Below are 227,070 nucleotides of genomic sequence, written 5' to 3' on the forward strand. Positions count from 1 at the left end.
CGTCGAGGAAGCGTCTCATGCAACCAGATCACAGGCCCGACTGGGCGGACGGCTGCACGATCGCGCGCCGCGAACTCACGCGACGTCAGCCGAGCGACTGCTGCTTGGCCTGCACGACGCGCCGCGCGGCCGCGTCGACCTGCTGCCGGAAGGACGCGTCGGTCCGGGCCTTCGCGACGACCGCGTCGACCATGGGGTCGACCACGCTCGGATCGGCGGAGGCGAGCACGATGTCCGACCCCGCCTGGATCGCCAGGACCGCCCGCTGCGCCGGGGTCCACTGCTGCACCTGGGCGGCGGTCGAGAGGTCGTCGGTGACCACGACGCCGTCGAACCCGAGCTGGCCGCGCAGCAGGCCCTGGACCACCGTCGGCGAGAACGCGGCCGGCATCGACGGGTCGATCCGCGAGTAGTACGCGGTCGACGTCATGACGAACCGGGCGCCGTCATGGACCTCGGCGCGGAACACCTGCACGGACGGGCTGTCGGCGGTCGTCACGCTGTCGGTGACACCACTCGTGTAGTCGGTGTTGCCCGTCACGTTCCCGAGGCCCGGGAAGTGCTTCACGACGCTCTGTACGCCGGCCGCCTGCAGGCCCCCGCGGAACGCGTCGGCCGCGCCCGTGATCGTGCCCGGGTCGAAGCCGAGTTCGCGGCGGTACCGCCCGATCGGCGGGTTCGCCGCCGCGGTCGCCGGCGAGGGCAGGAGGTCCACCACCGGCCCGAGGTCGAGGTCCACCCCCGCAGCCGCGAGCTGCCGCCCCCACGTCACCGCGTCGTCGTGCAGCGCGGCCGGCGGCATCGCGCCCTGGGCGAGACCGTCCGGGATGTCCGAGAACCCCGGCCCACGGAGCACCTGTACCTGCCCGCCCTCCTGGTCCGTGGCGACCAACATCGGCAGTCCCGCGGTGGTGTCGTCAGACACCAGACCGGTGACCTGCCGGACGACGGCGGCGGTCGCGGCCGTGCCGGACGTCGAGCGGCCGGAGAGGAACACGTTGCCGACGTGGTGCGTCCGCACCGCCTCGAGCGCCTGGGCACCCGCCGCGGTCGCCGGGGTGCCCACCATGAACAGTTGCCCGACGCGTTGCTCGAGCGTCAGGCCGGCGAGCGGGTCGGGGGTCGGCGTCGGAGTCGGGGTCCCGGTGGGGCGCGACGGGGAGGCGGAGGCGGGCCGGGAGGATCGCGGCGACGGGCCTCCCGGCGTGGACGGACCGACGCACGCGCTGAGGACCGACGCGACGACGAGCGCGGTCGCGGCGGCGAGGAACGGGCGTGCCCGGCGGCGGACGACGGAGCAGGCGGGCACGGACATGACGTGGGCGATGGTAGGCGGCGCGGCGCGGGAGCGGCTGAGCGCACGGCAGCCGGCCGAACTCCGCCGACAGATCGACCACGACCTCGAACCCCTCGGCGTCGGCGGCTCGGAGGCGCAGCCCTCGCGCCTCCGAGCCCCGGTCACCGCTCCGTCGGCTCGTCCGGATCGTCGATGTCCCGCCAGTTCCCGATGACCGGGAACTCGGTGACCCGCAGCCGAGCCGATCCGTACGGCACGAGACGGAGGTCGTCGTCCGGTCCGTGGTCGAGCACCGGGCTGAACGGCGGCGTGTCTGCCTGTGCCCCGGCCATCCGCCACTCGGTCGCGCGCGCACCCGGGGCGTGCAGCACGACGGGCGCACGCCGCCGGTCCTCCAACGACCAGGGGGCAGCCGGGACTGCACCGCGGGTCACCCGCCATCCCGCAGCGTCGCGGACCTCGGCGAGCGCCCAGTTCCACGACCCGCGCGCGTGCACCTCCCACTCGCCGATGCCGGGCGCCCCGTCGTGCTCCACCCACCGCTCTCCCGGCGAGTACACCATCGTCAGCGGCCCGAGCCGCACCGCGGCGGCCTGACGCTCGCGCCGGACGACCCGGGCCCGCATCGGCAGGACGAGGACGACGTCCCCCGTCGCCGACCAGTCGCGTTCCAGGGTCACGTACCCGTCCACGATCGGGAGGCCCGCATCGGCCCCCGGCGATCCGATCGCCACACGGACACCGCCGACCGTCAACTCGGCGCCCTGCGCCCACGACGGGACGCGCAGCCGCAGGGCGAACGGCGTCGTGCGCGAGGTCGCGACCCGGATCCTCACGGTCTCGTCGAACGGGTACTCGGTGTCCACGACGATCGACACCGCATCGTCGTCCACCTCGGTCGCGATCGCGGACGGCGCGTAGGCGACGACCCGCAGCCCGTCCGCGTCGCGCAGCCACAGGTGCGACACGAACTTCGGCCACCCCTGGTGGAGGTTGGCCGTGCAGCACCCGAAGTGGGGTTCGAGTCCGAAGATCCCGGCGTCGTCGGACGAGAAACTCCACTCCCGCCGGCCGACCGACACCTCGACCTGGTTCGCCTGCTGGTGGTACTGGTGCCCACGCATCTCGGGGTCGCTCGACGCCGGGAGCAGGTTGTACGCGAGCGACTCGAGCCGGTCGCCGTCGATGCCGCGTCCGTACACCTGCGCGTGCACCTCCGCGGTGAACATCATCTCGACGACCTGACAGGTCTCGATGCCGGCCGTGGCCTCGCGTCCGCCGAGCCACTCGTCGCCGGAGAACCATCCGCTCGCCTGCCCGTGCCAGCGGTCGAGCGCGGCGAACGACGCCTCCGTCCGAGCGGTGTGGCCACGGACGTCCCGGTCGCGGAGCGCCGAGACGGCTCCCGTCTTCAGACCCATGGCGACGTTCGGTCCGTGCGTCCGGTGGGAGAACGTCCGGGCCGGGCCGGTGATGAGGTCGCTCGCCAGGTAGTCGTCCCACCGGATGGTCTGCGCTGCCAGCAGGTCGACGAGGTCGAGCAGCCACGGGTCGCCGGTCCGCTCGTACAGCCACCACACGGACAGCGCGTTGTCGGCGCCCCGAGCACGTCCCCACGAGGTCAGCGGCCGGCCCGGGAGCGCGGAGAGCTGGTGCCGGAAGTACCGCTCGAGGAACGGCGGCACCCGCTCGTCGCCCGTGGCGTCCGCGTGCTGCGTGAGCACCTTGAGGGCGACCATCCGCGGCCACCAGTCGTCGTTGCCCACCGGCCCGAAGAACCCGTCGTCGCGCTGCGATGCGAGGATCCACTCGATCCACGGCGTCGCCAGGGCGAGGAGCCGGTCGTCCTGCAGCACGTGCGCGAGCGGGACCAGCCCGTCGAGGTAGTACGGCCCGCGCTCCCAGTTCTCCCCCGCTCCCCCACGCCAGCCGCTGTCCGGCCCGACGTCGGGCCAGATCGCCTCGAGCTGCCCGGTGATGTTGTCGGCCTGCAACCGGAGCTGGTCGAGCAGCCAGCCGCGTGGCGTGATGCTCCCGAGCGGCAGCGGCCGGTGTGACCGCCCCTCGGTGGTCGTGGTGGTGGTCGTGGTGCTGGCGATTGTCATTTGATCGATCCTCCGATGAGGCCTCTGGTGTAGTAGCGCTGCAGGGCGAGGAACAGCACGACCACCGGAACGGTCGCGACGCACGCGACCGCGGTGAGGAGTCCGGGGTCGATCACCGGGACCCCGGGGATCTTGAAGGACGTGCTGATGCTCGACAGCGCGAGCGGGAGTGTGTACTTGCTGTCCGTCGACAGGAACGTCACCGAACTCAGGAGGTCGTTCCAGCCGGCCATGAACCCGAACAGCGCGACCGTGACGAGCCCTGGCCACGCCAGCGGGAGCATCACCGAGCGGAGGATCCGCCCGGTGCCGGCGCCGTCGATCGCTGCCGCGTCCTCGAGTTCCGACGGGATGCCGTCGAAGGTGTTGCGCATGACGAACACCGAGAACGGGAGCTGGAGTGTCACGAGGACGAGCACCACCCCGGCCAGCGAATCGAGCAGCCCGAGCTTGCCGAGCACGATCGACAACGGCGTCAGCAGTCCCTGGAACGGCACGACGAGTGGCGCGAGCAGGAGGATGAACACGACCGACGAGCCGCGGAACCGGATCTTCGACAAGGCGTAGGCGGCGAGCGTCGACACGAGCGCCACGAGGACCGCGACCGCGATGGCGACCACGAACGAGTTGACGATGTTCTGCCGCAGGTCCACCGACGGGTCGAACACCTTCCCGTAGTTCCGGAGCGTGAGCGTCGCGAGCGACTCCGGCCCGATCCCGCGGGCGTCGGCGTCGGCCGGCAGGAACGACCGGAACAGGATGTAGACGACCGGCGCGATGAACAGGAGCGCGAGCACCGTGCCGATGGCGACGTAGGCGACACCACTCGCGTCGGGCCCACGCCGCCGCCGCGCGGGCGCATGCGGCAGTCCTGTCCGGTTCGCGGCGTCCGGTCTGGAGGCTCGGCTCGCGTCACGCCGAGGCGCCGCTGCCGTTCGCTTCGTCACGTCCGTCGTGCTCATCGCTCGTCCTCCGCACTGGTCGACCGCAGCGCCCGCAGCTGGACGATCGCGATGACGAGGATGATCACCGTGAGGATCATCGACAGGGCGGCGCCGTAGCCGAGGTCGTACCGGACGAACGACTGCTGGTACGTGTACATCACGGTCGTCGTGGTCGCGCCGCTCGGGCCGCCCTTGGTCAGCACGTAGAACTGGTCGAAGACGAGGATCGAGCCGGACACCGCGAGCAGCAGGCAGAGCGCGAACTGTCGCCGGACGAGCGGGAACACGACGGACCCCTCGCGACGCCACCATCCGGCGCCGTCGATCTTCGCCGCCTCGATCACCTCGCCCGGCACGGCCTGCATGCCCGCCATGAGCAGGATCATCGCGACGCCCATCGACTTCCACACCGTCAGGACGACGACCGCCCAGAACGCCGTGTCCGGTGCCGTGAACCACGCGGTGTCCCCGTTGGTCACTCCGACCGACCGGAGGAGCACGTTGATCGCCCCGGTGCCCGGCACGAGCAGCACGTTCGCCATGTAGGCGGCGGCGGTGAACCCGATGACGACCGGCATGAAGAACGCCGTCCGGACGAAGGAGACGAACCGCCCCTCACCTCGGACCATCGTCGCGGCGGCGTAGCTCACGGCCATCCCGACCGGCACCGACACGACGGTGAACAGGAGCGAGAACACGAGCGAGTGCCAGAACGCCGCGTCCTGGAACGCCTGTACGTAGTTCCCGACGCCGGCGGGGCTGACCCGGCCGAGGAGGGGCCAGTTCGAGAACGACATCACGACGAGCAGCACCATCGGCACGACGAAGAACACGACCGCGAGGACGAGCGCGGGGGCGACGAGCACCCATGCCAGTGTCTGGCGCCGACGGCCCCCGGAGCGCGGCCGGGCACCGATGCGCCCGTCCGCGACCCCGGCGAGCGCCGAGGAGGTGACGGCCGTCACTTCCCGACCTGGCTGTAGGCCTGCCCGATGAGCGCGTTCGCTTGCTTCTCGGCGCTCGCGAGGGCCGCGGAGGCGTCAGCGCCCTGGAAGATCACCTTCTGGGACTGCTGTGCCCACGGACCGTTGGGGTCGTTGATCACCGCGTTGTAGGCGATGCTCTTCGGGAGCTTGCCGATCGCGAGCGTGTCGACGATGTCCTTCGACCACTCGTCGGTCGCGAGGCTCTTCGCCACGGTGAGGTCCGGTGCGATCCAGCCCTGCGAGAGATCGATCCGCGCGGCCTTCTTCGAGCTGACGAGCCACTTCATGAGCGACCACGCACCGTCGCTGTTCTTCGCACCGGCCGTCATGCCGATCTCGTCACCGCCGAGGAAGGAACCAGAACCGCCGTCCACGCCGGGGATCCCGACGGCGCTGCCGAAGTCGGCCTTCTTCGCGGTGAGGGTGTTCGCGCCGGTGAACACGATGCCGACCTTGCCGTTCAGGGCGTTCTCCTGCCCGACGTTGCCCGGGTCCTGGTTCGGTTCGTCGGTCTTCTGCATGAGCCCGGACTTCCACATGTCCTGGTACCAGTCGACCATGCCGACCAGGTTCTTGCTGGTGAACTCGGCCTCCTGGCTCTTCCCTGCCGCGGTGAGGACGCTACCGCCCTTCGCCCATGCGCTCGGGAACCCCGTCCACGCCTGCCCGACGCCGCCGAGGGTCGAGAATCCGGTGACGCCACCGCCGAGCCCCTGGATCTTCTCTGCGGCGGCCTTGACCTCGGCGAGGGAGGTCGGCGGCTTGGTCGGGTCGAGCCCGGCCTTCTCGAACAGGGACTTGTTCCAGAACATCTGCGATCCGGTCAGTGCCACCGGCAGGGCGTACTGCTTGCCGTCGAGCCTGCCGATCGCGACGCCAGCCGGAGCGAGGTCGCCCTTGTCCGGCAGCTTCCCCGCCTTGTCCGTGACGTCGGCGAGCAGACCCTGCGTCGCGAGCAGCGGCGTGTTGACGATGTCGTAGCTGACGAGGTCGGGCACGGATCCCGCTCGCGCCGAGTTCGCGAGCTTCGTGAGGTACTGATCGGCCTGGATCGTGGAGATCTTCACCGTGACGTCCGGGTGCGCCTTCTCGTACGCCTTGACCTGGTCCGTCAGGTCGACACCGCCGTCACGCTGCCAGAGCGTGACGGTGCCCTTCGCCGCATCACCGCCTCCACCGGCCGAGCCACTCGCAGAACATCCGGCCAGCCCGATCACCGCGATCGTCAGGGCGGCCGCGGCGACCGAAGTCCGCCGCGTCATCGATGTCTTCATCGTCATCTCCCGCATCTCTCCTTGCCGCACCGTTGCCGCAAGATTTGCTGTGTTTGCTGACGCTATGGCTCGCGGTGTGACGATGTCAATGCGCCGATCTGACCAGTATTGCGGCAATGTTTGCCGTGTGCCGTACGCTGGCAGCGGGAGGAGGACGCAGTGGTCAACCGACGTGAAGTGACCCTCGCCGACGTCGCCGCGCGAACGGGGGTGTCCGTCGGCACGGTCTCCAAGGTCCTCAACGGCCGGGGGCAGATCGCGGAGGAGACGCGGCAACGCGTCAGCGCGGCCGCCACGGAGCTGGGACTGACGGTGCGCGCCCCGGGGCGGACGGTGCCGGGCGCCGACCGTGCGGTCGCCCGACCGATGCGCGGGCTCGCTGGTGCGCCAGGGTCGGCGGGCGTGGCCCCAGGCCGGTCCTTCCTGGTGGGTGTGCTGTCGACGGATGCCTACGGCCGCTTCACCATCCCCATCCTCACCGGCGCCGAGGACACCTTCGGCCCGGGCGAGGTCTCGATGTTGCTCGCCGAGAGCCGCGGCGACCCGATCCGCGAGACGCACTACGTGCAGACGTTCCTCAACCAGCGCGTCGACGGCATCGTCGTGACGGGGCGCTCGAGCGATCCACGCCCGTCGATCACCGAGCTGCTCGGCGTCCCCGCCGTGTACGCGCTCTCGCCGTCGCTCGACCCCGACGACGTCTCGATCGTGCCGGACGACGAAGCAGGCGCGGCCCGAGCGATCGACCACCTGCTGGGATCGGGCCGCCGCTCGATCGCGGTCATCTCGGGTGCCCGACGACACACCGCGAGTTCGCACCGCGTCGAGAGCGCGAAGCGGGCGATCGCCGCCGCCGGCGCCACACTCGCCAGCGGCGACGCGATGTACGGCGAGTGGAGCGAACGGTGGGGGTACGAGGCCGCGACCCGGTTGCTCGGGACGCAGTTCGACGGGGTGTTCTGCACCAGTGACCAGATCGCGCGAGGCGTCGTGGACTGCCTCCGTGAGGCGGGCATCGTGGTGCCGACCCAGGTCGGCGTCGTCGGCGTCGACAACTGGAGCGTCATCACCGACGCCGCGCGGCCGAGCATCACGTCGGTGGACCTCAACCTCCGGGAGGTCGGGCGCCAGGCGGCGGACCTGCTCATGCGGATGATCCAGGGTGAGCAGGTCACGGGCGGCGTGCGCACGGCGGACTGTTTCCTCGTGGCACGGCAGTCGACGTGAGCGACGAGGCCGACCCGCGGCTGCGGCGCACGTTGGCGGCAGCCGGGCTGCCGCCGACGGGGCGGTACCTGCTCAAGGCCGGCTGGGTGAGCCGTGCCTGGGTCGGCGACGAGTACGTCGTCCGGCTGAGCGACGGACGGATCCGTGACGCCTACGACCACGAAGCCAGGGTCGTCGACCTGCTCAGTGGCAGTGCCGTTCCGCACGCTCGGCACATCGCGCACGGCGACGGCCCGGACGGACCCTGGTCCGTCTCCGAACGCCTTCCGGGTCGGACCCTGCACGACGCGTGGCCCTCGGCCGATCCGAGCCTGCGGCGAGCGATGATCGAGAGCCTCGGAGCCGCGTTGCGCGCACTCCACGGCGTTCCCGTACCGGATGACCTGATGCCGCCGTGGCTCGCCGACGCGCTGAAGGGAGGGTCGTGGCCCGCGTACCACCCACCCGTCGTGCACGCGATGCTCCAGCTGGTCGAGGACGCCCGTCGTTCACCCACGCATGACCCGCGCCTGCTCGCGGACGTCGCCGACTGGATCGGGGAGCGACTTCCGCTCTTCACGGCCGAGCACCACGTCCTCGTCCACGGCGACCTCCACGGGTCCAACGTGATGGTCGACGGAGACCGGGTCACCGGGATCATCGACTTCGCGGAGGCACTGGCGCAGCCAGCGACCGCCGAGCTCGACACGATCCTGCGCTGGTGCGCTCGACCGTCCGAGTTCCCACCGACGCCCGACGCTCGAGGGCTCGACGGGCCATCGCTCGCCGAGGTCCCCGGTTGGCTGCACGGCGCCTACCCGGAGCTGTTCGAGCGCGAGCACCTCCGCGAACGGTTGGACGTCCACGACCTGTTCGTGGAGCTCGCGATCGCCGCGCATCATCCCGACCCCGAGGTGCGCGATGTGGCGTGGGGTCGCGTCGCCCACCTGCTGTCCGGTCACAACCATCTCGACGGACTCGTCTGGTAGGTCGGGAGCCTCCTGATCAGGAGCACCACGCGGTGACCGGGCAGCCTGCACAGCCCCGGCGCGGCGTGGAGGACCGCGCCGGGGCACCGGCACTCAGCTGCCGTGCGCCTCCTCGGCGACCGGCTGCCATGCGCGCCACGTCTCGAGTCGGCTCGCGTAGTCCTTCTCGGCGATCCCGAGCGGCGCCGACCCGAAGAAGACGCGCAGCGGCGGCTCCTCGGCGTCGACGATCCGGAGGATCGGCCCACGGGTGGCGGCCGGGTCGCCCGCGCTGGCCGCGGCACGGCTCGCGTTGCGGGCCTCCCGGACGTCGGCGTAGGCGTCGATCTCGGCGCTCGTCGAGGACGACGGGCCGGACCAGTCCGTGGAGAACCCGCCGGGCTCGACCAGGGTGACCGTGATGCCGAAGCCGGCGACCTCCTGGGACAGCGACTGGCTGAACCCCTCGAGCGCCCACTTCGACGCGTGGTAGATGCCGGTGATCGGGAACGCGCTGATCCCGCCGATGCTCGACACCTGGATGATGCGGCCCGACCGCTGCTCGCGCATGATCGGGAGCGCGGCCTGGGTGACCCAGAGGGCCCCGAACAGGTTCGTCTCGAGCTGGGCGCGCGCCTCCCGCTCGCTGATCTCCTCGATCATCCCGAACTGTCCGTAGCCGGCGTTGTTGACGACCACGTCGAGGCGCCCGAAGCGCTCGGCCGCCTGTTGCACCGCCGCGAAGTCGGCGTCACGGTCGGTGACGTCGAGACGGATCGGGAGGAACGTGTCCGGGTACTGCTCGGCGAGTGCGACGACGTCGTCCGGGTTGCGGGCGGTCCCGGCGACGCTGTCGCCGCGTTCCAGGGCGGCCTCCGCCCACTCGCGTCCGAAGCCCCGGGACGCGCCGGTGATGAACCAGACCTTGCTCATACGTGTTCTCCTTCGTGATCAGGGCCTCCATCGTTCTCCGGCTCCGGGGACGGCACTCAGGCGGGCTGCTGCGTCTGCCGCTCCGTACTCCGGCGCTGGTCCTCGGAGCCGACCGGTGTCCGTCCCGACCAGGGCGTTGATACAGTGCTCACACTCTTCACCCAGGCGGCCGATGGCGCCCGCCCCGAGGACACTGATGTCCGCGGGCGGACGGCGATGCCGCCGCTGCAACGGAAGCTGGTCAACGATGCCCTCCTCACCGACACACACGCTCCGGACGAGACGGTCACGCCGTCGCCTGTTCGGTGCCGCCATCGCCGTCGGCGCTGCCACACTCGGCGTCCTCGCGACCACCCAGACCGCGGTCGCTGCACCGAACCCGCCTTCCTCCGCGTTCGGGTCCAACGTCGTCGTGTTCTCCCCCGACATGCCGCAGGCCGACATCCAGGCGAAGGTCGACGCCGTGTACGCCCAGCAGTCCGCCAACGAGATGGGCTCGCAGCGGTACGCGCTGCTGTTCGAGCCTGGAACGTACGGATCGAGCACGAACCCGCTCGACATCCGCGTGGGCTACTACACCGAGGTCGACGGTCTCGGGCAGGACCCGTCCGGGGTCACCATCAACGGGGGCGTGACCGCGACCGGTACCGACGGCAGCGGCGCGCTCGACACGTTCTGGCGATCGGTCTCCAACCTGACGATCCACGTCGTCCCGACCGCGGACGCGTGCCACACGGGCAGCGAGATGTGGGCGGTGTCCCAGGCGGCGCCGATGCGCCGTGTCCACGTCGAGGACTACACGACGTTCATGCCGTACTGCGAGAACCCGAACTACGCGAGCGGTGGATTCGTCGCCGACTCCGAACTGCAGGGCGGGGCGCTCAACGGATCGCAGCAGCAGTTCTACGTCCGCAACTCGGACCTCGGCGCCGGCTGGTCGAACGGCGTGTGGAACCAGGTGTTCTCCGGCGACGTCAACGCGCCGGCGCAGTCGTTCCCCCAGCAGCCCTACACGACGCTGGCGACGACACCGGCATCGCGCGAGAAGCCGTACCTCTACGTCGACGCGAACGGCGCCTACCGGGTGTTCGTGCCCAGCGCGCGAACGAACTCGGCGGGGACGACGTGGGCCACCGGGCACACGCCCGGGCAGTCGCTGCCGCTGAGCAGCTTCTTCGTCGCCCACCCGTCGGACTCCATCGCGAAGATCAACTCCGCACTCGCCCAGGGCAAGGACCTGCTCGTCACCCCCGGCGTCTACGACGTCGCACAGAGCATCGCCGTCAAGCGAGCGGACACGGTCGTCCTCGGGCTCGGCATGGCCACGCTGACCGCCCAGAACGGCGCCGTCCCGATGACCGTCGCCGACGTCCAGGGCGTCGACATCGCCGGCCTGACGTTCGATGCCGGTGCCGTGAACTCCCCGGCGCTGCTCCGCGTCGGCACGGGCCACGACAAGGGCGGCAAGCACGTGGCGAGCGCCACGGACCCCACTGCCCTGCAGGACGTGTTCTTCCGCGTCGGCGGCCCCCACGTCGGCAAGGCCACGACGAGCCTCGAGGTGAACAGCGACGACACGATCCTCGACGACATCTGGGCCTGGCGCGCCGACCACGGCGTGGCGGGCTCCGTCGGCTGGACCGTGAACACGGCCGACACCGGCGTCGTCGTGAACGGGGATGACGTCACCGCGACCGGCCTGTTCGTCGAGCACTACCAGAAGGACAACGTCATCTGGAACGGTGAGCGCGGTCGGACGGTGTTCTTCCAGAACGAGCTCCCGTACGACGCCCCGAACCAGGCCGCGTGGCAGCACGACGGGGTGAACGGGTACGCCGCGTACAAGGTCGCGGACGACGTCCGGACGCACGAAGCGTGGGGCCTCGGCAGCTACATCTACACCAACGTCGACCCGACCCTCCACGCGACGCAGTCGTTCGAGGTGCCGAACACGCCCGGGGTCGTCATGCACGACCTCACGACCGTCGCGCTGAACAGCAACGCCGGGACGATCGACCACGTGATCGACGGCCAGGGGCCCGCCGCCACGAGCGCGAACACGGGGCAGCCGCAGACCGTCACCACCTACACCAACGGGACCGCTCAGTAAGGTCCAGGGCACCATCGAACGCCGATGGCCGGGAGCACACGCTCCCGGCCATCGGTGGCTCGGCGGTCGTGGTGGCGGGTTCGACGAGCGCGCGACCGGCTCGAGGGCGCTCTCCGCGCCTCCCCCGCGGGACCGTCAGGACGACGTCACGCTGGTTGCGCCGGATGGGCTGCCAGCACATCGCCGAGGAGGCGGACGAGAGCGTCGCGATCGGCGGGGGACAGTGCTGCGAGGAGCTCGTCCTGCACGGCGTCGGCCTGCGTTCGGAGATCGGCGAGTCGTTCCCCGCCGTTCGCCGTGATCGTGACGATGTTCCGCCGTCGATCCGCCGGGTCAGGGGTCCGGAGCACGGACTCGTCGGCGTCGAGCCGGACGACGATGCCGTTGACGTTGTTGCGGTCCAGACCCAGCACCCTGCCGATGTCCGCCTGGCTCAGCGGGCCGTACTCCTGCAGCGCGGACAGCACCGCGAAGTCCGAACGCGCCTCGAGCGGCATGCGCGCAGCGGTCAGGCGGGTGCCGATCGTCGCCACCCGTGCGGCCTGCCAGCTGACGAGGGTGCGGAGCGCGTGAGGAGGTCGAGGATCAACCGACATGCACCGAGACTATCAGTTGGTATGGCCAACGAATCGGTGTTAGCGTTGGTACTACCAACATTGGTCGGACCAAGGAGTTCTCATGCCATTCACCCCATCCCCCGCTTCACTCGCCGGTCGGCGCGTCCTGGTCCCCGGCGGAACCGGCGGCGTCGGCGAAGGTGTCGTCCGCGCGTTCCTCGATGCCGGCGCCGATGTCGTCGTTCCCACTCGCTCGGACGAGCGGGGCACGGAGCTGCGCGCTGCACTCGGCCATCTCGGGGTCTCGCCGTTGCTGCACCTCCCGACGCACGACTACACCTCCTTCATCGGAGCGGACGAGCTCGGCCGTCAGATGACCGAGCGGCTCGGCGGGATCGACGACGTCGTCGTGCCGGTCGGCGGATGGTGGCAGGGCGGCCCCCTGACCGGCATCCGCGAGGACGACTGGGGGGCCGCGTTCACCGGCCTCGCCACCGCGCACATGGCACTGGCACGGGCGATCGTGCCGCGGCTGAGCGGACTCGGCGCGTACACCGTGGTCGTCGGCCAGTCCGCCACGTTCCCCGTCCCGGGCAGCGGGCTGGTGAGCATGGAGCAGGCCGCGCTGCTCATGATGCAACGCGTCCTGGCCGCCGAGACGCCGGACCGCAGGATCCACGCCCTGGTCCTCGGCCCCGTCCGCACCCGATTCGTCGATGGCGAGCCGGAGCAGGTGTCCGCCGGCGAGGTCGGCGACGTGGCCATCGCGCTCTCCCGGGCCGCCGATGTCCCCAGCCGTGCCGTGCCCCTGGGCTCCAGCGGCGAGGCTCGCGCGCTCGTGACCGAACTGACGCAGACGGCCTGAGCGCGTTGCTCCACGTCCCTCTCCGGGCCACAGCCGGGAGAGGGACGTGCTCGTCGAACGGGCTCGAGCGAAGCACCTGCTGCTTCCCGCCCCTGCCGATCCGTCGTGGCGATGTCGCCGCACAGGAGGGGCTTCAGCGGCTGCGAGGACGGGAACGAGGTCCGGACCTGGCCACGGCCACCGCGTCAGAGGCGACGATGAGCACGATCCCGCCCCACTGCCACGGAGCGAGTTGCTGCCCCAACACGATCAGCCCCACGGCAGCAGCGGCGACCGGGTTGAGGCTCATGACGATCCCGAACAACGACTGAGGGATCCGCCGGAGCACCACCACGTCGGTGGCGTAGGGGACCACAGACGAGAGGACGCCGACTGCCGTGCAGAGCACGCTGGTGGAGACGTCGAACCGCCCGGTCAGGAGCAGCGACAGCAGGATCGGCAGAGAGGCCAGCGCAGACGCGCAACTCGCCACGGCGGGTCCCTGGAGGCCTGGAAGCCGGCTCCCCACGACCCGGTTCAGCACGATGTACGCGGCCCAGCACAAGGCCGCGGTGCAGGCGAGCGCGACGCCGATCCAGTCGGTCGACGGACCGGGAGACACCAACAGGACCACACCCGCGCCCGCACCCACCGCGCAACCGGCCACCCGCCACGACCGTGCACCGACCAGGGCCACGGTGACCGGTCCGAGGAACTCGAGCGTGATGGCGAGGCCGAGTCCGATCCGCCCGATGGCGGTGTACAGGCTGAGGTTCATCACGGCGAACACCCCACCGAGCGACAGCGCAGGCCACCACTGCCCCCACGACATCCGGGCGAGGTTCGGTCGCGCGAGGGCGGTGAGCGAGATCGCGGCGATGAGCTGCCGCACGGCCACGACGCCCGGCGGGCCGACACGAGCGAAGGCGAGATCCCCCAGTGCCGCTCCGACCTGGTTGCTCACGGCACTGCCGAGCAGGGCGAGGACCGCCCCTCCGGGCACCTTGACCGAACCGCCCGATGTCACCACTTCTCCCGTCATGGTGAACACAGTGCTTCGCGGCTGCGCGATCGGGAAATGCGGACCACGACGATCTATACGCTGGACGCATGGACGTGACTCTGGTTCAGCTGCGCGCACTCGTGGCGCTGGTGTCGACCGGGACCTTCACCGACGCGGCCATCGATCTCCACGTCTCGCAGGCCTCTGTCTCACGAGCGGTGCAAGCCCTCGAGGCAGCGCTCGGCTTCTCGCTCGTGCGCCGGACGACGCGCTCGCTCGAGCTGACGCCGCAGGGACGACGAGTGGTCGATCACGCCCGCCGCATCCTCGACGAGGTCGAATCGCTGCGCGACCTCACTCCGCGCGCGAGCACCGAGGTCCGCATCGGGTATGCATGGTCGGCCCTCGGCCGACACACGACGAGGTTCCAGCGCGAATGGGCGGCAGAGCACCTCGAGCCGGCACTCTCGTTCGTGCAGAGCAACACCCCGACCGCGGGGCTCGCCGAGGGCGGCGTCGACGTCGCGATCCTGCGTCGTCCTGTCGATGATCCTCGCTTCGACTCGGCTCCGATCGGCACAGAGCGACGCTTCGCGGCCCTCGCCTCCGACGATCCCCTGTCGCGACGCCGGAGCGTCACCCTGACCGACTTCGCTGGCCGCACCGTCGGCATCGATCTGCGCACCGGGACCACAACAGCAGACCTCTGGGCAGGCATCTCGGCCCCGGCCGCGTTCCGTGACACCCGGCACGTGGACGACTGGCTGACGCTGGTGGCCGCCGGTCAGGTGACCGGGATGACCTCGGAGGCCACTGCCGCACTGCACGCTCGAACCGGGGTCACGTTCCGGCTCGTTCGCGACGCTCCCCCGATCGAAGTGCTGATGGCGTGGCGAAGAGCGTCGGCACCTCCCGCCCTCGCTGCGCTGATCGAGAAGGCTCGGGGGCTCCTCGCCGATCCGATCTCCGGTACGAACGACCGTCGAGTGGGTGGTCCGTTCCCGTTGTCAGCCGCTGGATCTCGACCGCCAGTTGGTCCCTGAGTCGAGGTCTCCGGAGCTGGGCCGGGCCGCAGCGTGGATGGCCACGGCGACGCCGCAGAGCGCGGAGGCGCGCCTCGCGTCGTTCGTCACAGGCCCGAGCTCCCGGTGAGTACTCGATGGGCGTGGTCGAGCCGGGCACGCGATCGCACCGCTGGGAGGCGCCCGCCGATCTCGAGCGTCGCCAGCCCGTGGACCGTGGCCCACGCGACCTCGGCCGCCGTGTCGTCCGGAGCGGGGAACGCCGCCTTGATCGCGGAGAACCCACGTCGGAGCGCATCGGGAACGGATCCCGAGCCGAACTCGAGCCCGGACGGCATCGAGAACATCGCCTCGTAGAGACGGGGTCGGCCGACGGCGAAGTCGAGGTACGCCTGCATCCGCGGCAACGGCTCGGCAGGAGCGGCTTCGAGTGCTGCCGCGAGTTCGCCGAAGCCGTCGAGGGCCACGGCGTCGATGAGCGCCTGCCTGCCTCCGGCGAACGCGGAGTAGATGACGGGCTGGGTGACGCCGAGTTCGGCAGCGAGACGGCGCATCGTCACCGCCTCCCACCCTTCGGCTTCCGCGACGCGGCGGGCGGCGCTGACGATCTCGTCGCGCCGGTGGTCGAGGTCCGGTGCTGGTCGTGGGGACATGCTCCGAGAGTAGCAGAGCAGAGTTAGATAACACCGGTAGACATCGTCGGCGAGAAGCGCTACGGTCGTTGCAGATCCGCGTTACCTAACAACGAAAGGAATCACTCGTGTTCATCGCAGCCTTCTCCGTCGCCATCGCCGGATGCCTCTTCATCCTCTTCATCGGCGGCCGGTTCCTCATCGCGCCGGCGATCGCCACAGCGGGGTTCGGCATCACCGAGGACCGTCGGCGCGCGTTCACGAGCATCAAGGGGGTCCGCGACATCACCTCGGGCATCGTGCCCCTGGTCGTCCTCGCCGTCGCCGGACCGCACGTCTTCGGTTGGGCGCTCCTCGCTGCGGCGATCACCCCGATCGGTGACGCGATCATCGTCGTCACCAACGGCGGCACCCTCCGCCAGGCCCTCAGCGTCCACGGCGCCACGGCGCTGCTGCTCGTCATCGCCGGCCTCGTCCTGGCACTCGCGTGACCCCGGTGCCGCATCGTCCGACGCGGCCCGGCGGCCGGTCGACCCACTCCGCCGCCTGATCTCTCCCACCACCAACACCCACACCACCGCCACGAAAGGTCCGAACCCCATGAGCACCACGAACGAGCACGACACCACCACCGAGATCGTCCTGGCTTTCTACGAGCCCTTCCGCACTGGTGACACCTCCGTGTACGACGAGGTCCTGGCGGAGGACTGGATCGACCTCCCCCTCACCCCGGGCCAGGAACAGGGCCCGGCCGGCATGGCCGCACAGATCGCGCTGTTCCGTCACGCGATGCCCGACTACAGCGTCGAGCACCAGGACGTCATCGTCCAGGGCGACAGGGTCGCTGTCCGCAACACCGTCTCGGGGACGCATCAGGGTGCGTTCATGGGTCACGAGCCCACCGGCAAGCGCATCGAGATGCGCACCATGGACATGCACCAGGTCCGCGACGGGAGGATCGTCGCCACCTGGCACCTCGAGGACTTCGCCGGTCTCATGGCCCAGCTGAACGCCCCTGTCGACGCGCCCACGCCCCCCGCCTGGGGATAGGCCGACTCGGTCGAGGAGCGTCACTGCTCGACCGGGTCGGGACCCGCGCGCGTCGTCGGACAGCACCGAAGCGTTTGACAAACGTCAACGAAACGCTATAGTTGACATCTGTCAAATTTCAGGATGCAGAGTGGCATCCATCCCGTCCAGGAGTCCCCGATGTCACGTTCCGACGCCACTGTCCGTCAAGATCACCCCGCCGAACCCACGGCCATGTCCCACCGCCAGGTCCTCGAGGCACTGTCCGGGCTGTTGCTCGGCATGTTCGTCGCGATCCTCGCGTCGACGGTGGTGAGCACGTCCCTCCCGAAGATCATCGGTGACCTCGGCGGGGGCGAGAGCGCCTACACCTGGGTCGTCACCTCGACGCTCCTGGCCACCACCGTCTCCACCCCGGTGTGGGGCAAGCTCGCGGACCTGTTCAACCGGAAGCTGCTCATCCAGCTCGCACTCGTGATCTTCGTCCTCGGATCCGCGCTCGCCGGCTTCTCGCAGAACCCCGGGACACTCATCACGTTCCGTGTCCTCCAGGGCCTCGGCGCTGGTGGCCTCACTGCGCTGAGCCAGATCATCCTGGCCGACATCATCAGCCCGCGGGAGCGCGGCCGCTACGGCGGCTACTTCGGCGCCGTCATGGCAGTCGGCACCGTCGGCGGTCCGCTGTTCGGGGGCCTCCTCACCGACAGCCTCGGATGGCGCTGGAACTTCTTCGTCGGCGTGCCCTTCGCCGTCGCCGCGATCATCCTGCTGCAGATCACCCTGAAGCTCCGCACGTTGCCGAAGCGCACGGTCTCCATCGACTACTTGGGCATCACGACCATCGCCGGTGGCGTCTCGCTGCTGCTCATCTGGGTCACCCTCGCCGGCAAGAACTTCGACTGGGTGTCGCCGACCTCGTTCGTGATGGTCATCGGTGCCGCGATCCTGCTCGCGGCCACCGTGTTCATCGAGCTCCGCGCGAAGGAGCCCATCATCCCGATGACCCTCTTCAAGAACCGCACGTTCTCGATGGCCGTCATCGGTTCGATCGCCGTGGGCATCGCGATGTTCGGCGCGACCGTCTACCTGGCGCAGTACATGCAGCTCGCTCGTGGCGCGAGCCCGACGCAGTCCGGCCTGTTGACGATCCCGATGATCGCCGGTCTGCTCATCGCGTCCACCGTCGGTGGCAGCTTGGTCACCAAGACGGGCAAGTGGAAGCCGATCATGCTCATCGGGTCGATCGCCCTCGTCGTCGGACTCGGCCTCATGGGAACGATCGAGTACGACACGCCATACGTCGTCGTCGCTGTCTACATGTTCGTCATGGGGGCCGGTGTCGGCCTGGTGATGCAGAACCTCGTCCTCGTCGTCCAGAACACCACCGAGCCCGCGAACATCGGTGCAGCATCCTCCGGAGTCGCGTTCTTCCGCTCCCTCGGCGGCGCGATCGGCGTCTCCGTCCTCGGCACCGTGCTCGGGACCCGCGTCGCGGACGCCATCAGCGACAAGCAGGATGCTCTGACCAAGGCGATCACCGCGCTCGGGGAGAAGGGCGTCGCGGTCGCGAAGGAGCTGTCGTCGGGCAGCATCCCCGCCGTGAGATCGCTGCCGCACAGCGTGCGTCAGATCATCGAGTCGGCGTACGGCCAGGGTGTGGCCGACGTGTTCCTCATCGCAGCGCCGATCGCGATCGTCCTCGTGCTCGCGATCGTGTTCATGCCGAACGTGCCGCTCACCACGAAGACCGTCGCCGAGCGCTCCACCGACAGTGGACCCGCCGCCGCTGCCGCTGAGGACTTCGCGGGTATCGGAACGGTGACCGGCTCGAACCCGACGATCGTCGAAGGAGATTCGCAGATCGCGAGCGGACGTCGTGCACGACACTGATGTCATGATCGACACGACCCCGGCCGCTCACCAGTGTCCGGCCCGGCCCGGCGACCCGGTGTCGGAGGAGGTCGACAGCGCGATCGTCAGCATCGAGCGGCAGGTCCTCACCCTCTTCGCCTCCTCTCGTCGCGTCCTGCGCGAGCAGGCCGCAGAGATGGAGCTGCAGCCCGCCGGGTACCGGGTGCTCCTCGAGATCGTGCTCACCGGGAGCATCGGCGCCGGCGAGCTCGCGGAAGCACTCGGTCTCGACAGGGGCGCCCTCAGCCGACAGCTCGGCGCGCTCGAAGCGCTCGGACTCGTCACGCGAGAACGTGGCTCGGGTGATCGTCGCGCCGTCGTCATCCACCCCACTCCCGACGCCGTCCGGCGGGTTCAACGCATCCGCACGAGCGCGCGCACGGCATTCCGTGAACGGCTCGCGGCTTGGCCACGCGGTGACCTCGAGGAGCTCGCCAGGCTCCTCGCCAACCTCTCGTGACCCTGGACGGCCGGGGGAGCGGTGCGGGCGAGGTGACCAGCCCGACGGCGAGGGAACCCGACGGCTCCGGCCCCGCTCCGCTCGGTCTGCGCGAACGCAAGCGGGAGGAGACCCGTCGGCGCATCATCCGAGCAGCCCGAGCCGGATGCCTCGCGGTCGGGATGGAACACCTCACGATCGACATGATCGCGCGCGACGCCGACATCTCGCCCCGGTCGTTCTTCAACTACTTCTCGAACAAAGAAGCAGCGATCGCCGGAGTCGTACCGGGCACCGTGCAGACGTTGACCGCCGACGAGCTGGACCGGCTGCCCACCGATCTCGTGGACGCGGTCGTGACGATCGTCATCGCGGTCCTCGGCCGGCAGGTCGACAGCGAACACGGGGACCTGCGCCGCGAGGTGTTCGCCCGCTACCCACAGCTCCTCGACGAGTTACGTCCGATCTGGAAGGCCTCGGTGCAGAGCGCCACCATGTCGGTCGCCGAGCTCCTCCGGCAGCGGGGCGTCGCAGCGGACCGGTCCGGGATCGTCGCGCCCACACTCGTCGCGATGTGCGTCGCGGTCGTTCGTTCGATGCTCTCGACCGGTGCACTCGACAGTGTCGACGTACCCCGAGAGATCGGTGCGGTCGTGGATGCGCTCCGATCGACGGTCGACGTCATCAACGGCAACACCTGACGACGGTCAGCAGCCCCCGGTCGACGAGCCCGCCGGGATCCCGACACGCGAACGACCGTCGGCGCCCCGGATCAGCGCGATCGGAGGCGCACCAGAGGCTCCTTGACGCGTGCGCGAGCGAACGGTTAGCGTCTGGAACGATCTCCGCGTCGACGATGACCGGAGCGAGGGAGCCACCGTGAAGCGAAGCGCACGCAACCGAGCAGGGGCGATCGTGGCGGGTACCGCCACCGCCGCCGTCCTCGCCGTTCTGGGAGGAGCCCCGGCGGCATTGGCCGCTCCGGCCCCGGACCACTTCCCGCCGGGGGTCGCCAGCAAGCAGAACCCCGTGGACACGCAGCGCGCCGTCGAGACCTACCAGGCGTTGCAAGCGAACCTCTACGACCCGGCGCACAAGCTGTACGTGAGCAGCGACGCCCGCGAGCCGTACGGCTACCTCTGGGACTACGTCAACGGCTTCGCCGCGACCGATGCGGTGGCATCGCTGCCCGGCGTGGGAGCCCGTTACGCCCGGGACCTGCAGGCCCGAGACCAGGGGATCCAGGCCTACCACGACACGCACGAGACCAGCCCCACCGGTGCCGCCCAGCCGCCGGCCTACGCGTCCGGCGTGCTGCCCCCGCTCGGCCCCGACCAGCCCACCTACTACGACGACAACGCCTGGGTCGGCCTGGACTTCCTGCAGCAGTACGCCATCGACCACCAGAAGCGGAACCTGGCGCAGGCCGAGGGCGTCTTCAAGTTCGCGGTCAGCGGGTGGGACACCGACTCGACCGGTGCGTGCCCGGGTGGGGTCATGTGGGAGGACACCGCGGACTCCCCGCGCAACACGATCTCCAACGCCCCGAACGCCGAGGTGGGCCTCGAGATCTACCAGGCCACCCGTGACCCCTACTACCTGACGTGGGCGACCCGCATGTACAACTGGGCCCGCGGCTGCATGATGAACGCGAACGGGATGTACTACGACCACATCAGCCCGGACGGGAGCATCGACCAGACCCTGTGGAGCTACAACCAGGGCACGATGATCGGAGCGGGCACGCTGCTCTACGAGAGCACCGGGAACCGCACCTACCTGCACCAGGCCGAGCAGACCGCCGCCGCCTCGGTCAGCTACTACGGCACGAACGGGAACCTGTACCACCAGCCCGACGTGTTCAACGCGATCTTCTTCCGGAACCTGTTCGGGCTGGCCGCGATCAACCACGACCCGAGCTACGCGCGGATGGCGGCCGCCTACGCCGACACCGCCTGGGTGGAGGACCGCCAGTCGAACGGACTGTTCGACGACCCCGACGCCTCGGGTGGTGAGTCGCCCGTGAACCAGACGGCGCCGATGGTGGAGATCTACGCCCTGCTCGCGAAGAGCGCACCCGTCTACGCCGCGACCGGTTCGACCAACCCGTCCTCCGTGGCCGTGCAACCCGGCACGTCGGGCACGACCACGCTCAGCATCCAGTCGGTGGAGGGCCGCCCCCAGATCGTGCACTGGACAGCGAAGCCCCCGGCCGGACTGACCGTCCGCCCGGCATCCGGCACCCTCGTCGTCCGCGCGGGCGGCACCGCGAGCACGCCCGTCTCGATCACCGGAGGCACCACCGACGGCAACCAGCAGGTCACGTTCGCCTTCTCCAGCACGGCCGGTGCGGTCCCGTCGGTGACCACCTCCGTGCTCGTGGCCCGACCCGGCGACCTGGCTCCGTACTACGACAACACCGGCATCTCCGACGACAGCGCGCAGTCGACCGCCGACCTCGACGGGTACGGGTTCAGCTACTCGGCGCAGGCACTGGCAGCCAGCGGACTCACGCCTGGTGCGACCGTCACGAGTGACGGCATCCAGTACGACTGGGCGGGCACCCCCGGGCAGCCGGACAACATCGTCGCCGCCGGCCAAGTCCTCGCGGTCCCGGCCATGGCGGGAGCCACCGAGCTCGGCATCATCGGCTCGGCGACGAACGGTCCCTCGACCGGTCCGTTGACCCTCACCTACACCGACGGCACCACGCAGCAGGCCACACTCGGGTTCAGCGACTGGACCGCCAGCAGCCCGTCATTCGGCAACGGCACCGCCGCCTCCACGCAGTACCGCAACAGCACCGGCGGTTCGTCGCAGGGGCTCGGGACGCACCTCTACACAACGAAGATCGCACTGGAGGCCGGCAAGACGCTCGCGTCGGTGACGCTCCCGAGCCGCGCCGACCAGGGGCTGCTGCACGTGTTCGCGCTCGGGACGGACAAGGGGGCGCTGACGACGGCGGGCTGACGGGCGACCTCCTTCAACGAGAACGTCATCGGCAAACTGCTCCGGGACGCGGGACTCGCGTTCCACCCGCTCTTCATCGCCGAGCCGCACATCTTCGTCGCTCGGGGGAACCCGTTGGCGTCGCGAGGGCGCGCGACCCTCGACGACCTCGCCGACCTCCCCCGGCTCACGTTCGACCAGGGCGCGAAGAACTCCTTCTACCTGGCCGAGGAGATCCTCTCCACCCTGTCGAGCAAGCGGGAGATCCGCGTGTCCGACCGGCCACGATCTTCAACCTCATGACCGGGCTCGACGGGTACACGATCTCGACGGGCATCATCAGCGACGACCTCGACCCCGCGATCGTCGCCGTGCCCCTCGACGTCGACGAGCGCATCGAGATCAGGTGGATCACCCACGCCTCGATCCCCCTCACCGAGCAGGCACAGCGCTACCTGGCGGAGGTGCGGGCGGTGGTGAGCGGATTCGGGGTGGCCGTGCTGGGGTAGGCGACGAGCGCCTCCCGGCCCTGCCCTGACTCAGCTCGTGGTCAGCGCATCGAGGAGGTCGAAGGCCTCGTCGATGTGGACGGTCAGCGGGCGCTCCGGCCCGGTCAGCCACAGCGACGCAGCGCGATGGAACGTCGCCCACCCGACGACGCTCGCGAGACCTGCTTCCTCGTCGGACGTTCCGCGCGCCCGGAGCGCCTCGGCGAGGACCGACGCCACCGCGGCGCCCTTGGCGAGGTCGCGCTCGGCGAGCGCGGGTGTCGCGGCGATGACCCGGAGCCGCCGCGCGCCGCTGGCTTCGTTCGCCTCGAGGACGTGCGCCGAAGCCCGGAACGCCGTGTGGAGCGCTTGCATCGGGGTCGCCGTGTCGGGGGCGTTCCGCACGGCCTCGGCGAGCGACGCCGCAAGGGCGTCCTCACCGTCGAAGAGCACCTCGCGCTTGTCCGGGAAGTGCCGGAAGAAGGTCCGGTGGTTGACGCCAGCGCGGTCGGCGATCTGCGCCGTGGTCGTCGAGTCGTAACCGATCTCCGTGTACAGCTCGAGCGCCGCCTGCTGAAGCCGCTGCCGCGCTGCTGCTCCACTCCTCGGCATCCCCCAAGGCTACCCGCTTGCATCGGTTGCGCCAGTGAGTGGCACAACGTAGTGTCACTTCCTGGCACTACACGGTGCCTCGAGAGGAGCTGTCCATGCACGTCTTCATCACGGGAGGCACCGGGCAGACCGGACCCGCGATCGTCGCTGAGCTGGTTCGTGTCGGCCACCAGGTCACGGGCCTCGCACGTTCGGACGTGGCCGCGACCCGGCTGACCGGGCTCGGGGCGACACCGGTCCGCGGCACACTCGAGGACCTCGACGTCCTGCGCCAGGCAGCTTCGGCGGCCGACGGCGTCATCCACATGGCGTACGGCGGGGACTACGCCGAACCGGAGGCCATGATCCGCCGCGACGTCGACGCGATCACCGTGATGGGGGAAGCGCTCGTCGGTACCGGGAAGCCGCTCGTCGTCACGTCGGGCACGCTGGTCCTGCCCTTCGGGCAGCCCGCGACCGAGGCAACCGCTCCCGATCGCGCCGGGGCTGCAGCAGCCCGGCTCGCTGGTGAGGACGCCTGCCTCGCATTCGTCGACCGGGGCGTACGCGCGATCGTCATGCGGCTCGCCCCGACCGTCCACGGCCCAGGAGATCACGGCTTCGTGCCGATGCTGATCACCACGGCGCGCACGACCGGTGTGTCCGGGTACGTGGGCGACGGCTCGAACCGGTGGCCCGCCGTGCACCGCGCCGACGCGGCGGTGCTCTACCGGCTCGCCGTCGAGTCCGCACCGCCCGGGTCCGTCCTCCACGCCGTCGCGGAGACCGTCGCCTTCAGCGCCATCGCCGGAACGATCGGTGAGGGTCTCGGACTGCCGACCACCTCCATCAGCGCGGAGCGGGCCGGGACGCACTACGTCAGCCCCTTCATGGCCCTGCTCTACGGCGCCGACGCACCCGCGACGAGCACGCGCACCCGGGAGCTCCTCGGGTGGACGCCCACACGGGAGGGGTTGCTCGACGACATCCGGGACGGCGACTACCTGGACTGATCATCGTTCGTCCATCCACCGTTCGACCGGGGCTTGCGGAGGACCCGCCCATCGCGCGTCGGGCAACTCCCTCGGTGACCTGCCGGCTCCGCCTCCAGGATTCGAACCCGGACCCCACAGCTCCAAAGGCTGATGTGCTGCCGTTACACCAAGGCGGACCACGCTCGAAGGCGCCCCGACATCATCCCATGCAGCATCCGCCGCCCCGTGCGCCCGCCGACCAGCGCCCCGATCCGCCGGTCGGGAGGCCCGCCACCGCTGCCATGATGGACGGATGCCGCAGGAGGACGAGGTCGACCGCATCGTCGCGGCGTGGCATCGCGAGCGACCGGACCTCGACTTCGCACCGCTGCACGTGCTGTCGCGGGTGGGGCGGCTCGCCCGGCACCTCGACCGCGCGCGGCGGACGGCGTTCGCGGCCGGGGACATGGAGTCGTGGGAGTTCGACGTCCTGTCGGCGCTGCGCCGCGCGGGCGAGCCGTACGAGCTCAGCCCGAAGGCGCTGCTGCAACAGACCCTGGTGTCGAGCGGCACGATGACGAACCGCGTGGACCGCCTGGCGGACCGGGGGCTCGTCGAGCGGCGAACGGACCCGAGCGACGGCCGAGGCGTCCTCGTCACGCTGACGCCCGAGGGTCGGACGGCGGTCGACGCCGCGATCGCGGGACTGGTCGAGGCCGAGGCGGCGATCCTCGCGGACCTCTCCCCCGCCGACCGGACGCAGCTGGCGGGGCTGCTCCGCTCGCTGAGCATCAGCCTGGGCGACTGAATCATGCGCACGGTCCAGACGTTCCTGACCGAGACGGTCCCGCGGGTCGTCGAGCCGGTCCTCGACGCGATGCTCACGCCCGAGGAGCGCGAGTCGGTCCAGATCAGGATCGTCACCGCACTGCCGCGCAGGAACCCGTTCCGCCAGCGCTCCGACGGCACCTGGATCCGCATCGGCGCGGAGTTCGTCCCCGACGCGCTGGCCGAGCCCGAGGAGCGCGTTCCGCTCCGGCTCGACGCACCGCTCGGCGAGAACGAGCACCAGGTCGAAGTCAGGATGGCCGACGAGAGCGTCGCGATCTTCCTACAGGAGGACGAGCCCGACGACCGCTTCGCCTGGCGCTTCGCCAACGACGTGCAGGACTTCGTCGCCGAGAGCCGGTTCGCGTGGGGACAGCTCCGCCCGCTGCCGGACTGGGTGCACGACCCCTGGGCCTGACCCCGGCTGCGCGCCCCGACGACAACTGCGCGGTCGTCAGCGCGGCGCTTTTGTCGTCGGCACGCGCAGTCATGCCGCGCCGCGCCGCGCCCCGCCCGCCCGCCCGCCCGCCCCCTACGCCCCGAGCAGCTCCGCCACCTCGAGCCACCGCGTCTCGAGCTGCTCGAGCTCCGCATCGACCGCCGCGAGCTTCGCCTGCAGGTCCCCGAGCCCGGCGTAGTCCGCCTGGTCGTGGGCCGCGAACGCGTCGAGCACCTGCTGCCGGTCCTGCCCTGCGCGGGCGATGCGCCGGTCGAGCGAGGACATCTCCTTCTCGGCGGCCCGCCGGTCCGCACCGCTGACGGCCGGGAGGCCCGCCGCCGGGCCCGCACCGTCCCTCCCGGCCGACGCCGAACCGGCACCCGCCGAACCGGCACCAGCCGAACCGGCAACAGCGCCACCGGCACCCGCGGACCCGGCGCCGCCGCGCCCGCCCGCACCGGCCGCCGCGGCCACCCGTGCCGTCGCCGCGGACGCGTCCCGCGGCGCAGCCGACCCGGCCGCACGGAGCCGCATGTACTCCTCGACCCCACCGGGCAGGTGCCGGAAGCGGTGCCCGAGCACGGCGTACTGCTGGTCGGTGACCCGTTCGAGCAGGTACCGGTCGTGCGAGACGACGAGCAGGGTGCCGGGCCACGAGTCGAGCAGGTCCTCCATGGCGGCGAGCATGTCCGTGTCGAGGTCGTTCGTCGGCTCGTCGAGGATGAGCACGTTCGGCTCGTCGAGCAGGATGAGCATGAGCTGGAGGCGCCGCTTCTGCCCGCCGGACAGGTCCTTCACGGGGGTCGACAGCTGGGCCGACGAGAACCCGAGACGCTCGAGCAGCTGCGACGGCGTCATCTCCTTGCCGTCGGCGACGTACGTGGTCTTCTTGCGGCCGACGACCTCGCGCACGCGGTCCTCGGCGTACTGCTGCAGGTCGGCGAGCTGCTGGTCGAGCATCGCGATCTGCACGGTCTTGCCGGTCTTGACCTTGCCGCTCGTGGGCTGGATCTTCTGGGACACCAGCCCGAGCAGCGTCGACTTGCCCGCACCGTTCGGGCCGAGGATCCCGGTCCGCTCCCCCGGTGCGATGCGCCACTCGACGTGCTCGAGCACCGGTTCGTCGCTGTCGGGCCACTGCACGCCGGCGTCGAGCACGTCGACGACGTCCTTGCCGAGCCGCGCGGTCGCCATCTGCGACAGGGCGACCGTGTCGCGCACGGGCGGGACGTCGGCGATGAGCTCGTTCGCTGCGTCGATGCGGAACTTCGGCTTGCTCGTGCGGGCCGGCGCGCCGCGGCGCAGCCACGCGAGCTCCTTCCGCATGAGGTTCTGTCGGCGGGACTCGGTCGCGGCGGCCATCCGGTCCCGCTCCACCCGTTGCAGCACGTACGCGGCGTACCCGCCCTCGAACGGCTCGACGATGCCGTCGTGGACCTCCCACGTCGTCGTCGAGACCTCGTCGAGGAACCACCGGTCGTGCGTGACGACCACGAGCCCGCCCTGGTTCGCCGCCCACCGCTTGCGGCAGTGCTCGGCCAGCCATGCGATGCCCTCGACGTCGAGGTGGTTCGTCGGCTCGTCCAGGAACAGCACGTCCCAGTCCCCGACCAGGAGGCGCGCCAACGCCACCCGACGCCGCTGGCCGCCCGACAGGTCGTCGACCAGGCCGTCCCAGTCGACGTCCGCCACGAGTCCGCTGATCACGTCGCGGATGCGCGCGTCCCCGGCCCACTCGTGCTCGGCGAGGTCACCGACCACGACGTGGCCGACGGTCTCGCCCGCGGGCAGGTCGTCGCGCTGGTCGAGGAACCCGACGGTCACGCCGCGACGCTGGGTCACCCGGCCGCCGTCGGGCTCGATCCGCTGTGCGAGCAGGCTCATGAGCGTCGACTTGCCGTCGCCGTTGCGTCCGACGACGCCGATCCGGTCGCCCTCGTCGATGCCGAGCGAGACGCTGTCGAAGACGACGCGCGTCGGGTACTCGAGGTGCAGGTTCTCAGCGCCAAGCAGATGTGCCACCCCTTGAGGGTAGGCGGACCGGGCCGTGCGCGCGGTCGCGGCCCCGCTCCTCCCGTTCGTGCACGTCCCGAGCGCGCGTCCCGTGCGCGTCCCGACGTGCGCGCCCCCGACTGCGCGCCCCCGAGTGCGCGTCCCGACGACAAGTGCGCGCGTGGGCGCGCGCGCACTTGTCGTCGGCGTGCGCCGTTCCGTACGGTGGTGCGCCCGGGAGGCGCGGGTCGCCCGCCGACGCGGGTCAGGCCCGGTAGGCGCCTGCGGCGATGTCCTCGAGCAGCGTCGGTCCCGTCGGCGTCCAGCCGAGGACCTCTTGCGTCCGGCTGCTCTCGGCGGACAGGTCCATGCCGAAGAACATCCCGATGAAGCCGAAGTGCTCCTGGGCCGCGGCCGGGTCGACGGAGGCGACGGGCAGACCCTCGAACGTACCGATCGCCTCGGCGATGGCACGGGTGGGCACACCCTCCTCGGCGACGACGTGCACGATCAGGCCCGGCGTGGCCTGCTCGAGCGCGAGGCGGACCGCGCGGGCGGCGTCCTGCACGTGCACGGCCGCCCAGCGCTGCTCGCCGTCTCCGACGTACGCCGCGGTCCCGGCACGACGATCGGCGTCCGCGATCAGCGCGATGAAGCCGTGGTCGCGGTCGCCGTGCACCGTGGGCGCGAACCGCAGGCTCACGGGGACGACGCCGCGGTCCGCGAACTCGAGCGCGAGGTTCTCGGTACCGCCGCGGGGCGCATCGGGGCCGTGCGAGGGGTTCGGGTCCGCCTCGGTCACGGCGCGGCCGGGGGTCAGTCCGGCGACACCGGCGGCGACGAGGAACGGCTTGCCCGTGCCGACCAGGGCGTCCCCGATCGTCTGCACCGCCGCGCGCTCAGCCCGGTTCGTCTCGGCCTGGTTCGTCCAGTCGTGCTTGTTCGCGAGGTGGACCACGGCGTCCGCGGCCTCACTCCCGGCGCGGATGACGTCGAGCGTGTCGAGGTCACCGCGGAGGACCTCCGCCCCCTTGGCCTCGATGGACGCGGCCGAGGCGTCCGAGCGCGCCAGCCCGATGACCTGGTGTCCGTGGGCGAGCAGTTCGTCGACGACCGCCGACCCGATCCAGCCCGATGCTCCCGTGATGAAGACGCGCATGTGTGCGACCTCCTCCTGGTCGCGTCGTCCGCGACCGTTGATGTCAGTGTGTGACGTCACGGTAGCACTCGATGTCAGCCCCTGTCATCAGTATGATCGAGGGATGGCGCGATGGGCACCGGGGACGCCGGATCGACTCCGGGCGGCGGCGCTCGACCTCTTCGTCCGCCAGGGCCTCGAGGACACGACGGTCGCGCAGATCGCCGCAGCCGTGGGCGTCACGGAGCGGACCTTCTTCCGGCACTTCGCCGACAAGCGCGAGGTCCTGTTCTCCGGTCAGGAGCACTTCCGGAGCGCGTTCACCGAGGGCGTCGCCCAGGCTCCCGCCGGGGCCAGCGCGATCGATGCCGTGCGCACGGGCGTGGTGGCCGGCTGTGCGTGGTTCGACGACGAGCGCCGCGCGTACTCGCAGCAGCGACAGACCGTGATCCTGGCGAACCCGGGCCTCCAGGAGCGCGAGCTCCTCAAGATGACGGCGCTCGCGGCGGCCCTCCGCGACGTCCTGGACGCACGAGGCGTCGAGGAACCAGCAGCCTCGCTCGCCGCGGAGACCGGCACGAGTGTGTTCCGCCTGGCGTTCCAGCAGTGGATCGCCGAGGGCGAGACCCGCTCGATGCCCGAGATCGCTCGGACGCTGTTCGCGGAGCTGGACGCCCTGTACGGAGCGCCCGCGGCTCGGGCTCGCCCTCGGGGCTGACGCACCAACGACGCATCCGATGGGGCGGTGGACGCGGAACGGGGGCGATGGCGGCGGGCTGGGCCGGGGGTGTGTCCGGCGGCGGGGCTACAGCGACGCCACCCACTCGTCCGTGCCGTCGGCGAACCGTTGGTGCTTCCAGATGGGCACCTCGTCCTTGACGATGTCGACGAGCGCCGAGCACGCCGCGAACGCCTCGGACCGGTGCGGCGAGGCCACAACCGCGGCGAGCGCGACGTCCCCGACGACGAGGTCCCCGACCCGGTGCAGGACCCCGATCCGGACCCCGGGATGCTCGGCCGCGATCACCCCCGCGACGCGGGCGATGACCTCGGCCGCGGTGGGGTGCGCCTCGTACCCGAGTGCGTCCACGCCCTTGCCGCCGTCGTGGTCGCGCACGACCCCGGCGAACGTCACGACGGCGCCGTCCGCATCGGTGGCGACCACGGCCTCCAGCTCGGCGATGGTGATGGATCGGGTCACGACATCGGCGACCACGACGGCCGGGAGGCCCGGGGCCGCGTGCGCCCCGCCGCGCTCGTCGCTCACGACGCACCTCCGGCACCGCGGGGCGCGTGTCCCTCGCCGGCGACCTGGTCGAGCAGGTGGTCGAGCACGCCGTCGATGACGTCGAGGCCGTCGCGGACACCCCCGCGCGACCCGGGCAACGTGACGACGAAGGTCCCGCCCGCGGCGAGGCCGGCCACACCGCGGGTGAGCAGGGCGCGGGTCGATGCCTGGGCCCCGCGCCGACGGAGCTCCTCGATGATCCCGGGGATCTCGAGGTCGATGAACGGCGCGACGGCCTCGGGCGTGCGGTCGGTCGGGGTGACACCGGTGCCACCCGTGAGCACGACGATCCTGGCGCCGCCGGCGAGTTCGGCCGCGACGATGTCGGCGATCGGGCCGCCGTCGGCCACGATGACAGCGCTCTCGACACTGAACCCGCGCTGCCGCATCCAGTCGCAGATCACGGGGCCGGTGGTGTCGAGGGACTCGTCCGCGGCAGCCTGGGTGGACACGACGACGACGGCACCGCGGCCGCGACCGGCGGACGACGTCCCGGACCCGGCTCCCGCCGCAGCCCCGGTCCCGAACTCGGCCCCGGCGGCGTTCGCCGGCGTCGGTGCCCCGGTCGCCGGCACGTCCCCGCTCACGACGCGCTCCAGTCGCCCGAGCGGCCGCCGTGCTTCTCGAGCACCCGGACGTCCGTGACGACGGCGCTGCGGTCGACGGCCTTGACCATGTCGTAGACGGTCAGGGCCCCGACGCTCGCGCCGGTGAGGGCCTCCATCTCGACGCCGGTGCGGGCGGTGGTCCGGACGGCGACGGTGACGACGACCCGGTCGTCCTGCCCCGTGACCTCGACCTCGACGCCGCTGATCGGCAGCGGGTGGCAGAGCGGGATGAGGTCGCTCGTGCGCTTGACGGCCATGATCGCCGCGATGCGGGCGGTGCCGACGACCTCGCCCTTCGGGAGCGTGCCGTCGAGGATGCGGGCGACGACGTCCGGTCGGGTGACGAGCGTCGCCGTGGCCGTGGCGGACCGTGTCGTGACGTCCTTCCCGGAGACATCGACCATGTGCGCCGAGCCGTCGGGGCGGACGTGGGAGAGCGCGTCGGTCATCGGATCCTCCAGGTGGTCAGGACGTCGCCCGGCGACACGGTGTCCGTGCCGACGGGGACGTGCACGAGGTGCGTCGCCTCGGCGAGGTGCGCGAGCAGGTGGGAGCTCGGTCCGCCGACGAAGCGGATCGTGCCGTCCTCCACCCTGCCCCGTCGGATCTGGTGTTTCCCGGACGGTGACGTAGCGGCCTCCCCGGCGGGGAACGACTCGGCCGGACGGTCGGGCAGGCCGGCGTGGCGGGCGAACACGGGGCGCAGGAACACCTCGAACGACACGAGGGCCGACACGGGGTTGCCGGGGAACGCGACGACGGGGACCGCCCGGTCGCCGAAGGGCACGGAGCCGAACGCCTGCGGCCCGCCGGGCTGCATGGCGACCCCGGTCACGGTGAGACCGGCGGGCTCCAGGGCCTCGCGCACGACCTCGAACGCACCCATGCTGATCCCGCCCGTGGTGACGACGAGGTCGGCCCAGTCGGCGACGGCCGCGGTCACAGCGCCCCGGAACCGGTCGACGTCGTCGGGCACCCGGACCGCTCGGGTCTCCGCGCCCACCTCGGCGAGCGCGGCGCGGAGCGCCGCACCGTTCGCGTCGCCGATGGTCGCGCCCGCCACGCCCCCGCGGTCGGCACCGGCACCGCCGGCACCATCGGGCGGTGCGACCTCCGAGCCCGTCGACACGACGAGGACGCGTGGTCGCCGGACGAGCGTCACCCGCTCGACCCCTGCGGCGGCGAGCAGACCGAGCAGGGCGGGCGTGCACGCCGCCCCGGCGGTCGCGAGCACCCCGCCGACCGGGAGGTCCGACCCCCGTCGCCGCACGAACGTCCCGACCGCGGGCGGCTCGGCGATGGTCACGGTCGGCAGGTCGAGCGCGGCGGGGAACCGGCCGGGCGGGACCGCCTCGACCGGCACGACGACGTCGGCACCCGCGGGGACGGCCGCCCCGGTCATGATCGGCGCGGCCGTGCCGGGCGCGAGCGGCGGCGGAGAGGCGCCGGCGGCGATCGGGGCCACCACGCGGAGCGGGACGCCGGCGTCGGCGGCGCGGAGCGCGAACCCGTCCATCTGACTGTTGTCGAACGGCGGCAGGTCGATCGGGGCGGTGACGCCGACGGCGAGGACGCGAGCGGCGTGCCCGGCGAGGGGCTCCGCGGCGAGGTCGTCGACGAGCCGGTCCTCCCGGCCGCCCGGTGCCACGGCGAGTGCCGCGAGCACGGGGACGACGAGGTCCGCGATCGCGAGCCGGTGGTCCTCGATGGTGCGCATCGTGCTCCTCGTCGTCCGGATCGTCCGGGCTGCTGGAGACATGCCTAACGTCAGCCGAACGTCTGCCGATAGCGTAACCGGGACCACGCTCTGCCCCCGGAAGGACGCCACCACGTGGACAGCTCCACCCCGCTCGACGATCCCCACGCCGACTCTGCAAGCACACCGACCGACGCCGTGCCCATCGGCGTGATCGGCGGGTCCGGCCTGTACTCGCTGTTCGCCGAGGGCACGGCGACCGAGATCGAGGTCGACACCCCCTACGGGCGCCCCTCGAGTCCGATCACCGTCGGCACCATGGCGGGGCGCCGGGTCGCGTTCCTCACCCGGCACGGGCGGGAGCACTCGGTGCCACCGCACCGGATCGAGTACCGGGCGAACGTCTGGGCGCTGCGGTCCCTCGGCGTGCGCGCGATCGTGTCGAGCTCGGCCGTGGGCGGCCTGCACCCCGAGTACCCGCCGGGGACCTTCGTCGTGACGGACCAGGTCATCGACCGGACGTGGGGGCGGCAGGACACGTTCTTCGACGAGGGCGGCGTCCAGCACCTGTCGTTCGCCGACCCGTTCGACCCCGTGCTGCGGCGCATCGCGGTGCGGGCGCTGACCGATCTCGGTGTGCCGTTGCAGCCGACCGGCACCTGTGTCGTCATCCAGGGCCCGCGGTTCTCGACCCGCGCCGAGTCCGTCTGGATGCGCGAGGCGGGCGGTCACACCATCAACATGACGATGTCACCCGAGGTGCAGCTCGCCGCCGAGCTCGGCATCGGGACCGTGAACCTGTCGTTCGTGACGGACGCCGACGCCGGGCTCGCGCCGGCCGAGGACGTACCGGCCGCCGGCGCAGGGACCGACGGGGCGCCGGCGGACGCAGCGCAGGCGGACGACACCGGCGCCGTGACGCACCACCTCGTCATGGAGCGCCTCGCGGCGGCGAACGCGGTCATCGTCCGCGCGATCGAGGCGATCGTCGGCGCGGTGCCCGACGACCACACCCCGCGCGAACTCGTCCCGGTCCAGGCGTCCGCGTCGGTCATGGCGCGGGCGGTCCGGGCATGACGGACGGCACCCCGGCCTCCCGGCCGCACGGCGAGCACCTGCTCGTGACCGGCGGCGCGGGCTTCATCGGGTCGGAGATCGTGCGGCGTGCCGTCGCCGCGGGCTCCGCGGTGCGCGTGCTCGACTCGTTCCGCCCGGACGTCCACGGCGATCCGACGGGCCTGGTCGAGGAGCTCGACGCGCTCGGGGTCGAGGTCGTCCGCGGGGACGTGCGCGACGCCGACGTGGTGGACGCCGCACTCGTGGGCATCGACGTCGTGTGCCACCAGGCCGCCAAGGTGGGGCTCGGCGTGGACTTCCAGGACGCCCCGGACTACGTGTCGAGCAACGACGTCGGGACGGCGTCCGTCCTCGCCGCGATGGACCGCGCGGGCGTCGACCGGTTCGTCGTCGCGAGCTCGATGGTCGTCTACGGCGAGGGTGCCTACCGGACCTCCTCGGGGGACCCGGCGCGCCCGCCCGCACGCCGCCGCGAGGACCTCGACGCCGGCCGCTTCGAGCCCGTCGGGCCGGACGGGCACCCGCTCGTGCCGGAGCTCATCGACGAGTCGGCCGCCCTCGACCCCCGGAACGTGTACGCGCAGACGAAGGCGGCGCAGGAGCACCTGGCGTCGTCGTGGGCCCGTGCGACCGGCGGCCGGGCGATCGCCCTGCGGTACCACAACGTCTACGGCCCGGGCATGCCCGCGAACACGCCCTACGCCGGCGTCGCATCGCTCTTCCGGTCCGCGATCGCCCGGGGCGAGGCACCCCGTGTGTTCGAGGACGGCGGCCAGCGCCGCGACTTCGTGCACGTCGCCGACGTCGCGGACGCGAACATCGCCGCCATCGCCGCCACGCGCACCGCGTCGCCGGACAGTTTCGCGGCCTACAACGTGGGCTCCGGCCACGTCCACACGATCGGCGACATGGCCGCCGCGATCGCCGGTCCGGACGGGCCCCAGCCGGTCGTCACCGGGGAGTACCGGCTCGGCGACGTCCGGCACGTCACGGCGTCGTCGGCCCGCATCGCGCGGGAACTCGGCTGGTCGGCGCAGGTCGAGTTCGTCGCCGGGATGCGCGAGTTCGCCTCGGCGCCACTCCGGGCCGCGGTTCCGAGGGACACCACCCCGGGCACGACGGACGCCGCGACGGTGTCGACGGACGCCGCCGCGGTTCCGACGGACGCCGCCGCGGGCACGAGCGAGGACGATCAGGGCGGCTCGGAGGAGCCTCCCATCGATCTCCCGGCCCGCACCGAATGACCGGCATGACCGTCGACGTCGTCCTCCCCTGCCTCGACGAGGCCGAGGCGCTGCCCAGCGTCCTCACCCGCCTGCCCGATGGATACCGCGCGATCGTGGTGGACAACGGCTCGACCGACGGGTCCGCCGAGGTCGCCCGCGCGCACGGGGCGCTCGTCGTCACGGAGCCCCGACGCGGGTTCGGGTCGGCCTGCGCCGCCGGGGTCGCCGCCGCCACCGCCGACGTCATCGCGTTCTGCGACGCCGACGCCTCGATGGACCCGATGGACCTCGTCCCGCTCGTCGCACGGGTCACCGAGGGCCGCGCGGACCTGGCTCTCGGCCGGCGACGTCCGACCGGGTCCGGCGCCTGGGCCCCGCACGCCCGGTTCGCGAACGTCGTCCTCGCCCGGCTCATGCGCGGTGCCACCGGGTACCGCCTGCACGACCTCGGCCCGATGCGGGCGATGTACCGCGAGGGTCTCGTCGCCCTCGACCTCCAGGACCGCCGGAGCGGCTACCCGCTCGAGATGGTCCTCGCCGCGCACCGCGCCGGATGGCGCGTCGACGAGTCCGACATCGGGTACGCGCAGCGCATCGGCGACAGCAAGGTCACGGGCACCCTGCGCGGCACCGTCAACGCCATCCGCGACATGTCACGGCTCCTCCGCCGGTACCGGCGGGAGGACCGGCTCGACCCCGCCCGACCGGCCCGCGTCGATGGCGGAACCGCTGCGCGGACCGCTGCCGCGCCTCCCGACCGGTCGACGGGCGTCCAGTCGGCGGGAGCGGACGCGACGGAGGTGCGCGCGTGACGACCGTGGTGCTCATCTGCAAGGAGTGCGTGCCCGGCCGTGTGAAGACGCGGCTCTCGCCGGCGCTCTCGCCGGTCGAGGCGGCCCGGGTCGCCGCGGCGAGCCTCGACGACACGATCGCCGCCGTGCTCGCCATGCCCGCCGAGCGACGGGTGCTCCTGTTCGACGGCGAGCACGTCCCCGCCGCCGCGGCGTCCTTCGACGTCCTGCACCAGGTGCGGGGCGACCTCGACGAGCGACTCGCGGCCATGTTCGACACCGTGGAGGGTCCCACCCTGCTCGTCGGCATGGACACGCCGCAGCTCACGCCCGCGCACGTCGCCCCCGTGTTCGTCCGCGGCGCCGACGGCCAGGAGGGCGCTGACCACGACGCGTGGTTCGGACCGGCCGCGGACGGCGGGTTCTGGGGCCTGTGGCTCCGCGAGCCGCGCGGCGACCTGGTCCGCGGCGTCCCGATGTCCCGCGACGACACCGGGGCGGTGCAGCTCGACCGCCTCCGCGCCGCCGGGCTGCACGTCGGTCTGCTCGATGAGCTCCTCGACGTCGACACGATCGCCGACGCCGAGGCGGTCGCCGCACTCGCGCCGGGGTCCCGGTTCGCGGCGGCGCTCGCCACGGTGCGCGAGGACGACCCGGACGCCGGACGCGACCTCGAGGAGGCACGGCGATGACCACCGACACGATGCTCACCACCGGCGGCAGCCACGGAGGCGACGACCGCGATGCCGCGTTCGGCGCCGGCGGCGACGAGCCGTACGCGCAGGCCCTCGCGACCGACGGCCACATCCGGCTCCGCGACCCCGACCGCCCGGGACACGACGTGACGTTCGACGTCGGCCGCTGGAACGCTCCCGCCGACGAGGTGGACCTGTCCCTGCTCGAGGTCGTCGACGGTCCGCTCATCGACATCGGTTGCGGCCCCGGACGGATGCTCGTCGCGGCGGGCCGGTTCGGGATCCCCGCACTCGGGGTCGACGTCTCCCCGGCTGCGGTCTCGATCGCCCAGCACGCCGGCGGCCGCGCGATCCAGGGTTCCGTGTTCGACCCCGTGCCCGACGAGGGCCACTGGGACACCGCGCTCGTGATCGACGGCAACATCGGGATCGGCGGGGACCCCGCGGCGTTGCTCGAGCGGTGCCGGGCGATCGTGCGCCCCGGCGGTCGGATCATCGTCGAGACGAACGCCGACCCGGACGCCGACCGCACCTACGACGCCCGCGTGGTGGACGCCGACGGCCGGACGAGCGCGGAGTTCCCCTGGGCCGAGGTCGGGCAGCGTGCGCTCCGCCGCGACGCCCGCGTCGCCGGGCTCAGGGAGTCGCAGCGCTGGACGGTCGCCGGTCGGTCGTTCTGCGAACTCCGCCGCCCCTGATCGACTGCACCGCCCCCCTTCCGTCCCCTTCCGCGAGATCGCAGTCGTTGCCGTTCTGGAGGCGCCCAGAGCAGCAACGACTGCGATCTCGCGGTCAGGGGAGGCCGGGGCCGGCCGGGCCCGAAGGGCCGGAGGCACCGGCCCCGCCGACGCGGCGGCGCCGGGTGCCGCGCAGGCCCACCGCGACCGCGCCGACCGCCACGACCCCGAGCACGACCTCGGCGAGCACGAGCCGGAGGGTGTAGTCGAACGGCACCACGGTCGGGTTCTTCTCGTGGTGCGTCGCCTGGATCTCGGGCAGCACCACGAGGGCGAGCACCGCTCCGACGACGACGGCGACCTGCACGACGACGAGCGTCCACCCGGGCAGACGTCGCCCGGCCTTCCGCAGCAGCACCCCGACCAGCACGACGAACGGCGAGAGCACCCCGTCGTGGAGCACCACGGCGCCGATGAGCCACCACAGGAGCCCGACCGCCTTGTGCGGCCGCTCGACGGACCCGAGGGTCCAGGCGCCGAACGCGAGGACCGCCACCCCGACGAGCACGAGCACGAGCCGGGCGATCCGGACGCCCCGAGCGGTGGTGGGCGCGGTGCTCACGAGGTCACCTCGATGCTCGAGAGCCACTTCGTCTGGAGCACCCCGGGCCGGCCGGGCGCGATGATCCGTGCCGGGTAGCCGTGGTCGAGCGGCAGGTCCGCGCCGTTGACCTCGAGCGCGACGAGCGTCGTGGGATCGGCGGCGTACTCCGCGCCCATCTCCATCACGCGGTACCCGCCGTGTCGCTCGAGGCTCGTGACCCGCAGCGTGCTGGCCGCCGGGGCCCCGACGGCCCGGACGAGGTCGCGGATGCGGACGCCGCGCCAGGTCGCCATCTGGCTCCATCCCTCGACGCAGGCGATCGGCAGCTCGACCGTGACGAGGTCCATGGCCCGCAGGTCCGCCCGCGAGAAGCGCTTACGGACGCCGTTCGCGGACACCGTGAGCCCCCAGTCCCCCGCGCGGGCGGTCTCGGTCACCCCGGCGGCGTGGGCGGTCCGGTTCACGGGCAGGCCGGCCGGGCCGAGCCCACGCTGCCGCGGCGCGAAGAGGGTGAACGGTTCGCCCAGGCGGGAGGACTGCCCGACCGTGAGGACGACGACCGCGGCCACCGCGCCACCGACGGCGGTGAAGAACCCGCGGCGCGCCAGGCGCTGCCGGCGTCCGTCCTGCGATGCGGCCGGAGGCTGGTCGCCGTCACCCACGCGGCCTCGCGGACCTCCGGGGTCCGCGTCGATCCACCGGAGGAGTCGGCCCGTGACCCCGCGGGTCGGCGCCGCGGACGGGTGCCGGGCCTCCCGGCCGGAGCCCGCGTGAACCGGGGCGGCACCGTCGCCCGCGGGCACCGGATCGGGCACGAGCTCGCTGCGCACGGCGGGGTCGACGACGAACCGGCCCTCGGCGTCGTAGGAGTCCCGCGCGCGCCAGTACCGGACGATGAGCGGGAGCTTCGCGCCGATGTGGATCGCGAGCGAGCCGATGAGCACGTACGACAGCGCGTAGTGCGTCTGCCGGAACGAGAACGGCCACGGGTACCACTGGTACGTGTTGACGAGTCCGGTGAGCACCTGGACGACCGCCGCCGACACGAAGACCGTGATGGAGGCCCGTTCCAGCAGGTGCACCGGCCCACGGAGCGGGGGGTCCTGGACGAGCGCCGGCATGACCGTGTTCAGCTTGGCGAACAGGAGCGGGATGATCGCGATGCCGGTCGTGATGTGGAGGCCCTGCGTGAACTGGTAGAGCCGGGCCGGCTGCGTGGGGAACGTCATCCAGGGCAGCGGGTCCTGCAGGAAGTGGCTCCACAGTCCGGTCGCGAAGCACACGAGGAACGCGATGCCGAGCAGGCGCCCGAGCACGACCGCGGACCGGGCGTTGCGGTTCGGCGACGCCAGGCCGCGGCGGAGGTCACGGAGCAGCCGACGCACGGCGTTCATCCTGGCATCCCCTCCGGGCCGATCACGGTGGAACCGCCGGATGTGATGCCGACGGGTGCCACTACGCTCGTCGCACCATGCCCCGAGCCCCGCGCCGCACGAGCACTGAGCGTCCCACCCGCCTCGGCGCCGTGCTCGCCACCCTCCCGGCCGCGGTCACCGTGCTCGTGCTCGCGGGCGTCATCGCCTGGGGCATCACGCATCTGGGGTTCCTCCGTCCGGGTCATCGCACTCCATTCGTCACGTGGACCTGCATCGCTTGGGCGGTCTTCGTGCTCGGTGTCCTGCTGCTCCGCGCGGTGCCGCGGCGCGCGGTGGCCGCGGTCGTCCTGGGCGGCGCCGTGGTCGTCGGGGTCGCGGCGTTGGCCGGGCCGCCGGACACGAGCTCGGACAGCGCGCGGTACGCGTGGGACGGCATCGTGCAGCTGCACGGTCTGTCGCCCTACGCGCACACGCCGTCGTCCCACGTGCTCGCGGGCATCCGGCCGGACTGGCTCTTCGGGCACCCGACCCCGCACGTGGTGCAGAGCCCGACCGGCCCCACGTACTGCCCGGGGGACCGCATCCAGACCGCCCACGACACCGCCACGGACGCGCGCCTCTGCACTCCGATCAACCGGCCCTCGGTGCCGACGATCTACCCGCCCATGGCCGAGCTCTGGTTCGCCCTGGTCCGCAGCCTGGTGGCCGTGACGGCGACGTACTGGCCGATGCAGGTCGCGGGCCTCGCCGTGTCGCTCGGGGTCACCGTCGGCCTGCTCCTCGTGCTGCGGCGCGCCCGCGCCGACCTCCGCTGGGCGGCCCTGTGGGCGTGGTGCCCGCTGGTCGCGTCCGAGGCGGTGACGAACTCGCACGTCGACGTCCTCGGCGCCGCGCTCGTCACGGTCGGCGCGGTGCTCGTCGCGTTCGGCCGTCCGGTGTGGGGCGGGATCGCGCTCGGTGCGGCGACGAGCACGAAGCTCATCCCCGCGATCGCGTACCCGGCCCTCCTCGGACGCCGCCGCTCGTGGTGGGCGCTGCTCGTCGGGGTCGCGGTGTTCGCGGTGCTGTACGTGCCGTACGTGGCGACGACGGGCCTCCGCGTGCTCGGCTACCTGCCCGGGTACCTGTCCGAGGAGGGCTACGACGACGGCTCCCGGTTCGCCCTCGTGTCGCTGGTCGCCCACGGGAACGCGGCGATCGTCGTCGTCGGCGTGGTCGTGCTCCTGACAGCGGTCGTCGCCTGGCGCGTCGCCGATCCCGCCCGGCCGTGGAGCGGCGAGGTGCTCGTGATCGGGGTGACCCTGCTCGCCGTGAGCCCCCGCTACCCCTGGTACGCGCTGCTCCTCGTGCCGTTCGTCGTGCTGTCCGGGCGGTGGGAGTGGCTCGCGGTCGGACTCGCGATCACGGTCCGGCAACTGCACCCGTCGGTCGACACGTTCCGGTGGACCCTCGCGGCGGCGGCAGCGCTCGTGCTCGTCGGAACGCTGGTGCGGACACCGCGTTCGGACTGGGTACGCTGGCGCGCCCGCTTGTCCCCCGAACGCCACGCCCCCGTTCCGGGGGGTTCGGATCCGGACCGGCTCGTTTAGGCTCATCCGGACCGTTGGGGCGGCAGAGGGAACCGCCCATGATCAGGGAGTTCCGACTTGCGACCCAGCAAATTCTCAGGGGTGGTCGCTGCCGCGGCAGCCTGCACGGCCGTCGTCCTCGGCGGCCCGCTGCTGACCGTCACCAGTGCGGCGGCAGCCACCAGCACGGCCACCACGAGCACCAGCGCCACCACCACGACCACCACCGTGGGCACGGCGGCGGCGCCGTCCGCCTCCGCGACGGCCGCCGTGCCGGCGACGCCGTCCGCGAGCGCGTCGGCGTCGCCGAGCGCCGCCGCGACCGCCGCGGCGACCGCCGGCGCCACCGCCTCCGCCAGCGCCACGGCGCCCGCGAGCGCCGACGGGTCGGCCACGGGTGACGGCGACCCGTCGCTCGCCGAGATGAACGCCGCGGGCAACCACACGATGGGCTCGACGATCGCGGCGAACACCGGCGCGAACGTGTCCGGCGGCCTCATGCACGCGAACGCGGCGAACTCGTCGGCGGTCCCGGGCACCGACGGGTTCGACATCAGCGCGTGGCAGACGAACAGCAGCATCAACTGGTCGTCCGCCTACAACAAGGGTGCGCGGTTCGTGTACATCAAGGCGTCCGAGTCGACCTCCTACACGAGCAGCCAGTTCGCGTCGCAGTGGACCAGCGCCACGAACGCCGGACTCATCCGCGGGGCGTACCACTTCGCGGTTCCGAACAAGTCGAGCGGCGCGACGCAGGCCACCTACTTCGCGGCGCACGGCGGCGGCTGGAGCGCGGACGGCCGGACGTTGCCCCCGCTGCTCGACATCGAGTACGACCCGTACACCGGCACCGACGGCACGAACACCTGCTACGGCCTGAGCGCCTCGGCGATGGTGTCGTGGATCCGGGACTTCTCGAACACGATCAAGGCGAAGACCGGCGTCCTGCCGGCGATCTACTCGACCACCGACTGGTGGAAGACGTGCACGGGCAACAGCGCGGCGTTCAGCGGCAGCCCGCTGTTCATCGCCCGCTACCCGAGCAGCCTGTCGTCCGGGGCGGGGACGCTCCCCGCGAGCTGGACGAAGTACGCCATGTGGCAGTACGCCGACGCCGGCGTGTTCGCGGGCGACCAGGACGTCTACAACGGCACGCTCGCCCAGCTGCGGCAGTTCGCGTCGGGTGGCGGTGGCTCCGCTCCGGCGATCCCGGCCGTGACCACGGTCGGCAGCTCCCTCAGCGCGGGTGCGCAGCTGAACGGCGGGCAGGGCATCACGTCGGCGAACAAGCAGTACACGCTGAGCATGCAGGCCGACGGCAACCTCGTCGTCTACGGCATGAACCGCGCCCTGTGGTCCAGCCGCACGAGCGGCAAGCCCGGCGCCTACCTGAAGATGCAGGCGGACGGCAACCTCGTCGTGTACCTGGGGAGCAAGGCGATCTGGGAGAGCCACACCTCGAACAAGCCGGCGAACAAGCTCACCATGGAGGACAACGGGGACCTGCGGCTCGAGAACGGCAGCACGCTGTACTGGCACACGAACCGTCCGGGTGCCGACACGATGACGCCGACCTCGACGCTCACCGCCGGCCAGTACCTGCTGTCCCAGAACGGCAAGAAGCAGTTCATCGTGCAGGCGGACGGCAACGTCGTGGTCTACAGCAGCGGCAAGGCGACCTGGGCGTCCCAGACGTCGAAGAAGGGCGGCACCACGCTGACCCTCCAGGCCGACCAGAACACGGTGCTCTACAACAGCGCCGGGTCCGCGCTGTGGTCGACGAAGTCGAGCAAGTCCGGCGCGACGCGACTGGTGATGCAGGACGACGGCAACCTCGTGCTCTACAAGGGCACGAAGGCGGTCTGGGAGTCCCACACGTCCGGACGCTGACACGCTGACCTGCTCCGACCCACCTGGTCGGGCGGTCGCCCAGGAGGCCCGGCCCCGCGCACGCAGCGCAGGGCCGGGCCTCCTGGCCGTCGCGGCTGGGACAGCGCCGCCGGGACCGCGACGTAGGCTGACGTCATGGTCATGCTGGGGATGCCGCACACCGGTCTCGTCGACCGCTTCGGTCGGCGTGCGATCGACCTCCGGGTGTCGCTGACCGAGCGGTGCAACCTGCGGTGCACGTACTGCATGCCGGCCGCGGGCCTCCCGGTCTCGCCGAGCGACGCGATCATGACGGCGGCGGAGATCGCCCGGCTCGTCGGCCTCGGGGCCACACGACTCGGCGTGCGCAAGGTGCGGTTCACGGGCGGCGAGCCCCTGCTCCGGGCGGACCTCGTCGACGTGGTCGCTCGGTGCGCGGCGCTCCCCGACCGTCCCGAGCTGTCCCTGACGACGAACGCGATCGGCTTGGCCTCGCGCGCCCAGGCTCTCGCCGACGCCGGCCTCGACCGCATCAACGTCTCGCTCGACACGATCGACCCCGAGACCTTCACGACGGTGACCCGGCGGCCGTTCCTCGCGCGGGTGCTCGAGGGCATCGCCGCCGCGGACGCCGCCGGGCTGCGGATGAAGGTGAACGCGGTGCTCCTCCGCGGGGTGAACGACACCCACGCCGCCGACCTGCTCGCCTGGTGTCTGGAGCGCGGGTACGAACTCCGGTTCATCGAACAGATGCCCCTCGACGCTGGGCACACGTGGGACCGCGCCGAGATGGTCACCGCCGCCGAGGTCCGGGAGCTCCTCGCCGAGCACGTCGTCCTGACGCCGCACGCCGCACCGCGGGACGGTGCGCCGGCCGAGCGCTACGACGTCGCGGAGCGCAGCGCGGCGGGCAGCGCTGGACGGCACCTCGGCACGGTGGGGATCATCGCCAGCGTGACGGAGTCGTTCTGCGCCGACTGCACCCGGACGCGGTTGACGGCCGACGGCAAGGTCCGGAGCTGCCTGTTCTCGGACGAGGAGACCGACGTCCTCACCGCGATGCGTGCGGGCGCCGACGACGACGAGGTCGTCGCCATCTGGCAGCGGGCGATGTGGGCCAAGCCGCGGGACCACGGCGTCGACCGCGCGGACTTCGTGCAGCCGGCCCGCTCGATGAGTGCGATCGGCGGATGAGCGTGACGCGCATCCGGTTCTTCGCGGCGGCACGCGCGGCGGTCGGGCGCGACGCGTTCGACGTCGACGCCCGCACCCTCGGTGCCGCGCTCGACGCAGTCCCGGTCGAGGACGCCGAGCGCTGGGCCGCCCTGCGGGGTCGCTGCTCCTACCTCGTCGACGGCATCTCGACGAAGCACGCCGCGACGCCCCTCGTCGGCGTCGAGCTCGTCGACGTCATGCCGCCGTTCGCCGGGGGCTGACGCTCTCGGACTCCTCGGACTCCTCGGACCGCTCACGGAGCGCGGGGCAGTGCTCGGGCGTCGGGTGGTACGCGATGTCGATCATCCGGTCGAGCGCGTCGCGCGCCGCGCCGAGGGACGCCATGGCCTCGGTGATCCGGTTGCGCTCCGACTCGAGCAGGGCGAACGCCTCGGGCGACGACGCCCCGCTGTCGACGCACGGCAGCAGCTGCAGCACCGTCCGGCTCGACAGCCCCGCGGCGAAGAACTGCTGGATCAGCTGCACCCGCTCGACGGCGGACTCGGCGTAGACGCGCTGGCCGCTCGCCGTGCGGATCGACGCGAGCAGCCCCTGCTCCTCGTAGTAACGGAGCGCCCTCGGGCTGACCCCTGCTCGCCGTGCGACCTCGCCGATGCGCATCGGACGCCCCTTCCTCGGACACCACTGGTGGGCGGGTGGCGGTCGCCACTTGCCCTTGACGTCGACGTCAACTCCTAGCGTAGCTCCGGCGGTGCCGATCGAGCCCGCCACCAGATGGAGGAACCAGCATGGACATCACCGGACAGACCGCCCTCGTGACCGGAGCGAACCGCGGTATCGGCCGCCAGTTCGTCCTCGAACTGCTCGACCGCGGCGTGAGCACGGTCTACGCGACCGCACGACGCATCGAGGCGCTCGAGGTCGACGACCCGCGGGTCGTCCCCCTGCACCTCGACCTCACCGACCACGCCTCGGTCATCGCCGCCGCGGACGCCGCCCGGGACGTGACGCTGCTCGTCAACAACGCGGGCATCTCGACCGGCGCGAGCCTGGTGACCGGCGACCTCGCCGAGATCCACCGCGAGATGGACACGCACTTCTGGGGCACCCTCGACGTCGTCCGTGCGTTCGCCCCGGTCCTGGCCGCGAACGGGGGCGGTGCGATCGTGAACGTCCTGTCCGCGCTGTCCTGGTTCGCGTTCGGCCCTGCCTCCGGTGCCTACGGCGCCGCGAAGGCCGCCGAGTGGAACATGACGAACGGCATCCGCCTCGAACTCGCCGACCAGGGCACGTTGGTGCAGGGCGTCCACCTCGGCGCCGCCGACACCGACATCATGTCCGGGTACGACGGCCCCATGATCGATCCGCGGGACGTGCCGCGGGCCTCCCTCGACGGACTCGCCGCCGGCTCGATCGAGGTCGTCGTCGACGACTGGAGCGCGATGGTGAAGGCGTCGCTCGCCGGCGACCCGGCGGTCTTCTACGCCCAGCTCGCGTCGATGGCCGGCTGACGTCAGGCGCGTGGCGGTGCCCGTGGTCGCCGGACGGGGCGACCCGTCCGACCGTCACCTCCCCGGCGACGACGGGAACACCGTGACCTCGTCGGCCGGGAGGCCCACGGTCACCTCCGCCCCGACCCGCACCGCGGATGCAGCGACGGCCGCCACGGTGGCGTCCACGACGAACTCCCCCGCGACCACGCGGACGAGCCCGTCGCGCGGCTCGATCCGATCGACGCGCCGGACGATGCCGGACGGCGGACCGGTCCGGACCTCACCGGGCCTCCCGAGCCGCGCGGCGGTGGGGTGGTAGACGGCGAGCGCCGCCGCTCCGGGTCCGGCGTCGACCGCGTCGGCGTGCAGGACCTCGCCGCCCGCGAGCCGGATCCCGCCGACCACGGCATGTCCGTGGACCGGGGTCAGGCCCGAGAACGCGGCGCCGAACGCGGAGGTCGGGCGTCGGAGCACCCGCTCGACGGGTCCGTCCTCGACGACACGGCCGCGCTCGAGGACGACGACGCGGTCCGCGAGCGCCATCGCCTCGAGCGGGTCGTGCGTCACGAGCAGCACGGCCGTCCCGCCCGCCGCGCTCGCGTCTCCGCTCCGGACGACGGCGGCGAGCGCCTGGCGGACCTCGCGCTGCGCCTCCACGTCGAGCGCGGACGTCGGCTCGTCGAGCAGGAGCAGGCGGGGCGTGGTGGCGAGCGCGCGGGCCACCGCGACCCGCTGTGCCTGGCCGCCGGAGAGCGACGACGGCCAGCGGGTGGCGAGGTGCTCGGCCCCGACCGTCGTCAGTGCGGCGAGCGCGCGTCCGTGTGCGGCGCGTCGGCCGAGGCGCGTGGCTCGGGGCCCGTACGCGACGTTCTCGAGCACGGAGCGGTGCGGGAACAGCACGGGGTCCTGCCCGACGAGCCCGACGCCGCGGCGGTGCACGGGGACCAGGGAGCGACGTCCGCGGACGACGGGCTGCCCGGCGATGAGGACCTCACCGGCGTCAGGGCGGACGAGTCCCGCGGCGACCCCGACGACCGTCGACTTGCCGGCGCCGTTCGGGCCGACGAGCGCGACGACCTCGCCGGGGGCGATCGTCAGGTCGACCACGACGTCCCGTGCCGTCACGCCGAACCGGAGGACCGTGGCGGTCACGCGATCGCCCGACGACCGAGCAGGGACGACGCTCCGATGACGACGATCGCCACGGCGACGAGCACGAGCGCCAGGGCGACCGCCGTGTCGGGGTCGATCTCGCGCTGCAGGTAGATCTCGAGCGGCAACGTGCGCGTCACACCCTGCAGGCTGCCCGCGAACGTGAGCGTGGCGCCGAACTCCCCGAGTGCCCGCGCGAAGCACAGGACGAGGCCGGACAGGATGCCCGGCACCGCCCGTGGCGCGGTGATCGTGACGAGCACCCGCGCGGGTCCGGCACCGAGCGTCGCGGCGACCGCCTCGGCCCGGCCGTCACCGGCCCGGAGCGCACCCTCGATCGCCGTGACGAGGAACGGCATCGCGACGAACGTCTGCGCGATGACGACCGCGATCGTGGTGAACGCGATCCGGACGCCGTGTGCGGCGAGGAACCCGCCGACGGGGCCGATGCGTCCGTACGCGGCGAGGAGCGCGAGTCCACCGACGACGGGTGGGAGCACGAGGGGCAGCAGGACGAACGCGCGGAGGACCCCGACCCACCGCGCGTCGGACCGGGCGAACAGCACGGCGAGCGGGAACCCGAGCAGGAACGCGGCGCCGGTCGCGGCGAGCGCGGTCCCGAGACTGAGTCCGAGCGCGGTCAGTGACGCCGACGTGGTGACGAGGTGGCCGAACGTCGACCAGTCGACGGCTCCGGTCATCGCGACGACGGGCACGAGGACGAACAGGCCGCCGACGACCGCCGGGACGGGCAGCCACCACGGCACGGCCGCACGCGGCCCGGACGCGGACCGCCCGGAGCCCCGGGCGGTCACGGCCTGCCGAAGCCCGCGCGCGCCAGGACCCGCTGCCCGGCGGCGGACCGCACGTAGGCCACGAACGACGCGGCGAGCGCCGGGTGCGCGGTGCCCTCGAGGACGCCGATCGGGTACGTGTTCACGGCCTTCGCGCTCGCGCTGAACGGCACGCCGTGCACCTTCGATCCGGCGGCCTCGACGTCCGTCGCGTACACGACACCCGCGTCGGCCTGGCCGGCCTCGACCTTGCCGAGCACGTCGGTGACCGACTGCTCCTCGCTCACCGGGTGGAGGGTGACGCCGGTGGCCGACTCCACCTTCGCGGTCGCCGCACCGCACGGCACCGGGGTGGCGCAGACGACGACCTGGAGGCCCGACCCGGCCAGGTCGGAGAACGTCGCGATCCGCTTCGGGTTGCCCGGCGCGGTCGCGATCTCGAGCACGTTCGTCGCGAAGTCGTGCGTCGCGCCGTCGATCGACCCGCCGGTCCGCAGGGTCCCCATGGTCGCCTCGTCGGCGGAGGCGAACACGTCGGCGGGGGCGCCGGCCTGGATCTGGCTGACGAGGTCGCTCGACCCGCCGAACGAGAACCGGACGTGGGTTCCCGGGTGTGCGGCCTCGTACCGCGCGCCGAGCGTCGTGAAGGTCTGCTGGAGCGACGCGGCCGCGTCCACCGTGAGCGTGCCGGTCGGGCTCGCGGCGGCCGAGCCACTCGCGGCGGGTGCGCTCGGTGCGGAGCCCCCGCTCGACGAACACCCGGCGAGGGCGACCGCACCGACGAGTGCCACGGCGGCGACCGCGGTGTGGCGGAGGTGGGACGACGGACGGGTCATGGGCGTTCCTCCCGGACGGCGCCGTCGACGGCGGGTGCCGGCGCGGGTGCCTCGACGGCGACCATCGTGGCCTTGACGGACGCGACGGCGACGGAGCCGACCTCGAGGCCGAGGTCCCGTACCGCTTCGGCACTCATGAGCGAGACGACGCGGTGCGGGCCGCACTGGAGCTCGACCTGCGCCATCACCCGGTCCGCGACGACGTCGGTGACGATCCCGACGAACCGGTTGCGCGCGGAGCTCTGCACACCCGACGCGGGGTCGGCGAGCGCCGTGCTGCGCTCCTTGGCGTACCGCGCGAGCTCACGGCCGTCGATGACCGCCCGGCCCGCGTCGTCGGTGGCACGGGTGAAGGTCCCGCCGTCGACGAGTCGCCGGACGGTGTCGTCGCTCACGCCGAGGTATGTGGCGGCGTCGCGGATCCGCAGTTGCGTCATGGTGTTGCGATTCTAGACGCGGATGCCGCTCAGAGCCGACAGCGGGTGTCGCTCGATGGTCAGCGGGTGTCAGCGGTCGGGAACTCGAGGCGGACCACGAGACCGCCGCCCGGCCGCTCCTCGAACCGGAGTGCCGCGTGGTGCAGGTCGGCGACCCACCGGACGATGGACAGCCCGGTGCCGGTGCCGACCCCGGTTCCGCCGACGACACCGGGGTCGATGCCGTCGGCCCGCCCGGCGAGGCGTTCCGGCACGCCGCTGCCCGAGTCGGCGACCGCGAAGCACCGGTCCCGCACGGTGATGCGCACCGGGCCGTCCGTGTGCCGGATCGCGTTCTCGACGAGGTTCCGGACGGCGTGTTCGACGAGGTCCGCGTTGCCCCGGACCACGGTCGGCACGGCATCCACGGACACGAGGGCACCACGGTCGAGTTCGTCGACCGTGACCTCGACGAGCTGGTCGAGTCGGAGCAGCCGCTGGTCGATCTCGCCACCGGACTCGGACCGCGCTCGCGCGAGCAGGCTGGTCACCACGCCGGTCATCCGCTCCAGCCGACCCTGGAGGTCCCGGAGCGCCTGGTCGGCGGTGTCCGGATGCCGGATGCCCGACTCCGCGATGAGGCCGAGCGTCGCGAGCGGCGTGCGCAGTTCGTGCGCGGCCTCGCGGAGGAACTGCTCCTGCCGTTCCACCTGCCGCACGGCGGGACGCATCGCGCGACCGGAGAGCACGTGCCCGGTGACGGTCCCCAGGAGCACCAGCACGGCGACCGCGAGGACGAGCCCCAGCACGAGTGTCCGACGGCTGAACGGCGCCGCGGCCGGCGCACCCACCATCGTCATCGCGACGTCCGATGGGTCGAGTGGCCGCGCCACCCACCGCATCGCGACCCCGTTCCGCCCGGACACCGTCTGGAAGACCGACGCGTGTGCGCGCCGCATGCCGGCGTACATCGCGCTGATCACCGCCGAGGACGGCAGGGACGACTGCCGCGGCGAGGCGTACTCGATGCCCCGCGCGTCCACGAACCCCGCCGGCATCGTCCCGATCGCGGCGAAGCCGGCGCCCGACGCGGGCGTCGTCCCCGTCGCGAAGCTGAAGTACCGGCCGTCGTGCGTGACACCCTCGGAGACCAGGCGGGCCTGGGTGCGGAGGCCGTCGTCGACCCGATGGCGCGCGGCGGCGTCCGTCGCGGCGAAGAACACCGCGAGGGCCACCATGCAGGCCGCGGTCGTCAGCGCGAAGAACAGGGTCATGCTCCAGCGGATCCGCTCGAGCCGCCGCCGGGCCGCCGGGCTCGGTCGGGACCCGATCGCGACCTCGCGCGTCCTCATGATCGGATCCGGTAGCCGACGCCGCGGACGGTCTCGATCAGGTCCGGCTCGCCGAGCCGCCGCCGGAGTTGCGCGATCACGACGTCCACGACGTTCGACAGCGGATCGCTGCGCTCGTCCCAGCACCCCTCGAACAGCGCGCTCCGGGACAGCACGGCGCCGTCGGCGGTGAGGAGCATCTCGAGGACCCCGAACTCCTTGGGCGTCAGACTCAGGAGGACGCCGTCGTGCGTGACCTCGTGCCGGGGCACGTCCATGACGACCGGACCGGCACGGAGGACGGGGACGCGGAGCGCCGCCCCGCGCCGGGTCAGGGCCCGCAGACGGACCTCGAGCTCGGCGAAGGCGAAGGGCTTGACGAGGTAGTCGTCCGCGCCCTCGTGGAACCCGTCGACGCGGTCCTCCACGGTGTCGCGGGCCGTCAGCACGAGCACGGGGACCGTGTCGCCCGCGCGCCGCAACGCGCGGAGGAACGTGAGCGAGTCACCGTCGGGGACCGTGCGGTCGAGCACGAGGCCGTCGTACGCCGTCACCGCGACGGCTTCGTCGGCCGCGGCGAGGTCGGTCACGTGGTCGGTCGCGAACCCGGCCCGCCGGAGTCCGTCGAGGATCCGGGCGGCCAGGTCGAGATCGTCCTCCAGCAGCAGCAACCGCACGTCCACGTCCCTCCGACTCCGAGCGACACCTTCGCAGGACCGAGATGAGGAAGTCGTGAGACCGGCCGGGGACGGTCTCATCTCGGCCTCACGGTCGGCGCGGCACAGTGGAGGCATGAACCGCTCCGATCCACGGCACCGCCTCCTGGTCGTCTCGACGACGGCCGCGCTCGTCGGGCTCACCCTGACGGGCTGCGCCGCCCCGCGCTCCGACGCCGCCCCGCGCCCCGCCGTCACCCGCACCGCCCCGGCGACGCAGTCGACGGCGACACGGACGCCGAGCCGTCCGCCGGCCACCCCGAGCGCTGCGCCGTCCGCCGCGGGCGCCCCGTCCGCACCCGCCGCGAACGCGGCATCGACCCCCGCACCGGGCGCGGGGGCCGCCGCGGGACCGGGAACGCGCTCCGGGATGTGCACGACCGCACAGTTGTCCGCACGACTCGGCGAACAGGGCGGGAACCCCCCGGGGAGCGGCGGCGGGATGTCCAAGGAGCAGCTCGCCATCATCCTGACGAACACGAGCCCCACGACCTGCACGCTGCAGGGCTGGCCCGGCGTGTCCTACGTGGGTGACGGCAACGGCACGCAGATCGGTCCCGCCGCGACCCTGGACCGGGACGTGCAACACCCCACGGTCACGCTCCAACACGGCCGCGCCGCTCAGGCCTACATCATCATCGAGGTCGCTGCCGCCTTCGATCCGGCGACGTGCAAGCCCGTGCACATCGACGGTATCCGCGTCTACCCGCCGGGCAGCAGGACGGCGCTCTTCATCCGCGGCGGCAGTGGCGCCGGCGACGGCACGGCGTGCTCGGCAGGCGAGCTCAGGCAGACCATCGTCGAGGCGGTCATCCCCTACCCGTGAGCAGCACGCCCGCCACTACCCCCGACCGGGACGCTCGGCGGTCGGCCGCGCCTCGGCGAGCCATGCGGTCATGCCGCCGTCGAGCACGGTCACGGTCCGACCGTCGCCGTTCGCCGTGGCCCACGCGTCCGCGCGTGGGCCACGGGCGCAGTACACGACGACCTCGGCGCCGGCGGGCACGGCGTCCGGCCGCACCGCGCCGGGGACGACGCCCGTGGCCTCGAGCTCGGCGTCCGTGCGGACGTCCACGAGCACGAAGGCGTCGCGACCCTGCGTCCGCAGGGCGAGCCGGGCCTCCAGAGCGGCGGGCGCGATCCGACGGACCGGCTCCGACGGCAGGGTCGGGAGGGCCGGCGGACGTCGCGACGCCGGCCCACGACGCAGCGGACTCTCCACGGTGCGCCACGTGCGCGCGTCGACCGTCACGACGCGGCCGAGCAGGGGGTCGCCGACGCCGGTGACGAGCGTGAACACCTGGCCCGCCATGACCGACCCGACCACGCCGCAGAGCGCGGGGACGACCCCGTCGAGCGCACAGGAACCGTCGTCGTCGAACGGGTCGGGGTGCAGGTCGTGGAAGTCGACTGCGGCACCGTCCGGAGCGGCGTCCCAGAACACGGACACCTGGCCGTCCGAGCCGAGGGCACTGCCCCACACGAGCGGGACGCCGGCCGCGGCACAGGCGTCGGACGCCGCCCGTGTCACGAGGACGCTGTCGGCGGCGTCCACCACGACGTCGTGTCCCGGGACGATCTCGGGGGCGAACCCGGCGACGACGGCGACCGCCTCGGCCTCGGGGTCGACGGCGCTCGCCCGCTCCGCCGCGACACGTGCCTTCGGTCGGCCGACGTCGGCGGCCGTGAACAGCGTCTGGCGGGCGAGGTTCGACGGGTCGACGACGTCCGGGTCCACGATCGTCAGGCGCGCGAGGCCGGCCCCCGCGAGCAGGGCGACGACGGGCGACCCCAGGCCTCCGGCACCGATGACGAGCACGCGTGCGGCGGCGAGGCGACGGATGCCCTCGTCCCCGACCCCGGGCAGCGGCGAGGTCCGCGAGCCGAGACGCCGACGGGCGGCGGAGGCGGTCGGAGCCGGTTCGACGATCGGACGCATCCCGTCATTATGTGTGTCGCACCGAAGACACGAGTGTGAACTCTCAGCGGCGACCGCGCGAACACCCGGGCGCGCTGCCAGTGGGGCTGGGTAGCGTCCGGGCGGTGCGTTCTCCGCAGACCGGTGCCATCAGCATCCAGCGGCCGACCCGGGTCCCGTCCCTCCGGCGGTCCGTCCGGGGGCTGTCCGGCACGCTGTCGATCGCCTCGGCCCGCTCGCCGGAGCTCACGATCGCGGCGCTCGGCGTGCTGCTCGCCGCGGCCTTCGCCTGGGTGCCGTCCCTCTGGTACGACGAGGGCGCCACCGTCACGAGCGCGACCCGGACCTGGGGGCAGCTCTGGAGCGAACTGCACCACGTCGACGCCGTGCACGGGCTCTACTACGCCTGCATGCACGTCTGGTTCCGCCTCGTCGGCTCCACCCCGTTCACGCTGCGGTTCCCGAGCGCGCTCGCCGTCGGGCTCGCCGCCGGGCTCGTCGTCGCGCTCGGCCGTCGGATCGCCGGTCGCCGGGTCGGCGTCGTCGCGGGCGTCGTGTTCCTGCTCCTCCCCCGCGTCGCCTGGGCCGGCGTCGAGGGCCGCCCCTACGCGACCATCACCGCGCTGTCGGTGGGCCTGACACTCGTCGGCCTCACCGCGGTGCGACGCACGCGGCACGGCACCGGACGGCGGTGGTGGGTCGCGTACGGGGTCCTCGCCGCGGTCGCGGTGGTGTTCAACGTCTACCTGTCGCTCGTCGTCGTCGCCCACGCCGTGGCGCTCGCGTGGACGCGGCTCGCCGACCTCCGAGCCGCCCGCGCCGCCCCCATGACGCATCGCGGTCCCGCCCCCGTGCCGATCGTGCCGCGGCACGTCCTCGGCGCGTGGGCGATCGCCGCGGGCTGCGCAGCCGTCACCGTCGTGCCGTTCGTGGCCGTCGCCACGGGCCAGTCGGAGCAGGTGAGCTGGATCGCCGGGGTCGGGCCGGGCACCGTGCGCCAGGTGTCGACGACGGCGTGGTTCCCCGGGTCGGTCCCGTTCGCGACGGCCGCCTGGGTCGCGATGGCGGCCGGCGTCGTCCTCGGTCTGCGTGGCGCGCGACGTCGCGCCACCGCCCGGACCGCCGGGGAGGCCCTGCGCGCCCAGGCGGTCCGGGTCACCCTGCCCGTCGTCGTCGTCCCGACGGCACTCCTCGTCGGCGCGACGGCCCTCGGGGAGCACCTGTACTCGCCGAAGTACGCCACGCTGAGCCTGCCGTTCGTCGCGGTGCTCATCGCCCTCGGCCTGACGTCGATCCGCCCGCGGGTCCCCGCCCTCGTCGCGGTCGGTCTGCTCGTCGCGCTGGCCGTGCCCGCCGCGGTGGCCGTGAAGACCCCGTACGCCAAGCAGGACTCGCACTGGGCGCAGGCCGCCGCGATCGTGAGCCGGCAGCGCTCGTTCGCTCCCGACGCGGACGAGGGTGTCGTCTACGGCAGCGTGTGGCACCACCCGACGACGACGACGCAGATCATCCGCGACGCCTACCCGCGGGCCTTCGCCGGGATGACCGACCTGGCCGCGGTCACGAGCGGCCCCGCCACCGGTCGGCTCTGGGACACGAACGGGGACGTCGCCACGACGGTGCCCCGCCGTCTCGGCGACATCGACACGGTGTGGTTCCTCGGGGCGCCGTCCCGCGACGTCCGCCCGGCGCTCACCGCGACACTCGAACGTCGTGGGTTCCACGTCGCCGGCACGTGGCGCACCGGCACCGTCATCGTGTCCGAGTACAAGCGCACCGGGCACTGATCCGGCGGCAAACCGCCTGGTCGGTATCGTTCGGGGTACAACCGCGTCCCCCGCATTGGGGGCCTCAGAGTTCTCGAGAACCGCTCAGACTGATGGGGCCGCACGGTGTCGTCGTCCGGGCGTCGTTCCGCAGCCCGATCCTGCGTCCGACGATCCACTCCGACGGGGTACACCGCGAGCGACCCGATCCGACCCGAGGAGCCCGCCGTTGTCCCACGTCCTGCCCACCAGCCCGAAACGCATCCGGTTCACGTGGTTCGCGATCGGCACCGGGGTGCTCGCCGCCGTGCTGCTCTCGTTCTCGATGTCCGGGACCCTGTCGGGGTTCGTCGCGTCGATCACGAACAGCGGTGACACGGCCGTCACCGGCACCCTCGTGATGCAGGAGTCCACGACCGGCGCGAACGCGGCGACGTGCACCTCGACCGACGGCGGCTCCGTCTCGACGAACACCGCGACCTGCACGTCGATCGACCAGTTCGGCGGGGCCGCCATGGTGCCCGGCGACACCGTCACCACGGCGATGACGATCAAGAACACCGGATCGGCCGCCGCCCGGACGTTCACCCTCACCCCGGGCTCCTGCGGGCAGCTCGCGAACGGCTCCGTCAACGGCACGGCGAACGACCTGTGCTCGCAGATGACGGTGGTCGTCAAGAACACGACCGCGAACACCACGGTGTTCTCGGGCACCCTCGCCGCCCTCGGCAGCACGACCACGCCGTTCTCGCTCCCCGCCGTCCCGGGCGGTTCGTCCACGGCCTTCAGCTTCGCCGTCTCGCTGCCGAGCACCCTCGGGAACAGCTACCAGGGCCTCCAGGCCACGGTCCCGCTGACCTGGTCGTACGCCAGCTAGCCCCCACCCCGTCCGACGCGGCGGGTCCCGCTGCCGGACCCGCCCCTCCCGATCCGTGGAGGCGACCGCCATGACCGCGACGCACGTCCGCGCCGTCCGGCCGGCCGACGGCGTCCGGGCGGTGCGCGGCAGCAGGGCCGTCCACGGCCTCCGGGCCGTCACTCGCCGTCGTCGTCGGACCGGACGGCGAGCGCTCACCGGCGTCCTGCTCGCGATCATCGCTGTCGTGGTCGTCGCCGCGACGGCGTTCCACGCCACCGGCGGTCGGTGGTTCGTCGTCGAGACGCCGTCCATGGGCACGGCCGCGCCCGTCGGCACGCTCGTCCTCACCGTCCCCGCCGCCGCGACCGAGCTGCGCGTCGGCGACGTCGTCACGTTCCACCCGCCGACCGCCGCGGGCGAGACCTACACGCACGGCATCGTCGCGATCGACCACGGACGGATCACGACGCGTGGTGACGCGAACGGCGCCGTCGACCCCTGGCGTCTCCGCGCCGCCGACGTGGTCGGGGTGGTCCGGACGATCCTGCCCGGGGTCGGATGGCTCGTCCGTGCACTGCCCCTGCTGATCGTCGGTCTCGTGGCGCTCTGGCTCGTGACGAGCCGCGTCCGTCGGCCGACGCACCGATCGGCTGCCCGCGTCCTCGGCGTGTCCGTCCTGCTCTCCGGCGTCGCGATCGTCCTCCGTCCCTTCGTCGGGACCACCGTGCTCCAGACCGCGACCGTGTCGGGCGGCACGGAGGCGACCGTCGTGTCCACCGGGATGCTGCCCGTCCGGGTCGCCGCCCCGACCGGCGCGCACGTCGACCTCGTCGCCGGCGAGGTCGGGCGCCTCACCGTGCCGGCGCACGGCATCGCGACACCGCACGCGGTCCACCACCTGACGACCGCGCTGCACCTGCCGCCCTGGGGATGGGTGGTCGCGGTGGGCCTGTGTGCGGTACCGCTGCTCTGGACACTCGTGGTGGGCCTCCCGGGCGACGAAGCGGGCCCGCGCCGCCACCGCCGGACCCGAGGGCTCCACGCATGACCCCCCGGCACCGCGAGCGACCCCGACGGCGGTGGCCCCTCGTCGCGGCGGCGCTCGCCGCCGCGGCCGCCGTCGGTGTCGCGGCGCCCGGGACGACCTCGGGGTGGACCGCGGCGATCACGGACCCCGCGGACACCGCGAGGACGGCGCCGTACTTCCACTGTCCGGACGCGCTCACCCTCGACGCCGGCTCGGCGCTGTTCCAGTACCCGCTGACCGAGGACGCCGGCTCGACCACCGCCCGGGACGTGTCCGGACACGGGAACGACGGCACGTACCAGGGCAGCATGACCACGAGCACCGAGACGCCCATCGCCTGCCCGAGGGACGGTGGCAGCGCGTACGTGCTCGACGGGTCCACGAGCTACGTGTCGATGCCGACGAAGACGGCGCCACCGGCCACCTACAGCGAGGAGGTCTGGTTCCGCACGGCCACGGCAGCCGGCCGGTTGATCGGATTCGGCACCGCCCGGACCGGCACGTCCGGACTGGAGGACCGGGCCGTCTACGTGAACACCGACGGCGGGGTCACCTTCGCCACCTACAGCAGCAGGAACCAGATCGTGACCAGTGCAGCGGGGGTCGACTACGCGGACGGGGCCTGGCACCAGGTGGTCGCGACGCAGAGTCCGAGCACCGGCATGGCGCTCTACCTCGACGGGACGCTCGTCGCCAGCAACAGTGCGTACACCGGAGCCGAGGACGACGGAGGCGGGTACTGGCGGATCGGCTACGACAGCCTGTCCGGGAGCTGGGTGGGTTCCGGCTCCGCCTGGTACGTGAACGGTGCCATGCGGTACGCGGCGGTGTACACCACGGTGCTCACCGCGCAGCAGGTCGCGACCCACTACGCCGCGGGCAAGTTGGTGACCGGGAACTGAGGCGCGGCGGGCTCGCGCTCGTGCTCGTGCGCGGGCTCGGGCTCGGGCTCGGGCTCGGGCTCGGGCTCGGGCTCGGGCTCGGGCTCGGGCTCGGGCTCGGGCTACCGCGGTACGACGCGCGCGCCGTGCACCGGACCCGTGGCCCGCACCACGGTCAGCCCGGCGGCACTCAACTCGACTTGCAGGTCGAGCGCGGCGTCGGAGTCCGCGGCCAGGAACGCGACGGTCGGGCCGCTCCCGGACACGATGCCCGCGAGAGCGCCGGCGCGCTCACCGAGTTCGAGCGTGCGCGCGAGTGTGGGTTGCAGCCGCATCGCCGGAGCCTGCAGGTCGTTGTGGAGGCAGTCGGCCAGCAGCTCGGCGTCGCCCGCCCGGAGCGCCTGCAGCACGTTCGCCTCGACGACGGGGGCGTCCCGGACGGGCGTGATGTCGGCGCGGTAGCGGTCGCGATGCTCGTCGAGGGCGGTGTACACCGCGGGCGTCGAGAGTCCCTCGTCCGAGAGCACGAGCACCCAGTGGAACTGCCCCGACGCCAGGGCCGGGCTGAGCTCGTCGCCCCGCCCGGTGCCGATCGCGGTGCCGCCGGAGAACGCGAACGGCACGTCCGCGCCGAGCCCGGCCGCGAGCCGCAGGAGTTCGTCGCGACCGAGCGACGTGCCCCACAGGGTGTCGACCGCCAGGAGCGTCGCCGCCGCGTCCGCGGAACCGCCGCCCATGCCCCCGGCGACGGGCACCTGCTTCTCGATCGTCAGGTGCACCCCGCCGCGGTAGCCCGCGCGCTCCGCCACGAGCCGGGCGGCCCGCAGTGCCAGGTTCGTCTCGTCCACCGGGACCGCCGACGTGTCGATGGGACCGGTGAACCGCACGGTGAAGTCGTCGGCCGCCTCGGCGACGACGTCCTCGTACAACGACACGGCCTGGTACGCCGTCGCGACGTCGTGGTACCCGTCCGGCAGCAGCGTGCCGACAGCCAGGTAGACGTTGATCTTGCCCGGCGCGCGCGTCCGCACCCGGGTCGGTGCGGCGAGCGACGTCATGGACCCAACCTATATCGGTCGCGATGGCCACCGCGCGACCCCGAGGGGCACCGCGGTGGCACGGCGCGGTCGTGCCCCTCAGCCCGCGATGGTGCCGGCCACGAGCGGGATGACCTGCTCGCCGAACCGCTCCATCTCCTCGAGCTGTGGCGAGAACTGCAGCAGGAGCGTGTCGACGCCGGCGTCCTGGAACGCCCGGATCCGCTCGGCGACCTGCTCGGGCGTCCCGACGAACCCCGGCCGCAGGCCACGGTTCGACACGGAGTAGTCCTCCAGGCTCGGCACACGCTCGAGCTGCGACTTCGAGATGAAGTCCTGGTACGACTCGTACGCGGCCCCGTGCTGCACGTCGGTGATGCGGGCGAGCTCGGCCTGCGCCTCCGCCTCGGTGTCACGGACGATCGCGTAGGCGGCCATGCCGAACGCCTCGAACGGCGGCAGTCCGGCGTCGACCCGCCGCTGCTTCATCTCGTCGATCTTCGTGCGCAGCTCGTCGACCGTGCCGCCGTGCGTGACGTAGGCGTCGGCGTAGCGCGTGATGCTCGCCTTGCCGGCCTCGGACTCACCGCCGGCGTAGATGCGCGGCTGCACGCGGGGCTTCGGCTCGAGGTGCGCGTTCTCGATGTCGTAGTACTCCCCGTGGAACGAGTACGGCGTCTCCGTCCACATGCCCTTCATGATCTCGACGAACTCCGCGGTGCGGCGGTACCGGTCGTCGTGCTCCGAGAAGATCCCGCCGTACTGCTTGGCCTCCTCGGCCCACCAGGCGCTCACGACATTGAACGTGAACCGACCGTTCGAGATGTCGTCGATCGTCGCGGCCTGCTTCGCCGTGACGGCGGGCAGGTGGTAGCCCGGGCGCATGGCCGCCATGATCTCGAGGCGGTCGGTCGTCGCCGCGATCGCCGCCGCGAGCGCCCATGCCTCGAGGCTCGGCGCGGCCGTGCCCTTGATGTCGTTGAGGTTGAGCTCGGGGACGAGCGTCAGGTCGAAGCCGATCTGCTCGGCCCGCTGGGCGAGGCGCTTGACGTAGTCGAACGTGACGGGCATCTGCTCGTCCTCGACGTTGCGGAGCCAGCCGCCGAACAGCGGGGTCCAGTATCCGAATCGCACGTGGTTCTTCCGGTTCGTTGGGGTGGGACGGTCGGGAGGCGCGGTGCCGGTCGGGCCGGCGCCGCGCCTCCCGGGGTGGTCGCGGGTCGCGGTGGTCGCGGGTCGCGGTGGTCGCGGTGGTCGCGGGTCGGAGCGGCCGAACCGGTGCCTTCCGTTCGAACACCGGGATGCGGCGGTGGGAACGGAAGGAGCCGGTGCGATGCTCAGACGGCGAGCAGGGCCTGCTCGCTCGCGAGGAGCGCGCCGAGGTAGCGCGCGATGCTGCGGGGCCCCGACACGGGGCTCGTCTCCTCGACCGCGGGGTTGTAGTTCGTGTTCGTGTTGATGTCGTAGACGACGGTCCGACCGTCGACGGTCTCCATGAACTCGATGCCGGCGACGCCGATGCGCTGGTCGGCCAGGAACGCCTCGAGCCGCTGGACGATCTCGGACCCGGCCGTGATCTCGGAGCGGATCGAGAAGGCGCTCGGCTGGCCGGCCGTCGGCACGTCGCACGCCGCTCCCGCGAACGTCTGCTCGGTGCCGGTCTGCTCGGTGCCGGTCTGTTCGGGGCCGGTCTGCTCGGTGCCGGTCTGCTCGGTGCCGGTCTGCTCGGTGCCGGTCTGCTCGGTGCCGGTCTGCGGCTGCGCCGCTTGGCCGGGCAGCGGGACCTCGCACGCATCGGCCGGGCAGAGCTCGAACGACCCGGCGCTCGTGTCGACGCGGACGGCGTAGACGAACCGACCGCCGACGAACTCGACGCGGGTGATGAACGGCGCGCGCGCGACCAGGTACTCCTGGATGAGGGTGATGCCGTCGACCGGCTCCTCGAACTCCGGACTCTCGACGTACGCCGCGAACTCCGCGACCGTGTCGAACCGCCGGACGCCCAGGCCCTTGCCGCCCTGGTTGTGCTTCGTGATGAACGGCGCACCGGGAGTCGACGCCTCGGCGACGAAGCGCTCGGCGGCGGCGACGAGGTCGCGGTGACCGAACACCGCCGTCGTGCGCGGCACGTCGAACCCGGCGTTCCGGAGCAGGCCGTGCTGCGCGACCTTGCTGACCTCGAGCTCGAGCACGTGGCTGCCGTTGACGACCGAGCGGCCGGCACGCTCGAGCCAGCCGAGGACGGCGCGCGTGTACTCCTTGCTGTGCTCGTGCCCGCGGGTGTGGCTCGACGCGGACATGCGCGACCAGTAGACGCCCGACGCAGGATCGGCGGCGAGGTCGATGGAGCCGTCCGTCAGCAGGAGCTCCTCGACCGGGACACCCTCGGCCTCGAACGCGGCGGCGAGCGGTGGGAACCACTCGGGGTTCTCGTGGATGACGTACACACGGGGAGTGCTCACCGCAACAGCCTAGGCACGGTCCCCTGCGCGCGCCACGCCGGTCGTCACAGAAGGCAACCGCGGAGGGGCTGACTGCCCCGTTGCCGTCCGGGCGGAGGTCTCGGTTCCCTCGGACGGGGTCGGGCCGAACCGCTGCTCGCCGAGCACGCCGAGCAGCGCCAGCCGGTCTGCCGCCTCGGTACCGGGCTCCGCGGTGAACACCAGGAGCGCCTGCGCCCGGTTCTCGGTGAGCAGCACCTGACAGTCGACCTCGAGTCGCCCGAGTTCCGGGTGCAGGAAGGTCTTGTGGTCCGTGAACCGCTCGGCGACCTCGTGTCGCTCCCACACCGCCACGAACTCCGGGCTCCGGGCGGTCAGCCCCGCGACGAGTTCCCGCGCACGGCGGTCACCCGGGCCGGCCGCACCCACCGCGGCCCGGAGCGAGGCGACCTGGATGCGCGCCTGCCGCTCGTGCTCCTCCGGGGCGTAGCGCTCGCGCTCCCGACCGAGGAACCACCGCCACACCTGGTACCGCTCGGGCCCCGGCAGCCCCACCGTCGCCCCGAGCAGCGCGACGGCCCGGCGGTTCTCGGCGAGTGTCTCCCCGAGGTCGCTCACGACGATCGCCGGATCCGCGTCGAGGCGGTCGAGCACCCGGAGTAACGGCGGCGCCACGTGATCGGCACGCCGCACGCGCACCGGGGCGTTGTGCCCGGCGAGGTGGAACAGGTGGTCCCGCTCCGCCACCGTCAGCCGCAAGGCCCGGGCGAGCGCCTGGAGCATCTGCTCGGACGGCTGCGGACCGCGTTGCTGCTCGAGCCGGGTGTAGTAGTCCGTCGACATCCCCGCGAGCGCGGCCACGTCGTCACGCCGGAGGCCGGGCGTCCGGCGGCGCGGACCGGCACCGAGGCCGACGTCCTCGGGCTGGATGCGCTCCCGCCGGCGTCGGAGGAAGTCCGCGAGCCCGTCCCTGTCCACGCCGTCCCGTTCCACCCCGTGATCCTCGCACCCGCGCGCGCCCGCGACCAGGGATCGCCGATCCCCCGATCGACGCGCTCTGCCCCGCCGGCCCGGACTCCGCGATCGTCGGGGCATGGACATCACCACCAGCACCGTCTTCATCCCCGGCGCGACCTCGGGCATCGGCCTCGGGCTCGCACGACGCCTCGCCGACGCGGGCAGCACCGTGGTCGTCGGCGGTCGTCGCCGGGCCCTCCTCGAGGAGATCGCGGCGGACGATCCGCGCCTGGACACCGTCGTGCTCGACGTCGACGACCCCGACTCCATCACCGCGGCCGTGCGGACCGTCGTCGAGCGGCACCCCTCGCTCGACGCCGTCGTCACGATGTCGGGGATCATGCGCCCCGAGGACCTCCGTGATCCTGCGCACATCGCCGCTGCCGAGGCGACGATCACCACCAACCTGCTCGGCACGATCCGCCTGGTCGACGCCGTCCTGCCGCACCTGCTCACGCGGCCGGCCGCGACGCTCATGACCGTGTCGTCCGGGCTCGCGTTCACCCCGCTCGCCGCGACACCGACCTACAGCGCGACCAAGGCGGCCGTGCACTCGTACACGCTGTCGCTCCGGGCACAGCTCGCCGACTCCGGCGTCGAGGTGCTCGAGCTCGTGCCGCCGGCCGTCGCCACGGACCTGCTCGGCGGCGCCGACTTCGGCGGCATGCCCCTCGACGCGTTCCTCGACGAGGTCGTCGCCCTCCTCGCGGCCGGGGCCGGGGCGGAGGTCCTGGTCGAGAACGTCCTGCCCTTGCGCTGGGCGGAGCGGAACGGGAACCAGGCGGACCTCATCCGGGCCCTGGTCGCGGGCCACTGACCCCTGCCGGCGCCTCTGCCCAGCGGAACCGCCTCGTTTCGACGATCCCGCTGTCGTTCCCCGACGGGTCCACCGCCACATGCACGCACATCAGATGCGGGTGCGTGCGGCGACGATCCCGATGCCGTTCGACACGCGCTCCGTCGTCACATGCGCGCATCGACAGCGCTCGGGTCAGCGGCGCTTCTTCGCCGCCTTCGCCTTCTTGGCCGGCGTGACCTTGGTGTTCGGCGGGTACACCGCACCGCTCGACGAGCTCCAGTCGGTGAGGTTGTAGACGACCACCAGCGCGATGCCGCTGAGGAACCAGAAGCGACGCGCTCGACGGTCCTTGAGCACGCCGGTGATCAGCGGCAGCAGGACGTAGAGCAGCCCGCTGTTCTTCTCGATCGCACCGTGCACCGCGAACGGGACGGCGGGGATCGCGGCGGACGGCTGATCGGTCACCGCGTTGAGGCCGCCCTGCACCAGCCCGAACAACCGGAACAGGCGACGAGCGCCCGGACGGAGGCCCAGCGCGCCCGGCAGGAACAGGTTCGCGGCCGTGAACCCGTAGTCGATGCGGCCGTGGAGTTCAGGGCTGATGGGCTTGGCGGACACCTGCTGCTTCGTCTTCGGCATGGTTCCAGAGAACTCCTCGGCGGCTGGTGGTGCACCACATCGCCGTCGAGATCGGACCCGGTTCGTGGGTGGTGCCACGGAGGGATCGGCTGAGCCCTACGCGGCGGCGAGCACCGTGCGACCGAGGCGCGTGAAGTCGTCGACCGTGAGCTGCTCGCCGCGCAGCGTCGGCTCGATGTCCGAAGCGGTGAGGGCGTCGGATGCTCCGGCACTCCCACCGAGGAGTGCGGACAAGCTCTGTCGGAGCATCTTCCGCCGCTGCTGGAACGCTGCGTCGACGAGGGCGAAGACCTGGGCCCGGAGCGTCTCGTCGCCCGGTTCCTCATGGCGCTCGAAGCCGACGAGCACACTGTCGACGTTCGGTACCGGCCAGAACACCTGCCGACTGACCTGCCCGGCGATGCGCCACGAGCCGTACCACGCCGCCTTGACGCTCGGCGATCCGTAGACCTTCGACCCCGGGTCCGCGGCGAGCCGGTACCCGACCTCGGCCTGCACCATGACGAGCGCCCGACCGATGGTCGGGAACGTCGGCAGCAGGTGCAGGAGCACGGGAACGGAGACGTTGTACGGGAGGTTCGCCACGAGGTGCGTGGGCCGCGCGCCGGCCGGCAGGTCCCCGGCCCGGAGCGTCAGGGCGTCCTGGTGCACCACGCGGAGCCGGGCCTCGGGTTGGAGCATCCGGACCGTGTCGGGCAGCTGCGTCGCCAGGCGCCGATCGATCTCGACCGCGAGGACGTCGGCTCCGGTCTCGGTGAGGCCGAGCGTCAACGACCCGAGCCCGGGACCGACCTCGAGGACGATCGCGTCGGCGTGCACACCACCGGCGGCCACGATCCGGCGGACGGTGTTGGCGTCGTGGACGAAGTTCTGGCCCAGCTTCTTGGTCGGTGTGACGTCGAGGCGGCCCGCGAGGTCGCGGATCTCGGCGGGGCCGAGCAACGCACCGGGACGGGACGGGCCGGGAGCCTCGCTCACTCGTTCACCGTGACGGGCTCGTGGTCCCACCGCCCGTACACGATCTCGGTGTTGGACGAGATCTGCGCCGCGAGCATCGAGGGGTCGGTCCCGATGGTCTCGGCCATCGAGCGGAGCGTCAGCGGCACGAGGTACGGCGCGTTCGGGCGACCGCGGTAGGGCACCGGGGTCAGGAACGGCGCGTCGGTCTCGATCAGGATCCGGTCGCGCGGGGCGACGCGGAGCGCCTCGCGCAGGGCCTCGGCGTTCTTGAACGTCACGGTGCCCGCGAAGGACATGTACCAACCCCGCTCGGCACAGAGCCGCGCGAGGTCCGGGCCACCGGAGAAGCAGTGGAAGACGGTGCGCTCGGGCGCACCGACGCGGTCGAGCGTCGCGACGACGTCATCGTGAGCGTCACGGTCGTGGATCTGGAGGGCCAGCCCGTGCCGCTTGGCGATCGCGATGTGTTCCTCGAACGAGCGCACCTGGGCGTCGCGCCCCTCGGGACCCGTGCGGAAGAAGTCGAGCCCGGTCTCGCCGACGGCACGGACGCGGGTCAGGGCAGCGAGCGCGTCGATGCCCGCGAGGTGTTCGTCGAGGAGGCCCCGCTGCTCGAGTTCGGGCGCTTCGTTCGGGTGGAGCGCCACCGCCGCGAGGACGCGCGGTTCTCGGGCGGCGATCTCGGCGGACCAGCGGGAGGTCTCGAGGTCCGTGCCGACCTGCACGACCCCCCGGATCCCGACGCTCGAGGCGCGGTCGAGGTGCTCGCGGTACTCCATCGGCCCGTCCCCGCCGTCGCCGACCCCGTCCGCGATCTCCATGTGCGTGTGGTTGTCGTACACGGGCACGACGAGCGCCGGGGGCAGCGGCGGATAACTGAGGTCACGCTTCTGCCCGGCACCGTCGCTCCCCCGCGCGCGGACGTGGGCGTCGGACGAGCTCACGCTGCGCCCTGCTCCGAGGTCTCGATGCGCGGGAACAGCCCGGCCTCGAGCGGGACGACGCGCTCGGCGCCCGCCCACTCCCACGCGCGGTCGATGCGCTGATCGCTGATCGAACCGCCCGCTCCGATCGCAGCCCAGAGTCGATCGGCCGCCTTCGGAACCACGGGCGCGAGGAGGACTCCGACCGTCCCGAGGCCGCGCAGCGCCGTCGTGAGGACCGTGTCCAGACGCTCACGCTGGTCGGGCTGCTTCGCCAACGCCCAGGGTTCCTGCTCGGTGATGTAGCCGTTCAGCGCGTCGACGAGCTCCCAGACGGTGGCGATCGCCTCGTGCGGGGCGAACCCGGCGATCGCGGCGTCGGCTCGCTCGGTCACCGAGACCGCGAGCTCGTCGATCGCACGGTCGGCGTCCGTGAGCGCTGCCCGCTCGGGCACGACGCCGTCGTGGTACCGGCCCAGCATCGCGACGATGCGCGACGCCAGGTTCCCGAAGCCGTTCGCGAGCTCGGCCTGGTAGCGCGCCGCGATGTCCTCCCAGCTGAAGTTGCCGTCCTGCCCGAAGGTGATCGCGCGCAGGAAGTAGTACCGGAAGGCGTCCGACCCGAACGTGTCGGTGATCTCGGACGGGGCGATGCCGGTCAACTTGCTCTTCGACATCTTCTCGCCGCCGACGAGCAGCCACCCGTGGCCGAACACGCGCTTCGGGACCTCGAGCCCGGCGGCCATGAGCATCGCGGGCCAGATCACGGCGTGGAACCGGGCGATGTCCTTGCCCACCAGGTGCACGCTCGGCCACAGGCGGCGGAAGGCCTCGTCGTCGTCGCTGCCGTAGCCGAGCGCGGTGATGTAGTTGAGCAGGGCGTCGAACCAGACGTAGAGCACGTGGTCCGAGTCCCATGGGATCGTGATGCCCCAGTCGAAGCTCGATCGCGAGATCGAGAGGTCGCGCAGGCCCTGCTTGACGAACTGCACGATCTCGTTGCGGACGCTCTCGGGCTGGATGAACTCGGGGTTCGACGCGTAGAGGTCGAGCAGCGGCTGCTCGAAGTCCGACATGCGGAAGAAGTAGTTCCGCTCAGCGAGCACCTCGACCGGGATCGAGTGGATCGCGCAGACCTGCTGGCCCTCGTAGGCTCCGGTGCCGGGGACGAGGTCGCTCGGCTGCTTGTACTCCTCGCACCCCACGCAGTAGAAGCCCTCGAACTCGCCGGCGTAGATGTAGCCGTCGTCGTACAACTTCTGCAGGAACGTGGTGACCCCGCGCACGTGCCGGTCGTCCGTGGTGCGGATGAAGTCGTCGTTCCGGATGTCGACGGTGTCGAGCAGGGGCTTCCAGGCCTCGGCCACGAGACGGTCCGCCCACGCCTGCGGGGTGACGTCGTGCGAGGACGCCGTCCGCAGGATCTTCTGTCCGTGCTCGTCCGTGCCGGTCAGCAGCCAGGTGTCGTCGCCACGCTGCCGGTGCCACCGCGCCAGCACGTCCGCCGCGACCTCGGTGTACGCGTGCCCGATGTGCGGCACGTCGTTGACGTAGAAGATGGGCGTCGTGATGGAGAACGCGGTGCCGTCGGACATGCGGACCATCCTACGGGCGCGTCCCATCAGGTGACGGTGGCCCGGGACCCCTGTGGAGACCGGCGTGACCGGGCGCGGACGTGGAGGACGGGCCTCCCGTCAGCGGGCCGCGAGCGCGCCCTCGTAGAGGTCGCGGCGCGACAGTCCGGTGGCCTGCGCGACCGCCACCGATGCCTCTTTCATGCGGACGCCGGCGGCGACGCGCTCGAGGACCAACCGCACCCCCGCCTCCAGGTCGACCGGACCCTCCGCGGACGGAGCGCCGGCCACGACGACGCAGATCTCGCCACGGACACCGTCCGCCGCCCAGGCGGCGAGCTCGCCGAGCGGCCCGCGCCGGACCTCCTCGTGCAGCTTGGTGAGTTCGCGGCAGACGGCAGCGGGGCGGTCGGCACCGAACGCGTCGGCCATGTCGGCGAGGGTGTCCGCGACGCGGTGGGGTGACTCGAAGAAGACGAGCGTGCGCGGTTCCCCCGCGAGCGCGGCGAACACGCGACGCCGTTCACCCTGCTTGCGGGTCGGGAAGCCCTCGAAGGCGAACCGGTCGGTGGGCAGCCCGGACACGGCGAGCGCGGTGAGCACGGCGCTCGGCCCGGGGATCGCGGTGACGGTCACGCCGGCGGCCGCCGCCGCGGCGACGAGGGGGAACCCGGGATCGCTGATCGCCGGCATGCCGGCGTCGGTCAGGACGACCACGTCGTCGTCGCGGGCGAGGTCCACGACCTCCGCGGCACGGTCCCGCTCGTTGTGCTCGTGCAGGGCGATGAGGCGCGGCCGGTTCTCGACACCGAGGGCGCGCATCAGGTGGACGGCGGTCCTCGTGTCCTCGGCAGCCACGACCGAGGCGTTGGCGAGGGCCTCGATCAAGCGCCGGGAGGCGTCGCCGAGGTTGCCGATGGGAGTCGCCGCGAGCACGATCACCGGTCCATCATCCCGCGCGGGCGGGCGACCGCTCGCCACCCGCCTCGTCCTCCACAGGCCGCTCCTGTCCACCGTCACAGGATCCGGACCCGGGAGGCCCGATGCCGCTTCCCTAGGATGCTGGGGTGACGACGGACCTGGCCGAACGCGGCTCCCCGCGCGACCTCGACCGTCCCCGCGGATCACGACTCGACGACTGGTGGGCACGCATGCTCACCACGTCGACGCGGGTCGCGATCTGGCGATGGACGGGTCCGCTCGCTGTGACGCTGCTCGCCGCGGTCCTGCGCCTCTGGGACATCGGCCGACCGGACAGCCTGGTCTTCGACGAGACCTACTACGTCAAGGACGCCTGGTCCATCGTCCACCTCGGGTACGAGGGCTCGTGGCCGGCGGACGTGGGCAACGACGGCCCCACGACGGACCAGCGGTTCGCGGGCGGCGCCACCGGCATCTACACCGACGTCGCGGAGTTCATCGCACACCCGCCGCTCGGCAAGTACCTCATCGGGCTCGGCGAGCTCCAGTTCGGCGGTGCGAACGCGGTCGGATGGCGCATCACGGTCGCGGCCGTGGGGATCGCGACGGTGTTCCTCGTCGCCGTCATCGCCCGGTCCCTGTTCCGGTCGACCCTCGTCGGCACCCTCGCCGGGTTCCTCATGGCGATCGACGGCCAGGCGATCGTGATGTCCCGCGTCTCCCTGCTCGACGGCATCGTCGGCTTCTTCGCCCTGCTCGGGTTCGGGGCGCTCCTGCTCGACCGCCGGTGGACGGAACAGCGGCTCGATCGATGGCTGACGTGCCGCGAGGACGCGGGGCGGAGCACCCTCTGGGGGCCGTCACTGTGGTTCCGGCCCTGGTTGTTCGCCATGGGACTCGCCTGTGGCCTGGCGACCGCGACGAAGTGGTCGGGCATGTACTTCCTGGCGTTCTTCGCCGTGTACAGCGTGCTGACCGACATGATGATGCGGCGTCGCGCGGGAATCGAGTTCTGGAGCAGCAGCGCGGTCCTCCGGCAGGGACCGGTCACGTTCCTGCTGACCGTCCCGGTCGCGGCCGTCGTCTACCTGGCGTCGTGGAGCGGTTGGTTCCTCACGCGGAGCGGGTACGACCGGACCTGGATCCAGAACGGCGGGCACCGCTGGACCGGTCTGCTCGCGTGGGTCCCCACCAGCGTGCAGAACTGGTGGCACTACCAGACCGAGATCTACGGCTTCAACATCACCCTGCACACGCCGCACGCCTACGCGGCGAACCCGTTCACGTGGCTGCTCATGGTGCGGCCGACGAGCATGTACTACCAGGGCACGGACCTCGGGCAGGACGGCTGCGCGTCCGAGCGGTGCGGAGCGGCGATCACCGACATCGCGAACCCGTTCATCTGGTACGCGGCGGTCATCGCGGCCGTGGTGCTGCTCGTGCTGTTCGTGCGTCGGCGGGACTGGCGGGCCGGGTACGTGCTGCTCGGGGTGGCTGCCGGGTACCTGCCGTGGCTCCTGTACGCCGGGCGCACGGTGTTCCAGTTCTACACGATCGCCTTCGAGCCCTACCTCGTCATCGGACTGGCCGCCGTGCTGGCGATGCTCCTCGGGTCACGGGACGATCCCCGGCCGAGGCGGACCCGGGCGATCGTCTGGGTGATCGTGTACCTCGCCGTGGCGAGCGCGGCCACCGCGTACTGGTACCCGATGTGGACGGCGATGCAGACCTCGTGGGACTTCGTCCGGTCGCACTACTGGTTCTCGTCCTGGCTCTGAGCGGTCGGTGGCACTGAGCGGTCAGGTGGCACTGAGCGGTCAGGCCGGAGCCGCGTTCAGCGCGAGCTCGAGCTCCTGACGCTCGAGGGGGCGCCCGCGCAGCGGCGACTCGACGGCGGGCGGGCAGACCCCGTCGATGAGCATCTGCCCGTACCGGCGCCAGAGGTCCGGGTCGCACGCGCGGGTGCGGTCGGCCACGGCACCCACCATGACGACGAGCATCGGCACGTCACGCGCCTGGAAGCCCTCTCGCAGCGCGCCCTCGCGGTGGGCGCGATCCACGAGCGCGGTCATCTCCGCGTCGATCCGGTCCCGGTCCCGTCGCAGCGCGGGCGACGCGGGGTGGGCCCGGACGATCACATCGGCCAGTGCCCGGTCGCTCGCGCGTAACTCGAGCGCGCCGAGCAGGTACGCGCGCATCGCCTCGCGTCCGGTGGGGCAGGCGGCGGCGCGCTCCACCAGCGCGGACAGGGTCTCGAACTTCGCCGACAGCAGGGCGTCCACGAGGGCGTGCTTGTCGGGGAACCGTCGGTAGACCGTGCCGACGCCCACGCCCGCCTCGTGCGCGACGTCGTTGAGCGTCACGCTGATCCCTCGTTCGGCGAAGAGCCGTCGCGCGGTGGCCAGGATGCGCTCTCGGTTCCGCAGGGCATCCGCGCGGAGTGGTCGCGCCTCCCGGTCCGCATGGGACGTGGTGGGCATGTCGGGAACGTTAATCCCGAATTCTGGGAATAAGCGGATGCGGCGCATCCGTTTCGCTCTACACTGAGCGAGGCGTCCGACGGTGCGCGCCTCCACATCCACTGCATCCGAGTGACGGAGGACGCCATCATGACGTCAGAACAGACGGCGACGACGCCGACCGGGGCGGTGCCCACGAGCACCGCGGGTGCGGCGCGCCGCACCGAGGGCGGGGTCCGCAACCCCTCCCCCATCGACAAGAAGGACCACCGCTGGATCGTCCTGACGGTGATCGGCATCGCGCAGATCATGGTCGTGCTCGACGCGACCATCGTGAACATCGCCCTGCCGTCCGCGCAGCAGGACCTCGGCTTCGGCACCGACCAGCGCCAGTGGGTCGTCACGGCCTACTCGCTCGCGTTCGGCTCCCTGCTCCTGCTCGGCGGGCGACTCGCGGACCTCTTCGGCCGGAAGAACACGTTCATCATCGGGCTCATCGGGTTCGCCCTCGCCTCGATGCTCGGCGGCCTCGCGGGCACGTTCGGGCTGCTCGTGGCCGCCCGCGCGCTCCAGGGCGTCTTCGGCGCACTGCTCGCACCCGCGGCCCTGTCGCTGCTCACGACGACGTTCACCGACATGAAGGAACGTGCGCGCGCCTTCGGCATCTTCGGCGCGATCGCCGGATCGGGTGCCGCGATCGGTCTGCTCCTGGGCGGCGTCCTCACCGAGTACGCCTCGTGGCGCTGGTGCCTCTACGTCAACCTCGTGATCGCGGCGTTCGCGTTCGTCGGCGCGTTGCTGTTCATCCCGCGTCCGGTCGCCGCACCGCGGCCCCGCATCGACTACCTCGGGGTCGTCACGATCACGGCCGGCCTGGTCGGCATCGTCTACGGGTTCTCGAACGCCGAGACCAACGGCTGGAACGACGGCCTGACCTACGTCTGCCTCGCCGCCGGCGTGGTCCTCATCGCGCTCTTCGTCCTCATCGAGACCCGTGTCGCACACCCGCTCATGCCGCTCCGCGTCGTGCTCGACCGTGATCGCGGCGGTTCGCTGCTCGCCATGGGCCTCGTCGCCATCGGCATGTTCGGCATCTTCCTGTTCCTGACGTACTACCTCGAGCAGACGCTCGGGTTCTCGTCGCTCAAGACCGGCCTGGCGTTCCTGCCGATGCCGCTGTCGATCATGTTCAGCTCGACGATCCTCGGGACCCGCCTGCTCCCGCGCGTCGGGCCGAAGGTGCTCATCTTCATCGGTGGTCTGGTCGCGGCGGTCGGTCTGCTGCTCCTCACCCGCACGCAGCTCGACAGCGCGTACGCGCCCGTCGTGCTCCCGGGCCTCATCGTCATCGGTCTCGGCATGGGCCTGATCTTCTCGTCGGCGTTCTCCACCGCCACCTCGGGAGTCGCCCGACAGGACGCCGGCGTCGCCTCGGCGATGGTGAACACGATGCAGCAGATCGGCGGGTCGATCGGAACCGCGCTGCTGTCGACGATCTTCGCCGACGTCGTGCGCGACCAGCTCACCGGGACGAAGGGCAGCCAGCTCGACCAGGCCCGCGCGGCCCTCGACGGCTACCACACGGCGTTCTTCATCTCGTCGGGCGTGCTCGTCCTCGTGGCACTGGCGGGCGGTCTGATCATCAACCGGCAGCGGGTGCGCCTGGCCAAGCTGCAGGCGGCGTCGTCGGACATCACGGGTTCGATCCCGACCGCCGCGCACTGATCACACTCCCGGCGCTCGTCGCCGCTGACGACGCGGGGTCGTCCGAGCGTCCACGACGCCGGATGACCCCGCGTTTCGGCGTGTTGCCGGAGCTTGTGGAGCGTCAGTGGGTGCGGGTTATGTTGTCGGCATGTCCCCGCTCCTGACGTCGCCCCTGGTGTCGACCCAGTGGCTCGCCGACCACCTGGGGTCGGACGACCTCGTGGTGATCGACGCGACCGTGCGCACGTCGGGCATCGGCCGCGGCACCCGCTGGGAGTCCGCGCACGACGCGTACGTCGAGGACGGCCACGTGCCGGGTGCGGTGTTCGCCGATCTCGTCGACGACCTCAGTGCTCCCGGAGCGGCCATCCCGTTCACCCGTCCGGACGTGGCGCGGTTCGAGCGCGCCGTCTCGGCGCTCGGCGTCTCGAACGGGTCGACCGTCGTGGTCTACGACGCCGCCCAGGGCGAGTGGGCCTCGCGGCTCTGGTGGCTGTTCCGCTCGTTCGGCTTCGACACCGTGGCCGTGCTCGACGGCGGGTTCGGCAAGTGGTCGCGCGAGGGGCGCCCGATCCGCCTCGGGGCGCTCGCTCCGCGGTCGTCGACGTTCCTCGCGACCGAGGAGCGACCGATGTGGGCGGACCGCGACCGCGTCGAGCGCGCGGTGGACGGGTCGGAGCCAGCCGCCCTGGTGTGCGCCGCCGACGAGCGCGCGTTCGGTCCCGCCGTACCCGAGCTCATCCCCGGGACGACCGCGATCCCCATCGACCGGGTCATCGACGAGGACACGAACGCCTTCCTCCGCCCGCGGACCCTGTCGACGGTCTTCGCCCCGGTGCTCGACGCCCCCGAGGTCGTGACCTACTGCGGTGTCGGTACCGCCGCCTGCGTCGACGCGTTGGCCCTGACGGTCCTCGGTCACGACCACGTGCAGGTCTACGACGGCTCCCTGGCGGACTGGTCGCGGGCGCCCGAGCCGGTCGCCTCCTGATCCTGCCGGTGGCTCGCTCCCCCTCCCGACGGCCGGGAGGCCCGGTCCGGTCCACAGGGACCGGGCAGCGGTCCGACCGTGGGGACGGCACGGGATACCGTGACGCCATGCACAGCACGACGACCACGACCTGGTCCGTTCGCCCGGTCGAGCCCCAGGACGAGGCACCGTGGCGGGCGCTCTACCGCGGGTACCGCACGTTCTACCGCCTCGACCACGACGACGCGGTGGTGGACCGGACCTGGCAGTGGATCGTCCGGGGCGACCACGGACTCTTCGGCCTCGTGGCGTCCAGGCCGGACGGGACCCTCGGCGCGTTGGCCGACCTGCGCTGGTTCGCGCGGCCCTCCAGCGCGACACTCGGGCTCTATCTGGACGACCTCTTCACCGCCGCGGAGCACCGCGGACTCGGGCTCGGCCGCATGCTCCTCGACCGGGCTCGGTCGGTCGCGGCCGACGGGGGTGCGTCCGTGGTCCGATGGATCACCGCTGCCGACAACGCGACGGCGCGGTCCTTGTACGACGCCCACGCCACGGCCACACCGTGGATCACCTACGACATGGCACCGGGAGCGGCACGATGAGCGCGCGCCGCGCAGTGGTGCTCGGCGGCACCGGGGGCATCGGGTCGGCGATCGTCCGGCAGCTGCTCGACGCGACCGACGACTGGCAGGTGGACGTGGTGGCGCGACGGGGCGGTGCGGCGGCCGATGCGCTCGTCGCCCGTGGTGCACGCTTCGTCCCGGGAGATCGACGGGACGGCGCGCTGCTCCGCGAAGTCCTCCGCGACGGAGCCGACCTGCTCGTGGACGGCGTCGCGGCGACCGCCACGGACGCCAGGCAACTCGCGCCGTACCTGCCGGACGTCGCCTCGACCGTGCTGCTCTCGACGAAGGCCGTGTACGCCGACGAGCGTGGTCGCCACGCGAACTCACTCGAACGTCCGGTGTTCCCGGTGCCGATCACCGAGGCCCAGCCGACCGTCCCCGCGGGCGAGGGCGACCCGACCTCCCGAGACGGGTACGCGGCGAACAAGGTGGCCGCGGAACAGGTCCTGCTCGACCACGGGGCCCCGGTGACGGTCCTGCGTCCGTCGAAGGTGTACGGGGTCGGGATCGGCCGGCCGCGCGAGTGGTGGGTCGTCCGGCGGGTGCTCGACGATCGGCCCCACATCGCCCTCGCCGACGGCGGGATGAGCATCGACCACACCACCGCCGCGGCCGGTGTCGCCAGCCTGGTGCACCTCGTCGCCGACGCGCCGGATCGCCGGATCCTCAACGTCGCGGACGAGCCCGCTCCGACGGTGCTCGACATCGTCCGGACGATCGCCGGGCACTTGGGACACCGGTGGGAGGAGGTCCTGCTCGACCAGGAGGGCTCCGCGCTGACGGGCCGCAGTCCGTGGTGGACGCCCTCGCCGGTCGTGCTCGACACCTCGGCGGCCCGCGCCCTCGGCTGGCAACCGCCCCGGTTCGAGGACGCCGCCCTGCCCGAGGTCGACTGGCTCGTCGAGGTGGCCCAGTCGACACCCGCCGACGGGGACGTCCCCTGGGCCACCGATCCCTTCTTCGAGCGCCTGTTCGACTACGGCCCCGAGGACGCGGCACTCACGCTCTTGTCGTTACGCGAGTGACGCCGGGTTCCACGCCCGTCGCTCGTCACCGTCCGGGTCGTCGACCTCGGTGATCGTGTCCGCGAGCAGGGCCGTGGTCCGCTGATCGAGGTCGTAGGGACGCCACGGCGCGCGCCCGGTGCGCACGAACGTCACCCAGGCGTCGTGCACGGTGCGCGCGGCCCGCTGTGACGGATGCGGTCCGATCCGAGGGGCGAGTTCCGGAAGCGTCACCGTCTCGAACACGAAGGGCGTGTCCGCGGCGTGGCACGAGCCGAGGCCGTCGTTGTCGCGGGCGTCCACGGCGTCGAACCGGTACATCCAGGTCCCGGACGACCCCTGCGCTGCTGTCGTGGCGCTCTGCTCCACGCCGCGCGCCGCGAGCGCCTCGGCCAGGGCGACCGTCGGCATCCGGAACCGTTGGTCGCCGCCCACGGCCACGAGCAGCTCGCCCGGCGTCGCCCCGGGTCGCCTCCGCCGGTACACGTCGAGGCCCTCCGCTGGCAGCCCCCACCGCTCGGCAGCGGCACGGAGCCCCGCCTCGTCAGTGGCGTCGACGAGTCCCGCGGGCCGCGCGAACAGTTCGTACTCGTCCCGCGTCGTCCCGAGTAGGACGGGGACGTCTGCGGCGATGCCGGCACGGACCGCATCGACGGGTCGCAGTGGCACCAGGTCGCCGTCGATGACGGGCGCGAACGGGACGCCTCCGCGTGGGATCGATCCCCACCCGCCGGCGCTGGCGCGGGCGACGACGCCGGCCACGGCCTCCACGAGCGTGTCGGGCGGAACGGCGGCGAGCGCCGCGGTGGTCGGTGGGACCCCGAGGTCCGCGGCGAGCGCGTCGGTCAGTGCCCGTCCCTCCTCGACCGGGAGCAACTGACTGCCGGCGCCGCTCTGGATCACGGCGGCGGCGAAGAGGCCGCGTGCGGACGGCATCGTGAGCAGGGTGGCGACCGACGCGGCTCCGGCGGACTCGCCCGCCACCGTGACGCGGTCGGGGTCGCCGCCGAACCGCGCGATCTCGTCCCGCACCCATCGGAGCGCGGCGACCTGGTCCTGCATGCCGAGGTTCGGCGAGCCGTCCTCCGTGACGAGGGATCCCTCGGCACCGAGCCTGTAGTTGATGGTGACGCAGACGATGCCGTCGCGGGCGAATGCGGTGCCGTCGTACTCCGGCAGCGAGCCGGAGCCCTGGAGGAACGACCCGCCGTGGATCCACACGAACACGGGGAGGCGGTCCGCGCCGACCGGCGTCCAGACGTTGCAGTTGAGCCACTCGTCGCCGGGGATCGTCACCTCGGGCAGGATCGGCACGACGGGCGCCGGGTAGCTCCCCTTCGGCGCCGTCGGGCCGTACACGGTGGCGTCGCGGACGCCCTGCCACGGGACGACCGGCTGCGGCGGTCGGAGTCGGTTCCGGCCGACCGGAGCGGCGGCGTACGGCACGCCGAGGAACCGTCGGATGCCGTGTTCGGCGGTCCCCCGGATGCTGCCGCCCGACATGTGGACGACGTGTTCCGCCTGCTCGTTCTGTTCCATCGCTGCTCCTCCACGGTACTGTGAGTGGTCACTCACAACTTACGTGTGAGCGACCACTCACACAAGTGACAGCACGGACTTCAGGAGGACGCCATGGCCGGTCGCGGAACCGCCGACGAACGACGCGATCAGATCCGCCGAGCAGCGACCGTGGCGTTCGCCCGTTCGGGACTGCACGGGGTGTCGATCGACACCATCGCGCGCGAGGTCGGCATCAGCGAGGCGTACGTCTTCCGGCTCTTCGGCAACAAGCGCGCCCTGTTCATCGATGTCGTCGTCGCCGCGTGCGACCGACTCACCGAGGGCATGGTCGCAGCGGCAGCGGGACGCACCGGTGCCGAGGCCCTGACGGCGATGGGCGACGCGTACGTCGAACTCCTCGGCGACCGGGACCGGCTGTTGTTGCAGATGCAGGGCTTCGCGGCGTGCGCGGACCCGGCGGTCCGCGCGGCGATGCAGGACGTGTTCGGCCGATTGTGGAACACGGTGGCCGAACGGTCGGGGATGGACGACGTGCCCGTCAAGACCTTCATCGGCCTCGGGATGCTCATGAACACCCTCGCCGCGCTCGACGTCGGGACGCTCGACACCGAGTGGGCACGTGCTGCTCGGTCGTTCGTGCCGTTCGGTGCCTCCTGATCGGCGCTCAGTGGTCGGGCGCGTCCTCCACGTGCGCGCGGGTGTCCGACGCGCGCAGGCGGAGCAGTGCCCACGCCCCGAGCGCGAGCCCCACTGCCGGGAGGATCACGGCCTGCACGGTCCAGGCCTGCTCGATGAGGTTCGGAGCGGTCCTCTGGGCCCGAACGACGAGGCCGAGGGTCACCGGCAGCACGATCATGATCACGGCGTTGAGCAGGGCGGCTCGGGTGGTGGTCCGACGGAGCCGACGCTCGAGCTCGGCCGCCTCGCGCGCCAGCGGCAATGGGCGGGCGCGGAGGCCGGAGACCCCGATGACCGCGGCCGGGTAGAGAACGATCCCGAGGCCAGCGAGCGAACCGAGGACCAACGCGACCGCGACGACGCCCGCGCGCGAGGAGACCGTGAAGCGCAGGTAGACCCCGACCGAACGAGGCGTGAGGCGAAGCCAGGCGCGATGACCCAGCGCACCGAGCGTGACGGCGTCGACGATCACCAGGACGGCAGCCGTGACCGTGGCCCATCCGAGCGCGTGGAGCCCGCCGCGCGCACCGATCGTGACGACACCGACGATGACCGCCGCCGCCGCGAGGCCGAGCAGGACCGACGGCAGCAACCACTCCCGGATGCGCGCAGGCGTACGGGGGTGCAGCGGGGCAAGCTGCGCGTCGAGGGCGTCCCCGTCGTCATCCGCAGTCGGCACAGGGCGACTGTACCGACAGCGTGGTGCCCCGAGGATCGGACGGGGCACCGGGGGCAGCCCTCCTCGATTCCCTGCGTGACGTCCACAACGTCAACCGGAAGCGGGCACTCTCCACAGCCGGGACGGCCTGGGACCACGCGCGCGGCCTCGGTGCAAGGCTGTGCCCATGAGCGACAACCGTCTCGGCACCGCCGTCAGTCCCTACCTGCGAGCCCATGCCGACAACCCCGTGGACTGGCGGGAGTGGGGCACGGAGGCGTTCGCCGAGGCCGCGGAGCGCGACGTCCCCGTGTTCGTGTCGATCGGCTACGCCACCTGTCACTGGTGCCACGTCATGGCCCGTGAGTCGTTCTCCGACCCGGCGATCGCCGACGAACTCCGTCGGGACTTCGTGTCGGTCAAGGTCGACCGCGAAGAACGCCCGGACGTCGACTCCAGCGCCATGATCGGCGCGAGCGCGTTCACCCAGAACCTCGGCTGGCCGCTCAGCGTCTTCATGACCCCGGGGGGCCGGGTGTTCTACGCGGGCACCTACTTCCCGCCCGAACCCGTGCAGGGGCACCCCTCGTTCCGGCAGGTGCTCGGCGCGGTGCGCGAGGCCTGGACGGACCGGCGGGACGAGGTCGACCAGAACGCCGACGGCATCGCCGCCGCCATCACCGCACAGTCACAGGCGGGTGGCGGCGCGGACGACGCCGGCTCGGAGGCTCGGGGCGGCCCCACCACGGCCCTCCCGGATCCGTCGGCGGTGCACGCGGTCGTGGACCGACTGGCGGAGGCCGAGGACCGGGAGTTCGGTGGCTTCGGGTCGGCCCCGAAGTTCCCGAACGCGCCGTTGCTCGAGTTCCTCGTCGATGCCGGTGCCGACGGCGACGCGCAGGCGCTCGACCTGGCGGAACGAACCCTGACCGCGATCGCCGGGTCCGACCTCCTCGACCCCCTCGACGGCGGCGTCTTCCGCTACGCCACCCGGCGTGACTGGAGCGTGCCGCACTACGAGCGGATGCTGTACGACAACGCGGGGCTGCTCGCGACCGCTGGTGCCCTCGCCCGACATCGCCCCGACGGCATCGCCCCGCAGCTCGCGCGCGGCATCGCCCGGTTCCTGCACGCCGTGCTGCGGACGGCGGACGGTGTGTTCGTCGCGGCGCAGGACAGCGAGAGCACCATCGACGGCCGACGCGTCGAGGGTGCGTGGTACCGCGAGGACGCCGCGGGTCGCGCTCGGCTCGACCCGCCGCCGCTCGACGACCACGTGCTCACCGGCTGGAACGGACTCGCCATCCGTGCCCTCGCGATCACCGGGGCGGCGCTCGCGGATCCCACCATGATCGAGGACGCTCGCAGCGCCGCTGACCGTCTCCTCGCGACACACGTCCGCGACGGTGCGGTCGTCATCCGGTCCTCGACGCCCCGGGGACCCTCCGCCGCGGGACCCGCACTCGAGGACATCGGGCTGTTCGCCGAGGGGCTGGCCGAGCTCGCGCTCGCCAGCGGAGAGGCCCGGTACGCGACGGCGGCGCGGACCATCGTCGACGATGCTGTCACGCTCGACGACACGGGCCGGGCTCGGGTGGTGGTGGGTGCGGATCCGGTCCTCGCGGCCGCAGGCACCGATGCCGGCGAGCAACCCCAGACGGCGCTGCGGAGCGGCTCGATGGGACTCGCGGGTGCGGCTGCCCGCCTCGCGGAGTTGACCGGCGACTCCCGGTACCGCTCCATCGCCGCTCAGCTGGTCGCCGGCCGGGCGAACGACGGACTGCGGCAACCCCTCGGCCACGCCGATGCGCTCGCGCTCGCGCTCGAGCTCGCTCGACCGAGTCGCGAGGTCGTCGTGGTGGTCGAGCACCCCGACGACCCGATGGCCCGGCGCGGCGTGGCCGAGCGACGTCCCGGCACGCTCGTCGCGGTGGTGACACCCGAGCAGGCCCGCGCCTTCGCCGCTGCGGGCTTCGAGCTGTTCGTCGACCGCGATGCGCTCGCCCCCGCGGCCTACGTGTGTCACGACATGGTCTGCGCGTTACCGGCGCGGACGATCGACGCACTCGCAGCGAGCCTGTCCGCCTGACCCGACCGCTGTCCGGCCACGGCAGGTCGGCACGACCCTGCGGGCCCCGGATGGAGCCACGCGACGTAGACTGGAGGGCTCATGCCGACCACCCCGATCGCGATCTCGTACCCGCCGGACCTGCCCGTGTCGCAGCGGCGCGACGACATCGCTGCCGCGATCCGCGACCACCAGGTCGTCATCGTCGCCGGCGCGACCGGGTCCGGCAAGACGACGCAGCTGCCGAAGATCTGCCTCGAACTCGGACGCGAGCACATCGGACACACCCAGCCACGGCGGATCGCGGCGCGGACCATCGCGGAGCGCGTGGCCGAGGAGCTCGGGAGCGACCTCGGCGACCTCGTCGGGTACCAGGTGCGGTTCACCGACAAGGTCTCGGCGAACACCCGGGTCAAGCTCATGACCGACGGGATCCTGCTCAACGAGATCCACCACGACCGCGACCTCCGGCGCTACGACACGATCATCATCGACGAGGCGCACGAGCGGTCGTTGACGATCGACTTCCTGCTCGGGTACCTGAAGCGGCTGTTGCCGCGGCGCCCCGACCTCAAGGTGATCATCACGAGCGCGACGATCGACCCCGCGTCGTTCTCCCGGCACTTCGGCGGGGCTCCGATCATCGAGGTCTCGGGCCGGACGTTCCCGGTCGAGATCCGCTACCGGCCCCTCGTCGCCGAGGACGGCACCGACGCCGACGCCGACGTGGACGCCGAGCTCGACGAGGACGACGCACGCACCGGTGACGCCGGGCGGAGTACCCGCGTCGGCTCCCCCGACGACCGCGACTTCCTGCAGGGCATCACGGACGCGCTCGAGGAACTGGCGCGCGAGGAACCCGGCGACGTGCTCGTGTTCCTGTCCGGCGAGAACGAGATCCGCGACGCCCAGGACGCCATCGAGGGCAAGCGGTACCCGGGCACCGAGGTCCTGCCGCTGTACGGGCGGCTGTCCGCGGCGGACCAACATCGGGTGTTCCAGCGGAGCAGCACGCCGGGCGTCCGCAGGCGCGTGGTGCTCGCGACGAACGTCGCCGAGACGAGCTTGACCGTGCCCGGGATCCGATACGTCGTGGACACCGGCACCGCGCGCATCTCGCGGTACTCCCCACGTGCGAAGGTGCAGCGGCTGCCGATCGAGGCGATCTCGCAGGCGAGCGCGAACCAGCGGTCGGGCCGGTCCGGCCGCACGAGCCCGGGCATCGCGATCCGCCTCTACTCCGAGGACGACTTCGCCCGCCGCCCCGAGTACACGGACCCCGAGATCCTCCGCACGAACCTGGCCGCGGTGATCCTGCAGATGATCTCGCTCGGCTTCGGCGACATCGGCGCGTTCCCGTTCCTGCAACCCCCGGACTCGCGGGGCGTCAAGGACGGCCTCGACCTGCTCCGCGAGCTCCAGGCCGTGGACAAGCAGGGCGCGATCACCCGCACGGGTCAGCAGCTGACCCGGTTGCCCATCGACCCCCGGCTCGGACGCATGGTGCTCGAGGCGGGCCGGCAAGGCGTCGGCCGCGAGGTCATCGCGATCGTCGCCTCCCTGAGCATCCAGGACCCGAGGGAACGCCCGCTCGAGCAGCGTGCCCGTGCCGACCAGCTGCATGCACGGTTCTCCGATCCGACGAGTGACTTCCTGACCCTCCTGACGCTGTGGAACCACATCGAGGACCGGCAGACGGAGCTCAGCTCGAGTGCGTTCCGCCGCGAGGTCCGCTCCGAGTTCCTCAACTACCTGCGGATCCGCGAGTGGCAGGACCTGTACCGGCAGCTGTCACGGGCCGCCAAGCAGGTCGGGGTGCACGTCGGGACGGAACGCAAGGACGACCCGGACGCCGTCCACCGCGCGCTGCTGTCGGGCCTGCTCAGTCAGATCGGGTTGCGGGACCGCGAGAAGCGCGACTACCTCGGTTCGCGCAACACCCGCTTCGTCCTGTTCCCCGGGAGCGTGCTGGCGAAGAAGCAGCCGGATGCGGTGATGGCCGCCGAACTCGTCGAGACGAGTCGACTCTTCGCGCGCACGGTCGGGAGGATCGACCCGGCCTGGGCGGAACCGCTCGCCGGGGACCTCCTCAAGCGCACCTACGGGGAACCCCACTGGGAGAAGAAACAGGGCGCCGTCGTGGCCTACGAGCGCGTGACGCTGTTCGGCGTGCCGATCGTCGCGCGACGGCGCGTGCAGTACGCCCGCATCGACCCGGTGCACGCACGCGAGCTGTTCATCCGGCATGCCCTGGTCGAGGGCGAGTGGGACTCCCCGCAGGCGTTCGACCGGGCGAACCGCAGGCTCCGGAAGGAACTCGAGCAACTCGAGGAGCGCACCCGCCGCCGCGACATCCTGCTCGACGACGAGCGCGTGTTCGACTTCTACGACGCCCGGATACCCGCCGACGTCGCGACCACCCGGGGGTTCGAGGGCTGGTGGCGCCGAGAGCGCCGGGACCGCCCGGACCTGCTGACGATGCGCCGAGAGGACCTGCTCGACGAGTCCGCCGCCGAGGCTGCGCAGGACGAGTCCGAGTACCCGACGCAGTGGCGACAGGGCGACCAGCGTCTGGCGCTCCGCTACCGGTTCGAGCCGGGCGCCGAGGACGACGGCGTGTCCGTGCAGGTGCCCCTGCCGCTGCTCCCCCGCATGCGCGAGGACGGCTTCGACTGGCAGGTGCCGGGGCTGCGGAAGGAACTCGTGACGGCGCTCATCCGGGCGCTCCCGAAGCAGATCCGCAAGAACGTGGTGCCCGCGGCCGACTGGGCGGAGAAACTCGTGGCGGTGCTGCCGGACGACGCGCCGGCCGAGCCGACCGAGTCGTTCCGCTCGACGCTCGCCGCGGCGATCCAGCGCATGGTGCACGTGCCGGTGACCGAGGCCGACTTCGACATGGAGCGCGTGCCACCGCACCTCCTGCCCACGTACACGGTCGTCGACGAGCGCGGCCGCCGCGTCGGGTCCGGCAAGGCGCTCGGGACGCTGCAGGAGCAGCTCAAGGAGCGGACGCAGGCGAGCGTCGCGCGGGCGGCGAGCCGTCCCTCCCGATCGGGAGGCGCGGCTCCGGTCCCCGGGACCGCGGAGCGCTCCGGACTCACCACCTGGCCCGAGGCCGACCTGCCCCAGGTGCTGGACACTCGCCAGGCCGGCGGCACGATCCGCGCGTACCCGGCACTGGTCGACGAGGGGAAGTCGGTGGCGGTCCGGCTGCTCGCGACGGCAGCCGACCGGGCGGTGCAGATGCCAGCGGGGGTTCGTCGACTCGTCATGCTCGCCGTGCCGAGTTCGGTGAGCTACATCCAGTCGCACCTGACCGCGCAGGAGAAGCTCGCCCTCGCGACGAGTCCGTACCCGTCGACGGCGGCGCTCTTCGACGACGTCCTCGCGGCGGTGGTGGACGCCGGCGTGCGGCGACGGCACCCGGACGGGCTGGTGTTCACGCGTGCGGAGTTCGAGGCGACCCGGGACGCCGTGTCGGCGACCGTGGTGGACACCATGTTCGGAGCGGTGTCCGAGGTCGCGGCCGTCCTCACGGCGTGGCGTGGTGCCGAGCGCGCGTTGAAGGCCGCCACGTCGATGGCCCTGCTCCCGGCGCTGACGGACATGCGGCAGCAGATGGAACGGCTCGTGTTCCCGGGCTTCGTCGCGGCGACGGGCATCGACCGGCTGCGTCGACTCCGCGTGTACCTGCAGGGTGTCGAGGCCCGGGTGGCGAAGCTCCAGCAGAACCCCGGCCGGGACCGTGCCTGGTCGCGGGACGTCGAGACCGCCACGACCCGGTACCTCGAGGCGGGGGGGACCTTCCCGCCGCAGCCCGGTGCGCCCGCCGAGCTCGTGCACGCACGGTGGATGCTCGAGGAGTTCCGGATCTCCCTGTTCGCCCAAGAGCTCCGGCCCGCCGAGACGGTGAGCCTGCAGCGGATCGCGAAGGTGCTCGCGTCGGTCTGAACCCCGATCGGCGTGCCGGGCGACCTGCCGTGTCGGCCGTTCTGGGGACCCGTGCCCCCCGTCGGAGCGCCGCCACGACCCCCGCTTTTTCCGGCATGTGTCCGCGTCTTTCGGGGGTGTTACGTCGGGCCGTGCGGTCACCGAGTCTTCGCCGCCGAGCGACTGTCCGGCCGTCCAGTCGGTCTAGCGTGATGAGCACGCCCGGTGGTCGGGCGGCGTCCGTGCGCGGACGTTGTCGAGCTCCGCTACGGGGAACGGAACCGAGATGGCCTTCGCACTGCACCGCTGGAACCGCGCCACACTGCTCGCGCGCCTCGAGGCGAACGAGGCGATCGACGACGCGTCCAGCATGGATCCCGCGCAGGCGGCGCGGGAGCGGCTCCGACTGCTGGCCGTCGGCGACCGGTTCGAGGCAGCCGTCATCTCCGACGACGAGGCGATCGCCGAGTTCCGTCGGCTGCGTGACGACGCTCGGCGCATCGCGGTGGGTCAACCGGTCCTCGACTGAGCGCGGACGCGTCCGCCTCGAAGCGTGCGAGCACGACCGGGGCGACCGAGCGGGCGGTGGTTCAGGGCGTCCGACCGGCCGCTCCGGTCGCGTGACCACGTGCGAGGCTGTCGGCATGCAGCACGACGAGCACCATGACCGGAACGCCTTGTCCTTCGGCGCCGTCGCCGACGTGTACGAACGGGGGCGTCCCGGCTACCCCGCCGAAGCGATCGCCTGGGTGCTGCCGCCTGGCGCGTCGCGCGTGGTCGACCTCGGTGCCGGGACCGGCAAGGCGACGAGGGTGCTGACGACGCTCGCCGCCGAGGTCCTCGCGGTCGAGCCCGATCCCGGTATGCGTACTGCACTCGCGCGGGTGCTCCCGGACGTACCGGTGCTCGAGGGCACGGGCGAGGCGATCCCGCTGGAGGACGACTGGGCCGACGCCGTGGTCGTGGCCCAGGCGTGGCACTGGATGGACCCGGTCGCGGCGTCGCGGGAGATCGGCCGGGTGCTCCGGCCGCACGGCACGCTCGGGCTCGTCTGGAACCTCCGGGACGAGACCGTGCCGTGGGTCGCGCGCATGAGCGCCCTCATGCACCAGCCGGGTGAGCGCGTGATGGGCGTCGAGCACCCGGCGTTCGCGCCGCCGTTCGCCAGGCACGAGCGGCACGAGGTCCGCTGGGTGCACGAGCAGAGCCGGGAGGAGTTCCTGGCGATGGTGGCGTCCCGCAGCTACGTGAGCACGCTCGAGGCGGCGGAGCGCCAGGCCGTGCTCGGTCGGATCGAGGACCTCCTGGACGGTGACCCCGCGCTCTCCGGTGACGTGATCGCGGTGCCCTACGTGACCTACGCGCACCGCGCCTCCCGGTAGCGACGCCCGAGAACGAACACGCAGGAACGCGCGCGCACGGACGACGAGTGCGCGGTCGTCCGACCGCGCACTCGTCGTCGGCACGCGCCCCGGCGACGGGGAGACCCGACCGCCGGGAACGCGGGGTCAGACCGTCCCGCTCCGCCGCATCGGGCCCGGCCGCCGCTCCCGGAGCCGGTTCGCGGTGACGAGCAGGGCGCCGGCGAGCACGAGGAGCAGCGCGCCGAGGCCGACCATGCCGACCGCGATGTCCGACCCGGTGAACGCGAGCTGCCCGACGGACACGACCGCGGCGACCGCTGTCCGGGCGACCGCGTCGTGGATGCCGAGCACGACGCCGTCGGGGTTCAGCGCCTCGACCCGGTACGAGTACGTCGTGTCGGGGTCGAGGCCGGTGAACACGGCAGTCGTGGCACCGGCACCGAGGGTGCGCGACGCGACCGCGTGGGCGAGGTCGCTGCTCGCGGAGACGACGATCCGGTAGGCCGTGGCACCGGGGATCGGCTTCCAGGTGGCCGTGAAGGACCCACTCGCCTTCGACGGGACCACGATCGGCTCGACCGTGTGGATCGCCGTCACGACGATCGCCGTCGTGGCCGACGAGGGTCCGTACGAGTCGTCGCCCGTGTACGCCGCCGCGACCGTGTCCGAGCCGGGCACGATGCCCGCGGTCGAGCACGTGGTGTGCGGGAGCGTCAGCGTGCAGAGCACCCGGTGGTCGACGCGCAGGGTGACCGTACCGGTGGCGTGCGCGGGCAGGCCACCGATCGTCAGGGTGACCGTGTCGCCCCACGTGGTGCTCGACGCTGCAGCATGCACCGTGACCGCGGTCGCGGCCCGCGCCACGTGCATGGTGATGGGCGTGCCGGTCGAGCCGTCGTGATCGGCGTCACCCGAGTAGACGGGCGTCACCTGGTGTGTGCCGGTCGGCAGGTCGGTGACCGTGGTGCAGCTCGTGGCGCGCCCGAGTTGCACGGTGCAGAGGGTCGTGCCGGCGTCGTCGGTGAACGTGACCGTGCCCGTGGCGCCGGCGGGCAGCCCGGTCGGGGTCAACACCACGCCGGTGCCGTAGGTGGTGTCGATCGTGCCGAGGCCAGCGCCGCTGCCGCCGCCCGCGCCGCCGCCACCCGGGCCGCTCCCGCTGCCGCTCCCGCTCCCGGTCCCGGCGCCCGTGCCACCACTGCCCGGCACGACGGCGACGGCCGTGGGCGCCTTGGCGACCGTGATCGTCAGGGTCTGCGTCGCCGTGGCCGGCGCGTGGTCGTCGTCGCCCGGGACGAACGTCGTCGTCACCGTGTGGGTCCCGGCGCCCAGCGCGGCCGAGGTCGTGCACGAGAGCGCTGGGAGCTGCACGGAGCAGAGGACCTGGTGGTCGTCGTCGGTGAACGTCACGGTCCCGGTGGCACCCGGAGCGATGCCGGCGACGGTCAGGGTGACCGGCGTGCCGTGGACGGGATGGTCGTCGCTGACGCTCGCGGTGATGCTGCTCGACCTCGCGGCGACGACGAGCTGGACCGCCGGGCTCGTGCTGCCGACGTGGTCGGTGTCGCCCGTGTACGTCGCGGTGATCGCGTAGCTGCCCTTGTGCAGGGTCGACGGTGTGACCGTGGTGGCAGCTGCGCCGTCGCGCACGTCCGCCGAGCCGAGCGCCAGCCCGTCGCTCGTCGCCCACGTGACGGTGCCCGACGCACCAGCGGGCAGGTCCGTCACGGCGAGCGCGGCCGTGTCGCCGTAGTCCACGGAACTCGTGCTGCCGCCGTCGATGGTCGCCCCGATCGCCGTGGTGGCGCGCTGGACGACGAGCGTCACGACCGGGCTGTCGACGGCCTCGTGGTCGTCGTCGCCGACCCAGTGCGCGATGACCTGGTACCTGCCGGCGGTGAGGGCGGCGTCGGTGTCGATGCTGGGCCTCCCGGCCGTGGCCGTGCCGAGCACGGTGCCACCGGTCGTCGCGAACCGGATGACGCTGTCGCTGGCGGCGCCGCTCGGGAGGCCCGTGGCGGTCAGGCGCGCGCTCGTCCCGTAGGTCACGGTGTCGGCGTCGCTCGTGTGGCCGTCGGCCGTCACGCCGATGGCGGCGGTGGCCTTCGCCACGTGCACGGCGACCGGGTCGCTCGAACCGCCCACGTGGTCGGTGTCGCCGTCCCAGCTCGCGCTGACCGTGTGGTCCCCGGCGGCCAGCGCGGTCGTGGTGCACGAGGTCGCGGGCAGGTGCACGGTGCACAGCGGGGCGCCGCTCTCGTCGGTGAACGCGATGGTGCCGCTGGCTGCAGCGGGTGTGCCCGTCGCCGACAGGGTGAGCTCGTCGCCGAAGGTCGGGGTCGGGTCGCTCACGGTGGTGGCCATCGGGACGGCCGGCACCCGGTCGACCGTGAGCGTCGCGACGGAGGACGTGCCGCGGGCGTAGTCACCGTCGGTCGTGCCGGCGTAGGTCGCGACGATGCGGTGCGCACCGGCGTCGAGCGTGCTCGTCGGCGTGCAGGACGTGTCGGGCAACGTCACCTGGCACAGCGCGGGCGCGTCGGCGGACCCGGTGTCCGCGGACGCGTCGCGGAACGACACGGTGCCCGCGGCGTCGGACGGGAGGCCCGTCACGGCGAACGTGGGGACGTCACCGTACGTCGTGGTCGCGGTGGTGTGACCGTCGACGGTCGTGGCCGAGCTCGTGGCTGCCTGGCCGACGTGCACGGTCGCGGTGTTCGTGGCCGTGGAGGCGGCGGTCGCGCCGTCGCCGGAGTACCGCGCGGTCACGACGTGGTCGCCGAGCGCCAGCGTGGTGGGCTGCGTGCACGAGGGCGTCGTGGTACTCGCGTCGGCGGTGCAGGCGGCGGTGCCGTCGACGAGGAACGTCACGGTTCCGGTCGCACCCGAGGGCAGCCCGGTCGCGCTGTAGGTCGGCTCGACGCCGACGCGCGTGGTCTGAGCCGGTGAGGCGCCGACGGTGAACGCCGAGGAGCGGAGCGCGACGTCGACGGACGCCGTGCCCGTGGACCCGGAGCGTGTGGTGTCGCCCGAGTAGGTCGCGGTCACGACGTGCGGACCGGCGGCGCTCTCGACGACGGAGCACGACGCGGTGCCGTTCGCGACGGGGACCGCCCTGCACACGGTCGTGCCGCCCTGCGTGAACGTCACGGTGCCGGTCGCGGCCGTGATCGTGCTGCTCGGGCTGCCGGTCGTGGTGACGGCGGCCGTCACCGTCGTGGCACCCCCGGCCGTGATGGAGGCCGGCGAGGCCGAGACCTGGAGGGCCGTCGGGACGTGCGCGACCGTCGCGGTCGCGTGGGCGGACGCGGTGGTGAGGGCGTCGGTCGACGCGACGGTCGAGGTGATCGTGGCGGTCGTGCCGACGGCGCCGCTCACGGTGTACGGGATGTGGATCGCGGGGAGGGCGGTGCCGGGCTGCGTGCCGGCGGCCGAGGAGTCCGTGCACGCGACGGTCTGACCGCTGGAGTCGGACGGGTCCGTCGCGCAGCTCCAGGTGCCGTCCGAACCACCCGCCGCGTTCGGCGTCGCACCCGCGTCGAACCGGGTGGTGACCTTGACGAGGCCCTGCTCGGCACCGCCGCTCGAGGCGACGGCCGGCGTGACGGTGTAGGTGTCGCTGTCGCCGCGCTGTGGCGAGGGGTCCGACACGGACGCCGTGGCCGCGAGCTGCGGCACCGCGCCCGTGAGCGAGGTCGCGGTGAACTGGTTCACCTCGTGGACGTCGTAGGAGCCGCCGGTCGACCCGACCCACCCGTAGGTGAGCTTGTACGGGTACCCGGTCGACGGATCGATCCAGCTGGCGGGGAACGTGGCACCGGAGGTGGTCACGTTCGGCAGGGTGCCCATGAGGGTCTGCGGCCCAGCGGTGGCGCCGATCGAGTCGTACACGATCGCCCAGTTGCCCGCGGGGACGGCGGTCCTCGGCAGGACCGAGCTGCCGTTCGCGCCCGTCATCCCCTTCGACATCACCGTCGCCGTCGAGGTGTTCACGACGATCTCGACGGGCACGTCCGCGTCCGTCCGGCTGGACACCGTGGCCTTGGTCAGGGCACCCGAGGGCTGGGAGCTCGCGATGTAGCAGTAGCCGACCGTCCCGTTGCCGGGGCCGCGGACGGTGACGTTCGCCTTGCCGTTCGTGGTGTTCGAGGCGACACCGGTGGTGCAGTTCGTCCCGCTGTACGTCGTGGTCTTGTAGTTGCCGTACGCGTCCAGTCCGAGCCCGAGGTACCCGTAGGGCAGGCCGCTCGCCGTCGAGCCGTAGTCGTGGTTCGCGCTGTAGCCGAGCGATCCACCCGTCGGACCGGTCTGGGTCGGCGGCTTCGGCGCGTAGGGGTCGGTGGCAGCGAGGTAGAACGCGATGCCGTCCGCGCCGTTGCCGCCGTACTGGTAGGAGTCGAACGTCACGTCGAGGCCCTGGGCGATCGGGACGGCGCCCTTGGCTCCCACGCCGCCGACCTTCGTCCCCGTCGCGTCCGTCAGGCGGAGCGCGCCGTTGCTGCTGTCGACGGCCGTGGTGGCGCAGCCCGGGACCGGGGTCTGCGACGTGTCCGTCCCCGCCGTGAGACAGGCGATGTTCGTCCCACCGGGCAGGGTCGGCTTCATGAAGGAACCCGAGTCCGCGATCGAGGGGCCCGTGAACGCCTCCTGCGCGTACTGCGTCGTCGCCGTCGTGGTCGCCGCCTGCGCCGCGGTCGTGGCGAGCCCGACGGACACACCGCCGAGCATGAGTGCGACGCCGAGCACGGCGAGGCGGCGGGCGGTCTTCGGGCGCGCGCGATGGCGCGCGGTCGCGGCAGCGAACACGGCGGCGGTCCTGTCGGATCAGGGGGTTCGGGTCGGCTCGGTCGCAGCGGCTGATGCCGGGGTTCCGAGTCCTCCCAAGGTACTGACGCCGCCGGTTCCATTCACCTGCATCGAGACCCCCAGTGCGGGGCACGTCCCCCGTGTGGAGGACCGGGCGGGGTCACGGGAGCTGGTCGACCGCTCAGAGAACGGACGGCCCGGGCCTGAGCCGCGCTCACGCGCGCGCCGTTCCGGGTCCCCGCGGGCGATAGGCTCGACGGCGATGCGTCCGACGGTGCGGGACGTGGCCGCCCTCGCCGGGGTGTCGCCAAAGACGGTGTCCAACGTGATCAACGGCGGTGTTCCGGTGCGCCCCGACACCCGGCAACGGGTGGAGGCGGCCCTCGCCGAACTCGACTACGTCCCGAACCTGTCGGCGCGGGGGTTGCGCAACGGCCGGTCCGGCACGATCGCGCTCGCACTGCCCGACCTCGGGACGTCGTACTCGGCCGAGCTCGCCCGTGCGTTCGTCGAGCTGGCGCGCGGGCACGGGTGGGCGGTCCAGATCGATCAGACCGGGTCGGACCCCGCGCGCGAGATCGACCTCATCTCGCGGGCGCGGGCCCACCTGGTCGACGGCCTCGTGCTCAATCCGGTCACCCTCGGCGAGAGCGTCGTGGCGAACGGGCGGGGTCTGCCGCCGACCGTCGTGATCGGCGAGGTGGAGCCGCAGGACGTGGACCAGGTCCACGTGGACAGCTTCGCGGCCGGCCGCGACGTCGGCCGTCTGCTCATCGCCACCGGGCATCGACGGATCGTGCTGCTCGGCACCTCGGACGACTCCTTCCGCACCGCCTCGAGCGAGACCCGACACGAGGGGCACCGCGCGGCGCTCCGCGAGGCCGGCCTGCCCGAGGACCCGACCCTGTCGATCGCCGTCGGATCGTGGTCGACCTCGGCCGCCGCCGCAGCGATGTCCCGGTTCCTCGACCAGCACGGGTCGCCGGACGCCGTGTTCTGCTTCACGGACTCCATGGCGCTCGGTGTGCTCCACGTCCTCGCCGACCGTGGCGTCCGCGTGCCCGAGGACGTCTCGGTGGTCGGGTTCGACGACATCGAGGAGGCCTCGTTCGCGGTGCCGTCGCTGACCACCGTCTCGTTCGACAAGCGCGCGATCGCCGAGGCCGCCCTGACCGCGCTCGAACGCCGGATCGAGGACCCGGACGCGCCGCGGATCGTGCAGGTCGTGCCGCACCACATCGTCGAGCGTGCGAGCGTCGCCTCGCGCCGGGGCTGACACCCCCGGATGAGCGGGCCGGCCGGTGGGACGCGCGGCCCACCGCGGAGCCCCGACGCTCGCCACCGTCGGCACGACGCGCCGACGGCGGCTTGTGGAGCCGAGTTACAACGATGTAAAACGGGAGCGACCACCACCACACGACGACGTGAGGACCACATCGCGCATGTCCACCGCAACCATCACCGTCGACCGCGAGTTCATCGTCGGTCCCGTTCCGCGCCGACTGTTCGGCTCGTTCGTCGAGCACATGGGCCGATGCGTCTACACCGGGATCTACGAGCCCGGCCACCCGAACGCCGACGAACACGGGTTCCGCCGTGACGTGCTCGACCTCACCCGCGAGATGGGCGTCTCGATCGTCCGCTACCCGGGCGGCAACTTCGTCTCCGGCTACCGCTGGGAGGACGGGGTCGGCCCCGTCGAGCAGCGTCCCCGCCGGCTCGACGGCGCCTGGCACACGGTCGAGACCAACGCCTTCGGTCTGCACGAGTTCGCCGCCTGGGCCAAGGAGGCGGGGGTCGAGGTCATGGAGGCCATCAACCTCGGCACCCGCGGCGTCGAGGAGGCCCGTGCCATCGTCGAGTACGCGAACCACCCGGGCGGCACGGAGTGGTCGGACAAGCGTCGCGCCAACGGAGCCGAGGAGCCGTTCGACATCCGCGTGTGGAACCTCGGCAACGAGCTCGACGGCCCCTGGCAGATCGGCCACAAGACCGCCGACGAGTACGGCCGCCTGGCGCAGGAGGCCGGCAAGGCGATGAAGCTCGTCGACCCGACGATCGAACTCGTCGCGGTCGGCTCGTCGAACTCGCACATGCCGACCTTCGGGTCCTGGGAGCACACGGTCCTGTCACACGCCTACGACGAGGTCGACTACATCTCGATGCACGCGTACTACCAGGAGCACGACGGTGACGCGCTGTCGTTCCTCGCGAGCGCGAACGACATGGACTACTTCATCGAGTCCGTCGTGGCCACGGCCGACGCCGTCAAGGCGAAGCGCCAGTCCTCCAAGGTCGTCAACGTCTCGTTCGACGAGTGGAACGTCTGGTACCAGCGCGGGCTCGAGACCGAGGACCAGCCGCACGTCGTCGGCAAGGCCCAGTGGCGCGAGCACCCGCGGCTCATCGAGGACCAGTACAACGTCACCGACGCGGTGGTCGTCGGTACCTTCCTCAACTCGCTCCTCCGCCACGGCGACCGCGTCACGATCGCGAACCAGGCCCAGCTGGTCAACGTGATCGCGCCGATCCGCAGCGAGGAGAACGGTCCCGCGTGGCGTCAGACCATCTACTGGCCGTTCGCCCGCACCGCGGAACTCGCCCGCGGTGACATCCTCCGCACCGTCGTCCGGAGCGACCGGTTCGCCTCGTCCCAGTACGGGGACGCCGACGTCGTCGACGCGAGCGTCACGTACGACGCCGACCGCGGCCGCGTCGCGGTGTTCGTCGCCAACCGCGGTCTCGAGGAGGCGTCGGACGTCACCGTGGCCCTCCGCGGCTTCACGGCCGGCCAGGTCACGCGTGCCGAGGTCCTGACGATCCCCGAGGGCGGGGACCGCTTCACCGCGAACACCGAGGCGGCGCAGGACGCCGTCGGCCTCACACCGCTGCAGGCGTCGGTCCAGGACGGCGCGCTCCGCACCACCCTGCCGCCGCTGTCGTGGGCGGTCCTGGAGGTCGAGGTCACCCAGGCCTGACCGGTCCGGGCGGTCCCGGCCACCGTGCCGAAACGACCGGCCAGATCGCAGAACATGCCGCTCACGTTCACACGTGAGCGGCATGTTCTGCGATTTCGAGGCTCCAGAGGACCGGGAGCCCGGCGACCGGTGGTCAGCGGCGAGCAGCCCCGCGCCCCGCGAACCGCGTGTAGATGAACAGCACGATGACCGCGCCGATGATCGACCCGATGATCCCGGCAGGCTGGAAGAAGCCGTCCATCGGGTCGTGCTGGAAGATGAGGAACCCGAGGAACCCACCCACGAACGAGCCGATGATGCCGAGCACGATGGTCGCGATGATGCCCATCGACTGCCGGCCGGGGATGATGAGGCGGGCGAGCGCACCGGCGATCAGGCCGATGATGATCAAGCTGATGATGAGACCGATCAAGAGGTCCTCCTGGTGTTGCGTTAGTCCGCTACGCCACGGCGGGTTCGCCGTAGCGGTGATCAGCACCCGAGTCAACTCCGAATCCGCCCGACCTGTTACGCCGCCGTGCGCCGCGTCGGGTCAGCCGTCGCGGCGCAGCGTCGTGTTCGGGGCCTCGCCGAACTCGGCGGCGTAGGCCGCGGCGAAGCGTCCCTTGTGGCCGAATCCGTGCGCGCCCGCGATCTCGGCGACGGTGTCCGTGCGGTGGTCGGCCGCGAGCAACCGGTCCCGCACCATGCTGAGCCGAACGCGACGGAGGTACGTGGTGGGCGTCATCCCGTGCGTCCGGTTGAACGCCTCCTGCAGCCCGCGCATGCTCATCCCGGCCGCGGCGGCGACGTCGGTGATGCCGATCGGGCTCGTGGCGTGCTCGCGGATGAAGCGCTCGGCGGCAGCGACCCGGGCTTCCGCGGCCGTCCCGACCCCGTCGGGGTCCGTCGCCGGCACGACCGGCCAGTGCGGGAACGCGGCCAGGAGGCCCTCCGCAGCCGTCCGCGCCAGCTCGCGCTCCGCGTCGAGCGTCACGGTCGCGGGACCGCTGATGAGCGTCACCGCGACCTGCCGCACCATGGCCCACCACGCCGAGCGGGCGTCGCCCGTGGGGATGTGGTCGTGGTCGAACCCGAGCGGTCCCGGAGCCCAGCCCCCGCGTTCCGCCGCGACCTCCTCGACGATCGACCGGTCCACGTGGAGCAGGTCCTTGTCGAAGCCGTCGTAGCGGAAGGGGAACGACCCGGTCGGGTAGAGGACGGGTTCGCCCTCGGACACGTCGAGCCCAGCGATGGAGCCGCTGCCCTCCTTGAGCCACGCGACGACGTACTCGTCGGCCGACGTCTCGAGTTCGCCCGACACCATCCCGGTCAGCCGGGTGGACGCGAGCGACAGCAGTCCGGTCCCGGTGACGGTGTGTCGGAAACCGAACGGCCGGCCGTCGGCGTCGGGCTGGACGTCCCAGCCGACGGCGTGATGCGTGGTCTGCAACAACACCCGCGCCTGCTCGACGTCCTGGCTCGTCGCGACCCTGCGCTCCCGGGTGATACGGGCGGTTCCTTCCATCGTCCGCTCATCATCACGGGCACGCGAGGGTTCGGCAATTCCAGAGACGCACGATCCAGCCAGACACCGTACTGCCCGCGCTTCGCGGACAATCGGCCGGTCAGACGGCGGTCATCGTGCGGCTCGTTCGGGCATCAGGACGTCGACGACCAGGTCACTGCGGCTCCGAGGACACCGCCGGGTCGACGGCGTCGAGCACGGCCCGGTAGGTGCGCGGATCACTGAGGATCCGGAAGTGCCCGCCGACGGGCAAGCGCTCGTTCTTCGCCCCGACGAGGGCACTGCCCTCGGGGATCATCGTGTCGAAGACGCCGTAGACCGAGGTGATCCGGCCGTTCGCGTGCACGTCCGCGAGGAGCGCGGCCAGGGTCGGGTCGTGCACCGAGAACGCCCGGAGCGTCGCGTTCGGCGCGAACCGTGCGTACGACGAGCCGCCGAACGGGGCCGACACGGCGACCATCCGGTCGACGCGACCACCGCCGTCCAGCAGGGTCATCGCGTACTTGCCGATCAGTCCGCCCTTGCTGTGGGTGACGAGGAGCACGTCGTGGAGGTCCTCGGCGCGGATCTGGTCCATCACGAGTCGGGCACCGGCGCGCACCGACTGCCGGTTGTGCCGCAACGCCGTCACGACGAACACCGGGTGCCCGTGATCGTGCAGCGCGTCCATGAGGGGCCGCATGAAGTGCCACGTCTCGTACACGCCCGGCACCACGACGATCGGCTGGCGGTCACCGCTCCGGTAGTCGTCGGCCGTCGTCGGCCCGAGGCTCCGCAGCTGCCACACCGCCGCGTACCACCAGTCGAGCAGGAACCATCGCGCGTCGCGCAGGTGCACGGCCAGGCGGGGAGGTGGGTCGGGCGTGCTCCGCGCCTCCCGGTCCCGCCACCCGGTCGCGCCCGTCACCGGAGCTGCCCCACGGTCTGGACGCGGATGAACTCGTCGACGATCGCCGCGACGGCACCGGGGTGGGCGTCCTGCACGTGGTGCGGTCCGGGCAGCTCGATGAACGCGGCTTCTCGCGCGACCCCGGCGACACGGGCGGCCCAGCCGCGGCGGGCGACCGGGTCCTCGGTGCCGCGCATCACGAGCACGGGGACCTCGAGCGCAGCGACCGACCGCAGCGTCGGGTACCGCATCATCACCCGGAGCTCCCGCAGGTACGTCGGCATGCTCCGGAGGTAGTCGGTGAGGAGCGTCGCGTTCATCGCCGGTCGCTCGCGGATGCCGTCGACCGCGAGCGAGAACCCCTGCTGCAGGAGCGTCCGCCGCCGGTCGTCGATCACCGGGCCGATGAGCCCCACCGACGTCACGAAGCCCGGGTCCTGGAGTGCCATCCCGACGACGACCTGCGTGCCCATCGACTGCCCGATCGCCAGACACTGCTCGACGTCGCAGGCGCGGAGCGCGGTGATGACGAGTCGGGCGAGGTCCTCGATCTCGAGTCGGCGACCGGGAGACGGGGAGTCGGCGAAGCCGGGCAGGTCGACCGCGATCGTCCGGTACGAGCGCGAGAGCACCCGCTGCACGCGTTTGAACGACCGGTGCGACATGCCGATCCCGTGCACCAGGACGATCGTCGGCGCCAGGGTGTCGCGAGCACGGCCGGCGGGGGCCAGGGTGCGGAGCCGGAGGACACACCCTTCGACGTCGACGGTCTCGACGAGTGGGCGCATGGAGATCACGCTACGCGGCACGCCCGACGGGATGACCATCCGCGACATCAGCGTCGTCCTCGGCGTTCCCCACCAGCGCGTGCATCAACCGCTGCACGTGGAGGCGCACCAGCCGCCGCGCGTCCTGAGCCCCGGCGGTCACTCCCGCCGAACGCGGGTCGCCAGGTGCAGCGCCAGCCGGGTCTCGGGATCGGCGAGGTCGACCGCCAGCAGCCGCTCGACGCGTGCGATGCGGTCGGCGACGGTGTTGCGGTGCACGCCGAGCACGGCGGCGGTCTCGGCGAGCGACGACTCCGCGTCGAGGTAGGCGGCGAGGGTGACCCGGAGTGCGCCGCCGCCGCGCTCGAGCGGTGCCAACAACTGCTCCGCGGCCGGGAGGAACGTGTCGGTCTCCGTCCACGCGAGCAGGAGCTGCGCGAGGCCGAGTCGGTCCACGTGGACGAAGTGCCCCGACTCCGGCCGGCCACCGGCGAGCCGGGCGGCATCGGTCGCCTCGCCGAGGGTCCGGACGAGCCCGACGAGCCCCGCTTGCACGCTACCGACGCCGACGGCGGTGTCGAGCCCGGGGCGGAGCGCCGCCTGCGCACGGCGGACGGCGGTGGCGACGGCACCGATCCGCAGGTGGTCCGGTTCGTCGAGGTCCGACGTCCAGAGCGCCCATCCATCACCTTGTTCGACGACGTCGACCTCGAGCCCGGCGGCCGCCATGGCGACCTCGACCTCGCCGCGGAGGGCGACCTGGTCGACGGGGTGCCGGGTGACCACACGGATGCCGACGTGCCAGGCGTCGAGCTGCCACCCCGCCGCGAGCGTCCGCTGCACGAGGCCCGGCTCCGGGCTGCCGTCCGCCGCGCGGAGCTCGTCGAGCATCGCGGTGCGGTAGCGGGCGTCACGTTCGTCGTCGAGCCGGGTGAGCACGAGCCGGTGCCCGACGGCGACCGCGGCCACCCGGAGCGCCACGGCCATCGTGGTGCGCTCGGCTCGGACCGGCGCGGTGAGCCCGACGCCGAGCCACGCCCGTGCGCCGATGCCCGTCCCGACGGGGACGAGCACGAGGGTCTCGTCGCCGTCCGTGACCGTGATGGGCTCGCTGCCGCCGGCGGCGCGGGCGAGCATCCGCACGGCCCCGGCGCCGACCCCGGGTCCGCGGAGTGGCCGGCCGGCGGCGTCGAGGAAGCGCACGGGTGCGCCGAGCTGGCGGTCGAGCTGCCGGAACAGGTCGTCGAGGTCGGGTCCGGCCTCGAGCCCGATCCGCGCGACGGCCACCGCGGCACGGGCTGCCGGGGCCTCTCCCGTGCCGACGAGTTCGTGCAGGCGGACGGAGGTGGACCACGCGTCGTCCGTGGCGAGCACGGCCACACCGAGGCGGTCGGCGAGCGCACGGGTCCCCGGGCCGGGCATCGGGGCGGAGTCCGGGACGGCGGCGGGGTCCGGCCGGACGACGAGCGTGCGGACCCCGACGCCGGCGGCGCGCCGCAGGAGGACGTCGAACCGCGCGTCGAACCGGGCGACCGGTGTCAGGAGCACCACGGCGCACCCGTCACCGCCGGCCGTGCCGGAGAGCTCGCGACCGACGACGTCCACCGCTCCGACGAGTCCGAGCACCCGCGCGACACCGGGGTCGTCCGGCCCCGCGAGGAGCCGGACCTCGGACCTGGCGGTCGACAGCATCGCCAGGAGTTCGCGGAGCGGGATCACCGCACGCCCGCCGGTTCGGGCACGACGTCGGCGTCCACCCCGTAGGCCCGGGGCGCGACGCGGCCGAGTCGCACGGGATCGGCCCACCACCAGTCGGCGCCGGGCAGCACGAGCACCGCGAGTTCGTCCCCGGTGCGGATGCGATCCGCCGCGACGGGGTCGAGCGACCGGGCGTCGACCACGACGATGAGGCTCGGGGTGCTCGCGACGGGCTCGCCGTCGACCAGGCAGTGCACGTACTCGCTCCCGGCCTCGATCCGGGCGACCGCACCCGTGCAGGTGTCCACGATCGCGGTGGTGCTGTGCACGAACGCCATGGCGTCACCCGCGCGGTCGACGTCGACGACGCGGCCGAGGGCGACGACCCGCCCGCCGACCGCCCGCGCCAGGGCCTCGGGGTCCGCGGCAGCGGCGAGCGCCCGCCCCGTCCGCAGGGCACGCGTGACGCTCCCCGCAACGGCTCGTGCACGCAGCGTGGCGATGGGCACCGGCCCGATCGCGAACGCGGCCCAGCCACCGCTGTGGGACACGGCCTCACGCCAGACGGTCTCGAGGTCGCCGGGACTCGGCGCGTCGACGACGATCCGGAGGCCGCTGCTCGTGGCTGCGGCCGCGGTGACCGGCAGTGCTCCGGCGGCGAACAACGTGAGCTGGTCGAGGCGGGGGGTCGCCCGGCCGACGAGGTCGGCGTCGACGAGCGGCCGCCCCACCAGGTGCGCGGTGAGCGCGGCCGCCGGCCCGGTCACGCCGCCGATCTGGGCCGGGAGGACCGCGTCGGCACGGTCGCCCGTCCAGCGTTCGACGGCGGCGAGCGCGTCCGGGAGCTCGCGGCCGCTCGGCATCTTCTCCTCGAGCACGGTCGTCGAGCCGACGAGGCCCACCGCCGCGACCCGTTCGAGTCGGGGGTCGTCCAGCGACAACACGGGGACCCCGAAGCCGGGGCCGACGCGCCGGATGGCGCTGACGGTGTGGTCGACGCGACCGCCGCCACCGCAGCCGAGCAGGGCGGCACCACGCCCGAACGCGGGCACGTCGCCGGCCTGGAGGCGCGTCACGCGCTGACCGTGCCCGTCGCCTCCGTCCATGGCTCCATGCTCCCATCGGGCACCGCGTCCGCCCCCGCCGCCGAGCACATCGGTGGACGCACGTCCCCGACGGCCCCCTGTGGATGGAGCACCTCGACGGGCGTGAACGCGTCGTCGAGCCCGAAGCAGGCCGGCCCGAACACGGCGAGCGCCTCGGGCGTGCGCATGAGCGCGGGCGTCGACACGCCGACGACGCGGACCCGCTGCCCGTACCGGAGCCGTTCGGTGGTGATCGGTTCCGCGGTCTCGGCGTCGAGCACGCAGATGAGATCGGGGACGACGGCGAGGAGCTCGTCACCGCGACGGGCGACGAGGTTCTCGTTCTGGAACACGATCTCGACGTCGCCGGCCGCGCCGCTGATCGTCGCCCGTCCACGCGCGAACCCCTCGACCGTGCGCCGCTCGACGTCGACGACCTTGCCCTCGTGCAGCTCGCGCAGGTGCGTGTAGATGGTGCGGGAGAACGCGGCGGCGAGTTCCGCGACGGGGTCGCGGTGGGCCTCCCGTGCGTGCCGGACGGCCCGGCCGACCGCCAGCGCGAGCGACAGGGTCCGCGGGACCGCGGTGTCGCGCACCTGCCTGCCGGTCATGGCGTACTCGGCGATGTAGGCGACGCCGCCGAGCCGGATCGTGACGCCGCGCGCGAGCCACTCCATCTGCCGGTTGTCGTGCCCGGTCTCGATCACGACACCGTGGCCGCGCTCGTCGCTGATCGCGAGCGGCGATCCGGGCACGCCGTACACCGAGAACGTCTCCATCTGGAGCTCGGGGAACGCGCGCCCCATGCCGTCGGCGTCGACGACCGGGAGGCCCCCGGTCGCGCCGACGAGGAGGGGGATCATCGAGTTGATGCCACCGCACTCGATGGGCATCGTGGCGGTCGCGGTGCGTCCCAGGTGCGCCTCGAGTCGCCGCAGGGCGCCGAGGGGCTCCGGGCCGGCCGGGATCCGTTCGAGCACGACCGTCGGGGCGCCCATCTGCGCGGTGGGGATCACGAACGCGTCGTCGTCGAGCTCGTCCGGGTCGAGGATCGTGACCGGGCCGTGCTCCTGCATCGCGGCGCGGACGAGCAGCATCCCGATGGTCGGGTCCCCGCCGCCGCCCGTGCCGAGGAGCGCGGCGCCGCGGGCGAGGTCCGGGAGGTCCTCGATGCCGAGCAGCCAGCTCACGCGCGCACCCCCGGGCTCGTCGTGCCGTCGAAGCGCACGGCGTCGAGGTCGTACCCGAAGTACCGCGGACCGGCGAGTTCGAGCGCTGCGGGGCTGTGCCATCGGGGGTCCGCCGGCGCCGTGACGATGCGGACCCGGGCGCCGAAGCGGAGCCCCTCGGTCGTGATCGGCTCCCCCGTCTCGGCGTCGAGCGTGATGACGAGGTCCGGTGTCGTGGCGCGGGCGCGGCCGTCCACCTCGACGAACAGGTGCTCGTTCTGGAACCGGAGCACGGCCTCCCGTCCGGTGTCGTCGGCCATCCCGGCGATGTGGGCCGTGCCGCGCGCGAACCCGGTGACGGTCTTCCGCTCGACGTCGGTGACCTTGCCGGCGAACACGACCTGGCCGCCGAGGACGTCGGCGACCGCGGCGACCGGGTCCTCGTTCGCGGCACGCGCGTCGACGAGGGCCTCGCCGAGCCGGACGCACAGCGACAGGCTGCCGCGGACGTACGACTCCTTCATCTCCGCGCCGGACATCGCGTACTGCGACGTGATCGCCGAGCAGCCCATCTCGACCGTGGCGGTGCGGGCCAGCCGTTCCGCCCAGCGGTTGTCGATCGTGTCGAACACCGCGGTGTTGCCCTTCTCGTCGGACAGGGACATCGGCGTCGCGCTGATGCCCGACAGCGTCGGCAGGACCATCTGGACCTCGGGGAACGCACGACCCATGCCGTCGCCGTCGACGAGGGGGAGACCGAGCTCCGCGGCGGCGACGATCGGCGTCGTCGAGTTCACCCCGCCGACCTCGATGCAGGCCAGGTGCGTGGGCGTCACGCCGCGGTAGGCGGCGAGGCTGCGGACCGCCTCGGCGAACTGCGTGGCGGACGGCAGTTTCTCGACCATGACCGTCGGCGCGCCGATCATCGCGACGGCGAGCACGACCGCGTCGTCGGGCAGGTCCTCGATCTGCACCACCGGGACCGGCCCGTGCTGCCGGACCGCGGCCTCCGCGAGCAGGCGGCCGATGTAGGGGTCACCACCACCGCCCGTGCCGAGGATCGCGGCCCCGCGGGCGAGCGCCGAGCAGTCCTCGCCGATCACGGTGAGCGGAGCGACGGGCGTGGTGTCGATCGCGCTCATCGGACGAGCGCCCCGAGTGCGAGGTCGCCGACGGCCTTGGCGCGGATCCGTGTCGCGTTGCCCGGCAGGTACGGGATCGGGACCTCGTCGAAGTCGACGATGTCGACCGTGGACGGGTCCGCACCGGCCGCGATCGCCCGGTCCACGGCCTCCTGACGGGCGTCGTCGACGACACTCGCCCGCTTGCCCTCGCTGATCGCGTAGACCTTGTCGATCTCGCCGCTCACCTGTGCGATCGCGGCGCCGATCGCGTTCGCGACCGAGAAGTGCTCGGGCCGGTGCACCACGCCGAGGCCCTCGAGCTCGTCCGGCAGCAGCACCGAGCCGCCGCCGACCGCGACGACCGGCAGGGGCGCCGAGGAGGTCCGCATCCGCTCGACGACGTCGGCGACGCGGGCGGCGATCACCCCGAGCGCGCGCTGCGCCACGGCGTCGGACACCCCGGCGACGAGCGAGGCGTCACCGATCACGCCGCGGCCGCCACGGACGGCGACGTCGGTCGCGGTCAGGGTCGTCCCGCCGAACACGAGCGCCTCCTCGGCGAGCCGGTAGCCGACCGAGTCCGGGCCGACGAGGGCGCCGTCCTCGCGGATGCGGGACCCGCCGCCGATGCCGATGGACAGGACGTCCGGCATGCGGAAGTTCGTCCGGACCCCCGCGACCGCGACCTCGCCCGTGGCCTCGCGCGGGAACCCCGCGGTCAGGACCCCGACGTCGCTCGTCGTCCCACCCACGTCGACGACCGCGCACGTGTCGAACCCGGACAGCACCGCGGCGCCGCGCATGGAGTTCGTCGGGCCGGACGCGAAGGTCGCCACCGGGTAGCGACGGGCGTACTCGACGTCCATCAGGGTGCCGTCGTTCTGGCTGAGGAACAGCGGGGCGTCGATGCCGCTGCCGGTCACCGACGCGGCGAGGCCGTCGACGATCCGCTCGGCGAGCTCCCGCAGGGCGGCGTTGATGATCGTGGCGTTCTCACGCTCGAGCAGTCCGATGCGGCCGATCTCGCTCGACAGCGAGAACGCCACGTCCGGACCGAGCTCGGCGGCCATGATCTCCTGCGCGCGCTGCTCGAACTCGTCGTTGATCGGCGAGAACACCGACGAGATCGCCACCGACCGGATCCCGGCGGCACCGATCGCCGCCGCGTGCCGCCGGAGTTCGTCCGGGTCGAGCTCGGAGATCGTCCGACCGTCGAACTCGTGGCCGCCGTGCGCCAGGAACGGTCGTGCGCCGACCGCGCCGACCAGGTGCTCGGGCCAGTCCGTGAACGGCGGCAACGACGCGGTGGCCGGCAGCCCGAGCCGGACCGCCGCGGTCGGGGCCAGTCCCCGCGCCTCGACGAGGGCGTTGATGAAGTGCGTCGTGCCGATCATCACGCCGTCGATGTCCTCGGACGTGAACGCCCGCTGCTCCTGCAGGCCGGCGAGCGCGGCGACGATGCCGGACGTGACGTCCGCGCTCGTCGAGCGCTTCACCGCCGCGGCGACCGTGCTGCCGTCCATGAGGACCGCGTCCGTGTTCGTGCCGCCGACGTCGATGCCGATGCGCATGGGGTTCCCTTCGGTGGTGCTGGTGGTGCGTGGGTGGGCGGGGTGGGCGCGGGTGGCGCGGTCCCGTCGGCGCCGGGGGCGGGCCTCCCGGCCGGGAGGCCCGGGCTCAGCGGGCCGGGACCGGTGCGGTCTCCGTGTGGCTGACCCCGACGCCGCGGACCAGGCCGGCCTTGCCGGCGATCACGTAGAGGACGAACGCGATGACGACCGAGTTGATCGAGGGGATGCCGATCGTGACGAAGTACCCGATCAGGGCCGCGATGGCCCACACGACGAGCGTCATCGGCACCCACGTCGGTGAGGTCGCCGGGACGTCCGCGGCGGCGCTCAACTCGCGACGCCAGGTCTTCACCACGAAGTACTCGGCGACCATGATCCCGGCGATCGGGGGGAACACGACGCCGAGGACGGTGAGGAACGGCGTGAACGCGCCCAGGAACCCGACCGCCGCGAGCACCGAGCCGACGACGCCCATGACGAGCGTGACCACGCCGCGGTTGACCTGTCGACCGAACACGGCGTCGATGAAGTTCGTGACGCCGAGGCTCGAGCTGTAGATGTTCCAGTCGTTGATCTTGAACGTGCCGAGCAGGATCACGAGCACGCCGACCCAGCCGACCGACGACGTGATCACGCGCGTGATGTCCGAGGACCCGACCGCGTGGGCGAGCAGGACGCCCGCCAGGCCGATCACGTACTCGCCGAGCGTCACGCCGAGGAGCGTCTGCTTGACGACGTCGCCGGTGCTCTTGTTGAACCGGGTCATGTCGGGGGTGATCACGGCCCCGACGATGAACCCGCCGGCGACGAGCGTCGTGCCCGCCACGAAGCCCATGTGCGGACCGGCCGGGGCCTTGGCGGCGAGCTCCGCGATCGAGTGCTTGCTCAGCTCGACGGTGATCGCCCACCCGACGAGGACCAGGAACAGCGGCACGGTGATGTTCGCCAGCCACTGCATCGAGTGGAACCCGCGGAGCACGATCGCCGTGACGAGCAGGCCGAACACGAGCGACCACGCCCACGCCGGCAGGATCGGCAGGATCGCGACGAGCCCGGACGCCGAGACGCCCGACTGGATCCCGAACCACCCGATGAGGCTCATGCCGATCGCGAGCCCGACGAGCGCGGAGCCGCCCTTGCCGAACCCGGTCCACCGCGCGATCACGGAGGTGTTGAGGCCTTCGCGGACCCCGATCACGCCGACGAAGACCGACACGATCTCGAGGATCACCGCGCCGAGCGTGATCGCCCAGAACGCGGCCCAGAAGCTCATGCCGAAGCCGAGCGTCGCCCCGAGCAGGAACTGCGACAGGGCCGAGATCTGCCCGAACCGCTGCACGGCCACCTGGAACCACCCGTAGCGGGCGGACTGCGGCACACGGCGGAGGGAGTAGTCGTCGACGGCGACCGTCGCCGACGATGACGAGACGGGTGGTGCCGAAGCTGCGGTGTCGCTGGCCATCTGTGGCTCCTCGGGTCGGACGGGCCCGGAACGCGGAGTGCGTCGCCGGCGCGGGGTTGCGCCAACGCTAGGAGTCCGGACACCGGCCGACCATGTGCAACATGTCGTTACCGGGGTGTGAACCGGTGCGAGATGCACACCGCCCCGACCTCGACCCGACCGCCTCCGCACCATGACGAATGTCACGCCGGATCCATGACGGACCGCAGACGTCCCGCGCCCGCGGTTCCGCCACGCTGGCCGCATGAACGAAACGCCGATCATCCAGCTGGCCGGACTGCACAAGCGGTTCGGTGCGGTGACCGCGGTCGACGGTGTCGACCTGACGATCCACCGGGGCGAGGTCGTCGCCCTCCTCGGCCCGAACGGGGCCGGCAAGACGACCACGGTGGACCTCGCGCTCGGGCTCGCCACCCCGACGGCGGGCAGCGTGCGGCTCTTCGGCGGCGCGGCGCGTGACGCGATCGTCGACGGCCGCGTCGGTGCGATGCTCCAGGGCGGTGCGCTCCTGCCCGACCTCACCGTCCGGGACTCCGTCGCCCTGGTCGCGAGCGCCCACCGGGCCCCGATGTCCGTCGACGAGGCACTCCGCCGCGCGCGCTGCACCGAGATCGCGGGCCGCCGCGTGAACAAGCTGTCCGGCGGGCAGCTCCAGCGTGCCCGGTTCGCGGTGGCCGTGGTGTCCGACCCGGACCTGCTCGTGCTCGACGAGCCGACCGCGGCGATGGACGTCGAGGCCCGGCACACCTTCTGGTCCTCCATGCGCGAGTTCACGGACACCGGCCGCACGGTCGTGTTCGCGACGCACTACCTCGACGAGGCCGACACGTTCGCCGACCGGATCGTGATCATGCGCGCCGGACGGATCGTCGCCGACGGCACCCCCGCCGAGATCAAGGCGATCGCGGCCGCCCGGACGATCCGGTTCACCGGGGTCGGCCCCGCGGACCACGACGCGCTCCGCGGTCTGCCCGGCGTCAGCGGTCTGGAGGAACGGCACGGCACGGTCACGCTCGTCACCGACCGATCCGACACGACCCTGCGCGCCCTGCTCGCGGCGTTCCCCGCCGCGCACGACATCGAGGTGGTGCCGTCCACGATGGACGACGCCTTCCTCGCCCTCACCCGCACCACGGACGAGCCGTCGTCCGCCGAGACGACCGGAGCCCGATCATGAGCACGTCCATCCCCTCCACGCCGGTTCGGGCCACCGACACCGCGGCGACCTCGCCCACCGACGACGCCCTGACCGCTCCCGTCCCGCTCCGGACCCGGGGTCGCCTGCCGATCCGGTACGTCGCCCTCGAGGCCAAGCGGCAGCTCCGCAACGTCCGGTCGCTCGTGTTCACGATCGCGGTGCCCGTGGTGATGCTCCTGGCGTTCGGGTCCGCCTACGGGTCCAGCGGTCAGGTCGACCCCGCGACGAAGCTGCCGTGGCTCGTCGTCACCACGCTGCAGATGGCGTCGTACGGCGCCATGATGGCGGCACTCGGGCAGGCGTTCACGATCGTCACGGAACGGTCCATCGGGTGGAACCGGCAGCTGCGGATCACCCCGCTGTCCGGGGTCGGGTTCCTCGTGTCGAAGGTCATCGCCGCGATGGCGATCGCCGCGCTCGGCATCGTCGTCGTGACGCTCGTGTCCGTGCTCGCGCTGCACGCCGACCTCGCACCCGGCCGCTGGCTCGTCGCCGGCGTCGGCGTGTGGGCCGGGGTGGTGCCGTTCGCCCTCATCGCGATCCTCATCGGGCAGTTCGCCCGCCCCTCGTTCGCACAGCCGCTGTTCATGGTCGTGTTCATGGGGCTCGCGATCCTCGGCGGCCTGTGGGTCCCGCTGTCGATCATGCCGTCGTGGATGAGCACCCTCGCGCACGGGGTCCCGTCGTACTGGCTCGACCGGATGGGCCAGATGGGCGCCGGCGCGGACGGGAGCATGCTCGAACCCGCCCTGGTGCTGGCGGCCTGGGCGTTCGGTCTCGCCGCGGTCGTCGTCTGGCGCTACCGGCGCGACGCCGCACGGCAGTGACCGGACCTACGCTGGATCGCGTGACGGACGCGACCCAGACGACCCAGGTGCGGCGCACGGAGGACGTGCGCCGCACCTCCCGGTCGTTCCCGTGGTCCGGCGCGCCGGGCATGGCGGAGGGCGACCTCCGGACGGCCCGTCGTCGCTGGTACCCGGGGGCGTTCTTCGGGCTGGCGTGGCAGGTGCTCCTCGTCCTCGCGGTGTTCACGGACGGCGGCTCGGTCCGCAAGCACGTGGTCGACAGCGTCGTGCTCGCCGTGGTCTACGTGGCGTACCTCGTCGCGCCGGAGCTCATGTGGCGACGACGGCTGCCCGGCCGCATCGTCGTCCTCAGCACGTTCGCCCTGCTGAGCGTCCTGCCCCTCGTGCCGCTCGGCGCCGTCGCCATGTGGACGTGGTTCCTGCTCGCGTCACTGGTCGGGTTCGTCGCGGTGCGGATGTGGGTGGCCGCGGTGGCCATCCTGGCGATCGCTGCCGCGCAGGTCGTGATCTGCGGCATCGCCGGATGGGACGTGAGCTCGAACGACGGCCTGCTGTTCGCGCCGCTCGTGACCGTGTCCATCGGCGCGTCGATGACCTTCTTCGGGCGCCAGCGGGCCGCGGAGCAGGAACTCGGCGTCGCGCAGGACGAGATCACCCGCCTCGCCGTCGTCGAGGAACGCGCCCGGTTCTCCCGCGACCTCCACGACGTGCTCGGCCACTCCCTGACCGTCGTCGCGATCAAGTCGGAGCTGGCCGGGAGGCTCGTGGACCGCGACCCCGCCGCCGCGCGCAGTGAGATGGCCGACGTCGAACGGCTCGCCCGCGAGGCCCTGCAGGGTCTCCGGCAGGCGGTGAGCGGGTACCGCGAGGCCGACCTCGACGCCGAGCTCGTGTCCGCCCGGGCCGCGCTCCAGGCCGCCGGGATCGACGCCGACCTCCCAACGAACGCCGACGCCGTCGTGGCCGACAGCAGGTCACTCTTCGCGTGGGTGCTCCGCGAGGGCGTGACGAACGTCGTCCGGCACGCCGCCGCCACGCGCGCTCGGGTCACCCTGACCCGCAGCGCGATCACCGTCGAGGACGACGGCGCCGGTGCGTCGGACGACCTGGCCGACGGGGTCGCGCCCGTCGGTGCACCGCTCGGCGGCAACGGGCTTCGTGGACTCCGCGAGCGTGCGGACGCGGTCGGTGCGACCATGACCACCGGGACGAGCGACCTCGGCGGGTTCCTGCTCCGGGTCGGGCGGGGGCGTCGGTGAGCGCCGCGGAGACGCCCGGCGTGACGGCGTCGGCGGCGATGCCCGGCTCGACCACGATCCGGGTCCTCCTCGCCGACGACCAGGCCCTGGTCCGCGGCGCGCTCGCGTCCCTGCTGTCGCTCGAGTCAGACATCAGCGTCGTCGCCCAGGTCGGCCGCGGGGACGAGGTCGTCGACGCGGCGCGGGCGTCGGGCGCGGACGTCGCCCTGCTCGATGTCGAGATGCCGGGCGCCGACGGGCTGCGGGCGGCACGCGACCTGGCCACGGCCCTCCCGTCCTGCCGCTCGCTCATCGTCACCACGTTCGGCCGACCGGGCTACCTGCGCCGCGCGCTCGAGGCCGGCGCGTCGGGGTTCGTCGTCAAGGACACGCCCGCGGAACAGCTCGCCGACGCCGTCCGCCGGGTGGCCGCCGGGTTCCGCGTCGTCGATCCGGTGCTCGCGGCGGAGTCGCTCGCCGCCGGCCCCTCGCCGTTGACCGCACGCGAGACGGAGGTCCTCATCGCCTTCCGCACGGCGCCGACCGTCGCGGGCGTGGCCGCGGAGCTGCACCTGTCCGAGGGCACGGTGCGGAACCACCTCAGCGCTGCGATCGGCAAGACCGCGGCGCGGAACGCCACCGAGGCGCTGCGGATCGCGGCGGACAACGGGTGGCTGCTCGGCTGAGCCGTCGTCCGACGCCCGCGCGCCGGATCACGCCCCGAGCAGCAACCGCACCCCGAACGCGACCATCACGACCGCGATGCACGCGTCGAACACGCGCCACGCCCCCGGTCGGGCGAACACCGGGCGGAGCATCCGGGACCCGAACCCGAGCGCCGAGAACCAGCAGCAGCTCGCGGCCACCGCGCCGCCGACCCACCACCACCGTTCGTCGACGCCCTGCTCGTTCGCGACGGACCCGAGGAACACGAGTGTGTCGAGGTACACGTGGGGGTTGAGCCACGTGAACGCCAACATCGTCAGGACCGCGCGCCGAGCGGTCCCCGCGGTGGTCCCGTCGTCGGTGCCGACCGCGCGGACGTCGAGGGCGTCCCCCGCCGGCCGGATCGCCCGGCGTGCCGCCAGCACCCCGTAGGTCAGGAGGAACGCCGCGCCGACGAACCGCACCACGACGAGAGCGACCGGCGCCCGCTCGACGACCGCGCCGACGCCGAGCACCCCCGCCAGGATGAGGACGGCGTCGGACCCCGCGCAGATCCCCACGGCCGCGGCGACGACGCGTCGGGGTGCGGTCACGGCCAGGCGGAGCAGGAACGCGTTCTGCGCGCCGATGGCGACGATGAGCGCGAGTCCGGTGCCCAGCCCGTTCAGCGCCGGGAGGACCGTGGTCGCGATCGTCATGCCCCTCACGGTAGGAGCGGGACCGCCCCGAGTACAGCGCGCTCCGGTGCCCGGGTGCGTCTGGCCCCGTCGGGCTCCCGGCGTGGGCCGCGTGGTCAGACGTGGGCGGGGTCGACGATCGTGCGGCCGACGTGGGACAGCGGTGGCCCGCCGCCCTCGTTCGGCGGACGTGCGGCCGAGGCGGGCAGGGTGGACCGATGGACACCGCGAGCGCCGCCTCGAGCCGACCGTCCGGGCGAACACCGGGGCCCTCGCGCGACCGGCGTCCGCGACGCCGTGGTCGTCGACCCGGCGCCGTGCTGGCGGTGCTCGTCTCGTGCGGACTCGTGGCCGTGCTCGCCGCCTGTTCGGGGTCGACCGCTCCGTCCGTTTCAGCCACGCACGCCCGCACCGGCTACCGGGGCCACGCGGTCACGAAGGCGGCGGAACCGGGGGACGCGCCACCACCGCCCGTCACGCCAGCCGGCCGGGTCGTCCCACTCCCCGCCACCGCCCATCCCTGGGGTCTCGGATGATCGACCTCGCCGATCCCGACGGTCCCCTGTTGCTCCCCGCGGAGGACCGCGATCGTCTCTACACGCTGGCGCTGCCGTCACTCGACCTCGTCAGCTCGGCGTGGACGGGCCGGCACCCGCACCAGGCGGTGCGGGTGAACAGCACCACGTTCGTCACCGAGGAGTTCGGGCATGGCGTCCGGGCCCTGCGGAACGGACGGACGGTCGCGCACTTCACGCAGCCCGTCCAACCCGGTGGCATCACAGCCGTCGGGAACCGGGTCGCGGTGGTCGACGTCGCGGCGAACCTGCTGTTCGTCTACGACGCGACGACGCTGCGGCTCGTCGCCGCCCTGCCCGCCGGCGCGGGCCCGAGCCACGTCGTGCCGATCGGCGGGGACCGGGTGGCCGTCTGCGACGTGCGCGGCAACGCGGTGCTCACGTACGACATCGGTGGGACACCCCGGGCGCTCGGTAGCGCGGCCGTCCCCGGCCGCGCCTTCTGGATCCGCGCCGACGCCGCGACGGGGACGATCTACACCGCGCTCGCGAACACCGACGAGATCGCGCAGCTCCGCGTCCGTGCCGACGGCGCACCGCAGCTCGTGCGGACGGTGCCGACGGTCCGCCAGCCGGTGTCGTTCGATCGGGACCCGGCGACCGGCGACGTGTACGTCGGCGGGTACGCGGACTCGCAGCTGCAGGTCATCCCGGCGTCGGCGTTCCGCTGACCCGCGCCGGGCGACCGCGTCAGCGCGGCGCCGCCGGGCGCGTCCGCACGGGCCCGAGCCACCGCACGACGATCGCCGCGGTCACGGCCCCGGTCGCGATGATCGCCGCGAGGACCACGATCTGGAACCGCCCGGCCTCGACCGGTGAGACCCCGCCGAAGATCGCCCCGACGAACGCGCCGGGCAGCGTCACGAGTCCGGTCGTCCGCGTCTGGTCGGTGGAGGGGATGAGCGCCGCGTGCACCGCCCGACGGGCGAGGTCCCGGGTGGCCGTCCGGGGCGGTGCACCGAGCGCGAGCCAGCCCTCGACCTCCTCCCACCGGTCGTCGACGAGCTCGAGGAACCGGCGTCCGGCGAGCGTGGCGACGGTCATCGCGTTGCCGACGACGATCCCGCCGATCGCCAGGGCGTACCGCGCGTCGAACGCGATCGCGCCCGTCACGAACACGACGGCGAGGGACAGCAGGATCCCCGCACCCATCGCGGACGCCACCATCGGCGCCGTCCGTCGCAGCGGGCCGAGCCGTCGGGAGGCCGTGCTCACCGCGACCGTGAACATCACGACCAGGGCGGCCGCGACCCACCGGACGTCGTGGATGACCCCGCTCAGGACGACGCTGATGACGGCGAGCTGGAGCGCGCCACGCAGGACGGCGAGCGCCGGCGCGACGGGACTCGGGGCCCGGACGAGGAGCAGCACGACGGTCGCGACGACCACGAGCACCCCGACGCCGAGGAGACTCGGGCCGATGTCCGAGGACCAGGTCATGACCTGGGACCGTAGCGTGCGTGGCTGCCGACGCGGGTCACGGCGCGAGGCTGTCGGCCGGCCACTCCCGGGTGTCGAGGTCGGCCCGTCGGCTCTGACGCACGCTGAGCACCGCGACGCACACGACGATGAGCACGGCGAGCACCGCGCTGATGGGTCCGGTGCCGAACCCGAGACCGCCGCGCGCGGACGACACGGCGCCCCAGTCGGCGAAGGACGCCCCGACGGGCCGGGTCAGGACGTACGCGACCCAGAAGGCGGGCACGGCGGCGAGCGCCCGCCCGAGGTACAGCGCGATCGGCACGCACATCGCCGCGACGAACACCGCCCCGCCGAGCAGGTACCCGAGGTGGAACCGCGACGCGACGAGGTCGCCAGCGGCGGTCCCGAGGGCGAACGTGGCGACGACCGCCGCCCAGTAGAAGGCCTCACGGCGGCGGGTGTCGATCGCGTGGACGTCGACGGTGCCCTCGACGACCCGCCACGTGACGAACACGGCGACGAGGAACACGAGGAACACCGACGTCGACACCAGGTACGGGACGCCGGCGACGACGTGGGTGAAGTCGGCGATCATCGTCCCGAGCACGCCGACGAGCACGACGACGAGCCAGTACAGCCACGGCACGTACCGGCGGACGGTGAACTGGGCCACGATCGCGGCGGCGAACAGGACGGCGGTCGCGAGCACGGCGCCGACGGGGTCGACGTGTCCGACGAGGAAGTCCGACAGGGTCTCCCCCATGCCGGTCGTCAGGATCTTCGTCACCCAGAACAGCAGGGTGATCTCGGGCACCTTGTTCCGCAGCATGCCGTGACGATCACACCCCCGGTCCAAGAAGCCACCAAGGGAGCGTCGGTCTTGGCCGTTCCTGGGAGCCGCACCCGGAGGATGGGCCGGTGCCCCTCGCGATCCACCTGTTCGACGCCGCCTCCATCCTGCATGCGTTCGGGCCGTGGGTGCTCGTCGGCCTCGCGGTGCTCGTGTTCGTGGAGTCGGGGGTGCTGTTCCCGTTCCTCCCGGGCGACTCGCTCATCCTGACCGCGACCATCCTGGCCTCGGCACTCGGCATCACCCCGTGGCAGGTCGCGGTCGTCGGGTCCCTCGCCGCGATCGCGGGCGACCAGGTCGGCTACGTCCTCGGGCGTCGGTTCGGGCGTCGGCTGTTCCGCGAGGACGCGCGGGTGCTCAAGCGTGCGCGCCTGCGCGAGGCCGAGGCGTTCTTCGTCCGGTACGGCGGCCTGTCGCTCGTGCTCGGGCGGTTCGTCCCCGTGGTCCGGACGTACGTGCCGCTCGCCGCCGGCGCCGCGGCCATGCACTACCGACGGTTCATCGTCTGGAACACCATCGGCGGCGTGGGCTGGGTGGCGGTGTTGACGGTCGTCGGGGTGCTCCTCGGCGGCATCCCGTTCGTGGCGCACAACATCGACGCGCTCATGGTCGTGGTGGTGGTCGTCTCGGTCCTCCCCGTCGTCATCGGGGTGCTCCGGAAGCGGAGTGCGGCGCGGCGTGCGGTGCGCCGGTGACGCCGACGGCCAGGATCGGGGCATGACGGAGCCGGCACCGCGCCTCCTGCTCGTGGAGGACGACGCGCGCCTCGGTCCGATCGTCGCCGACGTGCTCGGTGCGGACTGGGACGTCACCCTCGTGACCGACGGTGAGCAGGCGGTCACGGCCGCCGTCGAGCGGTACTTCGACGTCATGGTCGTGGACCGCAGGTTGCCGGGCATGGACGGCGTGGCCGTGGTCGAGGAGATCCGCCGACGCCGCATCAGCACGCCGATCCTCATGCTCACCGCGCTCGGTTCGCTCGACGACCGCGTGTCCGGCCTCGACGCCGGGGCGAACGACTACCTCGTCAAGCCGTTCGAGTTCGCGGAACTCGGAGCCCGGCTCCGCGCCCTCACGCGCGACTACGCGCCCGAGGGCGAGGCGATCGCGATCGGCGGGTGGACCCTCCACCCGGAGACCGGCACCATCACCTCGCCGTACGCCGGGAGGATCGGGCTCACCGAACGCGAGACCGCGCTCGTCCGCCTGCTGGCCCGGGAGCCGACGCGCACGTTCTCGCGGGCGCACATCCTGACGGCCGTGTTCGACAAGGGCGAGCAGCTCGGCACGGTCGACACGTACGTCCACTACGTGCGCCGGAAGACCGACCGGGACCTCATCGCCACCGTTCGTGGGGTGGGGTACCGCATCGGCACACCCTGAGCGTCGTCGGCGGGACCCCGGGGACCGACGGCCTACGGTGGGCGGTCGGAGGAACCGATCGATGTCACTGCTGGACCTGCCCCATCCCCTCGGACCCGTCGACGTGGACACGCTCCGCGCGGCCGTCACGGACTCGCGCCGCCGGATCGTCGTGATCGACGACGACCCGACCGGGAGCCAGAGCATCGCCGATCTCCCCCTCGTCACGGCGTGGGCGGATGACGACATCCGGTGGGCGTTCGACCAGGACACCGTCGGGTTCTTCGTCCTCGCGAACACACGGAGTCTCGAGCCGGACGCGGCCGAGCGGGTCGTCCGCGAGGTCCACGACCGCGTCTCCCGCATCGCCGCGGAGCGCGGGGAGGACGTCGTCCTGCTGAGTCGCGGCGACTCGACGCTGCGTGGGCACTTCCCGCTCGAGACCGACGTGCTCGTGGCGGCCGAGGACGCCACCGGCCGCACGGTCGACGCCGTCCTGCTCGTCCCCGCCTACCCGGATGCGGGGCGCATCACGGTCGACTCCGTCCACTACCTCGCCCAGGGCGACGCCTGGATCCCCGTGGGCGACTCCGAGTTCGCGCGCGACGCGAGCTTCGGGTACCGATCGTCCTCGCTGCCGGACTGGGTGGCCGAGAAGACCGACGGGCGTGTGCCGGCCGGCGAGGTCGTCCGCATCACGATCGACGACATCAGGAACGGCGGTGCGGCCACGGTCGCTGCGGCGCTCCGCTCCTGCCGGGACGCCCGGGTCGTCGTCGCCGACGCGGTCGACGAGGACGACCTCCGCGTCGTCGCGCTCGGTGCGCTCCGCGCCGAGACCGACGGCACGCGCATCGTGTACCGCGTCGGTCCCTCGTTCGTCCGGGCCCGCTGCGGGCAGGACGTCCACGGTCCCATCGCGGACGCCACCCTCGCCGAGTCCTTCACGCACGCTCCCGAGGGGCACGGGCTCATCGCGGTCGGGTCGCACGTCGGACTGACCGGTCGACAGTTGGACGGACTGCTCGCGGCCGACCACCCCGCGGTCGTCGAGCTCGACCTGGCGCGTTGCCTCGAGTCGACCGAGGCGATGCGGGACGTGGTCGCGGCGGCAGCGGCGCGCGCGGCGTCGCTGCTCGACACGACCGAGGTCGTCGTGATGACGAGTCGCACGCTCATCCGGGGCGTCGACGCCGACGACAGCTTGCGCATCTCCCGTGTCGCCTCGGAGTCCCTCGTCGCCACCGTCCGAGCTGTCGTCGAACGCCGACGGCCGTCGTTCCTCGTCGCGAAGGGCGGCATCACCTCCAACGACCTGGCGACCGAGGCGCTGCACATCGGGCACGCCCACGTGATCGGCACCCTCCTGGCAGGCATGGTCTCGCTCTGGGTGGCGGCCGACGGACCCTCAGCCGGTCTGCCGTACGTCGTGTTCCCCGGGAACGTCGGTTCCGACCAGTCGCTCGCCGTGGCGGTCCGGCGCGTCGCCGACGCAGCCGCACTCGACGGCCTCATGTAGGAGACGCCCGCCAGGGGGAGCCGGAGGCGGTGATCGTATAGGCTCCGCACATGGACGACCGGCCGAGGACACCGACGAGGACATCCCTGGCCGACGGCGTCTACGAGGTCCTCATGGCCCAGCTCATGGACGGCGAGCTCCGCCCCGAGCAGCAACTCAACATCGACGGACTGGCGAAGTCGCTCGCCGTCTCGCAGACACCGATCCGCGAGGCGCTCGCGCGGCTCGAGTCCACGGGCCTCGTCCGGCGCGAGGCACTCCGGGGATACCGGGTCGCACCCCTGTACACGGATCGCGAGCTCGACGACCTGATGGACGCACGGGCCGTGGTCGAGCCGTCGAGCACCTACTTCGCGACGACGCGGATGCCCGACGCGGCCCTCGACCCCCTGGCGGCGAGCATCGACGCGCTCCGGACGATCCCGCACGGCCCGGACCACCACGACGTGCGGGCGTACTGGCGTGCGGACGAGCGGTTCCACGACCTGATCGTGCGCGGCGCCGACAACGTGTTCCTGCTGAACGCCTACCGCTCGTTCGGCGGGACGGTCCAGCGGTTCCGGCTGTTCTCGGAGCGCGGGGTCACCGACGCCGACGCGGCGGTGCACGAGCACTCCGCGGTGCTCGAGGCGATGCGGCGCCGGGATGCCGACGGCGCTCGCGACGCCATGCGCCGGCACATCCTCGCGGTGAAGGCGCGCGCCCGCCAGGACCGCGACGCGCTGCGCTGACGGGATCCGCGTGGAGCACCTGTTCAGGCTGCCGCGTAGCCTATAGGATACATGATGCCGAGGCCCGACTCGGTACGACCACGACGAGGTGTCAGCCCCCGCGACTCCAGCGGAGACGGGCGATGCCGGCCCAGGTCGGTGTGATCGCGGCCGTCGCCGCAGAAGGAGCGCGAGCATGACCCAGCAACGACCCCGTGTCGCCCTGACCCTCGGAGATCCGGCCGGCATCGGTCCGGAACTCGCCGCCAAGGTGCTGTCCCGTCCCGGCACGCTCGACGCGAACGAGGTGCACGTCCTCGCCGACCGCGACGAGTTCGAGCGCGCGTTCGCCGACGCGCGCCTCCCGGCCGTTCCGCTCGGGGACGAACCGCGGCCGGGGGTGGCGACGCTGCTCGACGACCACAGCGCCCCGCCGACCCCGATCCCGACCGGCGTCGTGAGCGAGGAGGCCGGTCACCGCGCCATGCACCAGCTCCGGCGCGCCGTGGCCCTCGCCGCCGAGGGTCGGGTGGGCGCGATCGTCTTCGCGCCGCTCAACAAGACGAGCCTGCACCTCGCCGGCATGCAGGAAGAAGACGAGCTGCGGTGGTTCGCCAAGCAGATGGACCACCACGGCACGACGTCGGAGCTCAACGTGCTCGAGGATCTGTGGACGGCGCGGGTCACCTCGCACATCCCCCTCAGCGCGGTCGCTGCCCGGGTGACCCCCGAGTCCGTCCGAGCGACCATCGGTCTGCTGCACCAGGTGCTCACCGACGCCGGCATCGAGCCGCGGCTGGGGGTCTGCGCCCTCAACCCCCACGCGGGCGAGAACGGGAACTTCGGGCGCGAGGAGATCGACGCCATCGCCCCGGCCGTGGCGGCAGCGACCGCGGACGGCATCGACGTGCGCGGCCCGTTCCCCTCGGACACCATCTTCCTCGCCGCACGACGTGGCGACTTCAACGGGATCGTGACGATGTACCACGACCAGGGACAGATCGCCATGAAGCTGCTCGGGTTCAGCGGGGGTGTGACCATCCAGGGCGGTCTCCCCGTCAGCATCGCCACGCCCGCACACGGCACCGCGTTCGAGATCGTCGGCCAGGGCGTCGCCGATCCCACCTCGATGGCGAACGCCTTCGACATCGCGGCGGCAGTGGCGGCCCGGCGACAGGCATGAGCGCCACCGAGCCCTGCACCAGCGCCACACCCACGGACGACGACGTACCACGGAACGAGGCTTCTTCATGAGCAGCACCACGACCACACCGCGACGCTCCCGAGTACGGCTCGGGGTCTTCGGGATCCTCTGGATCCTCGTCCTCCTCAACTTCGTCGACCGATCGGCGCTCTCCATCTCGCTGCCGTTCATCAGCGACGACTTCAAGCTGTCACCCGCCGTCAACGGCTGGGTCCTCGGCTCCTTCTTCTGGACGTACCTGCTGTTCCAGATCCCGGGTGGCTGGCTGCTCGACCGGATCGGCGCCCGCAAGGTGGTCCTGTTCGCCGCCGGACTGTGGGGTCTGTTCCAGGTCCTCGGCGGTATCGCCACGGGTGGCATCATGCTCGTCATCTCGCGGCTCGGCATGGGGATGTCCGAGGCGCCCGTCTACCCCGCCGGCTCGAAGCTCAACTCGAAGTGGCTCGCGTCACGGGAACGCGCCCGCGGCGCGACGTTCATCGACGCGGCGAGTCCGTTCGGCAGCGCGGTCGGCGGCCTCATCGTCACCGGACTCATCGGCCTCTCGGGCAGCTGGCGCTGGTCGTTCATCATCACCGGGGCGATCACCGTCGCGGTCGCCGGGCTGTACTACCTGTACGTCCGCGACGACCCGGAGCAGCACCCGAAGGTGAACGAGGCGGAGCTCGACCACATCCACGGCGACGACGTCGTGGCTCGTGAGACGGAGACCGGACCGCTCCCCGGTGTCGCGGACTACGCCCGGTCGTCCTCCTTCTGGTCGATGTGGCTCGGACGTCTCGGATGGGCGACCGTCTGGTGGGGGATCATCTCCTGGTCTCCCTCGTACCTCTCGACCGCCCTGCACTTCAGTCTGGCGGGCCTCGGGTGGGGCACGTTCTTCATCTACGGCATGGGCGTGCTCGGTCAGGTGGTCGCAGGGTGGTCGACCGATCGTCTCCGCGCCCGCACCACGAACTACAACGGAGCGATGAAGCTCGTGCTCGCCGTCTCCGGCGTGGGGACGGTCGTGTCGATCCTCGCCCTGCCGCTGACCCACAGCGGGTACGCGGCACTGGTCGCCCTGGCGCTCGCGGTGTTCTTCAACCAGTTCGGTGGCGTCTACTGGGCGATCCCGTCCTGGCTCTCCCCCAAACCGCAGGTCGGACGGGTGGGCTCGGTCATGAACGTGGCGTCGAGCCTCGGTGGGGCGATCGCACCGGTCGTCATGGGATACGCCATCGCCGCGAGCGGTGGTGGGTACACCGGCGCGTTCGTGTTCCTCGCCGTCGCCGGCATCGTGTACCTCGGCGGATCGATGTTCATCGACTTCAACCGCCCCCTGGCCGTGCGCCGGGCCGCGTAGGGAGGCGCAGGACGTGGCCCGCTACTCCGGTCCGGTGATCGACGCGCACCACCACGTCTGGGAACCGTCGCTCGGCCGACAGCCGTGGCTGCTCCCGGACGCGCACATCCCGTTCCGCTACGGCGACTACGAGCAGATCAAGCGCGACTACCTGCCACCGGACCTCCGACGCGACGCCGGTCCGCTCGAGCTGGTCGGTTCGGTCTCGATGGAGACCGAGTGGGACGACGACGACCCGATCGGCGAGATGGAGTACACGCAGGCGGTGTCGGAGCGCTTCGGCCTCCCCACCGCCTCCGTCGCCCACGCCCTGTTGGACGACCCGCAGGTCGGCACGGTGATCGAACGCCTCGCCGCGATGCCGCGGGTCCGCGGCGTCCGCCACAAGCCGGGAGGCGCGCCCTCACCACGCGAGGCCGCGTCTCGTCCGACCCTGCTCGAGGACCGGCAGTGGCAGGCGGGGTTCGCACTCCTGCACCGCGCCGGGTTGTCCTTCGACCTCCAGGTCGCGTGGTGGCACTTCCCCGAGGCCGCACGGCTGGCAGCGGAGCACGAGGACACGACCATCGTCATCGACCACACCGGGCTCCCTGCCGACCGTTCTCCCGACGGGCTCGCCGGGTGGGCCGACGCGCTCCGGCTCATCGCGCGGCACGACAACGTCGTCCTGAAGATCTCCGGCCTCGGGGTGGCAGGCAGGCCGTGGACCGTCGCCGACAACCGCGGCATCGTGACGACCGCCGCCGAGGTGTTCGGTCCGTCGCGGATCATGTTCGCGAGCAACTTCCCGGTCGACGGCATCGTCGCGACCTACCAGGAGATCTACCAGGGCTTCCTCGAGATCACGACGGACTGGTCGGCGTCGGAGCAGCGCGCTGCCTTCGCCGGCAACGCCGCCCGGGTCTACCGACTCCCATCAGAGGTCCTCGGGGATCGGACGTGAGGGCGGACCTCAGGACAGGGGGAAGCGATCGGCGAAGGCCTGCAGCCGGAGCGGCGCGGGGTCGCCGGCGGGGTTGAGGACGACACCGGCGTGCCCGTCCTCCTGCGCCACGCGCGCGACGTTCGCGAACCCGGTCGGCCGGGCGTCGAGGTCGGGCGCCCAGGCCCAGACCTCCGCCGGCGAGGTGAACACCGGCGAGTACGTCTCGCCCTCGGGGCTGCGGATCGTCGGGACACCCACACCGGTCACCTCGCCGCGCTCGTCCCGGTGCACCTGCGCCCCGATGAACACCACCGGGGCCGCGGCGGCCAGGGCCACGAGTTCGTCCTCCGGAGCACCGACGGCGATGGCGGTCTTCAGCGGCTCGTTCACGGCCGGGTCCTCCGTGAGCCCGTTGCGGATCTCGTCGGCGTAGGCGATGCAGAGCGTGTCCGAGGAACCGGGGTCGATGGCGATGCCCTCGTACGGGGCGGTGGCCGCCATCTGGAGCGTCGCCGCCGCCGGCTGCACGAGGGACCGTGGCGGCGTGGGCGACCCACCCCGACGGCGGTACTCGGCGAGTCGCTCATTGTCGGTGAACGCGACGAGGAGCCGCTTGCCCGCGTTGTCGACCTGGAACCCCACCGCCAGCTGGTCACCCTCCTGGAACGGACGAGCGGGATCGCGGGTCGTCGAGTCCGACGCGTCGAGGAGCAGATCCCCCGTCACGCACTCACGGAGCACCCCCGAGATCGTCTGCGCGTCCTTCCGGACGGCCCACGCGGCCAGGGCCCGCTGCACCCGTCGGTTGACGACGAGCCGATCCTCCGGTCGCGCGGGTCGGTCCGACGACGGCTCAGCCCCGCCGCGCTTCCTCGCGAAGATCCCCATGGAGCGACGCTAGCGCGCCCGCACCATGGGTTCCACCCCGCTTGCACGGCGACGGGTGCGACGGCGTGCGAGTGCGGGCACGGCTCCGTACAGGGCGTCACGGAGGGTTCGGTGCTGCCGCCACTCGCGCCAGGTGAGCACGATGATCGCCGCGTCGAACGCCGAGAGCACCCCGACCCCGAGTGACGGGTGCACGACCATCTCGACGAGCTGGGCGACCAGGAACGCGGCGAGCGCAGCGATCGCCCAGGGGTGCACGCGCTCGGAGCCGCGGATCAGCGCGATGACGACGACCACCTTCACGAGGCCGTGCACGACGAGGTAGACGGCGGCGTAGAGAGCAGCGTCGGCGCCGAGTGCCGCGGCACCGTGCAGGATCAGGTGCGCGATGAGGTCGTGCGGGTCCTGTGCGAGCTCGTGCGCGGTGAGCAGGTGGGCGACGGCACTGATCTGTGCCGGGCGGAGGAACAGCAGCGGCAGGCCCAGGAGCAGCTCGGCCGCTCCGTCGATGCCCTTCAGGGCGATCCCGACGAGGAACACCACATCGAGGATCCGGCCTCGTCCCGTTCGCGTGCTGTCCATGACTCCAGCATCGAGATCCGCTGCCCAGAAAGCGCCAAGAGGGCTCAGGGAACTCCCAGCAGGCGTCCGGCTTGCTGGGTCCTTCCTTGGAGGGCGCGGCGCAGCCTGACGTCCGGAGGTCTTCATGTCCACAGTGCCGCTCCGTGGCGGGTCCATCGACGCCCGCACGATCCGACTCGACCCTCGCCACCGCGCCTGGCTGCCGCCGGTCGTGGTCGGGCTCACCGCCACGGTGATCGCCGTCGCGTTCGACTGGGTCCCGTCCGTCTGGTACGACGAAGCCGCGACCGTGGTGTCCGCGACCCGTCCCTGGCCGGCGCTCGCGCGCGAGGTCCAGCACGTCGACGTCGTGCACGCCACCTTCTACGGCCTCATGCACCTGTGGTTCCTCGTCGCGGGATACGCTCCGTTCACGCTCCGGCTGCCGTCCGCGGTCGCGGTCGGTGCGGCGGCGGCGCTTCTCGTCGTGCTCGGCCGGATGCTCGCCGACCTCAGGACCGGCGTGGTTGCGGGCGCCCTCTTCGCACTCCTCCCGCGGGTCACGTGGATGGGCACCGAGGGGCGCTCGTTCGCCCTCGGCACGCTGCTCGCGGTGGCGGCGACCATCCTGTTCCTCGCCGCGCACCGGCGGAGCGTCACGGGCCTCCGTTCCTGGCCGTGGTGGGTCGGGTACGTCGCGGTGTCGCTGCTCGGCGGGGCGGTGTTCCTCTACCTCGTGCTCGTGACGGTCGGGCACGGCGTCACGGCGGCGGTCCCGCTGGCGCGTCGGAACGCCCGGACCCGCGGGGCGCAGCGGGCGCAGCGCTGCTGGCTCCTCGCCGCTGCGGTGACGGTCGTGGCCCTCGTGCCGCTGGCCCGGGCCTCCGCGACGCAGTCGGCGCAGATCGACTGGATCCAGCACATCAGCCGCCACACGGTCGAGGAGGTCGTGGTCACCCAGTGGTTCACACTCAACCCCGCGTTCACGGTGTTCGGCTGGCTGCTGGCGGTGGCCGGCATCGCGGTCGGGCTGACCTCCGCGCGCGGCCGATCCCTGCTCGCGGTCGCGCTGCCGTGGGCCGCGGTGCCGACGGTCGGACTCATCGCCGCGTCACTCGTGACGAACCCGCTGTACTCCCCGCGCTACGTGTCCTTCGGCGCTCCGGCGGTGGCGCTGTGCATGGCGCTCCCGGTCGCCGCGCTCCCGGACCGGTTCTTCGCCCGGGTCACCGCGGGCGTCCTCCTCCTCGCGGTCGCGCTGACCGCCCCGACGTGGGTCCAGCAGCGGACGGTCACCGCGAAGGACGACTCGGCGTGGAACCAGGTCGCCCGGCTCGTCCGCTCGGAGCGGGCCCACGAACCGGCCGGGCAGGTCGACGCCGTCGTCTACGGGCCGGTCGATCGACACCCCCTCGCGACGTCGCGGATCATCGCCGAGACGTACCCGAGGGCGTTCCGCGGCCTCCGGGACCCGTTGCTCGTCCGCCCGGCCTCCGCGTCGGCGGGGCTGTGGGAGACGCAGCGTCCGATCGCCGACATCGGCCGGACCGCGGACGGCGCACGGGTCGTCTGGTTGCTGACGGGCACGGCCCACGACGAGCGGAGCACCGTCTCGGCGGCCCTGGCCCCCGAGGGCTACCGCGTCGACGGCACCTGGGTCCGGGCGAGCACCGAGGTCGTCCGCTACGTCCGGGCCGTGCGCTGAGCCAGCGGCAACCGCAGGAGGAACACCGTGCCGTCCGCGCCCGTGTGCTCCACCCGCACCTCGCCGCCCGCCCGGACCGCGATGTCCCGCACGAGCGCGAGACCGATGCCGTAGCCCGACCGGGTGGTACCGGTCGGCCGCGAGCCGGCCGCACGGGCCGCGTTGCCGTGGGCGAACCGGTCGAAGACCCGCCGCGGGGCGATCCCCGTGATCCCCGGGCCCTCGTCGCGGACCCGGATGGCGACCCAGCGCTCGGCACGCTCCGTCGTGACGGTCACGGTCCCGCCCGTCGGCGTGTGCCCGATCGCGTTGTCGACGAGCGCGACGATGCAGCGCCGGAGCTGTGTCGACGGGAGGGACACGACCGCGTCGCTGTCGCCGACGTCGAGGCGCACACCCCGCGCGTCGGCCAGCACGCCCATGTCGTTCGCGGCACAGGCCAACTCGGGTCCGAGCGGTGTCATCGGGTGTTCCCCGGGCCTCCCGGCCGCGACCTCGAGCAGGTCGTTGACGATGTCGATGAGCACGCGGGTGTCCGCCTGGAGCTCCTCGACGATCCCGTGACGCGGATCGTCCGCGTCCATGCGGAGCTCGAGCTGCTGCACACGCGCGTTGAGCACGGTCAACGGCGTGCGGAGCTCGTGGCTCGCGTCGGCGACGAACGTGCGCTGCATCCGCGACGCCTCCGTGATGGGACGGACCGCCCGCCGGGCGATGATCCACGTCGCGATCCCGGCGAGCACGACCGCGAACCCGCCGACGCCGACCACCGCGATCGTCAGGTCGATCGTGTCGAGGTAGACGTGCACGTCCTCGGGGCCGTGGTACTCGTGCTGCTGCTGCGGGGTCAGCTGCCAGACCACGTACACGACGACGAGCAGGATGATGGACGCCACGAGCGCCGCCGACACGACGGCGACCTGGAGCCCGATGCGGACGGCGGACCGCCGCGAGGCGAGGCGATCCGGGTCCTGGTCGCGCCGGCCGGACACCCGGCCCCGGACCCCGTCGGTGCCGAGCGTGAGCCGATCGACCAGCACCTCGTGCACCGACGACCACCACACGCCCACGGGACCGCTCCTTCCGTCACCTCGACGGTCGACCCGCCGCCCCCAGGATCCACCAAGACGGCGGCGGGGTCGCGCCTACGCCTCGCCCGGCGTCTCCGCGCTCGCCACGAGCGTCGCCCGGCCGAGGATGTGCGACGACATGGTGAACCCGAGGTAGGCGGGCGTGGCGTCGGCCGGCACTCCGATGTCCGCGACGTCGAGCGCGTGCACGACGATGAAGTACCGGTGCGGACCGTGGCCCGCGGGCGGCGCCGCCCCGACGAACTGGGGCGCCCCGGCGTCGTTCTGCAGTTGGATCGCGCCGTCCGGGAGGCCCGCCCCGCCCGCAGCCCCCGCTCCGGTCGGCAGCGTGGTCACGTCGGCCGGGATGTTCGCCACGGCCCAGTGCCAGAAGCCGGACATGGTCGGGGCGTCCGGGTCGTACATGGTCACCGCGAAGCTCTTCGTGCCCTCGGGAGCGCCACTCCACGTGAGCTGGGGCGAGACGTCCTCGCCGCCGGGGACGCCCATCATCCCCGACCACTGCGGGGGCCGGAACTCCTGGCCGTCCTGCACGTCGTCACTCGTGACGGTGAACGCGGGCACCTCGGGCAGGCGTCGGAACGGGTGGTTGTCGGTCATGCTCGTCCTCCTCGGTGGGCGGTCGGCCCGCCCCGTGATCGATCATGCCGCGCGGGCCCGAGCCGCGTCCGCGTCCGCGGTCGCATCCGCGGTGCCGTCCTGGTCCGCGTCGGCGTCCGCGGTCAGCGCAGCCGGGGCTGCGCCGAGGCGAGCCGCTCCCAGGACCGCTCCCGGGCCTCCCGGTCGAGCGACGCGTGGTGCAGGACGGCAGCGCGTTCGTGGAGGACTCGAGGTGCGGGGGTCGTCACGGCGACGCGTGCGAGACGGCGTGCGCGGCGATCCGCGCGGGCGGTGCTCCAGTGGACGAGCCCGAGCCCGATGCGGTGGGCGGCTCGTTCGACCGGGTGGACGGACGTGACGGGCACGGTCGCGTTCATGGTCACTCCTTGGGGACGTCGAGGACGGGGAACAGGTTGTAGTTGACGAACACCCGACGCGCAGCCGGGTCGGGGTGGCGCGAGGCCGGGTCGTTGGCGCGGAGGTACCGACCGATGAGGTCGTTGATCCCCCGGTCGAGCTCGGCGAGTTCGTCCGGGGTCATGAGGAGCCAGGCGGTCGAGAAGTCACTGACCTCGCGCCAGGCCTCGGGCAGGTCGTCCGACGACGCGAGGGCGTCGCGGATGAACTCGGCCGTCGTGTCCTGGAAGCTCATGCTCGCGAGCACGGTCGCCGTGCGTTCCGCCCGGCTCTGGTCGTTACCGTGGTCGCCGAACTCGAGCGGGCCGGCGTAGCGCCGCCACCAGCGGTCACGGCCGCTGCCGAGTTCGGGAGCCTCCTCGACGATGCCGTGCTTGGCGAGCTGGCGCAGGTGGTAGCTCGTCGATCCGGATGACTCGCCGATCCGGGCACCGAGCGCGGTGGCCGTGGCCGGGCCGTGCGAGGCGAGCTCGTTGAGCAGCCGGGTCCGCACGGGGTGCGCGAGGGCCTTGAGGGCCTCGACCCGCAGGACGCGGGGCTCGGGGGTGTTCGTCGCCATGACTCCGAAGATACCTTTGCAAAGTGCTCTTTGCAATGGTTCCTTTGCGGTGGTGTCGTTGCGGTCAGCTCAGTCGGGTTCCGGATGCTCCGCACGGGCCGATGCAGCCACCTGCACGACCGCGGCGATGACGATCCCCGTCGCCATCACGGCCCCCATCGCGACCGCCGTCCCCCCGAACCACCCGGCCAGCGGTGTGCCGAGACCGCCGAGCCCGAAGCTGATGCCACCCTGCAGCGCTGCCGCGGTACCGGGCAAGGCCGCGCCGAGGGCCTGCGTCCGCGTCGTGGCCCCGGTGATCACGAAGCCCCAGGCACCCGTCACCACCGCCAGGCAGACCCAGACCGCGATCGGCCCGAGGCCTGCGAGTGCACTGACGAGCACACCGACCGCGCCGAGGGCACCGACCACGAGTCCCGTCGTCAGGAGCGCGTCCTCGCTGCAGCGTCGGACGAGCCGCCGGAACGCCAGGGTGGTGAGGATCATGCAGCTGGCGTCGACGGCGAAGACGACGGTGTACCCGGTCTCGCTGAACCCGAACTCGGACTGGAACACGAACGAGCTCGTGGAGATGTAGGCGAAGAAGCCGATCGTCGCGACGCACGAGGACACGAGGTACCAGTCGAAGCGCGGGATGGCCAGCAACGTCCCCATCCGGCGGAGGTTCGCGCCGAGACCGATTCCCGACGACCGGTCCTGCGGCGCGAGGGTCTCGGGGATGCGGACGAGCACGATCGCGAAGAGGACGAGGCCGAGCACCCCGAGCGCGACGAACATGATCCGCCAGTCACCGACGAGCAGGAGTGCGCCACCGGCCAGGGGCACGACGACCGGTCCGACGGCGTTGATCGCGGCGAGCGCCGCGTAGATGCGTGGACGGTCGGCAGGAGGCGCGGCGTCGGTGACCACCGCGCGCCCCGCGACCGCGCCGGCGGCACCACCCAGGCCCTCGACCACGCGCGCGATCACGAACACGGCGTTGTCCGGGGCGACGGCGCAGGCGAACGACGCCACCGCGAACAGGGCGGTCCCGCCCAGGAGGATGGACCGGCGCCCCACCGAGTCGCTGAGCGGTCCCACGAGGATCTGACCGACCGCGAACGCGACCAGGAACGCCGTGAGCGACACCTGCACGGCACTCGTGGAGGTCCCGAAGTCCCTCGCGAGCGCAGGCAGCGCGGGGATGTACATGTCCGTCGCGAACGGCGAGATGCCGACGATGACGGCCAGGGGCACGATCGGCGGGAGGGGACGGGAAACCATACGGCGGATGGTATTCCGTCGGTGGGGTGCGGTCCGGGCGAGCACGGCGCGATGGGGACCGGGTCCGCGGCGGGTGCGGCGCGGTCCCGGTGCGCGGCGGGTGCGGTGCGGTCCCGGTGCGCGGCGGGTGCGGTGCGGTCCCGGTGCGCGGCGGGTGCGGTGCTCCGGCCGGGGTCAGGACCCCGCTTCGATGTCGAACACGACCAGGTCGGCGCTCGCCCCGCCGAGGAACGCGGCGACCGGCTGGTGGTCGGGGTGCGGCAGGTAGCCGTCGAGCGCGGCGCGGTCCCGGAACCGGACGACGAGCATCCAGTCGAACCGCCCCTCGAGCCCTTCGCTGCTCACGCTGGGTCCGGCATCGACCGACGTCACCCCGTCGATGCCGGGGAGGTGCTGCCGGACGAGCTCCGCGGCACGCTGTTCGGATGACGCGTGGTCCCCGCTCCACTGGACGAGGACGACGTGGACGATCTCAGACATGGGTCGAGGCTACGGCGTCGGAGCTCCGACGCCCGGCCGGCACCGCAGCATCCTGTTGTGTGCGGACAGGGGTGTTCGATGCGGCACGCAGCGGAGCCAGCAACCGCTCAGACGGCCGCCGCCCGGCCCTCGGCCGATGGGCGCCTCGCCGCGGCGTCGGCGTACCGGCGGGCGTGACGGAGTCCGAGCAGTGCCAGCACCGCCATCACGACGGCGCCGGCGTACGCGACGACCGCGCCGATGAGCGCGAGCGTGGCCATGGTGTCGAACGCGTACGCGTTGAGGAGCAGGCCGCGGAGGGTCTCGCCGCGGAACACGGTGTCGACCTCGGCGGCGAGTGCGGCGTCCTTCGGGTGCGCCTGCGCCTCGGCGGACAGTTCGGAGTACGTCTTCCCGCCGGTCATCTCCCGCAGGTGGACCGCGATGTAGTGGTCGGCCCAGGCTTTCGCCTGTGCGCCGGTCTCGAGCTGCTGTCCGGCGTAGCGGTTGAGGTACGGACCGATGTCCTTGCTCTTCAGCGCGTCGCTGCCCTTCGCCGGGAACTGGATCTTCTCGGCGACGAGCTGGTCCCGCACCTGGTCGTGCACGTACACGTGCGCCCAGGTCATGAGGACACCCGCCAGGAGCAGGACGAGGGCGATGACCGCGCCGCTCGCGGAGAGGAGTCGGTCGAGTACGGTGCGGTTCACGGTTCCTGCCTTCCGTCGGTGTGCTGCCCGCTGTCACTGCCGCCGCGACGCTGGGCCGCCAGCCGGTGCTCCGCGCGCTCGCGCGCGTCGCGCTTCAGGCGCTCCCACTCGTCGGTGGGGAGTCGTCGGACCTCGTCGCGCTCGGGCATGGAACCAGGGTCCCGCCAGGACCGGCTGGTGCAGGAGGGCACTTGGTCCCGACCGCGTCGGGACGACCGGGAGGCCCGCGACGATCAGCCGCGCCGGACGCCGTAGACGGCCGCTTGCGTCCGACTCTCGAGATGCAGCTTGCCGAGCAGGACGGTCACGTTGTTCTTCACGGTCTTCTCGGCGATGTGGAGTCGTTCGCCGATCTGCCGGTTCGTCAGGCCCTCGACGATGAGGTCGAGGATCTGCTGCTCACGCCGGGTGAGTCCGGCGTCGGGGTCGGGGCTCGCGGGGACGACCGCGGAGCGCACGCGCCGTCCCGCGTCGGCCGGGAAGAGGGTCTCACCCGAGGCGGCACGGCGGATCGCCTCGACGAGTTTGTTGCCACGGATGTCCTTGAGAACGGAGCCGCTCGCTCCGGCGAGGACCGCGGCCGTCGTCGCCTCGTCGTCGTCGTAGGCGGTGAGCATGAGGCACGGGAGGTCCGGATTGGCCGAGCGCACCGTCCGGCACAGGTCGATGCCGCTGCCGTCCGGCAGGCGGACGTCGAGCACGGCGATGTCCGGCCGGGTCGCGGCGATACGCGGGACGGCCCGGCCGATGGTCTCGGCCTCGCCCACCACCTCGAGGTCGGGCTGCGCGTCGATGATCCGCGCCACGCCCTGCCGGACGAGTTCGTGGTCGTCGACGAGGAACACGCGGATTGTCATGCTGCCTCCCCCTCGATCACCGGGACCCGCCAGGTCATCGTGGTGCCGCCTCCGTCGCGGCCGTCGAGCGCGTAGTGGCCGCCGCGGGCGGCAGCCCGTGCGGCGAGGTTCGCGGTGCCGCTCGCCCGGCCCGGGCGGCCGAGCCCGCGGCCGTCGTCCTCGACGAGCACGGTCAGGTGGTCGTCCTCGAGCAGCACGCGGACGTCGGTCGTGGAGGCGCGCGCGTGGCGCCCGACGTTCGTCAGCGATTCCCGGACGACCGCGACGACGTCGTCGGCGAGTTCGTCCGGGACGAGCGCGTCCACCGGCCCACCGAAGGTGACGCTCGGCGGCCCGGCGAGCATGGGCGTGACCTCGGCGATCGTGTCGAGGACGCGGTGCCGGATGGTGGTCGGGGCCGTGCGGGGCGGTGTCTTCAGCGCGAACACCGCCGTGCGGATCTCGGCGATCGCGGTGTCGATGGCGTCGATCTGGTCCGCGAACTCCTGACGGACGGTCGCGGGGACCGCGGGCTCGAGGCTCTGGAGCGTCAGGCCCGCCGCGAACAGTCGCTGGATGACGTGGTCGTGGAGGTCACGCGCGATCCGACTCCGGTCCTCGATGCGCTGGAGCTCCTGCCGGTCGAGCCGTCCGCGGGCGAGCTCGAGCGCCACGCTCGCCTGTGCCGCGAACTCCGACGCCAGGTCGAGTTCGGAGCTGGCGAACGGCGGGCGTCCTGCTCGACGCGCGAGCAGGAGCGTTCCGAGCGGGGCGGCCGTCGCGGCGAACGGCACCGCGGCGGCCCATCGAAGTCCGTCCGGCCAGTCGACGGAGTCCTCGCGGAGGTCGCCCGTGGTGACGTGCCCGCTCTCGATGGACCGGCCGGCGATCGTGTCGTCGGCGTCCTCGATCACCGCTCCGAGATCGTGTGCGTCGACCCCGCGGGCGCCGTCGACGCGGAAGCCCGTGTTGTCCGGGACCAGCACGCAGGCGAGATCGGCGTCGACCAGCGGGGCGACGCGGTCCACGACGACGCCGAGGCCGTCGACGGCATCGGACGACAGCAGCGCGGTCGTCACGTCGGCGAGCGCCACCGACCACCGCTGGCGGCGTCGGGACTCGTCGAAGAGGCGCGCGTGGTCGATGGCCGCGCCGGCGGTGGCGGCCAGGGAGGCCACGAGTTCCTCGTCCTCCTCGCTGAACACGCCGGACTCCCGCGTCAGGTACAGGTTGCCGAACAGCTCGTCCCGCACGCGGATCGGCACCCCGAGGAACGCCTCCATCGGCGGGTGGTGCTCGGGGAACCCGGTTGCTCGGGGATCCGCTGCGAGGTGCTCGAGCCGGGTCGGGGTCGTGGTGGTCAGGATCGCGCCGAGCAGCCCCCGGCCGCGGGGGAGGTCCCCGATCGCGGCGACCTCCGCGTCGGACATCCCGACGTGGACGAACTGCTCGAGGGTGCCGTCGGGGGCGATCACCCCGAGCGCGCCGTAGCGGGCGCCGGCGAGTTCGACCGCGGCCTCGACGATGCGCCGGAGCACGACGGGCAGGTCGAGCTCCTCGACCACGAGCCGGTTCGCGCGGAGGAGCTGCCGGAGACGCCCCTGGGTCGCGAGGACCTCGTTCGCGCGATCGACGAGGTCGCCGATGGTGCGCTCGAGTGCCGTCCGCGGCGCGTTCGGGAAATCGAGTCGGTCCTGCTCCTGCCCCACGCCGGTCCTCTCGCTCGCCCCCCTCACCCTACGGGGCGGCGCAGCCGCGGGAGCCGGGACCTTGGTCTCTGGGTCCGGTCCGCCGCAGCACGGACCATCGAGGAGGAGGCGGCACATGGGTGAGCGGTACATCGTCGGGTTCGACGACTCGCGGCCGAGTCGACGCGCACTGGACTGGGCGCTCGACCGCGCCGCGCGAGACCACGGGTCCGTGGTGCTCGCCCACGTCCGCACGGTTCCGGACGGCCCACCCTCCGACCCGGACCTGGAGGCCGCGGTCACCCGTGCTCGCACCCGCCGTCGCGATGTCGGGGTGTCGCTGCTGCGGATCGACGGGGACGACGTCGTGGCCGCCCTGCTCGGGGTAGCCGAGGACGAGGACCTCCTCGTGGTGGGCACGCACAAGACGGGTCACCTGCACGGCCGGGCGCTCGGCACGCGGGCACTCGCCCTCGCGGCTGGCGCGCGCTGTTCGGTCGTCGTCGTCCCGGACACGGACCTGCGGTTCCGTCGCGGTGTCGTCGCGGGCGTCGGCGGCGGTGCAGGGGCGGCGCACGTGTGCGAGACCGCGGCCAGGGAGGCCGAACACCGTGAGGAGGAACTCGTGCTCGTCCGGGCGCTCGAACCCGACGGCTCCGGCGACGACGGCACCCCGCTCGGCACCACCGGCGGACGCGTCCAGGACGCCCACCCGCTCCTCGAGGTGTCCGCGCGCACCGCTTCCCGTCCAGCGGCGCCCATGCTGCTCGATGTCGCGCTGGGGCACGCGCTCCTCGTCATCGGCGCGCGCCATCCGGCCCAGGCGCGGGCCGGGTACGTCGGCGCGGTGCTCCACGACGTGCTCATCAACCTGACCGCACCCGTGCTCGTGACCCGCCACCGCGACCTCGTCGCGACCGCGGCAGCGAGTGGTGCGGCCACTCGACCGGACCCCATCGAGGAGAACGCATGACCGACACGACCATCAGCAGGACCGACACCACGGCGACCGAGGTCGCCTTCCGGCGCGGCAACGGAGCGGAGGTGGACGAGCCCACGATCGACCGCCTCGACGCGTGGTGGCGGACCGCCAACTACCTCTCCGTCGGGCAGATCTACCTGCTCGACAACCCGCTGCTCCGACGGCCGCTCACCCGTGACGACGTCAAACCGCGCCTCCTCGGTCACTGGGGAACCACCCCCGGACTCAACTTCGTCTACGCCCACCTGAACCGGGCCATCCAGGAACGCGATCTCGACACGCTGTACGTCACGGGGCCGGGGCACGGCGGCCCGGGCATGGTGGCGAACGCCTACCTCGACGGCACCTACACCGAGGTCTACCCACGGATCGGGCAGGACGAGGACGGCGTCCGGCGCCTGTTCCGTCAGTTCTCCTTCCCCGGCGGCATCCCGAGCCACGCGGCACCCGAGACCCCGGGCTCGATCCACGAGGGCGGGGAACTCGGCTACGCCCTGTCACACGCGTACGGCGCCGCCTTCGACAACCCGGACCTCCTCGTCGCCGCGGTCGTCGGCGACGGCGAGGCCGAGACCGGCCCCCTGGCGACCAGCTGGCACTCCAACAAGTTCATCGACCCGCTCCATGACGGCGTCGTGCTCCCGATCCTGCACCTCAACGGGTACAAGATCGCGAATCCGACCGTGCTCGCCCGGATCCCCGAGGAGGAGCTGCTGTCGCTCATGCGCGGGTACGGCCACACCCCCTACGTCGTGTCCGGCGGGTTCGACGGCGAGGACCCGCGGGCGGTCCACCGCCGGATGGCGGAGACCCTCGACCGGGTCCTCGACCACGTCGCCGAGATCAAGGCCGCAGCCGCCGCGGGCACCCTGGAGGGCCGCCCCGCCTGGCCGATGATCGTCCTGCGCACACCGAAGGGCTGGACGTGCCCCGCCGAGATCGACGGCAAGCCCGCCGAGGGCAGCTGGCGTGCCCACCAGGTGCCGCTCGCGAGCGCCCGGGACACCGAGGAACACCTGCAGGTACTCGAGGGCTGGCTCCGCTCCTACCGGCCCGAGGAGCTGTTCGACGACGAGGGCCGGCCCGTCGCACTCGCGACGGCGCTCGCCCCGACCGGCGACCGGCGGATGAGCGCCAACCCCGTCGCGAACGGCGGGCTGCTCAAGCGGGACCTCGTGTTGCCCGACTTCCGCGACTACGCGGTCGACGTCCCCACGCACGGCGGCTCCATCGACGAGTCCACCCGGGTCCTCGGTCGGTGGCTCGCCGACGTCGTCCTCGCGAATCCGGACACGTTCCGGATCTTCGGCCCCGACGAGACCGCGTCGAACCGCCTGAACGCCGTGCTCGACGTGACCGACAAGCAGTGGGACGCCGAGGTGGTGCCGTCGGACGAGCACCTGGCGCGCGCGGGCCGCGTCATGGAGATGCTGAGCGAGCACCAGTGCCAGGGGTGGCTCGAGGGCTACCTGCTGACCGGACGGCACGGACTGTTCACCAGCTACGAGGCCTTCATCCACATCGTCGACTCGATGCTCAACCAGCACGCGAAGTGGCTCAAGGTGAGCAAGACCATCCCGTGGCGGCGGCCGATCGCGTCGCTCAACTATCTGCTGTCGTCGCACGTGTGGCGCCAGGACCACAACGGGCTGTCGCACCAGGACCCGGGTTTCATCGACCACGTCGTCAACAAGAAGCCAGACATCGTTCGGGTGTACCTGCCGTTCGACGCCAACACGTTGCTCTCGACGTACGACCACTGCCTCCGGAGCGTGGACTACGTGAACGTCGTCGTGGCGGGCAAGCAGCCGACGTTCAACTGGCTCCCCATGGACGAGGCGATCGCGCACATGACCCGCGGCCTCGGCATCTTCGACTGGGCCGGCACCGAGGTCGACGGCGAGGAGCCCGACGTGGTCCTCGCGTGCGCGGGCGACGTCCCGACGCTCGAGACCCTGGCGGCCGCGTCGATCCTCCGCCGCGAGGTCCCGTCGCTCCGGGTCCGGGTCGTCAACGTCGTCGACCTCATGCGGTTGGTGAGCGAGGGCGAGCACCCGCACGGGCTGTCCGACGCGGAGTTCGACGCCGTGTTCACCCCCGACAAGCCGGTCGTCTTCGCCTACCACGGGTACCCGTGGCTCATCCACCGACTGACGTACCGCCGACATGGCAGCGGCAACCTGCACGTCCGCGGCTACACGGAGGAGGGCACGACGACGACGCCCTTCGACATGGTCATGCTCAACGACATGGACCGGTACCACCTCGTCATCGACGTGCTCGACCGCGTTCCCGGGCTCGCGTCCCGCTCAGCCGGACTCCGTCAGCGCATGCAGGACGCCCGCATGGCTGCCCGCGCCTGGACCCGGGAGCACGGGGAGGACATCCCCGAGGTCGCCGACTGGACCTGGACCGACGACGGTGACGCGCACCACGACGCCGCCGCGGTCCGTTCGGCGAACGTCGGTGTCGACACCGTCTCGGCCACTGCTGCCACGGGTGGTGACAACGAGTGAGCGAGCGCCGGAACGACCCCGAGCCCGTCCCGACCCGCACCTCCGACCGGCCCGGCGCCCACGCGTCGACCGCACCGGTCGAGGAGCTCGTCCTGGTCCTCGATCCGGACCAGTGCTGGACCCGACTGCGCGACGCGAGCACCGGGCGGGTGGCGTTCCGCACCGACGAGAGCATCGAGATCCTGCCCGTCAACCACCTCTCCGACGACCGCCAGATCGTCTTCGCGACCTCGAGCCACGCGATCCTCGCCGCCGTGGCCGACCGACGTGAACTCGTCTTCGAGGTCGACCACCACGACGGGTGGACCGCCTGGAGCGTCGTCGTCCGCGGGCCAGCCCACACGACCCAGGCGAACGACGGCACGGCGGGGCGACTCCGGTCGATGCTGCCCACGCCGAAGATCGCGACGGTGGTCATCGAACCGACGTCGGTCACGGGGAGGCTGTTCGACCAGGCCACGCCCTGACGCGGCCACTGCGGTCAGCGCGCGCTCACTTGCCCGCGCCCATGGTGAGCCCGGCGACGAGCTGCCGCCGCGCGAGCAGGTACAGCACCAGGATCGGCAGCGCGGAGAGCACGACCGCCGCGAGCGTCGCCGGCACGTTGATGCTGAACTGCCCCTGGAAGTTCCACAGCGCGAGCGGCAGGACGCGCTTGTCGTCGCTCTGCGTCAGCACGAGGGGCAACAGGAACCCGTTCCAGACCTGGAGCGCGTCGTAGATCGCGACCGTCGCGATGGACGACCGCGACAGCGGGAGCACGAGGCGCCACAGGATGGCCCACTGCCCCGCACCGTCGACCCGCATCGCCTCGAACAGCTCCCCCGGGATGTCGCGGATGAAGTTGACGAGGATGAGGACCGTGATCGGGATCGCGAAGGCGATCGACGGCAGGATCACCGCGGCGAGCGTGTCGTACAGGCCGACGCGGCCGAGCACGAAGAACAGCGGGATGACGGTCGCCTGCAGCGGGATCGCGAGGCCCAGGAGGAACAGCGAGTAGGTGCTCCGGACGATCCACCGCCGCGACCGCACGATCGCGTAGGCCGCGAGCAGGCAGACGGCGGTCGTCACGACGACGGTGACGAGCGAGACGATCACGCTGTTCGCGAAGTAGACGCCGAAGCCGGACTGCAGCACGAGCGCGTAGCTCGCCAGGGTCGGGTGCGTCGGCGGCGCGAGGGGGTTCCGCGTGTAGTACGAGCCCTGCGCGGTGATGCTCGTGATCACGACGTAGTAGATCGGCAGGAGCACGACGGCGAGCCAGACCCAGGCCGCGACCGCGCCGACGACGTTCCGGTTGGCCCGTGTGCGCCGTGGCCGACCGGCGCCGTTCGTGCGGGTCGTGGTGGATCCGCCCACGGCGGTGTCCCGGACGCTTGCGATCGCCATCAGGCGCCTTCCTGCTCGCTGGTCATGCGGTTGAACCCGCTGAACCGGGTGAGTGCGAGCGCGATGACCAATCCGATGACGACGAGGATGACGGCGAGCACGCTCGCGTCGCCGAGGTCGCTGGCGGAGAAGCCGGTCAGGTACATGTCGAGTGGGAGGATCCGGGTCGCGTACCCGGGGCCGCCCTGCGTGAGGACGTACACGATGTCGAAGTAGGTCAGGGACCCGACGATCATGAGCGTCGAGGACGTGATGATCGTGTTCCGGAGCTGCGGCAGCGTGATGCTGAAGAACTGGCGGACCCGTCCGGCCCCGTCGATCTGCGACGCCTCGTACAGGGACGCCGGGATCTGGCGCGCGCCGGCTTGGTACAGCAGCGAGTGGAACGGGATGAACTGCCACGCGATGACGAAGATCACCACGTACAGCGCCGTGGCGGGGCTGCCGAGCCAGTCCTTCGACAGCGCGGGCAACCCGAACGCGTGACCGACGCCGTAGTTCGGGTCGAGCAGCGCCTTGAACGCGATCGCGATCGCGGCCGACGACAGGATCAGGGGCAGGAAGTACAGCGCGGCGAGGACGGCGCGGTACCGCTGCTTGCCCGACACGAAGACCCCGACGAGGATGCTCATCGGCGTCTGGATCACCCACGAGATCACGATCACCTGCAGCGTGAGCCACAGCGCGTGGTAGGTCAGTGGATCGCCGAGCTGGGTGATCCAGTTGCGGATCCCGTTGAACACGGGAGCGGTGAGGCCGTCCCAACTCGTGAAGCTGAGTCCCAGCGCGATCACCAGCGGGATGATCGCGAACGCCAGGAACATCGCGAGTGCGGGGATGACGAACCAACTGCTCGGGGCCGATCCGTCGATGACGGCCCCACCGTTCCGTGTGCGCATGCCTACTTGCCGATGGTCGTGTTCATGTGGTCGGAGAACTGCTTCGGCGTCTCCGACTGGTTGAAGAGCAGGTCGAGCTGGGTCCAGAACTCCGTCGAGGCGGCGGGGCTGAGCGCGAGGTCCCAGGACTGCTGGAAGTGCGGCGCGTCCGTGATCATCTGCTCCGCCTGCTTGGCGAAGTCGCCCTTGAGCTTCGACGACACCCCGGTGACCGGCGGGATCTGCCCCTGCCCGATCATCGTGTTCACGTACGAGTCGTTCCAGACGCTCTTGGTCACGTACTGGAGCGCGGCCTTCGTCTGGGCGGCGGACGCCTTGGACGACACCGACCAGTAGACCGAGGGGTTGCCCGCGATGTCCTTCGGGTCGCCCTTGCCGCCGGAGACCGCGGGGAACGGTGCGACCTCGAGCTTGCCGCTCTTGACGAAGTTCGGGTCGATCGACGAGATACCCGAGTAGGCCCACGTGCCCTGGAGGAGGAAGCCCGCGCGGCCCGTCACCATGAGCGCGAGGTCGGCGTTCGTGTCGGCGGACACCGACGCGAACCCGTCCGCGAAGCCCCCGGCCTTGATGAGCTGCTGGATCATCGTCGTGGCCTGGATCACGGCGGGGTCGGACCAGGCGTTCGGCTTGTTGTCGAGGATCGCCTGGAACGGAGCAGGGCCGCCGATCCGGTCGACGAGGTACTCGATGTACATGAGGTACGGCCACTTGCTCTGACCACCGAGTGAGATCGGGGCCACCCCGGCCGCGCGGAGCTTCTTGACGTCCTTGAGCAGGTCGTCCCAGGTGGCCGGAGCCTCGCTGATGCCGGCCTTCTGCAGCACGTCCTTGTTCATGTACAGGACCACGGGCGCTGTGGAACTCGCGGGGATCGCGTAGGTCTTGCCGTTCACCTTGCCGGTGTCCGCGATCGAGGGGACGATCTTGTCGGTGAAGGACGTGTCCGACTTAAGGTCGCTGCTGAGGTCCTTCACGAGCCCGGCCTTGACGTACGACTTGAGCGTGCCGCCGCCCCAGTTGTAGACGAGCGTGGGTGCCTGCGGCGAGTTGATCGCGGTGCGGATCTTGTCCTTGAAGTCGTTCGTGCCGAAGTACGAGTCGGTGATCTTCTGGTCGGGGTGCGCCTTGTTCCACGTCGCGATGGACGGCTGGATGTTCGGCTTGTCGGCGGTGGTGCTCCAGGCCGTGATGGCGCTGCTGGACGAGCCGCTGCCGCCGGCGCTGCACCCGGCGAGGGAGATCGCGACGGCTGCCGCGGCGACGGTGGCGGCGGTCCGGCGGATCAGTCGTCCGCGGGTGATCGGCCGCGACGATGCGGGGATCTTCATGGGGGTACTCCTCAGGAGTCTCGGGATGGTGTGTTGCGGGGACGTCCGGATGGACGGGCCGAGGCCACGAAACGGGCGACGGGAGATCAGGGGACGACGACGGCCTTGAGCGTGTCGGGGCGCGTCGCCGCGTCGAGCGCGGCCTCGACCTCGTCGAGGCCGAACCGACCGGTCACGAGTGCGTCCACGTCGACGAGCCCGGCTGCGATGAGCCGGATGGCGATCGGCCACGTGTTCGCGTACCGGAACACCCCGGTGACGACGAGCTCGCGGTTCTGGATGCGGGACACCGGGAGCCGGATCTCGTCGGCGCCCATGCCGACGAGGACGACACGACCCGCGGGCGCGACGGCGTGGATGCCGGCGCGGACGGCGGGTTCGGCGCCGGACGCGTCGATGAAGGCGTCGACCTCGTAGTCGGCGGTGGCGACGTCGACGACCATCGGGTCGACGACCTCGGTCGCGCCGAAGCGGAGTGCGACCTCCCGGCGTTCGGCCACCGGGTCGCTGACGATGATCCGCGTCGCGCCGAACGCGCGGGCGACCTGCGCGGCGATGACACCGATCGGCCCGGCCCCGGCGATGAACACCGAGCTCCCGGGCGTGGTCTGCGCCTTCTGGTTGGCCCAGATGCCGACGCTGAGCGGCTCGCAGAGCGCCGCGGCCTCGATCGACATCGTGTCCGGGATCGGATGGGCGTAATCGGTCTGGATGGCGGCGTACTCCGCGAACGCGCCGTCGATCGGCGGCGTCGCGTAGAACTCCATCGAGGTGCAGAGGTTGTAGCGGCCGTGCTTGCACTGGTCGCAGTGTCGGCAGGCGCGCTGCGGCTCGATCGACACGCGCTCGCCGACGCGGTCCGGCGAGACCGCAGCCCCGACGGCGACGATCGTGCCCGCCGACTCGTGGCCGAGGATCATCGGCTGCTCGACGACGAACGAGCCGATGCGGCCCTCGTGGAAGTAGTGGACATCCGAGCCGCAGACGCCGACGGCGGCGATCCGGACCAGGACCTGGTCGGGATCGAGTCGGGGCACCGGCACGGTGTCGACACGGACGTCGCCCGGGGCGTGCAGGACGCTCGCCCGCATGTGCTCCGCGACGGAGGCGGATGGTGCAGTCATGTGGACCTCTCCGGCCGCGCCATCGCGGCTCCTCGGACCCTCACAGCATCGGTGCTGAGTGGTAACGGTTCCAACAATGCGCACGCGCGCCGAGGGTTGTCAACTCCTCTCGCCAAGAAATATGGCGGAATTGGGCCTCCGAGCCTGCCACCATTGACAGCGCCGGCGCATTCCTCCTACTGTTCGATGTGGAAACGGTTCCACTTTCTGTTGCCTGCCCGAGGAGGGACGCGATGCTACGCAACGCCGCTGCCCCCGCTCGGGACGTCGTCCCTGTCGCTCTGCGCTATGCAGGGCACGCGGCGAGCGCCGCGTCAGGGAGGAGCGACGGATGACCGACAGCACGCAACGCCCCAAGCGGGGCCAGGTCACGATGCGCGAGGTCGCCGAGGCGGCCGGCGTCGGCATGGGCACGGTGTCGCGGGTCTTCTCGAACGTCGGAGCGGTCGCCCCGGCCACGCGCCAGCGGGTGGAGGCGGCGGCCAAGGACCTGCATTACCGTCCGAGCGCGCTCGGTCGCGACCTGAAACGACGGACGACGAACAACATCGGCCTCATCGTCACCGACATCTCGAACAACTTCTACGGGGAGTTCGCCCAGGGGGTCCTCGCGAGCGCCAAGGAGCTCGGACGCCACGTGATCCTCTGCGCGAGCGGCGAGGACCCGGCGACCGAGCGGGAGTACATCGACCTGCTCGTCGAGCAACGCGTGGACGGGATCATCGCCTTCCCCACGGGGAGCAACCTCGACGCGTGGGAGACCGCGCGGGCGATCGGCATCAACGTGCTGTTCGCCGACCGGACGATGGCCGACCTCGACGTGCCGTCCATCCTGGCGGACAACCTCGGGGGCGCCCGCCGACTGACGGAGTACCTCCTCGCCCTGGGGCACGAGCGGATCGGGTACCTCGGTGGGCCTTCCCAACTCACGACGGGCAGCCAGCGCGAGGCGGGGTACCGGCTCGCCCACGAGCAGGCGGGCGTCCCCGTGATCGACGAGCTCGTCGTGCGCACCCGGTTCACCCGGGACACCGCCTACGCGAGCGCGATCCGCCTCCTCGACTCAGCGGTGCCGCCGACCGCGCTCCTCGCCTCGAACAACATCCTCGGCGAGGCGGTGCTGGCCGCGGTCCGCGACCGCGGTCTCCGCGTGCCCGAGGACCTCTCGCTGGTCATGTTCGACGACGTGCCGTGGGCGCGCCTCGTCGACCCGGCGATCACCGTCGCGGCGCAGCCGGCCTGGGGCATGGGCCAGTCGGCGGCGCGGATGGTGCTCACACTCGACGACGACACGCGGTCCCAGGTGGTCCCGGTCGACGTGGTCATCCGGCGCAGCGCCGCTGCCCGGTTCATGGACACTCCCGTCATCGGGAGCTGACCGACGGGTCGGACCCGTCACGTGCCCACGACGCTGTGGGAGGAAGAGCGACACATGGAACGCGGCATCTACTTCGACGGCTGGTACCCGAACGAGCACTGCTACCACCCGAGCATGCCCCCGCGGCGGCTCACGATGGCGGACGACGTCGTCGAGATGGGTGGGACGATGCTCGTCTGGGCCGGTCTCGGCGGCGGCGTGATCAGCCTCCCGTACCTGGAGGACGAGGCGTTCGGGCCGATCCCGCAGCGGTTCCGCCAGCACGGGTACGTCAACGAGTCGGAGTTCATCGCGTACACGAAGGAGCGCGGCGTCGACCTGTTCGGCATCGTGTTCGAGGCGCAGGCGTGGGAGTTCCCCGCCGAGGTCGAGGACGGTCGCGTGCTGGCCCAGAACCAGCTGCGGGACGTCGGCACGCGCACGACGATGGGCCTCCGCGAGTTCTCGACCAACACCGGACCGGCCGACTGGAAGCCGTTCCGCCACTACTTCCCCGACGGCCTCGTGAACAGCGACGGCGAGCAGGTCACCGACCTGTGGGAGGAGGTCGTGTCCCGCGACCTCGAGGGCCGCCCCCTGCACGCGCACTGGGTGGAGGTCGACGGCACGGGCCAGTCCTGCTACCTCGCCGACCGGAACAACCCGGTCTGGCGCGAGTACCTCAAGGCGGTCATCCGCATCCAGATCGACGCCGGGGCGCCCGGGGTGCAGCTCGACGAGACCGACGTGCCGCTGCTCGCCCTGCGCTACGGCGGCTGCTTCTGCAAGGACTGCGTCAAGGGGTTCCGGGCGTACCTGCAGACCCTCGACACACCCCCGACGGAACTCGCCGGGGTCGACCTCGCCACGTTCGACTACCGGCAGTGGCTGCTCGACCAGGGGTACCGGACGGGCACCGCCCCGCAGACGTACCCGCTGTACGCCGAGTACTGCCGCTTCCTGCAGATCGCGATCACCGAGACGTTCCACGAGGTCGCCTCGTACGTGAAGGAGTACGCGGCGTCGCAGGGCAAGCAGGTCCGCGTCGCCGGCAACTTCTACGACTGCGCGCCGTTCTACGAGGCGATGGTCGACGACGTCGACGTGCTCGTCACCGAGATGCGCGAGACGAAGTACCAGCAGCCCTGGTACTTCCGCCACGGCGTCGGGATGAGCCGCGGACGTCCGCTCGTCGCGGTCGAGAACCCGTACGGCGGCATCACCGAGGACCTGCTCCGCCGCATCCAGCGAGGACGCGCCCACGACCTGTTCCGCCTGTCGATCTTCGAGGCGAACGCGATGGGCGCGAACATGTCCCTGCCGTACGGCTCGTGGCTCGGGACCGAGGTGAAGGACTCCTACTGGGTGCCGAAGGACCTGGCGGTCGAGACCGGTCAGGCGCTCGTCGGTCTCGACGCCGTCACGTCGAACGTCTCCGTGCACAGCACCGCCGTCGTCTACTCCGTCCCCAGTGTCATGCGGGCGATGATGGACTCGGACATGTTCAGCGACGACGGCCGCTGGTTCGAGCCCGTCGAGGCGGTCGACGCACGCGCCTCCTCGTACTGGGAGACCATCGAGTGCCTCAGCCGGTCCGGCCGCACCTTCGACGCGATCGTCCTGCCGGACGAGGGCCTCCGCCAGGACGACACGGTGGCAGCGACCTTCGCCCCGTACGCGACCGTCGTCGTACCGGACGCGTGGAACATGAGCGCCCGCCAGCACGAGGCGCTCCTCGCCTACCTCGGCCAGGGTGGACGCGTCGTGGTCAACGGCGCCTACGGCACCGAGTTGCCGGCGGCCGACCGGGAGGCCCTGCTCACCCACGCCGGGACGACCCACCTCGACGACGTGCGCGCGATCCCCGACCTGGTACCGCAGGACGTCCTCGGCGAGTTCGATGAGGCGATGGCCGTCAACGTCCACCATCTGCCCGACGACACGCTCGCCGTCCACGTCGTCAACTTCGACTACCAGGAGGCCGACGACGCCGTCCAGCGCCGGCTCGACTTCGAGATCGGCGTCCGCACGGATCGCGCGATCACGACCGCGACCGTCCACCGGCCGGGCCTCGCCCCCGAGACCGCGCCCGTGCACCTCGCCGAGGGCGTCGCGCGTGTGACCATCCCGACCCTCGACCTCTACGCGGTGGTGCACCTTGCCTGATCGACCCGAGCCGCACGACGCAGCGGACGACGCTGCACGAGCCGACTGGTCCGCTGCCCCCATCCGCCTCGCCGCGAACCAGCCGCCCGCCCGGCCCTACCGGGGCGGCGCCGGCATCGCGCGCTTCCGCGGCCTCCCCGAGTCCGAGGTGGACCCGTACACACCCGAGGACTTCGTGGCCTCGGTCACGACCGTGCACGGGTCCGACCACGTGGGCCTCACCGAACTCGCGCCGGGACTGACGCTCCGCGACGCCGTCCGGGCCGACCCCCAGGGGTTCCTCGGCCCGGAGCACGTCGCCCGGTTCGGTGCCGAGACCATGCTCCTCGTCAAGCTGCTCGACACGGCGGAGCGCCTGTTCGTGCACTTCCACCCGGACGACGACCACGCCCGCACCCACCTCGGCGAGCCCCGCGGCAAGACCGAGGCGTGGATCGTGCTCGCCGTGGCGGACGGCGTCGACGGCTACGCGTCCCTCGGGTTCACGCGCGAGGTCTCCGAGGCCGACGCCACAGCCTGGTTCGCGGAGCAGGACGCCGGCGCGATGCTCGCCGCGATGCACCGCGTGCCGCTGCACCCCGGGTCCGTGTTGCTCGTGCCCGCGGGGGTGCCGCACGCGATCGGCCCCGGCATCACGCTGGTGGAGCTGCAGCAGCCGGCGGACCTGTCGATCCTGCTCGAGTACGACGGCTACCCGGGACTGGACGCGTCCACGGCGCTCATGGGGAACGACCTGCACGAATCGCTCCAGGCGCTCGACCGTCGCGCGTGGACCGCGGAGGACGTCGCCCGGCTGGTCGGCGATCCCGCCGCACCGGACGACACCACCGCCTCCGTGTTCCCGCCCGCCGCGGACCCGTTCTTCCGCGCCGAACGGATCCGCACGTCGGAGCCCGTGGGTCTGCCGGCGGCGTTCGCGGTCGTCGTGGTCGTCGGCGGCAGCGGGACGATGGCGTCCGGGTCAGGCACGCTCCCGCTCGCCGCGGGTGACACGGTGCTCGTGCCGTTCGCCGTGGGCGACGTCGAGCTCTCCCCCGGGCTCGACGTCATCCGGGCGCTCCCGCCGCGGCCGTGAGTCCGGGCGCCGATGGGGGCGCCGTGACGCTTCACCGCGACTGCGTCACGTCGTCACCGACCGGGTCGCCGCCAGCGAACAGCGATGCCAGTGCGTGGGGAGCCCCAGTGCCGAACACCAGATCCACGGTCTCATGTGCGGCGGCGGCCTCGGCTCCGCTGGTCCGAGACGAGGTGCCGGACTCTGGACCAGGTGCCGTCGGCGCCGACCAGGAGATCGCTACGTCCTCGGCGCCGCAGCCCAGTACGCAGCAGGGCCCGGGCAGGCGGAGGACATGACTGCGCGGCAGCGGTACCTCGACGAACTCGCAGCCCGATGGGCGGACGAGGATGACGACGCCCTCGTTCAGGACATCGCCGCGCGTCTCGGAGATCACGACGACCAGGAGCAGTTCCTCGCCGGTGTGGACATCTTCCTCGCGGGTGTGCGCGCGCTGACGAACCCCCACACGGACCAGGGCTGACACCCGCGGGCGCGTCGCGGGTGCCCGCGCTCGACCCTCAGGGCGTCCTGGCCGCGGCGCATGGCGCCGGCGGGCGTCGCCGTTCACACGGACGTCAGGAACGTCGACACCACAGCGGCGACCCGCTCGGGTCCGCCGTGGTTCCACGGGCCGTCGTGGCCGAGCCCGTCGAGCTCGACGTGCCGTGCGTTCGGGAGGACCGCGGCGGAGATGACCACCACCGCACCGGTGACGAAGAACGCGGCAAGCGAGGTGGCGAATTCGTTAGTCGCGACCGCAGCGAAGATGATTGCGCTGATGCCGACGATTACGGCTGCAGCGACAAGGAGCGACGAACCACGACTGCCAAGCCAGACCGTTCGTCCACGCCGACCGGGATGAAATCCGACGGCAGCGTCTTCATCGATTACCGTCCGCAGTAGCGGCGGTCGGCGTCGGGCAGAAATCCCAGGCACAGACAGTGTTCTATCGTCGGCTGCCGACACCGGCGCGCTCACCAGCAGCACGGAGCACGCAAGCGCACACCCTTTTCACGCTCGCGCCTTCAGAAGCGGCTGCGTGCGTCGGTTCTCATCGCCACTCCCGCACCGGCATCGGGCCCCGGCGACGGACGCCGCCGCGTCGCAGGCCGAAGGCGGGCCGCCCGCCCCATCGACAAGGACGACGGCAGCAGCGGGTAAACCGATTCATTCGACGCGGGCTGCTCTTCGAGATTCGACGGCGATGAACCTCACTGCTCCGCCGGCGGAGTCGCAATCCATCGGCCGTACCCGAGGGTGGCGACCGGTGTCCCGGAGACGGTGTGGTGCAGCTGGCGTAGCACCAGACTTCGCCGGTCAAGGATCAGCAGCGTCTCCGGCTCGATGGGGACGTCGAACAAGCCGTCGGTGGCCGCCTCCGCGGCGACCGTGTCGTCATCGACGACGTTCTCATCGGTGGCGAACACGACGTAGTTCGACTCACCGGTGTGGGAACTTGCGAAGATGATGCCGTCGAGTCGCGGCGTCACTGCTCGACGGAAGTACTCGGCGAGGATCTGCGTCGGAACGTAGTCGATGTGCTGACGGCCATCAGGTGTGATCGGTGAACTGATGTGTCGTTGGAACTCGCTGAAGAACATCAGCAGCCCACGAAGCGCCAACCGGTCTTCATCGAACGGGGAGATGTCATGTTCGGTCGCGGCGGCTCGGAGGTTCAGCATCCGCAGCGGCCTCGCCGGGTGGAACACCCCGACGACGGCATGCTCGGCGACGGTGAACGCCGCCGTTTCGTTCAGCGCCGTCGCTTCATCGGCTGCGCCGTAGAACATGGCGATGCCCGCCGGCGACATACGGTTCGCGCCGGCGCTGCGAGCCGGTGCCGGTCCCAACGATGCAGCATCAATGGGCAGATCTGTGCGCCCTGGGAAGACTTTGCCGTTCACGGTCCGCGCCCGGTACATTTCGGTCATGGTCGGCAGTTCGGTGATGAGCCCGCCAACATCGGTTGCGTAACTGCCGACGAGGTCCAGGAACTCCCGCACTAATGCGGCAGGTCCCTCAGCACCAGTGAACACGAACCGTGTTTCGTGTCGGACGGTGTGTGAGAACGTCGCCCAGGCATGGTCGAGATGGTCTGATGTCATCAGGGCGCCAACTGTGCCGACCGCGTCGTCGGTGATAGCTTCCGTGATCGCCGGGATGATCTGTTCAAGATGGGTGAAGGCGTTCTGCGTCATGTATCCCACAGCCCAGTCCGTTGATTCCAGACCGACTGTTTCGTGCTCGTAGTACGGCGCGTCCGCTGACCGGGTGTACTCGCGCCAGAACGCCGCCATGAATGGAGGCAGGATCTCATTCCACTCAACGGCGAACGGTGCCGAACCTGCAGGCTCTGTACGTCCCGCATACGATGCAGTCAACCGCTGTCGGTGGTCCTGCCGCGTCAGCGAGGAACGCGTCGAGAATATGGTCCCGGCAGAGGGCGCCGTCGATATCAGCCCATCCGCGCTCGTCATCGTCCAACACCGTGGCCCTTCCACTGCTGATGACAGCGTCTCACCTCTTGTCATGCCGACGCAACCGCCGCTGCGGCATCGCGCAGGCAGACTGGACTACATGGCGGGAAACCCGGAACGTGACGACGAAGCAGACGCCCAGCAGGTGGTGACCGCGATCACCGGCGTGCGACTCGCGCATGCCGACCGCTATGGCGGAGCGGATTATCGAAGCGTGGACGGTTCCGTCGCGCTCGAGGTGACGACCGTGACGGACCGTGCAGCGAAGGCGGCTCGGGGACCGCTCCTTGAACTCATCGGAAGCAGGTCATCATCTGCGGACCTCAACGAATGCTGGTTGGTGTCAGTGAACGAACGGCACGCGCCGCTGAAGGGAGTGTCCGAACGTGTTCTCCCGCATCTGGTGGTCCTATCGTCCGCGGGCCTCCGGTATGTACGCCGACAATCCGCGTACGGGTTTCGGAACGACGCCGCCTCCGTCCGAGACGCAGTGGCCGAGCTTATTCGACAGGGTGTTGAACTGGCTGCGTCGCCGACAGGAATCTGCCCGCGTACGGTCCATGATCATACGGTGCTGTGGACTGCCGGCGGCGGAGGGGTCGCATCCAGCAGCGACGCGGCACTGTCAGCGGTGGAGAAAGACCTGAACGCTCGAGCCGACAACTTCGACAAGCTCGCAGACACGAACGCGGCATCAACTCACCTGTTCGTGTGGGTCGACTCGGAAACGTCCTTCGCCGTCACACGCGCGTTCCTTCACCGAGTCGAGGACGCAGAACCGGAGTTCAATCTCCCAACGCGCGCACCGCAACTCTCCGGACCGGTCACCAACCTGTGGATCGTCCATCGTGGCACCCGGAACGGCTGGCGGTGGGACGGTTCGGTTTGGCGGGCCGTGTCCGCGTCGACAATCACGGCTACCCCGTCTCCCTAACCGTCGCAAGAACTACACCGTGTCACTCCCCCGGCCCTGACCTGACAGCAGCGACCCCGGCGCGGTGGCTGCGATGTTCGCGACGACAATGCCGCCGATTCCCGCGCATTCAGCTGCGGAAGGGAACTCACCCAGCGCCACGACGGCGACAGCAGGTGCCGCCACGGGATTGATGCTCGCGACAATGCCGAACGGTTTCGTCGGGACGCGGCGGAACGCGAACATGTCAGCGACCGTTGGAACGACTGGGCAGAGCACCCCGGCGACGACGGCGAGAACGTTGCCGGTCCGATCCAGCGCACCGGTCGCAGCGAACACCACCAGAGCCGGCACCGCGATGATGGCGCCGACGGTCGCCGACAACACCGCGCCGGCGAACCCCGGGAGCTGCGCACCGATCTGCCGATTCAACAGAATGTTGGCAGCCCATGATCCTGCAGCGTTGACCGCGCATCCGATGCTGAATCAGTCTGTTGGACCCGATGAGTGGACCAGCACGAGCACACCGACCGATGCAAGCGCAGCCGCGGCGTACTCCTTCGCCGTCCGTGAACCGGCGATGGCGACCGTGAGCGGGCCGAGGAACTCGAGCGTGGCCAACGCCAACCCGAGACGACCAATCGCGGGGTAAGGGCCGAGGTTCGTCATCGTCGTGGCGAGTCCGAGGACGACCCCGATACCGATCTGACGAGCCGTGAAATCACAAAGCCGGGGGCGGGCGACCGGGAGCAGCACACCTGCCGCGATTAGCTGCCGTATCGCGACGACCACCGGCGCACCGATTGCAGTGATTGCGGTGGACGCCGCCGCTGCACCACTCTGCCGACACGACCAAGCTGCCGACCTGAGCGACGACGCCAGGCCACCGACGTACGGCCTCTTCTGGGCTGCCGTAAGAACGGTGAACGCGCCGGTCGCGACAGTCGGAACGGATTCAGTCGTCACGTCACCCGTTGGGTCGACGGCAAGAACACCGATGAGGAGCTTCTGCAGAGCTTGCGCGGCGATTCCCGGCAGACGCGAACAGGTCATTCTCGGTGAACCTAGTTCACGGCTGCTCAGCAGGTTCGCGTGACGCAGCGGGCCGTCAACAGCGCCGCCGTCCAACCCCGTAGGGTGAGCAGGCGTCACAGCTCAACGGGTACGGAAGGACAAGACAGTGGACACACCCCTGGCGATCGCCGCCAGTCGCCGATACGGCACGCTGTCGCCGCTGCGGTACCCGGGTGGGAAAGCGTCCCTTGCGGGCGTGTTCGCCGACATCATCCGAGAGCTCGGACTCACCGACGCCACATACGTCGAACCTTATGCCGGGGGTGCGGGCGCCGGCGTCGCGTTGCTGCGCGAGGGCCTGGTTGAGCATCTGGTCGTCAACGACTTCGACCCGGCGGTGCATGCCTTCTGGCACAGCATCGTCAACGACGCCGACGAGTTCCTGCGCATGCTGCAACTGACTCCGCTGACCGTCCCGGAGTGGCTGCGGCAACGTGACATCTACCGACAGCGAGACACCGGCAACCTGCTGCAGCTCGGGTTCGCGTTCTTCTACCTGAACCGCACGAACCGATCCGGAGTGCTCACCGGCGGCGTCATCGGTGGGTTAGAGCAAACCGGCACCTACAAGATCGACGCAAGGTTTAACAAAGCCGCCCTCGCCGACCGCATCACCGCACTCAACGCCCGCCGCGATCAGATCACCGTCACCGACCACGACGGGCGGACCGTGATCCGCGACTACGGCGACGACCCGAACGCGTTCATGTACATCGACCCGCCGTACGTGGGTGCAGGCTCCCGCCTGTACCTCAACGCATTCGACGCGCGGGATCACGCGGACCTCGCAGCGGTTGCCAGCAACACCTCCGACGCGCACTGGCTGATGACGTACGACGTCGCACCGCTGATCATCAACCTGTACCGCGATTTCCATGTCCGGCGATACGAACTGAACTACTCCGCACGACACCCAGGGAAGGCATCTGAGCTGATGATCACTTCCAGCAGTGTCCACGCCGCCCTGCGCCGGGTGACCGCGGTCGCCGCGAAACTCGCCTGATCTGAGCCTCTGCGTCACCACGCCGTCACCTGAGGACGACCGCTTCCAGAGGCCGGACGTCCGTGTTCAGCCGGAACCGGAGCACGTCCTCGACGCTGCGAAGCCCGGGCTCCGCGTCGTCCACATCGCGGGTCAACGACAGCACTCACGAGCACGGAACTGCCAATGCAGGTCACCGGCATCCGCACACTGCAATCCGAGTCCGCAAGCAAACGGCACCTTACTCCCACGAGGTTGGTTCGGTTTGCTGCGGTTTAGGCCTACGGTCGGACGAGATACGGTATTCGCTCCCCGCCACGCAACCCGTGCAACGCCCCCTCGCATACGCACTCGCAGTGGCGTCAGGGGACCAACCGCAGGCGACGCTGTGCGTGCGGGTCCGCGCACTCACCGGGTCCGGGTTTCGTGCAGCAAAAAGCGAACCAACGGCAGGACCACAAGCCACGCCTCGTGCACCTGGCGTCCGTTGACGTCAACGTTCACGCTGTGGGAGACCATGTTGAACCAGCGCTCGGTGCCGGGCACGTTCGCCGCGTCCGAGCTTTTCTGGGAGATGGCGCTGATGGCGTTGGCGAGTTGACCGTTGCCTTGATAGTCGTTCCGCACCCGCCCCATCACTCGTCCCAGTTCACCGGTGACGTCGATGCCGTTCGACCGGCCGTAGTGTTCCTTGATCGCCGCTTCCAGAACAGACCTGATGAGCATCGTTGCTGCGGCCGGAAAGTCGTACACGTGGATCCGGCTCAGCTCACGAAGCCGACGTAGCATCGTCAACGGCTGACCGGCGTAGTCGATCCCGGCGAGGTTAAGATGCACTCTTGTGGACGGGTCGTTCGGCGCACGCCGAGTGTCGCCGTCCGTGTCCGAGCCCTTCAACTCGCCCGCGCCACCGTCTCCAACGGTGGCGACGCCTGCGTCCGCCTTTGGCGCCGGGGACTGGTCAGTCTCACCGCTTCCCGCGGCCGCTTCCGTGCCAACTCCCGCACCTGCCGCCTGCGACGCTCCACCTGCAGCGGACGCAGCGTCAGGCGCGGAGCCCTCGACAGGGACGGACGGACTTGCTCCCGCCGCGCCAGCGGAGCCGTCCTGGACAGGTCCCTGCCGCTTCCCAGTGACATCGGCATCGCACGTGGTGTCCGGTTCGCCGGCGGTTCGCATCGCGTCGAGGAGGTACGCATACGCATCGGTTCCCGGCTTCAAGCCACGACGGGTGTTCACCTCCCCGTTCTTGAACCCAACCAGAAGACGTTCCAACGCCGCCCGTTCCGCCGGTGTGCTCGCCCACGACGCCACGCGCGACTGGTCGTTGAACGTCAGACCGATCAGTTCCCGGATTCCCGCCTGCCGGTACGCGTATTCGAACGACGACATCCGCAGCCGAGACCCGTGCGCGTACTTCGTGACCGCCGGATCATCGAACGTCGTCGCTCGAAGCTTCGCCCGAACCGTCCCCATGCGCACAAGCCGTCCAACATTTTCAATGCCGGGCAGCTGCGCCGCGAGCTCCTCGACGGTGATCTGGTCGGTGAGCTGCGCCATGACGAACTTCGCCTGCTCATCCGGGCTCCAACCGCGCTTGGACTGCCCGATGTGTAACCGAGCCAGGATCTTCGCCACCGCTGGACGATCCGGCAGCACCATCACCCGGATGGACTGCGGAAGGTTCTCCGCCTCGATGGCGAAACGACGGAGCATCCGTTCGATGTCTTCCTGATGCGCCGGCGCAAGCGACGGGTCCGCGAGCGCCATCAGCGCCGACACACGCCGGTTGCCTTCCACGACGACGTATTTCCCGTCCTCGAATACAACCAGCGGCTGCTCGTTGTCGACGTATCCGTCGCGAAGGATGAGGTCCGCGACACCCGCAGCGTCGTCCTCGGTCCACAGGTAGTTTAGCGCTGCCGTCTCCGACGGCTGATCCGCGGCGAACCGGAAGTTGCTGACATCCAGGTGCAACGACCTGAGGTCCATGTGTTCAATCGGATACTCGACGTACGCCACCGTGTGTGGTCCTTTCCTGGGTGCAGTGCACCAGCAGTGTGTCAGCCAAAGTAATTCAGGTGACGGAAGCTCACCGAAGAATCGAAAGGTCGCCATTCAGCCCAGGCTTCGTGCGCCGCCGATGCCATCCTCCGCTCGGACGCCATGGCTCTTGCTCTGCCTCTGACCGTGCAGGGCTGGGCCCCTTGCGCCGCCGAGCGCCACCGAGTCCACGCACGGCCAGAGTCCACGCACGGCCAGAAGAACGCCTTTACGTTCTCGATTGTTTCTGCGGGGAGGACTGCTACAGGGAGAGGTGACATCTGATCTCGCTTGCCCCGCTGGTGGGCCTGGAAGGATGCACTCGTGCCCAAGCCCTACACGCAGGAGTTCCGCGACGATGTCGTGCGCGTTGCTCGGAACCGTGAGCCGGCAGCGACGATCGACCAGATCGCCGCCGACTTCGGTGTTCACCAGATGACGTTGACGAAGTGGCTGCGCCGTGCCGCCGTCGACGACGGGAATCGACCCTGGATCACCCGCGCTGAGTCGGAGGAGGTCCGTGAGCTGCGGCGCCGGAACCGGCTCCTCAAGCAAGAAGTCGAGGTGCTGCGCCGGGCGGCGGCGTATGTGTCGCAGGCGAACCTGCCGGGAAGAGGCTCTACCCGCTCGTGAGCGAGCTCGCTGCTGACGGGATCTCCGTCGCGGCGACATGCCGGGTTCTCAAGCTTGCCCAGCAGCCCTACTACCGGTGGTTGGCGGCTCGCGCTCCTACAGAAAAACGTCCTGAGCCGACACACGTGGGCTACGCGTGAAGAACTCCGAATCGCGATCGTGACCTGGATCGAGGGCACGTACCACCGGAAACGCCGGCAGCGGGGCCTCGGGAAGTTGACCCCGATCGAGTACGAAGCAATCATCAACCCATCGGTCGCACTCGCGGCCTAAACCAACGAGTCAACGAAACCTGCAGCAGTCCCAAGCCCGAACGGTGGTCAGAACCGCTCACACAGAGAATTTGGCCAACTACAAACCGACGTGGCCAACCGCCGAGACACGTGGCCAACTACTCGGACACAAAGGCCAACTAGGAGGGGGCGGGTCAACACTGACGCCGCCGGATCAGCGAGCGCTCGGGATCAGAAGTCCCAGTCCTCGTCCTCGGTGTTCACGGCCTTGCCGATGACGTACGACGAACCCGACCCCGAGAAGAAGTCGTGGTTCTCGTCGGCGTTCGGCGACAGGGCCGAGAGGATGGCCGGGTTCACGTCGGTGATGTTCTTCGGGAACATCGGCTCGTAGCCCAGGTTCATGAGCGCCTTGTTGGCGTTGTAGTGCAGGAACTTCTTGACGTCCTCGGTCAGGCCGACGCCGTCGTAGAGGTCCTGCGTGTACTGCGCCTCGTTGTCGTAGAGCTCGTAGAGCAGCGAGAACGTGTAGTCCTTCAGGTCCTGCCGCTCGGCCTCGGTGACGAGCTCGAGCCCCTTCTGGAACTTGTAGCCGATGTAGTACCCGTGCACGGCCTCGTCCCGGATGATCAGGCGGACCAGGTCGGCCGTGTTCGTCAGCTTCGCGCGCGACGACCAGTGCATCGGCAGGTAGAAGCCCGAGTAGAACAGGAACGACTCGAGCAGGGTCGACGCGACCTTGCGCTTGAGCGGCTCGTCGCCCTTGTAGTAGTCCATCACGATGGACGCCTTCTTCTGCAGGTTCGGGTTCTCCACCGACCAGCGGAAGGCCTCGTCGATCTCGGGCGTCGACGCGAGGGTCGAGAAGATCGACGAGTAGCTCTTGGCGTGCACCGACTCCATGAACGCGATGTTCGTGTAGACGGCTTCCTCGTGCGGGGTGAGCGCATCGGGGATCAGCGAGACCGCGCCGACCGTGCCCTGGATGGTGTCGAGCAGCGTCAGGCCGGTGAACACGCGCATGGTCAGCGTCTGCTCCTCGGGCGTGAGCGTGTTCCACGACTGCACGTCGTTCGACAGCGGCACCTTCTCGGGCAGCCAGAAGTTGTTGACGAGGCGGTTCCAGACCTCGACGTCCTTGTCGTCCTGGATGCGGTTCCAGTTGATGGCCTGGACCGAATCGATGAGCTTCAGCTTCTCGACCAACGTGGGTTCCTCGTTCGGGGGTTGTGGGGATGCGCGGATGGGATGTGGTTGGTGGGAGCCGGTCTGGAGGGACGGTGCGGGCTGGCACCGTCCCTCCAGACCGGAGGTGGTCGCGATCAGCGACCGGCGGCTACAGCATGCAGCTGACGCAGCCCTCGACCTCGGTGCCCTCGAGCGCGAGCTGACGGAGGCGGATGTAGTAGATCGTCTTGATCCCCTTGCGCCACGCGTAGATCTGCGCCTTGTTGATGTCGCGGGTGGTCGCGGTGTCCTTGAAGAACAGCGTGAGCGACAGACCCTGGTCCACGTGCTGCGTCGCCGCCGCGTACGTGTCGATGATCTTCTCGGGGCCGATCTCGTACGCGTCCGTGTAGTACTCCAGGTTGTCGTTCGTCATGAACGGCGCCGGGTAGTAGACGCGGCCGAGCTTGCCTTCCTTGCGGATCTCGATCTTCGACGCGATCGGGTGGATCGACGACGTCGAGTGGTTGATGTACGAAATCGATCCCGTCGGCGGCACCGCCTGCAGGTTCTGGTTGTAGATGCCGTGCTCCTGGACCGAGGCCTTGAGCGCGGCCCAGTCGGCCTGGGTCGGGATGTGGATGCCGGCGTCGTCGAACAGCGCCTGCACCCGAGCGGTCGCGGGGACCCACGCCTGCTCGGTGTACTTGTCGAAGAACTCGCCCGACGCGTACTTCGAGTCGGCGAAGCCCTCGAACGCGGTGCCCTGCTCGATCGCGATCGTGTTCGACGCCCGCAGTGCGTGGTACAGCACTGTGTAGAAGTAGATGTTCGTGAAGTCGATGCCCTCCTCGCTGCCGTAGTGGACGCGCTCACGGGCGAGGTAGCCGTGCAGGTTCATCTGCCCGAGGCCGATCGCGTGCGACTTGTCATTGCCGTCCTCGATCGAGCGGACCGAGCGGATGTGCGACTGCTGCGACACGGCGGTGAGGCCACGGATCGCGGTCTCGATGGTCTTGCCGAAGTCGGGCGAGTCCATCGTCAGCGCGATGTTGAGCGACCCGAGGTTGCAGGAGATGTCCTTACCGATCGTGTTGTACGACAGGTCCTCGTTGTAGGTCGTCGGGGTGTTGACCTGGAGGATCTCCGAGCACAGGTTCGACATGTTGATCCGGCCCTTGATCGGGTTGGCCTTGTTCACCGTGTCCTCGAACACGATGTACGGGTAGCCCGACTCGAACTGGATCTCGGCGATCGTCTGGAAGAAGTCGCGCGCCTTGATCTTGGTCTTCTTGATCCGCGGGTCGTCGACCATCTCGCGGTACTTCTCGGTCATCGGAACGTCGCCGAACGGGATGCCGTAGACGCGCTCGACGTCGTAGGGCGAGAACAGGTACATGTCCTCGTTGTTCTTGGCGAGCTCGAAGGTGATGTCCGGCACGACGACACCGAGCGACAGCGTCTTGATGCGGATCTTCTCGTCGGCGTTCTCGCGCTTGGTGTCGAGGAACCGCATGATGTCGGGGTGGTGCGCCGACAGGTACACCGCGCCCGCACCCTGACGGGCACCGAGCTGGTTCGCGTACGAGAACGAGTCCTCGAGGAGCTTCATCACGGGGATGATCCCGGACGACTGGTTCTCGATCTGCTTGATCGGTGCGCCGGCCTCGCGGATGTTCGAGAGCAGCAGGGCGACACCGCCGCCGCGCTTGGACAGCTGGAGAGCGGAGTTGATGCCGCGCGAGATCGACTCCATGTTGTCCTCGATGCGGAGGAGGAAGCAGGAGACGAGTTCGCCGCGCTGGGCCTTGCCGGTGTTGAGGAACGTCGGGGTCGCCGGCTGGAACCGGCCGCCGATGATCTCCTCGACGAGGTTCACCGCGAGGTCCTCGTCACCGTGGGCGAGCCCGAGCGCGGTCATGACGACGCGGTCCTCGAAGCGCTCGAGGTACCGCTTGCCATCGAAGGTCTTGAGCGTGTAGCTCGTGTAGTACTTGAACGCCCCGAGGAAGGTCTGGAACCGGAACTTCTTGGAGTAGGCGAGGTCGTTGAGCCGCTGGATGAACTCGAGCGAGTACTGGTCGATCACGGCCTGCTCGTAGTAGTCGTTCTCGACCAGGTAGTCGAGACGCTCCTTGAGGTTGTGGAAGAAGACCGTGTTCTGGTTGACGTGCTGCAGGAAGTACTGCTTGGCGGCCTCGCGGTCCTTGTCGAACTGGATCTCGCCGCTCGGACCGTAGAGGTTGAGCATGGCGTTCAGGGCGTGGTAGTCCATCCCCGTCGCGGGCGACGTCAGATCGACGTCTGCAACTGCTGCGTCCAAAATGCATCCAATCCTGAGTTGACCGCCTGCACGTCGTCAGGGGTCCCGAAGAGTTCGAATCGATAGAGCACGGGCACGTGGCACTTGGCGGCCACGATGTCGCCGGCGAGTCCGTAGGCGTCGCCGAAGTTGGTGTTCCCGCCGACGATGACGCCGCGGATCAACGACCGGTTGTGTTCGTCGTTGAGGAAGGAGATGACCTGCTTGGGCACCGCGCCGCGCCCGTTGCCACCGCCGTACGTCGGTAGGACGAGCACGTACGGCTCGTCGACGCGGAGCGGGGGCTCCTTGGCGAACAGCGGGATGCGGACGGCCGGGCGTCCGAGCTTGTCGACGAACCGCGCCGTGTTGCCCGAGACGCTCGAGAAGTACACGAGCTGGCTCATGACGCGCCTCCGACGAGTGGACGGGCGAGGAGCGGGCGCGGTGCCCTGCAGGTGGGTGCGGTGGGTCAGCCGATCTCGGCGACGAGGCCGGCGATCTTGTCGGGACGGAAGCCGGACCAGTGGTCGTCGTCGGTCACGACGACCGGCGCCTGGAGGTAACCGAGGCTCTTGACGTGCTCGAGCGCGGCGGGGTCGGAGGAGACGTCGTGGACCTCGTACTCGATGCCCTTGTTGTCGAGCGCGCGGTACGTCGCCGTGCACTGGACGCAGGACGGCTTGGTGTAGACGGTGACGGCCATGATCTCCCCAGAGGTGGTGTCCCGGACGGGCTGTCCGGCGGTGGTTCTCGGTGTGCTGCTACTGGTGCGTGTGGGCCCGGATCCTGGTCCGGGCGGCCGGTCCGTGATGGCCCCGGTGAGGGGCGTTCCGGCCCCGTGAGGGGCCGGACTGTCCCGGCTGGTCGATACTACATCTTGTGTCCGACACCGGAGTCGACCACAAGAGGAAGTGTTACACCCGTGTAGTTCTCCACAACAGTCCCCACAGGTGGGGCATTCCGGTGGAGCCCCTCGGAGGCCCGGATTTCCGCCAGTCTCCGCCCGGCCACCGACATCTGTGCACAACGGTGGAGGGCGTGTTCCACAGGGTGTGGGATTCGCGGTTCGGCGTGTCGCGCGTCGGGTCCTGGGCAATGCCCCCTCCCCCGTTGTGGAGGTGGCGGACGGAGGCTCCGACGTGGCAACCGACGACCGTCCGAGGCCCCGCCGGTCGTCGCCCCCGGGAGGTGCGCGACCGGCCATCTGTGGACGGCGGGCCGCTCTCCACGGCCCGTGTCGACCCTCCCGGCCGGCACCGTCGCGTCCGTACACTGAGGACGGTGAGCGCGTACGGGAACCTGCTGCGGACTCCGGGGGTCGGCCGCGTCATCGCGGCACAGCTGACCGCCCGGTTCCCCTTCGGGATGCTGTCGCTCGCGTACCTGCTCCACGTCGAGCGCGTGGCGCACTCCTACGGCGCCGCTGGGCTCGTCCTGGCGGCCTCGAGCATCGGACAGGCGATCGCCGGTCCGCTCACCAGCCGGTGGATGGGCCAGTGGGGGATGCGGCCGGTGCTCATCCTCACGACCTCGGTCTGTGCGGTGAGCATGGCCGCCGTCGCGTTCGTCCTCATGCCCGTTCCCCTGTACATGCTCGTCGGGTTCGTCGGCGGTCTCGCCGTGCCGCCCGTGCAACCGGCGGTGCGGACGATCTACCCGAAGATGGTGACGTCGGGGCAGCTGACCCCGCTGTTCTCGCTCGACGCGTCGGCGCAGGAGCTCATCTGGGTGGCCGGCCCCGTCATCACGACGTTCGTCGCGACGCAGATCAGCACCGTGCTCGCGATCGTGATCGCCACCGCGTTCCTCGTCGTCGGCGGCATCTGGTTCATCGCGTCCCCCGAGGTCGGCCGCGTGCGCATCCCCCGCTCGAAGCGCGCGTTCGGCACGGTGCTCCGTCGCCCGTCGGTGCTCGTCGCCACGTTCACCGGGTTCCTGCTCATCGGCGCGTGCGCGGCGGTGGAGGCCGGCGTGACGAGCGCGTTCGGTGACGGCAGCCCGAACGCGGGCATCGTGCTGGCCCTGTTCGCGATCGGGTCGCTCGGCGGTGGGCTGGCGTTCGGGCACCGTCCGATCGCGCCGAACGGACTGTGGATCCGGATGGTCATCGTCTTCGTGGGGCTCGTCCTCACGACGGTCCACCCGAGTTTCTGGTGGCTGTGCCTGACCCTGCTCATCGCCGGCGGCGGCATCGCCCCCGCACTCGCGGTCATGTTCGGCTCGGTGTCGTCGACCGTCAAGTTCAGCGACACGGCCGAGGCCTACGGCTGGATGGGGACCGGGCAGCTCATCGGCGCCGCGCTCGGGTCCGCGGTGGCCGGCTTCCTCATCGACGCGCACGGTGCCGTCGGCGGCTTGGCGGTCGGCGCGGTCACGGCCTTCGTCGGGGTGCTCGTGCCGCTGTTCGCCCGGCGGTGGTTGCCCGACCTCCGTGGGCGGGACGCGTCGCCTATCCCGGACACCGAGCCGGTCGACCTGCCCACGACCTGAGCCCGCCCGCACGCGGCCTGCCCGGGCCACCCGCTGGCCCCACTCCCCGCCGGCCCGCCTGTCCTCGACACCGCGGGCGTCGTCGGACAGGGGGGATGTCGTCGTATCCACGAGCATCTGCGCGCCCGCATGAACCGACGTCGCGGGCGGCGTCCGACAGCGGGGATGTCGAAAACCAGCGGGAAGCCAAGGGCACCAGCGGCACCAGCAGGAGGCCAGGGGCACCAGGGGAACCAGCGCAAGCGGCCGCGGGGCAGCATGGACACCATGGTCGATCCCGCAACCGTCCCCACCGTCGCCCTGCTCGACGGCAACACCATCCCCGCCGTCGGTCTCGGCGTGTACAAGGTCTCCGACGACGAGGCCGAGCGTGCCGTGCGCGAGGCCCTGCACGTCGGCTACCGGCACGTCGACACGGCCGAGATGTACGGCAACGAAGCCGGGGTCGGCCGGGCCCTCCGGACCGGAGAGGTCGACCGCGACGAGGTGTTCGTCACGACGAAGGTGTGGAACACGAACCAGGGGTTCGACGCGACGATGCGGGCGTTCGACGCATCGCTCGACCGGTTGGAGCTCGATCGGGTGGACCTGTACCTCATCCACTGGCCGGCGGCGGCGAACGACCGCTACGTCGACACCTGGCGAGCGCTCGAGCGGATCCGGACCGAGGGGCGGGCGACCTCGATCGGCGTCTCGAACTTCCAGGTCGAGCACCTGCAGCGGCTCCTCGACGAGACGGACGTGCTCCCGGCGGTGAACCAGGTCGAGCGGCACCCGTGGCTGCCGCAGACGGAGCTCATGACCTTCCACGCGCGGCACGGGATCGTCACGGAGGCCTGGTCGCCCCTCGGCCGCGGACGCCTGGTGGACGAACCGACCTTGGCGCGCATCGCGGCCAAGCACGACGTGTCCGTCGCGCAGGTGCTCGTGCGGTGGAACCTGCAGCAGGAGGTCGTGGTCCTGCCGAAGTCCGTCACGCCGGCGCGGATCGCGTCGAACATCGACGTCGGACGCTTCGGGCTCGACGACGACGACATGGCGGCGATCGCGGCACTCGAGAACGGGGAGCGCATCGGGTCGCACCCGGACCGCGTCGCCTGAGCGCTCACTCTTCCCGCGGGCAGGCCGTCCCCCGGACCCGTAGCGTCGCCTTCGTGACCGATCCTCGCGATGATCCGAGTGCCCGCGACCAGGTGACGCGCGAGCTCGAGCCCGGCGAGCGCCTGCTCTGGAGCGGTCGCGGCGACCCGTCGGTCCTGTTCACCGGGCGCGATGCGTTCCTCGTGCCCTTCAGCATCATGTGGTGCGCGTTCGTCACGTTCTGGCTCGCAACGGCGGTGTCGTCCGGCGCCCCGTGGTTCTTCGTCCTCTTCGGCGGGGTCTTCGCCCTGGTGGGACTGCACATGCTGCTCGGACGGTTCGTCGTCAAGTGGCACCGCAAGCGGGTCACGGCATACGCGATCACGGACCGTCGAGTGCTGGTCACGGCTGCGGGCCGGAAGCGTGAGACCCCGGTCCGTCGCACGGAGCACACCACGTCGTGGTCCCGCGACCGGAGGCACTGCAGCGTCGAGTGGACGAGCGTCGTCGCCGGAGGCACGTTCGGCAACCGAGCGGTGAACGCCCAGGTCTACCGGAACACCGGGCTCGACGGCCTGTTCGGCCCGCAGGAGCTCGCGTTCTGGGACGTCGCGGACGGTGATGCGCTCGTGGCCGCGCTGCGGACCGCCGAGCGCGGCCCCGCCTGATCGTCATCCACAGGTCGGCCGGGAGGCCCGGGGCACACCGCCGAGGTCGGGTACCGTGGTCCGGCACTCGCTAGCACCTGGAGGTCCCGTGACGATCGTCGCCGCCGCTGACGGCTCCGCCCTCGGCAACCCCGGCCCCGCCGGCTGGGCCTGGTACGTGGACGACGACCGGTGGGCCGCGGGCGGATGGCCGAGCGCCACGAACAACCAGGGCGAACTGACCGCCGTGCTCCAGCTGCTGCGTGCCACCAAGGCCACGGGCGAGCCGCTGCACATCCTGTGCGACAGCCAGTACGCCATCAAGGCCTGCACCGAGTGGCTCGCCGGCTGGAAGCGCAAGGGCTGGCGCAAGGCCGACGGCAAGCCGGTGCTCAACGTCGAGATCATCAAGGAGCTCGACGCCGAACTGCAGGGCCGGAAGGTCACGTTCGAGTGGGTCCGGGGGCACGTGGGCCACGAGATGAACGAGGCCGCCGACACTCGCGCCCGAGCCGCGGCGACCGCCTACCAGCGCAGGTCCGAGGTCCCGCACGGGCCGGGGTGGCCCGGGGTCGAGGTCACCGACCCCGCCCCGTTACCCGAGGCCACGCCGCCCGCGACGCTCTTCTGAGGGGCGACCCGGGGCGGCCTCGCCACCGGGACGACGGACCGCGATCCGCCCCTCCGCGTCAGGACCGCGATGCGCCCTCCGTTCGCCGGTTGTCCCGGTCGCGCGCGAGCCGTTAGGCTCCGGCTGACGGGGGGAGCCATGGGGACTCGTGCGATCGGCGGCGTTGCCGTCACGGCGCTGGCGGCGTTCGCGCTCGCCGGCTGCAGTGTGTTCGGTGCCGCTCACGGTGCAGCGCCAGGACCGCACCCGCACGGTCCACACGCGCACGGTCCGCACGCGTCGGCGAACCCGTCACAGCCAGCGGCAGGCACGACGACGGCTCCCGACACCACGGTGGACGAGCACGAGCCCGCGTCCCTCCCGCGCGGCACGGTGGTCGCCGAGACGGACGTCACGTCGCCCAGCGGCGACACATCCGCACACGTGCGCGTGGTCTCGGACGGTGACGGCACGTTCACCGCCGAGCTCTCGGGGTTCCGGACGACGGTGTCCCAGCCGATGTCGCTCGAGTTCCGCCCGAGCGTGGCGCACCAGGGGGACGGCTACGACCTCGCGTCGATCGGTCTGGTCCAGTGGGGCGCCGGTGGACAACCGCCGACCGTGGACGACCTGTCCGAGGCCGGGAACGACCCGAGCTTCCTCCGGAGCGTGGTGCTCGTCCCCGTGAACACCGACGCCGAGGCGGCCGCGAACACGATCCCGTCGTGGGCGAACCACGTCCTCGCCGCCGCGCCCCTGACCTGGCACGTGCCGTCCCCGTACCCCGGGTTCCACATCGGCACGATCGCAGCGGCGGTCCCGTACGCCTACGGCACGATCGTCCGGGACGCCACGGGCAAGCCGGTGCAGTACTTCGTCGCGCACGGGGACCGCGCGGTGACCGTGGCGAAGCGCCTCGGGATCACGCTCGCGCAACTGCGGTGGCTCAATCCGCAGAGCGGGTTCCACGAGCGGGACTGGCTCGACGAAGGCGACCTGCTCAACCTCGACCCGAACGGCCGGTCGGAGGCGGTCTCCCCCTCGCAGGGCTGACCGCCGGACGGACCTCAGTCGACGTCGACCTCGGTCCAGCCGTCGAACCGGCCGATCTCGGTGACGCGGACCACAGCCTCCCCGGCCTCGTCCGACGCGTCGAGGTCGACGGTCGCGACGATCCCGAAGTCGTTGTCGCCCTCGGGGTCGGCGAAGATCTGCCGCGCCCGCCAGGTCCGCCCGGGCCCGGCTTCGTCGAGCACGAGGTACCGCATGGACCGCGCGTCGGCGTCGGTGCCGATGCTGTCGTGCTCCGCGTAGTACTCCTCGAGCACGGCGTCCCAGGCACGCCAGTCGTGGCCGGCGGCGGCGTCGAGCTCCCCCAGGGCCTCGGCGTCGTCGAGCGCGGCGAGCTGCACCCGCCGGAACAGTTCGTTCCGCACGAGCACCCGGAATGCCCGGGTGTTCGTCGTCAAGCGGTTCGGCGCGGGCGGGGCGATCTCCGCTTCGGGCGCGTCCCCGACGAGGTGCGGGGCGACCATGGCCTCCCATTCGTCGACGAGCGAGGAGTCCACCTGCCGCACGAGTTCGCCGAGCCACTCCACGATGTCGGTGAGCTCGTCTGTCCGCATCTCGGTCGGGATCGTCTGCCGCAGCGCGCGGTAGGCGTCGGAGAGGTACCGGAGGACGAGCCCCTCGGAGCGCGAGAGGCCGTAGAAGCGGACGTAGTCGCCGAAGGTCATGGCGCGTTCGAACATGTCGCGGACGACGGACTTCGGGGACAGGGCGAAGTCGAGCACCCACGGCTGTTCCCGGCCGTACGCCTCGTACGCGGCTTCGAGGAGCTCCGCGAGCGGCCGCGGGTGGGTGACGTCCTCGAGGAGCTCCATGCGCTCCTCGTACTCGATGCCGTCACGCTTCATGGCGGCGACGGCCTCGCCGCGTTCCTTGAACTGCTGGGCGCCGAGGATCGCACGCGGGTCGTCGAGCGTGGACTCGACGATGGACACCATGTCGAGGGCGTACGTCGGCGACTCGGGGTCGAGCAGCTCGAACGCGGCGAGCGCGAACGGCGACAGGGGCTGGTTCAGGGCGAAGTTCGGCTGCAGATCGACGGTGAGCCGGACCGTCGGGGGCTCCCCGGGCCTCCCGGCCGGGACCCGCTCGATGACACCAGCGGTGAGCAGCGTCCGCGCGATCGTGAGCGCGCGGCGCGCGAGCGCGAACTGACGGGCAGGAGGCTCGTGGTTCGCGAACACGAGGTCGCGCACGGCGCCGAACACGTCGCCACCGCGACCGACCACCGCGAGCACCATCGCATGCGTGATGCGCATCCGGGACGCGAGCGGTTCGGGCTCGGCGGCGATGAGCCGCTGGAACGACGCCTCACCCCAGGACACGAACCCGTCGGGGGCCTTCTTGCGCTTGACCTTGTTCTTCTTCTTCGGGTCGTCACCGGCCTTGGCGAGGGCACGTGCGTTCTCGATGTCGTGCTCGGGCGCCTCGGCGACGACCGTGCCCTCGGTGTCGTACCCGGCTCGTCCCGCGCGACCGGCGATCTGGTGGAACTCCCGCGCGCTGAGTTGTCGCATCTTCGTGCCGTCGAACTTCGTCAGGCCGGTGAACAGCACGGACCGGATGGGCACGTTGATGCCGACGCCCAGGGTGTCGGTGCCGCAGATGACGGGCAGGAGGCCCCGCTGCGCGAGCTGTTCGACGAGCCGCCGGTACTTCGGGAGCATCCCCGCGTGGTGCACCCCGATGCCGGCGCGGATGAGGCGGGACAGGGTCTGGCCGAACCCGGCGCTGAACCGGAAGCCGCCGATGGCGGCGGCGATCTCGTCACGGCGTTCGCGCGAGGCGACCGTGATGCTCGTCAGGGACTGGGCGCGTTCGAGCGCCGCGGCCTGGGCGAAGTGCACGATGTAGACGGGCGCCTTGCCGTCCGACAGGAGCGCCTCGACGGTCTCCTGCACGGGCGTCATGACGTACTCGTAGTCGAGCGGGACCGGGCGGGACACCCCGGTGACGCGCGCGGTGACGCGGCCGGTCCTCCGGGACAGGTCCTCGGCGATCGCCTCGATGTCGCCGAGCGTGGCGGACATGAGCAGGAACTGCGCACGGTGCAGGACGAGCAGCGGGACCTGCCACGCCCAGCCGCGGTCGGGCTCGCCGTAGAAGTGGAACTCGTCCATCACGACGACGTCGACGTCGGCGTCGGGGCCCTGCCGGAGCGCGGTGTTCGCGAGGATCTCGGCGGTGCAGCAGATGATCGGGGCGTCGGCGTTCACCGAGGAGTCGCCCGTGACCATGCCGACGTTCTCGGGGCCGAACAGGTCGACGAGCTGGAAGAACTTCTCGGACACGAGCGCCTTGATCGGGGCGGTGTAGTACGACCGCTTGCCCTCGGCGAGCGCGGCGAAGTGCGCGCCGGCGGCGACGAGCGACTTGCCGGTCCCGGTGGGGGTGCTCAGCACGACGTTCGCGCCGGAGACGAGTTCGATGAGCGCTTCGTCCTGCGCGGGGTAGAGCGGACGGCCGGTGGACTCGGCCCACTCGGCGAAGGCGGCGTAGACGGCGTCGGGGTCACCGGCCGGCGGGAGCGCGGTGAGCAGGGGTGCCGGGGCGGTGACGTCGGTCATGGTGGGTCGATCCTCCCGCATCCGGCCTGGGGCGGGCGGCCACCAGCGTCACGAGCGTCGTCGACCGGGGTGTGGTCCGGCCGAACCGATCGCGCGTATTTCCATGCGAACGCAACGACCGGACGGGTTAGGCTCGGGTCCGTGCTGCGCGAACTCGGGTTCCTGTCCTTCGTCCCGAACCACGGCGGGCCCGCAGGGGCGGCCGCCGCGCTCGAGGACGGCCTGCAGCTGTTCGAGCACGCCGAGGGACTCGGATACGCCACGGGCTGGGTCCGCGGCCGGCACTTCGAGCCGTTCCTGACGAGCCCGATGACGCTCTTCGCGGCGGCGGCACAACGCACCCGTCGCATCGGCTTCGGCACCGCCGTGCTCGGCATGCGGTACGAGGACCCCATCCGGCTCGCCGAGGACGTCGCCACCGTGGACCTCCTGAGCGGTGGCCGCGTCGAGCTCGGCATCAGCACGGGGATCCCGCAGTCCGGGCCGGTGCTCGATCCGCTGTTCGGCGCGGTCGACCGTCCGTTCCGCGAGGAAGCGGAGGCCCGCGCGGCGCGGCTCCTCGAGGCCCTCCGCGGCGACGCCCTCGGCACGAGCGGCGGCGGGTACGAGAGCATCCCGGCGGGCAAGGACCTGGTCGTCGAGCCGCACAGCGCCGGTCTGCTCGATCGCGTGTGGTGGGGCGGCGGCAGCACGGGCACGGCGGTGCGCACCGCGGAGCGGGGGCTCGACCTCCATCTGTCGACGCTCAACACCGAGGACACCGGGGCGCCGTTCGCGGACGCCCAGGCCGCGCAGATCGTCGCGTACCGCGAACGCCTGGCGGAGGCGCACCCGGGTCGGACCGGCCGGGTCGCGATCGGTCGGATCGTCGTGCCGTTCGAGACCGAGGCCGACGCCGCCACGCACCGCGAGTTCATCGAGAGCTACGCAGCGGGCATGGACGACGAGGGTCGACCGCGCTCCGGCACCCCGCCGTTCCGGTTCAGCAAGGTGCTGGCCGGCGAACCGGAGCGGATCGTGGAGGCGCTGCTCGGGGACCCCGCGGTCGCCGCGACCGACCAGCTCGTGATCACGCTGCCCGCCAACGGCGACGCCGCGTCCCATCGTCGGATCCTGTCGCTCGTCGCCGACCGGATCGCGCCGCACCTGGGCTGGACGCCCGCCGCCTGAGCGACGCGGACGCCCGACCCGGCGACGGGGACCAGGACCGTCCGGCAATCAGGGAATGCCACTCGCCGGGGTTGACCTCGGCGGGAGAGGCGGCGTGGTGAGGACCCCTCCCCCGCCGAGGCGCCCATCCCGGCCCTGATCCGAACGGGATGGTGCGTCCATGATCGCATCGCGCTGTGCGTTTGTCACCCGTCAACAGTCCGATCGCGGAACAGTACGCATCCTGGCTGTTCTCCGTCGCTCCGCGGCCCGAACACGACGATGCGCCCTCGTGGAGACCACGAGGGCGCATCGACACACCGAAGCCGATGGGGCACCGACAGCCGGATCAGGAGGCTGCGGCGCGCTCCGAACGACCACGTACGGTGCGGGCGTCACGGTAACCAGCCGTGTCCACCGAGGTGCATGTTACTGATACGACCGCATCGAAAGCCAGATCACGCGGCCGATTCCCTGGGTGGAGCCGGAATGCGCAGGACCGGGCATGATTGGACGGGCGGCCTGGGGCCGCGACCGGGCTCCATGCCCGGTGGGACTCGACGACGAGGAGGCGCGATGACGCGCGTAGTGGTGACCGGTGGCAGCGGCAAGCTCGGGAGGGCCGTGGTGCGCGAGTTCGACGCGCACGGCTACGACGTGGTCCTGCTCGACCGGGTGCCGTCCCCGGACAAGCCCGAGGGCGTCGCCTTCGTCCGCACCGACCTGACCGACTACGGGCAGGTGCTCGGCGCGTTCATCGGGCTCGACGACCGGTACGACACTCCCGTCGACGCCGTCGTCCACCTCGCGGCGATCCCGGCGCCGGGCCTCGTGCCCGACGTCGCCCTCATCACGAACAACGTGACGGCGTCGATCAACGTGTTCCACGCGGCCAAGGCAGCGGGGATCAAGAACGTCGTGTGGGCGTCGAGCGAGACGCTGCTGGGGATCCCTATGGGCGAGCACCAGCCGCCGTACCTGCCGGTCGACGAGGAGTTCGCCGTCCGCCCGCAGTCCTCGTACTCGCTGGGCAAGGCCGTGGAGGAGGAGATGGCGCGGCACTTCACCCGCTGGGACCCGACCCTCAAGATGATCGGCCTGCGGTTCTCGAACGTCATGGACGAGACCGACTACCCCGCGTACCCGTGGGACGAGCAGCCCGAGGCGAAGATCTTCAACCTGTGGTCCTACATCGACTCGCGTGACGGCGCCCAGGCCGTTCGCAAGGCAGTCGAGAGCGACCTCACCGGGTTCGAGGCGTTCATCATCGCCTCGCCGGACACCGTCATGACGACGCCGACGATCGAGCTCGTCGAGCGCTTCGTCCCCGACATCCCCCGGAAGAGCGCGATCGACGGCGTCAGCTCGCTCCTGTCGTCGGACAAGGCCCGCGAGCTCATCGGCTACGACCCGCAGTACAGCTGGCGCGACGGCCGCTGAGCCGGTTCCGCGAGATCGCACTCGTCGCCGTTCTGACCACCGTCGGAACGGCGACGACTGCGATCTCGGCGGTGGGGGCGGGACGAGCGGGACCGAGCAGGTCAGGCGGGCGGGCGCAGGAGGCCGTCCTGCAGCAGGGCACGGACGCGCGGCAGCAGATCGGCGGTCAGGTCCTCGGCCCCGACGCCGGTGAGGTCCGCGATCGCCTCGACGATCGCCCGCACCGACAGGTCCCCGTCGCAGGCACCGACGAACGCGGCGAGCGCGGTGTCGGCGTCCACGCGCCGCGCGAACCCGCCGCCCTGCACGAGGGTGATCACGGTCGGGTCGTCGTTGCCCGGCCAGTAGTGGCGCTCCTCCGTCACGTCACCGGCGACCACGAGGTGCGCGCGCCCGAGGGCCTCGTCGTCGTGCCCGCGCGACCACGCGACGGCGTCGAGCGTCCGTGCGACGGCGGCGCCGAGGCCGGTCGGGTTGCTGCCGAGCGCGTCCGCGATCCGTTCGAAGCGCCGCAGCCGGGAGGCCCGCCCGCCGCTCGGCGCGCCGCTCGCCTCCGCCACGGGGTCCGGGCGGCGGACGACGACGTAGCCGAACCCGACGGCGGTGACGTGTCGGGCGGCGAAGTCGTCGAGCCAGGCGTCGACGAGGCGGTCGTGGGCGGGGGTGCCGGGTCGCGTGCCGCCGTCGCGGATCCAGGTCTCGGCGTAGCGCGCGGGGTCCTGCTGCTCGCGCTCGACGACCCAGACGTCGACGTCGCGCGCCGACGCGGTGTCGTCGAACCAGCCGCGGACACGGTCGAGCCCGTCCCGACCCCATCGGTACTCCCAGTTCCCGAGGAGCTGCGCCGTGCCTCCCGGCTCGAGGTGCTCGGCGAGTCCGCGCAGGACGGTCTCGACGAGGCCGTCGCCGATCATGCCGCCGTCGCGGTACTCGTACGAGGGGACGTCGTCGCGCCGGGGTGTGATGACGAACGGCGGATTCGACACGATGCGGTCGAACCGCTCTCCCGCGACGGGCTCGAACAGGGACCCGAGGCGGAACTCGATGCCGTCGAGCCCGTTGAGGTCGGCGTTGAACCGCGCGATCGCGAGGGCCCGCTCCGAGATGTCGGTCGCCACGACCTGGTCCGCGTGGCGACGCGCGTGCATCGCCTGGATCCCGCAGCCCGTGCCGAGGTCGAGCACGCGACGGACGGGGACGGGCACCATGAGGCCGCTCAGGGTCATCGTGGCACCGCCGACGCCGAGCACGTGGTCCTCGCCGAGCGGCCCGCCGAGGACGGCCTCGCCGAGGTCGGACAGGATCCACCAGCTGCCCGCGCCGGCGTCGTCGACGAAGGCGTAGGGCCGGAGGTCGACCGCTGGGACGACGTGGTCGCCCACGACGCGCAGGAGGCCCGCGGCGGCGAGCGCCTCGACGCCGGCGGTGGGCAGGGCCGCGTCGGCGTCGGTCCGGGGCACGGCGACGCCGAGCACGAAGCACGTGGCGAGCGTGGCGGTGGCGGTCGGTGCTGTGGCGGTTGGTGCTGAGGGAGTCGGCGCAGTGGCGGTCGGTGCTGTGGCGGCGGGTGCTGTGGCGACGGGCGCTGTGGCGGTGGGTGCTCGGTCGTCCGCGCTGTCGTTCGTGGCACCGGTCGTCATGCCGGCGCGCCGCCGTGCGTCCAGGGCCCGGAGCGCGGGGACGCGGTCGCCACGGTGCAGGGCGGCCGCGGCGTCCGTGCCCCAGAGCGCGTCCACGGCGTCGACGGTGTACCCCGCGGTGCGCAGGTCCTCGGCGAGCGCACGGGCGAGTGCGGCGTCGGGGACGATCCGGCGGGCGGGCGCGGGGGCGAGTTCGGGGGCGTGCTGCGTCGTCACGCGCGAGCCGGGGTGTGCGCGCCGGCGGTGCGCGGTGCGGGCAGCGGCGGCAGGTCCTCGAGGAGCACGGCGGGCGGGACCTGCCACGTGCGGACGAGGTCGAGCACGCCGGGGAACCGCGCGGCGATGACCTCGGTCCGGACGCGGCTGCGTCGTTCGAGGCCGTCCTGACGCTGCTCGAGCAGGCCGGCCTCGCGCAGGACCCGGAAGTGGTGCGTCAGCGTCGACTTCGGCCGGTCGATCCCCACCCATCCACAGGCCTGCTCGGATCCGTCGCCGTCGACGAGGTACCGGTGCAGGATGGTGAGGCGGATGGGGTCCGAGAGCGCTGCCATCACGCTCGGCAGCGCGATCGCGTCCGGGTCCGGCTGCGGCAGGAGCGGTGCCGGGGTGGGGGCGACGGCGACGGCTGCTGACATGCGCGGAAGGTTACCACCCAGTACTGGGCAGTACGACTCCGGTCGTACTGGGAGTACAGTACGAGTCTGCTCGTACTGCGACCGCGTGGCGCGAGCCCGAGGACCAGGAGGAACGGCATGGCACCGACGGAGCGCACGAGCGACCACGGACAGGCCGTGTCCACCCAGCCGCGACGCTCGGTCGTCGCCTTCTGGATCGTCGCGGCGATGATGTTCATCTCCGTCGCGTCGTCGGCCATCCCCTCGCCGATCTACCCCGTGTACGCGGCCGAGTGGCACCTGAGCCCGATCATGCTCACCGGGGTGTTCGCGATCTACGTGGCCGGGCTCCTCGTCAGCCTGTTGACCGCCGGCGCGCTGTCGGACCACGTCGGCCGGAAGCCCGTGCTCGCGGTCGGTGCGCTCGGTGTCGTCGCCGCGATGGTGCTGTTCGTGCTCGCGAACGGGGTCGCGATGCTCATCGTCGCCCGCATCGTGCAGGGCGTCTTCGTGGGCGTGCTCATCGGGGCCCTCGGTGCGGCGCTCCTCGATCACTCACTCGAACGGCATCCCGCCTTCGCCGGTGTCCTCAACGGCGCGGTCCCGCCCATCGCCCTCGCGGTCGGGGCGCTCTCGAGCGGCATGCTCGTCGAGTGGGCACCGCTGCCCGAGCAACTCGTCTACATCGTCTTCGGCGCACTGCTCGCGCTCGCGGCGGCCACCCTCGTCGTCGTGCCGGAACGGGTCCGCAAGCAGCCCGGCGCGCTCCGGTCCCTGCGCCCCACCCTCGGGATCCCGGCGTCGTCGAAGCGCCTGTTCCGCAGCGTCGTCGGCGCCCTCGTGTCGAGCTGGGCGCTCGGCGGGATGTTCCTGTCCATCGTGCCGTCCCTCCTGCCGGCGGTGTTCGGCGTGACGGACCACGTGGCCGCGGGCGGGTTCATCGCGGCGTTCGCTGGTACCGGTGCGCTGACGGGGGTCGTCATCCAGCGCATGGACGCCCGTCACGCGGTCGTGCTCGGCCTCGTGGCGCTCGTCGTCGGGCCGGTCGTCACGCTCGGGTTCGTCGTCGCGCACCTGCTCGTGGGCGTCGTCGTCGGCGCCGTGATCGCGGGCGTCGGCTTCGGGGCGGGGTTCCAGGCAGGGCTGCGGATGCTGCTCGCCACGGCGTCCCCCGCGCACCGGGCCGGACTCCTGTCGGCGATCTACGTCGCGAGCTACCTGGCGTTCGGTGCACCGAGCGTCGTCGCGGGGGTGTTCGAGCCGAGCGTCGGGATCGTGCCCGTGAGCGTCGCCTACGGCGGGTTCGTCGTGCTCGCGGCGGTCGTCGCGCTCGTGGCCCAGCTCCGGTCGCCCCGGACCGCTGCGCTCGAGCAGGCCGCCGCCGACGAGGTCGAGCGCATCGCGACGGGGACGATCCGCACCGTCTGACGCCACCCCCGACCTGGATCACGCCCGGTTGAACCGCGTTCCGTCGTGTTGAACCGCGGAACAACCCGGTTCAACAGGGCGAAGCGCGGCTCAACGCGGGAGGAGCCGCAGCGGCAGCGCGATCAGCGCGACGAGGCCCCCATCGACCGATGGGCGTCGTCGTGCGCCGCGTCCACCGACGCCTTGCCCCGGTCGGCTGCAGCCCGCATCCGCGAGGACGGCGCGTGCCGACGGACCCGATCCCAGAAGTCGTGCAGCTTCCGGCGCAGCCAGGTCGAGATGCGGTGGAAGAACGCGAACTCGCTCGACAGGATCGTCAGACCGATGAACACGACGAGCCAGCCCGGCCCGGGCAGGGGCACGAGCGCGAGCCCGATGATGATGACGAGGCCGCCGACGATCCCGACGAGGACGCGGTAGACGAAGTGCACGTGGGGCCGCGCGTGGATCCACGCTCGCACGTCGCGGAACCAGTGGAACCGATGTCGCTTCGGCGGTACCGGCGCCGCGACGAGCGCCTGTCCGGGGGCTCGCGCCGCTCCATCGTCGTCCGCGGCACGGGGGTCGGCCCCGTCGGTGTGCACGCGGTCGCCGTCCATGGCTCGAGGCTAGGAACCCCGGCTGGGAAACCCCGGGGGTGCGGCTGGTGATGTCCCCCCGCGACGACCGGGAGGCCCGGCACCGGACACCGGGAGCGGTCCCGCCACGAGCGACACCGGAGCAGCCCGGTCATCCCGCGTGCGACTCAGCCCACGTGTGCGACTCAGCCTGCGCGTGCGACTCCGCCCGCGTGTGCGACTCCGCCCGCGCGTGCGACTCCGCCCGCGCGTGCGACTCAGCCCGCGTGTGCGACGCAGGTCCGCGCCCAGGGGACGGCGGCGAGTCTCGCCTGCGGGATGGGCTCGCCCCCGACGAGGCACCGTCCGTAGGACCCGTCATCGAGACGATGCAGCGCGGCGTCGACGAGCTCGAGCCGTCGGCGGGCGTCGTCGCGGACCGCGCCGAGAGACCCGCGCTCCCAGGCGAGCGTGGCGCCCTCGGGGTCGTGCTCGTCGTCGCTGTTCGCACCGTCCCGCGCAGATGCGACGTCGTCCATGCTCCGCTCGACGGCACCGAGCAGTCGGCGTGAGCGGACCCGCTCGGCGAGCAGGGCCTCCCGGGCGTCGTCGTCCGTCCATGCGTCATCGGCCACCTGCTCGACGCTAGTGGCGGGACGGGCTCGGAGCGTGCCTCCCGGCCGGAATGCTCGCCGGGGTCCGTGCGTTCGCATGCACATGACGAAGAAGATCGGGTTCCTGTCCTTCGGGCACTGGCAGAACGTGCCGGGGTCCCGGGTGCGGTCCGCCCGCGAGGCTCTCGTGCAGGCGATCGACCTGGCCGTCGCGGCCGAGGAGGTCGGCGTGGACGGCGCGTACTTCCGCGTCCACCACTTCGCGCCGCAGCAGGCCGCGCCGTTCCCGCTGCTGTCCGCCATCGCGGCGCGGACGAGCCGCATCGAGATCGGCACCGGCGTCATCGACATGCGGTACGAGAACCCCCTCTACATGGCCGAGGAGGCCGCGGCCGCGGACCTCATCAGCGGCGGCCGCCTGCAGCTCGGCGTGAGCCGGGGATCACCCGAGACGGCGCTCGCGGGCTACGAGTCGTTCGGGTACGCGCCCGCGGCGGGGCAGACCGACGCGGACATGGCCCGGCAGCACACCGCGATCTTCCGCCAGGCGATCGCCGGGCAGCCGATGGCGAACGCGAACCCGCAGATGACCGGCCGTGAGGGGTCGCTGCCCCTCTTCCCGCTGTCCGACACGCTCCCCGACCGCATCTGGTGGGGTGCCGGCACCCGCGCGACGGCGGAGTGGACCGCGGAGCAGGGCATGAACCTCATGTCGTCCACCCTCCTGACCGAGGACACCGGCGTGCCGTTCGACGAGCTGCAGGCCGAGCAGATCCAGCGGTTCCGCGACGCGTGGGCCGAGTCCGGCTGGGAGCGCACACCGCGCGTCTCCGTGTCGAGGAGCATCATCCCGATCATCGACGACGAGTCCCGCCACTACTTCGGCGTCCGGGCGCAGGTGGAGGGGCAGGACCAGGTCGGGCACCTCGACGGCGGCCTCGCGCGATTCGGACGCTCGTACATCGGCGAGCCGGAGCAGCTCGTCGCCGAGCTCGCCCAGGACGCGGCCGTCGCGGCCGCCGACACCGTGCTCGTGACGGTGCCGAACCAGCTCGGCGTCGAGTTCAACGCGCGCCTGCTCGCCGGCGTCAAGGCCGTCGGGACCGAGCTCGGCTGGGACCGGGAGGCCGTGGGCGCGGCCTGAACGTACCTCCCGTCCGGTTTGTCCCCCCTTCTGCCGACACTCGTGCTGGGGCTGGGGCGGGTGGGACGCGCTTCGTAGGCTCGATCGCGTCCCACCCCTCCCAGGATCAGGAGACGTCCCCGTGTCACTGCCGGCTGCTGGCTGGTTCCCCGACCCCGCCGATGCGACGCGTCTGCGGTGGTGGGACGGTCGCACGTGGGGCAGTGCCACGCAGGCGCCCGCGCTGGCCGACCGGACACTGGCCCCCACGACGCCCGAGTCCGTCGCCCCGCACTTCTCGGTGACGTCGCAGGACCTCGACGAGCACGGCTGGGCGTGCGGATCCCGCACGGGATCGATCGCGCTCACCCCGGGCGGCCGGTTCAGCGTGCACGCCGCGCGGCGCTTCTGCCTGTTCGGCTGGGGCTCGCTCGCGCTGGCACTGCTCGCCCTGGTGGTCGACCCGTTCGGGATCGTCAGCCTGCTCGCGGTGCTCGCCGCGATCGTGGGCATCGCCCGCCCCCGAGCCACGGGGGTGTGGCGCGTCGCCGCGCGCAGCATGGCCTTCACGGCAGCCGTGCTCGGCATCATGACCCTGGCGCTCGCCGCGAGTCAGCTCACGGGCGCCGTTCCCGCATGATCCGGCGGGCGGCGGGTCCGGCCGCGGGCGGCACGGCAGGCCAGACGGCGCGTCAGGCCGCGGGCGGCGTCAGGCCGTGGGCGGCGTCAGGCCGCGTCCGGCGCGGACCGCTCGACGAGCCGGGCGACGGCCGCGATCGGGATGCCGATCCAGTCCGGACGGTTGCGCGCCTCGTACACGGCCTCGTAGACGGCCTTGTCGATCTCGAACGCATCGAGCAGGGTCCGCTGGGCACGGATGTCCGTCCCGGCCGCCGCGATGTACCCGTCCACGAAGGCGCGGCGCGCATCGTGCGCCCAGCCACTCGCATCGGTCGGGTGGTCGCCGTGCTGCAGGGCGCCAGCGACGTAGTCGAACGAGCGGAGCATGCCCGCGACGTCCCGCAGTGTGACGTCGGGGCGTGACCGCTCGGGCATCGGCCGGAGCGGCTCGCCCTCGAAGTCGAGGAGCACCCAACCCCGGTCGGGCGACGAGACCGCCTGCCCCAGGTGGAGGTCGCCGTGGATGCGCTGGAGCCGGGGCCATTCGAGACCCTCGGCGGCGTCGTAGATCCTGCGGATCGCGTCGGCGTGCTCCGCGACGGCGGGCACCTCGTCCGAGGCGACCTCGAGCCGCTGCCGCATCGACCCGACCGCCGAGGCGATCTCGTCGGTGCCGGCCGCGACCGTCGGGAGCTGCTCGGCGAGCACCGCGTGCACCTCGGCCGTCGCCTGCCCGAGACCGTGGGCCTGCTCGGTGAAGTCCACGCCGTCCTGCGCGGCCTGCAGCGCCACGCGCCAGGCGTCCTCGAGCCCCGGCAGGAACTCCTGCGCGAACGCGAGGTGCCCCGTCGCCGTGCCCTCGTCCCGCCCGACGTCCGGCCAGGTGCCCCGGAGCGCCCCGAACGACCTCGGCACGCGCGTCGAGCCACCTGCCGAGAGCGCGGCCTGGGAGGTCACGTCCGGGTTGTCGCCGTGGTGCAGGACCCGGAACACCTTGACGATGACCTGGCCGCCGCCACCGTCGACGTCGCAGATCACGGACGTGTTCGACTGTTCGCCGCGGAGCACCCGGACGGCGGTCACGGCGCCGATGTCGGCGAGGTGCTGCCCCTCCACGCTGGCACCGTCGGCGTGCACGGTCGCGCCGCCGTCGATCGTCCCGAGCAGCCACCGTGCGTACGCGGCGTCGTGCGGCCCGTCGTAGAGCCACCGTTCGCCGTCCGTGGCGATGAGGACCTCGTCGAGCGCGTCGACCGGCTCGGTCCGCACGGTGAGCGGCACCTGGTAGAGCACGGGCGTGCTCGGGGCGTCGTCGATGACGAGCTGCGTGCTGACCCGGACGCCGTCGACCTCCCCCTCGAGGGCGGCGATGAGCCGGAGCGCGGGGTCGAGGCCCTTCGCGGCGTACCAGCGCTGCCCCGCCATCCAGGCGGCCACGACCTCGTGGGTCAGGGCGTCGACCCGGCGGTCGTCGCGCGGCTCCGAGGTCGATGTCGGGTCCGTCGCGGCGGTGGTCGGGGCTGCGTCGCTCATGCGCCGGAGCGTACGCCGGACGGACCGGCGCGGTTCCCTGGTCCGCGCCGGGAGGCCGTGGTCGGCTCCGGCTGGCCCGGGACCGGGGCAGCGCGGCAGGTCGGAGCCCGCGTGGGACACTGGCCCCGTGCCGCACTACCTCGAGGACCTCGCCGCCGGACAGACCTTCGTGACCCCGGGTCGCACGATCACCGAGGCGGACGTCGTGTCGTTCGCGTCGTGGACGAACGACAACAACCAGGTGCACACCGATGTCGAGTTCGCGAAGCAGACGCGGTACGGCCAGCGCATCGTCCACGGCATGCTCGGCGCGTCCCTGTGCCTGGGGCTGATCGCCCGCACCGGCGTGTTCGAGGGCTCCGCCGTCGCGCTCCTCGGCATCGACGGTTGGCGGTTCACCGCGCCCGTGTTCATCGGTGACACGCTCACCTGCACGGTCGAGATCCTGTCCACCCGTCGCACGAGCTCCGGCCGCACCGGCATCGTCGAGCGCACCGTGACCCTCCGGAACCAGCACGGCGAGGTCGTGCAGACCGGACGCATGGACGTCATGGTCCTCACCCGCGAGGCCGCCATCGAGTGACCTCCCGTCGGAGCGCGCGCGCCCGTCGCGCCTCTGCGATCATCGAGGTCGTGCCAGCTCTGCCGACGCCCGTCAGCACGGCCGTCCACGGCGTGGGCGGGGCCTCCCGGCCGCGGCGGCTCGCCCGCCTGCTCCGGATCAGGCGGCTCGCCCGCCTGATCCGGATCGCCCTGGAGGGACGGCACAGCGGGTGGACCGCCCCGCTCCTGCTGTGGGTCGGCTCCCGTGCGGTGAGCACCGTGCTGCTCGTCGGCGTGCTGCTCGTCGGGGCCGCCGCCGGACACGAGCCGGAGGGCCACGGCGGCGCCCACGGTCTGCTGGCGTTCTCCGGATCCTGGGACGCGTGGTGGTACCAGACCGTCGCGGTGCACGGGTACCCGCGGTCCGTCCCCCTGGACCACCACGGGCACGTCGAGCCGAACGCGTGGGCGTTCCTCCCGGTGTTCCCCGCCGTCGTCCGTGTCGTCATGGCCGTCACCGGGCTGTCCTTCTGGGGTGCGGGCGTCGTCGTCTCCCTGTTCAGCGGCGCCGGCGGTACGGTCGTGCTCTACCGGCTCGTCCGCGCCGTCGCCGGGTCCCGACGTGCCCGGCGCGCCACGGCCCTGTTCGTGTTCGGGCCGCTCGGGTTCCTGCTGCAGGTGCCCTACGCCGAGGCGCTGTCCCTGCTGCTCGTCGCGGGCGCGTTGCTCGCACTCGTGCAACGTCGGTACCCGCTCGTGGCCGCCCTGGGCGTGGTCGCCGCGTTCACCCGCCCGGGCGCCCTCGCGCTGTCCGTCGCGGTCGCCGTGCACCTCGTCGCCATCGAGGTCCGGGCCGGTCGATCGCGCACCCGAGGCCTGCCCGCCCGACGGTGGATCCACCGCGTCCCCTGGACGACGCGCCTCGGCCTCGCCGCCACGGGGATCGTGGTCGCGGTGGCCGGTCTGGCCTGGCCGTTCATCGCGAGCGCGGTCACCGGGCGGCCGGACACCTACCTCGACAGCGAGCTCGCCTGGTGGACCGGGTACGTCGGCCACGTCCACTTCGTGCCGATGACCCCGTGGTTCATGCTCGCCGGACGGTGGCTCGGGAACGGCGGGTTCGTCCTGGTGATCGCCGTGATCGCCGCCGCGGTGTGGCTGCTCGTCCGGCGGAGCACGCGCGCGCTCGGGCCCGAGGTGGTCGGGTTCGTGGCCGCGTACGGGGTCTACCTCGTCGCGGTGTTCCTGCCACAGCAGAGCCTCGTGCGGCTGCTCATGCCCGCCGCGCCCGTGCTCGGGACCGACCTGTTCGTGCGGACGCGGCGGCGCACCGTCGTGCTCGCCGTCGTCGGCGTGGTGCTGCAGGCGATCGCGATCGTGCTCATCTGGTACATCGGGTTCCCGTGACCCGGCTCCCCGTTGTGGTGCGGCGCGTTCGCCCCCCTGTGCCGATGCGCCGACCCGCTTCGGCGGCCAGCGCTCCCCTATGCGTCGAAGGTGTGGAACCAGGCCGTGCCACCGGGGTGCTGCACGGTGAGCATCTCGTCGAGGTCGCGGTAGGGGCCGTCCTCGTTGTGGCTCGCCGACTTGATGAGCACCGTGCCGTCGGCCTGCGGGAACACCTCGGACACGATCGTCGTGTGGTCCGGTGACCCGTTGCCGTTCCAGTCCCACATGACGATGTCACCGACCCCGACCTTCGCGCGCTCGTCCAGCGTGCGCCGGGTGAGCCCGAAGGCGGCGGCGTTCGTCTGCAACCACGGGTCGAGCGACGGGCAGTAGGTCCAGGTGGCGGAGTGCTCGGCCCCGGCGTCGTGGTTGTACCAGTCGTCGCGCTGCTGCCACCCGCGGGCGACGAGCGTCTGGCTGACGAAGTTCGCGCAGTCGCCGCCGATCGCGTTCATGTTGCCGTACTCCGCCAGGTTGTAGTTCGACCAGTGCGCCATCGCGTACTGGAGCTGACGGTCGACGGCGGTCAGCGCGGCGTACGTCAGCGTCGTCGTGGCGACGGGCGTTCCCGCGGTGGCTGCGGTGGGCGTCGGAGTCGAGGTCGCGCCGCTCGTGGCGGTGTCCCCGCTCACGCCGTCGTTGCTCGTGCTGCCGTTGCCGTCCGACGTCGTCACGTTCGCCGACGGCACCGGCTCCACCGCACGGGTGAACAGCGCCACCTCCGCGTGTCCCGGGGCGTAGGAGGCCTGGTGCGGAGCCGTGAAGGTCACCCGCTCGTCCGTCGCGTGGACGTCCCGTGCCGCGAGCCCCCCGACCGTCACGCCCGCGACCCGCGCCAGCCCGGACCCCGTGACGGTCACGGTCACCCCGCCGGCCAAGGGCACCTGCGCCGGCGACAGCGCCCGTGCGACCGGGTGCACCGCGCCCGTCGACGCGCTGCCCGTCGTGGGTCCGTGCGTCGCGGACCCCGAGGACCGGTCGTCCGCCGTGCACGCCGCGAGCGCCAGGCCGACACCGGCGACACCCGCCAGCGAGAACAGGGAACGTCGGGTGAGCGCGGCGGGAGCAGTCATCGTCCGGACAGGGTAAGCGATACGTCCGAGGATGCGCCGGTGGCCCACCGTTCCCGAGATCTGGAACCCCGAGACGACCGGCGCCGCTCAGGACCGCGAACCGGTGACGTTCACCAGCCAGGTGACGCCGAAGCGGTCGCTCAGCATCCCGAACTCGTCGCCCCACGGGGCGGCGGTCAACGGCGCGATGATCGTCGCCCCGTCGGCCAGACCGTCCCAGTAGCCGTGGATCTCCTGCCCGTCGTCGCCGCTCAGCGAGATGCTGATGCGGGACCCTGTCGGGGCCTCCATGCCGTTCGGCGTGTCCGAGGCCATGAGCAGGAGGCCGTGCGGGGTCACCAGGACGCTGTGCATCACCTTGTCCTGCTCGGTCGGGTCCTCACTCGCGTGCATCTCGCCGAACGTCGACAGCGTCAGGTCGCCGCCGAAGACGTCGCGGTAGAACTCCATCGCCTGGCGGGCCTCGTCACGGAAACCGATGTAGGGGTTGAGTGCGGTGGGCATCGTCGCTCCTCGCGTGCTGGCTGTGGAGCGGCGTGCGCCCCGTCGCGGTGCGCCCATGGTGCCAGAGGCCGCTGCGCACCACCACCATCGCCCGCAGCGCAGAACGAGCATGCCGAGACGACAGGTGCAGAACGACCACCCGCCGAGACGGCGAGAGGCCCGGATCCTGGTGGACCCGGGCCTCTCGCCGTGCGGTTCTCGGTGGAGCTAAGGGGATTCGAACCCCTGACCTTCTCATTGCGAACGAGACGCGCTACCAACTGCGCCATAGCCCCGAGTGCCCAGCAAGACTAGCACCGCAGCAGGCTCGATCCGAAATCGAGCCCGGCACGACATCGGTCCGGCTGGGCGACCGCGTTCAGACCGCGCGGCGGCGCCGGAGGACCGCGTCGAGGTCCGTGCGCTCCCACGAGTCCTCGTCGATGATCCCCATACCCGCGTACTTGCTCGGCGGTGCCGACGGTGCAGCCGGTTCCGGCCGACGGTCGTCCGCGGTCCGGGTGGCGGCGGTCGGGCCTCCCGGCTGTGGTCCACCAGCGGGCCCGTCCGCGGCGGGAGCGCGCAGCCCCATCCGCTCGGCCAGGGTCGTCGGCGTCGCCTGGTCGTGCTCGGCGAGCGCGGCCGCAGCGGCCTCGACATCGGATCGGATCGGCGTGACCCGAGCGAGGTCGGGGTCGGTCGCGCCCGCGGCCACGGCAGCTGCCTCTGCTCGGCGTCGCGCTGCTTCCGCGTCCGCGGCCGCAGCGGCCTCGGCGACACGCTCGCGGAGGCGTGCGGCGAGCGCCGCCGACGACTCCTCGGCTGCCTGGCGGGCTTCCGCACGGGCGCGCTCCACGTCGGGTCGCGACACGTAGAGCGGCTTGGGGACCTCCACGGGCGTCCAGCTCCGGTCCTCGGCGGCCGGTGCGGTCTCCGCTGTGCCAACGGCGGTGTCGATCGGAGCGGCGTTCCGTGTCCGTGCGGACCGGGCGCGCGGTGCGGGTGCCCGGGTCGCCGCGGCGACCCCGGCGGCACGGCGCATCCGGGCACGGCCGACGGCGGCGAGCTGCGCGAGGACCGCCACCGCCCCCACGACCACGAGCGCGGCGGCGAGCGCCATGAGCCACATCGCCGGTGCGGCGACGAGCGTCACCACGGTGACCACGAGCCCGACGAAGCCGATGAGCGTCGCCCCCAGTCGAGAACGACGCATGCGGCGGGCAGTCAGCGCCGGCGACGCGGCGACCCGCTCGAGCTCGGGCTCCTGCTCCGCCAGGCGTCGCGTGATCTCACGCTGGCGTGCGGCCTCGTGTGCTCGGACGATGGCGCGGCGGCGGGCTTCTTCGCTCGCGGCCACACGCTGGGCCTCTGCCAGGGATCGGGCGTTCATCTCGATGCGGACCTCGTCCGGGAGTTCGGCGGTCTGTGCGAGGATCCGGAGCGTCTGCTGCAGACGCACCGCGTTGCGCTCCGTGGCGAGGTACTGCCGACGCGCGTGCCACGAGGGCATGAGGTAGACGAGCCACAGCACCGCCGCGATGAGGAGGACGATGCCTCCGCTCCAGGACCCGATGCTCACGGGGAACACGGTATGGGCGGGCCGCGCGCCGATCGGTCATTGCGCGTCGCGTGTTGAGCGAGTCGCGCCGGATTCGGGTTGTGGAGGACGAGTTCAGCCGCGGCGCGAGGTCGCGATCGGCATCGCGGCCTCCTCGCGGGCCTGGTCGGGCACGCTGCCCTGACCTGCGGGCACGGCGCCGCGCACCCAGCGGTCGAGGACGCCCTCGCGGACCTCCTCGGCCACGAGCGCGAAGCAGAAGTGGTCGCGCCAGTCACCGTTGATGTGGATGTACCGGCGTCGCAGCCCCTCGTACCGGAACCCGAGCTTCTCGACGACCCGGAGCGAGGGCGCGTTCTCCGGACGGATGCAGATCTCCACCCGGTGGATCCCGACGGAACGGAAGCAGTGGTCGGTCGCGAGCGCGACGGCGGTCGGGGTCACGTTGTGCCCCGCGGCGCTCTCGACCACCCAGTAACCGATCGACGCACTGGCGAGCGAGCCGTAGCTGATGCCCGACACGTTGAGCTGTCCGACGAACCGGCCGTCGAGCTCCATGGCGAAGGGCAGGCCGAGCCCTGCACGCGCGTTCGCCTGCAGGGCCCGGATGCTCCCCCGGACGTCCGCCGACACGAGTCCCGACGGGTTCGTGGCCTCCCAGGTCCGCAACCAGCTCCGGTTCATCGACAGGGCCATGTCGAGGTCACGGGTGTCACGGAGGCGCAGCGGGCGGATGGTGATCCGACCGTGCGTCAGGGTGGGGATGGTCGTCATCGGGGGATCGCGTTCCTGGTTCGGGTGTCCCGGACGGGACGGCTACTCGCCCGCGTTGAACTCCTTGAGCCATTCCTTGAGCTCGGGGCCGAGGTCGTCGCGGTCGGAGGCGAGCTGGACGATCGCCTTGATGTAGTCGAGTTTGTCACCCGTGTCGTACCGGCGTCCACGGAACACGACGCCGTACACGCCACCCGTCCACTCCTCGGCGCCGGCCATCTTCATGAGCGCGTCCGTGAGCTGGATCTCGCCGCCCTTGCCCGGCTCCTGCTTCTCGAGGACGTCGAACACCTCGGGGCGGATCACGTAGCGACCGATGATCGCGAGGTTGGAGGGGGCCTCCCCCTGGGCGGGCTTCTCGACGAGACCGGTGATCTTGACGACGTCGTCCTCGTCGGTCTCCTCGACGGTCGCGATGCCGTACATGTGGGTCTGGGACGCCGGGACCTCGAGCAGGGCGACGACGGTCGCGTTCTTCTCGTCCTGCACCTCGATCATGCGCTTGAGCAGCGGATCACGAGCGTCGATGATGTCGTCGCCGAGGAGCACGGCGAACGGCTCGCGGCCGACGTGCATCTTGGCGCGGAGCACGGCGTGGCCGAGGCCCAGCGGGTCGCCCTGGCGCACGTAGTGCATGTCGGCGAGGTCCGTCGACTGGTTCACCTTGGCGAGCTTGTCGTGGTCGCCCTTCTTGCGGAGGGTCTCCTCGAGCTCCGACACGTGGTCGAAGTGGTTCTCGAGCGCGTTCTTGTTGCGACCGGTGATCATGAGGACGTCATGGAGGCCCGCGTCGACGGCTTCCTCGACCACGTACTGGATCGCGGGCTTGTCGACGACCGGGAGCATCTCCTTCGGCATCGCCTTGGTCGCGGGGAGGAACCGCGTCCCCAGCCCTGCGGCCGGGATCACTGCTTTGGAAATCTGGAAACCCATGGCGACGAGCGTATCCGCTGCCCCCATGACGCGGGCGTTAACGGACGGGGGACCGCGTGGAGGACACATGGCCACGCGGGGACGAGCCGTTAAGCTCGTGGCCATGAGCGCCGAGAGCGACATCGGGAACGCCAAACGAGCCCTCCGTGCCGAGCTGCGGCAACGTCGCCGCATGCACACCGCGTCGGAGCGGAGCGCGTTCACCACGGACCTCACCGCCACGCTCCAGCGCTTCGTGGAGGAGCGGGCGATCTCCTCGCTGTCGGCCTACCTCCCGTCGTCCGACGAGCCCAACGTCCGCCCGTTCCTCAACTGGGCGTTCGACGCGGGCATCCGCACGCTGTTCCCGATCGCCCGGGACGACGGCCTGCTGGACTGGGCCGTGGGTGACGGCGAGACCGAGCACCAGGGTCTGGCGGGCGTCCCCGAGGTCGTCGGCGAGGTGCTCTCGCCGATCGCGATCAACGACGTCGACGTCATCCTCGCGCCCGCGGCCGCCGTGGACCGAGCCGGCATGCGGATGGGCTGGGGGCGCGGCTACTACGACAAGACCCTCGGATCCATGGCCAAGCGTCCGCCCGTCTATGCTGTGGTGTTCGACGCGGAGTACGTGGACGAGGTCCCTCGCGAGCGCCACGACCAGCCCGTCGACGGCATCATCACCCCATCGCGCATCCTCACCTTCCGGAGCTGACGTGCCCACCTACTCCTACCGCTGCACCGAGTGCGGTACCGCCTTCGACGTCAAGCAGTCCTTCTCGGACGCCGCCCTGACCGAGTGCCCGACCTGCGGCGGCGTGCTCCGCAAGGTGTTCAGCCCCGTCGGAGTGAAGTTCAACGGGTCCGGCTTCTACCGCACGGACTCCCGGTCGTCGTCCGGGGCGTCGGGGACGAAGTCCGAGTCCGGTGGCGGATCGACGCCGAGCGAGTCGTCGTCGTCGAGTTCGACCTCGTCGAGTTCATCCGGTTCGACCTCGTCGAGTTCATCCGGTTCGTCCTCCACAGGCTCGTCCTCACCGTCGTCGTCCTCATCCGGGAGCTCCAGCGCGGCCTGAGTCGTGCTCCGTCGGTAGCGTGATCCGTGCCGGTCGACTGGACGCCCGGCCGGTCCCCGTGGCGCGGGCCGACACCTGGACACGAGGGGGTCCCGTGAAGGGCTTCAGGGAGTTCCTGCTCCGCGGCAACGTCATCGACCTCGCAGTCGCCGTCGTCATCGGCGCCGCGTTCACCGCGATCGTCAACACGATCGTCACGGCGGTGATCAACCCGGCGGTCGGGGCGCTGTTCAACGCGTCGAGCCTCGAGCACACCTGGGTCCTCACGATCCCCGGAGTCGGCGGGGCGCACGCCGAGCTCCACTTCGGTTCCGTGCTCGGTGCCGTGATCCAGTTCGTCATCGTGGCCGCGGTCGTCTACTTCGCGCTCGTGCTGCCGGTCAACCGCCTGAGGAAGCTCGCGTTCAAGCGCGTCGAGAACGACGTCGAGCAGCCGCCGGCGGACGTCCCGCCGACCGATGTCGAGGTCCTCCTCGAGATCCGCGACCTGCTCCGACAGCAGCAGGGGATCACCGGTCAGGCCGCGGGCGCGCACGTCGCCCCCACCGACGCGCCCACGGGACCGGGCATCAGCGGCACGACGAAGCTCTGAGACCCGGCCGATCGCTCGCCACTCAGGCGCCGGAGGCACCGCCGCTATCCTGAGTGGATGGGCGACCGGCGGGTTCGCCACGACGGCGAACGAGAGGCCCGACGCCATGGCGGACACCAGTGGGAGGCGAGCCCGTCCGGACTGGCAGACCTGGCCGAACCTGCTGACGCTCGTCCGGTTCGTCCTCATCCCCGTGTACGTCGGACTGGTCGTCGCGGGACACCCCGGGTGGGGCCTCGTGTCGCTGGTCGGACTCGGGGTCACCGACTGGGCGGACGGCTTCATCGCCCGCCGATTCCACCAGGAGTCCGCACTCGGCAAGGCGCTGGATCCCGTGGCGGACCGCTTGTCGATCGTCGCGATCGTGTTGTCGCTGGTCCTCGTCGGGCTCTTGCCGTGGGTCGTCGTCGCCGTGGTGGTGGTCGTGGACCTGGTGCTCGTCGCGATGTCGAGCGCGTTGTTCCGCGGGTCGCCAGACCTCGACGTGACCTGGACGGGCAAGATCCGCTCGGCGCTGCTGTTCGTCGGGCTGCCCGTGCTGCTGTTCTCGTCGACGTCGGTCGCCGAACACCTCACGTGGGTGCGCGTCGTCGCCCTCGTGTGCATCGTCCTCGGCACGGTCGGGCACGTGCTCGCCGGCGCACAGTACGCCGCTGCCATGGTGCGGAAGCGCCGCGGCGACGCCGTCCCCGCTCGCTGACGTCGGCACCGCACGGACGGCAGTCTCCTCGCTGACCTCGCGCTGCCGAGCGCTGCCACGCTTCCCCGATCGACGCGTCGCCCCTGGGTACCTGAGCCGCACAGTTCCATCCCCCGACTTCCGCCGCCGACACGACCGTTGTCGGGCGACGCGTTGAACGTCGTCCCGGTCCGACGGGGGCCGTGCGAGGGCGGAACAGGGAGGCGGCAGGGCTCACGGGAGGCGGGAGGGCCGCCTCAGCCCCAGTGCGGCGGCCGATCGCCCAGCAGCCGCGCGTCGTTCTCCCCCGCGCCGTGCCGCTCCGGCTCGGGCGCGGGGTTCGGGTCCGTCCCCGGCGCCGGAGCGGTCGTGACCCGGCGGCGGCGAGTGGGGCCTCCCGGCCGTCGGTCACGAGTGGCCGTGGCGCCGTCAGACGTGCGGTCCTGTGCGCCCGTCGTCCGCCCGGCGGATGGGTCGCCCGCGGGACCAACGGCGGACGAGTCGCCCGCGGGACCAACGGCGGACGAGTCGCCCGCGGGGCCAGCGGCGACGGCCTCCGCCCCCGTGGCGGAACGGACGTCGGCGTGGGCCGCCCAGCTCCCGCGGAGCTGTTCCGTCCCTGGGGTGACCGGTCCGGCCGGTCGGGAGGCGCGCCTCCCGGTCATCGGGACCAGCCGGCGGCCGCTGGCCAGCCCGCGGTCACTGCCGGGCCGGGACCGGCGGGATCGCGATCTCCTGCGTCGCACCACGGTCCACGCCGAGCACCTGGGCGACGGTCGTGGCGACGCGGTCCGGGTCGGAGAAGAGCTGGAAGGCGTGGACGCGCACGTAGTGCCAGCCGAGCCGTCGGAGCACCTCGGGCCGGAGGCGCAGCGACTCGCGCAGGGAGCCCTTGGCGAGCGACGCGTCGGTCTCGATCGTCACGCAGACCCCGCCGTGCGCGGCGACGAGGCCGAGCTTGCCGCGGTGTCCGAGCGCCACGGGGATGCCGCGCATCTCGAGCCGGCGGGCGAGGTCGACGAGCAGCGGGTCGCTGTCGTCGGGCACGTACTCCATGCTCGTGCGGGCCCGGACCTCCGCGAGGATCTCGGCGAGCGCGACGGTGCCGTGACCCATGCGCTCGGCCTCGATGTCGGACGGCTGGAAGCACGTGACGATGATCATCGACCGGCGGGCGCGGGTCATCGCGACGGCGAGCAGGCGTTCGCCGCCGGGCTTGCCGAGCGGACCGAAGTCGCGGAGGACGCGGCCGTGGGGCGTGCGGCCGTAGCCGATCGAGAACACGACGCGGTCGCGGCTCTGGGCGACGGACTGCTCGAGCGTCGCCACCATGAACGGCTCGGGGCGGTCGCCGATCACGAACTCGGTGAGGTCCTTGTGGCCCTGCACGGCGGCGAGGACGGCCTGCTCGACACGAACGGCGTGCTTGGCGGACGCCGTGATGACCATGAGCGACTCGGTCGGCCGGTTCTTGGCGTGGTCGAGGACGAGCCGCACGACACGGTCGACCTCGGCGTCGACGCTCTCGACGGCGCCGGACTCGGGGTCCGGCACGGCCTTGCCCTCGGCGACGTAGTCGATCGCGATCGAGCCGTGGCCGAGGAACGAACCCGCCCACGGCAGGGACTCGATGCGGCCCCCGTAGAAGCGCCGGTTCACGAGCTCCGCGAGGTCCTCGCCGCCGGCGCGGTACGAGCGCGTGAGCGACAGGGTCGGCAGGAGCGTCGAGAGCTTCGCCAGCGCGGAGTCGGCGTGCAGCGAGTCGAGCGTCTGCTCGTCGACGCGGAGCGCCCGGTGGTCCGGGTCGACCGCGATACGGAACGGGGACGGCGTCTGGGTGACCGGGTCGCCGAAGACCACGGTCTGCTTGGCGCGGCGGATCGCCCCGACGGTCTCGGCGATCGTCACGGCACCGGCGTCGACGAGGATCACGGTGTCGAACGGCATCGTGTCCGCGATCTGCGGGACCTCGTACGGCGACGCGAGCCACACGGGTGCGATGGCGCGGGACAGGTGCGGTGCGGAGTCCTGCAGCAGTCGCGACGTGATCGCGGGCTGCCGGAGCTGCGCCTTGAGCTGCGCGGCCTCGTCCGGCCAGTCGACCAGGCCGACCTTCCAGTTCTCGGCGAGCTGCCACGCCAGGCCCTGGGACACCCCGGCGGCGTGGGCGTCGTCGACGAGCCGGAAGTCCGCCTCGACGCGGTCGAGCATGTCGGTGTTCGCCCCGAGCAGGGCGCGGTCGCCCTCGAGCAACATCTCGAGGCAGGACTGCCACCACGCGAGCTCGAGCTCGGCCGGCACCTGGGACTCGGGCACGTGGCGGTTCGCCAGGTCGGTGATGAGCGGCTCGAGCTGCAGGTCGCGCAGGGTCGTCATGAGCTCGGTGCGCTCCTGCAGGTTGTGCAGGACGTCGCTCTCGGCCGCGAGCTCGCCGATGTCCGCGACGAGCTGGTCGATCGGCAGGTTGGCGAGCTGCCGCTCACGGGACGTGTTGCCGAGCGGCTCGTCGAGACGCGCGAGGTCCTCGGCGACGTTCGAGTAGAGCACCTGGACGTCGGCGATGCCGGTGGGGATCTCCGGGGCGACGCCGGCCGCCACGTACCGCTGCCACAGGACCCGCTGCTGCTGGACCCGCGTCAGGGCCTCGTGCAGGTCGGACACGTGCACGCCCGGACGGACGTACTCGCGGGCGAGCTTCTTGAGGCGGCGGCGGTTCGTCGCCGACATCGGGGCACCCTCACCACGCGGGGCCGTCGCCGCGACGAGCTCGGACACGGAGCGATCGAACACGACGGGCAGGAAGCGGTCGAGGGTGTCGCGGATCTCGGTGAGGAGCCGCAGGTACACGCCGAGTTCGCCGATCGTCGTGAACGGCCGCATGTGGGTCGAGCCGATGAGGTCGTTCGCGCGCTGCAGCAGCGTCGGCAGCTCGGTGGCGTGCAGGCCCTGCGCGGTCTGGTGCGCCTTGTGCGCGGCGGCGCTGGACGCGAACCGGGCGCCGTACCAGGGCGAGTCGTCCGGCCCGTACTTGAACTCGCCGAGGTTCGCGGCACTCACCATCGTCTCGGCGACGCGCGCGCGACCGTCGACCATGGCCTCCACGGACGACCGCGACAGGCGCGCGGTCGTGGCGGGCGGGACCGGGAGGAGCGACAGGCGGGACAGCTCGACCAGACAGTCGAGCACGGAGACACCGAACGCCGGGTCGACGCGGCCGAGTGCGCCGCGGTAGTCGAGCAGGACCTTGCGGAGTCGGACGAGCGCGTCGTCGACCTCGCGGAGGTTCGGCTTCGTCGACTTCTCGTTGCGGCCGATCGCGCGGATGAGGTCGCGCCGGAGGGTCGCGGGGGTGACGGCGACGCCGGGCAGCTGGACCTCGACGAACCGGCTGGCGATGCCGCGCAGGGTCGCGCGCCGCGGGCTGACGACGAGCACGCGCTTGTTCGCGGCGACGAGGCCACCGAGGGCGTTGACGATGGTCTGGGTGCCACCCGTGCCGGGCAGGGTCTTGACCACGATGGAGTTGCCCGCCGTGATCTGCGCGATCACGTTCTCCTGCTCGTCGTCGGCGTCGAGCAGGAGCGTGTCGGTCTCGGGGCTGCGCTCGTCGGACGGCGTCTGCTCGACCGGCCGGTAGGACTGCTCGACCTGCCACTTGGCGCTCGGGTTGCCGGCGAGGGCGTCGAGCACCGGGTGCGAGAGGTCGCGGGTGTCCTCGACCATGCTCGACGCGACCTCGGCGAACGTCGACACGACGAGGCGCGGGTGGACGCTGAAGTGCGGCAGGTGCGCGGTGAGGCCGCGGAGGCGGTCGATGACCGGGTTCGGCGTGAACGAGCCGTCCTGCTGGGCGAGCGCGACGAAGGCCTCCGCGTCGAGCACGATCCCGAACTGGTCGCGCAGGGCGTCGGCGAGCGCCGGGTTGAGGACGGGCTGGCCGAGCAGTCGGACCTCGAAGTCACGCCCGTGGCGGCGGATGGCGAGCGGCCGGAGGAGGACCGGCCCGCGGTGGTCGACGTCGGCGTGCCGCCAGTCCACCATGCCGATGCCGAGCTCGACCGCGTCGATCCCGCGCACCGTGGCGAGCTCGGTCCCCTTCTCCTCGACGAACCCCGCGGCGATGCGGGCGGCGCGGAACGCGACCTCGTCGCGGATGAGGCTCGACAGCAGGGTCGTCTTGCCGGTGATGAACTGTGCCAGGCCACCCGGGTGCGTCGTGCTGAGCTCGATGCGAGCCCGGGGGTGATCCGAGAAGTGGATGAGCGGGGACGTGCCACCGACACCGGAGAGCTGCTCGCGCCAGGCGTCCCACACGGGCTCGGCCGCGTTCCCTGCCGTGAGTCGCGGGTCCCCGAGGCTCAGCTGCTGTGGGCTCGTCACCTGCTCGGGCGCGCGCAGGTCATCGGCGCGGACGTCGTCATCCACGTCGTCCTCGCGCTCTGCAGTCCTGTCGACACGCCACACACCGATACTGTAGGCGGCCCGCCGAGCCCCGACGGTCAATGAACGCCGATTTCGACACATCCGAGCGTGATCACGCGGACCTCCACACGCAGCCCTCCGCGGCCCCTGGCGCGCGGGGGTGGGTGTGGTACCAACGACGCATGGCCATCGACGACCGTCCGCGCACCTCCACCTCCGAACGCCGTGCCGTCCCGGCCGAGATCAGCCGGTCCTGGCTCCTGGTCGCCGCGACCGCCGAGCACGGCTTCGACCGCGCCGCGCGGTCCCGGGCCGATCAGGTCGTGCTCGACATCGAGGACGCAGTCGACCCGAAGCGCAAGCCGGAGGCCCGCGCCACCGTCGCCGCGTGGCTCGCGGGCGGCGGATCGGCATGGGTGCGCATCAACGACGTCACGACGCCGTTCTGGGCGGACGACGTCGAGGCGCTCCGCGGCCTGCCCGGATTGCGGGGCGTGGTCCTCGCCAAGACGGAGGCCGCGGAACAGGTCACCGACACCTGGCACCGCCTCGGGGGCACCCACCCCGTGGTCGCGCTCGTCGAGTCGGCCCTCGGGATCGAGGAGTCCACGGCGATCGCCCGCGCGAAGGGCGCGTTCCGCCTGGCGTTCGGGAGCGGTGACTACCGCCGCGACACCGGTACCTCCGCCGACACCCTGGCCATGGCCTACCCGCGATCCCGGCTCGTGGTCGCGTCACGCGTCGGGGACCTGCCCGGCCCCATCGACGGCCCGACGGTCGGCACGAGTCACCCGATCCTCCGGGAGCAGGCGCAGGTCGCGGTGGCGCTCGGCCTCACCGGCAAGCTGTGCCTCGACACCGACCAGCTGCCCGTGATCAACGAGGTCATCTCGCCCACGCCGGCCGACGTCGCCTGGGCCCGCGACTTCCTCGACGACTTCGAGGCGCGCGACCGCGTGGTCCGGGACGGCAGCGACCTGCCCCGGCTCGGGCGCGCACAGAAGATCGAACGCCTCGCGCAGGCCTTCGGGGTGGAACCCCGATGACCGGGGGGACGGACGGCGGCGCGCCGGACGGCAGCCGGGCCTCCCGGCCGCACATGGAGACGCAGGCCGAACGGGAGGCCCGGATCGCGTGGGAGCAGGGCGGCACCTCGCTCATCCCACCGGTCGGGCGCATCGCCGACCGGGTGGTGACGGTCCTGTTGCTGGCCGCGACCGGCGTCATGACCATCGTGACCGCCGTGATCGCGCTCGTCGCGGTCCTGGCATCGGCACCGCGATGCCACCCCGCGAGCGGGTGCTCGACCGGAGCGCTCGTCGGCGGCGGCGCGCTCGCGGCCGGCGGTGCGTTCGTCGTCGGGGTCGCGGCGCTCGTCCTGGCGGTGTGGGCCTGGATCCGCCGGCGGAGCTCGTGGTGGATCGCCGCGATCGGCTTCGTGGTGGCCATCGGATGCGTCGTCGGCGGCGGGGTCCTGTCCGCGTCGGCACTCGGCGACCTCGGCGGCACGACCCCGGCCGGTGACTCTCCGTGGCCCGGCGGGAGCGGGACCTGACAACCCCCAGGACCGCGAGGGGCCGGATCGGTGCGACGATGAACGCGTGCCGACCGCGACCGACCTGCTGACCATCGGCGAGCTGTCGCGCCGGTCGGGGATCGCCCCGTCGGCCATCCGGTACTACGAGGAACGCGGTCTCGTGACGGCGGAACGGACGGCCGGCAACCAGCGACTGTTCCCGCGCCACACGCTCCGTCGGCTCGCGGTCCTCGCCGCCGGGCAGCGAGCCGGTCTGTCCCTCGCCGAGATCCGCGAGGCGTTCGACGCCCTGCCCGCAGACCGTGCCCCGAACCCGGCGGAGTGGACGGCGCTCTCACGACGATGGGCCGACGCGGTCGACACCCGGATCCGCGAGCTCGAGGCCCTCCGCGACGACCTCGACGGCTGCATCGGGTGCGGCTGTCTGTCGCTGACTCGCTGCGCCCTCGTCAACCCCGGGGACGGCGCCGCCCGCTCCGGCCCCGGTCCGCACCAGCTGCACGGAGTACGCACGGGGTCGCGGCTGCACGAGGCGCGCTCGGGCGGGGACACCGGCATCGTCGCCGACACGAACGCGGCACGGTTCGAACCGACCGAGCGGCCCGCATGACCAGGAAGGACCTCGTGACCTACACGACCCCACCCACGACCATGACCCGCCCCGACCTGCAGGGCACGCACGGCATGAGCGCCTCGACGCACTGGCTGGCCACGGCCTCGGCGCAGTCGGTACTCGAGCGCGGGGGCAACGCGTTCGACGCGGCCGTCGCCGGGGCCTTCGTGCTCCACGTCGTCGAGCCGCACCTCAACGGCCCGGGCGGCGACATGACCGCGGTGTTCGCCACCGCGGCGGACCCCACGCCCGTCGTGCTCATGGGGCAGGGCCCGGCTCCCGCCGGTGCGACCGTCGAGCACTACCGCGGCGAGGGTCTGGAACTCGTGCCGGGGTCGGGCGCCCTCGCGGCCGCCGTGCCCGCCGCCGTCGACGCGTGGCTGCTGCTCCTCCGGGACCACGGCACGTGGGACCTCGCCGACGTCCTGGCCTACGCCATCGGGTACGCGCGCGACGGCCACCCGGTCGCCGCTCGCGTCGCGGACACGATCGGCCGCGTCGCCGACCTGTTCACGGAGCACTGGCCGTCCTCCGCCGAGCGCTGGATGCCCGAGGGCCGGATCCCCGTCGCCGGCGAGGTCGTCCGGAACACCGCGTACGCAGACGTGCTCGCGCGGCTCGTCGCCGCCGGAGAGGGCTCGGCGGACCGGTCGGCACGGATTGACGCGGCCCGGGACGCCTGGGCGTCGGGGTTCGTCGCCGAGGCCGTCGAGCGGTTCGTCCGGACGCCGCACCGGCACTCGTCGGGCACCGACCACGCGGGCGTCATCACGGCTGCGGACATGGCCGGGTTCCGGGCCACGTACGAGCCCGCGGTGACGCTCGAGTTCCGCGGCCACACCATCGCGAAGACCGGCGCCTGGGGGCAGGGGCCCGCACTGCTGCAGACCCTCGCCATCCTCGAACCGCTCGACGACGCCCTGCTCGACCCGTCGACGGTGGAGGGCGCGCACACCATCGTCGAGGCGCAGAAGCTCGCCCTCGCCGACCGCGAGGCGTACTACGGCGACCACGACGTGCCGCTCGAGCGGCTCCTGTCCGCGGCCTACGCAGCCGAGCGACGCGCGCTCATCGGTGACCGGGCCTCCGCCGAGATCCGCCCGGGCGACGCCGGCGTGCCGGCCGGCGTCATGCCCCCGCTCCGCACCGAGTACCTGCCGCCGGCGCTCGACGAGCGCCCCGAGGGCGTCGGGGAACCCACCGTCGACTCGTTCGCCGGCGCGGAACCGCACGTCGGCCCCGACGGCCAGACGCGCGGCGACACGTGCCACATCGACGTCGTCGACCGCTGGGGCAACATCGTGTCGGCCACCCCGTCCGGCGGATGGCTCCAGTCCTCGCCGACGATCCCCGAGCTCGGCTTCTGCCTCGGCACGCGGTTGCAGATGACCTGGCTCGAGGAGGGCACCGCCTCGACGCTCCGCCCCGGGCTGCGTCCGCGCACGACGCTCACCCCGACGCTCGTGCTCCGCGACGGCGAGCCCGTCGTCGCGCTCGGCTCCCCCGGCGGTGACCAGCAGGACCAGTGGCAGCTGCTCTACCTGCTCCGGACGATCGTCGGCGGCTGGTCGCCGCAGCAGGCGATCGACGCCCCGGCGCTGCACACGACCTCGTTCCCGGGGTCGTTCTGGCCGCGCACGTGGGAGCCCGCGGGGATCGTCGTCGAGGACCGGATCGGGGACGACGTCATCGCCGGCCTGGAGGCCCGGGGACACGTCGTCACGCGCGCCGGCGGTTGGACCCTCGGTCGCCTCTCGAGCGTCGGCCGCGACCCGCGGACCGGTGTCCTGTCGGCCGCCGCGAACCCGCGGGGCGAGCAGGCGTACGCCGCGGGGCGCTGAAGGTCTGCTCGTCGCCGGCCGCGTTCCCGCTGACCGCTGATCCCTCCACCGGGGCCGGGAAGCTGTCGACATCCACAGGGAGGCCTCGCGGGGAACCGGCTCGGTGCGTGCGGCGCATGCTGGAGCCATGAAACAACGGACCATCGGAGACACCGACGTCAGCGCCATCGGTCTGGGCGGCATGCCCATGTCCATCGAGGGGCGACCGGACGAACGCCGCGCGATCGCGACCATCCACGCCGCGCTCGAGGCCGGGGTGACCCTCATCGACACGGCGGACGCCTACCACCTGGGCGGCCACGACGAGGTCGGGCACAACGAATCGCTCATCGCCAAGGCCATCGCGGAGTACGGCGGGGACACGTCGCACGTCGTCATCGCCACGAAGGGCGGACACCTGCGCCCCGGGCCGGACGAGCGGTGGACCCAGAACGGCGACCCGGCCTACCTCAAGGAGGCCGCCAAGGCATCGGCGAAGCGCCTCGGCGTCGAGGCCATCGACCTCTACCAGTTCCACCGGCCCGACCCGGCCGTGCCCTACGCCGACTCGATCGGTGCCCTGGTCGACCTGCTCGACGAGGGCGTCATCCGCATGGCGGGCATCTCGAACGCCGACGTCGACCAGATCCGACAGGCGAACGAGATCCTCGACGGGCGGCTCGTGTCCGTGCAGAACCAGTACTCGCCGGCGTTCCGCACGAGCGAGGTCGAACTCGTCCTGTGCGACGAGCTCGGCATCACGTTCCTGCCGTGGGCTCCGCTCGGCGGCATCACGTCGGCCGGTGACCTCGGGGCCATCCACGAGGCCTTTTCGATCGTCGCGCGCGAGCACGAGGTCTCCCCGCAGGTGATCGCGCTGGCGTGGGAGCTGCAGAAGAGCGACGTCGTCATCCCGATCCCGGGTGCGTCACGACCGCAGTCGATCCTCGATTCCGTGCGGGCGGCCGACGTCAAGCTGCGGCCCGAGCAGATCGAGCGCCTCGACGCCGCGCAGGCACCCGCGGCGTGATCGTGCTCCGCGGTCGGCGCGCGGGAACCCGGCGGACGACATGAGCGCCTTCCTGCGTGACCGGCCGCAGGAGTGGACGTGGGCGCGACGGAACGGGCTGCTGCTCGTCAACCTGATCGCGTTCCTCGTCTTCTTCGCGGGCATGGTGTTCAGTGGCTGGCACGTCGCGAACGCCGATGCACTCGAGCACGGCCAGGCGGCGGAGTCCCTCGGCGCGTTCCTGCGGAGCGGGGACTTCGTCGAGGCGACGTTCGAGAACTGGGAGAGCGAGTTCCTCCAGATGGGGTCGTACGTCGTGCTGACGTCGTTCCTGTTCCAGCGGGGGTCGAGCGAGTCGAAGCCCCTGGACGAGACGGCCGAGCAGGACGACGACCCGCGGGAGCACCGGGACGACGCCCGTGTCCCCTGGCCGGTCCGGCGCGGGGGCCTGGTACTCGTGTTCTACGAGAACTCGCTGCTCATCCTCTTCGCGCTGCTGTTCGTCGGCAGCGTCGTGGGGCACGTCCTCGGCGGCGCTGCGGCCTACAACGAGGACCAACGCGAGCACGGCGGTGCCGTCGTCTCCGGGTGGGGCTACCTCGCCACGAGCCAGTTCTGGTTCGAGTCGATGCAGAACTGGCAATCGGAGTTCATGGTGATCTCGGTCATGATCGTGGCCACCGTGTGGCTCCGGCAGCGCGGCTCGACCCAGTCGAAACGGGTGGCCGCGCCCCGGGACGACACCGGCACGGAGGGCTGAGGAGCCCGGCGTAGCGTCGACCGCATGCACGCCATCACGTTCGACGCTCCCGGCGACGAGGCCGTCCTCGTCTGGTCCGACGTCCCCGACGCCGTCGCCGGTCCGGGTGAGGTCCTGATCGCCGTCGCCGCCGCCGGCATCAACAACGCGGATCTGCTCCAGCGACGGGGGCACTACCCGGTGCCGCAGGGTGCCTCGCCGATCCTGGGGCTCGAGTGCTCCGGCACGATCGCCGCGGTCGGCGAGGGCGTCAGCGACTGGCACGTGGGCGACCGGGTCTGCGCGCTGCTGAGCGGCGGTGGGTACGCCGAGCTCGTGGCCGTCCCCGCCGCGCAAGTGCTCCCGGTCCCCGACGACCTCGACCTCGTCGCGGCCGCGGGTCTGCCCGAAGCCGCGTGCACGGTGTACTCGAACGTCGGGATGGTCGCGGGACTGCGCCCGGGGCAATCGCTCCTCGTGCACGGCGGCGGCAGCGGCATGGGGTCACACGCCATCCAGTGGGCGCACGCCCTCGGCGCCCGCGTGTTCGCGACCGCGGGCAGCACGCCGAAGCTCGAGGCAGCCCGGCGGTTCGGCGCCGACGTCGTCATCAACCACCGCGACGAGGACTTCGTCACCGTCGTGCAGGAGCAGACCGACGGCGCCGGGGTCGACGTCGTGCTCGACATCGTCGGGCCGACCTACCTGCAGCGGAACCTCGAAGCGCTCGCGGTGAACGGCCATCTCGTCGTCATCGGCAGCACGGGCTCGGCCCCGGACGCCCCACTCGACCTCGGGCTCCTCATGCGGAAGCGCGCCAGCGTCACCGCGACGACGCTCCGTGCTCGTCCGGCCGAGGAGAAGGCCGAGATCGTCGCCGCGGTCCGTCGCGAGGTCTGGCCGTTCGTCGAGCGTGGTCGGGTCGCGCCCGTCGTCGACACCGTGCTGCCCATGGCGCAGGCCGCCGACGCGCACCGCCTGGTCGCGGAGGGCGCCACGATCGGCAAGGTCCTGCTGGCCCCCTGACCCGTCCGGCCACCCCCGCCATCCGGTGAGATCGCAGTCGTTGCCGCTCTGAGTCTGGTCAGAACGGCAACGACTGCGATCTCGCGGAGGAGGGCCGGGCCGGCCGGGCCGGCCGGGCCGGGTCAGTCCGTCTGGCTGCGCGCGGCGTCCACGATGGCGGCGCACTTGTCGCCGAAGCTCGCCTGCATGAGCGCCGCGGCGTCGTCGTCCGTGTCGTACAGGCCGGGCATCTCGATCCCGAGCAGGACGCTGAACAGCATGCCGCTGCCGAGGAACTCGTGCACGCGCTCGGGCGTGAACCCCGCGTCGTGCACGAGGAACCGGTAGATCTCGAGGAACCCGGCTCGTGCCGCGGCGCCGATCGCGGGATCGGCTCCCGACACGAACGCCTGGAGCAGCAGCGTGTGGAACCCGCGCGTGGCAGCGAGGTCGAGGTACGCGTTGCCCACCGCCCGTGCCGTGCCCTGCTCGTCCTCGCCGCGGGCGACCGCGCCGTCGAGGGCGGTCCGGAACGCCGCCATGAGGGTGTCGAGCGTGTCGGCGAGGACCTCGAGGAACAGCTTCTCCTTCGTACCGAACATCCGCACGACGTAGGGCTGGCTGATGCTCGCGGCGCTGGCGATCTGGTCGGTCGTCGTGCCGTGGTACCCGCGTCGCCCGAACACGCTGCGCGCGATGTCGAGGATGAGGACGCGACGCTCCGCCGCGGGCATCCGGGTCGCGGGGGATGCGGCGGATCCAGCGGACGCAGCAGCGGTCGGGGACGATGCGGGACTCACGCTTGACATGGTATCAATCGATTACTACGGTTTGTGATCATCCGATTACAACTGGTGTCGGGCCTCCCGGCCGCACCCGATCCGCGGAGGCAACGATGACCGCTTCAGCTCCACCCACCCGTCGCATCCCGGTCTGGCTGGCGATCCTCGCCGCCTCGCTCCCGATGTTCATGGCCACGCTCGACAACCTCGTGGTCACGAGCGCGCTCCCCGTCATCCACGAGGACCTCGGCGCCTCGGTCGAGGACCTGCAGTGGATCACGAACGCCTACACCCTGGCGTTCGCCGCCCTCATGCTGCTCGCCGTCGGCATCGGGGACCGCTTCGGCCGTCGACACGTGTTCGTGGTCGGCATCGCGATCTTCACGGTCGCCTCCGCGCTGTGCGCCGTGAGCGGGGACCCCATTTCGCTCATCGCCGCCCGAGCGCTCGAAGGCGCCGGTGCTGCCGCGATCATGCCGCTCTCGCTCACCCTGCTCGTCGGCAGTGTGCCCGACCGCGCACGCTCCGTCGCGATCGGCGTGTGGGGCGGCGTGTCCGGCCTGGGCGTCGCGCTCGGCCCGCTCATCGGCGGCGCCGTCGTCGAGGGCTGGAACTGGCAGGCGATCTTCTGGCTCAACGTGCCGGTCGGCGTCATCGCCGTCCCGCTCGCGCTCGCCGCGCTCCCGAACGCACTCGGCGCGAGACTCCGCGCCGACGTCATCGGTGTGCTCCTCGCCGGGCTCGGCGTGCTCGGCATCGTGTTCGGGGTCGTCCGTGGCAACGACGCAGGCTGGGGCAGTGGGCAGGTCGTCGGCGCCCTGGTCGCCGGCGCCGCGCTCCTCGCCGCCTTCATCGTCCGGGAGGCCCGCACGAGCGCACCGCTCCTCCCCTTGCGACTGTTCCGGGACCGGGGCTTCACGCTCGCGAACGCCGTCGCGACCGCGTTCAGCTTCGGCACCTTCGGCGCGGTGTTCATCCTCATCCAGTTCCTGCAGATCGTGCAGGGGAACACCCCGCTGCAGGCCGGGGTCGCCACGATGCCCTGGACCCTCGCGCCCATGGTCATCGCACCGCTCACGGGGTTCATCGCACCGCGCGTCGGGACCCGTGCGCTCATCGTCGGCGGGCTCGTGCTCCTGTCGGCAGGCCTGTTCGAGATCGCACTGACGATGTCGGCGGACGTCGGCTACGGCGTGCTGTTGCCGGGCTTCCTGCTGGCGGGTGTCGGCATGGGCCTGGTGTTCGCGCCGCTGTCCACGGCGGTCCTGGCGAGCATGCCCCCGGAGGACCACGCCAAGGCGTCCGGCACGAACTCGACGCTCCGCGAGATCGGGATCGCGCTCGGGATCGCCGTCCTCACCGCGGTGTTCACGGGCGCGGGCGGCCAGCTCACTCCGACGGGGTACGTGTCGGCCGCCCAGCCCGCCGTGGTCGTGGGCGCCGGCGTGGTGCTCCTGGCGGCGGTGCTGGCCCTCTTCCTGCCGAGCGGGGTGCTCCGCCGCGGGGCGCCCACCCCGGAGGCGGAGCCGGCGCTCACGACGCAGGCGGTCCTCCCGGACGCGGCCCCGGCCCCGGCCCCGGCCGCCTGACCGCCGCCCCCCCACTTCGGCGAGATCGCAGTCGTTGCCGTTTCGGACCCTTCCAGAACGGCAACGACTGCGATCTCGCGGAGGGGTCTGTGAGGGGATCCGGCGGCCCGCGCACCGGGTCAGCGCTGCACGCGCGCCAGGAACGCCCGGAGCGCGGGGTGCTGCGGATCCCCGAGCACGGCGTCGGGCGACCCCTGCTCGGCGACGGCCCCCTCGTGCAGGAACACCACGCGGTCGGCGACCCGGCGGGCGAACGACATCTCGTGCGTCGTCATGAGGATCGTCGAGCCGCCCTGCTTCAGGTCGCGCACGAGGTCGAGCACCTCGCCGACGAGCTGCGGGTCGAGGGCGCTCGTGACCTCGTCGAGCAGGAGCAGCTCGGGGTCGGTGGCGATCGCGCGCACGATGGCGACGCGCTGCTGCTGTCCGCCCGAGAGCCGGTCCGGGTACGCCCCCGCGAACGCCCCGAGGCCGATGCGGTCGAGCAGCCGGCGCGCGGTCGTCTCGGCCTCGGCGCGCGGGATCCGGTGGACACGGCGGGCCGCGATCGTGACGTTGTCGAGCACGGTCATGTGCGGGAACAGGTTGAACTGCTGGAACACGACACCGATGCGTCCGCGGGTGGCGTCGACGTCGACACGGGGATCGGAGATGTCCTGCCCCTGCAGCAGGATCTGGCCGTCGTCGATCGGCTCGAGCAGGTTCACCGTCCGCAGCAGGGTCGACTTACCGGATCCCGAGGCGCCGATGACCACGACGACGTCGTGCCGGTCGACGGCCAGGTCGATGCCGCGCAGGACCGCCGTGTCCCCGAAGGTCTTGCGGAGACCGCGGAGCTCGAGGACCGGCGCGTCCGCGGCGGACGGGTGCCCGGCCTCCCGACCGACCGGCGAACCGGACCGACCGGGCCGGGAGGAGCGGCTGGTGTCCGGCGCGCTCGTCGCGTCCGCGGTCACACCGCACCACCGCTCTGCTCACGCCGCTGCTGGCGCAGCGCGAGCGCGTCGGTGAGCCGGATGAGCGGCAGGCTGATGAGCACGAACAGGAGCCCCGCGACGAAGTACGGCGTGAAGTCGTACGACTCGGCCTGTGCGATGTTCGCGGCCCGCACGGCGTCCACCGCGCCGAGGATCGACACGAGCCCGACGTCCTTCTGCATCGACACGAAGTCGTTCATGAGCGCCGGGGTGACCTTCCGCAGCCCCTGCGGCAGGACGACGAGCCGGAGCGTCTGCGCATGCGACAGGCCGAGCGACCGCGCGGCCAGGCGCTGGGACGGGTGCACGGCCTCCATGCCGGCGCGGAGCACCTCGGCGACGTACGACGAGTAGGTCAGGATGATCGCGATGGTGCCCCAGACCTCGGCGGGGAACCGCGGGAAGACACCGAGCCCCGGCACGCCGTAGCCGACCAGGTACAGCACGATGATGAGCGGCAGGCCCCGGAAGAGGTCCGTGTACCCGGTGGCGAGCAGCCGGAGCGGGAAGGCCACGGGGCTCCGGAGCCCTCGGACGACGGCCAGGAGCGTCGCGAACACGGCGACGCCGATCGACGCGAAGAACAGGATCCGGACGTTGAGCCACAGCCCGAGCAGGATGTCGGGGAAGGCCGAGACCGCCGTCTCCGGGTCGAAGAACGACTGCTGCACCGCCGCCCATCCGGGGGTGTTGACGACGCCGACCCAGACGAGCGCGACCACCACGAGCGACGAGACGATGCTCACCGCCACCGAGCGGCGGCCCCGCTGGCGCCGGTACAGCCGCCGCTCGACCTCGATCTCGCTCGGCGCCGCGACGACGGTGGTCGGGGTGGTGGTCACGGACCGCGTCCCGATCAGTGCAGGACGGGCACGTCGACCGCGGTCGACAGCCACTTGGTCGTGATGTGCTGCAGCGTGCCGTCGGCCTTGAGCGCGCGGATCGCCCCGCTCACCTTCGGCGTCAGCGCCGAGCCCTTCGGCAGGACGATGCCGAACTGGTCACCCGTGCCCGACGAGGCGGGGAACTGACCGACGACCTTGCCCTTCTTCAGTTCCGCGGACGCGACGTAGAACGCGGTGGGCAGGTCGGTGACGACGGCGTCGATCTGTCCGCTCTTGAGCGCGAGGACGGCGTCGTCGTTCGAGTTGAACACCTGCGGCTGCCCGAGGGCGTCCTTCGCGACGTCGTAGCTCGTGGTGCCGGTGGCGACGCCGACCTTGAGGCCCGTGAGCGCGCTGACGCTCGTGGCGTCGGCCGCCTTCGACCCCGACGTCGTCACGACCGCCTGCGTGGTCGTGTAGTACGGCGCCGAGAAGTCGACCGCCTGCTTCCGCTTCGCCGTGATGCTGAACTGCTGGATGTTCACGTCCCAGTCCTTGGCACCGGGGGCGATGGCGCTGTCGAAGGTGCTCCGCTTCCAGACCACGTCGTCCTTCGCGTAGCCCATCTCCTGCGCGACGGCGTACGCGACGGCCGCCTCGAACCCCTTGCCGGACTGCGGCTTGTTCCCCTCGACCCAGGGCGAGTACGCGGGCTGGCCGGTGGCGATCGTCAGCTTGCCGGCCGTCACGGTCCGGCTGCCGGAGCCGGAGCCGCCGGCGCTGCAGGCCGCGAGGGTGAGCGCGACGACCGCGGCGGCGACCGCCACGAGTGTGCGAGGGGTGCGGGGTCGGCGTCGAGGGGACACGGGCTGCCTCCGGGGCGGTCGCGAGCGGGGTGTGCTGCGGATCGTACGGGGCCGGGAGGCCCGGCGCGAGTTGATGACGCGCCGTTCCGTCCCGCGGTCGTCAGCCGGCGCTCGGCGGATCGGACTCGGCGTCGTCGTCCGTGACGAACACCACCGTCATGACCTTCTGCCGCCGGTCCGTGATGACCCACGTGAAGTCCCAGGCGACGTCGTCGAACCACCCACTCCACGCCTGGAACGAGTCGTCGATGCGGAAGTCCTCGTACCGATCCCCCACGAGGGCGTCGCTGAAGGCCCGGCCGATGCGCTTCGCCTCGGCGGCGCGACCCTTGAACGAGGCCGACGACCCGCCCCAGATGAGGGCGCTCGCGATCATGCCGTCGAGTTCCACGGCCGCACGCTCCTCGAACGTGTCGGCGTCGAACCGGACGTCCTGGTCGATGCCGGGGAGCGCGGCCGCCATCGCGGGCGACGTGAGGAGCGCCTCCACGAGCCCGTACTCGTCCACCCGGTTGCGGCAGAGGTACCAGGCGGTCGTCTCGTCGTCACCCGTCACGTCGAACGCGGCCCCGAACACGGAACCGCGCACGATCACCGATCGGAACGCGGCGAGGACAGCCTCGATCGCGGGGTCGGTCGGTTCCCGGAGCCGGAAGGCGAGCCCGGCGCGGGACCGTTCCAGGGTGGCGGCGTCGGGGCGGGCATCCTGCTGGTCGATCTCCAGCCATGAGGTCGTGCTCATCCCACCACTCCACCACGTCGCGGGGCCGGCTGCACCCTCCCCGCCGCCGAGATCGCACTCGTTGCCGCTCAGGAGGGTCTCGAAGCGGCAACGAGTGCGATCTCGGCGGATGAAAGGCGGCCGGCAGGCCGACGGCCGGCAGGCCGACGGCCGGCAGGCCGACGGCCGGCCGCGGTCAGGTTGCCAGGGTGAAGTCCTCGAACGCGAATCCCGGCGACACCAGGCAGCTGACGAGCACCTCGCCCTCGCCGGGCAGGGTCCGCTGCCACACGCCCCCGCGGACGAACGCCTGCGCGTCGTTCACACGGTCGCGGCCGGCGTCCGGTCCGAGGGTGATCCGCGCGCCGGGCTCCGGGGCGTCACCGCTGCCGCCGAGTTCGAGGACGACGGCGTCCGGTCCGTGCCACATCCAGATCTCGTCCGAGGTCACCCGGTGCCACGCCGACGCCTCCCCCGGCGGCAGGAGGAAGTGGATGAGCGTCGCGGCCGGTCGCTCCCCCGCGGGCGTCGTCACCACGGCGGGCGACGTCCAGGTGCGGACGTACCAGCCGCCCTCGGGGTGCGGTTCCATGCCGAGGGCGCGGGCGCGCGGCGGGACGTCGAGCCACTCGACGAGGTCACCGGCGACGGTGCGGCGGGCGACCATGCCGGGGCGGGGCGGGGTGTCGTTCACGGGGTCCTCTCGGGGACGTGGGTGGCGGTGAGCACGGTCCCTTCGACGGCGCGGACCATACCGCGGATGACGGTGGCCCTCGCCCGGCCGGCGCCGTCCTCCGCGAGTTCCGCGAGGGCGTCCGCGACGGTCCGGGCGTCGACGTCGAACACCGCGAGGTCGGCCCGTGCGCCGACGGCGAGGTGGCCGACGCGGTCCGGCCCGACGTCGAGGCCCATCGCGTGCGCGCCGCCGAGGGTCGCCGCCGCGAGCAACCGCTCGTGCAGGTCGCGGGCGCCGTACCCCTGGTTCCGCGCGATGCGGTGCAGGGCCGCGACGTCCGCCATGAGGTCGAGGGAGGGCGACGACGACAGCGAGTCCGTGCCGACCGCGATCGCGCTGCCCTCGCGCAGGTAGTCGGCGACGGGCGGCGGGTCGAGTCCGATGACGGCGTTCGACCGCGGGCAGAGGGCGACGGCGGTCCCGCGCGCGCGGAGCAGCGCCCGATCGGCGGCGGTCATGTACACGCCGTGGGCGATGTGACAGTCCGGCCCGAGCACCCCGAGCCGGTCGACGAACGTCGTGGCGCTCGCGCCGAAGCCGAGTGCGCGGAGCGCCCGGAACGACGGCACGTTCGCCTGGTGCCAGTCGGCGCCCCGGCCGAGTCCGACGACGCCGGCGAGGCCCGGCACGGGTTCGAGGGCGCGGCGTTCCGCCTCGAACGCCGACTCGCCCAGGTGCAGGTGCAACCGGAGTCCCCGCTGACGCACGATGTCGGGCAGGTCGAGCAACGGACCCACGTCGAGCGAGTACGGCGCGTGCGGCGACAGACCGGCACCCGGGTGCTCCGGGATGTGCTCGAGTTCGCCGAGGACCTGGTCACGCCCCCGCTCCTGCCAGGCGGCGTTCTCCCAGTCCATGACCTCCCAGTACGCGATACCCCCGAGCCCCGCGTCGGCGAGGACGGACACCGCCTCGAGGTCGGTGATGATGTCCGCGATGCTCGTGACGCCGGCCCGGATGGACTGCGCGGCGCCCTCGGCCGCGTCGGCACTCCAGTCGTGCTCGCGCCCGCCGTAGTCGGCGGTGAACGCCGCCGCCCAGTCCTCGAACCCCCGGTACCGGCCGGCGCCGACCGCGGCCATGCCGGTGTACTGGAGGTGCGAGTGCGCGTTGACGAGACCGGGCAGGAGTGCGCCGCGCCAGCGGCGCTCCGTGTACGGCAGGCCACGGGCGGCGAGCTGGTCGACGACCCAGGCGCGTTCGCCGACGTGGAGGATGCGGTCGCCCCGGACGGCGACGGCACCGTCCAGGATCGGTGGCGCGGTCATCGGCACGACGACGTGCGCCGAGTGCACGGTGACCGACGCGCTCACGGTGGGGCTCCGAACCGCGTGGTGCGGACGTCGGAGGGCCGCCCCTGCGCGCCCCCGTCGGGGTCGGGTCCGCGAGGCGAGTCGACGGCGAGTCCGAGATCGGCCAGTGCCGCCGCAGCGATGCGGGCGTCCGCGGCGGGGTCGATCGGGTGCACGCCGACGGGCAGCTCCGCACCGTGCTCGAGCAGCATCCGCACCGCGGCGAGCTGCACCGCGAAGGACAGGTCCATGATCTCGATCGGGTTGCCCTCGGCCGCCGTGACGTTCACGCACCCGCCCCCGTCGACGAGGAGCACCGCGCGCTCGGTGTCCGGCACGGTCATCCGTTCGAGGCGAGGAGCGATGGTCGTGCGGACGCTGCCGGCGGCGCGAGCATCGTCGGTCGCGACCTCCTGGTCGATCCCGCCCGCCACCGCGACGACCGCGTCGGGTGCGCACGCCCGCAGCACGTCGAGCGACACCGTGTCCCGCACGCCCGTGGCCGACATCACGAGGTCGGCACCGGCGACGGCGGTCCTGACGGGCGCGACGTCGTACCCCGCGAACACGGCCTGCAGTGCCCGCACGGGATCGGTCTCGGCGACGACGACGCGCAGCCCGAGCGCCGTCAGGACCTGGGCGACCCCCTCGCCGACCGGACCGTACCCGATCACGGCTGCCGTGCCTCCCGCGGCCGGCAGCCGCGCCACGGCATCGCGCGCGGTGACGGCGTCGAGCAGATCGAACACCGCGAAGACCGTGGACTGCCCGGTCCCGTACCGGTTGTCGAACAGCGTCTTGGCGCGCGCGTCGTTCACCGCGACGACCGGCAGCCGCAGCGCACCCTGTTCCGCCATGGTCCGGAGGGGGCGCAGGCCGCTCGTGGTCTCCTCGGCCGCGCCGACCATGCCGGGCAGGAGTTCGGGCCGGGCCTCGTGGAGGAGCCGGATGACGTGGGCGCCGTCGTCGAGCAGGATCTGCGGCTCGCGGTCGAGCATCTCGAGGGCGAGCCGCCGCTGCCCCGCGAGGTCGACCGTGCTCGACGCGAACACGACGAGGCCGGCGTCGCGGAGCGCGGCCGCCACGGCGTCGTCGGTCTCGTCCGCGTGCGCGTAGACGACGACGTCGGCACCCGCGTCCTGCAGGAGCAACGACAGGACCGCCGTCTTCGGCTCGAGCACCATCGCGACGCCGACGCGGACCCCGGCGAGCGCGCGGTCGGCGCGGAGCTGGGCGGCGAGCGCCCTGCTCACCGGCATGTGCCGGCCGGCCCACCGGATGCGCTCCGCGGCGAGCGCGTCACGCTCCGGCTCCCGTCCGGTGCTCACCAGGAACACACCGTCGGCGTGGTGCGGGACCGCGAGCACGCCGGGGCGCGCGACGACGACCGGGCCGAAGGCGTCCTCGTCGACCGCGGGGACGTGACGACCCGCGTCGATCACGACGAGCGTGCGGCCGCGGGGCGGGGCGCCGTGCGCGTCGACGGCCGCGGTGCTCTCGGCGGGGTCGCCGGTGCACCAGAGCTGGTCGACCGGCCCCTCCGGCGCGTGTCGGGCGCCCATCGCGGTGAGCACGGCGCGGAGTGTCGACGCGTCGGGGCCGGGGCCCACGACGCGGAACCGGCGTCCGGCGACGAGCAGGTTCGTGGCCGCCGCGTACCGGCGGACGGCAGCGCCGGCCCAGGCGAGCACGTCCGGGTCGGCGTCTTGCGCGGGCGGCATGCGGTCAGTGTAGGACCAGTGCCGTCGCTGGTCGGGCGCGTCAGCGGAGGACGTGCGGCGGCGGCGTGCTCCCCCACCCGTCGTCATCGCCACGCTGGTCGACGGCGCCGCCCTGCTGGTGGGCGGCACCGAAGGCGGCCTCGGGACCGGGCCCGGCAGCCGGTCGGTTCGGCCGCGGGTACCGGCGGCGGTAGTGCACCAGCACCGTCACGAGCACGATGACGCCGACGACCGACACGATCGCGATCCCGATCAGGTAGAGCACGTTCGTCAGCGCCGACACCGCACCGGCGGACCCGGGCGGGAGCGTGCCGTACATGAGTTCCATGCGCGCGTTGCCGGTGACGAGCAGCGCGATGAGCGCCGCGATCTCGCTCGTCGAGTCCCACAACCCGTGCAGCAGGGCCACGCCGACGTACGCCACGAGCACGAGCCACGACCAGCGGATGCGCTGGCTGCCGTGGGCGAGGCCGAAGATGACCGCCCCGAGGATCGCGGTCCAGAGCACGTGACCGACCGGCGAGAGCACGGCGCGGATGACCTCGGTCTGGAGCAGCGAGAACAGGTCGATGCCCTGCTGGGTGATCGCCGCGTTGAACGCGTACCCAGCGGACTCGAACGCGGCGAACCCGGCACCGACGGTGGCGCCGAGCAGCGCTCCCTGGCGCGCGGTCTTCGGCCGGACCCGCCATCCGACGAAGAGCAGGAGCACGCCCTTGACGAACTCCTCGACGAACCCGACGGCGATGTACAGGAACACGTTCTGGTGCAGGTTCGCCTCGAGCACGGATGCCCCGAGCACGCCGAGGATGCCGCCGACGAAGAACGCGACGATGAGCTGCATCGTGCTGACCGTCCCCGTGACCCGCTCGATGACGAACAGCACGACGGTGAACGGCACGAGGAAGCTGCCGAGCAGGATGATCGTCGGCACGAGGTTCGTGTTCCGCGTGAACACGGTCACGACGATCGTGATGAGCCAGAGCGCCAGCCCGACGAGCAGGGTCTTCCACCACCAGCCGTGGCGGTGGTGCGCGTGCGGTCGGGGGACGTCGTCGTAGTCCGGGTCGATCGGTGCGTCGAACGCAGTGCGCGCCGGGTCGGTGGTGGCCATGTGCACCATCGTGCTCCGCGGGGTCGGACGGCGCTCAGAACTCGTAGTGCACGCCGCTCCAGGCCGCACGCACGGCACGGTCGGGGTCTCGCTCGACGTGGCTCACCCGGTCGATGCAGAGCGTCGCCCGGTCCTCGGCGGTGTACCGCGGCCAGGACCAGCCCCGGTGGGACGGCACGCCGTCGCGCGCGAACGCGGTCCAGGAGCCGGCGAGGACCTCGTGGATCCGCCGTCGGGTCGCGGGCGTGTCGGTGCCGGCCACGATCCTCCCGAGCGGTGTGCGGAAGGTGCCGAACAGGTAGGGCAGTTCGGTGCCGTGCGCGGCGCCGAGCCCGACGAGCCGCATGAGCGGCGACGCGTGGTCGAACCGGTACATCCAGGTGGGGTTGCCTGCGGCGGCGTGCGCCTCGGCCATGTCGATCGACGGCACGTGGAACACGCCGTCCCCGCCGGCGGCCACCCAGTCGCGGCGAGGCCGGTCCGCGTCGTCGGCGTACAGCCGTCGGATGCGCTGCCAGGCTTCCGGGTCCGTGCCGCCCACGAGTCGTTCGACGCGCTCCCGCGTGTTCGGCAGGATCGGGGTCCGCGCGTGCTTGAACAGCGACGCCTCGTCGTGGTTCGTGCCGATCACGAGTGGCACCGGCGCCGTCCGCCCGGCCCGGGCGGCGGCGAGCGGGTGTTCCGGCAGGACGTCGCCGTCGATCGTCGGCGACATGACGGCGACGAGCGGGGACTCCCGGGTCACCGCGTCGTCGACTTCCTCGGCCACGGTCTGGAGGCGCGACACCGGCATCGCTCGCATCGCCCGCCCGGCGTGGGCCGGGTCGAGTCCGAGTCGTCGCGCGAGCATGCGCGCGTGCTCCGCCTTGTTCTCGGGCGAGTGCGCGGTCATCGGGTGTGCGCTCTGCGCGATCGCCCCGGCGAGCACCGGCCGGGCGGACGGCGCGGCCAACAGGGTCGTCACCGAGTTCCCGCCGGAGGACTCGCCGAACACGGTGATCCGGGCCGGGTCCCCACCGAAGCCGGCGACGTTCTCGGCGACCCACTCGAGGGCGGCGATCTGGTCGCGCAGGGTGCAGTTCGCGTCGAAGGTCACACCGTCGCCGCCGAGCACGCGGAGGTCCATGCTGCCGAACACGCCGAGCCGGTACGAGACGGTCACGAGGACGACGCCGAGCCGGGCGAGGGCGCCGCCGTCGTAGTCGGGTGTCCCGCCCGAGCCGGACCGGTAGGCGCCGCCGTGCACGAACACGAGCACGGGCAGGCCGTCCGCGTCGGTCGGACTGGTGACGGTGACGTACAGGCAGTTCTCGGACTGCGGGAACCGCCGAGCGATGCCGCCCGTGTAGGGGTGCGGGCGCTGCGGACCGGCCGGGCCGGGCGCGACGGCGGGTCGGACACCCTCCCACGGCCTGACGCGGCGCGGCGCTCGCCACCGGAGCTCCCCGACCGGCGGCTCGGCGTACGGCACGCCGAGCCAACGGCGGATCCCGTCCCGCTCGACGCCGCGGACGGCGCCGCCCGTGGTCCGGACGGTCAGGGGCTCCGTGGACGTCGGCGTGGTCATCGTCCGTCGACGCTACGCCGCGGTCCCGGTGCGCGACGCGCCCCGGTCAGGGGCGCCTCGACGACGACCTCACTCCGGGTGCTGCCGGTACCCCCCGTCCGCGGGGTGTCGGGCCGACCGGGGGCGGCGGTAGCCTCACAGGACCCGAACGGCTGGGCCGTCGCGCTGTACCCGCCGCGCAGATCCCGACCCGCCATCTGACCTGGAGTCTCCGTGGACTCGAACGACAGGGCGCCCCGAACGCCCTGGGACCACGGCGTGCCCGAGCGCGCCGACCGGACCCGAACGCACGCGTACCACCGACGCACCCGCCGGCCGGCGCTCGCCGTCGGCGTCGCACTGTCCCTCGCGCTCGTGCTCGCGGCGTGCGCGCCCGCGCGGAGTGGCGCGCAGTCCCTGCCGACGTTCGACGCCCGCTCGTCCACCGCAGCCAGCACGGCCACCGCGACGGCCACCGGGGAGCCCGCGCCGTCCCAGGACGAGGCCGTCCCCACGCCCGGGTCGTTCGACGAGTTCGACGGACCCGCGGGTGCCGCCCCGGACCCGGCCCACTGGAGCGCCCAGACCGGCGCGGGCGGGTGGGGCAACCACGAGCTGCAGACCTACACGGCGTCGAACGGGGTGCTCGACGGCCACGGCCACCTCGTCATCACGGCGGACATCGGCCCCGACGGCGGTCCCCCGTACACCTCCGCCCGCCTGACGACCCACGGCAAGTCGTCCTTCGGGTACGGCACGGTCTCCGCGCGGATCCAGGTCCCGCAGGGCGGGTCGCTCGTGCCGGCGTTCTGGATGCTCGGCTCCGACGTCGACACGGTCGGCTGGCCGGAGTGCGGCGAGATCGACGTCGTCGAGGCCCCGATCGACACGCATCGCACCTCGCACTTCCTGCACGGCCCGGGCGAGGACGACCCGGACCACAACGTGCAGGCCGGCGGGATCCTCATGCACACCCGGGCGATGAGCAAGGGGTTCCACACGTACTCGGTCACCCGGTCGCCGGGGCACGTCGTCATCAGCGTGGACGGTGTCGTCGGCACGGACATCACCGAGGCGACCGCGCCCAGCGCCCTGAAGTGGGTGTTCGACGGACAGTTCGACCTCATCCTCAGCCTCGCGATCGGCGGGTCGGTGCCGCACCCGACACCGAGCACGCCGCGGACGGCCCAGATGGTCGTCGACTGGGTCCGGTACGCGCCGGCACGGTGAGACCGAGCCGGCGGACGAGCCGCGGCGCGGGTCAGCCCGACAGCGCGATGCGGAACACCTGTACGCCCACGGCGCCGAGCGCCGACAGTCCGAGCCGGAGGCGGAACGACCGCCCCGACCGCGGCGCCGCGGGCGACACGGCGGCACGCACCTGGTAGAGGATCTCGGCCGACAGCTGCCGCTGCAGCCGCGCGGGCGCCGAACGCGCGGCGCTGCTCGTCGACACCGCGACGACGACGGCGTCGGGCGTCAGGTGCGCCTCGACCGCGCGGAGGACGTCGATGGCGCGGCGGAGCGACGAACGCCGCCCGCTGTTCCGCACGGCGAGGACGGCAACCGGGCAGCGCACGTCGTCGGGCAGCTCGTCGCGGCGGTCCGGGCGGATGATCGGCAGCTCGATCCGGTGTGCGAACGCCTCGAGCGCTGCGACGACCTCTCCCGCGTCCCCGTCGAGCAGCACCGGCGAGAGGTCGTCGCGCGCGGCGGCCAACTCGGCTCGCGGTCCGCGGCGTCGGGGCATCGGCTCCTCCTCGGTCGGACGTCCAGGTGCCTCCATCCCACACCTCGGACGCCCTTGGCGGAACCTGAGAGACCGTTCGTCGACCAATCCGTACGATGCGCTGGGTACCGGGCGGGAGTGCACCGACCGGCGGACGAGGAGCGATCATGAGCACCACCACACGGACCCCCGAGCAGCGCCGGAAGGGATTCCTCGCGCGCATGACGTTCGCCTGCGCCTGGGGGGAGGGCCTGGACGGTTTCGACCTCGGCCTCATCAGCGTCGTCCTGCCGCTCATCTCGACGGCCCTCCACGTGAACGCCCTGGAGGCGGGCCTCATCGGTGCGTCGTCCCTCATCGGCATCTTCATCGGGGCGCCACTGACGGGCCTCCTGACCGACCGGTTCGGACGGAAGACCGTGTTCACGGTCGACATCATCGCGTTCGTCGTCCTCGGCCTGCTGCAGGCCTTCGTGACCGACGCCTGGCAGCTCCTCGCCGTCCGCATCGCGCTCGGGATCGCGATCGGCGCCGAGTACTCGATCGGCGCAGCGATGCTGGCCGAGTTCGCCCCCGCGAAGAGCCGGGGACGGCGCCTGTCCGGGCTGCTCGTGTGTTGGTACGCCGGGTACCTCGCCGCGGTCGTGGTCGGGTACGCGCTCGTCGACCTCGGGCACCTCAGCTGGCGGTGGGTGCTCGCGACGAGCATCCTCCCGGCGATCGTCACCGTCATCGTCCGCATCGGTTTCCCGGAGTCCCCGCGCTGGCTGCTGCACCGTGGCCGCGAGAAGGAGGCGCGCGCGGTGATCGACCAGCGCCTCGGCGGCGGCGCGTACTACGAGCAAGAGGACTACGGCTCCGAGGAGCAGAAGGCCGGCGGCTACCGCGCCCTGTTCGCGCCGGGGAACCGGAAGCGCGTGACCTTCATCGCCGTGTTCTGGGCCTGCAACGTCGCCCCCTACTTCGCGATCTTCACGTTCGCACCGACCGTGCTCAAGTCGCTCGCGCTGCACAACGAGACGGCCGGCACCATCACCGTCAACGGCATGGCCGCCGTCGGGGCGCTCGTCGGGATGCTCACCATCGAGCGGATCGGCCGTCGCCCGCAGCTCATCCCGCCGTTCTGGATCATGGCGGTCGCCCTGGCCGTGGTCGGCTTCTGGGGCAGCGCGCCGGGTGCGGTCGTCGTCGTGTGCTTCGCCGTGTTCTCGTTCATGAACGCGCTGCAGGGCAACCTCACCGCCGTCTACCCCATCGAGGTGTTCCCGACCGAGGTCCGCTCCACCGGTGTGGGCTTCACCGCCGCGTGCAGCCGCGTCGGCGCCGCCGCGGGGACCTTCCTGCTCCCGGTGGGCATCACGACGCTCGGCATCGGACCGTGCATGCTCATCGCCGCGGCGATCTGCGTGGTCGGCGCGATCGTCTCGCAGGTCATGGCACCGGAGACGACGGGGCGTGGCCTGCACGACACGAGCACGGGCGAGTTCAACGCCCGCGCGCTGCAGGGGCGGCTCCCGGAGCGCGTGGGCTGACGGCCTGGAGGGACGGGGCGGCCGCGCCGCCGCTCCTCCCCGACGGCGGCGCGCGCCCGACAGGACGATCGTGTCCGGTTCAGTCGAGCGGCAGCGCGGGGACGCCCGGCGTCGCGAACCCCAGGATCTGCCCGTAGAACGCGAGCTCCTTCTCCGTCGCGTCGATGATGGTCGCGGCCTTCCGGAACCCGTGCCCCTCGCCCGCGTAGGTGACGTAGGCGTGCGGGATGCCCCGCTCCCGCATGGCGTCGCGGAACAGCTCGGCCTGCGACGGCGGCACGACCCGGTCGTCGAGGCCCTGGAGCAGGAGCACGGGCGTGCGGAGCTGGTCGACGGCGTGCAGGGGGGCGCGTTCGCGGTACAGCGCCGCGGCCTCCGGTAGGGGCCCGATGAGCCCGTCGAGGTAGCGCGACTCGAAGTCGTGGGTGTCCTGCGCGAACCGCTCGAGTTCCGCGACCCCGAAGTACGAGACCCCGGCGGCGAACACGTCGGACCGGGTGAGTGCGGACAGGACCGTCCAGCCGCCGGCCGAGCCGCCGCGGATCGCGAGGCGTGCCGGGTCGGCGAGCCCGGCCTCCCCGAGACCCCGCACCGCGGCGATCGTGTCCTCGACGTCGACGACGCCCCACTGGCCCCGCAGGGTCTCGCGATAGGCGCGGCCGTACCCGGTCGACCCGCCGTAGTCGATGTCGACCACCCCGATCCCGCGGCTCGTCCAGTACGCGATGCGCATGTCGAGCGCGGCCACCGCCTGCGAGGTCGGACCGCCGTGCACGACCGCGACGTACGGGGGCAGTTCGCCCTGCGGGGCGACGTGGTCGGGGTTCCGCGGCGGGTACACGATCGCGTGCACGGTCCGCTCGCCCGGGAACTCCCGGCGCTCGGCCACCGGCAGGTACCGGGCGTCGGGCAGGTCGTCCGCGTCGAGCCGGACGTCCTCGGCGGCTCCGGTCGCGAGGTCGAGGACCCGGGCCCCGGCACCGACCGTCGACGCACCGGAGGTCACGAGGACCCGGCCGTCCCGGGCCCCGCCCACGGCGATGCTCGTCCACGGCGTCTCGATCGGCTCGGGGTCCCGCTCGCCGCTCGGGTCGAGCACGACGAGTGAGGTGGACCCGAAGGTGCGGGTGGCGAGCAGGCGGCCGTCCGGCAGCAGCGTGTACCAGCGGGTGCCGAGCCTCCAGAGCGGTCCCCCGTACTCGGCGGCGTCCGGGTGCAGCGGTGTCCGGACGCCGTCGAGCGTGATGCGCTCGAGGTTCCACCAGCCGGTCGGGTCCGCGATCGCGACGAGCGTGTCGTCGTCGAGCCACTCGGGCTGGAGGACCGACTCCGTGGGCGACCCGGCGAGCGTCCGCCAGGGGCCCGCGACGCCGTCGTCGTCGACGGGTGCGACGCGGAGTTCGGTGCCGTCCCACGGCATCCGCGGGTGGTCCCAGGCGATCCAGACCAGGTGCCGGCCGTTCGGTGACCACCGCGGGGCGGCGAGGAAGTCGGATCCGCCGACGACGCTGCGGACCGCCGCGGGGTCCGTGGCCGCCGAGCCGTCGAGCGGCACGGCGACGACGTCACGGACGATGTCGGTCGTGTTCTCGCCGGTCTTGGTGGCACTGGGCGTGTGGGTCTCGCGCACCGCCACGACCTCGTCCCCGCGCAGGCTCACGTCCCCGTACCGGTGGTGCGTGCCGTCGGTCCCGAGTGGCGTGAGCGGTCGGGGCTCCCGGGAGCCCGGCTCCAGCACGTACAGGCGCTGGTCGGTGAACTCGACGAACACCAGGACACCCCGGTCGTCGGCCGCCCACGCGCCGCCGCCGTACTCGTGCACGCGGCTCGCGGCGTTCCACGGAGCGGGCAGGACGTCGACCACCGCGCCCGACGCGTCGCGGCGTCGGACCGCCGAGCGGCCGTCCTCCTGCGGGCGGAGCTCGAGCCACCAGACCTCGTCGCCCACCCAGCGCGGGCCGGACACGGGGTGGCCGTTCGTGGTGAGGTCCGCTGCGGAGATCGGGGAGGTCCAGGAGCCGTACGGCGTCGTTGCGGGCATGCGCCCATCGTGGCAGACGGGACGTCAGACCTTCAGGTGGAAGAGCGCGACGTACTCCTTCGGCAGCTGGGTCGTCACGTGGTCCCACACGCCCTTCGACACGGCCTCGTGCACGACGGCGAACACGACGGTCGCACCCTCGAGCGCGGTGTCGGCGTCGACCCCAGCCCGTTCGGCGACGCGTCGGCAGAACTCGTCGGCCCCGAACCGCTCGGACGCCTCACCGTCGCGGAGGAGCGGCGTGCGGAGCTCCTCGGGCAGCTCCGCGGCGAGGTCGGCGGCCTCACCACCGCTGAGCCGCTCGGCCAACGTCAGGAGTGTCGCGTCCGTGATGGGCCGAGCCCGGGTGCGGGTGTGGGTGATGTCGGCTCGCTGTGCCACGAGGTCCACGAACTCTCCGGCGTCCATCGGTCCCTGCCGTTCTCGCTCCGACGACGCCGCCGGGGACGGCGACGTCCGGTCCGCGGTGTCGTTGTGCCCTGCAGTGTCGTCGGGACGCCTGCGGGGCGGCCCAGGTCCCGGCCGTCTGCGATGATCGCGGCATGGACGTCGGTCACCCCTCCACCGCCACGGGCATCGAGGTCCGCGTCCCGGGCACGGTCGTCGTCGGGCTCGGTGGCATCGGCTCGGCCGCCGCGTACCACCTCGCCGCACGGGGTGCGACGGTGCTCGGACTCGACCCGCGCCTCCCGGGCCACCGCGACGGTTCGTCGCACGGCCGGTCGCGCCTGGTGCGGCAGGCGTACGCCGAGGGCCCCGAGTACGTCGCGCTCACGACCGCCGCATGGAGGCTGTGGCACGAACTCGAGCAGGCGTCCGGCACCCGTCTGCTCACCGAGAGCGGCGTGCTCGCCGTCGCTCCGATCGGAGGTGCCCTCGTGGCGGACACCCTCGCCGCGGCCCGCGCGCACGGACTCCCCGTCGAGCACCTCACGGCGACCGCGATCCGTGATCGGTTCCCCGCGTTCCGCGTCGCCGACGGCTGGGAGGGCGTCCTCGAGCGGGAAGCGGGATTCGTCGACCCCGAGGCGACGGTCCGCACCCACCACCGACTCGCCCAGGAGCACGGCGCGGAGTTCCGTGCGGAACGCGTCGTCGACATCGCGTTCGGAGCGCACCCGCTCGTCCGCACCGACGTCGCCGCCTACCGCGCGGACCGGGTCGTGGTGGCGGCCGGACCATGGGCGCCCGAGCTGCTCGCCGCGACGGGCCTCCGGATCGTGGCCCGTCGCAAGGTGGTCGCGCACTTCGCGCCGACGGACCCCCGGGGTCTCGGGGCCGACGCCATGCCGGGCTTCTCCATCCAGCACGACGGGCACCTGTACTACGGGTTCCCGGACCACGACGGGCAGGGCGTCAAGATCGGCCGGCACGACGGTGGCGAGGACACGACCCCGGACACGATCGACCGCGCGGTCCGCCCCGACGAGGTCGCCGAACTCCGCGGTGTCCTCGAGCGGTTCCTGCCCGGGGCCGCGGGCGCGGGCCTCGACGCGTACTCGTGCATGTACACGATGAGCAGCGACGAGGACTTCATCCTCGGCGCGCTCCCCGGGGCGCCGGCGTGCTTCGTCGCGACCGGCTGCTCCGGGCACGCGTTCAAGTTCGTGCCGGTGCTCGGCGAGGTGCTCGCGGACCTCGCGCTCGGCGTCCGGCCGCGGTACGACATCGGGTTCCTCTCGCCCGATCGCGCTGCGTCCCGGGCGAGGGCGGCCATCGACCGTTGACCGCGCCGCCCGACATGGCCGCCCGCGGGCGGCGCGGTCGTCAGCCCCGGACCGCGCCGCCCGACACCGGCCTCAGCCCAGCGCGAACCGCAGCGTGCGGACCTCGAACCCGCCGAGCGCGAGGTCGACCGTCGCGGGGTCGGTCGCCGCGACGGTGCTCGACGCGCCGGTGGTCGCCGCGTCGACGATCGGCTCCTCGAGCAGGGTGACCTCGGTGACGGCCGAGACGGCGGCGGCGACGGTCACGGTCCCGCGGGCACGACGACCCGCCGGCTCGTACACCCGGACGACGAGGTCGCCCGAGCGGTCGTCCGCGAGCTTGACGCTCGACAGCACGAGGTCGTCGGACACCGTCACGAGCGGGTCGAACCCGTGGTCGCCCGTCACGGTCCGGGCGTCGACGTTGAGGAGCACGCCCTCCTCGGTCGCACCGGCCACCGACGTCCCGACGACGAGCCCGAAGCGGTGCGTCTGCACGCCCTGGTCCGTCTCCGGGTCGGGGAACCGCGGTGCACGGAGCAGCGACAGCCGGAGCGTCGTCGTGACGTCCCCGTCGACGGCGTCCCGGGTCATGTCGTACCCGTGGATCGAGTCGTTGACGAGCGCGACGCCGAAGCCCGGCTCCTCCGCGAGCACGTACCGGTGCATGGACGTCTCGAACTTCGCGGCCTCCCACGAGGTGTTGCTGTGGGTGACGCGCTTGTTCGCGCCGAACTGGGTCTCGGCGATCGTGTGCTCCGCGCGGACGTCGAGCGGGAACGCGACCTTGAGGAACTTCTCCGTCTCGTGCCAGTCGACGACCTGGGCGACCTCGAGCGTGCGGGACCCCGGCGCCAGGGACAGCGTCTGCTCGATCGACGACTCCGAGAACGACCGGCGGACGACGATCCGGGCGACACCATCGGCACCGGTCGACACGGTCAGCTCGTCGACCCCGCGGATGTCCTCGACCCGGTTGCGGTAGTAGCGGTCGACGTCCCACGCGTCCCACATGTTCGGGAAGTCCTGGTGGAGCTGCAGCAGGTTCCCCGCCTGGCCGGGCGCGATCGCGTCCCGCCCGGACCCGAGGTCGACCGCGGAGGTCACGAGCCCCTCGGCGGAGACCGTGATGCGGACGAGGTCGTTCTCGAGCACGTGGGCGTCGCCGTCCTCCGTGATGGTGACGGGAGCGACCTGCGGCACGGAGGCCGCGACGACCGCCCCGAGCGCGGGCGCCCCGCCCCGGGCGAACGGCGCGGGGTTCACCAGGACGGAGGTGTCCCCCTCGCCGACGAGCGCGCGGACGGCCTGCGCGATGATCGCCACGAGGGCGTCGGCGACGCGCGCGTACTGCTCGACGGCCTCGCGGTGCACCCAGGCGATCGACGTGCCGGGCAGGATGTCGTGGAACTGCTGCAGGAGCACCTGCTGCCACAGGGCGTCGAGCTCGTCGTACGGGTAGGCGAACCCGGTGCGGGCCGCGGCGGTGGCGCACCACAGCTCGGCCTCGATGAGCAGGTGCTCCGCGCGGCGGTTCCCCTGCTTGGTCCCGTGCTGCGACGTCAGGGTCGCGCGGTGCAGCTCGAGGTAGAGCTCACCGACCCACACGGGCGGGTTCGCGAGCTCGCCGCGGGCACGCTCGAAGAACGCGTCCGGGTGCTCCCACGCGACCTGCGCGCTGCCCTCGAGGTCCGCCAGGCGCGCGGCCTTGCCGGTCATCTCGCGCGTGGTCCCGCCACCGCCGTCGCCCCACCCGACGGGCGCGATCGACCCGGACGCCAGGCGGTTCTCGCGGAACTGCCGCGACGCCTTCGCGACCTCGGAGCCGGACAGCTGCGAGTTGTAGGTGTCCATGGACGGGAAGTGCGAGAACACGCGGGACCCGTCGATGCCCTCCCACAGGAACGTGTGGTGCGGGAACTTGTTCACCTGGTTCCACGAGATCTTCTGCGTGAAGAACCACTCGAACCCGGCGCGACGCATGAGCTGCGGTAGGGCCGGCGAGTACCCGAAGCTGTCCGGCAACCAGACACCCTTCGGCCGGATCCCGAACTCGCGCTCGAAGAACCGTTGACCCTGCGAGAACTGCCGGACGATCGACTCGCCGGTCGGCATCACGGTGTCCGACTCGACCCACATGCCACCGAGGGGCAGGAACCGACCCGCTGCCACGGCCTCCTTGACGCGCGCGTACACCTCGGGGCGGTGCTCCTTGATCCAGGCGTACTGCTGGGCGCTCGACATGCCGTAGACGAAGTCGTCGGTCTGGTCGATGAGCTCCGTCATCGACGAGGTGGTCCGCGCCACCTTGCGGATCGTCTCGCGCACGGGCCAGAGCCATGCGGAGTCGATGTGGGCGTGCCCGACGGCGGAGATCCGGTGGGCCGAGGCCTCGGCCGGGGACGCGAGCACGTCGGCGAGCGCCGCTCGGGCGTCGGGCGCGGTCTCGGGGATGTGCTGCAGGTCGAGGGCGTCGAGGGCGTCGTCGAGCGCCTGCAGGATCCGCATCCGTCGCGGCCCCTGGGGCAGTTCGGCCTGGAGCTCGAGCAGCACCTCGATGTCGAGGGCGAGCTCGTGCACCTCGGCCTCGAACACGGTCAGGTCCATGCGGCGCGACGTGTACAACCGCCGTGACGACGACGTCTGGATGTCCCCTTCCTGCGTCGGGAGGAAGGGGTGGTAGTCGAGCAGCACGGGGTTCGACGCGCCCTCGAGGTACAGGTCGACGAGCTCGCCGCCCTCGGCCTGCTCGGTGACGAGGACCCACTGGTTGCGCGGGTTGATCGACTTCACCGGGCTGCCGTCCGGTCGGTAGACGAGGCCCTCGCACTGGAACCCCGGCATGTTCACGTCGAACCCGAGGTCGATGAGCGCCTCGACCCGACGTCCGGCCCACTGCTCGGGCACGGTCCCGGTGACGTGGAACCAGGTGGTCCCCCACGCGGCACCCCACGGCGTCCCGACCTCGTACGGCCGGTAGGCGAGCGCGAGGCCCTCGGCGGGGGTGATCGGCTCGCCGGGGAGCTCGTTCCACTCGACCGTCAGCGGGACCGCCGTCGCGTGCACGGCCGGCAGGATCCGTTCGTCGAGGACCCGGCGCGCTCGGCCGATGGTGAGGGGGATGTCGTCGTGCATCAGTGCCTTCCGGATGGGGTGGTCAGGGCATCGTGGCGGGGTGCGCCACCGCGGTGTGGACGGCGCGGGTGTCCGCCGGGACGTCGTGCAGCGTGCGGATGCCGCGCTCGGCCAGGAGTCCGGAGTCTCCCGCGCGCGAGCGCAGGACGACCTGCGGTCCGCGGCCGAGCGACTCGGCCAGCGCGACCCAGGCGAGCGAGAACCGGCCCCCGGGGGCGGCCGTCGCGCGGACGTCCGGGGCGCGACGGCCGTCGGGCAGGACGTCGTCGAGGACGAGCGCGTCCGTCGGCGGCGCGAGCCGCTCGAGTGCCGCGCCGGCACCGTCGCCGAACGCACGGGCGAGCTCGGCGAATCGCTCGCCGGTCGGCTTGCGGCGTCCGTCGTTCGTGAAGAGTCCGAGGTCGTACTCGAGCTCGGGGAAGTCGGCGAGCGACCGCGCGACGTCGTGCGAGCACCACCAGGTGATGCCGAACAGCTGCTGCACCTCGACGGCGTGCCGGATCGTGCCCTCGAGGAACGCCGGGGCGTCGTCGACCGGGACCACGTTCGTCGGGGCGCCGACCTCCTGGAGCCAGTTCGGTCGCTCCGCGGTCCGGTTCCACGCCGCGGCGAGCTGGAGCAGGTACTCGCCGTGCCGGACGGATCCGGCGCCGAGCGGACCGTGCACGCGGGCGGCCCCGTTGAACACCCACGAGTGCGTGACGGTCATGTCGCCGTGGTCGGCCGCGTGCTCCGGACCGAACGGCTGCGCGTCGTCGTACCAGGCGGCGTCGTACTGCGCGACCGTGACGGACGGGGCGGCCGTGCGCCGGGCCTCCCGGCCGACGCCGGACGGGAGGCCCGGAGCCGGGACCGCGTCCGGCACCGGTGGACCGAGCCCGCGCCGCGCCGCCGCGACCATCGTCGTGAGCCAGTCCCCGGCCTCCCGGTCGGTCACCGCGTGCGGCGTGGGGTGCGGGGCGTGCGCGAACTGGTTCAGCTCGTTGCCGAGCGTGACGCCGAGCAGGTTCGGCCGGCCGGCGAGCGCCGCGGACAGCGCCTGCACGTAGTCGGCGGTCGACGCGACGACGTCCGGGTCGGTGAACACGTTCCGACGATGCCAGCTCTCGAGCCACGACGGCACGAAGTCGAAGCTCGACAGGTGCCCCTGCAGCGCGTCGACGTTGACGTCGAGCCCGAACGACGCGGCGATGTCGACGACCGTCGCGACGTCGTCGAGCGCCGACGCCCGGATGAGCGTCCGGTTCGGCTGCACGAGCGGCCAGAGCGGGAACACGCGGACGTGGTCGACGCCCAGGTCGGCGATCTGCTCGAGGTCACGCGCCACCGCGGACGGCGAGAAGTCGAGCCACGAGTGGAACCAACCCTCGGCGGGCGTGTAGTTGACGCCGAAGCGCATCAGCCCTTGACCCCGCCCTCTTCGACGCCCTTGAAGAAGAAGCGCTGGAGCACCGAGAAGATCACCGCGATCGGGATGAACGCGATCATCGTGCCCGCCGCGATGAGGCGCTGGTCGTTCGAGAACGTGCCCTGCAGGTACTGGAGTCCGACGGTCAGGGTCAGCTTGTCCGGCGTCTGCAGCACGATGAGCGGCCAGAGGAAGTCGTCCCACGCGCCGATGAACGAGAAGATCGCGATGACGGCGATCGTGCCCTGCACGGCGGGCAGCGCGACGAAACGGAGGCGCTGCCACGAGTTCGCGCCGTCCATCACGGCCGCCTGGTCGATCTCCTCCGGGATCTGCCGGAACGCGTTGTACATGAGCAGCACGTTGAGCGCGGCGATCATCCCCGGCAGGGCGACGCCGACGAGCGAGTCCGCGAGCCCGAGGTCCTTGATCGTGACGAACTGCGAGACGATCGTGACCTCGCCGGGGAGCACGAGCGTCGCGAGGAACAGCCCGAGCACCACCTTCTTGCCCCGGAACTGCAGGCGGGCCACGGCGAACCCGGCGAGCGTGGCGAACACGACGTTGCCGACCACGTCGAGCGCGGCGACGACGAGCGAGTTCCCGATGTAGGTGAACACGGGGATCGCGTCGGCGACCTTGACGTAGTTGAGGAACGTCGGCTGGCTCGGTACGAACTCCGGCGTCTGCGTGTAGATGTCCTCGCCCGCGCCCTTGAGCGAGGTCGACAGCTGCCACAGGAACGGCCCGATGGTGATGAACAGCACCACCACGAGCAGCACGTAGCGGAACACCTTCTCCTTCGCGCTCATGGTGCCGAAGGTGCGGCTCCGGCGGCGGCGGCGCCCGTCCGGACCGACGCGCCGGGTCCGTCCCGTCCCTCCCGGTCGGGAGGCGCGGCTGCCGCCCGCAGCGTTCGCTGCGGTCCCGCGGTCTCCGGAGACGACCGGTTCGGACGTCGTCGTCGTGTTCGTCACTGCTCCGCCTTGTTGTTGATGCGTGCGAGGACCAGCATCGGCACGAGCGTGACGACGAAGAGCAGGATGCTCAGGGCCGACGCGTAGCCGAGGTTGCCGGTGAAGCCGCGGGCGTACTCCTGGATGAGGCTGACGAGCGACTCGTCCTGGCCGCCGGGGCCGCCCTTGCCGTTGGTGAGGACGTAGAGCTCCGAGAACACCCGCAGCGCCGAGACGCACACGAGGATCCCGACGAGCGTCATGGTGCCGCGGACGCCCGGCATGGTCACGCTCCAGAACCGGCGGACGGCGCCGGCCCCGTCGAGTGCCGCGGCCTCGTGCAGGTCCTTGCCGACGTTCCCGAGCGCCGCCAGGAAGATGATCATGTAGTAGCCGAGGCCCTTCCACACCGTCAGGCTGATCGCGCTGAAGAGCACGAGCCACCGGTCGGTGAGGAACGGGAGCGGCCCCTGGATGACGTGCAGGCTCTGGGCGACCTCGTTCACCACGCCGCGGTCGTCGAGGATCCAGGTCCAGATGAGCCCGACGACCACCGCCGACGCGATGACGGGCGTGTAGTACGCGGTCCGGAAGAACGCGATCCCGGGCAGGTTCTTCTCGACCAGGAGCGCGATGAGGAGCGGGAGGATCGTCAGCAGCGGCAGGCAGATCGCCATGTAGACGACGCTGTTGAGCAGCGCCTGCCACACCTGGGGGTCGGCGAGCAGGGTGCTGAAGTTCTTCAGCCCCACCCACGCGCTCACCCCGCCGAGCGGACTGGCGTTCGTGAACGACAGCCGCACGGTGTTGATCGACGGCCAGAAGCTGAACACGAGCAGCCACACCAGGGCCGGCGCGATCAGGATCCACGGCGTGTACCAACGGTTCGCTCGCATGGCGATCCTCCCTCTCCTGGTGGTGGCGTCAGCCGTTCGCGAGCAGGGTGTTCATCTTGGTCTGCGCGGTCTGCAGCGCCTTCATGCTCGTGGTCTGGCCCTTCATGGCGAGCGCGATCTGCTGGTCGAGGAACGTCGTCATGGAGTCGTTCGCCTCGACCGGCGTCAGGTTCTTCGCCGTCTTCAGTGCCGTGTTCGCGAGGACGCGGGCCTTGCCGTTCTCGGTGCCGTCGTCCTTCGAGAAGAACGGGTCCGACTGCGAGGACTTCGTCGACGGGAAGATGTTGACGAGCTTGGCGAAGGCCTTCTGGTTCGCGGCGTTCGTCATGAACTGCGCGAACGCGTTCGCGGTGGCGAGGTGCTTCGACTTCTGCGAGACGCTGAGGCCCTGCACGTACAGCGGCGGGGTGTCGAGCGCCGGCGAGACGACGACGTCGTTCTTGAGCGACGGGTTGTTCGTCTCGAAGTCGCTGAGCGAGGACGCGCCACCCGTGGTCCAGGCCACCTTGCCCTGCGTGAACAGGGTCGAGTTGCCGAGGTAGTCGGAGTTGAGGACCGACGACGGCATGTAGCCGTTCTGGTACGCGGTGGCGTACTGGTCGATGAGCGACGCCGCCTTCTTCGTGGCGAACGTGAACTTCGTGCCGTCGCTGTTGAGCACCTTGACACCGGCGAGGGTGAAGTCGCTCAGCGTGGGCTTGCGGCTCATCAGGTAGTCGTTCGGGCAGCGCTCGTGCATGGTCTTGGCCTGCGCGAAGAGCTGCTGCGTGGTCGCCGGCGGCTTCGACGAGTCGAGACCGCACTGGTCGAGCATCGACTTGTTCCAGAAGTCGACGTCCGTGTTGAGGTACCAGGGGTACCCGTACACGCCACCCTTCGTCTCCTTGTAGTCGTAGGCGTCGACCGAGCCCGCCGTGTAGGTGCTCCGCAGCGAGCTGTCGGCCTTGCTGACGTCCTCGAGGATCCCGCGCTTCGCCAGGGGCAGCGCGATGTCCGGGGGCAGGTTGACGACGTCCGGCAGGGTGTTCGACGACGCCTGGCTCAGGACCTTGTCGGAGTAGCCGTCGCCGGGCTGGTCGACGAGCTTGACGGTCGTGCCGGGGTGCTTCTTCTCGAACGCCGCGATCACGCCCTTGAGGTACCCCGTGAACTTGGGCGTCAGCGCCCAGGTCTGGAGCGTGATCGTGCCGGTGACGTCGCCGCCGGCGCTGCTGCCGCCGCTGTTGCTGCCCGCGGAGCAGCCGGTCAGGACGAGCGCGGCCGCCGCGGCGGTCGCCAGGCCTGCGGCGAACGTCGCTCGCCTCCGGCCGGAGGTGGGTGCTGTGGTGGTACGACGTGACATTGCGTGGACTCCCTTGTTCGCCGCAGCAACTGAAGCGGTTCAGATCCGCCATCAGTCGCGGCATCGCTACCGCTGTTGCAGGTGAGCATGAAGGACTAAAGCGCTATAGTCAAGCCGCGGCGTGTCCCCGGTCGTTCGCCGCGGCGACACCCGGTGGTCACTCGCCGGGCGCGGTGCCATTCGCCAACGGGCGCGGGTGCCGCCATGATGAGCGCGTGGACGACGAGGGGGCCGGTGCAGCGACGATGCCGCAACCGAAACGGGTGACGATCGCCGAGATCGCAGCACGGGCCGGCGTGTCCACGGGAGCGGTCTCGTTCGCACTGAACGACCGACCGGGTGTCTCGGCGGCCACCCGGTCGCGCATCCTCGAGGTCGCCCGCGAGCTCAACTGGCGTCCCCACTCGGCCGCGCGGGCCCTCGGCGGCGCCCGCGCCGGCACCATCGGGTTCGTGCTCAACCGGCCCGCGCGCACGCTCGGGACGGAGTCGTTCTTCGGCGACCTCATCTCCGGGATCCAGCTCGGCCTCGCCGGGACCCACGTCGGGATGAACCTCCTCGTCGCGCGTGACGTCGACGAGGAGCTCGAGACGTACCGCGAGTGGTGGAGCGGGCACCGCGTGGACGGCGTCGTGCTCATCGACCCGCGAGCCGACGACCCCCGCCTCGCGTTGCTCGCCGAACTCGGCCTGCCCGCCGTCGTCGTCGGCTCGCATCCATCGCCGCCGGGCACCTGGCCCACCGTGTGGATCGACGACTCGGACGCCGCGGACACCCTGTTCGGGTACCTGCACGCGCTCGGCCACACCCGCATCGCGCACGTCGCCGGGCCACCGCAGTTCGAGCACACGGCCATGCGCGCCGCGGCGCTGCAGCGATTCGCCCGGGAGGCCCGGCTCGAGTCCGCCGAGTCGTTCACCACCGACTACTCGTCGGACGCCGGCGCCGCGATCACCCGGACCCTGCTCGTCGGCCCACGCCGCCCCACGGCGATCGTCTACGACAACGACGTGCTCGCCGTCGCCGGGCTCGGTGTCGCCGCCGAGATGGGGGTCCCCGTGCCCGACGACCTGTCGATCGCGTCGTTCGACGACTCCGCCATGGCGCGGCTCGTCCGGCCCGCGCTCACGACGCTGACCCGCGACACCGTCGAGCTCGGCGAGCGTGCGGCCCGACTGCTGCTCGAGCAGGTCGAGGCCAGGAGCCCGCTGACGTCGCGCCCCGGCCCCGCCCTGACGCTCAGCGTCCGGGAGTCGACCGCGAGGCCGCGACGACCTCGAGCTGGGTGAGCCCGACCGGCCGCGACGCCGTGAACCGGATCGCACCGCGCTCGACCCCGCCCGCGATCCGGAACACCCGGGTCTGCGCGGCCCAGGCGAACTCCTCGCCGACCCGCTCGTCCGCCGTGGCGACCCGGCCGTCCGCGTCGACCCACGCCACCGTCCATCCGTACGTCCCCGGCTCGGCCACCGTGACGGTGTAGAGCGACGCGGCCGCGACGGACACCGGTACCTCGACGGGCTCCCCCGCGGCGAGCCGCACGACGCTCCGCCCGGTGTCGTCGGTGACCGGCGACGCGCCGACCGGCAGGACGTCCGAGGGCGTGTCCGCGAAGCCGTGGAGCTCGGACGCCGACACCGGGCGCGACCCGGCGGCCCACCCGAGCGGCTCGTCCGACAGCGTGAACACCACGTGCGCGCCGCGGGCGATCACCGCGTGCGGGATCGACACGGACTCCCACGGTTCACCGTCGACGGTGACGGACGCCACGTACGGGCCGCGGCACGGCCCCGCGACCTCGACGACCGTCGTCGCGTCGCCCAGGTGCAGCTCGGTCCGTCGGACGGTCGGCGGGACGAGCACGTAGGTCCCGGTCCCGGGCGCGAGCGGGTACAGCCCGATCGTGACGAACACGTACCAGGCGCTCATCTCGCCGTTGTCCTCGTCGCCCGGGTACCCCTGGCCGAGGTCCGATCCGACGAACAGGCGCGTGACGCACTCGCGGAGCGTCGCGTGCGCGTCGTCGTGTCGGCCGGCCCACATCGGTGCGAACGGGATGTGGTGCGCCGGCTGGTTCGACAGACCGAGCATCCCCATGCGGACGTCCCGCGCCTCGGTCATCTCGTGGATCGCGAACCCGTACGAGCCGGAACGGTCCGTCGCACCGGTCTCGCGGGCGGCGTGGAACCGGGCCATCGCGGCGAGGAGCCCCTCCGGCCCGCCGTGCAGGGCCATGACACCGGCCCCGTCGTGCGGGGCGGTGACCATCGTGCCCCACGCGTTCGTCTCGGTGTAGTCCGTCCCCCACTCCGCCGGGTCGAACGCCTCGCCCTCGACCCGCCAGTCCCCGTCGGGACGACGGCCGACGAAGAACCCGAGCCCCGGGTGGAACACGTTCCGGTACTGCAGGGACCGCCGGGCGAACCACTCGGCCTCGGCGTCGAGTCGTTCCGCCTCCGACGAACCGGGCACGGCGTGGTCGGCGAGCAGCCGCGCCATGACCGCGAGCCCCCAGTCGTTGATCGCCGCGTCGAGGGTCCACGACATCCCCTCGTGCGTGTCGGTGTCGACGTACCCGCGGAACGCGCCCGGGAGGATCCCCTTGCGTCCCACACGCGGGTCCGGTGACGGCACGGTCGCGTTGCGCACCGCGCTCCGGTACGCCGTCGCGAGGTCGAACCCCGGGACGCCCTTGGCCGCGAGGTCCGCGAACACGGTGTCACTCGTCGTGCCGGTCATGACGTCCTCGGCACCGGGGGCGCTCCAGCGGGGCGTCCAGCCGCCGTCGCGGTGGTGCTGCACGAAGCCCTCGGCGAGCGCCCCGGTCCGCTCGGGTGTGAGGAGCGCGAGCAGCGGCCACGCCGTGCGGTAGGTGTCCCAGAACCCGTTCGTCGTCGTGAACGGCCCCGACCCGACCTCGGGCCCGGGCTCGTCGCGGACGGGGGTGTCGAGGACCGCGCCGTAGGGCGAGCGGTAGCGGGGCTCGCCGGTCAGCGCGGTCTCCCCGGCGGTGTTCGGGTACAGGAACAGCCGGTACAGGCCCGAGTACAGCGACACGAGCTGGTCCTCGGAGGCGCCCTCGAACGACATCGTGGCGAGCGCCGCCGACCACCGCCGCTCGGCCTCGGCGCACATGGCGTCGACGTCGCCCGCAGCGCGCAGGTTCGCGGCCGCGTCCTCCGCCGACACCGTCGAGATCCCGAGGAGCACGTCGACCGGCGCCGTCCCGTCGACGACGAACCAGCCGCCGAGCCGGCCGTCCTCGACCGTCGTCCGGTCCGCCACCACGCCGTGGACGCGGAGGTGCACGTGGTGCGGCGGCGTCTGCGGCCGGTCGTCGAGGAGCGCGTCGACGACCCCGACGCCGTCCTCGACCCGCACGGACGCCGAGCGGACGACGCCGTGGTGGTCCAGCACCACCGATGCACGCTCCCCCGGGAAGGTGAACCGGAACCCGAGCGCGAACTCCCCCGCCGTCATCTCCGCGGTCACCCCGCCGTCGAACGCGACCCGGTAGCGGTGCGGGCCCGCGACCTCGTCCGCGCGGTCGAACGTCAGCGCGCGCGCCGCGCGGTCGGTGTCCGGCTCGACGAACGGGCTCGGCATGATCTGGAACACACCGCGGTCACCCATCCACGGCGAGGGGATGTGGGACGTGGCGAACGCCTGGAGCGCCGGCCGGCCGTCGCCGTCGACGTGCTCGTGGTACGCGTACGGCCAGCGAGGATCGGACGCGTCGGTCATGGGCAGCCCGAACACGCCGCCGTGCGGGACCGCCACGAGCGGCGCCGTGTTCCCGCGCGAGAACCGCGACGACGCGTGCGTCCCGCGGGTCGTCACGACGTGGTCGAGCGGCCGGGAGGCCCGGGGCGGCGCCGTCTCGATCCGCACGTCGTCGAGCCAGCCCCGTAGTGGTGCCGCCGCGCCGTCGGCGGCGACCCGGTCGGCGCGGCCGAGCCGCGCCTCCAGACGGTCCACCGTGCGCCCGGCGAACGGCGTCAGGTCGACGGTCCGGCGGTTCCACTGGTCCACCCAGAGCATGCGCGCGTCGTCCTGCGCCTCCGGCGTCATCGGGACCGCGTACTGGTCGCGCGCCGACGCGGAGGCACGGCTGCCGTCCGTGAACACGACGTCGAGCGCGAACGCGGTCGCGTCCCAGAACCCGTCGAGGTCGGCCTCGGTCGGCTCGGCGCGACCGGCCGGCAGCACCCGCTCCGGGAACCACACCCACGTGAGCCGGGCGCCCGCGGCCACCGGCCGCTCGGCCACGAACGGGACCTCGGCGACCGCCTGGTCGCGGCCGTGTCGCTCCACCAGGTACGCCTCGGCGGAGGAGAACCCGACCCCGTTCCGCGCCGCCACCGCCGTCGTCGGACCGCTGCTCCGCACCAGTGCTCGCATCGGGCCAGCCTACGAGCCCGGGCACGGCCCGTCCGCGGCCACCGCCGACCACCATCCCCGCGAGCGACGTGACGATGCGGAACGTCTGCTCGCGGAGCGGTGACCGGCGCCGTGTCATGGGAGTGAGGCTCCGACGCGGGGTCAGTGGTTGACGAAGAAGAAGTAGTGCTGCAGGCCGAAGACGAGCGCGAGGATGCCCCACACGACGCCGATGACGCCGAGGACGATGCCCGCGATCGCCTGGCCGTGACCGCGCTCCCCCTTGGCCGGCGAGCGACGCAGGCCGACGACGCCGAGGACCAGGGCGACGAGGCTGAGGACGCCCCAGAAGCTGATGACGAGGCCGACGATGCCGATGACGAGTGCGGAGATGGCGACGCCGTTGCGCCGTCCGGAGTCTGCGGTGCCGTACCGCTCGGGCTGGGTGTTGGTGACCATGGGATCGGGCTCCTCGGTGTCGTGGTCGGTTGGATGACCTGAGGAAAGCACCGGTTGGAGCGCAGCGTTCCTGGTTCTCAGCGAACGGGGTACAGCGAGGGGGACTTCGCCAGCCAACGGGGGACGTTCCGACCGGCGCGAGCACCACGGCGTTACCGTCACGTGCGGGGGTGGTGCGCGTGCCCGAACAGACACCGACCGACCAGGGCGAGTCCGTGCTCGCGATCCGCGAGGGCCGCTTCGGCGGACCGCCCGTGGACCATCACCGCGCGCTCGTTCGGTCCGTCCTCTGGTTCCTCGCGGCCGCGGCGGCCGTGCTCGTCGTGGGCCTGGCCGTGGAGCGACCGTTCGACCCCAGGACGTTCGCCGCCGCTGGCATGGCCGGTTCCGTCGCCGGCGTGCTCGCCTGCGCCTTCGCGGCACGCGGGAAGCCGGGCGGGTGAGTCCCGACCGTCACACCCGAGCAGCGCGTCCGCGACCGGCGCGTCCGGCGCGCGATCCGGCGCGACGATCCGCGGGAGCTGAGCGAGGAGGAGTACAGCGAGGCCCTCCGGCGCGCGCCCTACATCGCGGCGCGCGCAGCGGTGCAGTCGGGCCAGGTCGGCTGGTACGCGCTCGCGCTCGTCGTCCAGTCGTCCAACCTCCACACGCAGCACGGGCCGCTCGTCCCCGTCCCGGTCCTCGTCCTGCTCGCGATCGCCGCGCTCGTCACCGGGGCGATCGGTCTCGTCGGCCTGCGCCGCTCGTTCGCGTTCGCGCGCCGGCCCGTCCCGCCGAGCTGATCTGCCCCGGCGGTCCTCGTGCCTCTTCCGAGCGGGACTCCAAGCCCGTGCAGGACGCGACGGCCTCGACTCCGCAGGCGGTGACGGCCCTCGGCGCCGCCGCTCCGTGGTACACAACGGGGTCCCTCGGCGCCGGCGCGACCTCCGTGCTGTCGGTCTCCGCGATCACCCGCGCACGGCACCAGACCCGCAGCGAGTGGGGCGATCGAGATCGGGGACGGCTCCGGCCACCCCTGACGGACACAGGCCCGGGCGGTCGGCTCCTCGCCGGCCGCCCGGGCCCGTGCTCGCGCGGATCAGCGTCGCGCGATCGGCTCCTCGCCGTGGTTGATGAGGCCGAGCCACGCGCCGAACCGGCGTCCGCTCACGACCTCACGCTCGTCGGTCTGCTGCTGTGGGTCCACCACGGGTCGCTGCATCGGTGCTCCTGTCGTTCCTGACGAGGTACAACCGGACCGGGCGATGCGCATTCCCGCGCAGCGTGATCCGGCGACGCATGAGTTCGCCGTAGGGCACGGGGAGCGTCTGTCGCACCCCGCCGAGCAGCACCATCGTGCCGTCGACGCGGACCACGTCGAAGCCCGCCATCGTGAGGTCCGCGGTCGGTGTCGGCCCGAGCGCGTCGATCACGACGTCGGCGTCACCCTCGACCGTCGCGGCGATCGCCGACACGTCCGCAGCGCGGTCGCCGACGGACCGGACGGTCCGCACGCGCGGGTCGAGTGCGGCGAGCCGCTCGAGACTGGAGGCGTTGCGCCCAACCAGGCCGGCGTCAAACGGGTCCGCACACGGTCGGGGCGTGTCCAGCACCTGGCGCACGCGTCGTTCCTGGCGCCCGACCAGCCCGAGCAGACGCTGACCATCTACCGGCAGATCTGACGCTCGGGCCGCTGCGACCGCACATCGGCGTCGGCCGGACGGCCCAGGGACGGAGCGCGGCCCCGCACGACGCCGTACGCTGGCTGTCCGGCGCTCGGGTCCTGACCGCCGACCGCATCGAGGAGTCCCTGACATGACCGACCAGACGTCCGTCGACGACGACCGGGTCGGCAGCGATGCTCCACGGGCGACCACACCCGATTCGCTCGAACTCGACCGCACCGACCCGCTCGCCGAACACGTCGCCGCGTTCGTCCCGAGCACCGAGGTCCGTGCGTACCTCGACGGCAACTCCCTCGGGCGGCCGCTCCTCGCCACCGCCGAGCGGCTGCAGCGGTTCGTGACGCACGACTGGGGCAGCCGCCTCATCCGCTCGTGGGACGAGCAGTGGATGACGCTCCCGCTCGAGCTCGGCGACCGGATCGGTGCCGTCTGCCTCGGCGCCGCGGCGGGGCAGACCGTCGTCGCGGACTCCACGACGGTGCTCCTGTACAAGACGATCCGCGCCGCCGTGGCCGCGCGGCCGGACCGCACCGAGATCGTCATCGACGACGACGACTTCCCGACCGACCGCTTCGTCGTCGAGGGCATCGCCGCCGAGTGCGGGCTCTCGGTGCGGTGGATCGCTGCCGACCCGGTCACCGGTGTGGCGGTCGAGCAGGTCGAGGAGGCCGTGTCCACGTCGACCGCGGTGGTCGTGCTGAGCCACGTCGCTTACCGCTCGGGCGTCATCGCCGACGTGCCCGGCATCACCGCGGCGGCACACGCGGTGGGCGCGCTCGTCCTCTGGGACCTGTGCCACTCGGCCGGCGTCGTGCCGACGTCGCTCGACGCGTGGGACGTCGACCTCGCCGTCGGCTGCACCTACAAGTTCCTCAACGGCGGCCCTGGCTCCCCCGCGTTCGCCTACGCCGCCGAGCGGCTGCAGGCCGACCTGCGGCAGCCGATCCAGGGGTGGATGGGCGCCGCCGACGTGTTCAGCATGGCCGACGGCTACACGCCCTCGCCGGGGATGCGCCGGCTCGTCAGCGGGACGCCGCCCGTCGTCGGCATGCTCGCGATGCAGGACATGCTCGACCTCCTCGAGCGGGTCGGCATCGACGCGGTCCGCGCGAAGTCCGTCGCGCTCACCGAACACGCGATCGCGCTCGTCGACGACCTGCTCGCCCCGTTCGGCGTCGTCGTCTCGAGCCCCCGCGACGCCGACGTCCGCGGCAGCCACGTGACGATCACGCACCCGGCGTTCCGCGAGGTGACCGCGGCGCTCTGGGCGCAGGACGTCATCCCCGACCACCGGAACCCGAACGGCATCCGGCTCGGGCTCTCACCCCTGTCGACCACGTTCGCGGAGGTCCGACTGGCCGTCGAGGCGATCCGCGCGGAGCTCGCCGGGCGGTAGGAGCGCGCACG

General features: G+C 72.0%; 208 protein-coding genes, 2 tRNA genes and 4 pseudogenes. 99 read left to right on the top strand and 115 right to left on the bottom strand.

The genetic code is table 11. The features are described 5' to 3' along the window. Positions 1-85: 85 nt before the first annotated feature. The 5 genes from DEI93_RS12880 to DEI93_RS12900 form a co-directional block, all read right to left on the bottom strand. On the bottom strand, positions 86-1,315 hold the full coding sequence (locus DEI93_RS12880; protein WP_111120260.1) for a glycoside hydrolase family 3 N-terminal domain-containing protein: 1,230 nt from the start codon (positions 1,313-1,315) through the stop codon (positions 86-88). A 143-nt stretch (positions 1,316-1,458) separates the two neighbouring features. Next, positions 1,459-3,402: a beta-L-arabinofuranosidase domain-containing protein gene (locus tag DEI93_RS12885; RefSeq protein ID WP_111120261.1), complete on the bottom strand. Its 1,944-nt coding sequence runs from the start codon at positions 3,400-3,402 to the stop codon at positions 1,459-1,461. Further along, positions 3,399-4,364, bottom strand: coding sequence for a carbohydrate ABC transporter permease (locus DEI93_RS12890; RefSeq protein WP_111026383.1), 966 nt, complete (start codon positions 4,362-4,364; stop codon positions 3,399-3,401). Before DEI93_RS12890 ends, DEI93_RS12885 begins: the two co-directional genes overlap by 4 nt. Further along, positions 4,361-5,311 (bottom strand): carbohydrate ABC transporter permease, encoded by a 951-nt coding sequence (locus DEI93_RS12895; protein WP_111120262.1) that lies wholly within the window; start codon positions 5,309-5,311, stop codon positions 4,361-4,363. The genes DEI93_RS12890 and DEI93_RS12895 overlap by 4 nt, the downstream gene beginning before the upstream one ends. After that, positions 5,308-6,612, bottom strand: a complete 1,305-nt coding sequence (locus DEI93_RS12900; protein WP_181436097.1) for an ABC transporter substrate-binding protein — start codon at positions 6,610-6,612, stop codon at positions 5,308-5,310. The genes DEI93_RS12895 and DEI93_RS12900 overlap by 4 nt, the downstream gene beginning before the upstream one ends. Before the next feature lie 153 nt (positions 6,613-6,765). On the opposite strand from DEI93_RS12900, the gene DEI93_RS12905 reads away from it, so the two are divergent. Together DEI93_RS12905 and DEI93_RS12910 are read left to right on the top strand one after the other, a co-directional pair. Then, complete coding sequence (locus tag DEI93_RS12905; RefSeq protein ID WP_111026381.1) at positions 6,766-7,833, top strand: LacI family DNA-binding transcriptional regulator; 1,068 nt, start codon at positions 6,766-6,768, stop codon at positions 7,831-7,833. Continuing rightward, positions 7,830-8,801 (top strand): phosphotransferase family protein, encoded by a 972-nt coding sequence (locus DEI93_RS12910; protein WP_258372301.1) that lies wholly within the window; start codon positions 7,830-7,832, stop codon positions 8,799-8,801. The genes DEI93_RS12905 and DEI93_RS12910 overlap by 4 nt, the downstream gene beginning before the upstream one ends. A 93-nt stretch (positions 8,802-8,894) precedes the next feature. Here DEI93_RS12910 and DEI93_RS12915 read toward each other — a convergent pair whose 3' ends face one another. Beyond that, positions 8,895-9,713, bottom strand: coding sequence for an SDR family oxidoreductase (locus tag DEI93_RS12915; protein ID WP_111120265.1), 819 nt, complete (start codon positions 9,711-9,713; stop codon positions 8,895-8,897). A 247-nt stretch (positions 9,714-9,960) separates the two neighbouring features. Here DEI93_RS12915 and DEI93_RS12920 point away from each other — a divergent pair, with 247 nt between their 5' ends. Continuing rightward, positions 9,961-11,823: a pectate lyase-like domain-containing protein gene (locus tag DEI93_RS12920; protein WP_111120266.1), complete on the top strand. Its 1,863-nt coding sequence runs from the start codon at positions 9,961-9,963 to the stop codon at positions 11,821-11,823. Positions 11,824-11,969: 146 nt separating this feature from the next. Here the strand turns inward: DEI93_RS12920 and DEI93_RS12925 are convergent, their stop codons facing one another. Next, complete coding sequence (locus tag DEI93_RS12925; protein ID WP_111014044.1) at positions 11,970-12,419, bottom strand: MarR family winged helix-turn-helix transcriptional regulator; 450 nt, start codon at positions 12,417-12,419, stop codon at positions 11,970-11,972. A gap of 82 nt (positions 12,420-12,501) precedes the next feature. Here DEI93_RS12925 and DEI93_RS12930 point away from each other — a divergent pair, with 82 nt between their 5' ends. After that, positions 12,502-13,245, top strand: coding sequence for an SDR family oxidoreductase (locus DEI93_RS12930; protein WP_111026377.1), 744 nt, complete (start codon positions 12,502-12,504; stop codon positions 13,243-13,245). A gap of 133 nt (positions 13,246-13,378) precedes the next feature. On the opposite strand, the gene DEI93_RS12935 is transcribed toward DEI93_RS12930, so the two are convergent. Beyond that, positions 13,379-14,266: an EamA family transporter gene (locus DEI93_RS12935; protein ID WP_111120282.1), complete on the bottom strand. Its 888-nt coding sequence runs from the start codon at positions 14,264-14,266 to the stop codon at positions 13,379-13,381. A 68-nt stretch (positions 14,267-14,334) separates the two neighbouring features. Between DEI93_RS12935 and DEI93_RS12940 the strand changes: the two genes are divergently transcribed. Then, a complete protein-coding gene (locus DEI93_RS12940; protein ID WP_111120267.1) occupies positions 14,335-15,270 on the top strand; it encodes a LysR family transcriptional regulator in 936 nt (311 codons plus the stop codon). Between the two features lie 86 nt (positions 15,271-15,356). On the opposite strand, the gene DEI93_RS12945 is transcribed toward DEI93_RS12940, so the two are convergent. Continuing rightward, on the bottom strand, positions 15,357-15,902 hold the full coding sequence (locus tag DEI93_RS12945) for a TetR/AcrR family transcriptional regulator (RefSeq protein WP_111120268.1): 546 nt from the start codon (positions 15,900-15,902) through the stop codon (positions 15,357-15,359). A 107-nt stretch (positions 15,903-16,009) separates the two neighbouring features. Here DEI93_RS12945 and DEI93_RS12950 point away from each other — a divergent pair, with 107 nt between their 5' ends. The 7 genes and pseudogenes from DEI93_RS12950 to DEI93_RS12980 form a co-directional block, all read left to right on the top strand. Beyond that, complete coding sequence (locus DEI93_RS12950) at positions 16,010-16,372, top strand: DUF4267 domain-containing protein (protein WP_111120269.1); 363 nt, start codon at positions 16,010-16,012, stop codon at positions 16,370-16,372. Positions 16,373-16,481: 109 nt separating this feature from the next. Next, a complete protein-coding gene (locus DEI93_RS12955) occupies positions 16,482-16,931 on the top strand; it encodes an ester cyclase (RefSeq protein ID WP_111120270.1) in 450 nt (149 codons plus the stop codon). A 213-nt stretch (positions 16,932-17,144) separates the two neighbouring features. Next, on the top strand, positions 17,145-18,800 hold the full coding sequence (locus DEI93_RS12960; RefSeq protein WP_111026373.1) for an MDR family MFS transporter: 1,656 nt from the start codon (positions 17,145-17,147) through the stop codon (positions 18,798-18,800). Positions 18,801-18,804: 4 nt separating this feature from the next. Further along, on the top strand, positions 18,805-19,281 hold the full coding sequence (locus tag DEI93_RS12965) for a MarR family winged helix-turn-helix transcriptional regulator (RefSeq protein ID WP_111120271.1): 477 nt from the start codon (positions 18,805-18,807) through the stop codon (positions 19,279-19,281). Then, positions 19,278-19,961 (top strand): TetR/AcrR family transcriptional regulator, encoded by a 684-nt coding sequence (locus tag DEI93_RS12970; protein WP_111026371.1) that lies wholly within the window; start codon positions 19,278-19,280, stop codon positions 19,959-19,961. The genes DEI93_RS12965 and DEI93_RS12970 overlap by 4 nt, the downstream gene beginning before the upstream one ends. A 178-nt stretch (positions 19,962-20,139) precedes the next feature. Continuing rightward, positions 20,140-22,230 carry a glycoside hydrolase family 76 protein gene (locus tag DEI93_RS12975; protein WP_181436098.1) on the top strand — a complete coding sequence of 697 codons (2,091 nt, stop codon included), beginning with the start codon at positions 20,140-20,142 and terminating at the stop codon, positions 22,228-22,230. A gap of 12 nt (positions 22,231-22,242) precedes the next feature. Continuing rightward, positions 22,243-22,718 (top strand): annotated as a pseudogene (locus DEI93_RS12980) (LysR substrate-binding domain-containing protein); the annotation flags it as partial. Positions 22,719-22,748: 30 nt separating this feature from the next. Here the strand turns inward: DEI93_RS12980 and DEI93_RS12985 are convergent. Then, the gene (locus DEI93_RS12985) at positions 22,749-23,309 is read right to left on the bottom strand and encodes a TetR/AcrR family transcriptional regulator (RefSeq protein ID WP_111120273.1); all 561 of its coding nucleotides are present in this window, start codon (positions 23,307-23,309) and stop codon (positions 22,749-22,751) included. 95 nt (positions 23,310-23,404) lie between these two features. Between DEI93_RS12985 and DEI93_RS12990 the strand changes: the two genes are divergently transcribed. Further along, positions 23,405-24,301 (top strand): SDR family oxidoreductase, encoded by an 897-nt coding sequence (locus DEI93_RS12990; RefSeq protein ID WP_111120274.1) that lies wholly within the window; start codon positions 23,405-23,407, stop codon positions 24,299-24,301. 86 nt (positions 24,302-24,387) lie between these two features. Here the strand turns inward: DEI93_RS12990 and DEI93_RS12995 are convergent. Then, positions 24,388-24,459, bottom strand: a tRNA-Gln gene (locus DEI93_RS12995). Between the two features lie 116 nt (positions 24,460-24,575). On the opposite strand from DEI93_RS12995, the gene DEI93_RS13000 reads away from it, so the two are divergent. Next, complete coding sequence (locus DEI93_RS13000; protein WP_111010929.1) at positions 24,576-25,070, top strand: MarR family winged helix-turn-helix transcriptional regulator; 495 nt, start codon at positions 24,576-24,578, stop codon at positions 25,068-25,070. A gap of 3 nt (positions 25,071-25,073) precedes the next feature. Next, on the top strand, positions 25,074-25,508 hold the full coding sequence (locus DEI93_RS13005; protein WP_111120275.1) for a hypothetical protein: 435 nt from the start codon (positions 25,074-25,076) through the stop codon (positions 25,506-25,508). Positions 25,509-25,622: 114 nt separating this feature from the next. Here DEI93_RS13005 and DEI93_RS13010 read toward each other — a convergent pair whose 3' ends face one another. Then, positions 25,623-27,551, bottom strand: a complete 1,929-nt coding sequence (locus tag DEI93_RS13010) for an ABC-F family ATP-binding cassette domain-containing protein (RefSeq protein WP_284158439.1) — start codon at positions 27,549-27,551, stop codon at positions 25,623-25,625. 235 nt (positions 27,552-27,786) lie between these two features. After that, a complete protein-coding gene (locus DEI93_RS13015; RefSeq protein ID WP_258372369.1) occupies positions 27,787-28,740 on the bottom strand; it encodes an SDR family oxidoreductase in 954 nt (317 codons plus the stop codon). A gap of 43 nt (positions 28,741-28,783) precedes the next feature. Here DEI93_RS13015 and DEI93_RS13020 point away from each other — a divergent pair, with 43 nt between their 5' ends. Next, the gene (locus tag DEI93_RS13020; RefSeq protein WP_111026365.1) at positions 28,784-29,377 is read left to right on the top strand and encodes a TetR/AcrR family transcriptional regulator; all 594 of its coding nucleotides are present in this window, start codon (positions 28,784-28,786) and stop codon (positions 29,375-29,377) included. Positions 29,378-29,464: 87 nt separating this feature from the next. Here DEI93_RS13020 and DEI93_RS13025 read toward each other — a convergent pair whose 3' ends face one another. From DEI93_RS13025 to DEI93_RS13040, 4 genes are read right to left on the bottom strand one after another with little or no spacing between them, the layout of a single operon-like run. Next, entirely contained in the window at positions 29,465-29,926 is a 462-nt protein-coding gene (locus DEI93_RS13025) for a molybdopterin synthase catalytic subunit (protein WP_111120316.1), read from the bottom strand. Then, positions 29,923-30,534: a MogA/MoaB family molybdenum cofactor biosynthesis protein gene (locus DEI93_RS13030; protein WP_258372309.1), complete on the bottom strand. Its 612-nt coding sequence runs from the start codon at positions 30,532-30,534 to the stop codon at positions 29,923-29,925. Before DEI93_RS13030 ends, DEI93_RS13025 begins: the two co-directional genes overlap by 4 nt. Next, positions 30,531-31,004: a cyclic pyranopterin monophosphate synthase MoaC gene (gene moaC / locus DEI93_RS13035; protein ID WP_111010923.1), complete on the bottom strand. Its 474-nt coding sequence runs from the start codon at positions 31,002-31,004 to the stop codon at positions 30,531-30,533. Before moaC ends, DEI93_RS13030 begins: the two co-directional genes overlap by 4 nt. Continuing rightward, a complete protein-coding gene (locus DEI93_RS13040) occupies positions 31,001-32,272 on the bottom strand; it encodes a molybdopterin molybdotransferase MoeA (RefSeq protein ID WP_111120317.1) in 1,272 nt (423 codons plus the stop codon). The genes moaC and DEI93_RS13040 overlap by 4 nt, the downstream gene beginning before the upstream one ends. Positions 32,273-32,386: 114 nt before the next feature. On the opposite strand from DEI93_RS13040, the gene DEI93_RS13045 reads away from it, so the two are divergent. From DEI93_RS13045 to DEI93_RS13065, 5 genes are read left to right on the top strand one after another with little or no spacing between them, the layout of a single operon-like run. Then, a complete protein-coding gene (locus DEI93_RS13045; protein WP_111120318.1) occupies positions 32,387-33,328 on the top strand; it encodes an MTAP family purine nucleoside phosphorylase in 942 nt (313 codons plus the stop codon). Continuing rightward, positions 33,325-34,572, top strand: coding sequence for an NAD-dependent epimerase/dehydratase family protein (locus DEI93_RS13050; RefSeq protein ID WP_111120319.1), 1,248 nt, complete (start codon positions 33,325-33,327; stop codon positions 34,570-34,572). Before DEI93_RS13045 ends, DEI93_RS13050 begins: the two co-directional genes overlap by 4 nt. Positions 34,573-34,577: 5 nt before the next feature. After that, positions 34,578-35,366, top strand: coding sequence for a glycosyltransferase family 2 protein (locus DEI93_RS13055; RefSeq protein ID WP_349815064.1), 789 nt, complete (start codon positions 34,578-34,580; stop codon positions 35,364-35,366). After that, the gene (locus tag DEI93_RS13060; protein ID WP_111120321.1) at positions 35,363-36,037 is read left to right on the top strand and encodes a TIGR04282 family arsenosugar biosynthesis glycosyltransferase; all 675 of its coding nucleotides are present in this window, start codon (positions 35,363-35,365) and stop codon (positions 36,035-36,037) included. Before DEI93_RS13055 ends, DEI93_RS13060 begins: the two co-directional genes overlap by 4 nt. After that, positions 36,034-36,738 carry a class I SAM-dependent methyltransferase gene (locus DEI93_RS13065; protein ID WP_258368681.1) on the top strand — a complete coding sequence of 235 codons (705 nt, stop codon included), beginning with the start codon at positions 36,034-36,036 and terminating at the stop codon, positions 36,736-36,738. Before DEI93_RS13060 ends, DEI93_RS13065 begins: the two co-directional genes overlap by 4 nt. A 94-nt stretch (positions 36,739-36,832) precedes the next feature. On the opposite strand, the gene DEI93_RS13070 is transcribed toward DEI93_RS13065, so the two are convergent. Beyond that, complete coding sequence (locus DEI93_RS13070; protein WP_111120322.1) at positions 36,833-37,339, bottom strand: hypothetical protein; 507 nt, start codon at positions 37,337-37,339, stop codon at positions 36,833-36,835. After that, positions 37,336-38,715 (bottom strand): molybdopterin-dependent oxidoreductase, encoded by a 1,380-nt coding sequence (locus DEI93_RS13075; protein ID WP_258372310.1) that lies wholly within the window; start codon positions 38,713-38,715, stop codon positions 37,336-37,338. Before DEI93_RS13075 ends, DEI93_RS13070 begins: the two co-directional genes overlap by 4 nt. 77 nt (positions 38,716-38,792) lie before the next feature. Here DEI93_RS13075 and DEI93_RS13080 point away from each other — a divergent pair, with 77 nt between their 5' ends. Next, entirely contained in the window at positions 38,793-40,286 is a 1,494-nt protein-coding gene (locus DEI93_RS13080) for a glycosyltransferase family 87 protein (RefSeq protein ID WP_111120323.1), read from the top strand. A gap of 2 nt (positions 40,287-40,288) precedes the next feature. Here the strand turns inward: DEI93_RS13080 and DEI93_RS13085 are convergent, their stop codons facing one another. Then, complete coding sequence (locus DEI93_RS13085; protein WP_220038786.1) at positions 40,289-40,738, bottom strand: hypothetical protein; 450 nt, start codon at positions 40,736-40,738, stop codon at positions 40,289-40,291. Here DEI93_RS13085 and DEI93_RS13090 point away from each other — a divergent pair. From DEI93_RS13090 to DEI93_RS13100, 3 genes are all read left to right on the top strand, one after another. Further along, entirely contained in the window at positions 40,713-42,155 is a 1,443-nt protein-coding gene (locus DEI93_RS13090; RefSeq protein ID WP_220035687.1) for a GH25 family lysozyme, read from the top strand. The two genes, DEI93_RS13085 and DEI93_RS13090, sit on opposite strands and share 26 nt — an antisense overlap. A gap of 135 nt (positions 42,156-42,290) precedes the next feature. Then, entirely contained in the window at positions 42,291-43,328 is a 1,038-nt protein-coding gene (gene moaA, locus DEI93_RS13095) for a GTP 3',8-cyclase MoaA (protein ID WP_111026355.1), read from the top strand. After that, positions 43,325-43,570: a MoaD/ThiS family protein gene (locus tag DEI93_RS13100; protein ID WP_111049643.1), complete on the top strand. Its 246-nt coding sequence runs from the start codon at positions 43,325-43,327 to the stop codon at positions 43,568-43,570. The genes moaA and DEI93_RS13100 overlap by 4 nt, the downstream gene beginning before the upstream one ends. On the opposite strand, the gene DEI93_RS13105 is transcribed toward DEI93_RS13100, so the two are convergent. Then, the gene (locus DEI93_RS13105; protein ID WP_111011193.1) at positions 43,545-43,970 is read right to left on the bottom strand and encodes a MerR family transcriptional regulator; all 426 of its coding nucleotides are present in this window, start codon (positions 43,968-43,970) and stop codon (positions 43,545-43,547) included. The two genes, DEI93_RS13100 and DEI93_RS13105, sit on opposite strands and share 26 nt — an antisense overlap. 128 nt (positions 43,971-44,098) lie before the next feature. On the opposite strand from DEI93_RS13105, the gene DEI93_RS13110 reads away from it, so the two are divergent. Further along, the gene (locus DEI93_RS13110) at positions 44,099-44,821 is read left to right on the top strand and encodes an SDR family oxidoreductase (RefSeq protein ID WP_111072447.1); all 723 of its coding nucleotides are present in this window, start codon (positions 44,099-44,101) and stop codon (positions 44,819-44,821) included. Positions 44,822-44,875: 54 nt separating this feature from the next. Here the strand turns inward: DEI93_RS13110 and DEI93_RS13115 are convergent, their stop codons facing one another. The 6 genes from DEI93_RS13115 to DEI93_RS13140 are packed head-to-tail and all read right to left on the bottom strand — an operon-like array spanning position 44,876 to position 50,009. Further along, positions 44,876-45,955, bottom strand: coding sequence for an ABC transporter ATP-binding protein (locus DEI93_RS13115; RefSeq protein WP_111120325.1), 1,080 nt, complete (start codon positions 45,953-45,955; stop codon positions 44,876-44,878). Then, on the bottom strand, positions 45,952-46,770 hold the full coding sequence (locus DEI93_RS13120) for an ABC transporter permease (RefSeq protein ID WP_258372311.1): 819 nt from the start codon (positions 46,768-46,770) through the stop codon (positions 45,952-45,954). The genes DEI93_RS13115 and DEI93_RS13120 overlap by 4 nt, the downstream gene beginning before the upstream one ends. After that, positions 46,767-47,585, bottom strand: coding sequence for a molybdate ABC transporter substrate-binding protein (gene modA, locus DEI93_RS13125; RefSeq protein ID WP_111120326.1), 819 nt, complete (start codon positions 47,583-47,585; stop codon positions 46,767-46,769). The genes DEI93_RS13120 and modA overlap by 4 nt, the downstream gene beginning before the upstream one ends. Further along, positions 47,582-48,022, bottom strand: coding sequence for a TOBE domain-containing protein (locus DEI93_RS13130; RefSeq protein ID WP_111120327.1), 441 nt, complete (start codon positions 48,020-48,022; stop codon positions 47,582-47,584). Before DEI93_RS13130 ends, modA begins: the two co-directional genes overlap by 4 nt. Positions 48,023-48,081: 59 nt before the next feature. Continuing rightward, positions 48,082-49,353: a sensor histidine kinase gene (locus DEI93_RS13135; protein ID WP_111120328.1), complete on the bottom strand. Its 1,272-nt coding sequence runs from the start codon at positions 49,351-49,353 to the stop codon at positions 48,082-48,084. Then, a complete protein-coding gene (locus DEI93_RS13140; RefSeq protein ID WP_111011205.1) occupies positions 49,350-50,009 on the bottom strand; it encodes a winged helix-turn-helix domain-containing protein in 660 nt (219 codons plus the stop codon). Before DEI93_RS13140 ends, DEI93_RS13135 begins: the two co-directional genes overlap by 4 nt. Positions 50,010-50,124: 115 nt before the next feature. On the opposite strand from DEI93_RS13140, the gene DEI93_RS13145 reads away from it, so the two are divergent. Then, entirely contained in the window at positions 50,125-50,874 is a 750-nt protein-coding gene (locus tag DEI93_RS13145) for a DUF4232 domain-containing protein (protein WP_111120329.1), read from the top strand. A 15-nt stretch (positions 50,875-50,889) separates the two neighbouring features. Here the strand turns inward: DEI93_RS13145 and DEI93_RS13150 are convergent, their stop codons facing one another. Continuing rightward, positions 50,890-51,987 (bottom strand): HesA/MoeB/ThiF family protein, encoded by a 1,098-nt coding sequence (locus DEI93_RS13150; RefSeq protein ID WP_111120330.1) that lies wholly within the window; start codon positions 51,985-51,987, stop codon positions 50,890-50,892. Positions 51,988-52,091: 104 nt separating this feature from the next. Between DEI93_RS13150 and DEI93_RS13155 the strand changes: the two genes are divergently transcribed. The 4 genes from DEI93_RS13155 to DEI93_RS13170 all read left to right on the top strand — a co-directional run bounded on the left by DEI93_RS13155 (position 52,092) and on the right by DEI93_RS13170 (position 56,520). After that, entirely contained in the window at positions 52,092-53,753 is a 1,662-nt protein-coding gene (locus tag DEI93_RS13155) for a glycosyltransferase family 39 protein (protein ID WP_111120331.1), read from the top strand. A gap of 208 nt (positions 53,754-53,961) precedes the next feature. After that, positions 53,962-54,609 (top strand): COG1361 family protein, encoded by a 648-nt coding sequence (locus DEI93_RS13160; RefSeq protein ID WP_111120332.1) that lies wholly within the window; start codon positions 53,962-53,964, stop codon positions 54,607-54,609. A gap of 70 nt (positions 54,610-54,679) precedes the next feature. Beyond that, entirely contained in the window at positions 54,680-55,639 is a 960-nt protein-coding gene (locus tag DEI93_RS13165; RefSeq protein ID WP_111120333.1) for a S26 family signal peptidase, read from the top strand. Continuing rightward, positions 55,636-56,520, top strand: a complete 885-nt coding sequence (locus tag DEI93_RS13170; protein WP_111120334.1) for a LamG domain-containing protein — start codon at positions 55,636-55,638, stop codon at positions 56,518-56,520. Before DEI93_RS13165 ends, DEI93_RS13170 begins: the two co-directional genes overlap by 4 nt. Before the next feature lie 101 nt (positions 56,521-56,621). Here the strand turns inward: DEI93_RS13170 and DEI93_RS13175 are convergent, their stop codons facing one another. The 4 genes from DEI93_RS13175 to DEI93_RS13190 all read right to left on the bottom strand — a co-directional run bounded on the left by DEI93_RS13175 (position 56,622) and on the right by DEI93_RS13190 (position 60,955). Continuing rightward, the gene (locus DEI93_RS13175) at positions 56,622-57,557 is read right to left on the bottom strand and encodes a 4-(cytidine 5'-diphospho)-2-C-methyl-D-erythritol kinase (RefSeq protein ID WP_111011181.1); all 936 of its coding nucleotides are present in this window, start codon (positions 57,555-57,557) and stop codon (positions 56,622-56,624) included. A gap of 78 nt (positions 57,558-57,635) precedes the next feature. Further along, positions 57,636-58,670: an LLM class flavin-dependent oxidoreductase gene (locus DEI93_RS13180; protein WP_111120335.1), complete on the bottom strand. Its 1,035-nt coding sequence runs from the start codon at positions 58,668-58,670 to the stop codon at positions 57,636-57,638. Positions 58,671-58,873: 203 nt separating this feature from the next. Continuing rightward, positions 58,874-59,998, bottom strand: coding sequence for an ATP-grasp domain-containing protein (locus tag DEI93_RS13185; protein WP_111120336.1), 1,125 nt, complete (start codon positions 59,996-59,998; stop codon positions 58,874-58,876). Positions 59,999-60,007: 9 nt separating this feature from the next. Continuing rightward, complete coding sequence (locus tag DEI93_RS13190; RefSeq protein ID WP_111011204.1) at positions 60,008-60,955, bottom strand: helix-turn-helix transcriptional regulator; 948 nt, start codon at positions 60,953-60,955, stop codon at positions 60,008-60,010. Positions 60,956-61,070: 115 nt separating this feature from the next. On the opposite strand from DEI93_RS13190, the gene DEI93_RS13195 reads away from it, so the two are divergent. Next, on the top strand, positions 61,071-61,811 hold the full coding sequence (locus DEI93_RS13195) for an SDR family oxidoreductase (protein ID WP_111026341.1): 741 nt from the start codon (positions 61,071-61,073) through the stop codon (positions 61,809-61,811). A 174-nt stretch (positions 61,812-61,985) separates the two neighbouring features. Here DEI93_RS13195 and DEI93_RS13200 read toward each other — a convergent pair whose 3' ends face one another. The 5 genes from DEI93_RS13200 to rsmI form a co-directional block, all read right to left on the bottom strand. Beyond that, on the bottom strand, positions 61,986-62,432 hold the full coding sequence (locus tag DEI93_RS13200; RefSeq protein ID WP_111011177.1) for a hypothetical protein: 447 nt from the start codon (positions 62,430-62,432) through the stop codon (positions 61,986-61,988). A 96-nt stretch (positions 62,433-62,528) separates the two neighbouring features. Beyond that, positions 62,529-63,410, bottom strand: a complete 882-nt coding sequence (rsmA, locus tag DEI93_RS13205) for a 16S rRNA (adenine(1518)-N(6)/adenine(1519)-N(6))-dimethyltransferase RsmA (protein ID WP_181436102.1) — start codon at positions 63,408-63,410, stop codon at positions 62,529-62,531. Beyond that, positions 63,407-64,336, bottom strand: a complete 930-nt coding sequence (locus DEI93_RS13210; protein WP_111120337.1) for a TatD family hydrolase — start codon at positions 64,334-64,336, stop codon at positions 63,407-63,409. Before DEI93_RS13210 ends, rsmA begins: the two co-directional genes overlap by 4 nt. Then, on the bottom strand, positions 64,333-65,910 hold the full coding sequence (gene metG / locus DEI93_RS13215) for a methionine--tRNA ligase (protein WP_111120338.1): 1,578 nt from the start codon (positions 65,908-65,910) through the stop codon (positions 64,333-64,335). Before metG ends, DEI93_RS13210 begins: the two co-directional genes overlap by 4 nt. Positions 65,911-66,009: 99 nt before the next feature. Continuing rightward, positions 66,010-66,831 carry a 16S rRNA (cytidine(1402)-2'-O)-methyltransferase gene (rsmI, locus tag DEI93_RS13220; protein WP_111026338.1) on the bottom strand — a complete coding sequence of 274 codons (822 nt, stop codon included), beginning with the start codon at positions 66,829-66,831 and terminating at the stop codon, positions 66,010-66,012. Between the two features lie 125 nt (positions 66,832-66,956). On the opposite strand from rsmI, the gene DEI93_RS13225 reads away from it, so the two are divergent. Continuing rightward, on the top strand, positions 66,957-68,588 hold the full coding sequence (locus tag DEI93_RS13225) for a dolichyl-phosphate-mannose--protein mannosyltransferase (RefSeq protein WP_258372312.1): 1,632 nt from the start codon (positions 66,957-66,959) through the stop codon (positions 68,586-68,588). A 39-nt stretch (positions 68,589-68,627) separates the two neighbouring features. Here the strand turns inward: DEI93_RS13225 and DEI93_RS13230 are convergent, their stop codons facing one another. After that, entirely contained in the window at positions 68,628-69,290 is a 663-nt protein-coding gene (locus tag DEI93_RS13230; RefSeq protein WP_181436103.1) for a TetR/AcrR family transcriptional regulator, read from the bottom strand. 129 nt (positions 69,291-69,419) lie between these two features. On the opposite strand from DEI93_RS13230, the gene DEI93_RS13235 reads away from it, so the two are divergent. From DEI93_RS13235 to DEI93_RS13250, 4 genes are all read left to right on the top strand, one after another. Continuing rightward, positions 69,420-70,994: an MFS transporter gene (locus tag DEI93_RS13235; protein WP_111011172.1), complete on the top strand. Its 1,575-nt coding sequence runs from the start codon at positions 69,420-69,422 to the stop codon at positions 70,992-70,994. Positions 70,995-71,124: 130 nt separating this feature from the next. Next, complete coding sequence (locus tag DEI93_RS13240) at positions 71,125-71,967, top strand: sulfurtransferase (RefSeq protein WP_111011171.1); 843 nt, start codon at positions 71,125-71,127, stop codon at positions 71,965-71,967. Between the two features lie 107 nt (positions 71,968-72,074). Next, positions 72,075-72,551, top strand: coding sequence for a GNAT family N-acetyltransferase (locus tag DEI93_RS13245; protein WP_111011170.1), 477 nt, complete (start codon positions 72,075-72,077; stop codon positions 72,549-72,551). Continuing rightward, positions 72,548-73,600 (top strand): NAD-dependent epimerase/dehydratase family protein, encoded by a 1,053-nt coding sequence (locus DEI93_RS13250; protein ID WP_181436104.1) that lies wholly within the window; start codon positions 72,548-72,550, stop codon positions 73,598-73,600. The genes DEI93_RS13245 and DEI93_RS13250 overlap by 4 nt, the downstream gene beginning before the upstream one ends. Here the strand turns inward: DEI93_RS13250 and DEI93_RS13255 are convergent. Next, positions 73,589-75,118, bottom strand: coding sequence for a carboxylesterase/lipase family protein (locus tag DEI93_RS13255; protein WP_220037905.1), 1,530 nt, complete (start codon positions 75,116-75,118; stop codon positions 73,589-73,591). The two genes, DEI93_RS13250 and DEI93_RS13255, sit on opposite strands and share 12 nt — an antisense overlap. Before the next feature lie 93 nt (positions 75,119-75,211). Between DEI93_RS13255 and DEI93_RS13260 the strand changes: the two genes are divergently transcribed. Next, on the top strand, positions 75,212-75,757 hold the full coding sequence (locus DEI93_RS13260; RefSeq protein WP_111120341.1) for a TetR/AcrR family transcriptional regulator: 546 nt from the start codon (positions 75,212-75,214) through the stop codon (positions 75,755-75,757). A 7-nt stretch (positions 75,758-75,764) separates the two neighbouring features. On the opposite strand, the gene DEI93_RS13265 is transcribed toward DEI93_RS13260, so the two are convergent. Further along, a complete protein-coding gene (locus tag DEI93_RS13265) occupies positions 75,765-76,457 on the bottom strand; it encodes a hypothetical protein (RefSeq protein ID WP_111072468.1) in 693 nt (230 codons plus the stop codon). 166 nt (positions 76,458-76,623) lie between these two features. Here DEI93_RS13265 and DEI93_RS13270 point away from each other — a divergent pair, with 166 nt between their 5' ends. The 4 genes from DEI93_RS13270 to DEI93_RS13285 all read left to right on the top strand — a co-directional run bounded on the left by DEI93_RS13270 (position 76,624) and on the right by DEI93_RS13285 (position 83,816). After that, entirely contained in the window at positions 76,624-78,525 is a 1,902-nt protein-coding gene (locus DEI93_RS13270; protein WP_111120343.1) for a thioredoxin domain-containing protein, read from the top strand. Between the two features lie 81 nt (positions 78,526-78,606). After that, positions 78,607-82,455 (top strand): ATP-dependent RNA helicase HrpA, encoded by a 3,849-nt coding sequence (hrpA, locus tag DEI93_RS13275; RefSeq protein WP_111120344.1) that lies wholly within the window; start codon positions 78,607-78,609, stop codon positions 82,453-82,455. A gap of 265 nt (positions 82,456-82,720) precedes the next feature. After that, positions 82,721-82,963 carry a hypothetical protein gene (locus DEI93_RS13280; protein WP_111011163.1) on the top strand — a complete coding sequence of 81 codons (243 nt, stop codon included), beginning with the start codon at positions 82,721-82,723 and terminating at the stop codon, positions 82,961-82,963. 115 nt (positions 82,964-83,078) lie between these two features. Continuing rightward, on the top strand, positions 83,079-83,816 hold the full coding sequence (locus DEI93_RS13285) for a class I SAM-dependent methyltransferase (RefSeq protein ID WP_111120353.1): 738 nt from the start codon (positions 83,079-83,081) through the stop codon (positions 83,814-83,816). 126 nt (positions 83,817-83,942) lie between these two features. Here DEI93_RS13285 and DEI93_RS13290 read toward each other — a convergent pair whose 3' ends face one another. Beyond that, complete coding sequence (locus tag DEI93_RS13290) at positions 83,943-88,604, bottom strand: Ig-like domain repeat protein (RefSeq protein ID WP_111120345.1); 4,662 nt, start codon at positions 88,602-88,604, stop codon at positions 83,943-83,945. Positions 88,605-88,866: 262 nt separating this feature from the next. Between DEI93_RS13290 and DEI93_RS13295 the strand changes: the two genes are divergently transcribed. Beyond that, on the top strand, positions 88,867-89,880 hold the full coding sequence (locus tag DEI93_RS13295; protein ID WP_111120346.1) for a LacI family DNA-binding transcriptional regulator: 1,014 nt from the start codon (positions 88,867-88,869) through the stop codon (positions 89,878-89,880). A gap of 166 nt (positions 89,881-90,046) precedes the next feature. Further along, positions 90,047-91,582 (top strand): arabinosylfuranosidase ArfA, encoded by a 1,536-nt coding sequence (gene arfA / locus DEI93_RS13300; protein WP_111013950.1) that lies wholly within the window; start codon positions 90,047-90,049, stop codon positions 91,580-91,582. Positions 91,583-91,715: 133 nt separating this feature from the next. Here arfA and DEI93_RS13305 read toward each other — a convergent pair whose 3' ends face one another. The 10 genes from DEI93_RS13305 to DEI93_RS13350 all read right to left on the bottom strand — a co-directional run bounded on the left by DEI93_RS13305 (position 91,716) and on the right by DEI93_RS13350 (position 102,854). Then, on the bottom strand, positions 91,716-91,994 hold the full coding sequence (locus tag DEI93_RS13305) for a GlsB/YeaQ/YmgE family stress response membrane protein (protein ID WP_111011159.1): 279 nt from the start codon (positions 91,992-91,994) through the stop codon (positions 91,716-91,718). Positions 91,995-92,114: 120 nt separating this feature from the next. Next, on the bottom strand, positions 92,115-93,089 hold the full coding sequence (locus DEI93_RS13310; RefSeq protein ID WP_111026328.1) for an AraC family transcriptional regulator: 975 nt from the start codon (positions 93,087-93,089) through the stop codon (positions 92,115-92,117). Positions 93,090-93,243: 154 nt separating this feature from the next. Further along, the gene (locus DEI93_RS13315; RefSeq protein WP_258370214.1) at positions 93,244-93,996 is read right to left on the bottom strand and encodes an esterase/lipase family protein; all 753 of its coding nucleotides are present in this window, start codon (positions 93,994-93,996) and stop codon (positions 93,244-93,246) included. Beyond that, positions 93,993-94,766, bottom strand: coding sequence for an alpha/beta fold hydrolase (locus tag DEI93_RS13320; RefSeq protein WP_181436105.1), 774 nt, complete (start codon positions 94,764-94,766; stop codon positions 93,993-93,995). The genes DEI93_RS13315 and DEI93_RS13320 overlap by 4 nt, the downstream gene beginning before the upstream one ends. Positions 94,767-94,904: 138 nt before the next feature. After that, positions 94,905-96,464: a PucR family transcriptional regulator gene (locus tag DEI93_RS13325; RefSeq protein ID WP_258372313.1), complete on the bottom strand. Its 1,560-nt coding sequence runs from the start codon at positions 96,462-96,464 to the stop codon at positions 94,905-94,907. After that, positions 96,461-97,549, bottom strand: a complete 1,089-nt coding sequence (locus DEI93_RS13330; protein ID WP_111120347.1) for a DUF917 domain-containing protein — start codon at positions 97,547-97,549, stop codon at positions 96,461-96,463. The genes DEI93_RS13325 and DEI93_RS13330 overlap by 4 nt, the downstream gene beginning before the upstream one ends. Further along, entirely contained in the window at positions 97,516-98,718 is a 1,203-nt protein-coding gene (locus tag DEI93_RS13335) for an S-methyl thiohydantoin desulfurase family protein (protein ID WP_111011155.1), read from the bottom strand. Before DEI93_RS13335 ends, DEI93_RS13330 begins: the two co-directional genes overlap by 34 nt. After that, a complete protein-coding gene (locus DEI93_RS13340; RefSeq protein WP_111011154.1) occupies positions 98,715-99,839 on the bottom strand; it encodes an S-methyl thiohydantoin desulfurase family protein in 1,125 nt (374 codons plus the stop codon). Before DEI93_RS13340 ends, DEI93_RS13335 begins: the two co-directional genes overlap by 4 nt. After that, entirely contained in the window at positions 99,836-101,392 is a 1,557-nt protein-coding gene (locus DEI93_RS13345) for a hydantoinase/oxoprolinase N-terminal domain-containing protein (protein ID WP_111011153.1), read from the bottom strand. Before DEI93_RS13345 ends, DEI93_RS13340 begins: the two co-directional genes overlap by 4 nt. 106 nt (positions 101,393-101,498) lie before the next feature. Beyond that, a complete protein-coding gene (locus tag DEI93_RS13350; RefSeq protein WP_111011412.1) occupies positions 101,499-102,854 on the bottom strand; it encodes a purine-cytosine permease family protein in 1,356 nt (451 codons plus the stop codon). 244 nt (positions 102,855-103,098) lie between these two features. Here DEI93_RS13350 and DEI93_RS13355 point away from each other — a divergent pair, with 244 nt between their 5' ends. Genes DEI93_RS13355 through DEI93_RS13370 form a run of 4 tightly spaced genes read left to right on the top strand, consistent with a single transcriptional unit; the run spans position 103,099 to position 106,785 of the window. After that, positions 103,099-104,031 carry an ABC transporter ATP-binding protein gene (locus DEI93_RS13355; protein ID WP_111027554.1) on the top strand — a complete coding sequence of 311 codons (933 nt, stop codon included), beginning with the start codon at positions 103,099-103,101 and terminating at the stop codon, positions 104,029-104,031. Beyond that, positions 104,028-104,879 (top strand): ABC transporter permease, encoded by an 852-nt coding sequence (locus DEI93_RS13360; RefSeq protein ID WP_258372259.1) that lies wholly within the window; start codon positions 104,028-104,030, stop codon positions 104,877-104,879. Before DEI93_RS13355 ends, DEI93_RS13360 begins: the two co-directional genes overlap by 4 nt. Positions 104,880-104,899: 20 nt before the next feature. Further along, positions 104,900-106,120 carry a sensor histidine kinase gene (locus DEI93_RS13365; RefSeq protein WP_111119950.1) on the top strand — a complete coding sequence of 407 codons (1,221 nt, stop codon included), beginning with the start codon at positions 104,900-104,902 and terminating at the stop codon, positions 106,118-106,120. Between the two features lie 38 nt (positions 106,121-106,158). After that, positions 106,159-106,785 (top strand): response regulator transcription factor, encoded by a 627-nt coding sequence (locus tag DEI93_RS13370; protein ID WP_111011417.1) that lies wholly within the window; start codon positions 106,159-106,161, stop codon positions 106,783-106,785. A gap of 27 nt (positions 106,786-106,812) precedes the next feature. On the opposite strand, the gene DEI93_RS13375 is transcribed toward DEI93_RS13370, so the two are convergent. Further along, positions 106,813-107,463: a LysE/ArgO family amino acid transporter gene (locus DEI93_RS13375; RefSeq protein ID WP_181434989.1), complete on the bottom strand. Its 651-nt coding sequence runs from the start codon at positions 107,461-107,463 to the stop codon at positions 106,813-106,815. 511 nt (positions 107,464-107,974) lie between these two features. Here DEI93_RS13375 and DEI93_RS13380 point away from each other — a divergent pair. Next, on the top strand, positions 107,975-108,688 hold the full coding sequence (locus tag DEI93_RS13380) for a YncE family protein (RefSeq protein ID WP_111119949.1): 714 nt from the start codon (positions 107,975-107,977) through the stop codon (positions 108,686-108,688). A gap of 19 nt (positions 108,689-108,707) precedes the next feature. On the opposite strand, the gene DEI93_RS13385 is transcribed toward DEI93_RS13380, so the two are convergent. Continuing rightward, positions 108,708-109,457, bottom strand: coding sequence for an ABC transporter permease (locus tag DEI93_RS13385; protein WP_111014158.1), 750 nt, complete (start codon positions 109,455-109,457; stop codon positions 108,708-108,710). Positions 109,458-109,494: 37 nt separating this feature from the next. After that, the gene (locus tag DEI93_RS13390; RefSeq protein WP_258372258.1) at positions 109,495-110,268 is read right to left on the bottom strand and encodes a COG4705 family protein; all 774 of its coding nucleotides are present in this window, start codon (positions 110,266-110,268) and stop codon (positions 109,495-109,497) included. 89 nt (positions 110,269-110,357) lie between these two features. Between DEI93_RS13390 and DEI93_RS13395 the strand changes: the two genes are divergently transcribed. From DEI93_RS13395 to DEI93_RS13425, 7 genes are all read left to right on the top strand, one after another. Further along, positions 110,358-110,984, top strand: coding sequence for a DedA family protein (locus tag DEI93_RS13395; protein ID WP_111014159.1), 627 nt, complete (start codon positions 110,358-110,360; stop codon positions 110,982-110,984). A gap of 22 nt (positions 110,985-111,006) precedes the next feature. Further along, positions 111,007-111,672, top strand: a complete 666-nt coding sequence (locus tag DEI93_RS13400; protein WP_111014193.1) for a response regulator transcription factor — start codon at positions 111,007-111,009, stop codon at positions 111,670-111,672. A gap of 61 nt (positions 111,673-111,733) precedes the next feature. Further along, entirely contained in the window at positions 111,734-113,170 is a 1,437-nt protein-coding gene (locus tag DEI93_RS13405) for a four-carbon acid sugar kinase family protein (RefSeq protein ID WP_220037887.1), read from the top strand. Between the two features lie 50 nt (positions 113,171-113,220). Continuing rightward, positions 113,221-113,901, top strand: coding sequence for a GntR family transcriptional regulator (locus DEI93_RS13410; RefSeq protein ID WP_111119948.1), 681 nt, complete (start codon positions 113,221-113,223; stop codon positions 113,899-113,901). A gap of 175 nt (positions 113,902-114,076) precedes the next feature. Beyond that, positions 114,077-115,063, top strand: coding sequence for a 4-hydroxythreonine-4-phosphate dehydrogenase PdxA (locus tag DEI93_RS13415; RefSeq protein ID WP_111119947.1), 987 nt, complete (start codon positions 114,077-114,079; stop codon positions 115,061-115,063). A 67-nt stretch (positions 115,064-115,130) separates the two neighbouring features. Beyond that, entirely contained in the window at positions 115,131-116,429 is a 1,299-nt protein-coding gene (locus tag DEI93_RS13420) for an MFS transporter (RefSeq protein WP_111027561.1), read from the top strand. Between the two features lie 13 nt (positions 116,430-116,442). Further along, on the top strand, positions 116,443-117,372 hold the full coding sequence (locus DEI93_RS13425) for an amidohydrolase family protein (protein WP_111119946.1): 930 nt from the start codon (positions 116,443-116,445) through the stop codon (positions 117,370-117,372). 9 nt (positions 117,373-117,381) lie between these two features. Here DEI93_RS13425 and DEI93_RS13430 read toward each other — a convergent pair whose 3' ends face one another. Next, the gene (locus tag DEI93_RS13430; protein ID WP_111027563.1) at positions 117,382-118,242 is read right to left on the bottom strand and encodes an SseB family protein; all 861 of its coding nucleotides are present in this window, start codon (positions 118,240-118,242) and stop codon (positions 117,382-117,384) included. Positions 118,243-118,251: 9 nt separating this feature from the next. After that, positions 118,252-118,824 carry a DUF2127 domain-containing protein gene (locus DEI93_RS13435; RefSeq protein WP_111119945.1) on the bottom strand — a complete coding sequence of 191 codons (573 nt, stop codon included), beginning with the start codon at positions 118,822-118,824 and terminating at the stop codon, positions 118,252-118,254. Positions 118,825-118,948: 124 nt separating this feature from the next. Between DEI93_RS13435 and DEI93_RS13440 the strand changes: the two genes are divergently transcribed. Next, positions 118,949-120,508, top strand: coding sequence for a glycosyltransferase family 39 protein (locus DEI93_RS13440; protein WP_146244426.1), 1,560 nt, complete (start codon positions 118,949-118,951; stop codon positions 120,506-120,508). Here DEI93_RS13440 and DEI93_RS13445 read toward each other — a convergent pair. The 10 genes from DEI93_RS13445 to DEI93_RS13490 form a co-directional block, all read right to left on the bottom strand. After that, positions 120,487-121,578: a sensor histidine kinase gene (locus DEI93_RS13445; protein ID WP_111119943.1), complete on the bottom strand. Its 1,092-nt coding sequence runs from the start codon at positions 121,576-121,578 to the stop codon at positions 120,487-120,489. The genes DEI93_RS13440 and DEI93_RS13445 overlap by 22 nt on opposite strands. A 75-nt stretch (positions 121,579-121,653) precedes the next feature. Then, on the bottom strand, positions 121,654-122,199 hold the full coding sequence (locus tag DEI93_RS13450) for a YbhB/YbcL family Raf kinase inhibitor-like protein (protein WP_111027566.1): 546 nt from the start codon (positions 122,197-122,199) through the stop codon (positions 121,654-121,656). 122 nt (positions 122,200-122,321) lie between these two features. After that, positions 122,322-122,576, bottom strand: a complete 255-nt coding sequence (locus DEI93_RS13455) for a hypothetical protein (RefSeq protein ID WP_111027567.1) — start codon at positions 122,574-122,576, stop codon at positions 122,322-122,324. Positions 122,577-122,578: 2 nt separating this feature from the next. Then, positions 122,579-123,175: an ArsR/SmtB family transcription factor gene (locus tag DEI93_RS13460; protein WP_111037427.1), complete on the bottom strand. Its 597-nt coding sequence runs from the start codon at positions 123,173-123,175 to the stop codon at positions 122,579-122,581. Between the two features lie 69 nt (positions 123,176-123,244). Then, positions 123,245-124,438, bottom strand: a complete 1,194-nt coding sequence (locus DEI93_RS13465) for a Bcr/CflA family efflux MFS transporter (RefSeq protein ID WP_111119942.1) — start codon at positions 124,436-124,438, stop codon at positions 123,245-123,247. 174 nt (positions 124,439-124,612) lie between these two features. Continuing rightward, positions 124,613-124,918, bottom strand: a complete 306-nt coding sequence (locus tag DEI93_RS13470; RefSeq protein WP_111050044.1) for a Dabb family protein — start codon at positions 124,916-124,918, stop codon at positions 124,613-124,615. A gap of 107 nt (positions 124,919-125,025) precedes the next feature. Further along, positions 125,026-125,607, bottom strand: coding sequence for a hypothetical protein (locus DEI93_RS13475; RefSeq protein ID WP_111011393.1), 582 nt, complete (start codon positions 125,605-125,607; stop codon positions 125,026-125,028). Further along, entirely contained in the window at positions 125,604-125,756 is a 153-nt protein-coding gene (locus tag DEI93_RS13480; protein WP_181434991.1) for a hypothetical protein, read from the bottom strand. The genes DEI93_RS13475 and DEI93_RS13480 overlap by 4 nt, the downstream gene beginning before the upstream one ends. 84 nt (positions 125,757-125,840) lie before the next feature. Beyond that, positions 125,841-126,464 (bottom strand): response regulator, encoded by a 624-nt coding sequence (locus DEI93_RS13485; protein ID WP_111011392.1) that lies wholly within the window; start codon positions 126,462-126,464, stop codon positions 125,841-125,843. Next, positions 126,461-128,152, bottom strand: a complete 1,692-nt coding sequence (locus DEI93_RS13490; protein ID WP_258372257.1) for a GAF domain-containing sensor histidine kinase — start codon at positions 128,150-128,152, stop codon at positions 126,461-126,463. Before DEI93_RS13490 ends, DEI93_RS13485 begins: the two co-directional genes overlap by 4 nt. Positions 128,153-128,267: 115 nt before the next feature. Between DEI93_RS13490 and DEI93_RS13495 the strand changes: the two genes are divergently transcribed. From DEI93_RS13495 to DEI93_RS13505, 3 genes are read left to right on the top strand one after another with little or no spacing between them, the layout of a single operon-like run. Further along, positions 128,268-129,104, top strand: coding sequence for a universal stress protein (locus tag DEI93_RS13495; protein ID WP_181434992.1), 837 nt, complete (start codon positions 128,268-128,270; stop codon positions 129,102-129,104). After that, positions 129,101-131,629 carry a phosphoketolase family protein gene (locus tag DEI93_RS13500; protein WP_111119940.1) on the top strand — a complete coding sequence of 843 codons (2,529 nt, stop codon included), beginning with the start codon at positions 129,101-129,103 and terminating at the stop codon, positions 131,627-131,629. The genes DEI93_RS13495 and DEI93_RS13500 overlap by 4 nt, the downstream gene beginning before the upstream one ends. After that, positions 131,626-132,096: a pyridoxamine 5'-phosphate oxidase family protein gene (locus tag DEI93_RS13505; RefSeq protein ID WP_111027571.1), complete on the top strand. Its 471-nt coding sequence runs from the start codon at positions 131,626-131,628 to the stop codon at positions 132,094-132,096. The genes DEI93_RS13500 and DEI93_RS13505 overlap by 4 nt, the downstream gene beginning before the upstream one ends. Positions 132,097-132,121: 25 nt before the next feature. Here DEI93_RS13505 and DEI93_RS13510 read toward each other — a convergent pair whose 3' ends face one another. From DEI93_RS13510 to DEI93_RS13525, 4 genes are all read right to left on the bottom strand, one after another. Continuing rightward, the gene (locus DEI93_RS13510; RefSeq protein ID WP_111011388.1) at positions 132,122-133,021 is read right to left on the bottom strand and encodes a carbohydrate ABC transporter permease; all 900 of its coding nucleotides are present in this window, start codon (positions 133,019-133,021) and stop codon (positions 132,122-132,124) included. Further along, positions 133,021-133,920: a carbohydrate ABC transporter permease gene (locus DEI93_RS13515; RefSeq protein ID WP_111014174.1), complete on the bottom strand. Its 900-nt coding sequence runs from the start codon at positions 133,918-133,920 to the stop codon at positions 133,021-133,023. Before DEI93_RS13515 ends, DEI93_RS13510 begins: the two co-directional genes overlap by 1 nt. A 2-nt stretch (positions 133,921-133,922) precedes the next feature. Then, positions 133,923-135,251, bottom strand: a complete 1,329-nt coding sequence (locus DEI93_RS13520; RefSeq protein WP_111119939.1) for an extracellular solute-binding protein — start codon at positions 135,249-135,251, stop codon at positions 133,923-133,925. 86 nt (positions 135,252-135,337) lie between these two features. After that, entirely contained in the window at positions 135,338-136,375 is a 1,038-nt protein-coding gene (locus DEI93_RS13525) for an NAD(P)-dependent alcohol dehydrogenase (protein WP_111011385.1), read from the bottom strand. A gap of 331 nt (positions 136,376-136,706) precedes the next feature. Here DEI93_RS13525 and DEI93_RS13530 point away from each other — a divergent pair, with 331 nt between their 5' ends. The 4 genes from DEI93_RS13530 (at position 136,707) to DEI93_RS13545 (ending at position 141,436) form a co-directional block, all read left to right on the top strand. Then, the gene (locus tag DEI93_RS13530; RefSeq protein ID WP_111011384.1) at positions 136,707-137,753 is read left to right on the top strand and encodes a LacI family DNA-binding transcriptional regulator; all 1,047 of its coding nucleotides are present in this window, start codon (positions 136,707-136,709) and stop codon (positions 137,751-137,753) included. Between the two features lie 54 nt (positions 137,754-137,807). Then, positions 137,808-139,898, top strand: a complete 2,091-nt coding sequence (locus DEI93_RS13535; RefSeq protein WP_111119938.1) for a hypothetical protein — start codon at positions 137,808-137,810, stop codon at positions 139,896-139,898. Further along, complete coding sequence (locus DEI93_RS13540) at positions 139,891-140,973, top strand: class I mannose-6-phosphate isomerase (protein WP_111119937.1); 1,083 nt, start codon at positions 139,891-139,893, stop codon at positions 140,971-140,973. Before DEI93_RS13535 ends, DEI93_RS13540 begins: the two co-directional genes overlap by 8 nt. A gap of 274 nt (positions 140,974-141,247) precedes the next feature. Next, positions 141,248-141,436, top strand: a complete 189-nt coding sequence (locus DEI93_RS13545) for a hypothetical protein (RefSeq protein WP_181436060.1) — start codon at positions 141,248-141,250, stop codon at positions 141,434-141,436. An 83-nt stretch (positions 141,437-141,519) separates the two neighbouring features. Here DEI93_RS13545 and DEI93_RS13550 read toward each other — a convergent pair whose 3' ends face one another. Both DEI93_RS13550 and DEI93_RS13555 read right to left on the bottom strand, forming a co-directional pair. Next, positions 141,520-141,942 carry a hypothetical protein gene (locus DEI93_RS13550; protein ID WP_146244424.1) on the bottom strand — a complete coding sequence of 141 codons (423 nt, stop codon included), beginning with the start codon at positions 141,940-141,942 and terminating at the stop codon, positions 141,520-141,522. Positions 141,943-142,166: 224 nt separating this feature from the next. Beyond that, positions 142,167-143,486: an RES family NAD+ phosphorylase gene (locus DEI93_RS13555; protein WP_111119935.1), complete on the bottom strand. Its 1,320-nt coding sequence runs from the start codon at positions 143,484-143,486 to the stop codon at positions 142,167-142,169. Here DEI93_RS13555 and DEI93_RS13560 point away from each other — a divergent pair. Beyond that, complete coding sequence (locus tag DEI93_RS13560; protein ID WP_181436058.1) at positions 143,383-144,366, top strand: hypothetical protein; 984 nt, start codon at positions 143,383-143,385, stop codon at positions 144,364-144,366. The two genes, DEI93_RS13555 and DEI93_RS13560, sit on opposite strands and share 104 nt — an antisense overlap. Before the next feature lie 12 nt (positions 144,367-144,378). On the opposite strand, the gene DEI93_RS13565 is transcribed toward DEI93_RS13560, so the two are convergent. Further along, positions 144,379-144,825, bottom strand: a complete 447-nt coding sequence (locus DEI93_RS13565) for an EamA family transporter (protein ID WP_111119934.1) — start codon at positions 144,823-144,825, stop codon at positions 144,379-144,381. Positions 144,826-144,831: 6 nt separating this feature from the next. Further along, complete coding sequence (locus tag DEI93_RS13570; RefSeq protein WP_146244422.1) at positions 144,832-145,398, bottom strand: DMT family transporter; 567 nt, start codon at positions 145,396-145,398, stop codon at positions 144,832-144,834. Between the two features lie 127 nt (positions 145,399-145,525). On the opposite strand from DEI93_RS13570, the gene DEI93_RS13575 reads away from it, so the two are divergent. Then, the gene (locus tag DEI93_RS13575) at positions 145,526-146,422 is read left to right on the top strand and encodes a DNA adenine methylase (RefSeq protein ID WP_111119932.1); all 897 of its coding nucleotides are present in this window, start codon (positions 145,526-145,528) and stop codon (positions 146,420-146,422) included. Positions 146,423-146,809: 387 nt separating this feature from the next. Here the strand turns inward: DEI93_RS13575 and DEI93_RS13580 are convergent, their stop codons facing one another. Further along, positions 146,810-148,423: a hypothetical protein gene (locus DEI93_RS13580; protein WP_111119931.1), complete on the bottom strand. Its 1,614-nt coding sequence runs from the start codon at positions 148,421-148,423 to the stop codon at positions 146,810-146,812. Positions 148,424-148,768: 345 nt separating this feature from the next. Here DEI93_RS13580 and DEI93_RS13585 point away from each other — a divergent pair, with 345 nt between their 5' ends. Both DEI93_RS13585 and DEI93_RS16485 read left to right on the top strand, forming a co-directional pair. Then, positions 148,769-149,077, top strand: a complete 309-nt coding sequence (locus tag DEI93_RS13585) for a transposase (RefSeq protein ID WP_111119930.1) — start codon at positions 148,769-148,771, stop codon at positions 149,075-149,077. 90 nt (positions 149,078-149,167) lie between these two features. Continuing rightward, positions 149,168-149,350 (top strand): annotated as a pseudogene (locus DEI93_RS16485) (IS3-like element ISAar45 family transposase); the annotation flags it as partial. Positions 149,351-149,541: 191 nt separating this feature from the next. Here the strand turns inward: DEI93_RS16485 and nrdF are convergent. The 4 genes from nrdF to nrdH all read right to left on the bottom strand — a co-directional run bounded on the left by nrdF (position 149,542) and on the right by nrdH (position 153,485). Beyond that, positions 149,542-150,516, bottom strand: coding sequence for a class 1b ribonucleoside-diphosphate reductase subunit beta (gene nrdF, locus DEI93_RS13590; protein ID WP_111010416.1), 975 nt, complete (start codon positions 150,514-150,516; stop codon positions 149,542-149,544). Between the two features lie 130 nt (positions 150,517-150,646). Continuing rightward, on the bottom strand, positions 150,647-152,752 hold the full coding sequence (gene nrdE, locus DEI93_RS13595; protein ID WP_111050011.1) for a class 1b ribonucleoside-diphosphate reductase subunit alpha: 2,106 nt from the start codon (positions 152,750-152,752) through the stop codon (positions 150,647-150,649). Positions 152,753-152,769: 17 nt separating this feature from the next. Next, a complete protein-coding gene (gene nrdI, locus DEI93_RS13600; RefSeq protein WP_111010419.1) occupies positions 152,770-153,186 on the bottom strand; it encodes a class Ib ribonucleoside-diphosphate reductase assembly flavoprotein NrdI in 417 nt (138 codons plus the stop codon). 65 nt (positions 153,187-153,251) lie between these two features. After that, positions 153,252-153,485 (bottom strand): glutaredoxin-like protein NrdH, encoded by a 234-nt coding sequence (gene nrdH / locus DEI93_RS13605; protein ID WP_111010420.1) that lies wholly within the window; start codon positions 153,483-153,485, stop codon positions 153,252-153,254. 578 nt (positions 153,486-154,063) lie between these two features. On the opposite strand from nrdH, the gene DEI93_RS13610 reads away from it, so the two are divergent. The 5 genes from DEI93_RS13610 (at position 154,064) to DEI93_RS13630 (ending at position 158,662) form a co-directional block, all read left to right on the top strand. Beyond that, positions 154,064-155,272 carry an MFS transporter gene (locus DEI93_RS13610; protein WP_111119928.1) on the top strand — a complete coding sequence of 403 codons (1,209 nt, stop codon included), beginning with the start codon at positions 154,064-154,066 and terminating at the stop codon, positions 155,270-155,272. 267 nt (positions 155,273-155,539) lie between these two features. Then, positions 155,540-156,373: an aldo/keto reductase gene (locus tag DEI93_RS13615; protein WP_111119927.1), complete on the top strand. Its 834-nt coding sequence runs from the start codon at positions 155,540-155,542 to the stop codon at positions 156,371-156,373. A gap of 53 nt (positions 156,374-156,426) precedes the next feature. Then, positions 156,427-157,020, top strand: coding sequence for a hypothetical protein (locus tag DEI93_RS13620; protein ID WP_146244421.1), 594 nt, complete (start codon positions 156,427-156,429; stop codon positions 157,018-157,020). Positions 157,021-157,108: 88 nt separating this feature from the next. After that, positions 157,109-157,630 carry a ribonuclease H family protein gene (locus DEI93_RS13625; protein WP_111010424.1) on the top strand — a complete coding sequence of 174 codons (522 nt, stop codon included), beginning with the start codon at positions 157,109-157,111 and terminating at the stop codon, positions 157,628-157,630. Positions 157,631-157,963: 333 nt separating this feature from the next. Further along, the gene (locus DEI93_RS13630) at positions 157,964-158,662 is read left to right on the top strand and encodes a hypothetical protein (protein WP_146244420.1); all 699 of its coding nucleotides are present in this window, start codon (positions 157,964-157,966) and stop codon (positions 158,660-158,662) included. A 14-nt stretch (positions 158,663-158,676) separates the two neighbouring features. Here DEI93_RS13630 and DEI93_RS13635 read toward each other — a convergent pair whose 3' ends face one another. Next, positions 158,677-161,244, bottom strand: a complete 2,568-nt coding sequence (locus DEI93_RS13635; RefSeq protein WP_111119925.1) for a DEAD/DEAH box helicase — start codon at positions 161,242-161,244, stop codon at positions 158,677-158,679. A gap of 141 nt (positions 161,245-161,385) precedes the next feature. Between DEI93_RS13635 and DEI93_RS13640 the strand changes: the two genes are divergently transcribed. Both DEI93_RS13640 and DEI93_RS13645 read left to right on the top strand, forming a co-directional pair. After that, entirely contained in the window at positions 161,386-162,414 is a 1,029-nt protein-coding gene (locus tag DEI93_RS13640) for an LLM class flavin-dependent oxidoreductase (RefSeq protein WP_181436056.1), read from the top strand. 555 nt (positions 162,415-162,969) lie between these two features. Beyond that, positions 162,970-163,833: an NAD-dependent epimerase/dehydratase family protein gene (locus DEI93_RS13645; protein WP_111013161.1), complete on the top strand. Its 864-nt coding sequence runs from the start codon at positions 162,970-162,972 to the stop codon at positions 163,831-163,833. Between the two features lie 101 nt (positions 163,834-163,934). Here the strand turns inward: DEI93_RS13645 and DEI93_RS13650 are convergent, their stop codons facing one another. Both DEI93_RS13650 and DEI93_RS13655 read right to left on the bottom strand, forming a co-directional pair. Continuing rightward, complete coding sequence (locus tag DEI93_RS13650; protein WP_258372255.1) at positions 163,935-165,689, bottom strand: DUF7059 domain-containing protein; 1,755 nt, start codon at positions 165,687-165,689, stop codon at positions 163,935-163,937. Further along, positions 165,686-166,108, bottom strand: coding sequence for an ArsR/SmtB family transcription factor (locus DEI93_RS13655; protein WP_111026248.1), 423 nt, complete (start codon positions 166,106-166,108; stop codon positions 165,686-165,688). Before DEI93_RS13655 ends, DEI93_RS13650 begins: the two co-directional genes overlap by 4 nt. A 117-nt stretch (positions 166,109-166,225) precedes the next feature. Here DEI93_RS13655 and DEI93_RS13660 point away from each other — a divergent pair, with 117 nt between their 5' ends. Next, positions 166,226-167,515, top strand: coding sequence for an MFS transporter (locus DEI93_RS13660; RefSeq protein ID WP_111119924.1), 1,290 nt, complete (start codon positions 166,226-166,228; stop codon positions 167,513-167,515). Between the two features lie 122 nt (positions 167,516-167,637). Here DEI93_RS13660 and DEI93_RS13665 read toward each other — a convergent pair whose 3' ends face one another. Both DEI93_RS13665 and DEI93_RS13670 read right to left on the bottom strand, forming a co-directional pair. Continuing rightward, positions 167,638-168,114, bottom strand: a complete 477-nt coding sequence (locus tag DEI93_RS13665) for a TIGR02611 family protein (protein WP_111010429.1) — start codon at positions 168,112-168,114, stop codon at positions 167,638-167,640. Positions 168,115-168,350: 236 nt separating this feature from the next. Then, on the bottom strand, positions 168,351-168,707 hold the full coding sequence (locus tag DEI93_RS13670; RefSeq protein WP_111010430.1) for a TraR/DksA family transcriptional regulator: 357 nt from the start codon (positions 168,705-168,707) through the stop codon (positions 168,351-168,353). A 76-nt stretch (positions 168,708-168,783) separates the two neighbouring features. Between DEI93_RS13670 and DEI93_RS13675 the strand changes: the two genes are divergently transcribed. Further along, positions 168,784-169,830 (top strand): LLM class flavin-dependent oxidoreductase, encoded by a 1,047-nt coding sequence (locus DEI93_RS13675; RefSeq protein WP_220037476.1) that lies wholly within the window; start codon positions 168,784-168,786, stop codon positions 169,828-169,830. A gap of 121 nt (positions 169,831-169,951) precedes the next feature. After that, a complete protein-coding gene (locus DEI93_RS13680) occupies positions 169,952-170,449 on the top strand; it encodes a DUF2510 domain-containing protein (protein ID WP_111010431.1) in 498 nt (165 codons plus the stop codon). Between the two features lie 86 nt (positions 170,450-170,535). Here DEI93_RS13680 and DEI93_RS13685 read toward each other — a convergent pair whose 3' ends face one another. Next, positions 170,536-171,963, bottom strand: coding sequence for a maltokinase N-terminal cap-like domain-containing protein (locus DEI93_RS13685; protein ID WP_181436055.1), 1,428 nt, complete (start codon positions 171,961-171,963; stop codon positions 170,536-170,538). A 127-nt stretch (positions 171,964-172,090) separates the two neighbouring features. On the opposite strand from DEI93_RS13685, the gene DEI93_RS13690 reads away from it, so the two are divergent. Together DEI93_RS13690 and DEI93_RS13695 are read left to right on the top strand one after the other, a co-directional pair. Beyond that, a complete protein-coding gene (locus tag DEI93_RS13690; RefSeq protein ID WP_258368596.1) occupies positions 172,091-172,546 on the top strand; it encodes a MaoC/PaaZ C-terminal domain-containing protein in 456 nt (151 codons plus the stop codon). A 50-nt stretch (positions 172,547-172,596) separates the two neighbouring features. After that, a complete protein-coding gene (locus DEI93_RS13695; RefSeq protein ID WP_258372254.1) occupies positions 172,597-173,913 on the top strand; it encodes a hypothetical protein in 1,317 nt (438 codons plus the stop codon). Between the two features lie 77 nt (positions 173,914-173,990). Here DEI93_RS13695 and DEI93_RS13700 read toward each other — a convergent pair whose 3' ends face one another. The 6 genes from DEI93_RS13700 to galU form a co-directional block, all read right to left on the bottom strand. Further along, positions 173,991-175,028, bottom strand: coding sequence for an amidase domain-containing protein (locus DEI93_RS13700; RefSeq protein ID WP_111026253.1), 1,038 nt, complete (start codon positions 175,026-175,028; stop codon positions 173,991-173,993). An 87-nt stretch (positions 175,029-175,115) separates the two neighbouring features. After that, complete coding sequence (locus DEI93_RS13705; RefSeq protein WP_111119923.1) at positions 175,116-175,532, bottom strand: VOC family protein; 417 nt, start codon at positions 175,530-175,532, stop codon at positions 175,116-175,118. Between the two features lie 202 nt (positions 175,533-175,734). Then, a tRNA-Ala gene (locus DEI93_RS13710) sits at positions 175,735-175,807 on the bottom strand. Positions 175,808-175,890: 83 nt separating this feature from the next. Then, entirely contained in the window at positions 175,891-177,090 is a 1,200-nt protein-coding gene (locus DEI93_RS13715; RefSeq protein WP_146244418.1) for a DUF3040 domain-containing protein, read from the bottom strand. A 93-nt stretch (positions 177,091-177,183) separates the two neighbouring features. After that, positions 177,184-177,843, bottom strand: coding sequence for a GNAT family N-acetyltransferase (locus DEI93_RS13720; RefSeq protein WP_111010436.1), 660 nt, complete (start codon positions 177,841-177,843; stop codon positions 177,184-177,186). Between the two features lie 42 nt (positions 177,844-177,885). Then, positions 177,886-178,776: a UTP--glucose-1-phosphate uridylyltransferase GalU gene (gene galU / locus DEI93_RS13725; RefSeq protein ID WP_111010437.1), complete on the bottom strand. Its 891-nt coding sequence runs from the start codon at positions 178,774-178,776 to the stop codon at positions 177,886-177,888. A 103-nt stretch (positions 178,777-178,879) separates the two neighbouring features. On the opposite strand from galU, the gene DEI93_RS13730 reads away from it, so the two are divergent. Next, positions 178,880-179,470, top strand: a complete 591-nt coding sequence (locus DEI93_RS13730; protein WP_111010538.1) for a 5-formyltetrahydrofolate cyclo-ligase — start codon at positions 178,880-178,882, stop codon at positions 179,468-179,470. Then, positions 179,361-179,612 (top strand): annotated as a pseudogene (locus DEI93_RS16490) (FmdB family zinc ribbon protein); the annotation flags it as partial. The gene DEI93_RS13730 and the pseudogene DEI93_RS16490, both read left to right, overlap by 110 nt. A gap of 14 nt (positions 179,613-179,626) precedes the next feature. Here DEI93_RS16490 and DEI93_RS16495 read toward each other — a convergent pair. Further along, positions 179,627-179,779 carry a hypothetical protein gene (locus DEI93_RS16495; RefSeq protein WP_309146571.1) on the bottom strand — a complete coding sequence of 51 codons (153 nt, stop codon included), beginning with the start codon at positions 179,777-179,779 and terminating at the stop codon, positions 179,627-179,629. 146 nt (positions 179,780-179,925) lie between these two features. Here DEI93_RS16495 and mscL point away from each other — a divergent pair, with 146 nt between their 5' ends. Next, the gene (mscL, locus tag DEI93_RS13740) at positions 179,926-180,423 is read left to right on the top strand and encodes a large conductance mechanosensitive channel protein MscL (RefSeq protein ID WP_111010439.1); all 498 of its coding nucleotides are present in this window, start codon (positions 179,926-179,928) and stop codon (positions 180,421-180,423) included. Between the two features lie 106 nt (positions 180,424-180,529). Beyond that, on the top strand, positions 180,530-181,123 hold the full coding sequence (locus DEI93_RS13745; protein WP_111013153.1) for a CDP-alcohol phosphatidyltransferase family protein: 594 nt from the start codon (positions 180,530-180,532) through the stop codon (positions 181,121-181,123). 678 nt (positions 181,124-181,801) lie between these two features. On the opposite strand, the gene DEI93_RS13750 is transcribed toward DEI93_RS13745, so the two are convergent. Continuing rightward, on the bottom strand, positions 181,802-185,566 hold the full coding sequence (locus tag DEI93_RS13750; protein ID WP_375334768.1) for an AAA family ATPase: 3,765 nt from the start codon (positions 185,564-185,566) through the stop codon (positions 181,802-181,804). 140 nt (positions 185,567-185,706) lie between these two features. Here DEI93_RS13750 and DEI93_RS13755 point away from each other — a divergent pair, with 140 nt between their 5' ends. The 7 genes and pseudogenes from DEI93_RS13755 (at position 185,707) to DEI93_RS13785 (ending at position 192,268) form a co-directional block, all read left to right on the top strand. After that, positions 185,707-186,570 carry an HpcH/HpaI aldolase/citrate lyase family protein gene (locus tag DEI93_RS13755; protein WP_111036696.1) on the top strand — a complete coding sequence of 288 codons (864 nt, stop codon included), beginning with the start codon at positions 185,707-185,709 and terminating at the stop codon, positions 186,568-186,570. Further along, positions 186,546-187,079 (top strand): annotated as a pseudogene (locus DEI93_RS13760) (DUF6264 family protein); the annotation flags it as partial. The gene DEI93_RS13755 and the pseudogene DEI93_RS13760, both read left to right, overlap by 25 nt. Before the next feature lie 46 nt (positions 187,080-187,125). Further along, on the top strand, positions 187,126-187,671 hold the full coding sequence (soxR, locus tag DEI93_RS13765) for a redox-sensitive transcriptional activator SoxR (RefSeq protein WP_111010444.1): 546 nt from the start codon (positions 187,126-187,128) through the stop codon (positions 187,669-187,671). After that, the gene (locus DEI93_RS13770) at positions 187,668-189,515 is read left to right on the top strand and encodes a gamma-glutamyltransferase family protein (protein ID WP_258372253.1); all 1,848 of its coding nucleotides are present in this window, start codon (positions 187,668-187,670) and stop codon (positions 189,513-189,515) included. Before soxR ends, DEI93_RS13770 begins: the two co-directional genes overlap by 4 nt. Positions 189,516-189,642: 127 nt before the next feature. Continuing rightward, positions 189,643-190,524, top strand: a complete 882-nt coding sequence (locus DEI93_RS13775) for an aldo/keto reductase (RefSeq protein ID WP_111119919.1) — start codon at positions 189,643-189,645, stop codon at positions 190,522-190,524. A gap of 40 nt (positions 190,525-190,564) precedes the next feature. After that, positions 190,565-191,263, top strand: coding sequence for a DUF6766 family protein (locus DEI93_RS13780; protein ID WP_111119918.1), 699 nt, complete (start codon positions 190,565-190,567; stop codon positions 191,261-191,263). A gap of 24 nt (positions 191,264-191,287) precedes the next feature. Then, positions 191,288-192,268: an NAD(P)H-quinone oxidoreductase gene (locus DEI93_RS13785; protein WP_111119917.1), complete on the top strand. Its 981-nt coding sequence runs from the start codon at positions 191,288-191,290 to the stop codon at positions 192,266-192,268. 122 nt (positions 192,269-192,390) lie between these two features. On the opposite strand, the gene DEI93_RS13790 is transcribed toward DEI93_RS13785, so the two are convergent. After that, a complete protein-coding gene (locus tag DEI93_RS13790; RefSeq protein WP_181436054.1) occupies positions 192,391-193,047 on the bottom strand; it encodes a TetR/AcrR family transcriptional regulator in 657 nt (218 codons plus the stop codon). A gap of 95 nt (positions 193,048-193,142) precedes the next feature. On the opposite strand from DEI93_RS13790, the gene DEI93_RS13795 reads away from it, so the two are divergent. Beyond that, positions 193,143-194,618 carry an MFS transporter gene (locus DEI93_RS13795; RefSeq protein ID WP_111119915.1) on the top strand — a complete coding sequence of 492 codons (1,476 nt, stop codon included), beginning with the start codon at positions 193,143-193,145 and terminating at the stop codon, positions 194,616-194,618. 119 nt (positions 194,619-194,737) lie between these two features. Here the strand turns inward: DEI93_RS13795 and DEI93_RS13800 are convergent, their stop codons facing one another. From DEI93_RS13800 to DEI93_RS13840, 9 genes are all read right to left on the bottom strand, one after another. Next, positions 194,738-195,415 carry an amino acid ABC transporter ATP-binding protein gene (locus tag DEI93_RS13800; protein ID WP_258368615.1) on the bottom strand — a complete coding sequence of 226 codons (678 nt, stop codon included), beginning with the start codon at positions 195,413-195,415 and terminating at the stop codon, positions 194,738-194,740. A 155-nt stretch (positions 195,416-195,570) separates the two neighbouring features. Beyond that, positions 195,571-196,437 (bottom strand): amino acid ABC transporter permease, encoded by an 867-nt coding sequence (locus DEI93_RS13805; protein WP_111013209.1) that lies wholly within the window; start codon positions 196,435-196,437, stop codon positions 195,571-195,573. 14 nt (positions 196,438-196,451) lie between these two features. Beyond that, on the bottom strand, positions 196,452-197,285 hold the full coding sequence (locus tag DEI93_RS13810) for an ABC transporter substrate-binding protein (protein WP_111119913.1): 834 nt from the start codon (positions 197,283-197,285) through the stop codon (positions 196,452-196,454). Positions 197,286-197,385: 100 nt separating this feature from the next. After that, positions 197,386-198,027: a hypothetical protein gene (locus tag DEI93_RS13815; RefSeq protein WP_111119912.1), complete on the bottom strand. Its 642-nt coding sequence runs from the start codon at positions 198,025-198,027 to the stop codon at positions 197,386-197,388. A gap of 175 nt (positions 198,028-198,202) precedes the next feature. Then, a complete protein-coding gene (locus DEI93_RS13820) occupies positions 198,203-198,700 on the bottom strand; it encodes a cupin domain-containing protein (RefSeq protein WP_258368599.1) in 498 nt (165 codons plus the stop codon). After that, complete coding sequence (locus DEI93_RS13825; protein ID WP_349815065.1) at positions 198,697-200,055, bottom strand: amidohydrolase family protein; 1,359 nt, start codon at positions 200,053-200,055, stop codon at positions 198,697-198,699. Before DEI93_RS13825 ends, DEI93_RS13820 begins: the two co-directional genes overlap by 4 nt. Next, on the bottom strand, positions 200,052-201,755 hold the full coding sequence (locus tag DEI93_RS13830; protein WP_111119957.1) for an adenosylhomocysteinase: 1,704 nt from the start codon (positions 201,753-201,755) through the stop codon (positions 200,052-200,054). The genes DEI93_RS13825 and DEI93_RS13830 overlap by 4 nt, the downstream gene beginning before the upstream one ends. A 40-nt stretch (positions 201,756-201,795) precedes the next feature. After that, positions 201,796-202,869 (bottom strand): PrsW family intramembrane metalloprotease, encoded by a 1,074-nt coding sequence (locus DEI93_RS13835; RefSeq protein ID WP_111119911.1) that lies wholly within the window; start codon positions 202,867-202,869, stop codon positions 201,796-201,798. Between the two features lie 34 nt (positions 202,870-202,903). Further along, positions 202,904-204,436, bottom strand: coding sequence for a carboxylesterase/lipase family protein (locus tag DEI93_RS13840; RefSeq protein ID WP_111119910.1), 1,533 nt, complete (start codon positions 204,434-204,436; stop codon positions 202,904-202,906). Between the two features lie 258 nt (positions 204,437-204,694). Here DEI93_RS13840 and DEI93_RS13845 point away from each other — a divergent pair, with 258 nt between their 5' ends. Continuing rightward, positions 204,695-205,645, top strand: coding sequence for a glycoside hydrolase family 16 protein (locus tag DEI93_RS13845; RefSeq protein WP_181436053.1), 951 nt, complete (start codon positions 204,695-204,697; stop codon positions 205,643-205,645). A 31-nt stretch (positions 205,646-205,676) separates the two neighbouring features. Here DEI93_RS13845 and DEI93_RS13850 read toward each other — a convergent pair whose 3' ends face one another. Then, the gene (locus DEI93_RS13850) at positions 205,677-206,165 is read right to left on the bottom strand and encodes a hypothetical protein (protein ID WP_111010455.1); all 489 of its coding nucleotides are present in this window, start codon (positions 206,163-206,165) and stop codon (positions 205,677-205,679) included. Positions 206,166-206,311: 146 nt separating this feature from the next. On the opposite strand from DEI93_RS13850, the gene DEI93_RS13855 reads away from it, so the two are divergent. Further along, positions 206,312-207,676 carry an MFS transporter gene (locus tag DEI93_RS13855; protein ID WP_111119908.1) on the top strand — a complete coding sequence of 455 codons (1,365 nt, stop codon included), beginning with the start codon at positions 206,312-206,314 and terminating at the stop codon, positions 207,674-207,676. Positions 207,677-207,755: 79 nt separating this feature from the next. Here DEI93_RS13855 and DEI93_RS13860 read toward each other — a convergent pair whose 3' ends face one another. Both DEI93_RS13860 and DEI93_RS13865 read right to left on the bottom strand, forming a co-directional pair. Further along, on the bottom strand, positions 207,756-209,717 hold the full coding sequence (locus DEI93_RS13860; RefSeq protein WP_111119907.1) for a dipeptidyl-peptidase 5: 1,962 nt from the start codon (positions 209,715-209,717) through the stop codon (positions 207,756-207,758). A gap of 24 nt (positions 209,718-209,741) precedes the next feature. After that, the gene (locus DEI93_RS13865; RefSeq protein ID WP_111010458.1) at positions 209,742-210,125 is read right to left on the bottom strand and encodes a DUF2267 domain-containing protein; all 384 of its coding nucleotides are present in this window, start codon (positions 210,123-210,125) and stop codon (positions 209,742-209,744) included. A 134-nt stretch (positions 210,126-210,259) separates the two neighbouring features. On the opposite strand from DEI93_RS13865, the gene solA reads away from it, so the two are divergent. Next, a complete protein-coding gene (solA, locus tag DEI93_RS13870) occupies positions 210,260-211,444 on the top strand; it encodes an N-methyl-L-tryptophan oxidase (protein WP_111119906.1) in 1,185 nt (394 codons plus the stop codon). Positions 211,445-211,516: 72 nt separating this feature from the next. Here the strand turns inward: solA and DEI93_RS13875 are convergent, their stop codons facing one another. The 5 genes from DEI93_RS13875 to DEI93_RS13895 all read right to left on the bottom strand — a co-directional run bounded on the left by DEI93_RS13875 (position 211,517) and on the right by DEI93_RS13895 (position 219,160). Further along, positions 211,517-214,558, bottom strand: a complete 3,042-nt coding sequence (locus tag DEI93_RS13875) for an alpha-mannosidase (RefSeq protein WP_111119905.1) — start codon at positions 214,556-214,558, stop codon at positions 211,517-211,519. 22 nt (positions 214,559-214,580) lie between these two features. Beyond that, positions 214,581-215,957, bottom strand: coding sequence for a glycoside hydrolase 5 family protein (locus DEI93_RS13880; RefSeq protein WP_111119904.1), 1,377 nt, complete (start codon positions 215,955-215,957; stop codon positions 214,581-214,583). Then, positions 215,957-216,778, bottom strand: coding sequence for a carbohydrate ABC transporter permease (locus DEI93_RS13885; protein WP_111119956.1), 822 nt, complete (start codon positions 216,776-216,778; stop codon positions 215,957-215,959). The genes DEI93_RS13880 and DEI93_RS13885 overlap by 1 nt, the downstream gene beginning before the upstream one ends. 161 nt (positions 216,779-216,939) lie before the next feature. Next, positions 216,940-217,818 carry a carbohydrate ABC transporter permease gene (locus DEI93_RS13890; RefSeq protein ID WP_111010462.1) on the bottom strand — a complete coding sequence of 293 codons (879 nt, stop codon included), beginning with the start codon at positions 217,816-217,818 and terminating at the stop codon, positions 216,940-216,942. A gap of 28 nt (positions 217,819-217,846) precedes the next feature. Then, positions 217,847-219,160: an ABC transporter substrate-binding protein gene (locus DEI93_RS13895; protein WP_111119903.1), complete on the bottom strand. Its 1,314-nt coding sequence runs from the start codon at positions 219,158-219,160 to the stop codon at positions 217,847-217,849. A 215-nt stretch (positions 219,161-219,375) separates the two neighbouring features. On the opposite strand from DEI93_RS13895, the gene DEI93_RS13900 reads away from it, so the two are divergent. Continuing rightward, positions 219,376-220,449, top strand: coding sequence for a LacI family DNA-binding transcriptional regulator (locus tag DEI93_RS13900; RefSeq protein WP_258372252.1), 1,074 nt, complete (start codon positions 219,376-219,378; stop codon positions 220,447-220,449). On the opposite strand, the gene DEI93_RS13905 is transcribed toward DEI93_RS13900, so the two are convergent. Beyond that, positions 220,400-223,561 carry a GH92 family glycosyl hydrolase gene (locus tag DEI93_RS13905; protein WP_258372251.1) on the bottom strand — a complete coding sequence of 1,054 codons (3,162 nt, stop codon included), beginning with the start codon at positions 223,559-223,561 and terminating at the stop codon, positions 220,400-220,402. The genes DEI93_RS13900 and DEI93_RS13905 overlap by 50 nt on opposite strands. A 141-nt stretch (positions 223,562-223,702) precedes the next feature. Further along, positions 223,703-223,999 (bottom strand): DUF4190 domain-containing protein, encoded by a 297-nt coding sequence (locus DEI93_RS13910; RefSeq protein WP_111013131.1) that lies wholly within the window; start codon positions 223,997-223,999, stop codon positions 223,703-223,705. 179 nt (positions 224,000-224,178) lie between these two features. Between DEI93_RS13910 and DEI93_RS13915 the strand changes: the two genes are divergently transcribed. Further along, on the top strand, positions 224,179-224,442 hold the full coding sequence (locus DEI93_RS13915) for a hypothetical protein (protein ID WP_146244416.1): 264 nt from the start codon (positions 224,179-224,181) through the stop codon (positions 224,440-224,442). 141 nt (positions 224,443-224,583) lie between these two features. After that, entirely contained in the window at positions 224,584-224,781 is a 198-nt protein-coding gene (locus DEI93_RS13920) for a hypothetical protein (RefSeq protein WP_111119901.1), read from the top strand. Between the two features lie 296 nt (positions 224,782-225,077). On the opposite strand, the gene DEI93_RS13925 is transcribed toward DEI93_RS13920, so the two are convergent. After that, positions 225,078-225,200 carry a hypothetical protein gene (locus DEI93_RS13925; RefSeq protein ID WP_258368604.1) on the bottom strand — a complete coding sequence of 41 codons (123 nt, stop codon included), beginning with the start codon at positions 225,198-225,200 and terminating at the stop codon, positions 225,078-225,080. Further along, positions 225,154-225,600 (bottom strand): hypothetical protein, encoded by a 447-nt coding sequence (locus DEI93_RS13930; protein ID WP_111119900.1) that lies wholly within the window; start codon positions 225,598-225,600, stop codon positions 225,154-225,156. Before DEI93_RS13930 ends, DEI93_RS13925 begins: the two co-directional genes overlap by 47 nt. Positions 225,601-225,793: 193 nt before the next feature. Here DEI93_RS13930 and DEI93_RS13935 point away from each other — a divergent pair, with 193 nt between their 5' ends. Further along, complete coding sequence (locus DEI93_RS13935) at positions 225,794-227,059, top strand: kynureninase (RefSeq protein WP_111119899.1); 1,266 nt, start codon at positions 225,794-225,796, stop codon at positions 227,057-227,059. The last annotated feature ends 11 nt before the right edge of the window (positions 227,060-227,070 follow it).

The organism is Curtobacterium sp. MCBD17_035 (assembly GCF_003234815.2).
Classification (GTDB): Bacteria; Actinomycetota; Actinomycetes; order Actinomycetales; family Microbacteriaceae; genus Curtobacterium.

What these genes read in the sequence shown, in the direction of transcription:
- DEI93_RS13775 (WP_111119919.1), top strand. Translation starts at nt 189,643, where the DNA reads ATGAAACAACGGACCATCGGAGACACCGACGTCAGCGCCATCGGTCTG.
- DEI93_RS13925 (WP_258368604.1), bottom strand. Translation starts at nt 225,200, where the DNA reads ATGCAGCGACCCGTGGTGGACCCACAGCAGCAGACCGACGAGCGTGAG.
- hrpA (WP_111120344.1), top strand. Translation starts at nt 78,607, where the DNA reads ATGCCGACCACCCCGATCGCGATCTCGTACCCGCCGGACCTGCCCGTG.
- DEI93_RS12930 (WP_111026377.1), top strand. Translation starts at nt 12,502, where the DNA reads ATGCCATTCACCCCATCCCCCGCTTCACTCGCCGGTCGGCGCGTCCTG.
- nrdE (WP_111050011.1), bottom strand. Translation starts at nt 152,752, where the DNA reads ATGGACTACCACGCCCTGAACGCCATGCTCAACCTCTACGGTCCGAGC.
- DEI93_RS13655 (WP_111026248.1), bottom strand. Translation starts at nt 166,108, where the DNA reads ATGTCAGCAGCCGTCGCCGTCGCCCCCACCCCGGCACCGCTCCTGCCG.
- metG (WP_111120338.1), bottom strand. Translation starts at nt 65,910, where the DNA reads ATGTCCGACGGCACCGCGTTCTCCATCACGACGCCCATCTTCTACGTC.
- DEI93_RS12985 (WP_111120273.1), bottom strand. Translation starts at nt 23,309, where the DNA reads ATGCCGAGGAGTGGAGCAGCAGCGCGGCAGCGGCTTCAGCAGGCGGCG.
- DEI93_RS13105 (WP_111011193.1), bottom strand. Translation starts at nt 43,970, where the DNA reads ATGCGCATCGGCGAGGTCGCACGGCGAGCAGGGGTCAGCCCGAGGGCG.
- DEI93_RS12935 (WP_111120282.1), bottom strand. Translation starts at nt 14,266, where the DNA reads ATGACGGGAGAAGTGGTGACATCGGGCGGTTCGGTCAAGGTGCCCGGA.
- DEI93_RS13855 (WP_111119908.1), top strand. Translation starts at nt 206,312, where the DNA reads ATGAGCACCACCACACGGACCCCCGAGCAGCGCCGGAAGGGATTCCTC.
- DEI93_RS13545 (WP_181436060.1), top strand. Translation starts at nt 141,248, where the DNA reads ATGACTGCGCGGCAGCGGTACCTCGACGAACTCGCAGCCCGATGGGCG.
- DEI93_RS13730 (WP_111010538.1), top strand. Translation starts at nt 178,880, where the DNA reads ATGAGCGCCGAGAGCGACATCGGGAACGCCAAACGAGCCCTCCGTGCC.
- DEI93_RS13755 (WP_111036696.1), top strand. Translation starts at nt 185,707, where the DNA reads ATGGCCATCGACGACCGTCCGCGCACCTCCACCTCCGAACGCCGTGCC.
- DEI93_RS13700 (WP_111026253.1), bottom strand. Translation starts at nt 175,028, where the DNA reads ATGACTGCTCCCGCCGCGCTCACCCGACGTTCCCTGTTCTCGCTGGCG.
- DEI93_RS13785 (WP_111119917.1), top strand. Translation starts at nt 191,288, where the DNA reads ATGCACGCCATCACGTTCGACGCTCCCGGCGACGAGGCCGTCCTCGTC.
- DEI93_RS13520 (WP_111119939.1), bottom strand. Translation starts at nt 135,251, where the DNA reads ATGAAGATCCCCGCATCGTCGCGGCCGATCACCCGCGGACGACTGATC.
- DEI93_RS13840 (WP_111119910.1), bottom strand. Translation starts at nt 204,436, where the DNA reads ATGACCACGCCGACGTCCACGGAGCCCCTGACCGTCCGGACCACGGGC.
- DEI93_RS12915 (WP_111120265.1), bottom strand. Translation starts at nt 9,713, where the DNA reads ATGAGCAAGGTCTGGTTCATCACCGGCGCGTCCCGGGGCTTCGGACGC.
- DEI93_RS13100 (WP_111049643.1), top strand. Translation starts at nt 43,325, where the DNA reads ATGAGCGTGACGCGCATCCGGTTCTTCGCGGCGGCACGCGCGGCGGTC.
- DEI93_RS13510 (WP_111011388.1), bottom strand. Translation starts at nt 133,021, where the DNA reads ATGGCGATCGCAAGCGTCCGGGACACCGCCGTGGGCGGATCCACCACG.
- DEI93_RS13250 (WP_181436104.1), top strand. Translation starts at nt 72,548, where the DNA reads ATGAGCGCGCGCCGCGCAGTGGTGCTCGGCGGCACCGGGGGCATCGGG.
- DEI93_RS13370 (WP_111011417.1), top strand. Translation starts at nt 106,159, where the DNA reads ATGCCCGGCTCGACCACGATCCGGGTCCTCCTCGCCGACGACCAGGCC.
- DEI93_RS12945 (WP_111120268.1), bottom strand. Translation starts at nt 15,902, where the DNA reads ATGTCCCCACGACCAGCACCGGACCTCGACCACCGGCGCGACGAGATC.
- DEI93_RS13780 (WP_111119918.1), top strand. Translation starts at nt 190,565, where the DNA reads ATGAGCGCCTTCCTGCGTGACCGGCCGCAGGAGTGGACGTGGGCGCGA.
- DEI93_RS13495 (WP_181434992.1), top strand. Translation starts at nt 128,268, where the DNA reads ATGGGTGAGCGGTACATCGTCGGGTTCGACGACTCGCGGCCGAGTCGA.
- DEI93_RS13165 (WP_111120333.1), top strand. Translation starts at nt 54,680, where the DNA reads ATGACCGCGACGCACGTCCGCGCCGTCCGGCCGGCCGACGGCGTCCGG.
- DEI93_RS13280 (WP_111011163.1), top strand. Translation starts at nt 82,721, where the DNA reads ATGGCCTTCGCACTGCACCGCTGGAACCGCGCCACACTGCTCGCGCGC.
- DEI93_RS13480 (WP_181434991.1), bottom strand. Translation starts at nt 125,756, where the DNA reads ATGCCCGAGCGCGACGAGGTCCGACGACTCCCCACCGACGAGTGGGAG.
- nrdH (WP_111010420.1), bottom strand. Translation starts at nt 153,485, where the DNA reads ATGGCCGTCACCGTCTACACCAAGCCGTCCTGCGTCCAGTGCACGGCG.
- DEI93_RS12900 (WP_181436097.1), bottom strand. Translation starts at nt 6,612, where the DNA reads ATGACGATGAAGACATCGATGACGCGGCGGACTTCGGTCGCCGCGGCC.
- DEI93_RS13905 (WP_258372251.1), bottom strand. Translation starts at nt 223,561, where the DNA reads ATGCGAGCACTGGTGCGGAGCAGCGGTCCGACGACGGCGGTGGCGGCG.
- modA (WP_111120326.1), bottom strand. Translation starts at nt 47,585, where the DNA reads ATGACCCGTCCGTCGTCCCACCTCCGCCACACCGCGGTCGCCGCCGTG.
- DEI93_RS13345 (WP_111011153.1), bottom strand. Translation starts at nt 101,392, where the DNA reads ATGCGCATCGGCATCGACGTCGGCGGCACGAACACGGACGCGGTCCTC.
- DEI93_RS13195 (WP_111026341.1), top strand. Translation starts at nt 61,071, where the DNA reads ATGGACATCACCACCAGCACCGTCTTCATCCCCGGCGCGACCTCGGGC.
- DEI93_RS13910 (WP_111013131.1), bottom strand. Translation starts at nt 223,999, where the DNA reads ATGGTCACCAACACCCAGCCCGAGCGGTACGGCACCGCAGACTCCGGA.
- DEI93_RS13040 (WP_111120317.1), bottom strand. Translation starts at nt 32,272, where the DNA reads ATGCGCACCATCGAGGACCACCGGCTCGCGATCGCGGACCTCGTCGTC.
- DEI93_RS13895 (WP_111119903.1), bottom strand. Translation starts at nt 219,160, where the DNA reads ATGTCACGTCGTACCACCACAGCACCCACCTCCGGCCGGAGGCGAGCG.
- DEI93_RS13230 (WP_181436103.1), bottom strand. Translation starts at nt 69,290, where the DNA reads ATGCCCACCACGTCCCATGCGGACCGGGAGGCGCGACCACTCCGCGCG.
- DEI93_RS13430 (WP_111027563.1), bottom strand. Translation starts at nt 118,242, where the DNA reads ATGGGGATCTTCGCGAGGAAGCGCGGCGGGGCTGAGCCGTCGTCGGAC.
- DEI93_RS13865 (WP_111010458.1), bottom strand. Translation starts at nt 210,125, where the DNA reads ATGGACGCCGGAGAGTTCGTGGACCTCGTGGCACAGCGAGCCGACATC.
- DEI93_RS13570 (WP_146244422.1), bottom strand. Translation starts at nt 145,398, where the DNA reads ATGACCTGTTCGCGTCTGCCGGGAATCGCCGCGCAAGCTCTGCAGAAG.
- DEI93_RS12960 (WP_111026373.1), top strand. Translation starts at nt 17,145, where the DNA reads ATGTCCCACCGCCAGGTCCTCGAGGCACTGTCCGGGCTGTTGCTCGGC.
- DEI93_RS13815 (WP_111119912.1), bottom strand. Translation starts at nt 198,027, where the DNA reads ATGAGCACGACCTCATGGCTGGAGATCGACCAGCAGGATGCCCGCCCC.
- DEI93_RS13515 (WP_111014174.1), bottom strand. Translation starts at nt 133,920, where the DNA reads ATGCGCACACGGAACGGTGGGGCCGTCATCGACGGATCGGCCCCGAGC.
- DEI93_RS13675 (WP_220037476.1), top strand. Translation starts at nt 168,784, where the DNA reads ATGCACATGACGAAGAAGATCGGGTTCCTGTCCTTCGGGCACTGGCAG.
- DEI93_RS13075 (WP_258372310.1), bottom strand. Translation starts at nt 38,715, where the DNA reads ATGAACGCCGTGCGTCGGCTGCTCCGTGACCTCCGCCGCGGCCTGGCG.
- DEI93_RS13460 (WP_111037427.1), bottom strand. Translation starts at nt 123,175, where the DNA reads ATGGCGACGAACACCCCCGAGCCCCGCGTCCTGCGGGTCGAGGCCCTC.
- DEI93_RS13360 (WP_258372259.1), top strand. Translation starts at nt 104,028, where the DNA reads ATGAGCACGTCCATCCCCTCCACGCCGGTTCGGGCCACCGACACCGCG.
- DEI93_RS13175 (WP_111011181.1), bottom strand. Translation starts at nt 57,557, where the DNA reads ATGACGTCGCTCGCCGCACCGACCCGGGTGCGGACGCGCGCGCCGGGC.
- DEI93_RS13320 (WP_181436105.1), bottom strand. Translation starts at nt 94,766, where the DNA reads ATGCGCCCACTCGTCGAGACCGTCGACGTCGAAGGGTGTGTCCTCCGG.
- DEI93_RS13450 (WP_111027566.1), bottom strand. Translation starts at nt 122,199, where the DNA reads ATGACCGACAACCACCCGTTCCGACGCCTGCCCGAGGTGCCCGCGTTC.
- DEI93_RS13665 (WP_111010429.1), bottom strand. Translation starts at nt 168,114, where the DNA reads ATGGACGGCGACCGCGTGCACACCGACGGGGCCGACCCCCGTGCCGCG.
- DEI93_RS13500 (WP_111119940.1), top strand. Translation starts at nt 129,101, where the DNA reads ATGACCGACACGACCATCAGCAGGACCGACACCACGGCGACCGAGGTC.
- DEI93_RS13310 (WP_111026328.1), bottom strand. Translation starts at nt 93,089, where the DNA reads ATGGAAGGAACCGCCCGTATCACCCGGGAGCGCAGGGTCGCGACGAGC.
- DEI93_RS13885 (WP_111119956.1), bottom strand. Translation starts at nt 216,778, where the DNA reads ATGAGCGCGAAGGAGAAGGTGTTCCGCTACGTGCTGCTCGTGGTGGTG.
- DEI93_RS13005 (WP_111120275.1), top strand. Translation starts at nt 25,074, where the DNA reads ATGCGCACGGTCCAGACGTTCCTGACCGAGACGGTCCCGCGGGTCGTC.
- DEI93_RS13145 (WP_111120329.1), top strand. Translation starts at nt 50,125, where the DNA reads ATGAACCGCTCCGATCCACGGCACCGCCTCCTGGTCGTCTCGACGACG.
- DEI93_RS12880 (WP_111120260.1), bottom strand. Translation starts at nt 1,315, where the DNA reads ATGTCCGTGCCCGCCTGCTCCGTCGTCCGCCGCCGGGCACGCCCGTTC.
- DEI93_RS13130 (WP_111120327.1), bottom strand. Translation starts at nt 48,022, where the DNA reads ATGACGCAACTGCGGATCCGCGACGCCGCCACATACCTCGGCGTGAGC.
- DEI93_RS13880 (WP_111119904.1), bottom strand. Translation starts at nt 215,957, where the DNA reads ATGCGCTTCGGCGTCAACTACACGCCCGCCGAGGGTTGGTTCCACTCG.
- DEI93_RS13485 (WP_111011392.1), bottom strand. Translation starts at nt 126,464, where the DNA reads ATGACAATCCGCGTGTTCCTCGTCGACGACCACGAACTCGTCCGGCAG.
- DEI93_RS13200 (WP_111011177.1), bottom strand. Translation starts at nt 62,432, where the DNA reads ATGCCGAAGACGAAGCAGCAGGTGTCCGCCAAGCCCATCAGCCCTGAA.
- DEI93_RS13355 (WP_111027554.1), top strand. Translation starts at nt 103,099, where the DNA reads ATGAACGAAACGCCGATCATCCAGCTGGCCGGACTGCACAAGCGGTTC.
- DEI93_RS13135 (WP_111120328.1), bottom strand. Translation starts at nt 49,353, where the DNA reads ATGAGGACGCGCGAGGTCGCGATCGGGTCCCGACCGAGCCCGGCGGCC.
- DEI93_RS13390 (WP_258372258.1), bottom strand. Translation starts at nt 110,268, where the DNA reads ATGCTGCGGAACAAGGTGCCCGAGATCACCCTGCTGTTCTGGGTGACG.
- moaA (WP_111026355.1), top strand. Translation starts at nt 42,291, where the DNA reads ATGGTCATGCTGGGGATGCCGCACACCGGTCTCGTCGACCGCTTCGGT.
- solA (WP_111119906.1), top strand. Translation starts at nt 210,260, where the DNA reads ATGGACGTCGGTCACCCCTCCACCGCCACGGGCATCGAGGTCCGCGTC.
- DEI93_RS13285 (WP_111120353.1), top strand. Translation starts at nt 83,079, where the DNA reads ATGCAGCACGACGAGCACCATGACCGGAACGCCTTGTCCTTCGGCGCC.
- DEI93_RS13535 (WP_111119938.1), top strand. Translation starts at nt 137,808, where the DNA reads ATGGAACGCGGCATCTACTTCGACGGCTGGTACCCGAACGAGCACTGC.
- DEI93_RS13375 (WP_181434989.1), bottom strand. Translation starts at nt 107,463, where the DNA reads ATGACGATCGCGACCACGGTCCTCCCGGCGCTGAACGGGCTGGGCACC.
- DEI93_RS13050 (WP_111120319.1), top strand. Translation starts at nt 33,325, where the DNA reads ATGACGGACGGCACCCCGGCCTCCCGGCCGCACGGCGAGCACCTGCTC.
- DEI93_RS13340 (WP_111011154.1), bottom strand. Translation starts at nt 99,839, where the DNA reads ATGAGCGCGATCGACACCACGCCCGTCGCTCCGCTCACCGTGATCGGC.
- DEI93_RS13410 (WP_111119948.1), top strand. Translation starts at nt 113,221, where the DNA reads ATGGACGACCGGCCGAGGACACCGACGAGGACATCCCTGGCCGACGGC.
- DEI93_RS13255 (WP_220037905.1), bottom strand. Translation starts at nt 75,118, where the DNA reads ATGGAACAGAACGAGCAGGCGGAACACGTCGTCCACATGTCGGGCGGC.
- DEI93_RS12990 (WP_111120274.1), top strand. Translation starts at nt 23,405, where the DNA reads ATGCACGTCTTCATCACGGGAGGCACCGGGCAGACCGGACCCGCGATC.
- DEI93_RS12925 (WP_111014044.1), bottom strand. Translation starts at nt 12,419, where the DNA reads ATGTCGGTTGATCCTCGACCTCCTCACGCGCTCCGCACCCTCGTCAGC.
- DEI93_RS13245 (WP_111011170.1), top strand. Translation starts at nt 72,075, where the DNA reads ATGCACAGCACGACGACCACGACCTGGTCCGTTCGCCCGGTCGAGCCC.
- arfA (WP_111013950.1), top strand. Translation starts at nt 90,047, where the DNA reads ATGTCCACCGCAACCATCACCGTCGACCGCGAGTTCATCGTCGGTCCC.
- DEI93_RS13110 (WP_111072447.1), top strand. Translation starts at nt 44,099, where the DNA reads ATGGACATCACCGGACAGACCGCCCTCGTGACCGGAGCGAACCGCGGT.
- DEI93_RS13090 (WP_220035687.1), top strand. Translation starts at nt 40,713, where the DNA reads ATGGGCTCGACGATCGCGGCGAACACCGGCGCGAACGTGTCCGGCGGC.
- DEI93_RS13615 (WP_111119927.1), top strand. Translation starts at nt 155,540, where the DNA reads ATGGTCGATCCCGCAACCGTCCCCACCGTCGCCCTGCTCGACGGCAAC.
- DEI93_RS13455 (WP_111027567.1), bottom strand. Translation starts at nt 122,576, where the DNA reads ATGAACGCGACCGTGCCCGTCACGTCCGTCCACCCGGTCGAACGAGCC.
- DEI93_RS13235 (WP_111011172.1), top strand. Translation starts at nt 69,420, where the DNA reads ATGACGTCAGAACAGACGGCGACGACGCCGACCGGGGCGGTGCCCACG.
- DEI93_RS13850 (WP_111010455.1), bottom strand. Translation starts at nt 206,165, where the DNA reads ATGCCCCGACGCCGCGGACCGCGAGCCGAGTTGGCCGCCGCGCGCGAC.
- moaC (WP_111010923.1), bottom strand. Translation starts at nt 31,004, where the DNA reads ATGACCGACGCGCTCTCCCACGTCCGCCCCGACGGCTCGGCGCACATG.
- DEI93_RS13560 (WP_181436058.1), top strand. Translation starts at nt 143,383, where the DNA reads ATGGTCCCGGCAGAGGGCGCCGTCGATATCAGCCCATCCGCGCTCGTC.
- DEI93_RS13745 (WP_111013153.1), top strand. Translation starts at nt 180,530, where the DNA reads ATGGCGGACACCAGTGGGAGGCGAGCCCGTCCGGACTGGCAGACCTGG.
- DEI93_RS13830 (WP_111119957.1), bottom strand. Translation starts at nt 201,755, where the DNA reads ATGCCGCCCGCGCAAGACGCCGACCCGGACGTGCTCGCCTGGGCCGGC.
- DEI93_RS13260 (WP_111120341.1), top strand. Translation starts at nt 75,212, where the DNA reads ATGGCCGGTCGCGGAACCGCCGACGAACGACGCGATCAGATCCGCCGA.
- DEI93_RS13835 (WP_111119911.1), bottom strand. Translation starts at nt 202,869, where the DNA reads ATGGCCACCACCGACCCGGCGCGCACTGCGTTCGACGCACCGATCGAC.
- DEI93_RS13330 (WP_111120347.1), bottom strand. Translation starts at nt 97,549, where the DNA reads ATGGACGGAGGCGACGGGCACGGTCAGCGCGTGACGCGCCTCCAGGCC.
- DEI93_RS13875 (WP_111119905.1), bottom strand. Translation starts at nt 214,558, where the DNA reads ATGCACGACGACATCCCCCTCACCATCGGCCGAGCGCGCCGGGTCCTC.
- DEI93_RS13240 (WP_111011171.1), top strand. Translation starts at nt 71,125, where the DNA reads ATGTCCCCGCTCCTGACGTCGCCCCTGGTGTCGACCCAGTGGCTCGCC.
- galU (WP_111010437.1), bottom strand. Translation starts at nt 178,776, where the DNA reads ATGGGTTTCCAGATTTCCAAAGCAGTGATCCCGGCCGCAGGGCTGGGG.
- DEI93_RS13150 (WP_111120330.1), bottom strand. Translation starts at nt 51,987, where the DNA reads ATGCGTCCGATCGTCGAACCGGCTCCGACCGCCTCCGCCGCCCGTCGG.
- DEI93_RS13660 (WP_111119924.1), top strand. Translation starts at nt 166,226, where the DNA reads ATGGCACCGACGGAGCGCACGAGCGACCACGGACAGGCCGTGTCCACC.
- DEI93_RS13020 (WP_111026365.1), top strand. Translation starts at nt 28,784, where the DNA reads ATGGCGCGATGGGCACCGGGGACGCCGGATCGACTCCGGGCGGCGGCG.
- DEI93_RS13770 (WP_258372253.1), top strand. Translation starts at nt 187,668, where the DNA reads ATGACCAGGAAGGACCTCGTGACCTACACGACCCCACCCACGACCATG.
- DEI93_RS12890 (WP_111026383.1), bottom strand. Translation starts at nt 4,364, where the DNA reads ATGAGCACGACGGACGTGACGAAGCGAACGGCAGCGGCGCCTCGGCGT.
- DEI93_RS13525 (WP_111011385.1), bottom strand. Translation starts at nt 136,375, where the DNA reads ATGACTGCACCATCCGCCTCCGTCGCGGAGCACATGCGGGCGAGCGTC.
- DEI93_RS12940 (WP_111120267.1), top strand. Translation starts at nt 14,335, where the DNA reads ATGGACGTGACTCTGGTTCAGCTGCGCGCACTCGTGGCGCTGGTGTCG.
- DEI93_RS13555 (WP_111119935.1), bottom strand. Translation starts at nt 143,486, where the DNA reads ATGACAAGAGGTGAGACGCTGTCATCAGCAGTGGAAGGGCCACGGTGT.
- DEI93_RS13890 (WP_111010462.1), bottom strand. Translation starts at nt 217,818, where the DNA reads ATGCGAGCGAACCGTTGGTACACGCCGTGGATCCTGATCGCGCCGGCC.
- DEI93_RS13080 (WP_111120323.1), top strand. Translation starts at nt 38,793, where the DNA reads ATGCCCCGAGCCCCGCGCCGCACGAGCACTGAGCGTCCCACCCGCCTC.
- DEI93_RS13935 (WP_111119899.1), top strand. Translation starts at nt 225,794, where the DNA reads ATGACCGACCAGACGTCCGTCGACGACGACCGGGTCGGCAGCGATGCT.
- DEI93_RS13000 (WP_111010929.1), top strand. Translation starts at nt 24,576, where the DNA reads ATGCCGCAGGAGGACGAGGTCGACCGCATCGTCGCGGCGTGGCATCGC.
- DEI93_RS13385 (WP_111014158.1), bottom strand. Translation starts at nt 109,457, where the DNA reads ATGACCTGGTCCTCGGACATCGGCCCGAGTCTCCTCGGCGTCGGGGTG.
- DEI93_RS13635 (WP_111119925.1), bottom strand. Translation starts at nt 161,244, where the DNA reads ATGACCGACGTCACCGCCCCGGCACCCCTGCTCACCGCGCTCCCGCCG.
- DEI93_RS13720 (WP_111010436.1), bottom strand. Translation starts at nt 177,843, where the DNA reads ATGACGACCATCCCCACCCTGACGCACGGTCGGATCACCATCCGCCCG.
- DEI93_RS13795 (WP_111119915.1), top strand. Translation starts at nt 193,143, where the DNA reads ATGACCGCTTCAGCTCCACCCACCCGTCGCATCCCGGTCTGGCTGGCG.
- DEI93_RS13860 (WP_111119907.1), bottom strand. Translation starts at nt 209,717, where the DNA reads ATGCCCGCAACGACGCCGTACGGCTCCTGGACCTCCCCGATCTCCGCA.
- nrdI (WP_111010419.1), bottom strand. Translation starts at nt 153,186, where the DNA reads ATGAGCCAGCTCGTGTACTTCTCGAGCGTCTCGGGCAACACGGCGCGG.
- DEI93_RS13295 (WP_111120346.1), top strand. Translation starts at nt 88,867, where the DNA reads ATGCGTCCGACGGTGCGGGACGTGGCCGCCCTCGCCGGGGTGTCGCCA.
- DEI93_RS13530 (WP_111011384.1), top strand. Translation starts at nt 136,707, where the DNA reads ATGACCGACAGCACGCAACGCCCCAAGCGGGGCCAGGTCACGATGCGC.
- DEI93_RS13405 (WP_220037887.1), top strand. Translation starts at nt 111,734, where the DNA reads ATGTCACTGCTGGACCTGCCCCATCCCCTCGGACCCGTCGACGTGGAC.
- DEI93_RS13055 (WP_349815064.1), top strand. Translation starts at nt 34,578, where the DNA reads ATGACCGTCGACGTCGTCCTCCCCTGCCTCGACGAGGCCGAGGCGCTG.
- DEI93_RS13440 (WP_146244426.1), top strand. Translation starts at nt 118,949, where the DNA reads ATGTCCACAGTGCCGCTCCGTGGCGGGTCCATCGACGCCCGCACGATC.
- DEI93_RS13270 (WP_111120343.1), top strand. Translation starts at nt 76,624, where the DNA reads ATGAGCGACAACCGTCTCGGCACCGCCGTCAGTCCCTACCTGCGAGCC.
- DEI93_RS12920 (WP_111120266.1), top strand. Translation starts at nt 9,961, where the DNA reads ATGCCCTCCTCACCGACACACACGCTCCGGACGAGACGGTCACGCCGT.
- DEI93_RS13705 (WP_111119923.1), bottom strand. Translation starts at nt 175,532, where the DNA reads ATGCCCACCGCACTCAACCCCTACATCGGTTTCCGTGACGAGGCCCGC.
- DEI93_RS13685 (WP_181436055.1), bottom strand. Translation starts at nt 171,963, where the DNA reads ATGAGCGACGCAGCCCCGACCACCGCCGCGACGGACCCGACATCGACC.
- DEI93_RS12965 (WP_111120271.1), top strand. Translation starts at nt 18,805, where the DNA reads ATGATCGACACGACCCCGGCCGCTCACCAGTGTCCGGCCCGGCCCGGC.
- DEI93_RS13065 (WP_258368681.1), top strand. Translation starts at nt 36,034, where the DNA reads ATGACCACCGACACGATGCTCACCACCGGCGGCAGCCACGGAGGCGAC.
- DEI93_RS13380 (WP_111119949.1), top strand. Translation starts at nt 107,975, where the DNA reads ATGATCGACCTCGCCGATCCCGACGGTCCCCTGTTGCTCCCCGCGGAG.
- DEI93_RS13465 (WP_111119942.1), bottom strand. Translation starts at nt 124,438, where the DNA reads ATGGTTTCCCGTCCCCTCCCGCCGATCGTGCCCCTGGCCGTCATCGTC.
- DEI93_RS12885 (WP_111120261.1), bottom strand. Translation starts at nt 3,402, where the DNA reads ATGACAATCGCCAGCACCACGACCACCACCACGACCACCGAGGGGCGG.
- DEI93_RS12955 (WP_111120270.1), top strand. Translation starts at nt 16,482, where the DNA reads ATGAGCACCACGAACGAGCACGACACCACCACCGAGATCGTCCTGGCT.
- DEI93_RS13420 (WP_111027561.1), top strand. Translation starts at nt 115,131, where the DNA reads ATGAGCAGCACCACGACCACACCGCGACGCTCCCGAGTACGGCTCGGG.
- DEI93_RS13435 (WP_111119945.1), bottom strand. Translation starts at nt 118,824, where the DNA reads ATGGACAGCACGCGAACGGGACGAGGCCGGATCCTCGATGTGGTGTTC.
- DEI93_RS13170 (WP_111120334.1), top strand. Translation starts at nt 55,636, where the DNA reads ATGACCCCCCGGCACCGCGAGCGACCCCGACGGCGGTGGCCCCTCGTC.
- DEI93_RS13645 (WP_111013161.1), top strand. Translation starts at nt 162,970, where the DNA reads ATGACGCGCGTAGTGGTGACCGGTGGCAGCGGCAAGCTCGGGAGGGCC.
- DEI93_RS13470 (WP_111050044.1), bottom strand. Translation starts at nt 124,918, where the DNA reads ATGTCTGAGATCGTCCACGTCGTCCTCGTCCAGTGGAGCGGGGACCAC.
- DEI93_RS13415 (WP_111119947.1), top strand. Translation starts at nt 114,077, where the DNA reads ATGACCCAGCAACGACCCCGTGTCGCCCTGACCCTCGGAGATCCGGCC.
- DEI93_RS13400 (WP_111014193.1), top strand. Translation starts at nt 111,007, where the DNA reads ATGACGGAGCCGGCACCGCGCCTCCTGCTCGTGGAGGACGACGCGCGC.
- DEI93_RS13350 (WP_111011412.1), bottom strand. Translation starts at nt 102,854, where the DNA reads ATGGCCAGCGACACCGCAGCTTCGGCACCACCCGTCTCGTCATCGTCG.